Origin of the sequence: Mangrovimonas sp. CR14 (assembly GCF_011764015.1) — a bacterium.
Taxonomy (GTDB): Bacteria; Bacteroidota; Bacteroidia; order Flavobacteriales; family Flavobacteriaceae; genus Mangrovimonas; species Mangrovimonas futianensis.
The window spans coordinates 173,015-403,700 of sequence record NZ_JAAFZY010000002.1; the positions used below are offsets into that span (position 1 = coordinate 173,015).

Genomic DNA, 230,686 nt, shown 5'->3' on the forward strand with positions numbered 1-230,686 from the left:
CAATACCTCCTGTAACCGCCCTGATATTATAACGAACGGGAACTACAGCACTAGGGTGTAAGGTTCGTTTAAATTCTAAAAAGCCATTTTTGATAAGAATAAGATGTCTAACAACTTTGACTCCCCCAGATGTACTTCCTGCAGATCCACCTAAAAACATCAACCCAAAGAAAAATACCACCAAAAAGGGTGTCCAAGCCGTATAATCCGCAGTAACAAACCCTGTGGTTGTAATTACCGAAAGCACCTGAAATAAAGCATGTCTAACCGAACTTTCAGCCCGTCCCCAAACCATGGGGTGATAAATAGTAGATTGACTGATATCTGCCTTGAAGTAAATAATTATTGCAGAAATTAAGGTGAAAATGGCTATGAACTTGAAATATAGTTTAAACTCTTCATCCTGAATAACCTTTTGAACCTTGCCTTTAAAAGCAAAATAGCTCAACACAAAGTTGGTACCAGCCAAAAACATGAAGAACATGATGATATACTGTATAATAGGCTGATCATTCCAATAAGCCACACTTGCATTTTTAGTTGAGAACCCGCCTGTAGAAAGCGTGCATAAGGAATGGTTAATGGCATCAAAAAAAGACATCCCAGCAACTTTCAATAGAATTGTTTCGGCTGCTGTGTATCCAAAATATATAAGCCATAGTCTTTTTGCTGTATCCGTTATTCTTGGATGCAACTTGTCCGCACTTGGTCCTGGAGCTTCAGCTGCAAACATTTGCATTCCTCCTATCCCTAGAAGCGGTAGAATTGCTACTGCCAACACAATAATTCCCATTCCCCCAATCCAATGGGTTAAACTTCTCCAGAACAAAACCCCTTCAGGAACAATCTCTATATCATTGAGTATCGAGGCTCCCGTTGTCGTATAACCAGACATGGTTTCAAAAAACGCATCAGTAAAACTTGGAATGGTCCCCGAAATCATATAAGGAAGTGTTCCAGACAATGTCATGATAATCCATCCAAAAGTCACCACCACATAACCCTCTCTTTTATTCATTTCCTTAGAATGGTCCTTTGTATTATACATGGCCAGCAGACCCAGTAATACCGCGACAGCTCCTGAAATCAATAAATCGAAAGTAACGCCATCTTGATAAATCAAACTAATAAGTGCAGACAACAACATAAACCCACCGTTAAAAACTAACAGTAAGCCCAAAAGATGTAAAATGATTTTATAGTTTAATTTCACTTAATGGAATTATAAGAATAATTTCTCAACCTGTTTGATAGCTTTTGGCATACAACAAACCACGACCTTATCGGCTTCCCTTATTTGAAAATCTCCCAATGCAATAATACCTTCACCATCTCTTACGATCCCACCAATAATTGCCGATCTAGGAAAATCTATATTCTTTATAAGTTTGTTGCATATTTTGGAGGTTGGTTTTACATTGAATTCCAAAAGCTCCGCATTCATATTGTTAAGCTTGGTCATAGCAACTACCTCCCCTTTTCTAATATATCTAAAAATGGTGTTAGCCGCCAATAATTTTTTATTGATCAAGGTATCAATTCCAATGGAATGGGATAGCTCAAAATAATCCATATTTTCCACCAGGGCAATAGTTTTTGATACTCCCTTGGACTTGGCCACTAAACAAGACATAATATTAGTTTCAGAATTTCCAGTAACTGCAATAAAAGCATCCATATCTGTCAAACTTTCTTCTTCCAACAAATCAAAGTTTCTACCATCACCATTAATGACCAATACTTTTGGCAATTGATCTGCCAGGTCAAAAGCTTTATCCTTGTCCTTTTCAATTAATTTGACATTGGGATATGACAAACCAAGGTCTCTGGCTGTTTTAAAACCAATTTTACTTCCACCTAAAATCATAATATTCCTGATTTCGGTATTTGTTTTTCCCGTTAACCTACACAATTCATCAGCTCCCGTTTCAGCAGTGATAAAAACCACATTATCATTCTCTTTGAATTCGGTATCCCCTCTTGGAATAATTGTAAATTGTGTACCCGTACGTTGTATAGCAATTGGAACAAAATGAATTTCGGAAAATGCTTCTGCCGCTTGCTTAACTGTTTTACCTATAAAGGTGGTGTTTTTTGACAATGTGAGTGCCACCATGGTTAGGGCACCATCATCAAAAGAGTATGTATCGCTAAATGCCGTTTGATTTAGCAACAATTCAATCTCTGCCGCAGCAAGGGATTCTGGAGAAATCAATTCATCAATACCCAAGGCATCAAAACCAATTTCATCTTTATACTTCAAAAATTCAGTATTGGAAATTCTTGCAATAGTTCTACCCGCTCCCAATTGTTTCGCCAACACACATAAAGCCAAATTAGTTGCCTCTGAGGAAGTTACAGCAATTAGCAAATCGGCATCATTAACTCGGGCGTCTTTTAATATAGAAATAGAGGTTGCATCTCCTTTAATCACTTTGATATCCAAGTGGTTCTCGGCATATATCAAACTCTCTTTGTTGGTATCAATAAGAGTGATTTCCTGTGATTCGTAAGACAATAATTTTGCTAAATGAAATCCAACTTCACCAGCTCCAGCAATAATTATTTTCATGTAGTAGCCATTAGTTACACTAAGGCAAATATACTGTAAAATAGATTGATTGATAAAATTACGGTTATATATAATTATTGGGCAACAAACTATAAATGCCCTCATAAAAGATTATATTTGGCAAAATTTTTCATTGTGAGTAAAGTGACCCCATATAAAGACAGCGAACTTGGTAAAAAGGAGCAGGTTACAAAAATGTTTGATAATATCTCAAAGGAGTATGATGGCTTGAATCGTGTGATCTCATTTGGTATAGATGTATCATGGAGAAAAAAAGTGGTAGCCTTGGTAGATAAAACGCAACCTCACTCCATTTTGGATATTGCCACAGGAACCGGAGATTTAGCTATCCAATTGGCCTCCTCCACTCAAGCCAAAGACATTGTTGGATTGGATATTAGTGAGGGCATGTTGGAGGTAGGCAGAAAAAAGGTAACTCAAAAGCAACTTGACAATAAAATTAAATTGGTACTAGGTGATTCTGAAAATTTACCTTTTGAAGATGACACCTTTGATGCCATAACTGTAGCTTTTGGCGTGAGAAATTTTGAGAATTTGGAAAAGGGACTTGCCGAAATATATCGTGTACTGAAACCAGGAGGCATTTTTGTTATTTTAGAAACATCAGTTCCCACAAAAACACCATTTAAACAAGGGTATAAACTTTACACCAATAACATCATGCCACTGATAGGAAAAGTATTTTCCAAAGATCGTAGTGCCTATCGCTATTTGAGTGATTCAGCTTCGGTTTTTCCTTATGGCGAGGTTTTGAACAATATTTTACGTAAAATTGGGTTTATAGATGTGAACGATTTGCCACAGACTATGGGAGTGGCTACCATTTATACGTCATCGAAATAAATTTTATGAGAAACTTCTTTTTTCTACTAGTATTCATAGGTTGCTATCAATTTGCTTCAGCACAATTATTCAGCAAGGAAAAAGTTCTGAATGATGAAAATTTTGACAAGAAATTTTTAAGCTATGGTTACTTCATAGGTTTTAATAGTTATGATTTTAACTTTGACTACAAGGAAGACAAAAAAGATATTTTAGTTAAAAAAAGCACAGGATTCAATGTGGGGTTGGTTGGTAACATGCGTATTAACGACTACATGGATTTACGACTGGAGCCTGGACTTTATATGACGACGAGAACTCTTCAATATGATGAAAGTTATTTTCAAGGTTTTGAAGATTTCAGAACATCTGATTTAGAGCGGGAGATAAAATCCACCTATATTCACGTGCCTTTGTTAATAAAGTTCTCTACCAAAAGACTTAATAATTTCAAACCGTTTGTGGTGGGCGGGGTATCCACAGCACTAAACCTTTCTAGTAACGAGAAGAACCCTGACGACAATTACAACGGTAAGTTCCGAAGCAAAAAAAGCATGTATTTTTATGAATTAGGTTTTGGAATCGATTTCTATCTATACTACTTTAAATTCACCCCTTCCATAAGAGGCGTATTCGCCATCAATGATGAAGTTGTTAGAGACAATGACCCGAACAGCCCGTGGACTGGAAACATTGAAACCATGAAAACCAGAGGGGTTTTTATCAATTTTACGTTTCAGTAGAATTCCTTTTAAACTCACTTAAAAGAATGGCTGTCGCTGTGGCCACATTAAGGCTTTCCGTTTCCTGTAATTTACCAAATCTAGGAATGGATATTCTATCGGTTACAAATTTTTCAACCTCCTTGGAAATACCATTAGCTTCATTACCCATTATTACAAGCCCCTGATTGGGTAACGCTTTTGAATAAACATTTTCACCATCCATAAAAGCTCCAAATATTGGATAATCAAAATCAGACAGTAAATGAGGTAAATCCAAATAATGGATATTTACCCTTATAATAGAACCCATAGTAGCCTGAATCACCTTTGGATTAAAACAGTCCACTGTACCAGTTGAGCATACTAAATGCTCTATTCCAAACCAATCACACAACCTGATAATCGTTCCCAAATTCCCGGGATCACGAACTTCATCTACCGCCACAATTAATTGCGATTTATCCAGAGGTAATACATTAGGGATTTCAAATAAAGCCAACGCCTTGTTGGGCGTCGTTAAATAACTAATTTTCTTTAATTCGTGGTCTGTAATCAATGTCTCCTTTTGAGAGCCCAATTGAAAACTTTCTGTTGTAAATAAATGATAAAGCTTTATTTGGGAAGCCAGCAACTCTTCAATTGTTTTGATTCCTTCAGCCACAAATAGCCCATGCTGATTCCTGTATTTTTTTTGTTTTAAACTGGCTACTAACTTTATTTGATTTTTGGATAACATTCAACCAATAATTAAATATGTAATCTTAGGAAATAATGTATTTTTGAGTTTGAACGAGAATTTAAAACCTCAACTCTATTCTTTACAGACTAATTTATTTGTATTTGAAACTTAATTCTTCAAAAATAGCATTAATTCTTTTAATTGCGGGTCTATTATTTTCCTGTAATTCTGTAAAGAGAGTTCCCGAAGGTGAACATCTACTTACCAAAAACACCATTTTTGTTAACGAAAAAAAGGAAACTTCCGAAAGAATCAATAGCCTGTTATATCAGAAAAAAAACAGAAGCGCTTTAGGCCTACCCATTAGGCTATACATTTACAATTTAGCCCGACCCAACATTGATTCTATTTTAAATTCTCGTTTGGACGCTAATCCAGGGCGAAGGGAATTTTGGGAAAGTGTTCTTTCTAAAAAGCAACATCAAAACTACCTTCAATTTAGACATGGTTTCAACGAATGGTTGAAAACTACGGGGCAAGCTCCCATTTTGGTGAATGATGATAAAACAGTTAAATCTGAAAACCAATTAATGGCTTATTATTTTAATAATGGCTGGTTTGATGTTGAAGTTTCCAGCGAAACTAAAAAACAAGAAGACAAAAAAGCTTCGGTAGAATATTATGTAAATACCAAAGAGCCCTATATCATCGACTCCATTTCAAGTAAAATTCAATCTCCTGTAGTAGATTCCCTGTTTCAAATGCAATTGAACAAATCTTACATCAAAAAAGGCAGACGTTACAGAACTGCTTATTTTGAAGAAGAGAAACGTCGAATAACCGAACAAATGAGGAACTCTGGTATTTATCATTTTGGTGAAGACTATGTGTTTTTTGAGATGGATACCGTTAACACTAATAAAAATGTTAATGTAGAAGTACAGATATCAAACAGACAGGTGAGGAAACAGGACTCTGTTTATAGAATTCCGTTTCAATCATATAAAATAAAGGAAGTAAATATTTACACCGACTTTCAGTTTGAACATCAAAATAATCAACCAAAAGATTCAGCAACCCACAACGGAATAAACCTCTATAGTTATGAAAAAATGAGGTTTAGATCAAGAGCCTTAACCAATGCTATTTTTATTACCCCAGGTATGGTTTATCGTGATAAAGACCGCTCTAATACCTATCGTCATTTAACAGAGTTGCGTACTTTCAAGTATCCAAACATCGAATACATTGAGAATCCAGACACAACGATTACCACTAATATATACCTTACTCCAAAGAAAAAATTCGGACTTAACTTAAGCGCCGAAGTGTCTCAAAGTAACATTCAAACCATTGGACTTTCCTTTAGTCCCGGGTTGGTTATGAGAAATGTCTTTGGTGGTGCCGAAACCTTAGAATTTAGCGCATTTGGGTCTATTGGATCTTCCAAGGATGCTGCAAATGATGAGGATCGCTTTTTTGATATTACAGAAGTTGGGGCCAATTTAAATTTAACCATTCCTAGATTGTTTTTCCCTATCAATACTGAGAAGCTGATACCAAAATCTATGTTTCCCAGTACCCGATTCAGTATTGCTAGTTCAAGTCAAACAAACATAGGTTTAGATAAACAAACTTTTACCAGTGCGTTAAGCTATAAATGGTTTCCAAGGAACATTGTAACCAACCTTTTTGACTTATACAATGTCCAGTACGTTAGAAATTTAAACCCTGACAATTATTTCGGGGTTTACACCAACTCCTATGAAAGCCTGAATGACGTTTCCAATAACCTAAACTACAATAATGGTGAAGACCTTGAATATCCCAATCAAACAGATGCCTTTATAAATGATGTCTTAAGCGGAAACACCTCACTTACACCTAATGATAATGATTACCAAACAGTTTCTGCCATTAATGAAAGAAAAATAAGACTAACGGAAAACAACCTGATATTTTCCACCAGTTTTAATTACGTAAAAAACACCAAGGAAACATTATATGATGAAACGTTCACCATCTTTAGATACAAATTGGAACTGGCAGGAAATACATTTTCATTAATTTCCAGATTGGCCGATTTAAAGAAAAATTCCAATGGGCGCTATGAAATATTCAATGTCCCCTATTCACAATATGCCAAAGTAGAGTTGGATTTTATAAAACACTGGGAAATTGGAAGAAGAAAGGTTTTTGCAATTAGAACATTTGCTGGAATTGCAGTTCCCTACGGAAACTCTAATAGCATACCTTTTTCCAAAAGTTTTTATGCAGGAGGAACCAATGACAACAGAGCTTGGACAGCCTATAGCTTGGGCCCAGGAAGTTTGGATTCCAATGAAGAATTTAATGAAGCCAATTTAAAACTCGCTTTTAGTGCAGAATATCGATTTAATGTATATGAAGGAATCAATGCCGCCCTATTTGTAGATGCGGGTAATATTTGGAATGCTCTTGACAATGTAGAAGATGATCGGGCTACTTTTGATGGATTAAAATCGTTAAAAGACGTAGCTGTTGGTTCTGGTTTTGGAATCAGATATGATTTTGGGTTTGTTGTTGCCAGATTTGATATTGGATTCAAAACGTATGATCCATCTTTATCAACTAATAACAGATGGTTTAAAGATTACAACTTTCAAAATGCGGTTTATAATATTGGTATAAATTATCCTTTCTAACCGCTTTAAATTTCTTATTTTTGTAACTCGAAATTCAAAAAAACAACCTATGTCACATCATATTAAAGCAGGAGTTGCTACAGGAAAAGAAGTTCAAGAAATCTTCAAATTAGCAAAAGAAAAAGGCTTTGCCCTACCTGCTGTAAATGTTATCGGTTCAAATTCTATTAATGGGGTGCTAGAAACAGCAAAAGCTTTGAATGCACCTGTAATTATTCAATTCTCTAATGGCGGTGCAGTATTTAATGCCGGAAAATCGTTAAATAACGAAAATCAAAAAGCAGCTATTGCTGGTGCTGTGGCTGGTGCTAAGCACGTACATGATTTATCAGTGGCATATGGGGTACCTGTTATATTGCATACTGACCACTGCGCCAAGAAATTATTGCCGTGGATTGATGGTATGCTAGATGCCAGTGAAGAGCATTTCGCTAAAACTGGAAAGCCTTTATTTAGTTCTCACATGATTGACTTAAGTGAAGAACCTATTGAAGAGAACATAGAAATATGCAAAACCTATTTGGCTAGAATGAGCAAAATGGGAATGACTTTAGAAATTGAACTTGGAATAACTGGTGGTGAAGAAGATGGTGTTGACAATTCTGATGTTGATGATTCTAAATTATATACCCAACCAGAAGAAGTGGCCTACGCTTATGAAGAGCTAAGCAAGGTAAGTGATCAATTTACTATTGCAGCGGCATTTGGAAACGTTCACGGCGTATATAAGCCTGGAAATGTGAAATTGACTCCAAAGATTTTAAGAAATTCACAGGAATATATCACTGAAAAGTATGGTGTTGGTCAAAATCACATTGACTTTGTATTCCACGGAGGATCTGGTTCTACAGTAGAAGAAATTAGAGAAGCCATTGGATACGGAGTTATTAAAATGAATATTGACACGGATATGCAATATGCTTTTATGAGTGGTATTAGAGATTATATGACTGAACATGCCGAATACTTAAAAACTCAAATTGGAAATCCTGATGGTGATGATTCACCAAATAAAAAGTACTACGACCCTAGAGTTTGGTTACGCAAAGGAGAAGAAACCTTCGTTACTCGTTTGAAGAAAGCCTTTGAAGATCTTAATAACGTAAATACCTTATAGTTAAGGTTCAAAAAACAACTTCACAAGACAAACTCTTGTGAAGTTGTTTTTTTTATAACTACATTTATTTCCCGTTGACTTAAAATTATAGCAAACATGTCTTGGTTTAAAAGAAAAGAAAAAGGAATACAGACTTCTACAGAAGAGAAAAAAGATACCCCGAAGGGCCTTTGGTACAAATCTCCCACAGGAAAAATTGTTGACACCAAAGAACTTGAACAAAATTTTTATGTAAGCCCTGAAGATGGTTATCACGTAAGAATAGGAAGTAAAGAATATTTTGAGATACTTTTTGACGACAATAAATTCAAGGAATTGGATCCTAATTTAGAGTCAAAAGATCCGTTGAAGTTTGAGGATACCAAAAAATACCCTGACCGCTTAAAAGCAGCCATGGAGAAAACCAAACTTAAAGATGCGGTAAGATGTGCCGTTGGGAAATCGAAAGGAAACGATTTGGTTGTAGCCTGTATGGATTTCAGTTTCATTGGTGGATCTATGGGAAGTGTTGTAGGTGAAAAAATTGCCAGAGCAGCCGATTACGCCCTAAAGAAAAAAGCTCCTTTCATGATTATTTCAAAATCTGGAGGTGCTAGAATGATGGAAGCCGCTTTATCCTTAATGCAATTGGCTAAAACTTCCGCAAAATTGGCTCTTTTGGCTGAAGCCAAAATACCATATATCTCCTTATGTACCGATCCAACCACAGGAGGAACCACAGCTTCATTTGCCATGTTAGGAGACATTAACATTAGTGAGCCTGGAGCTCTGATTGGTTTTGCTGGTCCACGTGTGGTAAGAGATACCACCGGAAAAGAATTGCCTGAAGGATTTCAAACGGCAGAGTTTTTAATGGAACATGGGTTCTTAGACTTCATCACCCATCGAAAAGATTTAAAAAACAAAATAAATCTCTACTTGGATTTAATACAGAATAACCCAATTCGGGAATAAGATAAAGCGAGTCATTTGACTCGCTTTTTTGTTTCTCTAAATTTATCCACTTCTTTTAGATTTACTTTATTATTTTGAGAATGTTTCTAATAATTTCACAATAATACAAATGATTCTTTTTTCCATTTTATAAAGCTCTATGTATTCCTTAAATTGCGTCAGAATTAATCAACTTAATTATATGAAGCAATATTACTCTAAAAAAGCATGGGTCTTTTTTCAATTATTACTCCTAACCTTTTTCCTTGGAAATGCCCAATCCAATCAATACCTCCATTTTGATGGAGAAGACGATTTCACTTCTTTGCCTAATGGCGCACAATATGTTTCTGGATCAAACACCATATCGATGGCTGGATGGTTCTACTCTGACAACCCATCCTATGGAGAGGGAATGATGAGTATTAGAGGTGGAGGAACTGGAAATGGTGAAATGTACCTCATTCAATTAGGTAACGGAACTATGGAGTGTAGATTGGTAACAACTACAGGCTTACATGAAGTTGTGGCTCCAGCCGGAACCATTCAAGCTCAACAGTGGCAACATATTGCCTGGGTATTCAATGAAACAACAGTTGAGTTATTTGTTGATGGAGTTTCAATTGGCAGTAGTACTGCTTCCGGAATTTTTGGTTCAAATGACAGACCATTTTCAATTGGAAAATGTATCCTTTCAGGTTTTAATTTCATATTTCAAGGAAGAGCGGATGAAGTATCTCTATGGAGTAAAGCCTTAACTCAAGCAGAAATTCAGGATATGATGGCCAACGAGCTGGAAGGCAACGAGGCTAATCTAGAGGTTTACTACAAATTTGATCAAGGAACTCCCGGAGGAAACAATACAAGCATCACCCAACTTTTGGATTTTAGTGGTGATGCATCAAAGCATTCTGAGCTGAACAATTTTGCTTTAGAAGGTGAAACTTCAAATTTTAATGGAACATTGGAAGGTAATTTCCAAGCCATTAACTTTCCTCAAATTTCTCCTAAGCTAATTACAGATGGACCATTTCAATTGGAAGCAACAGTAAATTCAAACTTACCTATTAGTTTCGAAATTATTTCTGGACCAGCTACTGTTGAAGGTGATTTATTGACATTAACTGGTGAAACTGGTGATGTAACAGTAAAAGCTAGTCAATCAGGAGACGAAAATTACGATCCTGCAGCTGATGTTTTTGTTACCTTTCCCGTTTTAGATCCAAATGCTATTCTTGTGGAGACTGAAGGTTTACATCCATTAGCAGGAATTGCTTATGCATCAAGTTTAATACCTATTCAAATAGCTTTTAGAGCTGGAATATCATATCCAGAGTTATTTTCAATCGAGTCCGTTTCTGCTTCTGTTGACGGCGACAATGTAGAATTGACAAGCTATGGAAATGGTTATTACACCGGTTGGTGGACGCCTACATCCTTCGGAAACCACGAACTTGTCATTTCTTCTACCAATAATTTTGGTGCTAATGGGGACGAAACAATTAGTTTCAATTTAGTAGAAAACGGTGTTGATCAAACAGTCAATGCAACAGAAGATGTTTGGGTCAATGGTGACATCCCAACGGTAACAGTGGAATCTGATTTACCTAGTTATATTGGAGCATTCGATGAAATTTCAGCTACTCTATTTATTGATTGTCCAGACGGAGGTTGTGATCCTTGGGACCGCGTTTCGTCTATTGATGTTATGGGTAAAAATGGAGAATGGTATGAGATCATCAGATATTTGACGCCTTATGGTGTGAGTTGCCAGCATGAAATTGACCTAACAGATTTTATGTCTCTACTAAGCGGTAGAACAAAATTCAGAGTGAATTTAGGCACACAAGGAAACGGTTTCCTATATACTCTTCAGTTAGATTATACTGCAGGTACTTCTGAGCACCCATACAGTCATGTAGAAAAACTTTGGAATGACACCTACCAATTTGGAGACCTGGCAGATTTACAACCAACAGAAGATTTAAATAAGCCTTTTCCTGAAAATACTGAAACCGCCAAAATTAAACTACTTTCAACCGGTCATGGTTGGGGAGAAAACAATACGGATAATGCAGCCGAATTCAATCCTAACACGCACCATATTTGGGTTAATGACGCCGAGACATTTACGCAATTCAATTGGGTAGATTGCAACCCCAACCCAGATAATTGTAGTCCCCAAAGTGGAACGTGGTTCTATAATAGAGCAGGTTGGTGTCCAGGAAGTATTGCACAATATTTTGACTATGATATGACTCCGTTTACTACAAACAGTAGTGTAGATTTGGATTATGTTTTTGATGAATCTTATGTAGATTATTGCCATCCAAACAATCCAGAATGTGTCACTAATGTTACTTGTGCCGATTGTAATGACGGGTTTAACCCACACCTTATTGTTAATTCCTATTTGATTTCTTTTGGAGATTCACCTCTTGAAAACGCTTTAAGCATTGATGAAAATGTTATGGCATCCAATAACATTCTTCTTTACCCCAATCCTTCTGGGGGAATATTCTTCGTGGAATTTCAAAATGAAAACCAGGTAGACTCAATAGAAATCATGGATATGATGGGACGAAAGATTCTTGAAACTCCTGTGATAACAGGAGAAAAAATCAAGAAATTTGACATGTCAGGATCTTCAGGCATTTATCTTGTTAATCTGAAAAATGGTTCCAACATTGTGACCACTAAAAGAGTTATCATAGAATAATTATTTTAAAAAAAAGCGAGTCAATTGACTCGCTTTTTTTTAATAATCAAGCACCACATCAATGACTGTTCCATCGGTCAGGGTAAAAGTGGCTAAATTGTCACAATCTCCTTCCCCAAAATCAAATACACCAGATAAAACAGGTCTTTGGACATCCATAGAGCCACTCACAAAATGACTACATGTAGCCTCCCTTCTTAATGGGTTTAACACTTCATAACTGTAAACATTCCCATTAACAAATGTGGAGGTCCAATAGCCTGAAATCAAATAAACATTATCTGCATAATCCGTGTTCCCGTAACCTTCAATCCATTCCCTTATTTTCTCCCCTTCTCGATGAATTTGTTGCCCATTTGGCCAAATAACGGTTAGGTTTAAACTATGTGTTGATTGTGGATTTCCTATATCATTGGCTATTTCATAAAGAATGGAAGAATTTCCTTGAACCTGTTTCGTCCCCACATAAAAGTCGATCAACTCACATTGTACCAAAACTTGATCTGCATCCGGCAGACTATTCCAATTCATTACTATTTGTCCTTGTAGCACATAACCTTGAAAGGAACAACCATTAGAACCAAAATCCAGTGTCAATTCAGCACTGTTTTGCCCCACCACTAACGTAGCGGTAGCACATGCAGGCAAACTTGGTGGATTAAACATTCTTCCTTCCTGCATACTTGCATAATTTTGAACACTTACAACAACAAGATCATTGATTAAATTTTCGGTATGGTCAACTTCCATGGAAAGTGCCAAGTTTGAATTATCTGGTTCCACATCATTTGGAATTTCGTCGCCCTCGTTGCATGCTAACATGAATAGGGCCCAAACACTAATAAAAAGTAGTCGTTTCATAAAAATTAGAATTAGTTCAACATAGATTCGTTTCTATTTAACGTATAATTAAGACAATAGCGTATACCGACAGTTCAAAAACGCATTATTTTCAACACAAAAAACTTGTAAATATTAAAAAAGAACTATCTTTGCAGCTTGAAAGAAAGCCTTTCAAATACATAAAAATCATTTAAATAATATTGGAATGTATTTAACCAAAGAGACAAAAGAAGAAATCTTCGCTAAACACGGTAAAGGGAAAAACGATACTGGTACAGCTGAAGGACAAATTGCATTATTCACTTACAGAATTAACCATTTAACAGAACACTTAAAAAAGAATCGTAAAGATTTCAATACTGAGCGTTCTTTGGTAAAATTGGTAGGTAAGCGTCGTTCTTTACTAGATTATTTAGCAAAGAAAGATATCATGAGATATCGTGCGATTGTAAAAGAATTAGGATTAAGAAAATAATCTTATGGAAAGAGGCTTTTATTAGCCTCTTTTTTTTTAAATGGTCTATTTTAGGCCCAACAAAAAGCTGATATAACAGTTTTTCATTGGTAACACACAACACTTCAACAACACAACAACCAATGTTTAACAGTATTTCGCAGTAAACGAATATGCGAAAAACAATGAATTAAATTTATGATTCCACAAACTTTTAGAGAGGTAATTACTCTCGCAGATGGAAGAGAAATTTCCATCGAAACCGGAAAATTAGCCAAACAGGCTCATGGTTCGGTAGTAGTACAAATGGGTAACGCCATGTTACTTTGTACCGTTGTATCTAATTATGATGCAGCAGATGTAGACTTTTTACCGTTAACGGTAGATTACCGCGAAAAATTTGCGGCCGCAGGACGTTATCCTGGAGGATTTTTTAAGCGTGAAGCAAGACCAAGTGATGATGAAGTACTAACTATGCGTTTAGTAGACCGTTGTTTGCGTCCGTTATTCCCAAAAGATTACCATTCTGAAACCCAAGTTATGATTCAATTGATGTCTCATGACGACGAGGTTATGCCTGATGCCTTAGCAGGTTTAGCAGCTTCAGCCGCTATTCAATTAAGTGACATCCCTTTTGAAACGCCAATTTCTGAGGTACGCGTTGCTCGTGTAAATGGTGAATTGGTAATCAACCCAAGTAGAGCTCAACTGTCTGAAGCAGATATTGACATGATGGTTGGAGCATCAGCTGATTCAGTGATGATGGTTGAAGGTGAAATGGAAGAAATCTCTGAGGAGGAAATGGCAGAAGCTATCAAATTTGCCCATGAAGCGATCAAAGAACAATGTGAAGCTCAGGTCAAATTGGCAGAAGCTTTTGGTAAAAAAGAAACCAGAGAATACGAACCAGAAGTTGAGAACGAAGAGTTAGAGAAAAAAGTATACGATGCTTCTTATGACAAGTGTTTTGCTATCGCAAAAGCGGGTTCTTCAAAACAAGAAAGAGGATTGGCTTTTAGTGAGGTAAAAGAAGAAGTTAAGGCGCTTTTCTCTGAAGAAGAGTTGGATGAATTCGGCGGACTAATTTCCAAGTATTTTGGGAAAGCTCAAAAAGAAGCCGTAAGAAACCTAACATTAGAAGAAGGTTTACGTCTTGATGGTAGAAAAACAACTGATATTAGACCTATCTGGTGTGAAGTTGACTATTTACCTTCTACTCATGGTTCTTCAATTTTTACAAGAGGTGAAACTCAAGCTTTGGCAACTGTTACTTTAGGAACTTCTAGAGAAGCCAATGTAATTGATTTGCCAACTTTCCAAGGTGAAGAAACATTCTATCTTCACTATAACTTCCCTCCTTTTTCAACAGGTGAGGCAAGACCAATCAGAGGAACATCTCGTAGAGAGGTTGGTCACGGGAATTTGGCGCAACGCGCTCTTAAGAAAATGGTTCCAGACGACTGTCCTTATACTGTAAGAGTTGTTTCTGAAGTATTGGAAAGTAATGGTTCTTCATCTATGGCAACTGTTTGTGCCGGAACGATGGCCTTAATGGACGCTGGTATTCAATTGAAAAAACCGGTTTCTGGTATTGCTATGGGATTGATTTCTGATGGTGAAAGATATGCCGTATTAAGTGACATTTTAGGTGATGAAGATCACTTAGGAGATATGGACTTTAAAGTTACCGGAACGGCCGATGGTATTACTGCTTGTCAGATGGATATCAAAATTAAAGGTTTAAGCTATGAAATATTAGTAAAAGCTTTAAAACAGGCACGTGAAGGTCGTTTGCATATATTAGGTAAATTGAATGATACCATTGCAGAGCCAAATGCTGATGTTAAAGCTCACGCACCTAAGATTATCACTACTACGATTCCTGCTGACCTTATTGGAGCCTTTATTGGACCAGGTGGTAAGAACATTCAAGAACTTCAGAAAACAACTGAAACTACGATTGTTATTACTGAAGATGAAGCAACCGAAAAAGGTATTGTTGAGATTTTAGGTACAAACCAAGAAGGAATTGACAAAGTATTGGCTAGAATTGACGCCATGACCTTTAAGCCTGAAGTTGGAAGCGTTTATGAGGTGAAAGTAATCAAAATGTTAGATTTTGGCGCTGTAGTTGAGTATATGGAAGCTCCAGGAAATGAGGTGTTGCTTCACGTTAGTGAGTTAGCTTGGGAACGTACCGAGAATCCTAGCGACGTTTTAAAATTAGGAGACGTCATCGATGTGAAATATTTCGGAATTGATCCTAGAACCAAGAAAGAAAAAGTTTCTAGAAAAGCCATCTTACCTAAACCAGAAGGTTACAAGGAAAGACCTCCTAGAGATAATAATCGAGGAAGAGATAACAGAGGTTCTCGAGATAATAATCGCGGAAGAGATAACAACCGTCGCGACAACCGTCGTGATGACAGAAAACCAAGGGAAGACAGAAATAACGACAACGATTAATCTATTTTTCCTTTATAATTTAAAAGCCTTGAGACATCCTCAAGGCTTTTTTTATTCACCAACCCGACAAGATGTCACCCGACAAACCGACAATTTGAAAAATTCTTTTTTCACAATATGCAAGCATTGACATGAAATTGTGTGTACCTGTTAAGTTTCAGCGTTAAATGTTTAAGGATTCATAATTCTTTAAATTACTCAAATCATTTGGCACTTTCGAACAGTTCTTGTGGCTAATACCGTGTTAAACAATAAAAAACAAAATGAAAGTATTAGTTATTGGAGCAGGAAATATGGGTTTGACCTATGCTGAAGGTATGTCAACCTCAACTTTATTGGGCAAACATCGTCTCAATATTTATGATACTGATCCAAAGAAAATTGAAAGTTTAAGAAAAGAAGGACATTTTAATGTTTATGAAAGCTTGGAGGAGTGCCTTCCATCTTCAGATATCGTATTTATAGCGGTAAAACCTTACCATTGTGAAAGTTTATTTGAGGACATGAAATCCTTAGTAAATTCCCAGCAAATCTTTGTATCACTGATGGCAGGTGTTACATTACAAACCATTCAAAATCATTTAAATGTTCCAAAAATAGTAAGAGCAATGCCTAATCTGCCCGCTAAAGTAGGTAAAGGAGTGACTTCTTACACTGAAACAGAAAATGTAAGTAAAGTGGAATTAATTGCGGTAAGAAATTTATTAGACACCACAGGGTCTTCCATTCATGTTGACAATGAAACTTTTATAGATGCTTCTACCGGTATTTCAGGAAGTGGTCCAGCATATGTTTTCTATTTCATGCAATCCATGCTAGAAGCAGCCCATAAAATGGGGTTTTCAGATTATGACTCTAGGATTCTGGTGAGCAACACCTTTGAAGGAGCCATTGAGCTTTTTAATCAATCGGACATTTCGCCTAAATCTTGGATTGATAAAGTAGCCTCAAAAGGAGGTACCACTCAAGCAGCAATAGACTCCATGGAAGATAACAATGTTAAAGAGTTGATTCAAGAAGCCGCATATGCTGCATTCAATAGAGCAACCGAACTTGGTAAAACAAAATAAGGATGGAAGATAGTATTAAAAGAGTCGTAGTTAAAGTAGGGACCAATGTTCTTACCAATAAAGACAATAGAATTTTAGGTCCCGTTCTTAGAGAACTTGTTAGGCAGATAGCTGTTTTATATGAACGTGATATTATGGTTGTTTTGGTTTCATCTGGTTCTGCAATCGCAGGAATGGAAATATTAGGAGACACCAAAATAACCGATAAAGCGATTCGAAGACAAGTTTATTCTTCTGTTGGTCAACCTAGAATGATGAGACATTATTACAGTATTTTTCATGATTACGGTATGCGATGCGCACAGGTTTTGGCCACTAAAAGAGATTTTGATCCTGGAAAGCACAGGCAAAATATGATTAATTGTTATGAAGGTTTATTATCGGAAGGTGTTATACCAATTGCCAATGAAGATGATGCAGTATCCCTTTCAATGTCCATGTTTTCAGATAATGATGAGTTAGCCAGTTTAGTGGCTGAGTTGTTAGATGCCGATAGATTGATTATCTTATCTGATATGGACGGGCTTTACACCGGCCACCCGGACGATGAAAATTCCAAAAAATTGGATGAAGTCAAAGTAGATCAAAATGTTGAAAAATACGTTAAAGAATCTGGAAAGAAAGAAGGAGAAGGACGTGGCGGTATGGCCTCCAAATTGAAAATAGCCAAAGGAACTGCCAAAAAGAACATACCTACCTATATCGCTAATGGAAAACGCGAAAATGTGATTGTAGATATTATTAATGATAAAGAAGTAGGAACAAAATTTATACACTAGAAACATGAAATTAATAAACACAGAGATAAAAAATAAAGTTCTTCAATCGATGATTAACATCTTAGATAAAGAACGAGAACAAATTATTGAAGAAAATAAAAAAGATTTAGAAGCTTTTGATAAAGACGATCAGGCGCTTTACGATAGATTGGTGGTGAACTCATCTAAAGTAGATGGTATGATCCAAGCAGTAAAAGAAGTGATGCAACAAGAGGATCCCGTTGGACAAACGATTTCTGATATCACTTTAGACAGTGGTTTACAAGTCACAAATAAGACGGCACCATTTGGAACCATTTTAATCATATACGAATCCAGGCCAGATGTCACAATAGAAGCAGCAGTTTTAGCATTTAAGGCCAATAATAAGATTTTATTGAAAGGCGGAAAAGAAGCCATAAACAGTAATTTAATTTTAGAAAAATGTTGGCATAAAGCCTTAGAGGAAAATGGCCTCACTAAAGATTGGATTAGATTACTTCATCTCAAACGAGAGGAAACCCAAGAATTTCTTAGAAATCCATCAGAACCATTAGATTTAATAGTGCCACGTGGCGGGGAACGATTGATTAAATTTGTGAAAGACCACGCTAGTTGTGCCGTACTTGTGAGCGGACGTGGCAATAATTTTTTATATGTTGCTGAAGATGCGAATTGGAAAAAAACTGTTCAGGTGATAGTCAATGCCAAAACGGATAAAATTTCTGCTTGTAACGCTTTGGATAAGGTTTTAATAAGTAAAAACATCCCTAATTATGAGACTAAGGTTAAAGAGTTACAACAAATATTAACGAATCTCAAAGTTGATATTTTGGTAGATGACCAAGTTGGTGAAATTTTGACTAAGGCGCCTAAAATACCAAATCAAGATACCTGGAGTGAAGAATTTTTAGCTTTAAAAATTGTCTTAGCCGAAGTTGAAAATTTGGATGACGTTATTCAAAAAATCAATAAATACTCGGGCGGGCATTCAGCTGCCATTTTAACTGAAAGTAAAGAAAGGGCTGCTAAATTTATGGAGCAAGTAGATAGCGCTGCCGTTTATCATAATGCCTCTACCCGGTTTACAGACGGGGGACAAATGGGTGTGGGTGCTGAATTGGCCATAAGCACAGACAAATTACATCATCGAGGACCTTTGGGCCTTAAACAATTGGTCACCAACAAATACTACGTTTTTGGTGATGGACACATCAGAAAATAACTAAAATAGAAAAGCTATCTCCAAGAGATAGCTTTTCTATTCCGATTCAATGACTAGATTCATGTGAGGGAATGTATTGTGCAACTCTTAATTTACTGGACATCCTGTTTGGCTGAGTGCTTGTAAAGATTCTTTATAGTCCTCGTCTAAAATATTACCAACAGCATTATGGCAAAACGAACAGGCATTAATATTTCCATATTGGTCAATATACATGCCTTTTTTACCTCCTAAAAAACAACCTACCCTTCGTTGATAATACTCGTGATAGGTAATCACTGGATGATCTAAATAATTGTTTGAAAAATTATAAGCCTCATATAAAGACTCTAATAGTTCAATATTATCAGGTGACAAGGCCGTTTGTTTGTCCCTATAGTTCCCCACAGGCTTAGACTCTATAAATTGAACATAATGAACCCCTATATTTTTAGCCAAATTCATATATCTTTTCAAATTGTTATTTGAAACAAAATCATTTCTCAAACACAGGGAAAAGGCAACGACCAAGTCATTCTTCAAGGCATTTCTAGCTCCTGTAATAGCCCAGTAGTAAGCATCTTTATAATTTCGGAACGCATTATGGGAACTTTCCTCAAAATGATCTAGACTAATAAAAATCCCTGTGAGACCAGAGCTTTTTAATTTTTTTGCCGCCTCATTAGTTAAACCAAATCCCGAAGTATTGAGCCAAAAGTTTGTTTCTTCTTTGGCTTCTTTCATAAGAGACTCCATAAGGGAAATTTTTAACATAGGCTCCCCCCCTGTAAAGTGAATTTGACATACTCCTAAATCCTGTAACCTTTCAATAATTATCTTAAAATCAGACTCTGTTAATTTATCTCTTTTATTCAAAAACTCTGATGCATAACAATGTTCGCACTGTAACGGACACTTATTAGTGATTGCCAATTGAACATGATTATATCGGTAGGGATTGACATCATTGCTTTTAAAATTTAGAAGTTCAGAACCGATAAATCTTTTAAATATGTTGTCATTCCATCCCGGGGTATACAAGCTCAAATAATACTTTTTATCTACACGGATCATTTTCTTCAACCTAAATGGCCCAAAAAAAGATTTCCTCAATTGAATTAAAAAACCTAGGCTTTTAAACCAATCTAATGGGTTCTTGAAAAGAGAAAAGGCTATAAAAAACAGGGTTGTTTTCAATTTGAAATGAATCCAATTTTTTCTCCACCCCGAAATAATAGGAGATGCGAACTTTTTAACAACGCCATCTTCCCTATCCTTAGTTAAAATAACATTCCTCTTCCCTATTAATGATACCTGACTATTCATGACCTAGTACAATATCAGATTTGTAATTTAAAAACTGGAAATAGTATTCTTCTGAAAACTTAGTAAATGCTTCCTTCTCCCTAAATCTCTTCAATTCTCCAAAATCTGGAGTACCTTTATAATCTCGAATGTAATTGTAGTACCCCCTACTTTTTAAATAAAATGTCTGATTTCCACTTTTATTTTCAACATTAAAAAATACTTGAACCTCGTCACCGATGTTTTCTTGTTTTAGGTAAACTTCATTTTGAGTATCCAACAATTTGGTTACATTTTCACCATAATTTGTAATGGCTTTATTTGGTTGGATGGTTGTTATTTTTACTTGAAGGTCTTCAGAAAAATCCATTGCCAAGTAATCCAATTCCCAAAACATAAAACCCGTTTCCAATTTCAATTCTACTGTATTAGTACTTACACCCTCCAATGGAATTGGAACCACTAAATCCCTAGTAGCAAGAGGACCAACCGTTCCCAAATTTTCAACCAATTCCCATCCATTTAGTGTTTTTACACTTACTGCAAGTGGTATATGTTGATCGTTAAGCCATCTTTCAATTTTATCATATGGTTCATTCTGTTGTTTTTTTTGAAACTCATTATAATAATTCCCAAATTTCTCATTGAATTTTCCATAGATATAATCTAACCAAGGTGAATTTTTGACAGTAAGTACTAACTTGCCATTGGTCACATCTGCCGGTTTTTCAAATTGAAATATCATTTCTCTTGAAGGTGAATCGGATGAACCTACCCCATCAAATTTAAAATCTTTCAAATCGCCTTTTTCCATTATTGGGTCACTAGAAACTCGTTCACCACTTTGCATAACCAACTGGGGCGTTTGTAATTGAGAGATGGTATGAACCTTTCCTTCTTGATCTATCAAAATTTGGTCAGCTCCATCTGCCTCTAAAACCATAAGATGGACATAGTCCGTATAGTCTATTTCTTTAAGCATATTAGCTATTTTGATTTCAAAAACCCCATCCGAATTAGGCTTAAAAGCTCCCAATGGCAAATAATCATCATGTTGCATATTGGGCGTAATAGTACCAGGGTATAGTTCTCCTGTAAATGCATATCCCTGATCATTTTTCACATATACAAAAGGACAGGAACTTTTCATTGCCAAGGCTACCAGACCTGCAACAAGAAAAACCCCTCCAACAATAGAAACTCCAGTCAAAATGGATGTGACCGTAGATTTAGTTTTATCATATTCATTAAAGGATATTTTGTCCACGTTGTCAAAAGGGATATCAACTTTTGAGTTATATTCAAACGTTCGATTATCCTTTAAATAAAAATGCACCTCAATTAATGGTTTCTGTTTCTTTTTACTGTAAAGGATAGATTTTTTCTTATCTCTACTCTTTTTATACAAATGTTCATTCGAAATAGACCCAATCTCTCCTGAAAAGGTTTGATTATCCTCATTAACAACCATATTTCTCAGACTCCAGAACTTTGCTCCAGAATGAATAACCACATACTTTTCAGCAGCATTTAGTCGGTTAATTTCATTTGAGACCTCCTCGCTCGAAACCATAGGAACATCCTGAACTTTAAAATAAGAGCAGGATATGGATAGATTAAGCACTGCTAATGACGTCAATATTGACATCCATTTCAAAATGTATTGGGGGATCTTAATTAAACTGCCTGTAGCTTTCATACGTTAAGTTATTTAAATTCCACATCGATCTTTTATAGTCATCAACCCGTAACAATTAAGGAAGTAATTTTATGGTTAACCTAGGGCTGTAAAATTTAATAATGAGAATTTCTAACTATTTCTATAACAAGAGATGAGATAAAGTAGCTGTAGACATTACTCCAATTGATTTGAAGTAATTATTTGGGTCCTTAATTGGGCCAACTGCCCAAATAAAGAGGTTTCAGAAATTATAATTGGTTTCTTAAATATACAACTTTAAAGCAAGTACTTTATTTTTTGTATCCACATTTATTCAGGATAGAATCTTAAAATAAGTATATACAATTCATTCTTTAAGTTTGCTTTAACTTCTCATAATTATATATAAACAAATCTCGCTTTAATTATTCTTTCAAAATTCCGAAATCATCTGTTTGGACAATATCTGGAAGTCCAACGATAATATTGGACTATACAGAAATACTATTTTGATATTCGGAAGGTGTCATTGCAGTGAATTTTTTAAATGCAGAATAAAAGGTTGATTTTGAGTTGAAGCCACATTCCAAGCCAATTGATATGATCGTATAGTTTTTAAATGCGGGATCTCCCAAGAATTCTTTTGATTGTTCAACCCTGAGAGCATTGATATAATCTGAAAAATTATTGTTACCATAAGTATTGACCAATTTTGACAAATGACTGGAGCTCATCTCAAGATCCTGAGCTAACCCATTCATGGTTAAATTAGGATCTAAGTATTTTTGGTTATCAACTATAAAGTTGTTGACCTTTTGAAACTCTTGTTCGTGTTTCTCACTTAAATCAGCCGTTACCAAGTTCATTCTTATAGAATTACCCTTTTCAGCTAAGTTTTGCCTAAGCTTCATACGATCCTTCACTACATTAAAACGATAAAGCCCATGATATCCAATCCAATATAAGAGTACAGATGAACTTAATTTCAAAAGGCTGTAAAGCGACTTATCGCCAAAAAAGATATCAAACACTTTAGCCAACATCCAAAAGAGCATAATGAGCGAACCTAGTTTTAAAAATAATTTGATCCAACTTATATCATCAAAACTCAAAATGTTTCGGTATTCATCTTGCCGTTTGAAAACTAAAACACTGCTTTTGTAAAAAACAAACAAACTAAATGATAAGGTAAAAAAATCTTCTATAACAGTATACTTTGCAATAAGATTTTCATCAACCAACCCATCATTATTTTTAACATAAATAATCAAGCAAACCCTAATAAAGACTTGAACCATAAAGACAATTACGGTAAATCTCATAAAGGTTTTCACTTTATCCTCAACTTGCAGGAAATATCTTAAAAAAGAAAAGAAAGCAGGCAGTATAAACACATGCCATGGAACTAACATTTGTTTTAAAAAGAAAACATTATTAAAAACCCCATGGTAGGTAATCCATGCCTGTAAATTATTTAAAGCAATGAAAAGAACTGTCAAGTTCAAATAAAAAACAACTTTATGCACATTGCTTTTTGACAACCAAGTAATCAAATTAAATACAAAGGCCTGTAAAACACCCGCAATAAGAAAAAAGTTAATTATTGAATTAAAATCCATTTGGAAATTGACTAGTTAGTTAAAAAACTCCAAGAATTGGAGCCCTTTTCAGCAACTTAATTTACAAAAAAGTATGGTAAATAAATCAATATTAAAATTACATTAAAAAGACAAAATGTTTATAATTCTGATTTTCAAGTAAATAAAACACCCGATTTGTAATTCAAATATTTCAATTCTACTTTATCTCAATTTTTTGTAACATTTTCTTTTGATTTTACGTATAAATAAAAGCATAGCGCATAAACCTTAATATTATTATTCCATTATTTAGATGAGACAACTAAAAATTACGAAGCAGGTTACCAATAGAGAAACTGCTTCGCTGGATAAATATCTTCAAGAAATTGGTAAAGTTGACTTGATTACTGCCGATGAAGAAGTAGAATTAGCACAACGTATTAAAGCCGGAGATCAAGTTGCTTTAGAGAAACTAACTAAAGCTAATTTACGTTTTGTGGTTTCGGTAGCAAAGCAGTATCAAAACCAAGGGCTTACCTTGCCAGATTTAATTAATGAGGGAAATTTAGGGTTAATTAAAGCTGCCCAAAGATTTGATGAAACTCGTGGATTTAAATTTATTTCCTATGCTGTTTGGTGGATTAGACAATCTATTCTTCAAGCATTAGCGGAACAATCAAGAATTGTTCGTCTTCCACTAAACAAGATTGGGTCTATCAACAAAATTAATAAGACTTTTGCCTTTTTAGAGCAAGCTCATGAACGTCCACCAAGTGCTGAAGAAATTGCCAAAGAATTGGACATGACTATCAATGACGTGAAGGAGTCTATGAAAAACTCTGGTCGCCATGTTAGTATGGATGCTCCTTTAGTAGAAGGTGAAGATTCTAACCTGTATGACGTTTTAAATAGTGGTGAGTCTCCTAACCCAGATAAAGAATTATTGCACGAATCCTTACGCACTGAAATCGAAAGAGCATTGGAAACATTGACTCCGCGTGAGGCTGATGTGATTCGCTTGTATTTCGGTTTGGGAAATCAACATCCTATGACCTTGGAAGAAATAGGAGAAACCTTTGATTTAACACGTGAACGTGTGAGACAGATTAAGGAAAAAGCTATTAGAAGACTAAAACATACCTCAAGAAGTAAAATATTAAAAACCTATTTAGGTTAGTAATTTTAATAAATTACGACTATATTACCAGCACAACAGTTACAAAACATAACTGTTCGTTTTTTGATTGATGAAAGAACCCTCGGAGTGATGACCGAGGGTTCATTTTTTTATTCTATTTTTGCAAAAAATTTATTAAATGGACTCAAAAATTATAGCACCCTCACTTTTAGCCGCAGATTTTGCAAATCTTCAAAGAGATATTGAAATGGTTAATCAAAGTGAAGCCCAATGGTTTCATATTGACATTATGGATGGTGTCTTTGTTCCTAATATTTCATTCGGCATGCCAGTTTTACAAGCCATCTCTAAGCACGCCAAAAAACCTTTGGATGTCCATTTAATGATAGTTGATCCAGACAGATATATCAAAACTTTTGCTGATTTAGGAAGCACCAATTTAACAGTGCATTTTGAAGCCTGCACACATCTACACAGGACTTTGCAAGCCATTAAGGCAGAAGGTATGAAAGCTGGTGTTGCTTTAAATCCGCATACCAACATTAATCTTTTAGAAGACATCATTAACGACATTGATTTAGTTTGCTTAATGAGCGTTAATCCAGGTTTTGGAGGCCAAAGTTTCATTAAGAATACATACCATAAAGTTTCTCAATTAAAAGATTTAATTGACCGTAAAGGTGCTAAAACTCTAATAGAGATTGACGGAGGCGTTACCAATCAAAATGCTAAGGAGCTTGTTGATGTTGGTGCTGATGTATTAGTGGCCGGAAGTTATGTATTTAAAAGCGACAATCAACTTGAGACTATTAAAGACCTAAAGGATCTGGCTAATTCTTAGAGGCTACTTATTTATAGTCCTTTTTTAGGTATTACTTCCGTAACCATAGCTATAACCATAGTTATAACCATAGGATTTTCCTGCTGTTACTCCATTTAGAACATATCCCATATTTTTCAACCTGCCAGAGTCATGCAAGCCTTTGGAGAACTCTAACAGATTTTTCTCTGTATAATTGGCTCTTATTAAATAAATGGTTGCGTCTGCAAATTGAGAAATCATGGTCGTATCTGTAACCAAAATGGTTGGAGCCGTATCTACAATAACATAGTCGTAAATTTCCCTTGCCTCATTTAATAAATCTTCAAAACGACCATTGGTTAATAATTGTGCTGGATTGGGAGGAATATTCCCAGAAATTAATATGTCATGGTTATTATGCTTTTCAAATCCCTTGAGTAAAGATTTTTTCCAGTCAAATTTAGGATCGTGAAGATAATTAGAAAGACCCGCAGTATTTTTACTAATCCCTTTTTGTACATAATTATGAATTTGAGGATTCCTTAAATCAGCACCAATTAAAAGAATTTTTTTATTTAGGCTGGAAAGGGCCAACGAAAGGTTTAATGCCACGTACGTCTTACCCTCCCCCTTAATAGTAGAGGTGCAATATATAACTTTCCCTTTATCAACATCAATTTTCTGATTACTTGAAGAAATGAGGTAATTTACATTGGACCCCAAAATCCTAAAGGCCTCAGCCTGAGTTGAGGTATCATTAGGATCTACGAAAACGAGATGATGATCTTTTACCATGGGAAGTTCTGAAATTATAGGAACATCTGGTATCACTAATTCAACATCGCGCTTACTTTTAACCTTTGTATTCAATAAGAAGACCAAATAAATAATCCCAAAAGGAAGTGCTAAACCAGTGATAATTGCAGTTAGGTAAACATTCTTAGATGATGGAGAAATAGGTATTGAATTTGACAAAGCGTATTCCACAACCTTAACTGAAGGCTCTGTGATCGCTAAATTGATAGCAGCTTCTTCTCTCTTTTGAAGTAAAAAAAGATAAAGACTTTCCTTAATTGATTGCTGCCTTTGAATAGCTCTAAACACCTTTTCTTTCCCTGGTAATGTCGAAACTTGGGATGTGAATTTCTTATTCCTAGATTCAAAACTTCTTCTTGAAGCCTCTAATTGATTTTTGTAAGCTTTTAAAGAAGCATTAATATTTTCCTTGACATCAGCAATTTTAGAGTTGAGCAATTTTACGGTAGGATTATTCTCCATGGCACTTACGCCAAATTCATTCCGTTCAAATATTAAATCATTATATTGACTAACAAGTGAATTGACATCCCCGCTTTCCAATCCAATATTTGAAGGTAATAGGTCAGATATACTATCCGTTTCATTTAAAGTCTCAATTAATAGTTCCGAAAGCATAATTTGGTTTTCTACGTCATAAACCAATTGTTCAGATTCATTCATCTGTCCAACCTCTAGAGCCGCATTGGCTTCAAGGGAAATTAAATTATTTTCCTGCTTAAAGTCCTTTATTTCTCCTTCAATGGAATCTAACTCTCTTGCTAAATAATTAAATCGTTCATCAATAAAGTTGATTGTTCTCCTAGAAACTTCTTGACGGTCGTTGATACCATCTCTATTGAAAATTTGAATTAAGGTATTAATTACCATTTCAAGTTTGTGAACACTTTCCCCTGAATAATTGATTTGCAATAAATCACTATTATTACCAATAACACTTATGTTTATTTGTCCTTTAAGCTTTTTGGTTGCTTCTTTAATCGGGATTAGCCTTAAAAGATATGATTTGCCAACATAGGATTTAATGTTCAAATTATTATTTACTTTAATCTCAAATGGCAGTTTGTGTTTAACCTTGTAAGTATTGTATTCCGGTATTACTATCGGAGTTTCAGAATCCCCACTATAAATATCTAAACCATAATCTTTAACATCAATGGTATAGCTTCCCCACCCTATACTATCATTGTCAATAGTTTTAAGTAGTTCAAAAGGGAAACCACTAATTTCGGTAGTCCTTATACTTCCAACATCATAATACTCCATCGTTAGGTCTAATTCTCTTACGACCTTTTCCATGATACGATAAGATTTAAGAACCTCTATTTCATTAGCCAAATTAATATTAGACCTACTAAATACGAAAGCTGCTGTAGGGAGCTCTAAGCCCTTCCCCTTATTTAATATTTTAATTTTGGCAGTTGAAGCATACACCTTTGGTTGGTATCTTAAATATAATACCCCTAATATTAAAAAAAGTATAACTGTAATAACAAACCAATACCAATACTTACCATACTTAAAAAATTGTTGTTTGATAAAATCCCCTTGACTCCCTTTAGATCCAATAATATTTGAAGTATCCGGATTCATAAGTTTGTAATTAGAATATAAGTAGAAATAAATAAAGTTAAAATCCCCACCGTGGAAGCAATATCCTTTAAATAACCAGCTTGTTTCACCCTGGGACTATTTGGGTTAACTATAATTAAATCATTTGGTTTTATTTGATAAAACGGACTGTTAAACACTTCTCCCGATCTAATATCAATAGTAGCTATTTGTCTTTGCCCATCACGCTCTCGAATGAACATGATATCATTTCGCTTACCATTGATTTGTAAATCACCCGCCATACCAATGGCCTGAAAAATGGTAATGTTATCCTCACTAAAATTATATGTTCCTGGCCTACCAACTTCTCCCAAAATGGTAAATCTAGCGTTCAACAAACGAATCATAACAGTTGGATCGGTCAAATGACCATCATCCTCCAAAATCTTTACTAAATCTTTTTGTAATTCTTTTACCGTTTTATCCTCCGTTGAAATCTCTCCTAAAATAGGTAAAATAATAGTATTATCAGGAGATACCAAATAACCCTGCATTAGCATCATAGCATTTCCACCATTACTACCTCCCATATTCCCATTTTGCTGACCAGTTGTTGGTTTATTATAAGGTTTGGCAGTTTCTTCCACCAATGCACCTATATCAATTTTTAAAATATCATTTGGCTGAATTTTTGGACTCTCATATTGATAGTTGGTATTATTGAATTGTTCCGAATCCTGTAAATACCAAATTTCTTTTTTCGTGGCACACGAGTTCACAAAAAAAATTATGGGAAGATAAATACGAAATATGTTTCTCATTGAATAATTGATAGAGTTACAAATATAACTCATTATAAGAACTAACAAAGCAATAAGGAAAATAGAACCTAAAAAATGTTAAGTTGTTCAGAAACTCTTAAGGCAATTTGAGAAATTTTACTATTCAATTTCACACGTTTAATCCAATTGTAAATAAAGAAAATGGAATACAAAGCAACTCCAGAAGCAATAAGTGTAAATAACTGCACGTGGATATCCCAGTCACTGCACCAATAAGTAATCATAACTAGAACGCCATTGATTGCAACTACCCAACCTGTGGTTTGTATATGTGAAAAGCCAAGTTGTAGAAATTTGTGATGCAAATGATTATTGTCAGCCTCAAAAGGACTTTTTTTCAAAATAAACATTCTAAACAGAAAAATTCTTAAGGTATCCAATAAGGGAAAAAACACAAAAGAAAGGGCAAGAATTGGGGCCGATTTATAATACTGGCTGTAATCCATACTTTGTGAGCTACCTATAAATCTTACTGCAAAAAATGCAATTAAAAAGCCTACTAGCATCGATCCGGTATCACCCATAAAAATCTTATGATTTCTTGAAAAATTCAATCTTAAGAAAGGAACCAACGCTCCAATCAAAGCAATTGAAATAGTTGCCATACTAACATCCTTAGCAGAAATAAATACAATGGCAAACATGGCACTTGCAAATAACCCCAAAGAACCAGCTAACCCATCAATACCATCAATTAGATTAAAGGCATTGATTATTAATAGGTATACGAAGAGCGTGAAAATAACAGAAACCCAATAAGGTAATATATAAATATCTAACAATCCGTGCAGACTTGAAATCCTTGTATCTGTAAAAATCATTAACAATCCGGCTGCTATTAATTGACCAACAAATTTCTTTTTTGGTGATAAAATCAAAAGATCATCTTTCAAGCCCAAGAAAAAAAGTAGTGTCAACCCTCCAAGAAGTAACAATAAAATTTTCGTATCCAATAGTGCTCCTATTGTTGTAATAACAACAACAATACTTAGAAAAATACCTATTCCTCCTAGTGTAGGAATTTTTGTTGAATGCATACTTCTTTCACCTGGCTCATCCATTAAATGCTTTTCATGAGCGACAAATAAAATAGTTGGAAAAGACAAAAAGGAAACTATAAAGGCTAACACAAAAGTAATAGTCAGCCAAATTCCCAAGTAATCTACAGGATTGAAGTAATCAAGTATTTCCTTTATCATATTAATTAATAGCTTTATTAAGAATCCTAAGATTCCTAACCTTTAACAAATTTACGACAATAATCTACAAATTAGACGTCTTGGGATAAAATTACTGAATATGCAACGATTCTTCGTTTAATTAATCCTTTCATAAATTAAACACTAAATTATTGCAATTTTAAGGGATTTTTCCAAAATTAATGTTAAAGCTATTAAAAGGAATTGTTATCAAACTACTTCTTAATCCATTGAGGAATCTTAGAAATATTCTTGAGACCAACAGTAACCAAGGGCAAGGGTAAACCATTTGATTTTGCAGCAATTAGATCTTCCCTAGTTTTTCGAATTAGATTTTTGAGGCTTCTATTGCTAGCACCACCAACTCGCATTTTTACTACAGTTTTTTCTAAGAAAGCAAACTTAAATTCAGGGTTTTTAAAAATTCTGAGAATGAAATCATAATCTGCTGCAATTTTAAACTTTGTATTGAAAGCACCTTCTTTTTTATAAATACTACGATTCAAAAATAAAGTGGGGTGAGCTGGCATCCAGCCACGATTCAACAAAGATGGTTTAAAATTTTGACTCTTCCAGTTCCTAATGACATGTGAACTATCATTAAAATCAACATAATGAAGGTTGCCGTAAACTCCATCTACTTTTTCTGAATCAAAAAGTTCCACTATACTTTTCAATATATCCTTTGAAGCCAAATAGTCATCTGAGTGTACAAATCCAATAATATCTCCTGTCGCCAATGCAATCCCCTTATTCAGCGCATCGTAAATACCATTGTCCTTTTCAGAAACCCAGTTAACATTGCTTTTCGTATTGGCATATTCTTTAATTAAGTCTACGGTCCCATCCAGCGACCCTCCATCAATAATAATATGCTCAACATTAGAAAAGGTTTGGTCTAAAACCGAATCAAAACAAGTTTGAACCGTTTTTTCACTGTTGAAGGTGGCGGTAATAACAGAAATTTTCATTTCCTACTATATTCTATTCTTTTTTCATAAGGTAATTACCCAAAACAAGAATATCAAGGTTGGTCCTAAAAAAACAATCCAAGGCTTCTTTCGGATGGTTGACAACCGGTTCATTTTCATTAAACGACGTATTAATCAAAATTGGAATTCCTGTTTTTTCATGAAACTTACTAATTAAAGCATGGTACCTTGGTCTCAATTCTTTTCTAACTGATTGAAGCCTTCCAGTACCATCAACATGTGTTACTGCCGGTATGAATTTTCTTTTCGCTTCTTTTATTGGCAATACCCTCTCCATAAATGGTGTAAATTGATAATTTTCAAAATATTCTTCCCCATACTCTTCTAATATACTTGGAGCAAATGGCCTAAATGATTCCCTTTTTTTAATTTTTTCGTTTAATAGTTGTTGTGCTCTAGCATTCCTTGGATCTGCTAATATAGAACGGCTTCCCAACGCTCTTGGGCCAAACTCAGCCCTACCATCAAAAAACCCAACAACGGCACTCTCACTTATTGCTGTAGCCAACACCTCAAATAATTCGGCATCTTCTATAAATTGCGCTTCAATTCCCATATCGTCTAATATCGATTTAATCTGATCATTAGTAAATGATATTCCTAAATTCGCATTAAACAAAGGAGATATCCTTTTATTATTCAAATCGTTAAAGAAATAATATTGGGCCGCTCCCATGGAAATGCCTGCATCATGACCAGCACTCGGAACATATAAATTTTCAAAAGGTGTATTTCCCAATATTTTACCATTGGCAACACTATTTTGAGCCACTCCGCCAGCAATACAAACATTCTCTAATCCTGTTAACCTATATGCTCGATTTAGGATTTCGAAGATCAACTCTTCTGTGCGTCGTTGTAAACTACATGCTATATCTTTGTGGCGTTGTGTAAACTCATCCCCTTTATTCTTTTTGGCTCCAAAAACAACTTCAAATTTCTCCCTGTTAAAAAGTGGACTCACCAAAGGCATATTTTTCTCATAGGATATGACTCCGCCGCTCAAATTAAAATAAAGGTCATCCCATTCCAATATATTTTTATCTCCAGTCCAAATCAATTGACGCATTGCTTCCAAGTAAGTAGGGTTTCCATATGGTGACAAACCCATTACTTTGTATTCATCGCCATAATAAGGAAAACCCAAAAACTGTGTGAAGGCAGAATAAAAAATTCCAATACTTATCGGAAAGTCCTGGGATTCTATCACCTCTATTTCACTTCCCTTGGCTTTACCAATCATCACCGTAGAAAAATCTCCCGACCCGTCTATTGAAACAACAGCTGCCTCCTCAAAAGGGCTTGAAAAAAAGGCCGAGGCTAAATGGGCTCTGTGATGTTCAATAAATTTTATTTCGGGGCAATAACCAAAAAAATCTTTAATTACATCCTTAATAGACTTCAAATCATTTCTATTTGAAAAACGCTGTTTAAACAATCCAAAGGCTACATTTTTGTTCGTCAACCCGTACTTTATTTTATTTTTCAATTTTGCTTTCGGATCTCTCCCTATACAAATTGCCGAAACGTCTTCAAGGGTAATTCCTTCAGACTCCAAACAAAACTCAATAGATTTTAATGGTAGTCCCGCCCAATGTTTAATACGTTCAAAACGCTCCTCTTCTGTAGCATAAATAACCTCCCCATCTTTTAACAAAGCTGCTGAACTATCTGCGTGAAATGCATTGATTCCTAATATATACATTATTCTGTTTTTTTTTACAAACCTGAAACCGATGGGGTTCAAGGTTATTTTTTATTTAAATAACAATAGCTTAAAAAAACTATTTTTCAATTTGTTTTAATAGATTATCAAAATACGTAATGGTTTTCACCAAACCTTCTTTCAATGGAATCTTGGGTTCCCAACCATTCAACTCCTTTTTGGCTAAATCGATGACAGGTTGCCTTTGTAAAGGATCATCCTGAGGCAAAGGCATATGGATAATTTTCGACTTGGTACCTGTAAGATCAATGACTTGTTGAGCCAACTCCAACATGGTAAACTCTCCAGGATTCCCAACATTTACAGGTCCAACAAAGCCATCTCTACTATTCATCATTCTGATCATTCCTTCTACCAAATCATCCACATATTGAAAACTTCTTGTTTGTGTACCGTCACCAAAAACTGTAATATCATCTCCTTTAAGAGCTTGAACGATAAAATTTGAAACTACTCTACCATCATCTGGATTCATTCTTGGTCCGTAGGTATTGAAAATTCTAACAATCTTAATATCCACGTCATTTTGAATATGATAATCCATGAACAAGGTTTCAGCACAACGCTTCCCTTCATCGTAACAAGATCTTAAACCTATGGGATTTACGTTCCCCCAATAACTTTCTGGTTGTGGATGAATAGCTGGGTCACCATAAACTTCAGAAGTAGAAGCCTGTAGAATTTTAGCTTTGACTCGTTTAGCCAGTCCCAACATATTAATGGCACCCATCACCGAAGTCTTAATGGTTTTAATAGGATTATACTGGTAATGAACTGGTGATGCTGGACAAGCCAAGTTATAAATCTCGTCAACCTCAACCATATAAGGATTAGTTACATCATGTCTAACCAATTCAAAATAATGGTGATCCATGAGGTGCTCTACATTTCTTTTGCTTCCAGTAAAATAATTATCCAGACAAATGACTTCGTTGCCTTCACTCAATAATCTTTCACAAATATGAGAGCCAACAAATCCTGCTCCTCCAGTTACTAAAATTCTTTTCATAAGAATCGATTAAATTTTAAATAGTTCTTTATTAGATTGTAATACGCTTTGATCATTTATAAACTCCTTTGCGAAACAAAAGGCTGAATTGGACCAATTTTGATATTCTTGTTGATCCATTTCCAAAACAAATATAATGGCTTCTCGAATTTTAACACCATCCGTTAACGATAAATCAAAACCCACTTTTTTTGATTTCAAGTTTTTCCAGGGGGTCATATTTGATATAATTACAGGACATCCAGAGGAAAAAGCTTCTAAAATGGCATGCCCAAAATTTTCTCCCTCCGATAGCATAGCAAAGAATTCATAGTTCTTTAAAGTTTCTGGCACCTCATCACTCTCTAAAGTTCCCTGATGTTTTACAGTTATCTGTTTTGGCAACTTTTGAATGATTTTTTTACAGTGTTCCCAATAATCCTGATCATAAATGGGACCAAATAAATCCAATTGAATTTTTTTATCTCCAAGAGTTTCTATTTGTGAAAGGGCTTTTAAAATATGATGGGTTCCTTTTTCACGAGAAACTCTGGACACAGACACCATTTTCACCACCCCAGATCTTTTGTTTCTTTGGTGGTTTGAACTGGATACCTTTCTTGGTAAATTGGGTGCTACCATGACCTTATCAGCTACCACCTCCTCCACAATCTGTTCCTTTTCATCCTCATTGGTGGCATGAAAAACCACATTTTTATATAATCCTGCCATTCTAGCAAAAAATAAAAAAACTTTTTTCTTACGCCCTTTAACCGAAAAAGCCTGAGGGTTCAACATTCCTCTGGCCGATATTATGACCTTCTTATTCATTTTCTTCAAAAAGAATACAGGCAAAATGGAAAAAAACCAAGAATAAATACCATTCACATAGGCAATATCAAAATCTGTTTGATCAATTAATTCATTTATGGTTTTTGTACTTAGGTTATAATTAGAGATATAATAAACACTTAGATGATTGGAGAGCTTGTTCCAAGCATTCGATTCTATTTCTTGATAAGGATCGGTTTCGCAATAATCGGTATCTCTTGTGACAACTAAAAACTCATAATCATCTTTTAGCCATTCAATTAAATTAGAATAAGATCTTACTGGCCCTCCAGACTTTGTTCCTGGTAAAAACCAATCAATAAATATGAGGATTTTCTTTTTAGAGTTTGTATTCAAATTACTAGATTCTTTCTATTTCTTTATATAAACGGATGTATTGATTTGCAATTGTTTCGAGCTGAAATCGCTCGATATTTTTTAGGCCATTCCCAATTAATTTCTTTCGTAACTTTTCATTTGATATTATTCGTCCTACACCTTCCCTAATCGAATCTACATCAAAAGGATCCACCAATAATGCTCCCTCACCAGCCACTTCCAACATGGCCCCAAAATTAGATGTGATAACGGGCCTACCAATGGCCTGTGCCTCAATTATGGGCATACCAAAGCCTTCATATGTTGATGGGAACAAAACCAAATCAGATTCCAAATACAATTCAATAATTTGTTCGTAGGGTAAATTCTCGAAATTTTGAAAGTTAAAACTCGACGATTGGAGTAAATGACTTTGCTCTTGAGATAATTTCCCAACAATTAATAATTTGGCTTGGATACCAACTAAGGCATTCAATGAACGTTCGAGGTTTTTATTTGGCTTGGTGCCCAACAATAAAATTTTTGGACAAGTTTCATTAAACTTTTTTGGTAAATATTTCAACTGGTCATTTACTGGATTGTAAATGACATTAATTTTATGTTTTGCGAAAGGGATAATTTTCTCCAATTCTGATTTTGAAAATTCTGAAATGACTGTTATTTTTTTTACTATCAAGGCTGGCAGCCAATGCCAGAATACTTTTATGAGCAACCGATGAAATAAACCACCATAAAATGAGGATTGGATATCATGTATGGTTAAAACGGTGCGTTTGCCAGTTGCCAATGCCAAATAATTGATATGTCCGGTAATATGACTTACTCCAGCTTTATTTTTTTTTATGTATTGAAAATTATTGATGATGGCTTTAAGTGTAAATTTTGAATAGGGAACTTCAAGTTTTACAACCTCCAATTCATTTTCAACTCTTTGCGAAATATTATAAAACAGCTCCTCAATACTATGAAACCCAGGCAATCGTTTACGAAACAAAAAAGTTACTTTCATACCGTCTCTTTCAATGGCCAATTTAAGTATTTTCTTGCTACCCAAAAAAACAAAGTGACTACTATAGAAGCTTTAAATAAATGGTTCAAAACCACAACTAATTCCGTTTCGGCCTTAACCACTTGAAGAAAAATGATTGGTAAAAACATTAAGATAAGTGGGTAATCATATGCAAAACTTAATATTTTTTTCCAATACCAAGCTAAAAACCCTCCCCAAAACGACATAAATATGATGCCATTAAAAACACCAAAATTCGCATAGCTTTCCCCAATAATACTCATACCCATAGAAGTTCCATCCCCCAAAGGCAAGCCCGTATATTTCTCAAAATTTTCTTGTCCACCTGCCAATTTTTTATTTGGATTTAAAAATCTTGGCAAAATACTAGAAAAAACTGCTTCTTTAACGGTTTCCCCTGCCGCAAATGATTGAAATGTTGGCGTATAATACATAATAGCCGAGATAATCCATCCTTGATTCATTCGCACATTTAATTGTTCGTTTGTTGTTTCTTCTTCAAAATAACCACTTGAAACCTTTTCATCCAATAAATTCACAAACAATTCCACTTTATTTCCCTGAAATCCTCCCCACACTTGACTTCTAAAAGCCGCCTTTACAGATTGAATCATGATGGCAAAAACAATCCCTGCAAAAATCAATGCTAACCGGGTTCGTAATGCTGGCTTATTTTTAATGCACCAATACATAAACATAAAAACACCCCACAATAATAAATCATGAAACATGGCCCTTGATAACGCATTTATCAATAAATAAAATATGGCCCCATAAAAATAATATTGGTCCAATTTTTTAGCTGAAAACAGTAACAACAAGGCACCAATAAACTTAAATTGCTCTACCAAAAAAAAGAAGAATGCTAATGACTGTGGCGTAAACCTGCTTAAAACGTCTGCCCCTATCCCTATAAATAATAAGGCCTTGGCAAATGGTAGGTACTTTAAAAAATTAATTTCCTGTGAAGCTTTTTGATTTTTAAGAATTATCAAAAGCGGGATACAAAAACAAAGGAAGGCAGGAACGATGTAAGACATATATGTTTCTTGATCCACATACATAAAATACTTATAATGTGTTGTCTCTTGACCATAACTTATGAAAGGGCCTACCACCCATTGCAAGCCAGCTATTAACATCATCAGTTCTAAAATAGGCAGACTTTTTCCTAAAGCATCAATAAAACGCCAAGATATAAACAAAACGAAAACGACTCCTAATACAGACCACATACCTATTAACTAACCTGTTTTAAAAAAGTAATTATTGTCTTCAATTCATCTTCGTCATTATATGGTGAGGAATAAAATGGTAAATCTGCAAGTGCTTTTGACTTTAACAACAATTCTTGAGGCAAACCTACATAATCCACCTGAATCACAGCTGGCTTTGTTGAGTCGTTTAAATATGGAGCACAACCTAATAGATTTTTTGGAACCCATACCGAAAGACCGCAAGCCAAATATTCAAATAACTTATTGGGCGCATTATAGATATAATTAAGATTATGCCCTTTATATAATACAAGTCCCACATCATAATTAACTGCCATTTCGGGTATCCTATTATAATCTATCCCCTTATCATAATATGTTATATTTTCAACTGACATTGCTTTTATATAACTTGACACCTCTTTTTTTGTGTTAAACGAATAGATATCAAGAGTAACCTTTGTTGGATGCTTTAACACAAAATCTAATATTTCTTTAATATAAGTATTTTCAAAAGATAAGGCACCAATATATAGCAATCTTAATTTAGATAATGGATTCTCTTCTTTAAAATTGATATTTGACCAACTTTTAGGAGGATAGTTAGCTAAAGTTCTTAACTTTTCTTTTTCAATATCTGGATGATCTTTTTTAAAATATGACAATCTCGAAGTATTTGTTTGAGAAATCCAAACAGCCTTCTTATACAAAAAAGCAACTTCCTTTTTATGGAAATAATTAACCCAGGACATTCCTTCACCTAAGAACTCCTCTGGAGAATAATACTCATGGTAGTGAATGAACACATTTACTTTTCTATTAAAAAATTTCTTATACAGGTAAACAGAAAAAGCTGAATGGGGTTCATAATATAGTACACTATGGGGCTTATAAAGCAACATTTGCAATAAAGGCCCAACAACCATTACTAGAAACGCCCATAGTTTTTCACTTTTCCTTTTTATATAGGACGGATAATTGGATCTAAAAATTTTAATTCCTGGGACAAAATATTCACGCCTATCCTTATTATTATGGGTTGAATACACTTTAGCCGCAACACCAGGTTCTTTACTTAAAATATTCAAAAAATTAGTTACTGGAGGATAAAACTCTAGAGGTAAAATATGCAATACAAAGACCCTTTTCATATTTAATGACATAATCCCATTGTCTTGCACAAATCTTTTAACTGACTTTCATAATCATATCCCATATTGGTCACCTTATTAAATCCATTTTCAGTTTTTTCTTTCAAATCTTTAATGTTGTTTAAGTAATATTTAACCTTATTCACCAATTCATCCAAATCGGAAAAAAACAATGCTTCTTCTTCATTAAAAATTGATAATGTTTCAATATTCCTCTCTGTTAATAAAAGTGTCCCACAAGCCGGTATTTCAAATGTTCTTGTTGTATGCAGTTCTGGAAAACGTTTGGAAACTAGCCCCAATCCAAAATAGGCTCTAGAAATGGTCTGGGCATACGCATCTTTATACAAACTTTCTCCTAAGAACTCTAAATTTTCACTAGGATTTTGGCCAATATACTTTCCCCAATTCTTACCCGCCAACTGAACTCTTATCCCTTCTTCCAACAGTCTATCTAAAACATGCTCCCTTGAAGGCTCATTCAGTCCTATAAAAACAATACTATCTTGTTTCTCCTCAAAAGAATTTCTTGGAAGATGTACCCTTTTATCAAATCCTTGGGTTATGTACAACAGTTTATCCTTTTTTACATATTTCAAATAAGCTTCTTCTTCAAAAGATTTAGTAGTTATCAAAAAATCATAATATTTGATACTCCTATAAAAATGCCTTGATCTGTTTTCTAGAAAAGCAGTATCGGGAGTGTAGTGCACCAAAGTTTTTGCGAGACTTCTTAATTTTTCAGTAATCGAATCCGTCACAAATACGGCTTTGTCTACCCAAATCAAATCAAATGCTCCAGTAGCAGATTCTTCAATAAATTTATTAATCTTATCAATTAATGGCCCAAACTTATATCTAAAACCAAATGATCGAACTAATTTATTTGTTTGATAAAATGGAATATTGGTATCTATTACTTTGAATAAAGCAGGATTCAAGACTCTCTCTAGAGTTTCACCTCTCATTCTAGATGTTGTACCCTGAGTAAATTGACCAATATATAAAACCTTCATAATTCTAAAAAATTTACTCAAAGATAGAATGAATATACTTTTTTAAATGAGCCCCAATGACATTCCATGAAAAGTTATCATGACTAAAATCCCATACTCCTCTTCGCATGTCAAGATAATGGTCTTTGTTTTCAATTAGAGATTCTATAGCATTTTGGACCAATTCAACAGCAGGCAGGTAAGGTAATACAATACCTGTCTCATTTGACTTGATTAATTCTGGAATGGCGAAATTATCTACCGAAATTGTTGGACAACCAAAATAGCCAGCTTCTGTAATCACCAACGGGTTGGTATCTTCACGTGTTAAATGCATTAACAAAAAAGATTTAGAATACAAATCCATTAAAACCCGAAAATCAGACTCACTTTCTTTATTTAATCTCCCATGATATTGAACCCCTTTATAGTCAACCACCTCGTCACCGGGGTATCCTCCAACTATATGAAAATTCATGTCAGGATATTTCACAACTAATCTCTTAAAAACTTCAAAAGTAATATCACCTCCCTTTTGGAAAAAATTATTGGCCACTAATAAAAAATCCAAGCTCCCTTGATACCCATCATTTTTAGGCAAATCGATACTGCCTCCTCGACCTAAACCTTTTAGTATATTTCTCGACACATCATACTGTTCATGACACCTTTCAGCACCCCAAACCGATTCAAAGAAAACCATTCCTGCATTAGATAACCATTCTTTCTCGGTTAAGAAAATTCTATTCAAGTCTTCGCTGTTAAAATCTCGGTAAGAAAACGTGTTTTCAAAAAACTGTTGAAAATTCACATCGTTATAAGCTACGTATGGCACTTCGGGCTTGCAATGAATCCAAGGTGTGAATCCTCTAAAGAAAATAAAATCATATCCTTGAGATATCTTTGAGAATTCTCTAGCAATGGCATCTAATCTCTTTTTTGAATAGAAACTAAACTGACCAGGTCTATGAAATAATTTTCTCAAAATCTTGGAATAATACTTCTCAAAAAAATCTTCCTCTACTGTTATTTTATAATACGTGCAATCAAAATTTTTTTCAAGTTCTTTAAAAATGTGAAAATTAACCGCATTGGCTCCTCCAGTCTGACTTTTTTCGGGCAAAGTTGATATGTACAAAAGGCGTTTTTGCTTCATGTTATTTCTTGAAGGTTAAATACGTTTGCCTTAAAAAATGGGTCCACTTTGGCACAGTATTGAGCACTATACTATCTAATAAGTCAGTGTTTTTACGTTTTACTTTATCCTTTAAAAACAATAATTCTTCTGGAATTAAAAATTCTGACTCACAAAAAAATAATAATTCTTTATTTGTAAACAATGACAAGAAGGTATCATCATTAAGGTAATAGAGATATCTTTTATCTGTTCGTAATTGTTGTCCAGAAACTATCATTCCATCAAAACTACTGCCGCCACCTTCTCCAGTAACTTTATTTAAACCATCATCTGTAAATTCTAAGCCTAGTCCTTTAGAGATAGATTTTCGATAGGATAAATCTGATTTCCATTGATTGTAAGAAATTAAAACTACATGTCCTTCTAGAAAAATAGATTCCCGGTTGTATTCTCTAATATATTGAAGATATAACTGCCTCAAGTTAAGTCCTGAATAATGAGCTGGCTGCGACATATCTGACTTAAGTCTACTGGCATACCAATTAAAAGGATCTCTAATAATAAGTATGGTCGTTCGCTTTTGGACTTTTGGCTGACTCCTATTCCTGAGCAAGGATTTAAAAATCTGAAGATTATAGTCTTCAAAACTAATTATGGATGTGTCAACTTTAGAACCATTGCCTCTTCTTTGTTTAGGTTTCCCTTTATATGGCGCATTTGGCCATACGTCATTATAATAGGAAAAATCACCTTTAACTTGAGGTAGTATCCAATTAATTATAGCATGATTCCCTGATCTTCTTAGTCCATATACTATATATTCATGTCCTATCTCTTTAATTTCTTCTTTTACCATTTTATCATACACTTTAACAAACTAATTTTCAGTCCTAGTAGCAGATACCTTCTTTTTTTTACTTTTTAATTTTAAAACTACTTTCCAACCAAATTTATAAGCCAAATATTGTATTTTATAAGTTCGCTTCCAACCCATAATCTTATTTAACATATGAAAAAGACTTCCTCCTGCAGGTCTTAAATCACTACCCCCAAGAGATGTAATATGTTCTTCCGCCTTTTTAATCAAGTCAGGATGTTTTGGATACATAACGTATACCCAACTTTGAAATCTATTGGCCAAAAGCCTATTCATTCTATCCGAATTCTCTAAACTTAATATTGTGCGCATAGCCATTTCCGTTGTACTAATTGCAGATTCCATTGCGCTTCTGGAAGTAGTTCCAGAAAGTGCATTAGAAACCCCTTTTCTATAATAAATTTTAGACCCTTTAGCAAAGACAACTCCTTTAGATGCACATAAAAGCCTAACTGAAAAATCAAAATCATTATTAAGCGTCAAACTCTCATTCCAATAACCGGATTTATCCAATAGAGTTCTTGGAATTAACCACATCCATGCGCCCATCATTCCTTGATCATATTCATGGGAATCGTAAAACCAATCCATAGGGTTCATATAATTTTTATTTGTAGTTTCTAATGGAAAGGTCAAATTTTTATGATTTTGGTAAAAATATACCCATTGACATGACGCTAACTTATCTTCTGAACCCGACAAGGCTTTGAACTGTTTTTCTAAATGCTCTGGATGTAAAATATCATCAGCATCAAAAAATTTGATGTATTTCCCTTTAGATAATTCAACTCCTTTATTTGATGTTTTGGTTTGACCTTGATTCTCTTGGCAGTAAAATCTAATTCTTGAATCTTTTATATTGAGAATAATTTCGTTAGAACTATCTGTAGATCCATCATTTATAAGAATAAGTTCAAAATTTCTAAAAGTCTGATTTAATACCGAAGCTATTGCATCCCCAACATATTTTTCGGCATTATGTACTGACATAATGACTGAAATATCTGGATTAAATTCTTTTTCCTCTACCATAACTTTACCTCATTCTACTCTATATAGCCCTAAAAAGTTCTATCCAAGAATAATTACAGGATTTCATGATTTTAATAGCCTGAGAAGATTCTCTTTTAAAAATTATCATTCTCCAAATACTTCTACCAAAACGTCGGTTTAATCTACTTTTTGCATTGTTTACTTCTAACGGCAACAAAGGCAATGAAGTATTGCTCAATGTTTCAATCCCATGCTTGTAAGCATTTTCCAAATAAAAATAATTCTCAAGACCTTTGGTAATTTCTTGATCATCATGCTGCCTCCAAAACGTCAATCCGGGTACCATTTTAACAATGGGATATTTTAAAGCTATCTTATACCACATCTCTGTATCCCCTATAAATCTCGTCCCTGTAAATTTCCCTAATTCTTCGAACTCTTTTCTTTTAAAAATAGTTGCCGTTGGACCAAAATTAAGTACTCCTCGCTTTAAAAACTCCCTTTCAAACGTCTCTTGAGGTGTCATAATAAATGGATAAGGCTTAAAATCTTCTGCAACCTCTTGAGACACTCCCAAAACCGCATTTGGAAATTGCTCCATGGTTTTCACCATAATCTCTAAACCATGGGGATAAATAAGATCATCCGCATCTAAATATTTTATATATTTTCCTTTAGCATAAGAAGCCGCTTGGTTTCTATTGGGATAATCCCCTAGATTTTTCTCATTGACATAGACTTTAATTCTGGCATCCTTTGCTTCATAGGTACGAGCGATTTCTACAGATCTATCTTTGGATTGATCATCAACAATAATCAACTCCCAATCCTTATATGTAGAGTTTAAAACACTTTCTATACATGCAGAAATGTACTTTTCTCTATTATATATAGTGGTCAAAATTGAAACCTTTGGAATATCATTCATAAATACAATCTTGATTTAAACATTTTTTAAAAATTTTCTATACTGAAAAATAAATCTTAACCACCTACCCCATAACCTAATATCATGATTGTATTTTAAAAATGCCTTAGAAACCACAAAAAATCCTTTTAAATCTTTTGAGTTAATTAAATACGGAATATAATTAAGCAAATAAACAGAGGCAGCATAATTCCTTTGGTCTTTTATTCGTCTAGCCATAGTTGCAGGCAAATATCCATTCATAATTTTAATCACCTGATCTATTGTTCCAACTCTTTTACCTCCTTTTATAGATTGACTAGAAGAATTTCCTTCAAAAACTCTATAATTAGCTAATGTTTTTGGCGTGTATGCAAATTTAAAATAAACCGAAGCCCGGACATAAAATTCCCAATCTTCAATATACTTAAGTCTTTGATCATATCCTCCTACCATTTCATAAACCTCCCTTTTAAACACAATAGAAGGGGGCTGGATACGTTGCCAAATTGCTATCGTCTCTTCAAAATTATCAAGAATTCCTTCTTCATTAGCCAAAATTTCCGTTTGCCCTATAACTTTGTTATGCTCATTAATATAATGACAATGACAAAATGCTGCTCCAACCTTGGGATGTCGGCCAAAAAGATCCTCCATCTTTTTATAGAAACCGTCATTAACAAAGTCATCTCCATGAAGTAGATGAATGTATTCCCCCTTAGACATTTTTATCCCTGTTGCATAATTTTCAGTTTTCCCAACATTTATGGGTTGTCTATAAAAAGTAATGGGCGCTTGAAATTCTTCAACAACTAATTCTGGATTATCTTCATTAGAACAGTCATCAACCACTATAATTTCCATCAATTGACTGTCAGGAAATTGTTTTAAAACAGAATTTAAGGTCTGCCTTAAATACTTGGCACAATTATAGGTTGGGATCACCACAGACCATAAGGGTCTTTTATCTAAATTAGGAACAGGAAGAATTTCGGTATGGAAAGTATCTTTAAATTTCTTATTCATGAAATATAATAGAGAGCGTTTTTTTTAATTTTAATTATTACTCTTTGAATCAAATAGTTTTTTAATACTAAAAAATGGTTTCGTTATGAAATTTCCCAACTTCCAGTTCCCCGATTCCCTAAGAATTTCTCCCCTTTTGCTATCCAAATACCGGTTCATGGATTTTTTAATAGTATAATCAATAAAATCATCTTGATATTGCATTGGGAGCGACCGCTTAAGATAAAAGGCTGCATGAATGGCGGAAGAAGCACTATTAAAAAGGTCTGAAGTATAACTTTCACCTGTCATATGATAATTACATAAGATTTCATTTAAAAACTTATATTTTTTCCCTTTTAGAGCCACCATGACATTAAACACCCAATCCTCACTTCTTTCATTATAATCTGATGGAAAAAGCTCTTCTTTCTCTTGCCACAAAGATCTTTTATATAATGCTGCATGAGGAGGGAAAGCCACACCCTTTTGCCACTTATAAATCAATTGTTCCAATGGAAATTCCTTAATTGGTTCAAATTGATAATGCTCCAATAAATTTTTATTTTCAAAAAAATGTTGATGATCACATATACAAACATACAGTTCTGGGTCTTGATCAAAACACTTTAATTGTTGTTTTAATTTATCAGGCAACAAGGTATCATCACCATCCAAAATTTGAAGATAGCCTCCTTTAACTAACTCGAAGCCTGCATTCCTAGCTTTACTTACCCCACTGTTTTTTTGATACACATACTTGAATCGATCATCCCCTGATATAAAATTCTGAATAAGATTAGCACTTTTATCGGTGGATCCATCATCAATGATGACACATTCCCAATCCGCGAAAGTCTGATTTCTCACACTTCTTAAAGAGTTAAGAATGTGATTTTCTTGATTATAACAAGTAATAATAATTGAAACAGTAGGGTTTGTCATTAAAATACAAAAGGTTTATTCAATGAATATAAATTTTATTTTTTAGATTGTAAATACCACCATTTTATGGCTAATTTGTTTCCAAAAACTGTTTTTAAAATTGTCATTTTAGGGGTATTAAATTCTGGGATATCCTGATACAAATCATTCGCCTTTATCAAATAGTCAATGGCTATATTTTTCTGTTCCCCGTCAATATCCTGAGCATGCCAAAACAGGAATAAAGCCGCTACCTTTTTTCGGTAGGCATCCAACAAACCTTGCTTCTCAAATTCTGCGATCCATTTGTCATGAAATTGTAAAGATTTGAGTGCTCCACTTGAAGACACAATGCGGTCTCCGTCATGTTCTCTCCACAGCCCTGTTGTTTCAGGTAAATAATCAAACTTTCCACCAACCAAAACCCCCCTTAAGTTAAAATCAACCTCTTGATTTCTTCCTAAGCTTTCATCCCAAGGACCAATGGCATTAACGATATGACGTCTAAACAAAAAACTTAGTGTATGGATCACTCTGCCTCCATAGAATTGCTTAAGAGGGTCTTCCCATTTCTCCCCTTTAATTAAGATGTGTTCATCGACTGTACCATGATTCCAATCTCCATAAACACCATCCATTTCAGGGTTATTTTTCAAAAAATCCACCTGATGTTTTAGCTTATTAGGATACAATAAATCATCGGAATCTAAAAATTGGATATATTCGCCTTTAGACTCTAAAATTCCATAATTTCTAGCTGCAGGGGCTCCTTTATTCTCTTGATACAAATATTTAATCCTGAAATCTTCTGACTGATATTTACGGATCAATTCTTCTACAAGTGAGAAGGTTTCATCAATTGACCCATCATCAACGATCAGGCATTCAATAGGTCTATAAGTTTGACCTATTACTGACCTTAAAGTTTCAGGTATCATTGTAGCTCTATTAAAGCAGGGAATAATGATTGAAACCAACCCTTTTTCAAATTGACTTTTAATCCAGTCAGCCATTACAATTTCTTACTTTCTGTAGCCTTTTTCATCGTATCGTAATACATTTTGGCTATTTTGGGGACATTCCATTCTTCAAAGGCAGTTTTTTTATTCTTCTCTCCATGATTCTGATTAATCAAATAATATGTATTTTCTATTGCCTCTTTGAGGCTTCTATCATTTCCAACTTCAAATGTGGGGTTTCCTGTTTCCTCTAAAAGCTCACCAATATCCGATCCCTTTTTTCCAACTACAACCTTTCCAAATGTACATCCAAGTGTAATATTACCAGAATTAAGTTCATTGGTTCGGGGAATAAATAAGAAATCAGCTGCATTCAAATATAAATGAGCTTCTTCATCTTTAATAAATCCTAAATTAATACGCTTTCTTTTATTTTGAGCTGCTTTCCATTTGTCCCATTTCCATACCCACTCCCTTAATCGAATGTAACCGATTTTTCGACGGTTAATTTTCCAACCGGGGGCCAACAACACCTTGTTTTCATTTGAAATAAAACCAAAAGCTTTTTCAATCAATACTTTTTCATTCTCTTTGACGGCTCCAAACACGAGCATCACATTCGCTTCCTTTGGTATACCTAAAGCCTTTCGAGCCTCAGATTGGGTAGAAGTATTTGGTATAGAGGCATAATTATGATGCGGAATCACAACATGTTTAACATTAACATGCTCTGGATAAAATTCCTTAAACTGTTGAATGCTGTAGTTAGCAAAATGCACTACCACATCGCAATAAGAAGTTACCATTCTGTATAACTCAAGATAATCTTCATCATGTCTTAAATGAGGATATTGTACATGCCTTGTATAAATAATCGTAGAATGCTTTTTCCAATATTCCATACAATTCTTTATACGTTGGATTAGATCTTCTGGTACGGGGCAAGTTTCCCATAGATATTTTTGTATTTCATAAGACAAAAACTCTGGCCAGTGAATATGCACAATATCATAGTGATTTTTACAAGCCCAAAATTCTTCAAAATCATAGGTTACCTCAGCATGTGCTTCTAAACCTTTTTTAAGATCATCCATGAACAGATTATATTTCAAAGGAAAGCAAGCAAAAAGTATTTTCATGTTTTAAAGTTTATTTTTTTTAATTTATAATATGGTCATTAAAATGCCTATTAAAACTTATATATTCCCTGCCGCTTTTTCACGTTCCATCACCGCGTCATAAACGCGCTTCATACCTTCTTTGATTGATATTTTTGGCTCCCAACCTAAGTTTTCTTTCACCCAGGTCATATCGCAATAACGACTATGAACCCCCACTGGTTTATCTAGCAAGGGCTTAATTTCTGGACTGTATCCAGCAAATTCACAGAAAATGCCAATTAAATCCCTAAATGAGGTTAAAATACCTTGTCCAATATTAATGGCACGACCATCATGAATCTTGTCCATAGCTACCTCAACACAATCTAGCACATCATCTATATGAACAAAATCTCGTCCCTGATGTCCAGACCCCCATACTTCAAAAGGAGCTTCTTTAAAAACAGCCCTTCGAGCAATGGCAGGTGTTGGATAAGAATAATCTTGATCTTCGCCGTATCCCGAAAATGGTCTAATACAAGTTATATTAACACCATAATGCTTTGCTGTTATTTGTGCCAAAAATTCACCTGTTAACTTCGTCCAACCATAGGTCATATCAGGTTGACCCATATTATCAAAATCAATATCTGATTCCTTCAACTGAAGGGTATTAGATTCTGTTTGCAAACTGATGGGATAGGCTGCACTGGAGCTTGGATACAAAACTCGTTCAGGCTTGTGCCTACTAACCCAGTAAAAAAATTCGGAATCAATTGCTAAGTCTAAAGCCACCTGAATTGGGTCACCATCTATTTTGGCACGCCCCCCAACAATGGCTGCAAAATGAAAAACATCTGCAAATCTATCAACTCCCAAATTATATTTTACATTAAAAAAATCAGGGTCCTTTTCCAACTCGTGCAGAATAGCTCTAAAATCAGCTTTCAAAAACATCAATCGCTCATCTTCACCGTAGATTTCTAAACCATCAACTTCCTTGTACTTTGGAATATCCAACCAAGAATCTGGATGGGTTCCAACAGACAAATCATCTATAAATACAATACGGTCATTTGTTTTCTTAAATAGGCGTTTTACCATATTTCGGCCTACAAAGCCACAACCTCCCGATATTAAATGTGTTTTCATTATTATTTTCAATTTTTAAATTCAATTATCCTTGATTAATTGACCCATTTATCCTCACTAAGATCCCAACTTGTTGAAACCCCTAGTTTTTGAGCTAATAAATTTTGTTGCTCATTAAATAGGGGAAGTAATATTTTATAAGTTTTTATATTAAATTTTTCCCTTTTATCAGGTGAAGTCTTATTATGGATTGTTTCATCCGATATGGAAACTTTCTTTATGTCCAAAAAGTTAAACACCTTATTCATTTCTTTTTTCATGTCCTTTTTAAAATCCTCCATTTGAAGAATTAAAATTTGATTTTTATCAAATACATCAAAATATTTATTAATCCTATCGTAGTAGAGACTAGTTTTTAAAAAATTATCCCCCCACCCTACAATATCATCTACTCTATTTAATGGGTATGAAACACCTTTCCTTTTCATATGATAATAAACTGATTGCAGCCTTTCAAAAGGATTCCTAATAATGTAAATTAATTTTACTTCAGGGGATTCTGTTGAAATTTGTAATGGAATATCATGTTGATCTTCATAAAACTCCTGAGTGTAATAAGTTGAAGCATCGCAAAAATATTTTTGCTTAAAAAGCATATCGCTCATGAATTTTAGTTTCAAAAAATCTTTACTCCCTATGTCATAACCATTATTATCTTTCCAATATTTTTTTAAGTTATCATCAAAAATGAAGTACCCAGGTTCCTTTAATGGGCTGGAACAAGCTATTTCTGGGTGTTTACTTAAATAATTATATAATGAGGTAGTTCCACATTTTTGAGCTCCAAGGATTACCAAATTAGGAATACGATCTGAAACGTTAATTATTTCAAAAGTTTTTTTATTCAACCGATAACTATTTCCAATTCGAATTACATCCCTTGAAAGGTGTAATTGCCTCCATCGTTGTTTTAACCCTTTAAACATAATTTTTTTACAAAGAATCCTGAATGATTTTATTCAAAATACCTATATGCCTATCTATATTATAATTTGTTTTGATATGGTTCCTTCCTGCCTCACCCATTTCTCTGCATAAATCTTTATCCTTAAACAATTTTAACATATACTCAGACATGCCTTTGGAATCATATTCATCCACTAAAAAACCTGTTTTTTCATGTATAACAGCCTGAGGTATTCCTGCGTGTTTTGTTGAGACTACTGGTAATCCCGAAGCACTTGCCTCTAAAATAGTGTTCGGTGTCCCTTCCGCATCCCCATATGACGGTTGTACAGAATGCTGAACAAACATGCAGGCATTTTGAAAATAGGGCATTAACTCATCATGCGGCACACCTCCCGTAAATGTGATTTTATCCTCAAACTCCCAAGCCTTAACCAAGGCTTTGCAATTTTCCAATAGCTCTCCCGTACCAACCATCACTAGTTTAGCCTCAGGGCAAGTTTTCACTAATCGTCGAAACGCATCTAAAATAAGTATGGGAGATTTGATATCGGTAAAACGCCCAACATAAAAAATGGTATTACCATAATTAGGTTGGTTATCATAAAAAAAAGGTCGAGGACCATAAGGATTGTATACAATCTTTTCTTTAGGTGCCCCTAATTCTAATAAGGCATCTGTCATAAAATGCGAAACACTAACTATTTTAGTGGCATACGCAAACATAGCTTTGTAAGCTTCTAATTTCGGTTTAATAAAATCCGTGCGATGAGCATCATGACCATGAAAATGAACAATTAAGGGTAGCCCAAGCTTTTTTGCATGAGGTGCTAAAGCCGCCCCATTATGTCCAAATTCCGCAAAAATCAATTTCACCTTGAATTTCTTTACGAGCCCCTCAATAGCATCATGCCTACCTTCAAAGCCTTCCCTTTGTTGGGCAACATATTTGTGATATATAAATTGAGGTAACAACTTTTTAAGCTTAAACAACAAAGGTTTGGCGCTGTAAAACAATTTTATTTGCCTACCGTTGTGCATTAGATTATGAGAGGGTCCTCTTAAAATGACTTTATCACTATCTATCAACTCCTCATGAGCCCTTATAAATGAACCACTGAAATTACTTAAACCTGCTTGAACTAAAAGAATAGCCATTGTTATTTTTTAAAATATTTTTTGTTTAATAGCACGCACTTTAAATTTTATTTTTTCTATCAATGATAGTTTTGGCTTTCTCCTGTCAGCTCTTGCAAGATATGGATTAACAGGCGGCAATTCAAACTTCTTATGCATCTTTATTTCCTGAAGCAAAGAACTCACTTTCAAACCATTGAAAAAATCTGCATATGCCTTGTGACATCTTGCTTGAGAGAAGTTATCCTCAATAAGTTTTCTGGCATTATTAGACAAAAGGTCCCACTGCTTAGGACTATTTTTAATTTTTGTAATAGCCTGTATAAAGTCGTCGTTTCTATCCTTAACAATATATCCTGTAACCCCATTTTTGATCTGTTCTGATATACCGCTTTTCATATCTAGGCAAACAGGAACAACCCCACAAGCCATAGCCTCTAAAATTGAAATCGGAAGTCCCTCATAATCAGAAAGCAATACTATAACATGGGAATCCAATAACTTCTTTTGAATCTCTTCACTAGGGATATTACCTCCCAAAGAAATTGGTAAATCTTTTCCATCTGTTTCCAAAATTTCCTCAACATTCCTTTTATCTGGTCCATCTCCATAAATAATCGCTTCAACTCCATTAATGGATGTTACCATTTTACAAAATGACTTGGTCACTTCAGAAATCCGTTTTTGCTCTTCAGACAACCTCCCAACATAAACAACCCTTAATGTATCACCAGACCACATAGATTTTTGTTCTGGAATAATGACCCCATAAGGAATTCTTTCTAAGACAATTTTTTCTTTATTAGGAGATTGCTTCAATTGCAGTTCTAGCTCTTTAGATACTACTACCATGCCGTCTAACCTAAAAGAAGTTTTCCCATCTATAAATTCCTTTTGAATGGCATGATAGAAGGGGTCATCTGAATGGGAAATACCCACCACCTTTATCCCTGCTTTTTTTATCCATGGGGTGGCCAAATAGGCTGGCACAACTAAATTAGGAACAAACACATGAGGGATATCAGATTGTAATTGACCTAATAACCAAGAAATATTTTCCTCTGTATAATAATTAAACTGAGTACCCTTAAAAGGGATTTTATTTTTTAAAAGGTGAGTTGTAAGCGGACCACTAGACCCCACGTGATAAAAAATTAGACAATTCACCGAAAAACCTGCTTCCTGTAATGATGGCAATAAATGCATCAACCAAGTCACTGGACCACCTACACTGTCTGGTTTATCATATGCGCAAAAGGTAATCTTCATTTGCCCCTAATTTCCATTATAAATATTATCCAATTTCTTTGAAACCACCCTCCAATCATACTCTTCTAAAACCCTTTTCCTAGCTTCACGACCAATCTCTTCATCTTTCAATGATTCTAAAGTTTTATTTTTCAAATCCTGGATATCACCCAATTCATAATAATACCCATAGTTACCATGATCTATCGCCTCCATACTGCCAGGCTCATTAGAAACAACCACGGGTTTTGAATGCGCCATACCTTCTAGGACCAAGGTTGGCAATCCTTCACGTTTAGCAGTACTTACCAAGACCGAACAAGCTGCTATATAATGTTGAATGTCCTTTTGAGAAACACCATCCATTACCAATAAATTGTTTGGAACATCCACTTGGTATTCTTCTTTCAATAATTCATCACTTAACCCGTGACCAATCATAACAAAACGATACTCTGGCAAACTAATAGCCAGCTTAACGAATTCTCCAGGATTTTTGACAGGATCATGTCGACTCACATTTAAAATGTAATCTTTGAACCCTAGTTTTTTGAAGGCAATTTGATCATTTCCTTCATCACACAGTTCCACATCAACTCCATTCGGAAGATAAATAGTATCAATATTGTTATTCTTTTTAAGAAACTCCCGTTGCCACTTTGCAACAGAAAGTTTAACATCGGCATGCTTTGCTTCATTTTCAAGAGCCTTATTGTAATCATCTTGCCACTTTTTCATGGCTTCATTATTGGCATGCTCGGGAAAATAAGGCAGATGATAGGTATGCACCCAATAGAAACCTTGAGTTTGTTTTAATCTACACCACTCAATATACCAAGGATAAACATGGGAGTGCAAAACGGTTCCATGTTTGGGTTCAAATTTAAAAAATAAGTCTTTGAATCTTTTCTCAAAATCCCACGCATTAAAGCGTTCCATCATTTGATCACTAGGAATTAAATCAATCTTTAAGGAAGAGTACTTTTTAATTGCTACGATATGATTTCTCACTCCTCCAGACTGTGCAAAATTAGCACCTAATAAAACTTTGGTTTGACTTTTTTTTAATCCTACAAGCCAATTTTTAACCTTTTGCTGCTTTCTCCAAAGAATAAATTGGTTATTCTTTTGTTCATAGAACTGTTTAAATCTAAATTTTACTGATGACCATTTGGGAATTCTTGTTCTCATAAGCTTATTATTTAATCAAATGATTCATTTTTAACAGGCTGAACAAAATAATTTTGCTTAAGAAAAACTTCATCTAATTTTTTTGTCACTTCTTGACACAATTTTTCAATTTCAGGGTTAATGATAATATCCTTTCCTTTCTTGATCGAATCTGTTCTAAAAACAAAATCATCTTCAGGAAGTTCGTAGGTATATCCCCAAAGCTCACAAATCTTTTTAATCACAAGGTGATAATTATTCATGAAATACTCGTACTTGAGCAATTTTAATGTTGGAATGTTTTCAAATTCGTATTCAAAAAAGAGCATGTTCCTAATATACCAATACAAAGCAGTAGCATCATATTTTGTCATTCCCTTATTGTTAAAATCAATAGCTAATTGCCTTAAGTGTTCTGGAATTCTTTCTGCCCGCCAATTATCAGAAACATTTCGAATAATTAAATCTAAATGATGTTCACCAATATTTTCTCCAAATTTTTTATGAAAGGAACTAATCACATCTTTATAATTGCGATACATCCATATTCCTACTGAATTTTCAAAATCTCTCAGAACTATATCGGCCATTTGAGACTCCACCAAGGGTTTAACTAGCACAAAAGGTTTTTTGTTTTCATTAATCCTTTTTTTTACAACATCAATTGACAGAAATCTCAACCCTTCATCGCCATCTTCTGTTAGTGGACTAAACTCATGATATCCCTTCACTCCAAATAACTTCATAAGAAAGTCTATAGTTATAGTCGTCCCCGATCGTTGTACTCCAAAAATGAAAAGTATATTTTTTTTCCCGAATAGTTTAAGATATTTTTTTAACACAAAGCTTATTACTTTGTATTTAAGTTTTTTGTTATACTTTACTAATTCAATGTACTTGTAGGCTTTAAGTTTTTTTTGCATCAAGACCCTAATTTTTAATTGTGATCACATTCAATCATTAGATTTTGTTGAAAACTTTCTTTTAAGTTTTAGGAATAATAGTTTTAAAACCGCATTAAAAGAGGTTATTCCATCTAAATAATTTAAATCGTCTATATACTTATATTTATATTCATATTCCTTATTCTTGATAAACTGCTCTTTAAATTTGTTGATTTCATAATCAACAATATGGATTTTGGCTTCTTTTTTTATGGCCTCTTTAATTGGTTCAGCATATTTGTATTTGGTATACTCGTTAAAATTAGTGTACAACGTGCACATATTTAGAAACTTCCCATAATTTTGATGATTAAAGGAATTAGACACTCCATCCACATGTAATCTGTAAGCAGACATTGATTCTTGCAGCACTTTTACTGGACCTTTAAGACTCAAAAGAAGTCTTAAAATTATATCCAACCCTTTTATTTTATATAACCATTCTGGCTCAATTAAAAACTCCTTCCGAAACAATAAGCTACTACTATGTATTCTCACTTTGTTTAAGATAAGATCTTCGGTAGTGAGCACATCAGACCCATTATAAATATTTCCAAAACGGTGGTCGTCTTCAAAATTTCCATCGGAAACTTGCTGTGTTTTGTGTGAACACGCAGCAAATTGGGGATTACGCTCTAGAAAAGAAACCTGTCTTTGTAATTTCAAGGGGTCGGTCCAATAATCATCCCCATCACAAATGGCAAAATATTTACCTTTGGCTCGAGGATAATTAAATCTAGGATTCATTCCTGACTTGTACTTCGAATACTGATTTTCCCTCTGATAAATAACTTTAAAAATATCGGGATATTTCTGTTCATATGCCTTTAGTATTTCTGGAGTTTTATCCGTTGAAGCATCATCATTTATTAATACTTCATAATTAAATTCTACTTTTTGAGACAAAAAACCATCTAAAGCTTCTTTTATATAGGCTTCATGATTGTAAGTAACACAGCAAATACTTACCATTATGACTGGTTCTCCATTAATAGGCTCACTAGAAATGTTGATGTTCTTAACATCACTACCCATCTTGTTTAAGGCTTTTAATTTGCAAAAACTTTTTATACCATTTGGCCCGTTTAAATTTTTCCGACGAATCTATGTTTTGATATTCTGGCTTCTCGTGCCGTTCCATTTTTTTTAAGTCCTTATACAGTTGATTATATTGGTATTCTTGCAATAATGCATACTCGAAATCATAGACCAAAAACTTCATTTCTTCATGGCAGGTATATTCAATAAATCTAATCTGTTCTTCTGAAAGGCTCTGTAAATATTTTCTCGAATTATTTTTAATTATTTTCTTTTGAAGGTTTTTCCAATTATCAGTCTGAACCGCATTTTCCTTTGAAATTTTGTTTTTGTGATATTCAACCATTGTCGCTTCAAAGTCAACCGCTAAAAACTCGCAAATTCTTCTTAATTCATATTGCTGATTGGTAATTAAGTCTTCATACTTTACAAGTAAAATACGACTCCCATTTCCCTCATAAAATTTGATGGTCTCTTTTTGGTCATTTCTCCAAATTTCTGCAGCACGCACGATATCTCCCCTATGCACAGGAGATTTAGTCCAAGATAGTGCCATGTCCCTAGGGTCGCGCACTAACCAAATAAACTTACTCTCTGGGAATTTTTCTTTAATAAAATTAAAAAAGCCATAGGTTTTAACCTCTTTGACAAAAACACGTGTTTTGTTGTGAATTTTGGCCTCCTCTTGATATAAATGACGAAAAACTTCTTCCAGATTTCTAGGAGAAACGTTCAATAATTCTTCTTTAGAGACATTTAACGCCCAAACACCAATTTTACAATAAAAAAATTCGTGAAAGTCATCGATAAACCGAACCCAATTATCCTCTTCATTAAGGTTGCCGTAACCATCCATAACATCGCTAAAAGTTTTTAGCAAATGTGGTGGCGTTGGCCCGCAATAGTTAGAGTGATTATCCAGTAGCTTCGTTATTAGGTTACTACCAGAGCGTTCGGAACTAATTAAAAAATCAAAATTCATTTTTCTAAAAACCCTTCAAGATGAGTATGTTTTAAATCGTTTTTAATCTCATTTAAAATTAATGGATTGAGCTCTTTTTGCCATTTAGAATCACTGCGTTTTGTTTTAAATACACTATAAGCATCTTCATTATTTTGTAAACGACTGTCTTTTATGAAGTCATATGTTTGCGCCTCCATGTTTAACTCACAAAAATCAAATATTTCCTTAACCATTTGCTTTTCATTTTTTAATAGGTCGCTGTAATGAACTAATAAGAATCGATTAGGGTACTTGGCATTTAAACTTAAAAACAACTCGGCTACCTCTTTCCACTTTTCATAGCCATTAAATTCCTCAACTTTATTTAAGTTTTTTAAGTTAGCATAACGCCATTCCTCCAATTCCTTCCAGTTTTTTTCACGTCTAAATTCTTTTGGAGCTTTTAACCAAGAATTAATCACTGCCATAGGGTTCCTAATCAGCCCAATTACCTTAACTTCTTTATCCTTTTCTAATAAATTTTTTAGAATGTGGTGATATCTAACCTCTTTATAAACAATATGAGTTATTTCTTGCTTCTTAAACTTGAGGTCTATATCCTTGGCAACCCCTTCTTTTTGTAACACAAATTTATCATTTGTATGGAGAATATCCACAAAAAAATTATCAATATCTGAAGTTGTTGATTCTGGTGTTAACTGCCCTTTATGCCCAAATGAAAAAAGCGGCTGAAAACGGTAAGCTACATAAGGGCTCGAGTCTAGGATACTACCTAACCAGCTTGAGCCTGAACGTGGGACGCTATGAATCGCTATTTTTTTCATTAAAACAAGGTATACTGACTTAACATGCTTTTTACTTCATCTTTATCATTAAACATAAGGGCATCTATTATAGATAGGCCATTAATAAAATCATCATTATACTGTTTATACTTTGGTAACCCATGTTTTAAAAAAGAAAGCTCAATTCCGTTTTTTTTGAAATCACTTTTTTGATATAAATCCACTCCACCACTTACATTAATATAGCTTTTTGCTTTGTTATGTAAGCAAATATTTATTACCCTATCCGTTCTTTCCATACCCCTAGACTTTGAATATGTTTCTGAACTTGTTTCAAAGGTAACCGATATATTCAAGAATTTAGTAATTGCTTTAATGCTCTCCCCGGCCAAGGAAGAAATAAGGTCATAATCTTGATTAAATACGTCCTCAATTATAGGATATACCGAACAAAAAAATGGAGCTTTCGAATAATTTTGTTCTAACGTTTTAAAAAACTTTTTTTTAAATTTTGGGTATAGCGCTTTATTAATTTCTGTTTCACAAATTAAATTGTTAGGACTTAAACTCTTTATCGGTATAGTAAACCACCTCCCTTGTCCACTATTCAATATCCTATTTCGATTAATCCAGCCACCTTTAATAAAATTGACATCATCATAAACCACAAATTTATCCACGGCTTCAATTAATTGGAAATACCCCAGGTAAGGAAAAACATAAGGTTGCATGATCCCGACTGTCATTTTAACTATTTTTTAGTTTTAATAAAAGTTGAATAATAAATTCTTGCTCCTCTTCCTTTAAATCGTAATAAAGTGGCAAACAAAGTATGCGTTTAGCAATATCTTCTGCAATAGGCATTTCCTTATAAGTTACTATCGCTTCTAAAGTATTTACTGCGGGGTAAAAGTAGCGTCTCGGATAGACTTTTTCTTTATTCAGTAACTGTTCAGCATTTAGTAATTGCTCTTCAGAATCAAAAATGATTGGAAAATAGGAGTAATTTGCTCCGCCAAATTTCAATTCTTGAAAACTTATACCTTCAAATCCTGACAGTGCATCCTTATATATGCCGTATTTTGCTTTTCTATCCTTTAATACTGAATCAAAATATTTCAAATTTGCTAACCCTAGAGCTGCATGAACTTCGGTTACTTTACCATTAAAGCCCTCCTCGACTATAGCTTTTTTTTGGTCATGCCCAAAAAATCTAATCCGCTTTAGTTTTTCGAACAGCTCTAGATCTTTGGTAATACATGCACCACCTTCTGCTGTATTAAATAGTTTTGTAGCATGTAAGCTTGTTGCTGATATGTTTCCATATTCTAAAAGACTTTGCCCTTTATATGTAGAGCCTATTGCATGCGCAGCATCATATATCACCTTTAATCCATACTTTTTAGCAATTAAATCTATAGCCTCAACATCACATGGATTACCAAATACATGTACAGGCATTATAGCCACTGTATTCGGAGTGATACAAGCTTCTAACTGTGTAGGATCTATATTAAGGGTATCTGGTTCTATATCGCAAAATACAGGAGTGCATCCCTCCCACTGAATAGCACTAAGTGTAGCTACCCATGTAAAAGGTGTGGTAATAATTTCCCCTTTAACCCCAAGTGCTTTAATAGCCATTTGTATGGCAATCGTACCGTTTGTAACCGCAACAAAATGATTGATATTCAATTTTTTACAAACCTCTTGTTCTAATTCTTGAACTAAAGGTCCGTTATGGGTTAATATTCCTCTGTCCCAAACCCCGTTTAAAATTTCAGTAAATTCTTCTAATGGGGCGAGCGTAGGCTTCGTAACAAATATTGGATTATTAGGCATTATTTTTCAAATTTATTTCATGAATTAATTGTGCTTGCACCAAGTTTTGAGCGTTTTCTAGTGCCTTAGCTTCTTGGTTACTAACTGAATGAAAAAAGTAGGAAAGCATATTCGCAAAATGATTATCTGATGGTAGCTTTACAATTTCCTTTTCTTTTCCATTAATCCCCAATTCAAAAATTGGATTAAGATCGCTCGGAGCGGTAAATAGTCTATTGGCACTTACTTTTCCTTTTGTCCCTATGATTTGAACACCACATTGATAGTAATGATCAAATCCAAACGTCAAACTAGCATACTTTCCGGTTTCCGCTTGTTTTAAAAAAGCACCTCCCCAAATATCAACATCAAAACCTACAGGTGTATTTAATGTGGCCCCTTCAACATGCAATCCATTGCCAAGTATTATGCTACTAATTTTAACTGTGTATGCGCCTGCATCCAATAAAGCTCCTCCACCTAAAGTCTTGTCGTAGCGGATATTATTCTTGTCTCTGAAAGGAGGAAAACAAAAATTGGCGTTTAGCGATCTAATATCACCTATTACACCGGTTTGAATTAAATTGAGAAGATACTGTAACTGGCTATGAAATCTAAATTGAAAATTCTCCACAAGAAGCAAACTCCTCTCCTCTGCCAATTTAACAAGTTCATTCACTTCTTTAAATGAAACACCAAGCGATTTTTCTACCAATACATGAAGACCCTTACTTAATGCCATTTTAGCATATTGAAAGTGTAACGCGTTTGGAAGTGGTATATAAATCGCGTCTATACCCTCCTCATTAATTAAATCTTCATAGCTAAAATAGGGTTTAACATCAAAAGCTTTGGCAGTTTTTATGGCTTTTACTTTATTCCTAGAGGCAATTCCAACAATAGTAAACTTATCGTCCTGCTTTTTTAATTCTGGGATTATGGAACGTTTGGCAATATTTGCTGTTCCTAGTATTCCTATTCTTATGGCCTTCATATATAATTAGCTTACAAAATTTGTTGCCGACAGTAGTGACCTAGCCTGTATGTTGATATAATTATTGTATTGCACAAATGTTTGCAGTTGATTTATGGTCATCCATATGTAGTTTTCAGGGAGAGCTACATCTATTTCATCACCAGCCAAAACAATCATATTTCTATTTTGCTCCTTATAAAAGCGTCCGCCCTCTTCAGACTGAATGGTATCAAATACGGTTTGGTGCTCTGGGATATTTAATACATAATCCAAAAACGGCAATCTCCCGGTCTCTGTCCTTCTATAATTTCCAGTTAAACATTGTACGGTTGGTGCAAACTCAATAATATCAAAATTTCCACATTCCAATTTGGCTTGAACTGCATAATGCAAAATACCATTTATTTCCTTGCAAACAAAGGCACAAATACCCTCTTGCGCTGGCTCTATTAAAGGTTGCGTCCATTTTAATACTTCTCTATTCCCTATATTTACTTCAACAGCAATAACTTTAAAATACTTATCTTCAATATGCCTTATACAATCATTTTCTATAACCCATTCCTCTAGATTGGAAAGTGAAGTTCTGTTTATCTCTAGTTCAAACTTACACTTCTGTCTAGTAATAAAACTAATTATCTCTTCTTGAGAATGCAGCGATTTATTAACCAACATTGTAGATTGCAAGCTCTTTTTCTGAATTGATTCGGTGTTTATAAAAGGTTTTAAAAAACTAATATTGTTGTAATCTTCGAAACTGTAATCTCCGAAGGAGATGCCAGAAACAACTGTTCTTACATCCATATTAACAACATTATTATGAAACATTAATTTTTTAATTTGTCCTAAAGTGAGCCAAATGAAGTTGTCTAACAGTTCAATATCTTCATCAATTTTAATTATGATATTGCGATTTCTTTTCTTTAAAAACCTCGCTCCTTGCTCACTTTGTAGTTGATCTAATAGAATTTGCTCTGGTTTGGCGTTTACAAAGTAATTTAAATAGGACGGCGCTTTACCTCTGTGCGATCTGGTATAATTACTTTTGGTTGCCTGAAGAGTTGGTGATAACTGGACATAATTTACGTTTCCTGGTTCAATTTTTGCTTGAACTAAAAAATACAAAACTCCGTTAAACTCTTTGGTGATAAAACCCAAATAACCAATTTCTGGTTGGTTAATAATAGGTTGCGACCAACTATTTGTGCGTCCCCAATTAGTTTTAACACTTATTCCCTCAATAGAAAAAAACTTTCCTGTGTCATGTTTTAAGACAGATTTTTCTTTGTCGAACCCCCATAATTCCAAAGCAGAAAAAGGTATTTTATTTACCTCAACAGAAACTTTTTGATTTTGCTTTTTAATCCAATCCAATGTTTCTTCAAGTGTTAATAAGGTGCTTTCTGTGCACAGTGCAGATTTAAGAAATAATATATTTTTATCGGTAATCACATTCTGAAGATTTAGGATTTAAATTTTGATACCTATTTTTTAACAAATATACCTAAGCAAAATAGATTCATTCGAAATTAGATTCAATTATTAACAATTTAATTATACAAATTTATTATTAGAGATTCTTGATTTATCAATATCGTTTATAAAATAAAACTGAAGGCAAAAACTTAATTTATAAGTTATTACTTTGAAACTAATTCTGTCCATTCTCCTGGCACGACTGAAGTCGCCCAAGTTGCTCCAACAGCCTTCACATTAAAAAACATACTATTGGTAACCCGACAATAAAACTGTTTTGAAATGGGGTCTGAAGCTCCAATCGTAATGCTAAACTTATCTGAAGCCAATACTAGTCTTGGAATAACAACATTATAGGTTCTCGTCGCGTTCGAATTATTGGTAAACGGCTTCCTGGTAATTTCTGAATTTGTTGAAATAACCTCTCTTAACCGTCCATCGAAAGCAGTAATAAATAAATGAAATGAAGATATTCTACTTGAAATTTTCAATGTGATGTTAAGTTTTAAATCATCATAGGTTTCTAAAGTTACATTGTCTGTATTCACATAGATTTTCAAATTAGGATCGTAAATTTCAATTTTTTCTAATTCAACATCTCCTGTTCCTTGATTGATTCGTTCCGGAGACTCAAACATATTTACATATTGCTGTATTCCTTCAGCCAAATCGTTAGTCAATAACTTTTCCTGGCCTTTATCCATTAATAAAACACGGTTACAAATACGAGCCACCATCGGCATACTATGACTCACAAAAATCACAGCACAATTAGGAATGAGTTCACCCATACGATTCAGACATTTTATGACAAAACCCAAGTCTCCAACCGCTAATACTTCATCCACAATCATTATATCCGGTTCCATTTGTGCAGCAACAGCAAACCCCAAACGAACTTTCATTCCTGAACTATAATTTTGCACAGGTGCATCTATAAACTCCCCAATTTCTGAAAACTCTATAATAGCTTCTAATTTGGCATCTATTTCTTTTTTTGAAAACCCGAGAACCGCTCCGTTATTGTAAATATTTTCGCGACCGGTCAACACTGGATTAAAGCCCGCACCCAACTCAATCAAAGCCCCTACCCTCCCCTTCATAGTAACTTTTCCTTGATCTGGCGTTATTAGCCCATTTAAAATTTTTAGCAGGGTCGATTTTCCAGCGCCATTATGTCCTATCAAACCCAAACATTCTCCTCGACGCAACTCAAAATTAATATCTTTAACTGCCCAAAACTCATCCTTTCGTAAGATATCTTGATGCTGTCCCCTACTAGAGAAAGTGAGGCCTACATCCTTAATACCATACCACAAAGAGCGCTTAAAATCCTTACAAAATTTTTTGGAAACTGCCTCACAGGTAATCAGTACTTCGTTATTATTTTGACTCATCTGAAATTCTAATTTTATTTAGGCCCCTACCCGTTCAACTATTATGGGCATGGTAATGCGATACAATACCCACCCAAAAAACATCACTATAATTGATACCCCCAGTATCACCCAAAATGGCCAAATTGTAGGTACCTCTTCATTGGTAAACCAGCTCCTTGGTATTGCGGTCATATAGTAAATAGGATTATAGGTATTAAACAACCTACTAATGCCTGATTCTGGCATGGGGTAAACAATAGGCGTTGCATACATTAACACCTGTGTAACTATGGCTAACATGCGCTTAAAATCTCCATACAACATTTTAAAGGGGATTAAAAACACTCCAAAACTAAAACCAAATAGAATGGCTACCAATGCCCCCAACGGAAACAACAAAATAGTCCAACCTAAACTGAAGCCCAGAACTAAAGTAATAAGCACCAATGCCATAAATTTCAAACCAAAATCGAACAGCACTTTATAAAAGGCATTAATAAGTAAAGCCTCCCTCGGAAAATTAAGCTTTGACATAATACTTTTCCCCGCCATCACGGCATCTGCCGGCATATTCAAAGCATGAGTAAATGTTGTAAATAGCACAGTACCACACATCACAAAAATAGGATAAGGCACACCAGAGTCTGTAATATTGACAGCTCCGGATGAGTTTAAGAACACCCATAACCCAGCAGATAAAAAAGGTGGAAATATAGCCCAAATAATACCTAGAACAGACTGCCTAAACATAGCCTTAGTATCTCGGAGGAACATCTGTTTCCCTAAAAAACGTGCCTCCAAAAGATCGGAAAACATTTGCAGAAGCGAAATTTCCTTTTTTGAATTTTTAGAGGGCTGATTGACAAAAACTTTTAATTGAGATGTCTCCATTAAATATTTTTCACTAGTAAAATAATATTATCATTCATTATTTATAAAGAAGACTATTTCCCTATAGTATAAAACTTAAATCCTAAATCGCTCATTTGGCAATAATCCAACAACCGACGTCCATCAAATACAAAAGCTGGTTTCATCATACTTTCGTAAACCTTACACCAATCATAAGATTTAAATTCGTCCCACTCGGTTAGAACGGCCACTGCATGAGCATTATCCATAGCTCTGTATGGGTCATTAACCACAGTAACCCGATTCATAATATCTTCAGAAGACAAAGTTCCTAGATACTCCAAATCTGAATAGATTTGCTCCTCAGTTACTTTTGGATCGTAAACAACAATATTCGCTTGCTCTTGAAGCAAATGTTCTGCCACATAAATTGCTGCACTTTCTCTAGTATCATTGGTATCCTTTTTAAAGGCCCATCCTAAAAATGCTATTTTTTTGTCTGCGATCGTATTATAAAGCGTAGTTATAATTTTTTTAGCAAAACGATACTTTTGATAGTCATTCATAATAATGACTTGCTCCCAGTAATCTGCCACTTCATTTAACCCAAGAGACTTGGAGATATAAACCAAGTTTAAAATATCTTTTTGGAAACAAGATCCTCCAAAACCTACAGAAGCCTTTAAAAACTTAGGTCCTATCCTAGAGTCTTTCCCTATGGCTCTTGAAACTTCATCAACATCAGCCTCGGTTGCTTCACACAACTCAGAAATAGCATTTATGGAAGAAACTCTTTGCGCTAAAAACGCATTGGCTACCAATTTTGATAATTCTGAAGACCAAACATTGGTCGTTAGAATTTGCTCTCTGGGCACCCAACTAGCATAAATATCCACCAAGGCCTGCATTGCTTCTTTTCCTTCAGGTGTATCTTCACCTCCAATCAAAACTCTGTCTGGGCTTTGCAAATCTTCCACGGCTGTTCCTTCAGCTAAAAATTCAGGATTGGATAAAATCGAAAATTTATGTCCATTTCCTGTGTTTGCCAAAATACTTTTTACCGCTTGTGCCGTTCTAACCGGAAGCGTTGATTTCTCAACTACAATTTTATCGCCTTTAGAGACTCTAGCGATTTGTCTCGCACATAGCTCAACATATTTTAAATCAGCCGCCATCCCCTTTCCTTCTCCATAGGTTTTAGTTGGCGTATTTACCGAAATAAACACCATTTCAGCAGCTTCTATAGCTTGGTCCACTTCAGTAGAAAAGAACAGGTTTCGCCCTCTCGCCTCCTTAACAACCACATCTAAACCAGGTTCATAAACAGGAAGATTATTAAGATCTTCATCATTCCAAGCAGCAATTCTTTGCTTGTTCAAATCGACTACCGTCACATTAATATTGGGATTTTTTTGGGCAATGACTGCCATTGTAGGACCACCGACATAACCAGCTCCTATACAACAGATATTTTTGATTTTCATTAAGATATTATTTTGAAAATAACTTTATTACGAAGGTCAAATATAGGTAGTTTTTAATTAATTTGATTTAAGAAATCATTAGGATTTAGACTTTAACAATTTCTTTTAATTAGAACTATCTATTATTGAAAATACTCTGATAAATCACACTGAAATTTAGAAATATGCCTATTATATCAAAGTAAAACCTATTTTTCGGCAAGAAAAACCAGAGTCACCAGATCACATTAGGATCAAAATATATCATTCTCATTCAACCTAAATATTAACTGAAAATTCCTCAATAATTTCACCTCAAATAATTAATTTCGAATATAAATACCTATAAATATTTGATTCCCTCAAAAACAACATAAAACAGTTGACCCAGAAGATAAAAAACCTAGGGAGCTTTTAAATTGTAACACCTTATTTAACAGCGCATCTAATCGATAAAAACAGTGCAATCAACGTATTAATTTTTACTCAATACTATTTAATTAGTTGATTTGTATTAAATCATCTTATACCCATGAAACAAATCTTACTATTTTTTGCTATTCTAATGACCTCAATAAGTTTTGGTCAAACTATTTATCAAGCCGATTTTTCAACTAGTGTTGGCTTCACTCACTCAAGCAACAACCCACCAGCAGCAGCGCCACCGGAACAAATTGCCATTGGCCCCAATTTTTATTTGGGTTACGATGTTACTCCTGCTACAGACAACCAACAAGGGGATAACTATTTTAGGACCAATGGGTCTGTTATCGAGTCTCAAGATTTTGGAGGAGAAGCTTATTTTGAAAGTTTTCCCATTGATATTTCTAGTATAACATCTTTGAGTATTATAGGAATTGGAGACATCACTGGCGGAAACCCTTTTAATGGAGGCGGTTATTTGCAATGGTCTTATCAAATTGACGACCAACCATGGGTATACCAAACCCCTGCAATCACAAGTAATGCAGCTAATTTAAACACTCCTGCCGCTTGGACGAATATCACTGGTGTCGCTGGAAATGAGCTAAGAGTTCGTTTTTATTTTAGCTCTGAAGGAAATGCTAGTTTTGAGGTGAGCAGTATTGTTGTTGATGCATTGGAAATGACCAATTATTGTGACTCCAATTCTACTCCTGGAGCAGAAACCCTAACTTATATTTCTGGATTTGAATTAAATACTATCTCCAATTTAAACAATGGTGCTTCGGGATATTCAAATTTCACAAGCCAATCAACTACCTTGGAAGAATTGAGTACTTATACGGCAACAGTCACTGCCGTAAATAGTTTCTCATCAACATTTGTTCAAGGCTTCTCCGTTTATATTGATTATAATGGTGATGAAGATTTTGATGACCCATCAGAATTAGCCGCATTTATAGTTGACCAAGTATTACCTAGTGCAACTCCAACTGAAATTGAACTTACATTCACTGTACCACAAAATGTGACAAGCGACCCAACCAGAATAAGAATTATAATGGGCAACGGATCAATACCACCTGCACCTTGTGGGAGCTATCCAATAGGAGAGACCGAAGACTACTCACTTAACTTTATACCACCAACTGGACCTGTTGTTTACACATACAATGAAACAAATGGCGGTTGGGCGCCAGCCGATCCAAATGGTACGGCCGCAGCTGATAGTCAAATTATTGTTGAAGACGGAACAGCTAATTTCTACGCAAGTACTAATTTCACGGTTATGACTGTAGAACCTGCAGGAAATATTACTGTAGATTCTGGAGTTACTTTGACTGCTTCAAGCAGCATTAATTTTGTATCGTCCTCAACACAATTCCCAAGTATGATTTTGGATGGAGACATTATCGGAAATATGACATATTCCAGACATGTGAATGAATACATTCTTGGACCTAATGGAAATGATTTTATTTCAGCTCCATTAACGGGACAAACCTTTGGTGACTTTGCCAGTAATGCAACAAACAATATTAACCTATATTCTTATCCTTCAGACCCATCTGAAAAGTTTTTTGGGCCTTTTGAAAAATCCTCAGGCACATTTTTAACCTATAATGTTGACATTCCTGCTGAGAGCGGTGTCATCCTAGAACCAGCCATTGGTTTTAGAACAGGATCTGTTGACAATACAACTAATAGTACTTTTGTATTTGCCGGCGAAGCACAAAAGACAAATATTTCAATTCCAGTAAGTCATTCTGGAGCTAGTTATCCTTCTTGGAACTTAATAGGAAACCCTTATCCATCATATATTGCGGCAGATCAATTCCTTGCAGATAATTTGACTTTATTTGCTTCAGATGCGGTAGGTATTTATGGTTATAATGGCTTTGACAGCTATACCGTTTGGAACCTATCTTATGCCGTTGCAAATGATGCGAAGTTAGCACCTGGACAAGGTTTTATAATCGCTATACCTTCAGGAGGTGATGGAAATGCACTTTTCAGCACAGCAATGAGAACTACGGGGGACACTGATGATTTTGTGAATGGACGAGCTTCAAACATGAATATAGCCGAAATTAAATTGAAATTGACTAATGACTATCAAAGCAACTTAACAGGATTGTTTTTCCTAGACAATGGAACTTCTGGTTTAGATACAGGTTATGATACAGTTGTATTAGGAGGAGAAGCTGAAGAATTCGCTCTATTTTCTTCATTATTAGATGATTCATTATCTAATAAGGATTTTGCTATACAAACGTTATCCTATGAAGATTTAGGTTCAGAAGAGATTGCAATACCTTTAGGAGTTAATGCTGTTCAAGGCCAGCAACTTACAATTAGCATGCTTGAATCTTCCATTCCAGATGGAGTAACTGTTTTCTTAGAAGATACTCTTACTGGCACTTTTACTCTCTTAAACAATAACGACTATACCTTTAACTCTAATCAAGATTTATCAGGTACCGGCAGATTCTTTATAAGGTTTACGAATGAACAGAATTTAAGTATAGATGAAAATCAATTAAGTGATATTAAAATTTACAGTAAAAACAAAACCATTTTTATTACTGGTCAAACAATTGGAGATTCAATTTTTGAAGTAATAGATATTCAAGGAAAAAGACTAATCACGTCTTCGACCTCTAAGAATATCATGTATCACGAGATAGATGCCAACCAATTAAGTTCAGGCGTTTATATTTTAAAAATGAAAAATAAAAACCAAAACATTACCAAAAAACTAATTATTAATTAAATTGCGTGATTAAAATTGTAAATCCCATAAATTTTAAAGCTATTTATTGGTTTGCAATTATAATTAAGTACATTTGACCTAGTTTTTATTTAAAGAATCTTATGGAGAAAAATAATAACGACCAAATCACCAGAAAAGAAGCCATTAAGAAAATGGGTAAATATGCAGCTCTTACAGCTGCAGGCACATTTCTCATACTTAATCCTTTAAAGGCTCAAACCGAATCCCCTCCTCCCGGAGGTGGTGATAGACCAGGTAATTCTGGAGATAGTTTCGATGAATTATTTGAACAATAGATAGTTGAAAGGTAGCTTAAAACCTACATTTGCAAAATATATTGGAGGCAATTACATTATTTGGTTTGAAAAAACAAACCAATATGTAATTGCCTCTGACTTTTTATATCATCTCATAACCATCTTTTTAAATTCTGAAAACATAACAGAATTCAAACGACACAACAAGAGCACGTTTGATGAAACACAAGCTCGATTAACCTATAAGGAGCTTTCATCCTTTTTGTACGAAGCCAATTCACTACAAGTTGAATCTATCCCCAATGAAAAATTTTCTGATACCAAACTGGACTTAACTCCCGTTTCCAACTATTACTATTATATTGGGGAAAAATCATTGAATTTAAGATTTTCAGATGACCCCATATTTAATCTAATCAAGGAAAGGTTAAGTCAATTTAAAGTTCATAAGGCAAATGAAAATTTAATTTGCTTTGATTTTAAGATATCGAACGGTATTGCATATCTTGAAAAACAAGGACAACTAATTGCCAAATATCCTTACTCCAAAATGCATTATTTATTTGGGAAATTTTCAATGGAGTTAATCAGCAATCTTTACTCATTCCCGACTACCAGCTGGTTAGCCACTTTACATGCATCGACAGTTTGTGATGAAAACCAAGCTATAATGCTAGTTGGAGAATCTGGAAATGGTAAAAGTACATTAGCTGGACTATGTTTATTAAATGGGCTATCACTTCTAGCAGATGATTTCACTCCGCTATCAAGCAAATCCCTTAAACTTTATAAAAATCCGAGTGCTATATCAATAAAGGAAGGAGCTTTTAATCAATTTAAGAACATCCCAGACAACTTGAGAATTAGTGAGGCTAAAATAAATCCGAAAAAACAAATTGCAGTAAGGTATTTACAAGAGAAAGCTATTGATTTAACTACACCTTCAAGGAGATGCAACAAAATTGTTTATGTCCAGTATAGTAAAACAGAAGGGCAATATTTAAAATCAGTTTCTTCTGATAAAATTTTGAAATCATTGATTCCAGATTCTTGGATATCCCCAAAAAAAGAGCATGCAGAATCTTTTTTAAATTGGATTGGTGAATGTCAATTTTATGAACTAATTTATCATGAAAATAAGTTTGCCATTGAAAAGATTAAAACTTTATTTAAAAATAACCATATTGTTGATTGAATCATCCAGATTTGAAAACAGCTTACCATCTTTTAGGGAGTATATTATCCCAGACACAGAATGAGAAACAATTAAAATCTCTATTTCTTTCAAATGAAGTCAATTGGGAAGAATTTATAAAGATTGCCAGTAGTGAACTTATGCTTCCTGCAACTTATATAGAAATAAAAAATAAGCAACTGTTAAAATACACTCCAGAAGATTTAAACTCATATCTGGAAGAAATTACGAACATCAACCGAAATAGAAACAGAAAATTACTTTCTGAGGCAAAAGAAATTTCCCTAGCCTTTGATGAAAATCAAATCGATCACATATTTATAAAAGGCATTGCCTTAATTGCAATCAACCCTTTGGAAGATATCGGTTTTAGAATGATTGGCGACATCGATATCCTAGTTGATAAAGCCAAAATTGATCATGCATTTCAACTTTTAATTTCCAAGGGTTATAATGATTTAAGACCCTTTAATTATGAAATTAAGGACTACAGACATTACCCAAGACAAATTTCAAAGGAAAAATTTGGAGCCGTTGAATTACACCGAAATTTATTGACTACCAAAACTAATAATTTGTTAGATGCCTCAGAAATACTAACTAATAAAAGGTACTATTCAGGACTACCAGTGCCCAATCAAAAGGACGCCATAAAAATAGCCATTTACACCACACAAATAAATGATAAGTGTCAAAGTATTCCGAATGTGAAATTTAAATCAACCTATGATTCTATAATTTTGGGATTAAATACTCAATCAAAATTATTTCATGACTTAAAAGGCAATACTTTTTTTAAATTATTTACTAGCTTATCATCAATATATTTTGAAGAATTAAAACCTTTGGTTAATTACAAGGACAAACCTATTAAATACCTCATTTTTAAATTTTTCGCAAAAAGACCTCAATCAAAAAGAATTTTAATCAGTTCTTTAACAAAATTTCAAGCTGTAAATGAAAGATTACATCTTTTCACAACTAATAAAAGTTACCGCAAGCATATTTTATTAAATAAAATACTGAACAATAAGCCTTAAGAGAGGACAATTAATACAAGTAATTTTTTTTTATTATCAACTAAAACTCTATTTTTGAACAAACCATTTTTTATGAAAAGACTCTTAATTTTAGCATTTCTTGTATCTACTTTCACAAGTGGTTATAGCCAAATGCGTTTGGAAAATGACCCAACCGTCTTGGTGAGCTTAGGTGTTAATGGCTTGGTGACAGAAGGCACCAGAAAACCATGGAAGGATTTTGATGAAATTGCTTTCCATATCCCAATCGCATTTTCAGTTGAATTTGGTCTGAATGGTTATTTATATTTTGAACAAGATTTTCAATTGAATGGCTACAAAAAAGGAGAATGGATTGACAATGGAGTTTTGGATGAAGACAAAACCTATATAAGTACCAATACTTATCTTAAATTTTATTATTCGGACTTACTGTTTAAAAGAGAGCCAGATTGGTTAGATCTTTATGTAAGTACAGGTCCTGGGTATTTTTCTTTAAACGAGTCCAATTTCTCTTGGAACTTAGCACTAGGGGGCACTGTATGGGTCTCTGACAACATTGGAATACGACTTCAAGCTGCAGGAAAATGGGCGTTTCATAGATTGGATAGACAATATGACAACAACCATTACCAATATTACCTAATGGGCGTTTTTAAGCTTTAAAAGGTATCATAACTATAAAAAATAAAGGGACATAAGATTATGTCCCTTTATTTTTTTATCAATGTTCAGCCAAAAATCAAATAGACTCTAAAGCTATATCATCTATTAAAAACTGAAAGTGGAGGATTTTATTTCCCTCAACACTCCGTGTTGAAAATAAAAAAGTCTCACTTCTAAATTCAAGTAAACTTGATTTATTGTGAGACTTTTTTATTTATCCGTGACCGCGGAGGGATTCGAACCCCCAACCCTCAGAGCCGAAATCTGATATTCTATCCAGTTGAACTACGCGGCCAAAAAAGTATAATCTAACTCAATTTAGCCTTTACAATGGTTGAAATAGTTTTTCCATCGGCTTTTCCAGCCAGTTCCTTACTAACAAGTCCCATTACTTTTCCCATATCTTTCATACCATCTGCACCAACCTTCTCGATTGTAGCAACAACTGCCTTTTCAATTTCAGCTTCAGAAAGTTGCTCTGGTAAAAATTGACTAATAACTTTGGCTTCATCTATTTCAGGTTGCGCCAAATCTTCTCTTCCTTGTTCTAAATAAATAGCTGCACTGTCTTGACGTTGTTTAACCAGTTTCTGAAGTAATTTAAGCTCCTGGTCTTCGGTTAAACCATCACCTGCACCCGTCTCGGTTTGTGCTAAAAGTATAGATGATTTTATGGCTCTCAAAGCAGTTAAAGCTGTTTGATTCTTTGCTTTCATAGCCTCTTTCATACCATCCATCACTTTATTCTGTAAACTCATAATTCGTTTATTTTGCGTTTGCGAAGATACTAAAGAAAACCCGAAAAACCATTACTGATTCTTCGGGTTTCCAAGAAGCTTAAACACTAAACTTAATTGCTATTAATCTACATTGTCATGAAGAAATGAATTGTTATTTCTCATCTGTATATCATTATTGTCATCCAAACTAATACTGGTACTGGACATACTACTTGAATCTGACGAATGTGGGGTGTCATTTAAATCTACACCGTGTCTTTTGTATGCAGGTATTTTTTCAATATCATCAATCTTATTCGTGTTGAATTTATAATTAAAATCCTTCATCTTTCTCCTTCTTTCCTCCGCACGCTCTTTTAACATATCAGATATTGGACTGTTCATAGGATCTATATCCCCACCAGACTCAGCTCCCTGTTCAACATCCTCTTTTAGAGTTTTCTTTTCAAATACTACATCCTGTTCCTCAATGACCACCTCATTCTTTTTAGGGTTCATTTCAGACTCTACTTCAATGTAGTCATCTAAGGCATACCTCACTTCTCCCTTTTCATTAGACTCCGTGACAGGAATTACCTCAACAAAATCCCTTACAGGCATTTTTTTAACATTCTCATCCAACTCATGCACAACAAAATCATTATCCTTGCTAGTAATTGGAGACTCACTTATAGGTAAATCAAAGGTTAATGTAATTTGTTGCTCCTCCTCACCATACTCATCCTCATAACTTTCTTCCACTGCCTCAGGTTTTATTTCAGTGATGATATAATCATCCTCTTCTTCCTCAATTTCAGCAGTTACCTCTTCGTAAGTAACCTTAATATTTTTAATTTCCTCAGTTGTGTTAATCAATCCTAAAGTCTCTTCAGAATGATTTAATTTAGGTGATGAATCTGATTTAATTTGAAAATCATCAAATTCCTCAATATCTAACGTATGCTTGACAACCTCTTCTTTTTTCTCCTCTTTTAATTCTATGTTGGGAGTAATAATAGCGGGTTGCTTTTCTTTCTTTGTTAAATCCTTTTCAAAGGGCTTATCATCTTCCAAGGCGTGGATTACTTTTTTAATCTCTGTATTAGAGATTTCATTCTGTTGATCCAAATCAAAACCAGTGGCAATAATTGTTACGGCTATAGATTCATCAAGTGACTCATCCTCACCAACTCCCATAATAATATTGGCTCCATGACCCGCTTCGTCTTGAATATGATCATTGATTTCCCCAATTTCATCGATAGTGATTTCCTGAACACCAGAAACGATAAGCAACAATACATTCTTAGCACCCGTAATCTTATTATCATTTAGCAATGGCGAATCCAATGCCTTTCTGATAGCTTCATGAGCTCTATTTTGACCAGATGCTATTGCAGATCCCATAATAGCTGTACCACTATTGCTTAATACAGTTTTAGCATCACGTAAATCGATGTTTTGGGTATAGTGATGAGTTATAACTTCAGCTATACCACGAGCAGCTGTTGACAAGACTTCATCTGCCTTGGAGAACCCAGCTTTAAAGCCTAGATTACCGTATACCTCTCGTAGTTTATTATTATTAATGACTACCAGAGAATCAACCATAGACCTTAGGTTGTCAATTCCCTTTTGGGCTTGTTGGTTTCTTAATTTTCCTTCAAATTGAAATGGCATTGTTACGATTCCTACAGTAAGAATATCCATTTCCTTTGCCATTTTGGCTATAATTGGGGCAGCACCTGTTCCAGTTCCACCTCCCATTCCCGCAGTAATAAAAACCATTTTGGTATTGGAATCCAACATGCTGCTTATTTCATCAAAACTTTCAACGGCTGCCTTCTCTCCAATTTCTGGATTGGCTCCAGCACCTAACCCTTCAGTTAGGTTAACCCCTAATTGAATTTTATTAGGAACACCGCTATTTTGAAGTGCTTGGGCATCGGTATTACAAATTACGAAATCGACTCCCTTAATTCCTTGTTGGAACATGTGGTTAATAGCATTGCTACCTCCACCTCCAACTCCAATAACCTTGATAACATTTGACTGATTTTTAGGTAAATCAAATGAGATACTGTTTTCAATTCCTGTGTTGCTGCTCATGAATCTTTGTTTTATTATTCTGCGTTATCTAAAAAATCCTTCACTCTTTCGGTTAGTTTATCCAAAAAAGAGCGACGTTCTGGTTTTGGTTCTTGTATTGGTTCTTCAGGCTCTTCATTAGTTTCTTGAGCCTGTTCTTTTTGTTCTTCATACTTTTCTTGCGCTTTGGCCTCTGCTTTCTTTCTCTCATGTCGTTTCAATCCGTCCATGACCAAACCTACAGCTGTGGCGTATAACGGACTAGTCACTTCATCATCACTATCTCCAGCCAAATGTTCATTGGGATAACCTATTCTTGTATCCATCCCGGTAATGTATTCCACTAATTGCTTTAAATGTTTCAATTGACTTCCGCCTCCTGTCAAAACAATACCTGCAATAAGCTTTTTCTTTTGTTCTTCATGACCGTAATTTTTGATCTCCAAGTACACCTGTTCGATAATCTCCACAACTCGGGCATGAATAATTTTCGATAAATTTTTAAGCGTAATCTCCTTAGGCTCCCTACCTCTTAAACCAGGAATGGAAACAATTTCATTATCCTTGTTTTCCCCTGGCCAGGCAGAACCGAATTTGATCTTTAATAACTCCGCTTGTTTCTCAATTATAGAACACCCCTCTTTGATATCTTCAGTAATGACATTACCTCCAAATGGAATAACAGCTGTATGACGAATAATGCCATCCTTAAATACTGCTAAGTCAGTGGTTCCACCTCCTATATCAATTAAGGCGACACCAGCTTCTTTCTCCTCTTGGCTTAACACAGCATTTGCAGAAGCTAATGGCTCTAATGTAATTCCCTCCAGATTTAAACCAGCACTTTTTACACACCTTCCAATGTTTCTAATAGAAGATACTTGCCCAACCACAACATGGAAATTTGCCTCTAAACGTCCTCCATACATCCCAATAGGCTCCTTAATTTCGGCCTGTCCATCAACCTTATATTCCTGTGGCAAAACATGTATTATTTCCTCTCCAGGAAGCATGACCAACTTATGAACTTGATTAATTAATTGCTCAATATCTTCTTCGTCGATTACTAACTCAGAATTGGGCCTAGTGATGTAATCACTATGTTGTAAACTACGGATATGTTGGCCAGCAATACCCACCGTTACATCCTCAATTTTAATATCTGCAGCCGCTTCAGCTTCTTGAACTGCAGCTTGAATGGACTGTATTGTTTGCGTAATATTATTGACCACACCACGGTGAACACCCAAGCTTTTGGATTTTCCAATTCCCAAAATCTCCACTTTACTGTATTCATTTTTACGACCAATCATGGCCACGATTTTCGTGGTTCCTATGTCTAATCCTATTGCAATGTTGTTTTCCATTGTTTACACTTTTGTACAGACTACTTGACTTTCAAATCTCAGATTTATATTGCTGTAACTGTTTAGCCTATTTTCTTTATAAGCCTTTTTATAAAATGCCTTGAGATTGTTTATTTTTTTATCTAAGCTAGTTGGTTTTCCTATTTCTACTATAAAATCATATTGTCTCAACCTGAGATATATATGATTCTTTTTGTCTTGCCTTATTTCAAATACGTGTTTTTTTAAAAACTCATCATTTTGAATTTTTCTGGCAACTTCAAATACATTTGACAAATTATTTTTGTCGATACTTCCGGTTACAAGTGGTACTCTGGCAGAATAATTGGACGACAAAGGCATATAACTACCCTGATCATCGATGTAATACGATGCATTTGTACGCACTCTTGCTATAGGTTTCTTTTGGACTACATCTGCCTTTAACACGCCATCTACAGTCACATAGACATCTGCAGTTTTAATCATCGGATTGGAATTCAGGGCATGTTCCAATTCATTCAAATCTATAATTTCTTTAAACTCCTTTTGAGACCTTTGCGGATTTTGTATTAACAATTTACTAACAGTTTCCTGTGTGATATACATGTTGTTATCGCCTATGAAACTTATATCCACACGAGATATTTCCCGATTCATTTGTCTTTCTGCTGAAAAAGCGAACAAAAAAACCACTAGGCAACCTAAAACCGCCAATTTTACTATGTTCCAATCAACTCGCAACACTCAAGCTTTCTTTAATACGTTCAACTTCCTCTCCAATATCTCCTGCTCCCAAGGTTAAAACTACGGGAGCATCACTCTTTTTAATTTCAGATATTATCTCATGCTTTTGGATGAGCCTCTTATTAGAATTCTGAATTTTTGACAAAAGCCATTCAGATGTCACACCGGCCACAGGTAGCTCCCTAGCCGGATATATGTCCAGCAATCGCACTTCATCAAACAGTCCTAAACTGGATGCAAACTCTTCAGAAAAATCTTTGGTACGACTATACAAATGCGGTTGAAACACAACCAATACTTTTTTATCAGGATACATTTCACTCACCGCTTGATGCACCGCCTTAATTTCCTCGGGATGGTGGGCATAATCATCAATATAAACAAGCTCTTCTGTTTTAATGTGATAAGAAAATCTTCTTTTCACACCTTGATAGGAAATTAAAGCCTTAGCGAGCTGTTGGTGAGGGCAACCAAATTCCACAGCCATCGCCAAGGCAATTAATGCATTCGACAAATTATGTCTACCGGGTAGGTTAAATTTAAAATCGTTTATTATTCCATTTGGCGTTCGCACATCAAACAAATAACTCCCATTTTCTATTCTTAAATGGATAATGGCATAGTCTGAATCATCTTCTATCCCATATGTTATCCCTTTAAGAGGTAAGCCATTTTTAACAAATAACTTCCCTGTATCTTTTACTTTTTTGGCAAAGGCCTCAAAAGATTTTATCAATTCAAATTTATCTCCATAAATATCCAAATGGTCCGCATCCATAGAGGTTATACAGGCCAAATCTGGGGAAAGCGTTAAAAAGGATCTATCAAACTCATCGGCCTCCACAACAGATACCTCAGTACCGTTTAGTATCAAGTTGGATTGATAATTTTCGCTTATTCCTCCTAAAAATGCTGTCACAGGGACATCACAAACATTCAACAAGTGCCCCAAAATGCTGGTCGTTGTTGTTTTTCCATGTGTTCCTGCAACCGCTAAACAAAAAGTGTTTTCAGTGATAAGTCCCAAAACTTGAGATCGCTTCATCACCCAAAACCCCTCTGTTTTGAAATAATTTAATTCCTTATGATCAGAAGGAATAGCGGGCGTATAAATTACAAGCACCTGTTTACTTTTGAGAAAAACAGGATTCACCAAACTTATATCATCAGCAAAATGAATATCCATACCTAGGTTTATTAACTCATCAGTCAATGTGGTTTGGGTTTTGTCATAACCTCCAACAGTTAGTCCTTTGGCATGAAAGTACCTAGCTAATGCACTCATACCAATACCTCCTATTCCGATGAAATAAACGCTATGTATGTTTTTTAAATCCAATTTAGTTTTTAAGTAATTTTTCTACTTCATTTACTATATCCTTGGTAGCATTTACTAATGCCAGACCCTTAATATTCTTACCCAACTCCTCCTGCTTTTCAGGCGAAGCCATAAGTTGGGAGAATTTATTTTCAAAATCCACATCCAAATCTTCCTCTTTAATTAAAAGAGCAGCCTGCCTATTCACAACAGCCATTGCATTTTTGGTTTGATGGTCCTCAGCCACATTGGGAGAGGGAATGAAAATGACCGGCTTTCCCACAATACATAATTCTGACACCGAGCTTGCTCCAGCCCTTGAAATAATAATATCTGCCGCGGCATATGCCATAGCCATGTCGTTGATAAATGCATGAACTTGCACATCCTTGGTATGGTTATAAATTTTATACTTTTCGTAGTATAATTTTCCACATTGCCAAATGACTTGTATGTTATGGATTTGTAAAAAATCCAATTCCTTTTCAATAAGTTGATTGATTCGTCTAGCTCCCAAACTCCCTCCTAGAACTAATAATGTTTTCTTATCTGGCTTAAGAGAAAATAGCTCATCTGCAGCCTCTTTCTTATTGTCAATTTTCAATAAATCCTGCCTTACGGGATTTCCTGTTTTAACCATTTTTTTAGCCGGAAAGAAACGTTCCAATCCATCATAAGCCACACATATTTTATCCGCCTTTTTGCCTAATAACTTATTGGTAATTCCAGGAAATGAATTCTGTTCTTGGATAAGACTTGGAACCCCTTTAGAAACTGCCATTTGCAACAAGGGTCCACTGGCAAATCCGCCTGTACCAATGGCAATATCTGGCTTGAATTGATTCACAATTTTCCTTGCCTTCAATAAACTGCTTACTAGCTTAAATGGGAAGCTTAGATTTTTCAAAGTCAATTCTCTCTGAATTCCAGAAATCCACAATCCTTTGATGTCATAACCGGCTTGAGGCACTTTATCCATCTCCATTTTATCCTTGGCACCAACAAACAAAATTTGAGCATCTGGATACCTCAATTTTATTTCATTGGCAATGGCAATGGCCGGATAGATATGACCTCCCGTTCCTCCACCAGATAATATGACTTTAATTGCGCTCATTTATATCGTTTCTGAAAGAATCTCCAAAGGATTCTCCTCAGCATTTTCTTGTTCTTTTATTTCTTCTCTTTTTACACTGACACTCAGTATAATCCCTACAGATAAACATGTCATCCAAATAGAGGTTCCACCACTACTTATCAATGGTAATGTTTGACCCGTTACCGGGAACAGCTGTACCGCTACCGCCATATTAATCAAGGCTTGAAACACTATAGGCAAACCAACTCCTAACACCAATAATTTCCCAAAGATGGTTTCAGACTTTTGTGCCACAATCACGATTCTAAACAATAGCCACAAATAAGATACCATCAAAACAAGCCCCCCTATCAATCCATATTCTTCCACAATAATGGCATAGATGAAATCTGAAGAAGATTGCGGCAGAAAATTCTTCTGTAAACTTTTACCTGGCCCAACACCTCTAATTCCTCCAGATGCGATAGCTATTTTTGCCTTTTCAATTTGATAATCCTCTTCGGTCACCTCCTCATTTGCAAAACTCTCTATCCTACTCATCCATGTGTCTACCCTATTTGGCATTGCATCTGGAAATGCCTTTGCAACCAAAATAAATATGGTCAAGGATAGCATACCAGCCCCAATAATCACCGCTAAATACCTAAGAGGATACCCACCTAAGAACACCAACATCATAACCATCACAAACATGATGGCTGCTGTAGAAAAGTTGGCCGGCAAAATTAAAATAAGTATTAAGAAAACAGGCATCCAAAGTGGTAAAATTGACTCCTTAAATGTTATTTTTTTATCGTTAATTTTTGACATGTACCTAGCCACATAAACCATGAGTACCACCATGGCTAGAGTCGAGGTTTGAAAAGACATGTTTACAATAGGGATTTGTATCCATCTGCTCGCATTGGCTCCATCAATAGTAGTCCCTTGAAGCATAGTAACAACCAACAATACAACAACAACAGGCAACATAACCATTGACAAACCTCGAAAATAACGATACGGAATTTTATGAATCCCATACATGATAGAGAACCCTAAAAAAAGATGTACCAAATGCTTTATAAAAAACCCAAAAGTATTTCCATTGCCACTCACATAAGCCAAATTACTTGCAGCGCTATAAACGGGCAAAAATGAAAATATAGCCAATAAGGCCGCAATGGACCAAATCAACCTATCTCCTTTTAGATTCTTTAATAAACTCTTCATTCTATCTTTTATAAATTCCTTACTGCCTCTTTAAATTGACGTCCTCTATCCTCATAATTTTGAAACAAGTCAAAGCTAGCACAAGCTGGAGACAATAAAACATTGTCACCAGGTTCAGCAATCTTGTAAGCAATCTTTACGGCCTCACTCATAAATTGAGTCTCTACAATAACGTCTACCATAGGAGCAAAATTCTCAATCAACTTTTCATTATCTATCCCCAAACAGATAACCGCCTTCACCTTTTCATTTACAAAAGGAAAAAGTTCTTGATAATTATTCCCTTTATCTTCACCTCCAACAATCCACACTGTAGGGGCATCCATGCTTTCTAATGCATAATAGGTTGCATTAACATTCGTTGCCTTGGAATCATTGATGTAGTTTACTTTATTAATTTTTAAAACTTGCTCCAATCGGTGTTCTACACCATGAAAATTTTCAAGACTTTCTCTTATGGTCTGCTTTCTAATTTTCAATAAATGCGCTACGGTTGAAGCAGCCATGGCATTTTTAATATTGTGTTTTCCTTCTAATGCTAAATCTTTTGTTGGCATAATAAACTGGTTGTTATCTATAATTACTTTTATGTTTTCGTTTTCTATAAATGCACCATTCTCAAAAGTTTTCTTCAGTGAAAATGGAAATAATTTTGATTGAACTGGGTTGTTTTCCAACCATTCCTGAATTACCTCATCATCGGCATCATAAATGAAATAATCTTCTGGAGTCTGATTCATAATTATCCTAAACTTTGAAGCGATATAATTTTCAAATTGATAATTATATCGATCCAAATGATCTGGAGTAATATTGGTCAAAACAGCGATATGAGGCTTGAAGTCCAAAATATCATCCAATTGAAAACTGCTTATTTCAAGGACATAATTTTCATAATCATGCTCCAATATTTGCTTAGCAAAACTGTCTCCAATATTACCTGCCAAACCTACTTGCAGTTCTTGTTTCAAAATATGATGCGTCAAGCTTGCAGTAGTTGTTTTACCATTACTACCAGTAATACCTACAATCGTTGCCGAGGTATACCGAGATGCAAACTCGATCTCTGAAACAATTTGGACACCCTTCTCCCTTATCAATTTCACCAAAGGTGCTTTTTCTGGAATACCGGGACTCTTCATTACCAAATCAGCATTGAAAATCTCTGACTCAGTATGTTTTTCATCCTCCCATTCAATCTCATTATTTATAAGAACTTCTTTATACTTATCTTTTATGCTCCCCTTATCGGAAACAAAAACTTCAAATCCCTTTTGTTTTCCCAAAAGTGCTGTTCCCACACCACTTTCACCTCCACCTAGTATCACTAGTCTTTGAGTCATTCTTCTCTATCTAATTTTCAAGGTCACAATGGATACAATGGCCAGCATGATTCCGATGATCCAAAAACGAGTCACTATCTTGCTTTCATGGTAACCCGATTTTTGATAATGGTGATGCAATGGCGACATTTTAAAAATTCGTCTTCCTTCTCCATATTTTTTCTTAGTGTATTTGAAATAGCTCACCTGCATGACCACAGATAAATTTTCAGCCAAGAAAATGCCACACAAAACAGGTATTAGCCATTCTTTTCTAACAGCAATAGCAATAACTGCAATAATTCCACCAATAGTCAAACTACCCGTATCACCCATGAACACCTGAGCTGGATAAGTATTGTACCATAAAAAACCAATTAATGCTCCTACAAAGGCCGTTATGTAAATGGTGATTTCCTCAACTCGAGGTATGTACATGATATTTAAGTATTCTGAAAAAATGATATTACCAGACACCCAGGCAAAAATTCCCAAGGTCAGAGCAATGATAGCAGAAGAACCTGCCGCCAGACCGTCAATACCATCAGTAAGATTAGCACCGTTTGATACTGCCGTGATAATAAAAATAGACACCAAAATAAAGATTACCCAAGCATACTTCTTAAACTGAGGACTTATCCAAGTAATCAAGCTTGCATAATCAAATTCGTTTTTCTTAACAAAAGGAATGGTTGTTTTGGTCGATTTTTCTTCGGCTTTAAACAATTTGGAAGGTTCTGCATTAGGATTTTCGGCCAAAATCTCTTTTTGTTGCTCAACTGGCAACTTTTCCTTGATAGTTACATAGTCATTGAAGTATAAAGTGGTTCCCACAATAATCCCCAAACCAACTTGCCCCAAAACCTTAAATTTCCCTTTCAGACCTTCTTTATCATTTTTGAATTTTTTGATATAATCGTCAATAAATCCAATAGTTCCCATCCATAAGGTGGTAACCAGTAATAAAATGATATAGATGTTCTCCAATTTGGATATTAAAAGAACAGGAATCACGGTAGCCATAATGATGATGATACCACCCATGGTAGGCGTTCCTGCTTTCTCAACCTGTCCTTCCAAACCTAAATCACGTATGGTTTCCCCGACTTGCTTTTTTTGAAGGAAATTGATGATTCGCTTTCCAAAAATCATGGAAATAAGCAAAGACAAAATCATCGCAACCGCCGCCCTAAAAGTGATGTAACCAAACAAGGCAGCCCCAGGTAGTTGATAATGCTTTTCTAAATAGTCAAATAAGTAGTACAACATCTATTTTTGTAATTGCTTTAAAAATTCCTTTACTATTTTAAAATCATCAAAATCAAATCGTTCTCCTTTGATTTCTTGATAGGTTTCATGCCCTTTACCAGCGATTAGAATGATGTCCCTGTCATTAGCCAGTTGACAAGCCGTCTTAATGGCTTGTTTCCTATCCGTTATGGACATGGTTTTTTTGAAATTTTGAGGTTCTACTCCAGCTTCAACCTCAGAAATAATGGCCTCAGGATTTTCACTTCTGGGATTATCACTTGTAAAAATGACTTTGGTGCTTAACTGAGAAGCAATATGTCCCATTTTTGGTCTCTTGGTTTTATCTCTATCGCCACCACATCCAACAACCGTAATCAACTCTTCATTTTTGGTGCGTATACTATTTATAGTTTCCAACACATTTTTTAAGGCATCTGGCGTGTGGGCATAGTCAACAATAGCAGTAATCTTACTTGAAGACATGAGATACTGAAACCTACCAGAAACACTTTCCAAATCACTTATCAATCTTAGGATTTCAACCTTCTCAAGTCCCAGCAAATCTGCAACTGCATAAATAGCTAAGATGTTATATGCATTGAAATTGCCAATCAATTTGGTCCACACTTCATTGTCATTTATCTTGAGCAACAAGCCACTAAATTGATTTTCTAGAATCAGCGCTTTATAATCGGCATAACTTTTTAAGGCATAGGTGTATTTTTTCGCCTTGGTATTTTGCAACATAAATGACCCATTCTTATCATCTTTATTAACCAAAGCAAAAGCCGATTCCGGCAGTTCATCAAAAAAGCGCTTTTTGACATCTCTGTATTCCGCAAAGGTTTTATGATAATCTAAATGGTCGTGAGTCAAATTTGTAAAAATCCCTCCTGCAAAATGAAGACCCAAAGTTCTATTCTGATGAATACCATGGGAACTCACTTCCATAAAGCAATACTCCACCCCTTCATCATTCATCATCTTGAGATATTTATTAATCGTCAAGGAATCTGGTGTTGTGTGGGTTGCTTTATACTTCTTTGAATCGACAATAACTTTCACTGTAGAAAGCAAACCAACTTTATAGCCTGCGTTCTTAAACAACTGATACAGTAAAGAAGCTATGGTAGTTTTACCATTGGTACCTGTCACTCCTACTAATTTCAAATTTTCGGATGGCATGGAATAATAATTAGATGCCATGATAGCCAAGGCGCTTGATGCATTTTCAACTACTATGTAAACCACCCCATTGACTAACTCAATAGGTAATTTTTCACAAATAATAGCTGAAGCGCCTTGACCAATAGCCTTATTAATGTAATCATGGCCGTCTGTAACAGTACCTCGAATTGCTACAAATATGTCGTTCTCAGAAATAGCCCTTGAATCAAACTCAATTTTGTTTACAGACAAAGAAGTATTGCCCACAACAGAATTGAGAGAAACTTTATATAGTATGTCCTTTAATTGCTTCAAGATGCTTTTATAATTATTGTTTGATTTTGTTTTAATTTTTCACCCTTACCTATGGACTGGGATTTAACTACTCCATTTCCTTCAACTTGAACCTTAACTCCTATATCCATATTTTCCAACAAGGAAATGGCATCCATAAGAGGTAGTCCAGTCACATCTGGCATAATTGTTTTATGGTTTTGAGCCAATTTGAAAAAGGACTCATATTCACTCCCTACTTTAGGGTCATTGACTTCAAGGGTTCCCATGCGATCAATAATAGGTGTGTCGGTAAATATTTTTTGAGCGATTCTTTTAAACACAGGACCGGAAACATCTGCCCCATAATACCCTTTTTTTATACTTGGTTTATGAATCACAACAATGCATGAATACTTAGGATTTTCAGCTGGGAAATATCCTGCAAAAGAAGACACGTATCGCTTATTTTCCTTCCAGCCTTCCATCCAGTACTCAGACTGCGCTGTACCCGTTTTTCCAGCCATAGAGAAATAGGGCGAATACAATGAACTCCCCGTACCTCTCTCAACTACATGCTTTAATATATCTTGAACCTCTTTTAAGGTCTTATCGGAACAAATCTTATCGTTGATTATTTCCCTTTCAAAGGACTCCATAGATTTATTCAACTCTTTAACTTCCCTGATAAATCTGGGCTTCACCATAATCCCATCATTAGCTATGGCATTATAGAAAGTTAGCGTGTGAAGTGGCGTTAATTCCAAATTGTAACCATAAGCCATTGAAGGCAACGCATTTCTACTCCATTTTTTACTTCCAGGCTCTGGGATATCTGGCGTTCCCTCTCCATTTATTGGCAAACCTAATGGCTCATTGAGCTTCCAGTCTTTTAATCGATTAATGAACTTTTCCGGATTGTCTTTATAGCCTTCATCCAAAATGGTTGCCAAACCAATATTTGAGGACACCTCCAAAGCTCGAGCTGCTGAAATTTTACCAAAACCACCGTGATGGGAATCATTGATTGGACGCCCATAGAAAAATTTCTTACCCTTTTTAGTATCCACAACAGTCGAAGTATCTATCAACTTATCTTCCAAAGCCGCCATTAAAGCCATAGTCTTAAACGTAGACCCGGGCTCCAATGCCTCCCACACAGCATAATTACGTTTTTCATAGTAAGTCCCCTCACTTGTTTTTGCTAAATTGGAAATAGCTCTTATCTCACCAGTTTTTACTTCCATGACAATCACACATCCGTGATCTGCTTCATAATACTCCAACTGCTGCAATAAGGAATGATGTGCGATATCCTGAATATTGGTACTTATTGTGGTATAAATATCATATCCATCTTTAGGTTCCACTTGATTATAATCAGTCATTGGCTTCCATTCTCCTTTTCCTATTTTCTGCTTTAGCCGCTTACCGTCTGTGCCTCTTAAATATTTAGCTCCAAAAGCCCCATCTATTCCAGCTCTTGTCACATTCCCATTTTCATCAAAACGCTCATACCCAATTGATCTATGAGCAATTCCACCCATAGGATATTCCCTTTTAGTGGTCTGCTCAACAATCAATCCTCCTTTGTATGCACCAAGATTCAGCATGGGAAAATTTCTTAAACGCAAATAATCCGAATAGCCAATATTTCTAGCTAATAGATAATAGCGGTTTTTATTTGCCCTAGCATTTCTAATGTTTTTCTGATAGTATGAAGATGGCCTCCCTGAATATTTTGAAAGGGAATCACATAATGGCTTCAAGTATTTTTCAAAGGTTTTGGCAGAAGGGGTCACAGCGTCGATTCGAATATCATATTTTGGAATACTCGTTGCCAACAAATTCCCTCCTACAGAATAAACATTTCCGCGATTTGCCGGAATAACAACTTGTTTCACCAATCGACTCTCAGCTAACGCTCGATACTTTTCACCATTGATAAATTGAATACTGAAAAGCTTAAACACAACTAGAAGAGCGAAGATGAACATACATCCTGCTAAAAAATACAATCGGTTTAATATGTTCTTCTCGCTTATTGCCAAGTTGAACCTAATTTTTAGAATTTACTTTTATTTTTGTCGGCGGTATTTCTGAAATCATGATACCCTTCTCTTTCATCAAGACCTCCACAGTAGTCTCATTTTTCAACCTCATCAATTTACTCCTCCCCTCCACAAAAGCCGAATGAAGTTCTTTCACCTCATTACCCAAACGAGCTATTTCATGAACTTTGGCATCTGCGCTATGAGAACTAGCAATCATAACCATCGCCAAAACAGACAAGAACAAGATCATTCTCCAATTCTTAAACGAATCATCACTGACCAAAAACGTTCCTTTTAATATGCCTGAAATTTTACCGCTCACTACTTTATATTTTTTCAGCTATTCTCAATTTTGCACTCCTAGCCCTACTGTTCATTTCTATCTCTTCTCGAGAAGGCACAACCAACCCTCCTATTTTTTTCATCGGCACCTCAAAATTCCCAAACATATCCCTCTCAGGCTCTCCTTCAAACATACCGTTCCTTATAAAGCGTTTTACTAATCTATCCTCCAACGAGTGATACGATATGACGCTCAGCCGACCTCCTTTTTTTAAAACTTCAGGAACCTGCTCCAAAAACTCTTTCAGCACTTCTATTTCCTGATTTACTTCTATACGGATAGCTTGATAAATCTGAGCCAATACCTTATTCTCCTTCTTATGATTCAAAAAACGTTTCAACACGTCTTTTAAATCACTAGAAGTCTTAATTTCTTTTTGATTTCTTTGATGAACTATTTCTCTAGCCATAACCGGAGCTTGTCGCAACTCGCCATAATCTTTAAGTACCCTTCTTAGGTCACTCTCATCATATTCATTCACCACATGATAAGCAGACAATCTACTTTGTTGATTCATCCTCATATCCAAATCGGCGTCAAAGCGAGTAGAAAATCCTCTTTCAGCGACATCAAATTGATGTGAAGACACTCCAAAATCACCTAGCACACCATCAACCTCTTTCACACCATGAAACCGTAAAAATCTTTTCAGATATCTGAAATTCTCATGGATAAGTTGAAATCTCGGATCGTCAATTGTATTTTTAAGAGCATCTGGATCCTGGTCAAAGGCATACAATCTGCCATTCTCTCCAAGTCTATTTAGAATTTCCCTGCTATGTCCGCCACCTCCAAAAGTGACATCTACATAAACACCATTCTCTTTAATATTTAGACCATCAACGGTCTCCTTTAGCAAAACTGGGTTATGATATTCCATCTTCATCATCTTGTCCCATTACCTCTTCAGCCAAATCTGCAAAATCAAGCGCAGCATCATCAATCGCCTTTTCATAGCGATCTTTATCCCACACCTCAACAATATTGATTGCCGATGACAACACAATCTCTTTCGAGATATCTGCAAAGACCACCAAATCCTTGGGAATTAACAACCTACCTGAATTATCCACTTCAATAATTTTCACTCCCGCTGTAAACCTCCTGATAAAATCGTTATTCTTTTTCTTGAATCTATTAAGCTTATTCACCTTCTGCATCAAGGCCTCCCATTCATCCATAGGATATAATTCAAGGCAAGGTTGAAAAACAGCTCTCTTTAAAACAAACCCCTTCTCCAAAACAGGCATTAGCTGCTTTTTAAGCGGAGCAGGCAACATCAGCCTCCCTTTCGAGTCAACTTTGCATTCGTATGTTCCTATTAATGAGTTCAAAAGCCGTATAGATCTATAAAAACCAAATATATTGAAAAATATACCACTTTTTACCACAATCTCCCACTTTGTTGATAATTTTTCGACCAAACAAATCTTTAATTCGACATGAACACTTGCCAATGCCCTAATTCAAAGAGGTTCATAGATTGGAAAAAAGTGGGAGAACTACACGTCCTAAATTGTTAATATCTGTCAGCCCACATTTAAATTCAGGTTAAAGATTTAGAACATATTAATTATGATTTACCTATATTTGTTTTTGATGAATAGACCAAATTATTAATGGCTCATAGACTTAAAAAAGAGAAGAGTTACAGCTATATTGAAGTAGGAGAAGGAACCCCAATCATTGTTTTACATGGTTTGATGGGTGGGTTGAGTAACTTTGATTCCGTCACTGATTATTTCAGTAAAAGAGGTTTTAAGATTGTAATTCCGGAACTCCCCATTTATACCATGTCCCTTTTAAAAACGAACGTAAAAAGTTTTGCTAAATACCTTTACGATTTCATTGAATATAAAGGCTTTAAAGAAGTTATCCTGCTTGGAAATTCGTTAGGAGGACATATCGGGCTTTATCACACTAAACTTTATCCTGATAAGGTTAAGGCTTTAATCATAACAGGCAGCTCTGGTCTTTATGAAAGTGCAATGGGAAGTGGATATACAAAAAGAAGCGACTATGAGGTGATCAAGAAAAAGGCTGAAGAAGTTTTTTATGACCCTAAAGTAGCTACTAAAGAAATTGTTGACGAGGTTTTTGCAACGGTCAATGACCGAAACAAACTAATAAAAACACTTGCAATTGCTAAAAGTGCCATTAGACATAATATGGCAAAAGACCTCCCCAACATGGACATCCCAATTTGTATTATTTGGGGAAAAAATGACACGGTAACACCTCCTGAGGTTGCTGAAGAATTTCACGAACTTCTACCCGATTCTGACCTCTTCTGGATTGATAAATGTGGTCATGCGGCTATGATGGAACATCCTGATGAATTCAATGAGATTTTGGATAATTGGCTTACCAAAAGAGGCTACAAATAATATACTATGGAAATAAAGTCAGCAGAATTTGTGATGAGCAATTCTGACGTTGCAAAATGTCCTAAAAACAACTTGCCAGAATACGCATTTATAGGACGAAGCAATGTTGGTAAATCTTCTTTAATTAACATGCTGACCAACAGAAAGAGTTTAGCAAAAACCTCTGGAAGACCGGGCAAAACACAATTAATCAACCATTTTATAATAAATGGCAATTGGTATTTGGTGGATCTTCCTGGGTATGGTTACGCGAGAGTTTCTAAAAGCGCCAAAAAAACATTTCAGAAATTTATTACTGAATATTTCAGCAAAAGAAAACAACTGGTGTGTGCCTTTGTTCTTGTAGATATTAGACACAAACCCCAACCTATAGATTTAGAATTCATGCAGTGGTTAGGCGAGAACATGATCCCTTTTTCCATCATTTTCACCAAAGCCGACAAACTAAAACCGGGTGCTATTAATAAGCACATTGAAGACTATAAAAATGATATGCTTCAATTTTGGGAGGATATGCCCAATTATTTTATAACCTCCTCATCCAAAAACGTAGGAAAGGATGAGCTGTTGAATTATATTCAAGATCTTAATCAGAATTTGTTTAAATGAAACAAATCCTAGTCGTTATAATCATTTCGATATTAAGTTTTCCCACATTTTCTCAAGATAAAATTTACCTTGATACAAATGGGAACGAAATTAGCTGGAAAAAATTCAGAGCTAAATGGGGAGCGGATTCCCTTAATTCAACATGGAGCTATTTTAAAAATGACACCCAGTACTTCCAACTTTCCAAAAATTTATATTTGAAAGGTTTGTTTGATTACAACCAAATACGGAATCAATTAGAAATTATTACGCCACATAAAATACCCCTTAACTGGTCAATAGTCATAGAATACAGATACAAAGATGACCTTTGTACAAATAACAGAGATAACACTTGGGATAGCACAGAAATAACCGACCGAAAAATGTTTCTAAATGACATCCAGGAATTACTAAACGAAAATGAAATTTATTTTATCGTCTTATTTGAAGATGGAATCAAATTAAAAAATAGAAAGTCAGTTAAATCTGAATATTTTTTCAATGACATAGATAATTTCTTTAAGAACAAACTACAATTAACTCCATCGCTCTGCGGTTCATTCATTGCTATAAATCCAAAAGGAGAAACATTAATAAGAAATGGCGAATATCGGGCCGACCAAATGGCCGATCATCTTCTCCCTGTCAATTGGAGTCAATTTTTTCATGATTAAAAAAGGAAAGCTAAATCCTTAGAGAACATTAAGCCTTAACATCCAAAGCATCTCTTAAGGCATTCCCCATGAGCATAAAGGCCATTACCAAACTCATAATGCACAATCCAGGAATAATTGCTAAATAGGGTTTTCCTAAAATGATGTAGTTATAGTGATCCTTAATCATGGCGCCCCAACTAGCCATGGGTGGTTGAGCTCCAATTCCTAGGAAACTCAAACCACTCTCTATCAAAATAGCTGATGCAAAATTAGCTGCCGAAATAACAATAACGGGAGCCATAATATTAGGTAGGATATGTTTTGTAATAATCCTAAAATCATTGTAACCCAAAGCCCGAGCTGCCGTTACATACTGCATTTCCTTCACACTCATAATTTGACCTCTTACCACTCTAGCCACCTCCACCCACATAGTCAAACCAACAGCAATAAAAACTTGCCAAAACCCTTTGCCCAATGCCAATGTTATTGCAATTACAAGAAGTAATGTAGGGATAGACCAAGTCACATTGATGACCCACATGATAACAGCATCAATTTTCCCTCCAAAATAACCGGCTAAACTCCCCATGAAAATCCCAATAATTAAGGAGATAAAAACAGCCACAAAACCTATAAAAAATGAAATTCTAGCTCCTACCAATACTCGGCTCAACAAATCGCGACCGTATTTATCCGTTCCAAAATAGAAAGTCTTTTCTTCCAATAATTCCTTTTCTGAAATACCATTAAGAGCCAAGTATTTCTCCTGCCCTTCAAGCCCATCTGCAGCATACTCTGTATAAAAAAGAGTATCCTTTTTAACTGTAAAACTGGAAATTGGAACTTCGGTCCCCGTATTTCTATCACCAAAAAAAAGTTTACTAAAAAAACCTTGATTCGAATTCAACTCAGAAGGAATGGAAATCATTTGAACCTTAAATCCTGGTTTTTTAGAATGGATTGCCAAATGCATCTGATTGGCATTTTGGGAATTATCAGGTGCCAATGGATAAGCGAAAATAGCAACCAATCCCACCAAAACAATAAAAACAAAACTAAAAACGCCCCAAAAATTCTGTTTGAATTTTTGGAGCGCTAATTGCCACAATGAGTTGTTATTAGCTTCACTCATTCTTTATTTATTCCTTTACTGAAGAAGCTGCCACTTTTTTGATAGAATAAGTCATTTTTAGATCTTCCAAAACATTTAAGGCTTCCTCGATGTAAACATCTTGACTTAACGATTTATGCCAACTATCTCTTCTGTCTTTGAGAACCGTATCATTAGCAAATAACTTTTGTTCATAAGGTAAAGATTCAAAAACAAGATTGGTTTCATATTTGGAAATCTTATCAAACTTTTTAGCTTCCTCCTCATTCTTCTCCAACATTGCTTTGTAAGCCTCATAATTTAAGGAGTGTTGGGTTTCATCCATTCTAGCTTTCACCCATTTAGCATTCTCCTCAATTAATTTCAACTGCTCATTATCTGCCATTCTCTTCTTACTATTGCTTATAGTAGTATCATAATCAAAATAACTATCCCATAAATCATAATCAACGGCATCAATCTTATCCCAAGGAAGCGGATTCTGCTGATCTTTCTCACCAATATTTATAAAACTATATCTATCAGGTACAACTACATCACTCTTAACACCTTCCAATTGTGTAGAGCCACCATTAATTCTGTAGAATTTTTGAGTGGTTATCTTAAGGGCTCCCAAATCACCTTCTTGATTGTTTCTCACCATTCGGTTTAGATCATAAAGATTTTGCACGGTTCCCTTTCCAAAGGTCTGCTTGCTACCTATTATGATTGCTCTTTTATAATCTTGCATTGCTGCTGCTAAAATCTCTGAAGCTGATGCTGATAATTCATTTACCAAAATCACTAACGGACCATCCCAAACAATGCTGCGATCATCATCTTTCAACACTTCTTTCTCCTCGTTAGATCTAACTTGAACTACAGGACCGTCTTTGATAAACAAACCAGCAATATCCACTACGGTTTGAAGCGACCCTCCTCCATTATTTCTCAAATCCAAGACGAGCCCTTCCATACCTTCTGACTTCAATCTTTCAATTTCCTTCTTTAAGTCTGAAGCGGCATTTCTGTTTTTGTAATCTTCGAAGTCAACATAGAATTTTGGCAAATTAATAACTCCGAATTTCTTATCGTCTTTTCCTACCATTGCAGACTTGGCATAAGTTTCTTCCAATTCCACAATATCCCTGGTAATGTTTATATCCTTGATTGTTCCGTCCACTTTCTTGATGGTCAATGTTACTTTGGTACCTTTAGGACCCTTAATTAACTTAATCGCATCATCTAAACGCATTCCAACAATATTTACTGCTTGGTCTTCGTCTTCCTGACGAACCTTCATTATGATATCCCCTACTTCCAACTCTTTACCTTTCCATGCTGGCCCTCCAGAAATCAATTCTACAATTTTGGTGTTATCCATTCTTTTCTGAAGTCTCGCTCCGATACCTTCTAATTTCCCAGACATTTGTTGGTCAAATCGCTCTTTGTCCTCTGGAGCAAAATAAAAAGTATGGGGATCAAATTCACTGACAATGGCATTCACATACATGGCAAACCAATCCTTTCTCGCCAAATCGTCTACATAATCTGTGTAATACATATTGATCGACTTCAAGGTCTCTTCTCTAGACTTTGATTCCAACTCAGACATAGACTTCTTATCAGTTGAAGTTGAATCATTTTCCTGCATTACAATTAAATCATCATAATTAGCAAGATTGGTAAATTTCAACTGCTTTCTCCAACGGTCACGCATTTCCTTTTTGGACGACACATAGGACTCGTTCTCATAATCTGAGCTATAAGTCTCATTCACTGTATAATCAAAAGGCTTGTCTAAAACATCCTTATAAATAGCCTTAGCTTCTTCAATTCTTTTAATCAATCTTTCATGAGTTAAGCTGAAAAATGAAATATCATAAGCTTTCAGCTGATCATCCAACTCATACTTATACTTTTCAAACTCCTCAATATCTGATTTGTAGAAATATCGCTTCAGGGGGTCAATTTGATCTAAGTAGTTGTTATACACCTCTTCTGAAAAGTCGTCATTAAAGTCCCTTGGAGAGAAATGCCCCCTTTGAAGGACATAGGTAATAACTTGAACTAACAGTTTGTCTTTATCTGGATCATCAAAAGTCTTGGTGGTAAAACTACAAGATGCAAATGCCAACAACAACACCAACATCAACACTTTATAATTCCTTTTCATAAATCTTATCATATTAATATAAAATTAGCCCAATATAGGTGTTTTTTGGAAATATCATAGCACCTGTAAGAAATCGGCTAATTCTCTTAGGGTTTAAATCTTAATTCTACTAAAATAAAGAAAAAACTATGCCAATAAAATCTGCCGCTGATAATTTTTTGTTAAACAGAATAGCATGGGCTTTCCGTTGGAATTTATGTATTTTAGCGAAACTCAATAAAATTTGCTTATGACGACTAAAAAGCCCTTGATTTTGGTAACCAATGATGATGGGATTTCAGCCCCAGGTATTAGATCTTTAATTGAAGTTATGAATCAAATAGGCGATGTTGTAGTAGTGGCTCCAGATAGCCCTCAAAGCGGCATGGGACATGCGGTTACATTAAACTCCACGCTTTACTTAGAGAAAGTGGTCATAGACCAGGGGAACCAAGAAGAGTATAGCTGCTCTGGGACTCCTGCCGATTGTGTGAAAATGGCCATAAAGGAGATTTTAAAAAGAAAACCAGACATATGTGTCTCGGGTATTAACCATGGTTCGAACTCATCCATTAATGTTATATACTCTGGAACCATGAGTGCCGCAGTTGAGGCAGGGGTTGAAGGCATACCTGCCATAGGTTTCTCATTATTAGATTATGATTACAATGCCGATTTTTCTGCTGCAAAAGAAATAGCTAAAACAATAACTCAATCAGCCTTGAAACACGGCATTCCTACTGATGTAGTTTTAAATGTGAACATTCCTAAGGCCACAAAAAATGAGATTAAAGGCATTAAAATATGCAGACAAGCCAGAGCCAATTGGGAAGAAGAATTTGACAAACGAAAAACACCACAAGGCAAAGATTACTATTGGCTGACTGGTAAATTTGTAAATCTTGATCAAGGTGAAGATACCGACGAATGGGCTCTAGAAAACAATTATGTCTCTGTGGTCCCCATACAATTTGATTTAACGGCTCACCATGCCATACAAAATTTAAATACTTGGGACTTTAATCATGAATAAACAAGTTATTTTAGGAATGCTCATTGGGTTTGCATTCACCCTTTTGGGCTTTATATTAATTCTATTAGTGTTCAGTTCCCAGGTAAGCGTCACAGAAGTTATTGAAGCAGCCATCAAGGAAGGTTATTTAGGAAAGCTTATCAGCTTTGCAAGCATTATTAATATCGGTCCGTTTTTTTATTTCATAAGAAAAAGAAAAGATAATCGTGCTAAAGGAGTGATTTTTGCCACTATTTTGATAGCTCTTATCATGATAGTTTTTAAATTTATATAATTTTCAATCCGATGAAATATTACATCATAGCTGGAGAAGCCTCAGGAGACTTACATGGCTCAAACCTCATGAAAGCATTGCTTAAGGAAGACCCTCAGGCAGATTTCAGGTTTTGGGGTGGCGACTTAATGGCTTCGGTTGGAGGCGAATTGGTAAAACACTATAGGGATTTGGCCTTTATGGGCTTTGCCGAAGTTGTTATGAACCTTAGAACCATTACCAAAAATCTAGCATTTTGTAAGGAAGATATTTCCAAATTCAATCCCGATGTACTTATTTTCATTGACTACCCAGGCTTCAATCTTAGAATTGCTAAATGGGCTAAGGAAAAAAATATAAAAACTCATTATTACATTTCCCCACAAATTTGGGCTTGGAAAGAAGGTCGCATTAAAGATATCAAACGGGATATTGACCACATGTATGTGATTCTACCATTTGAGAAAGACTTTTACGAAAAGAAACACGGTTACCCTGTAGAATTTGTTGGCCATCCACTTATTGATGCCATTTCAAGCCGAACCCAAGTAGACGAGTTTGAATTTAGGAAAACGCATCAGTTGGGAGACAAACCCATTATAGCCTTATTACCAGGGAGCAGAAAACAAGAAATTACCAAAATGCTTTCTGTCATGTTGTCCTTGGTTGAAGATTATCCCGATTATGAATTTGTTATAGCCGGCGCACCAAGTCAAGAGTATAGCTTTTATGAGCCCTTTATCAAGAATAGCAATGTGCATTTTATTTCAAATAAAACTTATGACCTTTTAAGCGTTTCCACAGCTGCCTTGGTAACCTCGGGAACTGCAACTTTGGAAACAGCCCTTTTTAAGGTGCCTGAAGTAGTATGCTATAAGGGTAGTTGGGTTTCATATCAGATAGGAAAACGTTTGGTAAAAAACATCAAATACATTTCTTTGGTAAACCTCATTATGGACAAAGAAGTTGTTACTGAATTGATACAGTCCGATTTTAATAAGACCCGATTAAAAAAGGAATTGGATATCATTTTGGATGATTACGAGCGAACCAAATTCTTCATAAACTATTATGATTTGGAGAAAAAATTAGGAGGTAAAGGCGCTAGTGAGAAGACAGCACAACTCATTTATCATAATATACAATAGCGTTACACATCTTTTTTGAACCCAAATCAAGAATTTCTATAGGATATTTTTTATTTTGGCAGGATGCAACGAATCTTAACCTTCCTTTTTGCCTTTATGTTACTTGCTTCTTGTGGTTCTTCCAAGAAAGCAAAAGTAGTTACCAAAAGAGATAAGAAAACCAGCTCGTCAACCTCTTCTGCCAAAAGTGATAATTGGTCTACTAATGCAGAGAGCACCTCCACTGCAGACTATTCCACCATTAAAAAAATTATCAAAGAAGCAGAATCCTACAGAGGAACAAGATACAAATATGGCGGAACCACTAAAAAGGGCATGGATTGCTCTGGATTGGTAACCACCGCTTTTAAGAGCGAAAATATTGCTCTTCCACGATCTACAGGCGAATTGTCTTCATACGGAGATTGGGTTGATTTGAAAGAAGTCAAAGAAGGTGACCTCCTGTTTTTTGCCACATCAAAAAATAGCCGCAAGGTGAACCACGTGGGATTGGTTGTAGATGCCCGACCAGGTTTTGTTCAATTTATTCACTCCACAACAAGCGCAGGAGTCATAACTTCCCAACTTTCAGAACGTTACTGGTATTTCGCCTTCGTTCAGGCGCGTCGAGTTATGTAAGTTTTTTACTATCTTAATAGGATGAAAGCCTTGAATTTCATCCTCATAAAACTTACCTTGTGTCTTATTTTGGGCATTTGGCTAAGTAGAACATGGCAAATTTCTTTTTCCATTTCGGCTCTTCTATGTAGCATTTTTATACTAGCATTAACAATTGCTTATTTCTATCAGAGAAATTCAATAAAAAACTTTATTTGGTTCGGTTTTCTAGGTTTTGCAACCATGATTTTGATTGGATGCTTGATTGAAAACATTCATAAAGATATGAATGACGAGAATCACTTCTTATATTCCGAAGCTTTTCAGAATCAATCCTCTACTATACTCACCTTCAAAATCAAGGAAACATTAAAGTCCAATTCATTTAGCGATCGCTATGTTGTCTCCATTTTAGAATTAGATTACAAAAAATCCATGGGAGACGCACTTTTACTTGTTAAAAAAGATTCTACCTCAAGAGAACTCAAAATAGATGATTTAGTTTTTGGCAAAACCAAATTGGAGCCTCTTAACCCCCCATTAAATCCAGGACAATTTGATTATTCAGCCTATTTAAGCAACAAACAAATCTATAGTCAAATATACGCGACCAACACCCAAATCTTAAAAATTGGACGACAGAGAAGCCTAATAGGATTAGCCGATCAAGTAAGAAATACCATTCATAAAAAACTGTCTAAGTATAATTTTTCAAAAGATGAATTGGCGGTAATCCAAGCACTTTTACTTGGTCAAAGAAATGATATAAGCAGTGAACTTTACAATGACTATACTAATGCTGGGGCCATACACATTTTGGCAATTTCTGGATTGCATGTGGGTATTATTTTGCTCATACTGCAATGGATTTTAAAACCCTTGGAACAATTTAGATATGGTAAACGCTATAAAATGGTTTTGATCATTTTTCTCATTTGGAGTTTTGCAGTCATTGCAGGTCTTTCAGCTTCAGTTACTAGAGCAGCAACTATGTTTACTGCGATTGCCATTGGCTTAAATTTAAACAGACCGACAAACACCATTAATAGTTTGGCTATTTCTGCTTTTGTTCTTCTCGTTCTAAAACCCTCCTTCCTATTTGAAGTTGGTTTTCAGTTAAGCTATTTGGCCGTATTGGGCATTGTATTGTTTCAACCCTTTTTTGACAGATTGTGGAACCCGAAAAGCATCATTCTTAAAAAATTCTGGCAAGCGGCCACAGTATCCCTATCTGCTCAATTTGGCATTTTTCCATTAACGCTCTATTATTTTCATCAAATTCCTGGATTATTTCTCCTTTCAAACCTCGTTGTCATTCCTTTACTAGGATTCATTCTTGGCTTGGGAATTGCTTCCATTTTAATGGCTCTACTCAACATACCACAGAATCCCATCTTTGATTTGTTTGGCACATCCATTGAAACTATGAATCGCTTCTTTGGATGGGTTTCAAGGCAGGAACCTTTTCTTTTAAAAAACATCTATTTCAATATGACGATGGTTCTGCTATCCTACGTCATAATCGTTTACATATATAGGCTTAAAAACAATCCCAGATTTAAACACCTTATTTGGATTACGGTTGTAATTATCCTTTTACAACTAAGTTTTCTACATGTCAAATTCCAAAACCAACAGAGCAATCAATTAATCATATTTCATAAAAGCAGACAGACCATTCTAGGTATAAAACATGGTCGGGAACTTCACATTCAATCAAAAGATTCAAGTGATAAGCTCTACTTTTTAAAAGACTTTAAAATAGAAAGATTTATTAATCAAATTACATACGATAGCATTCATCCATATTATAGTCTTAATAATACACGAATTATAGTGGTCGATAGCTTGGGGATTTACGGTTTAAAAGCTGAAAAGGCAGATATTATCCTATTGCGACAATCACCTAAAATTAATTTAAAAAGAATGATCGACTCTCTTAAACCAAAACAAATCATTGCAGATGGCAGCAATTATAAAAGCTATATAGAGCGTTGGAAGGAAACCTGTAAAATAGAAAAACTCCCCTTTCATTCTACAAATGAAAAGGGAGCCTTCATCATTAATTTGAATTAGTCCTTAGTTTGAAAACTCTGGTTTGAATGCTTGAAAATAAGCGTTAAAATCCTCTTGAGTTTTCATATTTTCATGCGCGTTATCCTTAAATAACTTCAAATACAATTCCAATTGTTGTGGCGTTTTATAACCAATTATAGGTGAAAGATATTCGGCATTTTCATCCATAAACACCAATGTGGGATAAGAACGAATCGAAAAATACTGAGACAACTGGTGTTGAGAATTTCTTCGATTGGCCTTGGCAGGATCATAATTAGGATTGGAAAATGTTTTCCCTTTGAAATTGATGGTTTCATCACCTTCAGCATTGAACTTTACTGCATAGTAATGCTCATTCACATATGCTACCACATCTTTGTTGTGAAAGGTATTTTTATCCAACATTTTACAGGGGCCACACCAATTGGTATAGGCATCCATAATTATTTTTTTTGGGTTCTTTTTCTGAAGTGCTACCGCCTCTTCAAGTGTCAACCAATTAATTTCTTGTGCAACACTGCTCAAGGTCATCCCTAAGACAGCTATTAAAACAACATATATTTTTCTCATAATATTTAAAGTAGTAAAAGTGGACAATAACTTACAAAAGAGTTAGAAACTAAACCAATTTTTGAGCTAGTTTAACTTTTCATAACATTATTTAACCCCATGCATTAATTTTTTCATGACTGGGTTAAGACTCCACACCAATACTCCAGCAACCAATGGAACAATTGTAAATATTAAAAAGAAAGTTGATAAATTGTACTCTTTAGTAATATTTTCAATCTGCCCTCCTAAAACGGCAGCCAATTTATTACCTATAGCAATGGCCAAATACCACATTCCAAACATAAGGGCTATCATTCTTGCTGGCACCAACTTACTTACATACGAAAGACCCACAGGCGATAAGCAGAGTTCCCCAAGAGTATGGAACAAATAAGCCAAAATCAACCAAATCATACTAACCTTCATAGTACCTTCAACGCCATTGGCTCCCCATGCTAATAGACCAAACCCTACCGCCATGATAATCAACCCTAGGGCATATTTGGTGGCGGCTGAAGGATTGTATTTACTTTCCCACCATTTTGAAAAGAAAGAAGCAAATACAATTATAAAAAATGAATTTAGAATACTAAACCAAGAAACCGTAATCTCAACTTCATTTGCCTTCACCTCTTTAACGGTTGCACGAACAACTCCATTATCTCTTGATAATTTTTCCCCATTTTCTCTAGCAGCTAATAACCTTTCCTCGTCCAAATAACCATAGGCAGTACCATCATTATCCTTAGCAATCATATTAATCTGTTCACCAACCTCAAGTGTAATTGGTTCTGCTATGGAAATCGTTCTTTCTACAACCTTATCAGTCGCCAATACTTCAGTTTGCTCTGTTATAGCAACATACTTTAAAGAGCTTTCTCCTTCCTCATTTTGAACCTCTTTTTCAATTGCCTTATATGAAACATCATAGGCGGTCGTGTTAAAATCTCTATTTAACATCCAGCCTACCAATCCCCACATGAAGACGAAACAAACTACTAAGACAATATTAGACCCCGGAATTTTATGAAAGGTTTTTTTCCATAATAGATATAAAACATAGGAAATTATAAGAAGAGGAATAACCGTCAATAGTGTGTTAACTATATTAAAAATGGTCGCTGAAGAACCGCTTAACATTCTATCTACATTGTCTCTTGCAAAAACAATTAATGAAGAAGCCCCTTGCTCAAAAGACAACCAAAAGAATACAGTAAAGAATGCAAAAATTATAAATGCAATCATCCTATCACGAACCACTTTTGTGTATCTAAATATTCTTCCAATCACTAAAACTAAAAACAGCGCTAGAGCAAACAAAACAGCTGTGTATTGCCCTTCAAAATTACCTATTTTCAAAGCTGAAAACATGTCAATTCCAGCAATTTTAGACATTGGATCATTGATTGCATACCCTAAACCTATAACCGAGCAAATAACAATCAATATCTTATCTAAAGTGGTGAATGGATTTTCCTTCTCGACTTCCTTTTCTTCATCAACTTCTGCTAAAGAATCATCCGCATCCTGCAAATCTTCGATTTGATGCTCTTTAGTTGGTTTGGTTCCAATCTTACCAAAAAGAGAACCTCCCATCCAAAACTGCAATGTACCTAACAACATGAATACACCTGCAAGTCCAAATCCGTAAGACCATCCAACCTTTTCTGCTAAATATCCACATAACATCATTCCAAAAAATGCACCTGCATTAACACCCATATAAAAAATGGTATATGCGCCATCTTTCTTTTCCGGATTCTCTTTATACATTTCAGAAATGATAGATGTAATATTAGGTTTGAAGAACCCTGTTCCTATAACCAACAGAGCCAACCCTAGGTAAAGAGAAAATTCTGTTTCAATGGCCATGGAGGCATGTCCTAAAGTCATGATTAATGCACCAATGACCACCGCCCAACGATACCCTGTCAATTTATCGGCTATTATTCCTCCTACAATTGGAGTGATGTACAATAACATAGCATAAGTTCCAAATAGTGCTCCAGCATTTTCTATAGACCACTCCCAACCCGGGTTATAACCTATAGCAGCCATTGTCAAAAAGTTTACCAAAAGTACGCGCATTCCATAAAAGGAAAAACGCTCCCACATTTCAGTAAAAAACAAAACAAAAAGTCCTGCAGGATGCCCTAGAACTTTATCCTTAAACAGATTTTCGATGTCAGTATTCATAGTATAAAATTAGTTAGTTAATTTTCTCATCTGCAAGTTCAAAGCCTTCCGTCAATTCATCGTTCATTTCTCTTTCATTATCTTCAACCCCATGAGTCAAAACTTCCAGTTTCTTTCTAAACATCATAACAATAGCACCAAATATCACACAAAAAATAGCGATACCGGTAAAAATGGTAAACTCTCCAAACTTTGAAGCTGATTCTCCTAATAAACCAGCCAGTTTATTTCCAAATCCCGTCATGGCAAAATACACACCCATCATTAGAGAGGCATATTTTAAAGGAGCTAACTTCGTAATATATGAAAGCGCTACTGGAGAAATACATAACTCCCCAACGGTATGAAACAAATATGCCAAAACTAACCAATACATTGCAGATGACCCTGTACTCTCAAATTGTGATGCAGCAGCAGACATAAAGAAGAATCCTGTACCCATGATAATCAATCCTACTATCATTTTGAATAAAGATGTTGATACCTTCCCTTTGAGTTTTCTGTGTGCCCAAAAACCAGCCACAGTTGTACCAAGAAAAATGATAAACATAGCATTAAGAGACTGAAACCATGAAGCAGGAACCTCCCAGCCCATTAAGTTTCTATTAGTGTTATCCATGGCATAGATATTCATAAGACCTCCTGCTTGTTCAAAGGCGCCCCAAAAAACTATCACTAGCAAAAAGGAAATAAACAAAACAACTATTCTATCCTTCTCAATTTTGGTCAAAGGCTTATTCATCGCCTCTTTATCTAAATCGTTTCCTGAATCTCCAAGGAAATTCCCTACGTGTTTCAAATATTTTTGTCCTGCTAAATATTGAATTAAACCAAGGGCCATTCCAATACCTGCTAATCCAAATCCATAGTGCCATCCATGAACTTCACCAACATACCCAACAATCAAACTTGCTAAAAAAGCACCAACATTAATTCCGATATAAAAAATGGTAAAACCTTTATCTCTTCGGATATCTCCTTGTTTATAAAGACCTCCAACCATTGTTGAAATATTAGGCTTCAACATACCAACTCCAGCGATAATCAGCCCCAAACCGGTATAGAAAGCCCACATTTGTTCAATAGCCAATATACTATGTCCAGCAACCAACAAAATGCCTCCATAAAGAACTGACTTTTTCTGTCCAAGAAGCTTATCCGCAATCCATCCTCCAGGAATAGATGCCACATAAACCAACATGGTATACCATCCATAAAGTGCTAAAGCATTGTCATTAGTCCATCCTAAACCAGGATTATCTCCAGTAGATTGTGCTACCAAATAAAGTACCAAAATGGCACGCATTCCATAGTAAGAAAAACGCTCCCACATTTCAGTAAAAAATAAGACATAAAGCCCAATAGGATGCCCAAAAAGTTCTTTTTGTTTAACTGTTGTTGAATGAGTCATAATATAAAGTTAGTTAGTTTATCCTTTGATTTCTGATTTTTCTTCTTGTTCCAAATCTTCTTTTTGGATTTTGTCCCCTAAGGTTTTATCAATAAAATGGGACATTTTTTTATAAAGATGAAGTCTCGTATTTCCGCCATAGATGCCATGATTTTTATCAGGGTAAATCATCCACTCAAACTGTTTATCTGCCTGAATTAAGGCTTCCACCATTCTCATGGTATTTTGTAAATGCACATTATCATCTGCAGAACCGTGAATTAACAAGAAGTCCCCCTTTAATTTATCTACATGACTTAATGGCGAATTTTCATCATAACCCTTAGGGTTTTCCGATGGGGTAGTCATATAACGTTCGGTATATACCGAATCATAAAACCTCCAGCTCGTTACCGGCGCAACAGCTATAGCCATTTTAAACACATCATTCCCTTTAAAAAGGGCATTACTACTCATAAAGCCTCCATAGCTCCATCCCCAAATTCCAATTCGTGATTGATCAATGTAAGTACGTTCTCCCATTTTTTTAGCTGCGGCAATTTGATCTTCGACTTCATACTTCCCTAATTGCTTTTGGGTGACTTTCTTAAATTCAGCTCCTTTAAAACCAGTTCCTCTCCCATCTACACAGGCAATGATATACCCCTTTTGGGCCAAATATTGAAACCAATAATCATTACTACTATTCCAGCTATTGCTTACCGTTTGTGAACCTGGACCGGAATATTGATACATGAATAAAGGATATTGCTTATTTTCATCAAAGTTTGCAGGCTTGATCATCCACATATTTAATTCCTCTCCATTCACTTGAATGGTACTGAATTCCTTTTGTGAAGTAGTATAATCTTGTATTTTCTCCGCCAATTTATCATTGTCTTTGATACTCTTGATGACATTTCCATTTTTAGCGTCATTTAAAGTATATTCTGGAGGGGTTGTAGCACTAGAGAAAGTATTGATGAAAAATGAAAAATCTGCGCTAAAGGACGCATTATTTGTTCCTTCACTCTTTGTTAAACGTTCTTTATCCCTTCCATTTAATTTAACCGAGTAAACATCTCTGTTTATTGATCCATTTTCTACAGATTGATAGAATATTTTCTTTTCCTTTTCATCATAACCGTAATAGTTGGTTACCTCCCAATCTCCTTTAGTTACTTGATTCACGAGCTTACCATGTTTGTCATAGTGGTAAATGTGATTGAACCCATCTTTTTCACTAGTCCATATAAAACTATTGTCCTTTAAAAAGGTTAAGTTATCAGTAACATCTACATAAGCCCCATCTCTTTCCTCCAATACCAATTCAGGATTTCCTTTTTTGGTGTCAATCATCCAAAGATCCAATTCATTTTGGTGACGATTTAGATATTGAGCACTTAAAACATCTGCATCTTGGCTCCATTTGATTCTTGGAATATAAAAATCTGTGTACGATTTGTTCACTTCAATTTCTGAAACTTTATCAGCGTTCAAATCATATAGATGTAGTGAAACTTGAGAGTTAGCTTCTCCCGCTTTTGGGTACTTGAATGTATCTTCATGAGGATATAAATCCATTCCATAAACATCCATAGTGAATTCTGGAACCTCAGTTTCATCAAACTTGATAAACGCAATTTTATCACCATCGGCATTCCAATCAAAGGCTCTCACAAATGCAAATTCCTCTTCATATACCCAATCGGTAATACCGTTGATAATTTTATTCTTTTCACCATCAAAAGTGAATTGGGTGGTCTCCCCTGTTTTCAAGTCTTTAACAAAGAGATTATTCCCCTTTCCGTAGACTATTTTGTCTCCTGAAGGAGAAAAGGTAGGTTCTTGAATCTTATCTTCAGAAACTAAAGTTAAAGCGCCGGTCTCTACATTATAAACATAGTATTTCCCCAGTGCCGAATGCCTGTAAATGGCCTGCATTTCTGTAGCCAAAAGAATTTGACTTTCATCTTCACTAAAAGTGTAATCTGTAAAATACCTTACCTGATCCAAATCTTTTGAATCCACCAAAGTTCTGACCTTCTCCAAGGTTTGATAGTCATAGACCTCTATGGAAGTTGAGGCTGTATTTCTATTGAAGTTTAAAACTGAATATTGTTGCCCATTGGCCATAGAATGCAGAGCGTCCATTCTTTCGGTTCTGAAAGTTCCGGTCCATATGTCTTCTAAGGTTATTTCTTTATTTTGGGCTGATATTAAAAAGGTTGCTAAAAAATAAAAAAGGAAGAATTTTCTCATTGAATTTGAATAAAAAAATGGTTTTTTCAAAATGTTGTCAAGTTTACTAAAAATTATACAAAAAACCGTATTTATTAACAGTTTAATAGGCTTTTAAATGCTAAGTTAAATGCAATTTACAGGAAGAATGTATCTTTGTAATTTCAACTATCATTCCATGACAAAATCCATCTCTGGTTTTTCAAGACTATCCAAATCCAAAAAGATTGATTGGATTGTAGACACCTACTTTACCAACAATAAAAATGCTAAAAAAATAATCAAGCAGTATTGGAATACCGATGAGCAGTTGCAATCGCTTCATGATGAGTTTATAGAGAATACCATTACCAATTATTACTTGCCATTGGGAGTAGCTCCAAACTTTCTTATTAATGGAACTTTACACACCATTCCCATGGCCATAGAAGAAAGTTCGGTAGTTGCTGCAGCTAGTAAGGCAGCTAAGTTTTGGCTGGATCGTGGCGGATTTAAAGCAGACGTCATTTCAACCACCAAAATAGGTCAGGTTCACTTCAAATATTTCGGAAACAAGGAAAAACTAGTTTCCTTTTTCAATGAGTTAAAACCAGCCCTTTTTAAAGAGACCGAAAACATCACCCAAAACATGGTGAAACGTGGCGGAGGTATCAAGGACATTGAGCTTAAAGACAAAACTCACAAAATTGAAGGTTACTTTCAATTGCACGCCACTTTTGAAACGCTAGACGCTATGGGCGCCAATTTCATCAATTCCTGTCTGGAACAGTTCTCAAAAACGTTGAAGGAAAAAGCGCTAAACTATGTCGCATTTGATGAAGAAGAAAAAGATATTGATGTTATCATGAGCATCCTTTCTAACTATGTTCCTGAATGTTTGGTAAAAGCTGAAGTAAGTTGCCCAATTTCAGAATTAGCAGAAGGCACCGATATTGACCCTTATGAGTTTGCAGATAAATTTGTTCAAGCGGTTCAAATCGCAGAAGTAGAACCTTATCGCGCCGTAACCCATAACAAAGGTGTCATGAATGGTATTGATGCCGTTGTTTTAGCAACTGGGAATGATTTTAGAGCTATTGAAGCTTGTGTGCATGCCTATGCTTCCAGAAATGGCTCCTATTCCAGTTTAACGCATGCTTCTGTAGAAAACGATCAATTCAAGTTTTGGATTGAAATTCCTTTGGCTCTTGGAACAGTTGGCGGACTCACAAGTTTACATCCATTGGTTAAGTTGTCCTTGGAATTGCTCCACAAACCTACAGCCAAAGATTTAATGAAAATTGCAGCGGTTGCCGGTTTGGCTCAAAATTTTGCAGCTTTAAGGTCCTTGACAACTACTGGGATACAGAAGGGCCACATGAAGATGCACCTCAAGAATATCTTAAATCAGTTTCAAGCAACTGAAGAAGAAAAAATAAAACTTTTGGAGCAATTTAAAAATCAGGTAGTAACACATAGTGCCGTAGTAGAAGCTATTGAAAAACTGAGGTCTTGAAGCAAGCATTCTATAGTAACGGGAAATTACTCCTGTCGGGAGAATATGTAGTATTGGATGGTGCTTTATCTTTAGCCTTTCCCACAAAATATGGTCAATCCCTTACCGTAAGTCCTTTAGACGAGGATTTTGTTACTTGGCGAAGTTTTGATGAAAACAATTTATGCTGGCTGGAAGTTCAACTGCCTCTTCATTTAAAAGCAGATGGAAGCCCACCCCTGGAAGAACGGTTGATTCAAATTTTAAAAGCTACAAGAACCTTGAATCCCGATTTTCTTAGTCAAGGAGCCTTGATAGAAACCAAGCTAGACTTTCCTCGTAATTGGGGCTTAGGAACATCTTCGACTTTAATCAATAACATAGCTCAATGGGCAGAAATAAACCCATTTAAGCTATTGAATTCTACATTTGGAGGTAGTGGTTATGATATTGCATGCGCGCAGACCAATTCGCCTATATTATATCAAATAAAGGATCAACAACCCTCTTTTGAACCGGTGCCATTTAACCCTTCGTTTAAAGAGCATCTTTATTTTGTTTTTTTAAACCAAAAACAAAATAGCAGAGAGGGCATCAAAAAATACCATCAAAGCAAGGAGAATACCCAACAGACAATTTCAGAAATCAATGATATCACACAACAAATGGCTTCATCTCAAGATTTGGAATCCTTTAGCCATCTGATGAACGCTCATGAGAATCTCATTTCTAAAGTCATTCAAATGCCTACCATAAAGACGAAATCCTTTCCAGATTTTGAAGGCTCAATTAAAAGCTTAGGTGCTTGGGGTGGTGATTTTATTCTGGTAGCAAGCCCAAAAAATCCAACAACTTATTTTAAGCAAAAGGGATTTGAAATTATCATCCCATTTAAGGACATGATTTTATAGCATAAAAAAACCTCGCACTTAGCGAGGTTTTTTATTTTATGTTTGGACTAAAACTATTGTACAGTTTCAGCTCTGTTATCCTCAATCGTTGAAACTTCCTTTAATGCTTCATACAATTTAGAGTTTACAGTGTTTACTTTAGAAGCTCCAACTCTATTAGCATAGCTTTGGTAGTTCTCTAATTCTACTGCTGGAGTTTTCTTGGTTACTTCCACCATGAAAACACCCTTTTCTCCTTCAATTAAACCAGAAGTTTCACCTTCGTTCAATCCAAAAGCTGTACCAACAACCAAAGGCTCTCTACCAGCACCAGTGATAGTAGGATTACTCATACTCACTGCCATAGCTGAACGAACTGAAGTATTCTCTGCAGAAGCTACATCTTGAAGTGTAGAAGCAGAAATTCTTTCCTTGATTTGTTTTGCTTTCTTCTCTTTTCTAATTGCTGGTAATGCAGTAACAGATGCTTGCTCTACATTCATTAACCCTTCAGCATGCTTTGCAGTTAACTGCACAATGGCAAATCCGTTAGGGATACTAAATCTCTTAGATTTTCCAACTTCAGTAGTTTCTTCAAATGCCCAACGAACAATAGCTCTTTGGCTTCCTAAACCAGGAATGTTTTCATCTAAAATCTTGATACCATTAACTGGCTTAACTGCATAATCGCTTTCCTTAGCCACTTGAGTAAACTCACCTTTTTCAAGAGCTATTTCAAAATTGGAAGCGTTTCTAAAAACTTGATCAATAGTTTCTTCTGATGCTTCAATCTCTCTAGCTATAGTAGCCACTTTAATAACTCTTTGAACATTTTTATGGCCTTCTACTTCAATTAAGTGGAAACCATAAGCTGACTTAACAACTCCCATAGATCCAGTTTCATTTTCAAAAACAAAATCACGGAATTCAGGAACCATTCTGTTGTAAGGGAAGTACTCATAACGACCTCCATTAGCAACACTTCCTTGGTCTGAAGAAAATTCAGTTACAAAAGTTTCAAACTTAGAACGATCTCCTTTCAATACTGTCAACAAACTATCTGCTGTAGCCTTAGCCTCTTCTTCTGTTTGCGTAACATCCGGTTGCGTGCTTGCTGCACCTACAAATGGAATCAAAATGTGTCTTGCTTGAGCAGAATCTGGGAGGTTCTTCTCAGCTACAATTTTAGAAAGCTTGTAATAGTTTCCATCCTTGTAAGGACCGTAAACTTCACCAACATTTAATTTAAATAAACTGTCAGCTGTACTTTCTAACATACTATTTCTAAATACGAATTGATCATTGTATTTCAAATCTGAATTTGAGTTTACAAATGCTTCAATATTGGCAGCATGTAAGAAACCTCTAATCGTATCTGTAGTTTTAGTTACCTCACTGTACTCCACTTTGTCATTCAACATAGCTTTTAAGTCCCCTTTGAAAGCTTCTTCATCAGCAGCGGTTGGAGTTTCTCTAAACTCTACATAACGAATATCACGAGTAGCATCTACTTCGTATTGCTTTTTATGCTTTTTGATATAATCTGAAATTTCAGAATTAGAAACAGTAATTGTACTATCTGCTATAGAAGTATAAGGAATTTGAACAAATTTCAAATCTACTTTTTCACCTTCCATTAAATGCTCCAATTTTCCTTCAGCAAGGGTTCCGCTCATTCCAGCTTTCACCATATTGAAGTAATCTTGTTGAAGAGCGCTTGTTGCCATACTATTTTCATAGTCTACCCATTGTTGGTAAGCAGCAGCAGAAGTCTCTTTTAAGTTAGCGATATACTCGTTCAACTTATTTTCATCAAATAAACCAGCTTCATTTTGAAAGTTTGGATTATTAGCCAAGTTGGACTTTAAAATGTCACGCATTTGATCTTTCTCCACAGTAAATCCTAGCTCTTCAAACTGGGTTTCAAGAACTGCCTGTCTTACCTCTTGATCAAAAACGCGGTTCATAGCTTGTGTGGTAGTACCGTTTGGTCCTAGCTGTCTTTGGGCAGCTTCCACTTTTTGCATGAAATCTACACGGTTGATTTCTTTTCCATTGATTGTAGCAACAACATCCTGATTTCTATTCCATAGGGAGCTACCACTTCTAAACAAATCCCCAATCACAAAAGAGAATAATGCTAATGCGATGATGATGATCAAGAAAAGTCCTTGTTTTCTAATTTTATTTAAAACTGCCATCTTCTTTTCTAAGTTGATTTAAAATTATTGTGCGCGAAAATACCATTTTATATTAAATAATAAAAGGACTAAGTGTCAATAATAAAGAAAGTTTTTTTTAACTAGTCGGTCTCTAGAATTTTGAGTTCCACCAAGTCAATCTTAGTGTTTGAAACTTCTAGGATAGTGAATAGAAAGTGATTTATTTGAACAATTTCATCCTTTTGTGGGATTTCCTCTGTATGGGCCACGATAAGCCCCCCGAGCGTTTCATAATTTTCTTCCTCAGGCAAGTTAAGCTTATAGGATTCATTTAAGTAATCGACCTCCAACCTGGCTGAAAATCGATATATATCTTCCTCTACAATTTCCTCAATTAGCTCCACTGTGTCATGCTCATCTTCGATTTCCCCAAATAATTCCTCAACAATATCTTCTACCGTCATTATTCCCGATGTTCCACCATACTCGTCTAATACTACGGCCATACTTTTACGCTTCTTGATTAAGACATTTAAGATGTCTTTGATTAACATCGTTTCTGGTACAAACTCAACAGGCATTAAAATAGACTGAATGGTTTTAGGTTTTTTGAACAATTCAAAGGAATGGACATATCCCAAAATATCATCGATTGAATTTTTAAAAACCAAGATTTTGGAATACCCTGTATCTACAAAAAGTTGGGTCAAATTTTTAGGAGATTCATGCAGTTCAACAGCTGTAATTTCAGTTCTGGGAACCATGACCTCTCTAGCTTTTACTTCTGAAAACTCCAGAGCATTTTGAAAAATTTGAATTTCAGAATCTACCTCATCATGCTCCTCAACATTCTCCATTTGTTCACTAATATAATTCCCTAGTTCTACCTTAGTAAAAGCCAATTGAACCTGATCCCCTTCCGTTTTAAAAAATTTCTTTAAAATGACATCAGAGATCCAAATAACAAAGGTTGAAATGAAGGTAAACAACCAATAAAAAACATAGGCTGGAAAAGCAAAAACTTTCAACAGGGTATTGGCATAAACTTGAAAAAATACTTTTGGAAGAAACTCTGCTGTTATTAAAATAACTAAGGTAGAAATGATGGTTTGGGTCAACAAACTTAAATCCGTTAATAAATAAGTAACCACATCAGAAGCCGGCAACATACTTTGAAACCAGCGCACCAATAAATCACCCATAAAAAACCCATAGACAACCAAGGCAATATTATTACCTATCAACATGGTTGCAATAAATTTGGAAGGCTTTGCTGTTAATTTGGTTAACAGTTTGGCCAATAGACCTTCCTGTTTTTTCTCTATTTCAATGTGAATTTTATTGGCGGAAACGTAAGCAATTTCCATGCCTGAGAAAAAAGCAGAAAGCAATAAAGAGATAACAATAATAATTATCTCAGAACTCATTTAGGATTGTCTTTATTATCAAATTTCTTGAAATACCTGCGTCTAAAAAAGAACATAAACAAAGCGAGCACAGCTAAAAACAAGGAAATATAATTAATAGTATTAGATTCCATATACGTTTTAATCACATCATAAATAAAAATAATAGCGAATAATAAATAGGCGTATTGGAAAAACTTGAAAAATTTCATGGTCAATAATTCTATAAAGTAAAGATAATTAAAAAAAGTAATGGAGGTGATTAATCTTCTACAGGTAAAATTCCATCAATCTCTAGAACTAAGGCCTTTTTAAACTTAGAGTCAGAATCAAAACCCTTTCCATTAATGATACTTTGTCCTTGTCTAAAGGTCACAGGTTTATTAGTAAATAACCACTCCCTCTCATCGTCATAATAGAGTTGTTCTGCAAATAATGTATCATTACTAGCGGTTGAAATAACTACATGCCCCCGAAGATCAATCAGGCCTGTACTTTGGTAATAAATACCATAATCTGCTTTGATGTTGCTCTTTTGATTCTTTTCATCAAAAAGATCCAAATCAACGGTTTCTGGGAATTCCATGTAAGAAAACGATCTATTGGAATAATCCAGCATTTTCGGACTCTTTAAGTTGGCCGTCACCCTACCCGAGTCGGTGTATTTTAAATTGATATTCTCAGCAACCCCTATCGGTTCATTTTCAGAAACCCCAAGTTTCTTTACATCCTCCAAACTTCGGTTGCATGAAAAAAATATAGTCATGGCAAAAGCCATGACTATATTTAGAAAATTATATGTTTTTATTCTTTTCATTATAGGCTAGGAACCTTAACGCTTCCACCAATCCAACAACCAATGTTTATAGTTGTGCCGGCATTACCTGCATCGAAAATATCAGCTTTAGAAGGTGCTTTAGCTCTATAATTAGCAGCTGTTTGACTTGCAGCCTTACCTAAAGTAGCATCCACCTTTCCTGCTTTCTCAGCTTCGGCAGCAGCCAACCAGAAAACAGCTCTTTTGTTGAAGTTTGAATCTCCACAATCGTTGGCACTAGAAGCATACATTTGAGCAATAGCCAAATAAGGTCTTCCATTAGATGGATTTAACTTAATAGCTTCTCTAAAGTAATTTCTAGCTTGACCATATTGACCTTTTTTCTTTAAGATCAAACCGATTTTATAGCTTTTGGTACCTTTCTTATAAGCATCTTTCTCAAGCTCCAAAGATTGCTTGAAGTAATTTAAAGCTTCATTAGTTTTACCATCCTTCAACAACAATCCTGCAACGAAGTATTTTGTATCTGCAGAAGGTGCTGCATTGTCATAGGCTTTTACCAATTTAATGTATAAAGGATCATCTGTACAATCTTTGTTGAACATTCTATTTACAGCTCCTTTTAACCAATCAGCATTGTTCTTATTCTCCTCAAAAGATTTTTCATATAAAGGAATCAAAGTTTCACAATTAGCTCTTTCTCCTAATTTTTGATCAACTCCAGCAGCTACTTGGTCATAAGCTTTTAAATAACTTTCATAAGATCTCTTATATCTTTCTTCCTTGCTAGTTAAAGCTGTACCAGCTTCTTCCTTTTCAACATAAGGATTCAATTTCTCTGAATAGTTCTGAACCTCCTGCTCTATTTTGGCAACCACATCATCATACTTAGTAAACAACTCTTGAGCCTCTTTCTTACCATCATCAAACAAATCTACCATCAATGAGAAATAAGTATATAGCGCCTTAGGGTTGGTGAATGTATCTGGGTCTGCCTTATAAGCTTCATCAAAACACTTGTAAAGCTCCTCTGTAGATAGACTTAAAGCCTCTTTGTAGTCATATTTTAGTTGACAAGATTTAGCTCCAAACTCTCCTTTTGGCGTTTTGCTTGCAAAATTATCTTCTCTCTCACCGTACATTTTTACAAGGTCATTAATGAATGCCACTTGCTCAGCACCAGTAGATTTCTCGATTTTGTGCTCAAGAATTTTTTCACCATTGGTATAAATACCTAAGTGATATTTAGGGTTTCTTTGTCTTAATTCCATAAAAGGCTTGTAAGCTTCATCAAACTTCTTGGCCTTAACCGCCTCGGTCATCAATGATAGAGCTTGCAAATCCTGATCTTGGGCAAACGTCCCAAAACTTACAAAAAGCACAGCTATTAATAATGTAATTCTAGTTTTCATGGTCATTTCAAATTATGCTTAATTATATTTTCTTTTTTCAAACCATCTATCATTTAGCGATAGACTTATTTGGAAATTAATAAAGTTTTCTTGTATTAAATTTCTATCAAGGGTTCCTCTTCTACCGAATTCAAATCCAACGTTGGCATTAGAAAAGAAATTCCCCATCGGTATTCCTACTCCAAAAGACATGCCAAACTCATTAATAGACGTGTCATTGATGTTTAATCCTGTATTTTCAAACCTGAATCCAGTTCTATAAACCATTCTTTTTAAGTAACTTGAAAACGAATTGTACTCTGGAATATAAAACCCTCCAACAGATAAACCTATGGCATCCTCATAGCTCAAATTACCAGCTGAATTACTTGCTTCGTATAATTCATTTTTAAACACACTGTAGTTTTGAAAGGTTAATTCAGCTCCAGCAAACCATTTTCTTGGCTCTCCTATACCAGCTCCAAAAGAAAGTTTGGAAGGTAAACTCAATTTTGTATTAGCTAAACCATTTGCATCTAGATCTGCTGTAATTGAATTTATAGGAGTTTCTGCTCCTGAGCCAGAACTTATGGTAATAGTCTCAAAAATGCGTTCGTTGTCTGAGTTAATATTTGTTTTTGCCTTGTATGTTAATCCAGCCTGCAATTCCAGTTTAGTGGAAATCATTTTTTGGTAAGTAACCCCTAAATTCACCCCAAAACCACTTAACTGTGATTTGTTTTGTTCTCTTGTTTGATACTGAATGATGTTTTGCTCGTCATCATATAGATACCTAATGAAGGAGTTCTCCAATTTACCGAAATTATAATTGGCATCAACCCCAATACTTAATCCATCCATCACCCGATATCCAACAGAAAGAAATACTTTGTTCACACCACCTTTTCCGGAAAACCTTGTAGAAAGAGCATTAAAATCAGTTAGACTCTGTAATTTATAATTTACGGTTGTGTAGGGCATAATCCCCAATCCTACGCCAAAACGACCCATTGGCAAGGATAAAGCCATATAATCGAAAGAAGTTGAATTAATCCTGTTTTCGTTGCTATTGGTTTTTAAATTGGTAGATGTATGAGTACCTCCAATGGCAAATTTCACAGGTCTCCCTTCATTATTGTAATATCTTAGATTACTACTAGCGTAAGAAGCTGGATTTCTCAAGTTGACATGAATACTATCGTTGTAAATACTCAACCCTCCCATACTTCTATTTTCCACTGTTCCTTTGAACTTCAAGCTTCCTATTCCATAGTAGGAATAAGGTGATGCATTTTCAACATCAAGTTGCGCATATCCTTTCAGCCCAAAAACGATAGCAAATACCAGTAAAAACCTTTTAATCATTCGCTTGTATTATATTCCAATATATTATTAAGTCCTTCTAAGAGGAAATTAGAGTTGGCAAATATGCCACTTTTTAATCGCTTACACAAAATTTTACTGTCTCCGCCTGTTAAAATAACTGTTAAATCTTTGTAATTGGTTTGATATTCTTTAACAAAACCATCAATTTCATTTACAATTCCCAACACAACACCCACATGCATTGAACTATTTGTTGAATCCCCAAAAAAACTTTGAGGTTCTTCCATTTCAAGTAACGGAAGGCTTGCTGTTTGATTGTGCATGGATTTGTACCTCATTTGAAGCCCTGGAGAGATGGCACCACCAAGATATTCATTGTTTTCATTAATGAAGTCATAAGTAATGCAAGTACCTGCATCAATAATCAAAACATTAGAGTCTGGAAATTGGGCAACTGATGCACTTACCAATGCTATTCTATCTACCCCTAGAGTTTGGTGCGTAGCATACCTATTCTTAAAAGGAACTAAGGTTGTATGATCTAGAAAAAGACAATTTAAATGCTCGTTTAATAAATCTCTATTTTCTTCATTTAACCTCCCTACAGAAGATACCAAACAATGCTTTATGGTGTATTTAGACAATAAATCAAAAAAAAGTTGCTGAAATTCCTGAACAGGAGCAGAAACCTTACTCATTAAGCCACCTTCCTGAAAGACAGCCATTTTAATCAATGTGTTACCTACATCTACAACTAAATTCATGTCTGAATTTTAAGTCGCAAAGGTACAAAAGACAATTTTTATATTTTTATTTTTGTGAATATTAAAAATGCCCTTATATTTGCATCCGCAATTATGCGACTGGTGCCTTAGCTCAGTTGGTAGAGCAAAGGACTGAAAATCCTTGTGTCCCTGGTTCGATTCCTGGAGGCACCACATTAAAAACCCGAACAATTGTTCGGGTTTTTTTGTTTATAAAATGAGCTCTTAGTTACATTCACCTAGTCACAAATAATAGACACCAACTGTTTTCTATAAAACTTAGCGTGTTCATGACCCTTTGATTGAATAGTCTATTGGACGCCTCAAACTTATAAGTCTTCAAGCTTTTATGACAATCTTCATCAGGAACATTAATTACGGACGTTATTTTTTCCCGTTTTATATTAGCCGTCACACAAGCATTTTCACTACTATTCCAGTATGAAATACGTTTCTCATTGCTCATTTGTACATTATTAGAAAATTGATATCCCAAATGCTTTAGCACGGATTCAGCATGATTTGGATTCAATCCTTTTAAATGTTTCAATTCATAAACACCTGTTTGACTATACCCCTGATAGCCAATAAAAGCGAATAACAGGCAGATGCCCAAGGGAGTGGTTGTTAGTTTCATTATCATCGGTTTTGGTTATGGTTGGTTGGCCTAACAACAAAATGTATTAGACCTCTGTTTTGCTTGAAATCAATAATCAAAAACCACTTTCAAGTTAATATCATGCTACCATTTGGAGCGCTACGCTAATTAGTTCTTGTGTGAAGAACTAGAAATGTACAAAAACATTTCATAATTTCAAAGAAATAAAACCAAGTAACAATCTAAAAACCAAATAAATGCAACTTTTCTGTCAAAAAACTGAAAGAAGAACCTTGGATCCCAATTTACCAATTAAAACATTTAGCTATCAATTTGGCAAAAAGAATGTCTAAATGCTATGCAAAAAAGAAATAGCACCTAGATTATTTTCAGATTCTCCAATTAACTTTTTTTTACCATTTACCACCTGAGGCTTGCCATTAATATCCTCTACCTTTGACCCTTTAAAAGTGTTATTTCAACACCTTTAAAAAATCAAAACCATCAAACAACAACCATGAATAAAGCGTTACTTTCCCTTGCAATAGGAGGTTTTGGCATAGGCCTTACCGAATTTGTAATTATGGGCATTTTGCCCGATGTAGCAAATGCCTTTGAAATAAGCATCCCTATTGCCGGACATTTCATTTCTGCATATGCCCTAGGTGTTGTAGTAGGAGCTCCTACCCTAACGGGTCTTTGCAGCAAATGGCAACCGCAAAAGGTTTTATTAGGACTCATGGTTTGGTTTACTATTTTCAATACGCTTTCGGCCTTTGCCACAGGTTATACATCCTTCTTGGTTTTAAGGTTTTTATCAGGATTACCGCATGGTGCCTTTTTTGGGATTGGTGCCGTTGTAGCAGGAAAACTTTCCAAAGAAGGAAAACAGGCCCAAGGCATTGCCATAATGTTTAGCGGTCTTACAGTAGCCAATCTTTTAGGCGTTCCTTTAGGAACCTATTTGGGCAAGCACCTTAATTGGAGTATTTCATTTTTGATGGTTGGCATTGTTGGTATTCTAACTGTTTTGAGCATTAAATTTTGGATGCCCCTTATAAAACAAACCTCAGAAAGCAGTTTTGTTCGTGAACTACGAATATTTAAAAAACTGGAATTATGGATGATTATCATACTCACAACTATTGGTACCGGAGGTTTTTTCGCATGGTATAGTTATATCGCCCCTCTCATTACAGAAGTAGCTGGACACCCAGAGCAAGTAGTCTCTTATGCCATGATTCTTGCCGGTCTAGGTATGGTTATAGGTAATTTTATAGGCGCTAAACTGACTGAAAAAGTATCACCTATATACGCCGTAATTGTAACCCTCATTTTTATGGTGATTCTTCTCTCTTTAAACACTTTTGTAGCGACTAATAAAGTATTAGTATTAGTGATGACCTTCTTAATTGGAGTGGTCTCCTTCTGTATCTCCACCCCTATACAGATGACTATCATTAACGCTTCAAAAGGATCAGAAACCCTAGGATCATCTCTTAATCAAAGTGCCTTCAATATTGGAAACGCTTCTGGAGCCTATTTTGCCGGTTTACCCATTGCTATGGGTTACGGTTATACCTCTGCCGATTGGGTAGGAGCGGCCATGGCGGGATGCGGAATCTTTATTGCTCTTGGTATCATCCTATTGAGAAGAACCAAGGTTAAAAAACACACTAAATTAAGTACATCTTACTCTTAAAGGGTTATTTTTCCTCTAAATAGGATTTCACAAACTCAGACAATTCCTCTCCATGTAAATTTTTCTCTAAAACCACTCCTTGAGAGTCTAATATAAAATTTGCTGGAATCGTTTGAACTCTAATCTCATTCATGAAAGCATTATCGTCCCCTTTCAAATGAGAGCCATGAGGCCAATTTTCGGCGCCATCTTTTTCAATAGCCATTTCCCAGCCTTTCCTATCACTTTCTAGACCATATGCCAAAATTTCCAATCCCTGCTTCTTATAGGTTTCATACAAGGGACGTAAGACCATTCTATTCTCTTTTCTGCATGGAGCACACCAAGACGCCCATAGATCAACGATGGTTAGTTTAGAACCAAAATGACTTTTGATTGATATGGTATCACCCAAAATCATTGGCCATTGTGAATCTGGAAATACATCTCCTTTCAATACGGGTAAATTATGAGCTTCTGCCATTTTACATAAATCCCTTATCCATAGAGAATCATTGGAACTAGCACCTTCCCATCGATTACATTGTCTTACCAAAAACTCGGGAATTCTTTCATAATCCTGGTTTGGGCTCACCAACCTAATAGCCGATAAAGCAGAAACAACGCTTGAAGTAGAATCGGCAAAATTCATTAATTCCTTTTGATAATGTAAAATTGCCGCTTCCTTTTCCAACAGATTGGACCCTTCTTCCAAATCCCATTTTCCACCCTTTAAATAAGTGGCATAACTTTCCTGATTAATTCCCACAAGCACCATTAAATCCTTGTTAGTAGCCGAAGGATCAAGAATACTAAAGTCCTTCTGAAAAGAGGTAATACTTGATTTAATGGAGATAGATTTATCTGAAGACAAAATAATGGGCATAAAATTGGATGAATCAACTTGATTCAATTCTAACTTCCCGACAGGTTCATCGGAAGGCTGCAACACCAATACCACCAACTCATTATTAAGTTTTAACGGCAGCAGATCGATTGAAAAATGTCCATCTACTCCCACAATGGTAGAACCTAAAACCTCTCCCAAATAAGGCGTAAACAATTCTTTCAAATTGTTTGGTTTCAACACATATAAGGTATAGTCCTTATTTTGCACATTTTCTATTTCCCCTTCCAGTACAGGTTCTTGAGAACAAGAAAATACCAAACAAATAAGCCATAAAAATATCCAATAAAATTTTTGTCTCATCATGCAATTAATTGGGCTTCGAAAATAGCGAAAATGTACCATTTAAACCGGTTTTTATGCTTATCTTTAATACCCTTTCATTAAGATATATTGTCTTCATATTTGGCCAACAAAACCTACTGATCCTTAAGGTATAAAATACCTAGAACTAACAAATATCATATTTTAACTTGAGTTGTTAGTGTATCTTTAAGTAACATTTAAACACCAAAAATATGGAAGTATTTGACGATAAGCACATCAAAAATGTGGTGTTTGTTGGAGCGCATCATAGCGGCAAAACAACCCTCGCTGAAACCATGCTTTTTGAAGCCGGCCTAATTAACAGAAGAGGTACTGTAGAAAACAACAATACAGTATCTGACTTTCACGATATTGAACACGAGCGTGGAGCCTCAGTGTTTGCCACTCCATTACATACGGAGTGGCGAAACTACAAGATCAATATCATTGACACTCCTGGATTGGATGATTTTATTGGCGAGATAATTTCATCCATTCGTGTTTCTGATACCATATTAACGATTATTGATGCCAAACAAGGCGTTGAAATAGGGACAGAAATCATATGGAATTACATTGATCAATACCACAAGCCAACTGTGTTTGTGATGAATCAAATCGATCATCCATCGGTTCATTTTGAAGATGCTTTTATAAGTCTCCAGGAACTTGTAGGAAACAAAGCGGTTAAAATACAGTACCCAATAAAAATTGACGGAGCTCAGGGTATTATTGATATTCTAAAAATGCGTCTTTACAAATTTGGGCCAAATGGAGGAAAACCTGAAAAACTCCCAATTCCAGAAAGCGAGTTGGAAAAAGCCAACCAATTACATAATGAATTGGTCGAAAAAGCGGCTGAAAACGATGAAAGTTTAATGGAACTCTATTTTGAAAAGGGTAGCTTAAACGAAGACGAAATGCGTCAAGGGATAAAAGCTGGAATGCTTCAGCACGATTTATTCCCAGTGTTTTGTGTGTCTGCTATCAATGATATGGGGTCTGGAAGATTAATGGGATTTATTGACAATGTAGCACCCGCGGCTACTGATATGCTTCCTGAAATAAGCTTAGAAGGCCATCAAATTAAACCCATTAAAGAAGACCCAACTACTTTGTTTGTTTTCAAAACACTTTACCTACCGAATATTGGAAAAGTTAGTTATTTCAAAGTAAAATCGGGTGAGATTAAGGTTGGAGATAAGTTAACCAATGCCAGAACAGGCGAAATGGAAGTTATCAACCAATTGTATATTATGGATGGCAAAAAACGACATGCCGTAGAAAAATTATCAACTGGTGATATTGGCGCCACTATTAAGCATAAGGATGCAGAAGTGAATGACACCCTTTACACCGGAGACGAAATTATCACCTTGTCGCCCATTGATTTCCCAGAGCCTAGAATTTACAAATCAGTGGCAGCCGAAAATAAAAACCATGAGGAAAAACTTTTTGAGGCCCTTAAAAAAATACATAGTCAAGACCCTACCATGGTTTTGAGATATTCTCCTGAAACAAACCAACACATACTAGCCTGTCAAGGAGAACTGCATTTAGCTACCATTAAATGGGAGCTTCAAAATCACCACGATATTGAAGCCATATTCAAAAAACCGAAAATAAATTATCGGGAAACCATTGAAGGCAGTGCTAAAGCTGTTTACAGACATAAAAAGCAATCTGGAGGTGCAGGTCAGTTTGGAGAGGTTCATTTGAGAATCGAACCTTTTGAAGAAGGTATGGATGAACCTACAGGAGTCAGTATTAGAGGGAAAGAAGAAGTCTCCCTTTCTTGGGGAGGAAAATTAATCTTCTACAACTGTATCGTAGGAGGTGTTATTGATGCTCGATTTTTACCTTCCATTCAGAAAGGTATTATGGAAGTTATGGAAAATGGCCCGTTAACAGGTTCGAAGGTTCGCGATATTAGAGTTATGGTTTACGATGGAAAAATGCACCAGGTAGACAGCAATGACATCTCATTTAAAATTGCAGGAGCCCATGCCTTTAAGGAAGCTTTCCTAAACTCAAAACCCAAATTACTAGAGCCTCTTTTATCACTTACGGTTCTAGTTCCAGAAGATAATGTGGGTGGAGTAATGACTGAACTACAAGCCAGAAGAGCTGTTATCCAAAGTATTGAAAGCACACATAAATATCAAACGTTAAAATGCTCCATGCCTGAAGCAGAATTATTTGGCTTCTCCACAGAATTGCGTTCCTTAACTCAGGGAAAAGCAACCTTTACATCAAAATTTAGGTCCTATGAGCCTGTTCCCGCCTATGTGCAAAGCGAATTGGTCTCTGGAGAATTAGTAGAACATTAACACACATAAAAACAGATAGTTTATGGAAACCAAAATATCTTATTTAAGTGACCTAAAATTTAATCTAGAAACCTGGATTAGAGAACTACGTTTTCATTTCAATGAGATGGAAACGTTTAAAACCAAATTAGAGGAAATAGCTTCTCGAGAATATACTTCTGAAGTTTTTAAACCTCTAGAGATGTTTGAAAATCGCATTGCCTTAGAAAAGGATGCTATTTCAAAATTAATTCACCGGTGCAAGCAAAAAATGCACAACTTGGAAATAGCAGACATGACCGAAGCGATAGACGGTAGGTTGCTTTATGAACAACGACCATTACGCGACGATATTAAAACCTATTTAAAGCTACACTATGAGCTAAAAGAAGAAATGATGGATTATTTCTTAAAGTGGCTTAATTAACTATTTATTACAGAATTAAAAGTTAAGCCCCACTCTTAAAGGTGGGGCTTATTCATTAAAGGACCAATTGTTTGCTATTAATCAACTTAGGGAAGTTTATGAAAGTCCTTTAATTTTACCAAAAGCATCAATCTGCATATTTTCTGAAGCAGGATGTTTAGGAAGCCCTGGCATTCGCATCATGTCTCCAACTATGGGAATTACAAAACCTGCTCCTGAGGCAATTTCTATATCTCTAATTACAATCGTAAAGTCGGTGGGTCTTCCTATTTTTTTAGGATCTTGAGAAAATGACATCTGGGTTTTGGCAATACATACCGCCAAATGTTCCATATTCAAGTTCTTTATGGTTTTCAATTTATTTAAAGCTCTTTTATCATATTCAATTCGGCTAGCTCCATAAATTTCCTTTGCAACGACATCTATTTTATCTTGAATACTTTGTGTTGAAGCATATAAGGGCCTAAAATTTGTTGGCTCATCAAGACTATCCACTACCATTTGTGCAAGCTCCATATTTCCTTTTCCTCCTGATCTATGGCTATTTGATACCACTGCTTGAACCCTTAGTTCGTTACACAATGCTATTACTTGAGCAATTTCTTCATCACTGTCAGATTCAAACTTATTGATTGCTACTATGGGAATTAAATTAAACTTTTGAATGTTCTCCAAATGCTTCTGCAAATTTGAAAACCCTTTAGTTACAGCATCAACATCTGGATTATTATATTGCTCTTTTCCTACCCCTCCATGATGCTTGAGGGCTCTAATGGTGGCAACCACAACTACAATCTCAGGCTTTAGCCCTCCAGCAACCGATTTAATATTCAAAAACTTTTCAGCACCCAAATCAGCTCCAAATCCAGCTTCGGTTACAACAAAATTGGAAAGACTCAACCCCATTTTTGTTGCCACTAAGGTATTTGTTCCTTGAGCAATATTAGCAAAAGGACCACCATGGATAATAGCTGGAGTCCCATTAAGAGTCTGAACCAAATTAGGCTTCATAGCATCCTTCAATAAGATAGCCATGGCATCCTCCGCTTTCAAATCCCTAGCAAATACCGGTAATCGATCATGTGTAAAACCAACCAATATATTTCCCAACCTTGTCTTGAGATCTTCAAAATCCTTGGCCATACATAAAATAGCCATCACTTCTGATGCCGGAGTAATATCAAATCCTGTTTCGCGAGGAACACCATTTATTTTTCCTCCCAACCCAGTAATGACCTGACGTAGTGCCCGATCATTTATATCCATGACCCGCTTCCAGGTCACGGTTCTGGAATCTATGTTTAAATCATTGCCATTAAAATGGATTTCATTATCGATTAAGGCAGCCAATAGGTTATTTGCCTTTTCTACCGCATTAAAATCTCCAGTAAAATGTAAATTGATATCTTCCATTGGAACCACTTGGGCATTACCCCCGCCTGCAGCACCGCCCTTAATTCCAAAAACAGGACCCAACGATGGTTCCCGTAATACTACCACAGCTTGCTTTCCTATTTCACTTAAACCTTCAGCCAAACCGATAGAAACAGTCGTTTTACCCTCTCCGGCTGGAGTAGGAGTAATAGCAGTCACTAAAATCAAATGACTTTTTTCAATGGCATCATCCTGGATTAGAGAAAGAGGAAGTTTAGCTTTATACTTTCCATAAAGCTCTAATTCATCTGTTGGAACTTTAAGTTTTTCAGCAATTTCCGATATGGGCTTTAACTCACAACTTTGGGCTATTTCAATATCTGATATCATATAATTCCTTATTATTTACAAAGTTACCTCCAAATGTTAAAATCTTCTATGACAATTATCAGCATTTAAACCAATAAAAAAACCCGAAATCATTAATAGATTTCGGGTTTTCTCACCAAACAAGTTTCCTTTAATTTAGGACACTTTTAATAGCTGCTTGTGCCGCAGCCACTCTTGCTATGGGAACTCTATAAGGTGAACAGCTTACATAATCTAATCCAGTATTATAGCAGAACTCAACTGAAGAAGGTTCACCACCATGCTCTCCACATATTCCTACTTTTAGCATCGGATTCACGCTTCTACCTCTTCCTGTACCTAATTGAACCAATTGCCCAACACCTGCTTGATCTAGCACTTCAAAAGGATCGTTCTTAAGGATACCTTTTTCTAAGTAAATAGGTAAGAACTTACCAGAATCATCTCTTGAGTAACCAAAAGTCATTTGGGTTAAGTCATTGGTTCCGAAAGAGAAGAAGTCTGCTCTTTTAGCTATTTGATCTGCCATCAATGTGGCGCGAGGAACTTCCATCATGGTTCCAACGAAATATTCAACGCGATCTTTTCTTTCCTCAAAAATGGTTTCCGCAGTTTCTCTAACAATGGTTTCCTGAGCCACAAACTCCTCATAAATACCTACCAAAGGAATCATGATTTCTGGTTTTGTCTCAATACCTCGTTGTTTCAAATTCAACGCTGCTTCAATAATGGCACGTGTTTGCATTTCTGTAATTTCTGGATAGGTATTTCCTAAACGGCAACCACGGTGACCCAACATAGGGTTAAATTCTTCCAAGTCTGCTACTTTAGATTTTACAGATTCTAAAGACACATGCATCTCCTCTGCCAACTCACGTAACGTTGCCAATTGGTGAGGGACGAATTCGTGCAATGGTGGATCCAATAAACGAATAGTTACTGGCAGACCTTCCATGGCTTCAAACAATCCTTCAAAGTCACTACGTTGCATAGGTAATAATTTGGCAAGGGCTTGTTTTCTTCCTTTAACGGTATCTGCCAAAATCATTTCACGCATAGCTTTAATACGATCTACTTCAAAAAACATATGCTCAGTACGGGTTAATCCAACACCTGAAGCTCCAAAACTTCTAGCAATTTTTGCATCTTGTGGCGTATCCGCATTGGCACGCACTTTCATGCTGCTATACTTATCTGACAACCCCATGATTTTTGCAAACTCACCTGTTAATTCGGGTTCAACTGTAGCTACTTTGCCATCAATAATATTTCCTGTAGAACCATTGAGTGAAATCCAGTCTCCTTCATGATACTCTTTTCCTTCCACTCTCATGGTTTTAGATTTATAATTTATTTTAATGGCTCCAGCACCAGCCACACAGCATTTACCCATTCCTCTGGCTACAACAGCAGCATGTGAAGTCATTCCTCCTCTAGCTGTTAAAATACCTTTAGATAAATTCATTCCTTCCAAATCTTCAGGAGAGGTTTCTACACGAGCTAAAATGCTATTTTTAAATTTATTGGCATCTTCAGCAAAGAACACCAATTGACCTGTAGCGGCTCCTGGAGAAGCAGGAAGACCTTGGGTAATCACATGGGCAGATTTAAGTGCCTTAGGATCAAAAACAGGATGTAGTAATTCATCTAATTTATTTGGTTCGATGCGTAAAAGCGCTTCTTCCTCAGAAATTGCTCCTTGCTCAAGCAAGTCTATAGCAATCTTTACCATAGCTGCACCAGTACGTTTTCCATTTCTAGTTTGTAGAATCCATAATTTACCTTCTTGAATGGTAAACTCCATATCCTGCATATCTCGATAATGCTTTTCAAGCGTTTCTTGATAACCATTTAATTCATTAAAAATCTCCGGCATCAACTCCTCTAATGAAGCAAATTTGGATTTTCTTATTTTCTCAGTAACTTGAGCAAGTTCTGCCCATCTTTGAGATCCGATTTTGGTAATTTGTTGAGGCGTACGAACACCAGCAACAACATCTTCACCTTGAGCGTTCAATAAATATTCGCCATTGAATAGGTTCTCTCCAGAACCTGCATCTCTAGTAAAACACACTCCGGTACCCGAATTATCACCCATATTTCCAAATACCATGGCTTGAACGTTTACAGCTGTTCCCCAATCTGCTGGATATCCATGCATATTTCTGTAATATACAGCACGTTTTCCATTCCAACTATCAAATACGGCCATGACCGCAAGCCATAACTGATCCCATGGGTCTGAAGGGAATTCTTTTCCTAAACGGCGATAGATGGCTTTTTTGAAATCAAACACCAAATCCTTAAGATCTTGAACCGTGAATTCGGTATCCAACTCTATTTCACGTTTCTCCTTAAGGTTATCAATTATTTCTTCAAAAGGATCTAAATCATCCTTATTTATAGGTTTCATTCCCATTACCACACTACCATACATTTGAACAAAACGACGGTAAGAATCCCATGCAAAACGATCATTCTTAGTCTTTTTGGCCAGTCCTTGCACCACGTCATCATTCAAACCAAGATTAAGAACGGTATCCATCATCCCAGGCATAGAAACACGCGCCCCTGAACGAACAGAGAGCAACAACGGGTTTTTGGCGTCTCCAAATTTGGCACCCATTGTTTTTTCAACGTTGTTCACTGCGGTTTCCACATCTTTCTTGAGAAGACTAATAACAGCTTCTTTTCCTAATTGATTATATTCAGTACATACTTCTGTAGTAATGGTAAATCCTGGAGGAACCGGAATTCCTATAGCACTCATTTCTGCTAGGTTGGCTCCTTTACCACCTAACAAGTTCTTCATCGAACTATCTCCATCGGCTTTTTTGTCACCAAAGGTGTAGACTCGAGTTTTGGTTTTGTTTTTTAGTTCCATAGTACGAACATTTTTAATTTCATTTTCAACATGTTAAAGGTAATCTAGCTCTTGAAGAATAACTATGACAATAGTCATGTTTCGTTCATTTTTTAACCATTAATTAGAATCATTTTAAAATCAAAAAACCCAGTCAATGAATCTGCCTGGGTTATCTAATTACCTAAAATTTGTTGGGCTATAAATGGATTAATCCTTAATCCCTATTTTCTTTAAAATATCTTCCATTAAGCACCATTTGGTAATTGAAGATTGCAGTAAATTGGCCCCTACAAATATTGTAAACCAAAACCAATTTTCGTTTACATACATTCCTAGCAGCACACTAATTATTACAAACGTTCCTGCAATAGCTCTTATATATCTATTAATCATCTTATTTAATTTTAAATGTGTTTTTCAATTGGAACTACAATGGCTTTCATGGGATTATTGGTTTCCAAATCTTTATTGAAATCTGAAATCAATCCAAACAAAGTATCAATGTGCTCTTCATCTGTAAATGAAAAGAACATACTTGATTCATTGCCTCCTTTTACATTAGGAAACCAACTAGAAGTTGCCAACAAAGTGGGCGCATTCTTATAACCGTCAATTTCAGAACTGCTGAAACTTTCTATTCCAGCTTTCTTAAAAAGTCTCAAAACATCCTTTTCAAAGACTTCTACTGCTGTTACTATGACTAATTTCATATACCTGTTTTTAATCTTGATAATTTTTACGTTCAATCATGTAGTAAACTAAAGGCACTACCAATAAGGTCAGAATGGTTGAAACAATGGTTCCTCCCATAAGTGAAATAGCCAACCCTTGAAAAATAGGATCAAATAGAATCACAAAAGCCCCAATAACAACCGTACCAGCTGTTAATAAAATAGGTGTGGTTCTTACTGCTCCAGCCTCAATAACTGCTTGTTTTAAAGGAATACCCTCTGCTAACCTCAAATTCACAAAATCAATAAGCAAAACCGAATTACGAACCATAATCCCAGCTAAAGCAATCATCCCGATAAAGGAAGTAGCCGTAAAGAAAGCTCCCATCATCCAATGTCCCAATACAATTCCGACTAAGGACAATGGTATGGCCACCATCATTACAACGGGTGCTTTAAAGTTTTGAAACCACCCTACAATCAATATGTATATAATGATTATGACACCTAAGAATGCTATACCTAAATCTCTAAAAACTTCTAAGGTAATTTGCCACTCTCCATCCCATTTCACGGTGTAGTCATCTTCAAAACGAGGTTGTTTTATGTACAACTCATCCATCGCATAGCCATCAGGTAAAGGTATATTTTGAAGCTTATCACTCATTCCTAAAATGGCATATACAGGACTCTCTAGCTTCCCTGCCATATCAGCCATCACATAAACAACTCTTTTCTGATTTTTTCTGTAAATACTTTTGGCCTTAGTTACTTGTTGAATATCGACAAGGTCTGCGATAGGGACCATACCTCCTTGATTGGAAGCCACTTTTAATTGTGAAATATCCATAAGAGTTGACTTTTCCTTTTCGTCTAAAGCAAGTACAATTCCTACTTGATGAACAGCATTCTTATCATACAAAGCAGCAACTGGCTTATTGGACAATGCCATATTCATGGTATACACAATTTGCTGGGGTGCAATACCATTTAACATGGCTTTTTCCCTATCCACAACAAATTGATACTCCACTTGGTCGTCTTCTACCATCCAATCAATATCAACCACATCATTGGTATTTTTAAGAATGTCCTGAACATGATTTGCCACTTCCATTTGTTGATCGTAATCGGGACCGTAGATTTCAGCAACTATGGTAGATAATACTGGTGGCCCCGGTGGAACCTCAACCAACTTGACATTAGCTTGATATTTCTCAGCTATCTTTTGAATATCAGGACGCATAGATTTGGCAATGTCATGACTTTGAACATCCCGATCATGCTTATCGGTTAAGTTTACCTGAATGTCTGCCATATTACTACCTCCGCGTAAATCATAATGCCTAACCAAACCGTTAAAGGTTATTGGAGCAGAAGCCCCAACATAGCTTTGGTAGTTCACCACCTCAGGTCTTGTTGCTAAATATTGCCCAATTTCCCTTGCTACCACCGAAGTTCTTTCTAAAGTGGTTCCTTCTGGCATATCAATGACTACCTGAAATTCATTTTTGTTATCAAATGGAAGCATTTTTACCGCTACTGATTTGGTAAAGAACAAAGACACAGAACCCAAAAGCAAGAAAATGGTAATTCCTAAAAAGGTCCAACGTTTGGTTTTATTCTCAATCAGTGGTTTTTCAAACTTCTCATACATTCTAAAAATAAAGGTTCCAGAAACATCCTTCTTTTCTGGGTCATCTTCAGCCTTTTTATCCTTTTCCCTTAAGAAAATATAACCTAGATATGGGGTAATGGTTAAGGCAACAAACAAAGACAACAACATGGCTATGGAAGCTCCTATTGGCATCGGACTCATATAAGGCCCCATTAATCCAGACACAAATGCCATTGGCAACACAGAAGCAATAACTGTAAAAGTTGCCAAAATGGTTGGGTTCCCAACTTCATTAATGGCATAAAGCGCTGCTTGCTTAAATGGGAGGCGTTTCATCTTGAAATGTCGGTGCATATTCTCTGCAATGATAATGGAGTCATCCACCACAATACCCGTTACAAAGACCAAGGCAAACAGGGTGATTCTATTTAAGGTATAATCCAGTAAATAATAACTCAACAATGTCAATGCAAACGTTATGGGCACCGATAAAAAGACAACCAATCCACCTCGCCAGCCCATAGCCAGCATAACCACTAAAGTAACTGCTATGATTGCCCCGATTAAGTGCATTAAAAGTTCTGACACTTTTTGAGAAGCAGTTTCTCCATAATTTCTCGTGATTTCAACATGAACATCATCAGGCACCAGATTTTTCTTTAAGTGCTCTACCTTGTCCAATATGACATCTGCAATTTTCATGGCATCGGCACCTTTTCTTTTGGCTATGGAAATGGTCACCGCTGGATATTCAGACTGAAATACATCCTGCTTTTCACTTGCTTGCCCAAACCCTAAACTCACATAATTCACGGGTACTTGAGGTCCGTCAAATACTTGGGCTACTTGTTTTAAATAAATAGGTTGTTGTTGCTGTACACCAACTACCAAATTTTCTACATCTTCTATCGACTTTAAAAATTGACCTGTGGTCACAAAAAACTCTTCGTCATTTTTATCGAAAGTCCCAGCTCCCATTTGTTGGTTATTAGCTTGAATCATTTGAGAAACAGATAACATATCCAAACCAGCTGCCGCCAAACGATCTTTATCCAAAACCACACGCAACTCTCTATTTCTACCACCAATATCATGGGTTATTGCCACATCTTCTACTTTTTCAATCTCACTCTTAAGCTCCTGAGCTATTTGTTTCAATTGAAAATCATCATAATTATCACTCCATAATGTTAATGCCAGCATAGGCACATCATCAATGGCTCGTGTTTTAACCAAAGGCATCGTGACACCCTTTGGCATTTGATCCATGTGCTTATTTATTTCATTGTAAAGTTTAACAAAAGAGCGCTCAATATCCTCACCTACATAAAACTGTACGATGACCATTCCTTGTTCTTCCATAGAAGTGGAATACACATATTCCACACCTTTTATATTGGAGATGATTTTCTCCAAAGGCTTAATCACCCTTGACTCTACCTCCGTTGGACTGGCACCAGCATACCCTACAAAAATATCTGCCATAGGCACATCAATTTGAGGTTCTTCTTCTCGTGGAATCAAAAACGAACTATATACACCAATCACCATGAAAACAATCATGAGAAGTACTGTAAGTTTAGAACTTATAAAGCCTTTGGCTATCTTACCAGCTAATCCTTCTTTCATCTTTTTACTTGATTATTGAACCAAAACTTTGGCACCATTAAACAATTTTCCTTCTGAAGACGTGATATACGACTCATCGATTGATAATCCCGACAGCACTTCAACCATATCTCCATAAGTTCTTCCCAAACGAACCCATCTTAGTATAGCAGTCTGGCTTTCACTTACTGTATAAATCCCTGACAATTGCCCTTTGGTTACAAGTGCACTTTTAGGAACCAATACCACTTCTGATTGCTGTTTCTTCTCAACAGGAAATTGAACCGTAACAAACATACCCGACATAACATCATTGGACTCCTCCATTTGAATGGTCACCAAATATTGTCCCCCGGTATGTTTTGCCGAAGTACTAACTTGAGATACGGTTCCCTTTAAAGTCTTATTGAGTGATTTCACTTGAACTTCTACTGAACTATCCTTTGTGATTTGGGAAATTTCAGTTTCTGGAACCATGGCTATCGCCTCAAATTTATTTGGATTCTCAACGGTTATCAAGGGCATTCCAGGATTGGCCATATCGCCTTTTTTTACTGTTTTTTGAGTGACTACTCCTTCAAAAGGAGCAGTGATATTCACATATGCAAATTGCGCATTTACTTCATTCTTCATTTGTTTTGCTGCCTCCATTCTGGCGTTTGCCATTTGGTATCTTGCAGTCATATCATCAAATTCCTTTTGAGAAGCACTTTGTTGTTTATATAAGGTTTGAAATCTTTCATAATCTTTTTTAGCATTTTCATAAGCGGCTTTCGCTTCCAAAATACTAGCATCAACTTGAGCTCGCTTTGCTTGAAGATCTGAATTGTTAATGGAAACCAACAATTGACCCTTTTTAACTTGATCACCTACATGGACATAGACCTCATTAACGTACCCCATCATTCTGGTACTTAAATCAGCACTATTGACCGCTTGAATTTTTCCGCTTACAGCCAAAAAAGGATTCCCTTTATTGGAAGTCGCTTCATATACTTGCACCTGTATAGGTGATATATCCTTTTGACTATTCTTTTCTTCTTTCCCTCCACAATTAAATAAGGTTGCAACAAATAATAGAGTGGAAATGGTATATACTTTTTTCATGTGTTTGTTTTATTTAGTAAGAAACTGCACATAAGACTGTGCGTAGTTGTATTCAAAAATCGTTTGATAATATTCTAGTTGTTTCTGAGCATATTGCGTCTCAGACATCAACAAATCGGTTGTTTTTTCCAGCCCTTGTTCAAATCTATTTTTCCTAATTCGCAAGGATTCTTCAGACTGTTCCATAGCCAGTTTACTCAACCCTAATTTATTTTTCGCATCTACGAGCATGCGTTTGGCTTTATTCAATTCCAATTGACTTTGTGAGACATACTGCTCATATTCTAATTGGGATTTTTGATATTCCGATTTACTTTTCTGGGCCTTACCAAAACGTTTGGTCCCATTGAGAATATCCCAACTTAACTGGGCGCCCACTACATACCCATTAGAGCCCGCTTGAAAAATATGTTCATCATACAATTCATAACTCCCAAAGGCATTCAACCTAGGCAGAAAAGTCATTTTATCGGCCTGATACATGGTCTTGTAAGCATCTGTAGCCATAGCCATAGCCTTTATATCTGATCGATCCTCTGCAACAGAAGTATCGTTGAAATCATTCAAGTTTTCAACTTGCAAGCTATCAGTAGGTTTATAAATGAGATCCTGATTTGCATCCATTAAAAATGCTAAATAATTGGAGCCATTTTGGACATTGCTTTTTGCTATTTGAAGTTGGTTTTGGATTTCAGTAACGCGAACTTCAACAGCAAGTAAATCTGATTTTTGTAGGTAACCTTGATTAAAATTATCTGTTGCCATCTTATAATTAGCTTCTGCTGTTAGGAGTGCCTTTTCCAAAACCTCAATACCTTTATAAGCCAATTGCAATTGCATGTAGGCTTTATCAACTTCAAACACCATGTAATCTTCTGTGCGCTCTTGCTTTAAAGACATGGCGTCCATTTTAGATTTCGCCGCCTTCCGTTGAAGGAAACCATCCATATTGATTAATGGTTGTTGGATTTCAAATTTGGTAGCGAAATTTTGAACCGCATCTGGATTATTTAAAAGGTCTGGATTAAAATCTAAAGCCGTCAAGATACCCTGATTCAATTTTGACCCAAAAGCCATGAGAGGATTGGTAGTTGACAACCCAGTATGTGATGCTGTAATATTGGGAAGAAATACAGCATTGGTCTGTCTAAAATCAGCCCTAGCCTGAATAAAATCTTCCTGAGACATTTTAAGGGTTTGGTTATTTTCTTTTACTGCCGTTTGGGCCTCCATTTTTGAGATTGCCACCCTTTCCTGAGCATTCATATAGGAATATGAGATTATCAAGAGCAGTATTAATTTATAGGTATGATTCTTCATGTATCTTAAAATTTATAAAGCAAAAATACATTTGGCACTATCCGCTGTCAGTAACACATGTTACCTAAAACAAACCACTGTTTAGCAAGCCTTTAAAAATCCAACCTCATGACAAATGTCATATATTCCACGAAAGCGTTTTCGTAACTTTATATTAGAAAACAAAAACACTTTTAGTCATGTTACCTAAAAAAAATCCAGAAGTAGAAATTGGCCGAAATAGCGGTTTGTACTTCGCCATAGGGTTAAACATCATGCTATTATTTACCTATTTTGGTTTGAACTATAAATCCTATGAGAAAGACGTTTTGCTTGCCGACGTTTTACAAATGGAGCAGCAATTTGAAGAAGACATACCAATTACCAACTTAAATACACCTCCACCTCCACCTCCACCACCAGCTGCTGCTGCACCTGAAATTATAAATGTGGTAGAAGATGTGGAAGAAGTACAGGAATCAATTATAGAAAGCACTGAATCCAATCAGTCTGATAAAATTGAAGAAAAGGTAGTACAAGTGGAAGAAGTTGAAGTGGAAGAAGTAGAGGAAGAAATTGATGTTCCTTTTGCAATAGTTGAATCAGTTCCTATTTTCCCTGGTTGTGAAGGCAAAAGCAACCAAGATTTAAGAGCTTGCTTCCAATCTGGAGTTCTAGGCCATGTTAAAAAGAACTTCAAATATCCAGAAGTTGCTTTACAACTGGGTATGCATGGTAGAGTCATGGTAAGTTTTACAGTTGACAGGGACGGACATGTGTCTGCCATTAAAACCCGAGGTCCAGACAAAATTTTGGAAGAAGAAGCCAGACGAATCATTAGCCTATTGCCTGCCATGGAGCCAGGTAAACAGCGTGGCAAACCAGTAAAAGTAACTTTCGGATTGCCTATAAACTTTAAATATGTTCCCCAATAGGGTAACTGGCAATATGTCGATTCGTTTTCTGCAAACCCATTAAGAAGTTCTTAATGGGTTTGTTTATGACATGATAACATCCAAAATCAAATTTAAAACGTAATATGATCTGGTTATCACATAATAAAAGAGCTTATTAAACGTTCAGTTTAAAGTTTGATAATTGGCAATTTAGATGTTTTAGGGTTAAACCCAAGTCGCAATCGATTTCTAATAATTTAACGTTAATAAATTTTAATTTTTAAAAAATAATTTTATCATTGCACTAGTTTTTAATGAGTTATAGATGATGAACAGACAAGAAAAAACGCGCCCCAGCACCAAATTTCACTTACTTTTTGTACTAGCCTTGGTAGCTTATTTGGCCATTTCATTTACTTCTACTTTTTCAAAAAATAGGTCTAACCTATCTGCTTTGAAAAAAATTGAATCATTAACTGAGGTCGATTATTCCCATTTGCCCATAGCTATCCCGGATGAAGATTTCAAGCCTTTGGACACCTATTCAAACAGTGATCTAACATCTGCCTTACAAAATGAATTATTCAAAAACCACCAATGGAAACGATTAATCGACAGCAAAAAAATGTCTGTTGGTATCGTAGATCTAAATAATCCTTCTCAACCGCGATTTGCTTCCATTAACGGCAGTGAAATGATGTATGCTGCGAGCTTACCAAAAATTGCTGTATTGCTTGCTGCTGAAGACGCTTTGGAAAGGGGTGAATTAATAGAAAATACGCAAATCAAAAACGATATGCGATTAATGATAAGCAAATCAAACAACCAGGCTACAACGCGCATGATTGATTTGTTAGGTTTTCAGAAAATTGCTGATGTATTAACATCAAAAAGATATCACTTTTATCAAGAAAATCACGGTGGTGGATTATGGGTAGGCAAGAGATATGCTGCCAGTGGACCGACAAACAGAGAACCTTTAAAGAATTTAAGTCATGCAGCAACCGCAGACCAAGTTTGTAGGTTTTATTATATGATGGTGAATGGCAAATTGGTAAATGAAGAGCGCTCCAAGCACATGCTTGAAATGATGGGTAATCCTGAATTACATCACAAATTTGTTAATACCCTTGAAAGAATAGCTCCAGGTGCTCAGTTGTTCAGAAAATCGGGATCTTGGAAAAATTGGCATTCCGATTCCATTTTGGTTTGGGATAGTGAAAGAAAATATATTTTAGTAGCTTTGATAGAGAATGAAGGTGGCGAACAGATCATCAGAAATTTAGTAACCCCTATTGAAAGGGCTATCAATGCTAGTTAACTATGCCAACAACACCTAAAAGGTTAACTTTATACCTTTTAAAAGTATTTGATCTTACTGAAGATGAGCTGCAAAAAACCCTGTTATTGCAGCTCAATATTTTTCTAATCTTAACAACTCTCCTCATTGTTAAGCCTACTATTAATTCCCTATTCTTATCAGAACTTTCGGCCAGTGCATTACCTGCAGGTTATGTTTTAACAGCTATATTTGCCATCATTGGCTCTTTTTTTTACGATAAAGCCTTAGCTCATTTTTCCCTAAACAAAATCATCATAAGGACCTTAATAGGTTCCATTATCACCTTGGTCTTATTTTGTTTGGCCCTCAATCTTAAACTTAAATTAGGGCTTTTACTTTACATTCCCTATATCTGGGTTGCCATATATGGTCTTTTAACAACTTCACAATTTTGGATTTTAGCCAACATCGTTTACAACGCTAGAGAAGCTAAACGAGTTTTTGGATTTATTGGAGCTGGAGCGATTGCTGGAGGTATTTTTGGAGGCTATTTGACTAGTGCTCTTTCAAGCTTCATGAGTTCTGAAAACCTCTTATTGGTAGCTGCCTTTTTGCTTTTTTGGTGTATACCCATCACCAAATTCATTTGGAGTAAGGAAGTTGTTAGATTAAGTCATTATCAATTAGCGCATTTAAAAAGTGAGCATATTGAGAAATCTCCTTTTAAAATGATTAAATCCTCTCCTCTTTTGAGTTCTATTGGGATTGTCATTGGAATTGGAGTTATTGTTGCTAAACTAGTAGACTATCAATACAGTCATTTTGCATCGGAAATAATAACAGACAAACAAGAACTTACTGCCTTTTTTGCATTTTGGCTTTCTACCTTAAGTGTTATTTCCCTTTTGGTTCAGTTGTTTTTGACTAATCGAATTGTAGGAAGGTTAGGAGTTGGCAAGTCCCTTTTATGGTTACCTACAGGAATCTTAATTGGCTCTGTATTGCTTTTGTTTTTTCCAGAATTGTGGGTTGTCATCTTTATTAAAATAGCAGACGGAAGCTTAAAACAATCTGTAAACAAAGCGGCCACTGAGCTTTTAATGATTCCCGTTCCTCTTGAAGTTAAAAAGAAAACCAAAACCTTTATAGATGTCGTGATAGATAGCATTGCAACTGGTATTGCTGGTTTTCTCCTCATGTTTGTAATCCACGTTTTTAAAGGTTCCTATTTCTTTGTAAGCATCTTAACGATTGCGTTCATTTTAGTTTGGATGTTTTTTATTTTCAGACTTAAAAAGGAATACATCAATGCCTTTAAATCGCTTTTAGAAAGACCACACTCTAAAAGCAAAAAGCTGGAACAACCTAAAAAAGAGGTGCCTGTAAACACCATTGTAGGTTCTATAAAAAACGTGTTCAAAAACGGAAACGAGTCCCAAATCCTTCACATGCTCCATCGCACTTTAGAGACGCCTGACGAACGTTTTTTTGAAGATTTAAAAAATCTCCTTAAACATGAGTCAGAAGCTGTAAGAGCATTAGCTATTGAAAACCTTTATTTCCTAAAAACTGACGATTTAAGTTCGTTAATTGAACCCTTGATTTTTGAAGAGGATCAAGAAATAACCACTCATGCACTTCGGTATATTATCAAGAATAAACCATCGGAAGCTTCAAATATTTTCAATAAATATTCCAAAATAAAGGACGATGAGTCCATAGAGAACGCTGTTCTTATTGCACTGTCCCAAGAATTACACAACAGTCCCACACTCCAGAAAAAATTTAATTTCACATCCATCTTAGAGGAAGCCGTTAATGAATGGATTCATTTTGAAGAAGGCCCAATAAAAACCAATAAGTTAAAAACCATTCTGGAAGTCATCGGCAATATTAAGACCAAAGAGTTCTATTCGATTATCACTCAATCGCTCGCTTCAAACCAAAATGATATTGTGATTCAGGCCTTAATTTCAGTTAAAGAAATAAAATCAAAAGATTTCATTGACCCCATGCTATCTAGACTTTGGGAAAAAACATTAAGAGATGAATTATTTGATGCCTTACATGCCTATGGAGAAGGCATTATCGATTATTTGACCAAATGTATTTTAGACGATAAAATATCTTTAAAAAATAGCCAATTCATTCCAAAGGTGATTGAGCAGTTTGAATCCCAAAAAGCAATAAATGCTTTAATCAAATTAATAGACACCACAGAACATTCTGTTTCCATTGAGGCTATTGAGTCCTTGAAACGGCTTAAATGGAAGCATAAAAACCTCAAAGTAAGGGATGGTTTTGTGATTGGCAAAACATTAGATGAATGCCAAGTGTATCAAAATATCTTATCGTCTTTACATTCGCAAATCATAATTAGCTACAAAGAAGCTAAAATTAATACCTCTCAGGAAATAGAAGCTAGAAAAGGATTGATGCAAATACTGGAACAACGTTTGGACAGGCAATTACATCGTATTTTCAGTTTTCTAGGTATAAAATACTTGCCAGAAGATATAGATCCTTTGTTGGATATCATTCGTTCTGGAGAGGAAGAACAACGCGCCTATGCCATCGAGTTTTTGGACAATCTCCTCAATATTGATTTGAAAAAGGAATTAATACCAATTGCTGAGTCCGCTTTTATTGATAACGAGATTTCTGAAAATATTATTAAAAAACTAAACTTACAGGTTTACAGTGAGTACAAATGTTACCAAATTCTTCTGGAACGGCATGATATTAAAATTAAGCATGCTGTTCTTTACTTGATAGAAAAATCTGGTGAAAAACGTTTCATACCATTGGTCAAAATAGTACTAAACGACCCAAGTAAATTAATTAGGGAACAAGCTCTCCAAACCTTAAATATCTTGGATAATCAGCCCAATTTATAAGCTGGCATCCAAAGCAATTTCTTTATGCAAATCAACATCAGGGGTGATAGATTGCAGATAATCTGAACTCAATGCATTTTTATTCTCTACAAATGGCCTCACTTGAAATAGCCATATTTTATTTTCCTTAAATCCTAACTCCACATCAAATGGCCCATGGATTCCCTTGGCTTCCATTTTTGATTCCAATTCTTCTCTAAATAAATTAAGTTGTTTGATATTCTGAACACTTAATATGGGGGTTTCAAACGTAGTCATCTTGGTTTCGATACCGCCCTCTTCTAATAATGATTTGTAAAAAGGTTCCCTTGCTGGCGCAATCAAATGGAACTCACCTTGATGTTTGACAGTCCATGTTTCAGCAGCCTGACCATCAACAGCACCGCCCACGCCTTTACTAAAAGCCACGGTTACTTCATCTGTTTTTCCGGTGGTGACTCCCTTCGTTATCATGACACCAGAATAATCATTATTAACTCCAGGTATAACAACAATGGATGGATATACATTTTCTGGATTGTTCAAAAGCTTTTGCCGCCATTTAAAGCTACGTTCCGTATAAGGGGAAGCCCAGACAGTTTTAATTCCATTCAGGATTTTCTCCTTTTCAAGGACATTAAATAAAGTTAAATTTAATCCTGCGCCCGTAAAATTCCCAAGATCTTCCATATTGGTATCACTTCTTAAAAATACGGCTTGCTCCCCAAAAGGAACTCCCAAAATACTATCAAAGGAGCGATTAATATCTTTCAGAAAACTATCTTTTAAAGACATTTGACTTATCAATTGTCTTAAGTTTTCCAATTCTGAAAGTTGATACGCTTCAATATTAGCATCGGTCTCTCCTGAAGACTTCATATTTACTGCCTTAGCAAAAATACCATTCAAATAGTCCCAATAAGTTTGTTGTTCTCCTGGAATGGTTTGTTTCATGTGATCCAGAAAAATCCCAAACGGTATGACAAATCCCTCAACCACATCATCCGGAAAATTTTCTTTCAATTCTCCTAAATTTGCTGCCTTTGGTCCGCAATAGATCCCTGAGGATTTGGCATTTAATTCCCTTAGATTGATAATGGTTGTGCGATCTAATTTGATCTTATCCGTAGGAACCGTAATCATATTGGTATTTCGCTCCTTCTTTTCAAAAAGCTTCCGTTCTACATCCGTCATATCCTTTTCCAATTTCATTATGACGTTCCCTTTATTGGAAACAGCATAAAAAACCGTTTGACCGTCAAAGGCTTTTAAGGCATTCACATTATCGCTGGATAAGGAAGTATTGGGGATTCCTAGATTTCTTGCTAATAACTGAAGATGTGAAACCAAATTACCTTCTGAAACATTTAAAATACCAGCTACAGGTTTCAGATCGGATGGTGGTCTCGCAAATACATAAATATGATTGGGATTAACGCTTAAATCTTCTGCCGAACCTTCAACCACGACCAACTTCCCATAAGCATACCCCGGATTTAACCCATGTAAATGACTTTGGTTGGATATATCTAAAACTTGATTACTTAAAGAAGACTGTTCGGTAATAAACTGTCCTAGTTTTCCAATACTATTCCCAAGATATAAGGCCACCGAACCTCTAATACGGTCATCTAAAAAACTATGAACCAAAGGCTCAAATCCTTCATAAAGCTCTACTATTGGATTAAAAACCGCATTATTTTTACCTGTGCCCCACTCCAATTGATTTCGAGCAGCTACTAAAAAAGCATTGAGTTCTTCCAGGGTGGTATTTTTACCATCCACCGCACTCAAACTGGTTTGTAGCATCTCCCATTCCCAAGTTTCAGTGTACCCAGAAGCCGCAGATGCAGTGCTTAAATAACATATTTTATCGGTTAGGGTTGTTACATCATCATCGGGATATTCATCAATTTGTTTGGTAATTAGAGACTCTAGTTTTAAGGAAAGATCAAACAAAGCCAACCTACCAGCAACATTCTTTTCTTCTAAAATATGTTCTCGAATAAACCACATTAACTCTGAGGCACCCTGTATTTTCATTTGGGCGCTTTCGTTTTGATATAAAGAAATATAATTCTCAATCTGATTTCGAATTTTTTCTTCTTCAACATCCTTCAGGTACTTCGTAAGGGACTCCACTTCAACTGGTTTAAAATATTCCTTCATGGTTTTAACCAGTTTATTAATTTGCTTGTTCAAATCTGGAGTCAAATTGGCAGCCTGCTTTTCTTTAAATGCCAATACATCTTGGATATCTGCTACTTGTGGCTGACCATGAATTTTGATTCTTAAATTCATAAAAGGCTCAAATTCATCCGCAATGGATTTAGATTCGCTTCGCATACGTAGCGTCACATTATCATCGCCAATATGGGGAATGTCTTTGATAGCTTGTCTCACAAAATAAAAGTGCTTCTCTATGTTTTCATCCTCTTTCAACAACCAATGAAAAAAATCTATTCCCCAAGCTGCTTCATCTTCTGCCTGGATAGCTCCCCTATAATATTGTCCCCGTCTATTTACCCAACCGTCATCTACCGATTTTAGGTATTTTTCAATCATGTATTGTTTGATTCTTGAGTGGTAATTCTCCTGATCCCAAAATTCATCAAACGAGGTATAAGCAAGAATTTGTCCAAGAAAAATATGACTCTTGTCACCCAAAGCTTCCACCTCATCCTTATAGCGTGCATGTTGAATCCCTCCATCCTCGCAGGGTTCTTTAGGCATTTGAATGGTGCTATCATCACAAAACCAACGAATATCTTTATAGGGACCTCTTGGATCCTTTTTATATTTGGAAATTAACGCTTGAACATGCTCGTTATCAATCTGATAAGATGAATTCTGGGAAAAAGCGATAAAAGGAATAAGTAAGGTGAAGATTAAAAGTGGCCTCATTGATTTTATTTTGATGGAAATCTAAATTACAAATTAAATGTTTGATTTAATACTCTAAACGATTAATTCTTAATGGAAAGAGGCGAGTAGACTCCAATAAAAAAGAGGGTTGCTTTACAACCCTCTTTTTCCCAAAACCTCATCAAACAAAAATTAGCCTTTGTTGAATTCTTTATTTTTCCACTAGAAATAAAGTCACTTTAAAAAAAGCCAATTAATGACAAATAAACTACAGTATAAAATTGGCAACGTGGCCAAACTGTAGAGTGGATATGAAAATTGAATTCTTATTTTTCCTTAACCACAGTGTAAAAATACAACCAGAATATCTATCAAAACATGACATTTGTCAACTTCTCAATTTTTTTTAAAATTTTTATCTAAAATTTTTAAACCCCTGTATTTTCGAGCTTTTTAAAACAAAATACTTATCATTTTAGCCCTCATATTTTCACAGAACTAGGTTATTTCCTATCTTTAAAATGTATTTTTCACACTTATACTAATGAAACATTTTTTTATCTGCAGTCTCCTCATAATTCTTTGGGGATGTCAAAAACATGACAAGTCTACCCAGCATATTTTGTCAAATGTTGATGGTAGCATAGAATTAACCTTCGATTTAAATAAAAATCTTCAACCCTACTATTTATTAAAATATCAGGGGAAAATGGTCTTAGACACATCAAGACTAGGCTTAAAAAGAACCGATGGGAATTTTGAAAGCCAGCTAAGTTTGGTTTCCGTTTCTGAACCTGAGAACATAACTGATTCGTACACTATGTTCCATGGTAAACAACAACAAATGGAATATCAAGCAAAACAGTATACGGTTCATTTAAAAAACAATCAGGACCAAGAATTTAATATCCTGTTTCAATTATCCGAAAATGGGGTTGCCTTGAAATACCAATTTCCAGAAACATCTGAAGATTTGAAAAGGATTGAAGAAGAATTTACTACTTACAAATTTGGATCAGAAACCAAATCTTGGTTACAACCCATGGCCAAGGCGAAAACAGGATGGGAACACACAAATCCCTCTTACGAGGAGCATTATGAAATGGCTATTTCTCCAGACAAACCTTCTCCTATTGGTGAAGGCTGGGTTTATCCAGCCTTATTTAAAACAGATAACGTTTGGGCGCTGATTTCTGAAACTGGACTTAAGGAAAATTATTGTGGTTCTAGGCTGAAGTACAATGAGCAGTTAGGAGCCCTTCAGGTTACTTTTCCCCAAACAGAAGAAGTATTTCCGGGTGGTGCTTTAAATCCAGAATCTGTCGCTCCATGGGAAACACCCTGGCGTATCATTACCGTAGGATCCTTAGCAGATATTGCTGAAAGCACTTTAGGAACCGATCTAGCCGACCCGGCTATTGAAATGAATACCGATTTTATTAAGGGAGGCCTTTCGTCTTGGAGTTGGGTGTTGCTAAAAGATGATTTCACGAATTATAAAACGTCCAAGAAATTTATTGATTATGCCTCAAACATGAATTGGGACTATTGTCTGATAGATTGTGATTGGGACCAAAAAATCGGATTTGAAAAATTGGCAGAACTCGCTTCTTATGCCCAATCAAAAGATGTCAAAGTTTTGGTTTGGTACAATTCGGCAGGAAGTTGGAATACCACTCCCTACACGCCAAGAAGCAAGCTTTTAACTCATGAGGCTCGAGAATCGGAATTCAAAAAATTAAAAGACATCGGTATTGCAGGGGTAAAAATTGACTTTTTTGGAGGCGATGGTCAATCCATGATAGCCTATTATCACGACATCCTAAAAGACGCTGCAGCCCATGAACTTCTTGTGAACTTTCATGGTACCACATTGCCGCGAGGATGGCAGAGAACCTATCCAAATTTGATGACCATGGAATCCATTAAAGGGGAGGAATTTGTCACTTTTGAACAAGTCAATGCAGATTTACAACCAAGTCATTGCGCCACCATCCCATTTACCAGAAATGTTTATGACCCCATGGATTTTACTCCGATGGTTTTAGACTCCATTCCAAGAATGCACAGGAGAACATCCAAAGCATTTGAGCTTGCTCTACCTATCCTATTTACCTCTGGTGTACAACATATGGCAGAGATACCGGAAGGCATGAGTAAACAGCCTGGGGAAGTTATTGAGTTACTTAAAAATATACCCGTAGATTGGGATGAATCCAAATTACTATCAGGATATCCAGGAAAAGATGCTGTTATGGCAAGAAGAAAAGGAAGCACATGGTTTGTGGTAGGAATAAATGGTGAAAATATCCCTAAAACCATTCCATTGGATTTGTCATTCACAGGTTCAAAAACGGGCACCTTAATTACTGATAAACAGAAAAACTCATTCCAAATTGAAAATGTTACCTCAGACCAATTAAAAGAAATAGAGCTTAACGGTTATGGTGGTTTTGTTTTAAAACTAGACTAAATTACATAAATACAAGAATAAAAAAACCGGGTAAATACCCGGTTTTTTTTATATGTCTATCTAACCATTAGATTACCAGAAGTAATAATAGAAAGCACCTGTGAACAATAGGATAATTACGGTATGAATCACATCCCAATGGTTCCAACTTGCTCGTACTTCTGCTCTTTCTTCCGGAGTAGATGTACCAAAAACCAATCCTTTTATTTTCTCAGGACTTGGTGCTTTAGTCATCATACTAACTCCAACTACAATTACAATACAGAACAAGAACATCCATCCACAGAAGAACAGCCAATTCAAGTCAAAGAACAGGTATTTAAATACCGAATCGGCGGCGTCCAAATTATTAGTATAATATACCTTGGCTCCCAAACGGGTTAAACCAATTACCAAACCACTAATCAAGCCCCACATACCTCCTTGTGCTGTGGTTCTCTTCCAAGTGATTCCCAATAAGAATGCTGCAGCTATACCCGGCGCCAAAACAGATTGCACATCCTGTAAATAGGTATAAAGGACATCACCCACACTTCTCATAATTGGTATCCAAAGGATTCCTAAAATCACAATCACCAAAGTGGCTATTTGACCAATGGTCACTAACTTTTTCTCCGGGGTATTAGGTCTTATTTTTTTGTAAAAATCTATTGTAAATAACATCGCTGATGAATTAAACAACGAAGCCAAAGAACTCATTAAAGCAGCCAGAATACCGCAAACAACCAATCCCTTAACACCAGCAGGCAACAATTTAGCAACCATAGTTGGGAACGCAGCATCGGCGTTTGGATTTCCATTTTCTAGAAAAGGTAAGAATCCCTCTCCTCCTGCACCAACACTTTGTTGATGGATAGCAAAGGCAATCATCCCTGGAATCAAAAACAAAAATACAGGCAACAACTTCAAATAAGCTCCAAAAATAGTTCCCCGTCTGGATTCCTTTAAATTTTTACCAGAAAGTACTCTCTGAACAATATATTGATCGGTACACCAATACCAAAATCCGATAATAGAAGAACCTATTAAAGCTCCCAACCAAGGGAAATTTGGATCTTTGTTACTTCTAATCAAATCTGTCATGGAATTACCATAATCATTTACGGTTACGGCACTTGTAATTTCCATCATTTTGTCCCAGCCACCTAACTCACGTAGTCCTAGAACCACGATTATTAAAGATCCTAAAAGAAGAATTGGGGTTTGTAAAACCGAGGTATAAAGTACCGATTTCATCCCACCAAAAATAGTATACAAAGCTGTAATAACAACCAATCCAATAGCTGCTATCCAAAAGAAATCGATTCCCCACAAGGTTTCAATTCCAAAAACCTGTTGAAAGACCAAACCTCCAGCATAAACCGTAACTGCTACTTTGGTCAACACATAACTAATCAGGGAAATTACTGAAAGTATGGTCCTAGATTCTTTATTGTATCTTCTTTCTAAAAACTCGGGCATGGTATACACCATACTTCGGGTGTAAAATGGGACAAAAACCCATCCTAAAATCAAAATCATCCAACCCTGGATTTCCCAGTGTGCCATGGCCATTCCGCTTGAGGCTCCGGCACCTGCCAAACCAATTAAATGTTCTGAACCAATATTTGATGCAAAAATGGAGGACCCTATTGCTATCCAAGTGGCGTCCTTACCACCTAGAAAATAGTCGGCCGAATTGGATTGTTTTTGCTTTACCACATAGACTATAATTCCTATGAGTACAACGGCAAATATTCCAATCACTAGCCAATCATATAATTCTAATGCTTGCATAAGTTTAGTTAGTTATAATGAGTTATTTAGTTGAAAATTTAAAAGTGGTTTTAGACTGATACGTTTCTCCTGGTTTTAAAACAGTTGTTGGAAATTCTGATTGGTTTGGAGAATCTGGATAATGTTGGGTTTCTAAACAAAATCCTGTTCTGTGTCCATAGGTCCCGCCATTTGGCATGGGCAATGTTCCATCCAAAAAGTTACCTGTGTAAAATTGAATTCCAGGTTCATCGGTATATACTTCCATGAACCTTCCACTATTCGCCTCATAGGCAGAGGCAACCAATCGCATGCCTTCACCATTCAAAACCCAACAATGGTCATAACCTTTCCCAAGATTCAATTGTTCATTTTCAGCATTAATTTCTTTACCAATTACTTTTGATTGTCTAAAATCAAACGGTGTTCCTTCCACTTTTCTAATCTCTCCAGTTGGAATCAAAGTGGCATCAACTGGTAAATAAGCATCTGAATTCAATACGACTTCATGATCTAAAATTGTTTTAGAAAAATCTCCCGATAAATTAAAGTAACTGTGTTGCGTTAAATTTACCACTGTTGTTTTATCAGTTGTTGCCTCATAAGATACCTCTAGGGCATCATCATTGGTTAAGGTATAAACAACGGTTACTTCTAAAGTTCCAGGAAAACCTTCTTCTCCATCTTTGCTAGTATAAGTTAGTTTTAAAACGGCAGCATCCCCTCCTTCAATGGGCTCAGCATTCCAAACTACCCTATCAAAACCATTAACACCTCCGTGAAGGGAATTAGGACCATCATTGGTTGCCAAAGTATATTCTGAACCATCCAAAGTGAATTTGGCATTGGCAATTCGATTCCCATAGCGTCCTATCAAAGCCCCAAAAAATGGATTATCCCCCAGATAATCTTCTAAATTGTCAAACCCTAAAATGACATTCTCAAACGCTCCTTGTTTATTTGGAAATTTAAATGAGGTGATTCTTCCTCCATATGTAATGACATTCATCTCAACTCCATTGCTATTCTTTAAAGTATATTGATCAACAGTTGTTGAATCAGGCATTTGCCCGAATGTCGTTTTTGTTATTGTAGATTTATTCTCCACTTCCATTTCATTTTCTGTTTTTTGTTCCGTTTTATTGTCTTTACAACCCACAGTGATAAAAATCAATGCAACCAATATACAATGTATGGAACGTTTTAAGATATTCATATAGATGGATTTTTAAAGTTAATCCTATTGGAACCTATAATAGGCCTCATTAGAATGAATGGTGTTTTTAAAATTTCTGATGGTCGTATCTTCATCAATAACCAAAGATTCTATTCCTGCCATTTCAGCGAAATCTTCAAGTTGTTCCACACTCACATTTTCACTATAACACGTATGATGAGCACCTCCACCCAAAATCCAAGCCATACAAGCTGTTTCAAAATCGGGAAGTGGTTTCCACATGATTCTAGCTACGGGCAATTTAGGCAAAGCTTCTTTAACTTCTTCTCCCACTGTTTTATTAACCAACAATCTAAATCTGTTGCCAAAATCCATTAAAGCAGCTACCAAAGAGTCACCTTCCCTTCCGTTGAAAACAAGACGCACAGGGTCTTCTTTACCTCCAATTCCTAAAGGATGTACTTCACAACTAGGTTTATCTGCCGCCAAAACTGGATCTACTTCTAACATATGTGAACCTAAAATTCTTGGAGCTTTTGGATCTAGGTGATAGGTATAATCTTCCATGAAGGCATTTCCACCTTCCAAACCAGACCCCATCACTTTCATAGCTCTTACCAATGCTGCTGTTTTCCAATCGCCTTCTCCAGCAAAACCAAACCCTTTTTCCATCAACCTTTGAACGGCAATTCCAGGTAATTGTCTCATTCCATGTAAATCTTCAAAAGTATCTGTAAACCCTTTAAAGCCTCCATCAACCAAGAATTTTTCCAATCCAAGCTCTATTCTTGCAGCCTCGACTAAAGAGCTTCTATTGGCTCCACCCTCCAAAAGGCTATCAGCCATATGATAAGACGATTCATATTCTTTTACCAAAGTATCTATTTGCTCATCAGTAACTGCATTGATAAATTCAACCAAATCACCCACAGCATAGGTGTTTACAGAAAAACCAAATTTGGTTTCAGCTTCTACTTTATCTCCATCTGTCACCGCAACAAATCGCATATTATCACCAAAACGTGCAAATTTTGCTCCTTGCCAATCATCCCAACCAGCTGCTACACGTGTCCAATCTCCAATTTGTTTTTGAACAGAATCTTCATTCCAGTGTCCAACAACAACCTTTCTGTTCTTTCTAAGGCGACTTACCATAAATCCAAACTCACGATCGCCATGGGCCGCTTGATTTAAATTCATAAAATCCATATCAATAGTTCCCCAAGGAATATCTCTGTTGAATTGGGTATGTAAATGAAGCATCGGTTTTTGAAGTGCAGTTAAGCCTCTTATCCACATTTTTGCTGGTGAAAACGTATGCATCCATGTGATAATCCCGATACAGTTTTCAGCTTGATTAGCTGCTGTAAGCGTTTCATATATTTCCTCAGTTGATTTGACCGTTGGTTTAAAAACCACATTGACTGGAATCAATGAAGAATCGTTAAGAGCCTTTGCTATGGTTGTTGAATTTTGCGCTACTTGCTCTAAAGTTTCTGGTCCGTATAGGTGTTGGCTTCCTGTTATAAACCAAACTTCCTTTGTTGATATATCTATCATGAGATTAAGTTTTAATATTTATTGACCGTAATAGGCATTTTTACCATGTTTACGCTCGTAGTGTTTTTTAATTAATGAATCTTTTAATCGAGGTGCATCAGGATTAATCTGCAATGTCAAATAGGCCATTTCAGCTACTACCTCTAATACTTTGCTATTATAAACAGCTTTATCTGCATTTTTACCCCAGGTAAAAGGCCCATGGTTTCCAATAAGCACCATTTCGACCTCTTGGTGAGACAGATTTTTTTCTTTGAAACAATCAATGATTTGAATGCCTGTATTGTGTTCATAATTACCCGCAATCAAATCATCACTCATAGGTGGCGCACAAGGTATATCAGCTGTTAAGTGGTCGGCATGAGTAGTCCCAAAAATTGGAACATCCCTTTGTGCTTGTGCCCAAGAAACGGAATACTTGGCATGAGTATGGGCGATACCTCCAATATCATCCCAGTTTTTGTATAAAAACGAATGCGTTTTGGTATCAGAAGATGGTCTCATACTGCCTTCTACTATATTGTTATCATAATCTAGAATGACTATGTCTTCTGGTTTTAAAACCTCATAAGGAACGCCACTTGGTTTAATGGCAAATACACCATTTTGACGATCTACAGCACTAACATTTCCGAAGGTATACACAACCAAGTCAAGAGCATTGAGTTGCATATTGGCTTCATAACATTCTTCTTTTAATGATTTATACTTGGTGCTCATATTTCTTTTGATTTAAAGTACTTTCAATAAATGCCGCCAAGGTCTTGTAGGACTCCATATAATTGGCGTAAATTTTCACTTGTTCTGACTGTGGAAAATATTCAGCTTCAAAATCACTTCCCATCACTTTGCTTGCCTCAATAACATCTTCATATATGCCTGCCGCAACTGCTGCGTAGATAGCAGCTCCTAAAGCAGGTGCTTGATCAGACTCGGCAACTTTAATAGGCATGTTCAAGACATTTGCCAAGGTCTGCATAATGAACGGGGATTTTCTAGCTACACCACCAATGCCGATGACGGAATCAATATTCACACCTTCACTTTCAAAACGATCAACAATCATTTTAGATCCAAAACAAATAGAGTTCACTAAAGCTTTGAAAATGTGAGGTGCTTTGGTCCCTAAGGATATCCCAGAAATGGCACTCTTCAACTCTTGATTAGCATCTGGAGTTCGTCTTCCGTTGACCCAATCCAAGGCAATTGGAATAGCCTCAGAAATAGGTATACGCTCTGCCTGTTCTGCTAAGGTTCTAATAAACTTAGCTTCTATTTCGTCATTTAGGGATTTCTTTTGTTCATCGGTCAAAACATTTGAGGTCATAACCAAATTATTTATGGGCCAGGAAAGGACATCCTTAAACCAAGCCAATACATCACCAAATGCTGATTGTCCTGCTTCCAAACCAATCATCCCGGGAATCACAGAACCATCTACTTGTCCGCAAATTCCTTTCACACAATTATCTCCTATTACCTCGTTGGGCGATACCATTATATCACAGGTTGAAGTTCCCATAACGCGAACCAACGCATTGTGATCTACTTTAGCTCCAACCGCTCCTGAATGCGCATCAAAAGTTCCAACGGCAATGATCGTTTTGGTTGTAAGTCCCAATTTTTCCGCCCATTCTTCGTTTAAATGACCTGCTATATCATCTGATGTGAACGTGTGTTCGTATAAGTTGTCCTTTAAATTTGCCAAATAAGGATCTAACTGGGATAAAAATTCCTTGGCAGGCAGACCGCCCCAGCTCTCATGCCACATGGCTTTATGTCCTGCCGCACATCGACTTCTTTTAAAAGATTTTAAATCCTTATTATCAGCTAAAAGGTAGGTTATGAAATCACAATGTTCCATCCAAGTATGAGCCTGTTCTTTCACTTGTTTGTCTTCTCTTGCTATATGCAAAATCTTGGCCCAGAACCATTCTGAAGAATAAATACCCCCTTCAAACTTGGTGTAATCTTCACCTCCCCAAGAGCGAGCCAATTCATTAATTTCATTGGCCTCTTTTACTGATGTATGATCTTTCCAAAGCACCATCATGGCGTTTGGGTTTTCTTCAAATCCTTCTACTAAAGCCAATGGAGTCCCATCAACAGTCAAAGGCATTGGAGATGATCCTGTGGTATCGATACATATCCCTTTAACAGCTTCGGGATTAACACCACTTTGGTTCATTACAGAAGTAATAGTATGCTCCAATCCCTCAATATGATCCAGGGGATGTTGACGGAACTGATTAATTCCTGGATTGCAATATTTATTTTGCTTCCATCTAGGATACCAAAAAACCTCTGAAGCCAATTCTGCACCATTTTGGGTATCAATTAAAACGGCACGAACAGAATCTGAACCGTAATCTAACCCTATAACATATGTTTTCATCTTTACTACTTTAGTTTGCTTAACAAAGATACGTTTTAGATTAATTTAAGTGTATTTTATACACTTTTAATTTTTACTTTTAACATATTTACTGAGTTAGACTGTAATTCTAACTCAATTTGCTCATCATTTACATTGATTTCAATTGATTTTGGGCTAATTTTTTCTGGAGTTTCAAATGTGTTTGAATCTGATAATTCCTCGCTTTTTAAAACAACATGTTCGGCTGTATCATGAATAGCTCCATTTTGTATTCCAATTTGAATCTTCTGACTCCATTTGGAAGCATTAATGATCTTTATAATCAACTCTCCAGTGTTGCTATCTATTACGGCTGATGCATACAAATCACCCTCACCTGCGAGCACTTCTCCATTTTTTGTAATCTGGACCACATCGGTACCAGGGTTATTGGCGAAAAATTTTTGAACATAGTAATTGGGTGTACCATAAGACTCCAAGTTATTAAACCAAATCATATCGGGCGCCCATTGAAATGCGTCAATATGAGCCATTAAAGGGGCGTAAGATGTCATGGTTACCACATCTGCATTACGTTCCAAACCAGTCATAAAAGCAGCTTCAGCAAGTGCTCCTTCCCAATTGTTTTCCTTGGGGCCATCTTCAACATCTTTTGGATGCGCTGCATATTCACCTGCAAAAACTTTTGGTCCCTTGCGGTCATAGCCATCATATCTGGCTGCATTTTCTAAAAACCACTCAGGTGATCGGTAATAGTGTTCATCAACAATTTCGGCATTCATGGCCTTAAGCTGTTCCCAACCGTACTCGAAATAATCTCCATCAGGAAATGGACCACTACCTGACACAATCACAATCTCTGGATAGACTTCTTTAATCGCCTGATGAAAGACTTTATATCGTTCTATGTAAACTTCTCCCCATTGTTCATTACCTATTCCTATGTATTTTAAGTTGAATGGTTCAGGATGTCCCATTTCTGCCCGCAGTTTTCCCCATTCTGTAGAAACACTTCCATTGGCAAATTCTATCAAATCCAAAGCATCTTGAACATAGGGATCCAATTCTTCCATAGGGACAAGTTCTCCTGTATTAAATTGGCAAGCAATCCCACAACTTAAAATAGGCAAAGGTTCTGCACCTAAATCTTCAGAAAGCTGGAAATATTCAAAGAAGCCCAATCCAAAACTTTGATAATAATCTGGAGTGAATTTGTGCATAAATTCAGTATTCCAACGGTTTACCAATACCTCACGATCTTCTATATCCCCAACCGTTTTTTTCCATTGGTAGCGTCTTTCCAAAGTTCTACCTTCAACAATACAGCCTCCTGGAAATCTCAAAAACCCCGGATTTAAATCAGCTAATAATTGCACTAAGTCTTTTCTCAACCCTCTTTCTCTTCCTTTCCATGTATCTTCTGGAAACATGGAAATCATATCCAAATCAATAACTCCTGTACCCTCAAATGTCAATTTAAGTTGCGCTTTCCCTTCAGTTTTTGAGGCAGTTAATTGAGCCTTGTAGTTTTTCCAAGTTTCACCATCGAGAATAATAAATGCTTCACCTAAAACATTTTGAAGTGTATCTATTAATTGAACTTGTATTTTTTTAATTTCACCGCTTACTTTTTTGGCATCAAGCGTCAAGTTATATTTTCCATCTTTTTTGACACCCATACCACGGAATCCTTCATTAATTAATTCGTAGTTCGGTCCTTTCACCTCAACACGAGCATAGCGATGGTTGGAATTTTCACCGGTATATTGAATAGGATTTAAGATCCCCGATTCATTATTATGACTGTGTTTATTGCTATTTGGTTCACTCCATCCCATTTTTGGTAACAAAAATTCAAACGAGCGATTTTTAATCATTTCAGCATATAACCCTCCATCTGCGGCAAAGTTGATGTCTTCAAAGAAAATACCATACATGGTTGGTTGGACTTTTATCCCAGTATCACTTAAGTCCACCTGCAAATGAGCCACTTCTGTGGACCCAGAACCTTTTTCTGGAGTTGCTTCCTGCTCCTTGCAACTCAAACAAATCCCAAGAGTTATGGCAATTAAAAACGTGTATTTAAAAAATGAATGTTTCATTTTAATAATATTCGAAAATGGGTCTGCCGTTATCATCAAATTTTACTTCCATCACTCGGGCGTGACGGTTTGGATCATATAATGGATCTGCTATTATTTCTTCCAAAGGTCGCTTATCGGTTTTTGGTACAAATTCTGGATCACCAACTGCCTTTTCATAATCTCTAGCGTGGTAAACACTTAATGGTTTTCCATTCTCATCAACAGTAAAAGAGTTGTGCCCTGGTCCATAAATTCCTTTATCTTCATTGGTCTGCAAAACAGGATATCTGGATTTCTTCCAAGAATTTCTATCTAATAAATCGGCATCTTCATCTGCTTCCATAAGTCCCATACAATAACATGCTCCAGTCGCACTTGCAGAAAAAGTGATGTAAATTTTACCGTTGTTTTTAATCACTGCAGGTCCTTCATTTACCCAAAAATCAATGCGCTCCCAATCGTAATCTGGAGTGGTGAGCATAAACTGGGTGGTTTTTAATTTTATGGGTGATTCCATTTCAGCCAAATACAAATTAGAAGCTGCAAATTGCCCCCCTGTTTTCTCAGCCCAACAGAAATAACGCTTTCCACCGTGGTCGAAAACGGTACCATCAAGAGAAAAATCGATAAACGTTTTGTTGTCACCATCGGCGGGTTGCATTTGTCCCAGTTCAATCCATTCATCATTTAAAGGATCTTGGCCTGAACACTCCAACACATATGGTCTTAGTTTCCAAATATCTTCCTCTTCACTAGCCGCAAAATACACATACCATTTTCCGTCTAAATAATGGATTTCTGGTGCCCAAATATGGCGGCTCATAGGTCCGCTATCATGCTTTTTCCATACATTAAATGTTTCAGCATCTTGTAATTCATTTATGGTTTTAGCACGTCTGAGTTCAATAACGTCATAGGTTGGCACTGAACCTGTGAAATAGTAATAACCATCCGTATGTTTATAAATAAACGGATCGGCACGTTGCAATACAATAGGTTTATTTGATCGGCTTGTATCCATTTTAAATATTCAATTTTGCTTTGATTGTTTCGTAATATGAATCGGTGATTTTGTATCGGAACATCAATAATCCCATTATCACATGGAAGACTCCAGGAATAATCGTTAACATCAGGGCAATACCAACCAATGCTGTTTCGCTTTGTACTGTATCAGGAATGTATCCAAAGAAGTCCAACAAATATCCAACGGCTGCTCCCGCGATTCCCATTCCGAATTTCTGAGCAAATGAAATGCCCCCAAAAGATAATCCAGAGACACGTTTACCAGTTTCGGCATGTCCATAATCCACGGCTTCTGCAATGGCAGACCAGAAAACAGGTGCATGTAAATCAACTACAAATGATAAGATGAAATATAAAATATAGGCCAACATCATATCACCGGGTTTAATCATAAAAAACATAATCACACTAATAACACCAACGGCCAGTTGGGTATACTTAAACATCTTGACTTTACAATAATGCTTGGTAATCAAAGTGGATACAGGCATCGCCAATATAGCTGCTGCAACTCCCGTTCCCATAAACGTTGATTGCACGCTGGCATCCCCTCCCAGAAAATATTTAGCGTAAAAAATAGCTACCGAACCACGAATTACATAACCCACGGTTCCTGTGAAACAAACCCCAAACAACAATGTCCATTGTCCGTTTTTAATCAATAATTTAAATTGCTCCAATAGCGGTTTGTCATCTACTTTATGCTCTACACGCTCTCTTGTTGTAAAGAAGCTAAAAAGGAATAACAGTGTTCCCATGAGGGCCATAATTCCCATTGCTAGTTGATACCCTCTAGCTAAGTCATTTTTTCCTAGTTTTTCTGCTAGAATTGGTACTACAATTGACACTAAAAAGGCGGCAATCTTTGCAAAAAATAATCGGTATCCATTAGCAGATAATTTTTCTTGTGGGTCACTAGTCAAAACACTAATTAATGAGATATAGGGAATCGTCACAGATGTGAACATGATGGTCACAAAAATATAGGTGATGTAAGCATAAATGAGCTTCCCTGTATAATCAAAACCTGGTGTTGTAAAGGTTAAAAACACTGAAATACCAAACGGGACTGATAGATAAAGAAAATAGTGCCTATACCTTCCCCATTTGGTTGTAAACTTATCAGTAATCAATCCCATTAACGGGTCTGTAATGGCGTCTATCAATCGAACCAAAAGAAATAATACCGCCATGTCCTTTGGTTTCAACCCATACACATCGGTATAAAAGAAGGTGATGATTAAGAACATTGAAGAAATTACAACGTTTACTGCTGCATCGCCTGAACCATATCCTATTTTTTCAAGGATGCTTAATTTTTGATTATCTGATTTCATATATAGTCTTCAACTCTAGGTTGAAATGAATTAGTTATTGTTTCTTGTTTCCGGCAACCAAACCTTCATTTTGTTTACCCCACGATTTGACCAAGTATAATAAGGGATTGCTTTTAATTGATCATTTGAAATGGTATTGACACCTTCTAAGATATCTTCTTTTTGAACTGAAAATTGGTCATTTGCTGACACTGAAATAGTATCGAAATTTGGGTTATCCACTTCTTCTACCGCATACACTAACGGGCCATATTCCAAAGATAATTTACCTCTATCTTCTTCCACGTTTTCATTTGCTTTTACGGCACGAACTTCCATGGGGAAATGGATTTCAATGGCATCATCTGCACTCCAGTTTCTTGTAACTTCTAAATAACCATCCTGAATAGCTGTTTCTACCTTTTCTCCATTGATGGATAAAGTAGGTTGTGATTCATAAGAATTTGCATAAGAATATAAATCACTCGGCAACACTTCATTTCTACTCCAACCAGGCACACGGAATTTCACAGTTGTCTCTCCCTCAGCTTCCACAGTCATGTTTACAGTCCCATTCCAAGGATAGGATGTGCTTTGGGTAACTTTAACAGCTTTTCCATTTAAATCTATTTCGGCTTCATTAGATGCATATAAATTCACGTAAACCGAATTATTCCCTTTCGAATAAATCAAACCAGGAATGGAGGGCACAAAACGAATCACGTTAGTAGGACAACACGAACAATCAAACCAAGCTTGACGCGTACATGAACCACGATTGGATTTGTAAACTCCATCAGACTCCAAGGCATTTGGATAGAAAAAGTTGGTGCCGTCTAATGATAAACCAGAAATTAAACCGTTGTATAACGTTCTTTCGATAACATCAAAATATTTAACGTCACCATACAAATTGTGCATTCTGTGATTCCAATACACATCTCCTATGGCTGCGCAAGTTTCATTATAAGCTGTTAGGTTAGGTAGTTCATAATTAGCCCCAAACTGTTCGCCTTCATGTTTTGCTCCAATACCTCCAGTGATATACATTTTTTTGGACACCATATTGTTCCATAATTTGTTTACTGCTGCTTCATATAAACTATCATTCTGGATAGCAGCAATATCTGTCATGGCTGCATACATATAAACGGCTCTTACCGAATGACCAACAACTTCTTCCTGTTGGATTACAGGAATACTATCTTGAGAATAAGGCCCAAATAATTCATGATTTTCAGGGTTTCCACGATTATCCAAAAAGTATTTAGCTAAATTGATGTAATCTTCATTTCCAGTAATCTGATATAACTTTATTAAACCAGACTCTATAATTTGATGTCCCGGAACAGCCTTTATTTTTCCTTCCTCATCACCGAAGGTTTTCACCATTAAATCAGCATTTTTTATTGCTATATCCAAAAAGTTTCTTTTCCCTGTGGCTCGATAATGAACTGCCGCTGCTTCATACAAATGACCTGCATTGTATAACTCATGACTCATAAATAACCCATCCCAACGTTCCCCTTTAGGAGTTTGAACCCAAGTTGCAGGGGGTTTTGCAGGGTCAATGGTTCGCCATGTGGTTAGGTAACCATCCTTTTCTTGACCTACTTTTATAATTGACACTAAGGAATCCACCAAGGTTTCCAATTCCTTATTTGGTGCACTAATTAAAGAATTGGATGCTCCTTCAATAATTTTATAGACGTCTGTATCATCAAACGGCATTTCTCCTCTCACTTCACCTTTCATTTGACCTCCTGCTATCAAAAAATTATCAAACCGCCCTTCTTCTTCACATTTTGCAATGGCATAGTCTATGGTTTTTTCTTGAACCCGTTTAATAATGGGCAACCAAAAATCATCAGTTACTTTGACATGCTGAATATCGACAGGTTCAATAGGATACCCCATACCGGAACCCGGTTCCTCTACTTTTCTAACCTGAGTCTCAGTATTACAATTGAATATCAATAAGGAAACTCCAAAAATCAATATTTGATTTATTCTTTTCATTAAGAATTATTTCTTCTGTTTGTATTTAATTCCTTGTATCTTATCATGGCTTCAACAAAATAGTAATCACCGTAAGTCAAAGGCACATCTATTTCACTATTATTGGGTAAATCACCCACCCCATGTTTTAAAAGAAACCCGCCATTTTCTCCTTTCTGAGCCAAATAATTTGGTGTCATCAAGTTTTTCAAAATTCTTTCAGCACTTTGATAGTAGGTTTCTGATTTTCCTTCATCGGAAAAGGTACTGAGTTCCAAAAATGCGGAAGCCATGATAGCAGCAGCCGATGAATCCCTATAAGCGTTTGGAATTTTCGGTGCATTATAATCCCAATAAGGTATTTGATCATCGGGAAGATTTGAATGAGTTAAAATAAACTCCGCAATTTGTTGTGCTTGATTTAGATATTTTGGGTCCTGTGTAAAACGATACATAACAACATACCCATACAATCCCCAAGCTTGCCCCCTTGCCCATGCTGAAGAATCAGAAGCTCCTTGTCTTGTTATTTGAGCTTTGACATCTCCCGTTGCTTCGTCATAGATAACTTCGTGATAAGAACTATAATCCTCTCTAAAATGATTTCTCAAAGTTTTGTCAGCATGTTTTACAGCTATATCATAATAGGTACTATCTTGAGTATATTCTGTAGCCCAAAATAACATTTCTAAATTCATCATGTTATCAATTATGACCACTAAATCATCTTCTCCTGCCCTATTCCAAGGCGCACTATCCCAAGACCTAATTGCTTGAACGGTATCATTATATCGTGTCACTAAGGATTTAGCACTATTCAATAATATGTCTTGATATTCTGGGTTAGGTTGTAACCTATTGGCATTTCCAAAACTGCAATACATCATAAAGCCTAAATCGTGGGTTGATTTGTTATATTGCTCTCGTTTCAAATCGGCCATAAATGAAATGGCTTCTTCTTTTAGTTTGGGAGCATCAATAGCTTCATCTAGGTAGAGTAAAGTTCCCGGATAAAAACCACTACACCACCAACCTGAATCACTGGTAACCAAACTATCATTTTGGAAGGTCCTAGGGTAAACCCCTGGTTCAACTTGTTGACTTAGGTAAGAATATTTTTCTACAGCCAACTGTAGGGTACTGTCAATAGCTACAAGAAAGTCATTTTCTTTGGGAACCTGCAAACTACTTTGTTCCTTTTGTTTGCAAGAAACTACCCAGAGACATATTAAACTTCCTATTATAATTTTGCTAAAATTCATTCTTATTTTGTCCTATTAATTATCTCTAAATTCAACAATGTAAATTGGTTGAGGATCTATTTTATCTAGACCTTCACCGTCAATTTGGGATACTTTTTGCGAAAACACATGGATTTCATTATTGGTTTTCCATTGATTTACATCATAATTTGGTTCCCATTGACCAACTTCTCTATTTGAAATATCGCTTAATTCCCAATTAACTTTATTCAAATTCGTCTTGGCAAGGGTCATTCTATTACCCATCTCCTCATCTCTAAACAAAACGTAAACACCCTGGTCACCTACTAAAATTTTTGGTCGGGACAACGGAATCCTTTTGGTTCCTCCCCCAGTCAAACTAAAAGCCGTTTTGTGGAAATCGGTATCCATTAAATGCCAATTATCATCTTTGTGATAGACCACCTTATATTGCGGTGTGCCTTCTTGCAAACTCCAATAAGAAGCGATAAAAGGATTTCCTTCTGAATCTGTATCCATGGAAGTCTGATTAATCAAATTACTTCCCTGGGGGATATAACAAGCCACTTCTGCAGTTTCTTTGATTATAGGAATTTGATATTTCTCACCATTTGATTTTTCCCAAGTAAGGCCATTATCGGTTGATATCGCATAACATAAATCATGATTAGTACCCACATCCCATGTTTCCCGCCACACCCATGAAAGATGAATGTTTCCTAATTTATCTATAGTAGTTTGCCAATAGGCATTTCTTGCATCTTCTCCACTTATTAAATCGTTCTGAATTTGTTTCCATTCTTTTGACTTTGGATTGTACAAATTCATTACCAGATTGCCATTTCCAGATTCACCAGAACGATATAAAAACAATAATTTACCGTTTGGCAAATTGTGAAACTCTGGATACGTAACCGAAGATTCTTGTAAACCGGTCATCTCTAATTCTTCAGATAACTCAATTCCCAAAGGATCTATACTTTTTGCATATCTCAAGGGAGAGTTATGTTGATCCCAACTAACATGCAAGTAACCAGCATTATCTATAGCTATGCTGATACTGTTGTGGGCATCTTGAATATTCCCTTTATATTGTGTGATGTGTTTTAGCCACTTATTAGTTCCCAAGGAACGTTTGGCTAATACCATGTAACCTTCTTGATTGTAATAAGCTGTAAATTGAAATTCGTTATTAGAGGTTAAGGCTTGATTTCTAAAGATGACTGTATTTATGGAATTTCCGCTCCAACCAAGCCCTACTTTTGATGAAGCAATTGATTGAGAAAAACCTACACTTTCACCTAGAAATAAGCCAATATAGATACTTAATAATATGAGTTTGTATGTCTGTTTTTCAAATTTCATTTGGTTATTTATAGCTAATTTTTCTTCCAAAAAAAACATCAAGTACAAATATTACTCCATTGGTTTTAAAGTTGGCCAGCCATCAACCCAGGTAATTTCTTTGACTATTAATTTTGGCAATCCTTTGTCATGGGCATCATATCCATGCATAAAATTATAGTCTTTACCTTCAAATGTAAAAACACTGTTATGGCCTACCCCATACCAATTTTTATTGCCCTCAATTACTAAAGAGCCACCACCTTCATTAAGTGGTTTCCCTTCTTGATCCAGATATGGACCAGTTACCGATTTTGAACGACCTACCACTAATTTGTAGGTGCTATTTTCTCCTCTGCAGCAGTAATCCCATGACAAAAACAGATAATAATAGGCTCCCTTTTTGAAGATAAAAGGCCCTTCTAAGGCAGCATCTCCTGCATCGGCATCTGGAATTTCAGAACTACGCTCCCTACTTGCTATAGGATACCATTCCTCTGGTTGTGCCATGGTTTTCAAATCTGGATTCAGTTTGACCATCTTCAACCCACTCCAAAAAGAACCAAAAGACATCCATGGTGTTCCATTTTCATCAAAAATTAAATTAGGGTCAATGGCATTCCACATATCTCTATTTGGCACCGATTGAATTACTATACCTTGATCTTCCCATTGATAATTAGGATCTTTAGGATTTAACGTTTTATTAGTTACTAAACCAATAGCCGAAGTGTTTTTACCAAAGGCCGAAATAGAGTAATACAAATAATATGTTCCGTTGTGGTGGGTTATATCTGGAGCCCAAATATGCCCGTTGAATCCAGGCGCAACTTCTTTGGCCCACTTGGGACTCTCAGCAAAGACAGGATCTCCCTGTTTCCAACTTTTTAAATCTTTGGAAGTAAAACTTGTAATACCTGGTCCAGTACAAAACAAATAATAGGTATCTCCTTGTTTAGCCACAACTGGATCGTGGGTAATAGGCTTGTCAGTTTGGGCGCAAGAACATAATGACACCAAAGCCAACAACACTGTTAAATAATACGTACCTTTTTTCATGATTTTATTTTTGAATTCCCTCAGATGTCATTACAACCCTCTTAAGGGTACCATCTTCGTTATATTTTAATTCATCAATGCATACCGATCTCCTAAAACTGCCTCCATTTGGCTGAATGCCTCCAGTATGATAAATAAAATAATCTTTGCCTTTATATTCTAAAATTGCTTGGTGATTGGTATTACTATTCCCCGCCAATTCATTTAAAATACCTTTATACTCCCAAGGGCCTTCGATAGATTTACTCATGGCATAAGCCGTTTTCTCTGGAAATTGATAGGCATAACTTAAATAATACCAATCTCCTTTTTTATGAACCCATGGCGCTTCAGTAAAATGAGGAAGGTCAACCGTATGAATATCCCCATCAAACTCTATCATATTATCCTTCAATTTTGCCCAATAGCATTTTGTATTTCCCCAATACAGGTAAGCTTGGTCGCCATCCATAAAAACTGTTGGATCAATATCATCCCATGAGATATCCGTATCTGTTGTCATATCATTAGTTACCAAGGCACGTCCCAACGCATCCTTGAAAGGACCTATTGGTGAATCAGATACTGCAACTCCAATTGCTTTCCCAGGATGTGTGTCGTCATGTTCAACCGTTACATACCAATAAAATTTACCGTTGCGTTCAATGACCTGAGCCGCCCAAGCATCACCCTTTGCCCAAGAAAAATCGGTGGGTTTTAATGGTACTGGGTGCTCTTCCCAATCGACCATATTGGTTGATGAAAAAACCAACCATTCATTCATTCGGTAAAAATGAAAATCATTAGGAGCCTCATCATGACCCGCATACAGATAAACCGTATCCTCATGTACCAAAGCTGCAGGATCTGCAGTAAACTTATCCTTTATAATAGGATTATTAATTTTTAAAGGTTTTGAAGTTTCAGACGCTTTAGTTTCTGTTGCTACTTCTTGATTCACCTTATTCTGATTATCACAGGACACCAAACTGGCTAAACCTATTATGACGAATAAAAAGTTTTTCATGGTCGTTAATTTTTCTTACCCCAAATTGGTCTACCGTCATCTGTAAATCCAGTATAAGTAATCGTCACTTTTCTTGGCGATCGTTCCCAATCCCAAGCATCCATTAATTTACATTCTGCTCCATTGATATAAAGTGTTCGGGTATTGCTATCTAATTCCCAAGTTCCCGAAACTCCTCCTGCTACAGTTCCATCTGCATAAAAATTCACATTGACAGCTGTTTGTTGTACTTGATATTGATATTGCATCGTTATTTGTTGCCATGAACCAACAATATCTTCTTCTGTAATTTCAGTTTCTGGAACATCGGCAAATCTTTCTGGAGCTACTGCAGGCCAACCATCTGAGGTCCACCTTATTTCCCTAACATGTCCCATCATCACTGCATTAGACACATTAATTCCTGGAACCCCTTCTGGTAATCTTGCTTGAGAAGCATAATACCATTTTTGGGATATAGGATCTTTAAATATGGAACAGTGTGAAAAACCAACCCAGCCAGTATGATAATCAAATTTATATGGATGGGTCAGCATAGGCCAGCATTCAGCCCCTTCTGAAACATTTCCTCCATCCATACCAATGTAAGGCCCTAAAATATTTGTTGACCTTGCCACCCTAGTGTTATAGGCTTTTGACAATTCATCATAAGCTAAAAAGAGGTAGTAATACCCTGTATCTTCATTATAAATAATTTCTGCCCCTTCCAAACCTTGCCATCTATTGGTATTTAAATTACCCCTTCCAGCAATTCTTGTCCCATAATCTTCAATAGTTTCCAATTGAAAAGGCTTACCCGTGATGGGATCTAACTGAACAGCAGCAATACCAGTATGCCAAGATCCATAAATAAGCCAATGCTCTCCTTCAGGGGTTTGAATATAACTGGGGTCAATGGCATTAAACTTGTAATAACCGCTCCAATCGTTACAGCTATCCCTATAATAATCTTCCAATCCATCTGGAACTGCTGTAACAACCATACCTTTATCTTCCCAATTATTGGAAGCTAGATCGGTTGTTTCCATCATTCCAATATAAGGACGCTCTCCCCATGAGGCACAATTATCTGTCCCCACAATAAGTTCATTGACAACTAAACTGTAGTACATTCTATAAACACCATTGACTTCGGTAACAGCAGGTGCCCAATAGCCGTAGTTCGGATTTTCAATAATGGGCAACCCCATAGCAATACGATTGTCATTCATGGAATCTTTTACCCAGGTAGGGGCTTGATCCATGGTACTCCCTAAATATTCCCAGTTTACTAAATCTGTAGAACGCCTTCCATGAAAATGACCATGGCCATCATGAGCATTCCCATATGAAGCATCTGTTTGATACATATACCAATAGTTTCCCTGCTTGACAACAGTTGGGTCATGAATATTGGCCAAATTCCATTGACTTCTATTACTCCAAGAGGCTATTGGTGTATAATCATCGGCATAGGTTGGCCCGTCAAAAGTGTCCTCTATCGGATCATTATTACCATCTCCACCTGATGGTGGTGGCGTTACTTCATCTTCCTTAGAACAACCTAAAACTAGAATCAACATGAGGCCAAGAAGAGCCTTTAAGTAGTTTAATTTTTGACGTACCATTTACTTTTATTTTATTCTCCCTCTAAGACAACCACCGAAAATGGCGGTAGGGTTACTGTTAATTTTCCTTTTTTCAACTTAAAATCACCGAACTCCTGAGGGGTTATCTGATTTGGTGATTCAAAAGTATTATGATCTTGAAGTTTTCCAGACTTTAGAATGGTTCCAGAAACTTTTTTGAATCCCAAAGCTTCCACATCAAGTTCGACTTCATTTGATTTTTTAGAATCTATGTTTACTAAAGACAAATGCTTTTTTCCTTGCTGATCTTTTGATGCTGAAATTGAAATAGCTGGCAAAGTTTCACCATTAAATTCATAACTAGGTGACTCAAATTTAACCGGGATTAAAGTGGCATCCTGATGCACATTATACATTTTCAAAACATGATAGGTAGGTGTCAATAACATCTTATCTCCATCAGTCAAGATTACGGCCTGTAATACATTAACAGTTTGTGCCAAATTGGCCATTTTAACTCTATCTGCTCGATTATTAAAAATATTTAAAGTGATACCTGCAATCATAGCATCTCTCATGGTATTCTGTTGGTACAAGAAACCTGGATTAGTTCCTTCTTCCACTTCATACCATCCACCCCATTCATCAACTACCAATGCTATTTCATTTTCTGGATCATATTTATCCATAATGGCGGCATGTTTGTCAACCAATTCTTCCATTTTAAGAGCTGTCTGCATCGTAGAAAAATATTGGCTTTCATCAAATTTGGTTGAAGACCCTTTTTTATCCCATTCTACAAAAGAATAGGAATGTAATGCTACTCCTTCAATCAAACTTTTTGGAATGTCTCTCATGAGTACTTCTGTCCAATGATAATCGGCCACATTTGCTCCAGAAGCAATTCTAAACATCCCATCACTATTCGTCCAATCGGTCATAAAAGTGGCGTATTGCCTATAAATATCAGCATAGTGTTCTGGTCTCATATTACCTCCACAACCCCACATTTCGTTACCAACCCCCCAAAATGTCACTTTCCATGGTTCTTTTCTACCATTTTCAGCACGATAATCCGACATGGGAACTCCTACTTCTCGTGTAACATATTGTGTATATTCTGTAAATTCCTGAACCGTGCTACTCCCCACATTTGCCGCTAAATAAGGCTCTGTACCCAAAACCTCACACAGATTTAAAAAATCATGGGTTCCAAAACTATTGTCTTCAACAACACCACCCCACCATTTGTTTACCATGGTTGGTCTATCTTCTTTAGGCCCCACACCATCTTTCCAGTGGTAGGTATCCGCAAAACAGCCTCCCGGCCATCTCAAATTGGGAATTTTCAAGGCTTTCAAAGCTTCAATGATATCATTTCTTACTCCATTGGTATTAGGAATGCTACTATCCTCCCCTACATAAAATCCATCATAAATGCACCTTCCTAAATGTTCTGCAAAATGTCCATAAATGTGTTTACTGATTAAGGGGTCGCTATCACTTGGTTCAAAGGACACCTTGGTTTGGCTTATCATGTTTTGTGCAAAACACAATACCAGCACTAAAATTCCTGCTTTAACTCTTAACATACTTCATTGATTATTTTATGAAAAAGGCCGCGTGATTATTCGACACGGCCTTTTTCAAAACTAAAGACTAACAATTCAAAAAAAATATAAATATTTTAGTATCCCGTGTTCTGTTGTGTAACTAAAGGATTGTTATCCATTTCAGATTGAGGTATTGGGAAATACTCTCTACCTGGAACATACGTTTGAAACTCAGGATCTCTATCTTTTAACCATTGTAATTTGGCTGGATCTTGCAACCATCCCCAACGGCGAATATCATCTGATCTATGACCCTCTAATGGAAATTCCAGGAATCTCTCATGAGCAATTTGATCTCTCATTTGTTGTTGGGTCATATTTGGTTGAGTGACACTTAAATCTGGTAAATTAACACGGTCTCTTACCATTTGAATATAATCATAGGCCAACGGCGTGCTTCCAGTTTCATTTAAACATTCAGCATACATCAATAACACATCGGCATATCTCATGATTCTTTCATTAATTCCAGATCTCCAATCAAATTCATCTGCAAATTCTCCATCAGAATTTTGATATTTTCTACAGAACAAATCATTTAAATCTCCAGGGCTATTTGCATAGAAAGTTGCAAAATCATGTCCGTAAAGCATCATACCCTCTGGTTTGTTGTAAAACATAGTGGCATCCAATCTTGGATCGACCTCACCATCAATAGTAGCTTCAATTTGATAATCATTATACAATGCCCAAGTTGGTTGAACATCGGTCCATCCAAATGCTCTTGGCGCATAGGTGATAGCTCTAGCTGAAGTTTTTCCCCAACCAGAAGAAGGTTCTCCACCCCATCCTAAATCAACACCAAATGCATCTCTATTAAATTGAACTTCAAAAATAGATTCCACATTATTCTCATTGGCAGTAGTGAAGTTATCTCTATAATTAGCCACCAAGTCGTATACATTTAAGTTGATTACATCTTCAAATGCATTTCTTGCATTGGTAAAATCTTGAGTAAATAAATAGGCTTTCCCTAAATATGCTAATGCAGCACCTTTAGTTGCTCTACCTTTATGACCACTATCTGGTCCATCTAAACCATCATAAGAAACTGGCAACAATTCTGAAGCTGCCATAAAATCTGCTTTAACCTGAGCCCATCCCTCTTCTTGTGATTTTTGCTCATGATAAATTTCTAAGCTGGTCAAAGGAAGTGGCACATTCTTGAACATATTGACTAAGTGAAAGAAATACAAACCTCTTAAAAAGTGAGCTTGACCTAAAATTCGATTCTTTAAGGCTTCATTCATTTCAATAGCTGGAACATTTTCCAATACTTGATTTGAACGATACACCCCTTGATAATAGGTTTCAAACGCCCACCCATAAATAGCGGCATCAGATACACTTGTATTGAACTTTCCAACATTAGCCATAGCACCCCAAGGGCTTAAACTCCTAGCTCCATCACTTTTCAAATCCAACAATAACGGCGTACTACGCATGTAGGTACCATCAGTCAACAAACTACCATAAGCTGCATTAACCCCTTTTAGCGCATCGTTTTCATTTTCCCAAAAGGTATCGGCCGTTTGCACATTGGGATCTACTTGATTTAAATCATCTTCTTTAACACAATTGGTCATCAATAAGGATGATGCAATTGCTACGGAAAATAGTATCTTTTTAGTTTTCATATTTTTCAATTTTCATATTATTTTTAAAAATCAACCTGTACTCCAAAAGCTATTGTTCTTGGGTTAGGGAAAGATCCGAATTCAAATCCTCTATTAAATAAACCATTACTGATAAAGTCTGGGTCATATCCACTGTAATTAGTAATTACAAATAAGTTTTGTCCTGATGCAAATACTCTAGCTCTTTGAAGTATTTTGTTTTCTGGAAGCGGAATGTTATAACCCAACTCCAAACTTTGTAATCTTACATAGTCACCATCTTCGATAAATCTATCAGAAGCTCTATTATTGGCATTAGGATCACCAATGACTGGTCTTGGCACATCCGTATTGGTATTATTTGGTGTCCAATAATTGTTCATGTCGGTATGATTGTTCACATAATCTCCTGTCATTAAAGCATTGTAGGTTCCGTTGTAAATTTTATGTCCAGCCGCTCCTTGGAAGAACATTGAGAAATCCAACGCTTTATAACTACAGCTAAAGTTCAAACCGTATGATAACTTTGGTATTACCGTTCCTTGGAAGGTTCTATCGGCATCAGTAATTAAACCATCTCCATTCACATCTCGGAACTTAACATCTCCAGGTGCTGCATTAGGTTGGAAGGCATGGTTATCTATATCTTCTTGGCTTTGGAAAAGACCTTCAGTTTCATAAGCAAATAATTCTCCTGCAGATCTTCCTACTTCTGTTCTACCTACACCATCAGTTATTGGCGTATCATCGTTTCCTATTTTAAGTACTTCGTTTTTAAGAGTTCCTAAATTGGCAGAGATGTTGTATTTGAAATCTTTATTAGAATTCCCATAACTCAAAGTAAATTCAAGCCCCGTATTCTGAACCGTTCCTGCATTGGTTGTTAACCTAATTGGGAAAGAACCTGAAGAGTAAGGAATTGGAACATCAGCTAATAAATCTGTAGATCTTTTCTTAAACCACTCAGCAGAAAACTGCAATTTATTATCAAAGAATCCAAATTCAGCAGCAACATTGGTAGACTCTGTATCTTCCCATTTAATATCCGGATCAACTATTTTCACAACTGTCGAACCAGGAGCTTCAGTATCTCCAAACACATATCCAGCAAAGGCATTTACAGTTTGAGCAAATTCATAAAGCCCAATAGTGTTGTTACCTAACTGCCCATAACCTCCTCTTAGTTTTAAAGTATTCCACCAAGAAGGGAAGTTAATAAATTCTTCTTCATGAACTTTCCAAGCACCTGAAACAGAGAAATAATTACCTACATTATTCTTTGGCGCAAACTTTGAAGATCTATCCTGACGGAAATTTGCTGTTAACAAATACTTATCGGCAAATGTATAATCCAATCTACTGATATAAGACTTATAAGTTTCTGTAGTCTTAAGTTCTTGAGAGAAATCGTCTGTGGCATATTGCAACATAGGAATTGAACCTGGCTCAAAACCAATTCCTCTAGAAAAGTGTCTTTGAAAATCGTTGCGTTCCTCAATCATCCCAGCTAACAAACTTATTTGATGCTTTTCTGCTAATGTCACATCATAAGATAATAAATTATTAAGAATTGTCCTAGTTGTACTTCCTGTATTAACATCCAATCGAGACTCTGCTGGTGTAGTTATGTAGTACCATCCCAAATCACTGGCAGGGTTGTAATATCTATTATTCCAATGCAATTTATCAGCACTGACACTTATTTTATATTTCAATCCCTTTAAAATTTCCAATTCACCCCAAACATTACCAACAAAACGGTTTCTTTCATTCGTGTTGGTAATTAAGTTATTGTAACCAATTACATTCAAAGTAATGGCCTTTTGTGTCAAGTTATCAGCACCACCATAGCCTCCTAGACGGTTTGGATCATAAACAGGCATAGTAGGTATCGCTTGAAGCAAGTTGATCATTGAACTTGTTCCAGCCAGATACTCGTTAAAGTTTTCTTTATCTGATTGGGAATAGGTTAATTTACTTCCATACTTAAACCTTCCCTTTTCTCCATTTATATTGATTGTACCGTTATATCTTTCATATGCCTGAGGTGTTTCCATATAACTTGTATTCTTGAAGTAATCAAAATTCGCGTTATAGTTCAATGCCTCAGCACCACCATTAAATGTTATAGTATGGTTTTCAATCATACCTGTTCTAAAAGCTTCATCCTGCCAGTCAGTATCCACATCGTTTATGAAAAGATCACTCTCTGGGTAATTACCAGGAGTAATAGGCACATTAGGATTGTTTGTTTCTGCTTGACGGATCATACGTTGATACTCCTCTCTATTCATCATGGAATACCATCTGTTTTCGGGCACATCTTGGAAACCTATGGTGTTTTTGTAGCTCACACCTACTTTCCCTTCTTTACCTTTTTTAGTTGTAATGATTACTACACCATTAGCACCACGTGCACCATATATTGCAGCAGAAGAAGCATCCTTTAAAATTTGAATGGATTCAATATCTCCTGTAGGAAAATCATAAGGATCATTTACAATAACTCCATCAATAACAAACAATGGATTATTGTTTCTAAAAGATGTAATCCCTCGAATTTTAATGTTCACAAACCCTCCAGGCTCACCAGAAGATTGCACGGTAACTCCGGGGGCTTGACCTTGAATCATTTTCGCCACGTCATAAGTGATTGTCTTTTGTGCATCTTCAACATCCACGACACTTACTGATCCTGTTAAATCAGACTTCTTTTTGGTTCCATACCCAACTACAACGATTTCGTTTAGGGCCGAAACATTTTCTTCAAGTGAAATATTAAGTACAGACTTATCCCCAACTGGTACTTCCTTAGTTTGAAATCCGATAAAAGAAAAAACCAAGATGTCATTAGAAGCTGCCTCTATGGCATAATTTCCATCAAAATCTGTAGCCACACCAGAAGTGGTTCCTTTGATAATGACATTTACTCCAGGTAGTGGCAAGTTATCCTCTGGAGAAGTCACGGTCCCAGTAATTGTTTTTTTCTGTTGAGCGAAACCACTCGCAGACAACAAAAACAAAATCATTAAAAATAAGCCGTGTTTTAACTTAGAATTTAAATGATTCCCAATTGATAATTTGGTTGTTATCATATTAAAATAGTTTAGAATTAGTTTAAAAGAGTTTATAAGTGTCTAATTTACACTTTTCAAAGTAATCAAAGTTTTTTGATATACGCAAATATTTTCGTGTAAAATTGACATTTATTTATTTTTATCGACTTATATTTATCATATTAATAAATGTATAAAACACATTTATTTTCTTGTAAATACCTATAAAACCTATGAAAACACCAACATTCTTATTATCTTCAACCCATAATTTCAATCCCCTATGTTGAACAACTATAACGAAAAGGATAAGGTTCTTTTGGCTGTTGACTGTATCATTTTTGGTTTTGACAACAATCGTTTAAAAATCCTATTGATTAAAAGGGACTTTGAACCAGAGAAAGGTAAATGGTCATTAATTGGTGGATTTTTAAAACAAGAAGAAAACTTAGATGATGCCGCTAGTAGAGTTTTAAAGCACTTAACTGGTTTGGATGATGTCTATTTGGAACAGTTTTACACGTTCAGTGAAATTGATCGAGATCCGCAGGAGCGCACCATATCTGTCAGTTATTATGCCCTTATTAATATTGAAGACCATAACAACGAACTGAATGAGCAGTTTTCTGCACAATGGTTTAGTATTGACAAGGCTCCTAAACTGATTTTTGACCACGACCAAATGGTCAAACACGCTATTAGAAGACTTCGTTATAGAGCCTCCACAAAGCCCATTGGTTTTGAGCTATTGCCTGAGAAATTCACGATGAAACAACTTCAGAATTTGTACGAATCTATTTTGGACACCAAATTGGATAAACGAAATTTTATAAGTAAAATTAATTCTTTGGATGTCTTAATCAGACTGGATGAAAAGGATATGGAATCTTCCCGAAAGGGTTCCTACCTCCACAAATTTGACAAAGAAAAGTATGACCAAAAAGTTTCAGAAGGTTTTACCTTTAAAATTTAAGCTTGTCTTTTAGAATGAATAAATAAAAACTTCATTATCATAATTTTCCTATTGGTTTGTCAAAACCAATCTTCCTATCTTTATATCTCAAAAATTAAAGAATAACCATGTTTAACTACACCATAAATTATATCAACGAAACTGTTGAGTATCTCACAAGCCGCGGTTTTGAAAACGCAGAAGTAGGAATTATTTTAGGAACAGGGCTAGGTCAATTGGTAGATGACATTGAAATAATCAAAGAGGTAAGTTATAACCACATTCCCAATTTTCCTACGGCAACAGTTGAGTTTCATAAAGGAAAACTGATTTATGGTCTTTTAGAAGGCAAAAAGGTCATTGTTATGCAAGGTCGCTTTCATGTTTATGAAGGGTATACCATGCAAGACGTAACCTTCCCTGTTCGAATCATGGAAAAACTGGGCATCCATACGCTTTTGGTATCAAATGCCTCTGGTGCTATTAACCTCAATTATAAAAAAGGGGAGCTGATGCTTATTGAAGACCACATCAATCTTCAAGGTGATTCTCCATTAGCCTTTAAAGGTGTTTCACTCTTAGGAGAACGCTTTGTGGATATGAGTCAACCGTATGATTTGGAAATAAACACGCAGTTTAAAGAAATTGCAAAAAGGGAAGGAATCGTTCTTCATTCGGGAGTTTATGCCAGTATGTTCGGCCCTCAACTTGAAACCAAAGCAGAATACAGAATGTTAAAAATTATAGGAGCTGATGCCGTAGGTATGAGTACAGTTCCCGAAGTCATTGTAGCCAATCATCTAAAATTAAATGTTGCTGCTGTTTCGGTTTTAACGGATGAATGTGATCCAGATAACCTGAAACCAGTGAGCTTGGAAGAAATTGTGGCTATTGCCAATAAAGCAGAACCCCAGATGATCACTTTGTTTAAGCAACTGATTAAATCCCTGTAATATTTGAAAATCAATTTTAAAAAGATTGTTAGAAGAACGGTAAGAGTTTTAATTGTTATTGCAGTTTTACATCTCCTGTTTTTCATCTTCCTCTATTTTAAACAAGAGAAATTTTTCTTCAACCCTAAAATTTTGAAGAAAGATTACACCTATCAATTTGAACAACCTTTTGAAGAAATCAATATTCCCGTTGCAGAAAACGTTGATTTGAATGCCCTTCTTTTTAAAACTAAAGAACCCTCAAAAGGTATCATACTATACTATCATGGTAATGCCGGGGCCATTCATGATTGGGGGAAACGAGCGCCATTATACCTAGACAACGGTTATGACATCCTCTTTTTTGACTACCGTGGATATGGTAAAAGCGATGGTGCTTATGAAAATACCGATCAATTATTGAATGACGCTCTCAAGGTTTATGACTACACTAAAAAATCTTATGCTGAAAAGGATATTATAGTTCTTGGGTATTCTTTAGGAAGTGGGTTAGCTACTTACGCGGCTTCTAGAAACAATCCCAAAATGCTCATTTTGAATGCGCCTTACTATTCATGGAAAATATTGGTTTCGGAACAAATAGCTCCACCCGTTCCTGAATTTTTGGTTCGCTATGATATTCCCACTTTCCAATATATCCAGGCAGTTACGTGTCCTGTTAAGATATTTAGTGGAACAAGAGATTTTTTGGTTAACCCTGACCTAAATGCCAAAAAACTAAAGGATCTTAACCCCCAAAATATAGAATTGAATATGATAACAGATGGGGGGCACAATGGCTTACACATTACTAAAGCCTATTACGACGCCCTTAAGAGAATTCTTTAAAAAAAGATTTTACCAATAAATAGATCAATCACTTCAACCAATATAAGGATGATGATTATCCATTCCAGCTTGCTACTCTCACTGTGATACATAATATCCTTAAAAAGATCTAAATTTTCCTTAATGATCTCTATTCTATCGTGAATAAGTTGGTATCGGTCATGGAGATCAAACGACTTTTTTAATTGTGTGTTTAAGGTGTCCAATTCCTCATTTCCCCAAGTACTATCAGGAGAATCAAAAATATATAAGTGTTCTGATATCTTATTTTTAATGTTTAGAACCTTGGCAATAAAGCGTTTCAATTTGGCTCCCGAAATGTCCAATTTCCCTTTTTGCTCTAGAAAAAGTGTATGACTATTTGTTTCCACCAAAAGATCTTCTGTTATCTCAGAAAACTTGTCTAATGCAACAGATTGTGACGTATTAAGCATCACTAGGCGAATCATCTCTTTATCCAACCGTGGAAGAACAGCCTTTTCAAATTCGGCACTTAAGGCATTTGGTTGAATCTCCACTTTCATATCTTCTGAAAGCACTTTGGAATCATAGTTTTTACAAAAAGGCTTTATTTTCTCCAAAACATCATCTATTTCTGCTGTTTGGAGATTAAAAAAACTAACAATTCCGTAATGGAAAATATACACAAACTTATCTTCTGAAGTTTTATAGAAAAGTTCGTCACTGTCATGAAACAAGAGCTGCAGTTCGTGCTGCAGCTCTTGTCTACATGTTTTTATATTGATGGTACTTGCCACATGATAGGCAACAACTTGATACATTAATTCTTAAAGGTTTCTCCCTCGTTTTTAAAAGTTTTAAATTCTAGCATATAACCATTAGGGTCCTTTATAAAAAAGGAATTATGCTCACCAGCTTGATCTTCCAAAAAAGTGGCTTGGGTCACAAGTTGAAGTTTCAAATTTTTAAGTTTTCCATATATATCATTCCAAACATTTTGATCTACAATAATCCCAAAATGGAAAGAAGGCAAAATTTTACCTTCAAACACATAATTTGGATTATTAAAATCAAACTTGCCTGCTTTAATAAAGGTAAGTTGATGTCCAAACAAATTGACATCCACCCATGTTTGGGTCTCTCTACCTAAGGTTGCACCTATGTTATTGGTATAAAAGCTTTTTGTTTCCCTTACACTCAAACAAGGCAACGACATGTGAAATGACGTCTCCATAATATGAAATTTTAAAGTGGCTTAAGACTTTCCACTCTGTAAATTACGAAATCTTGGTCATCATCCTCAAAAATTTCAACAAAAGTTAATTTAAACTCTTTATCAATCAAACTTTTGTCATTTTTAAGGTCAAATTGTTTCAGAACACGCGGATGAATTTCTTCAAACACCATGTCTTCACCACTTTCAAATGTAAAAGTATAATATCCTTTTTTGTAGGATTTAAAAACAGCTGTTTTCATTTAAAAAATAAGAAAATTAATTGTACTAATCTTCGTCTTCTTCCATCTCGGCATCTTCCATCTCGATGTCAAGAGAGTCCTTTTCTTCTGCAGAATCGTCGTTATCATCGTCGTCATCTTCAGAATAGTTTTCCATGGCTTGAACCAAACGCACGCCCACTTTTACTAAATAAATGGTATCATCAGTTCTTACTTCCACGGCCTCTACAATTTCATTTTTGGCATTTCTGAATGATATGATATCATCATCATCATAACCATCAGGAAATTTTTCAACTAAAAGGTCCAAAATTTCACCGTTTAATTTTTGGTAATCAACAATTTTTCTAATCATTTTTTTATTTGGTTACATGTCTAATAAATAGGCAAAGATCAACGGAGCAACTATGGTTGCATCACTTTCTATAATAAATTTTGGTGTATCAATATCTAATTTACCCCAAGTGATTTTTTCATTTGGAACAGCTCCAGAATAAGAACCATAACTCGTTGTTGAATCACTTATTTGACAGAAATAACTCCAAAATGGTGTATCTGTTCTTTCCATATCCTGATAAAGCATAGGGACTACACAAATTGGGAAATCACCTGCAATTCCACCTCCTATTTGGAAAAATCCAATTCCATTCTCAGAATTATCAGTGTACCAATCTGCCAAGAAAGCCATGTATTCTATTCCTGATTTCATGGTACTAGCCTTTAATTCTCCTTTAAGAACATAGCTCGCAAAGATATTCCCCATGGTACTGTCTTCCCATCCTGGAACAACAATTGGTAAATTTTTCTCGGCTGCGGCATACATCCAAGAGTCTTTTAAATCTATTTCATAATATTCTTCTAAGACACCAGACAACAACATTTTATACATAAATTCATGAGGAAAATAGCGCTCCCCATTATCCTCTGCATCTTTCCAGATTTTATGAATGTGTTTTTGAAGTCTCCTAAAAGCCTCTTCTTCTGGGATACAAGTATCAGTAACTCGATTCAGTCCCTTCTCCAATAAATCCCATTCTTCCTTTGGTGTTAAATCACGGTAATTTGGCACTCTTTCATAATGAGAGTGAGCCACCAAATTCATAATATCTTCTTCAAGATTGGCACCTGTACATGAAATGATTTGTACTTTATCTTGACGAATCATCTCAGCAAATATTTTACCTAACTCTGCGGTACTCATAGCTCCTGCCAATGAAACAAGCATTTTAGCACCGTTGTTTAATTGATCCTCATAAGCTTTGGCTGCATCAACCAAAGCGGCCGCATTAAAGTGCAAATAATATTTTTCTATAAAATTTGAAATAGCACCTTTATTATTCATTTTCTTATATTTTACTTAATTAGTATAATCTTAACTTAACGTTTCATGAAATTTAAAACGAAACTTATTAATCTGCAAAAGCTTTTGGCTAAAAGCTTCCAAATTGAAGCAAATTATTTCCCATCATAACCCAATATTTTCAATAGGTCTTCACTTTTTTGCTGTTCACTAAACAATTGGGTCGTAATATTACCATCCTCGTCCTTATCTATTAAAAGATGCTTTGGAGATGGTATTAGACAGTGCTGTAAACCTCCAAAACCTCCAATGGTTTCCTGATAAGCTCCTGTATTGAAAAAGCCTATATATAAAGGTTTATCCTTGTTATACTTAGGCAAATAAATGGCATTTACATGTTGTTCACTGTTATAATAGTCATCACTATCACAGGTCAACCCTCCCAATAAAACCCTTTCATAGCTTTCGTTCCACCTATTTATGGGCAACATGACAAACCTCTTATTAATCGCCCATGTGTCTGGCAAAGTTGTAATGAAAGAAGAATTGATCATATTCCATTTCTCTCGATCATTTTGTTGTTTTTGATATAGCACCTCATAAATAGCACCTCCACTTTCACCTACAGTGAAGCTTCCAAATTCTGTAAATATATTAGGAACATCTACCTCTGCTTCATCACAAGCTATCTTGATTTGGTTGATAATTTCATCAACCATATAGGCGTAATCAAAATCAAACGCCAAAGAGTTTTTAATTGGGAATCCACCACCTATGTTCAAGCTATCCAACGTCGGGCAGATTTTTTTCAGGTTGACATAAACTCGTAAACATTTGTTAAGCTCGTTCCAATAGTAAGCATTGTCACGAATTCCTGTATTAATAAAAAAGTGGAGCATTTTCAGTTCGACTTTCTTATTCTCTTGGATTTGATTCTTATAAAATGGAACAATGTTCTTATATCCGATTCCTAATCTTGAGGTATAAAATTCAAATTTAGGCTCTTCTTCAGAAGCTATTCTTATTCCTACCTTAAACTTGCCATTGATTTCATCTGAAAGCAAGTCAATCTCTTCATAGTTATCTATAATGGGGACGCAATTCTTGTGGCCTTCGTTAATCAATCTAGCAATATTGCTAACATATTGAGCCCGTTTAAAGCCATTGCAAATCACAAAGGTTTTATCTGTGATTTTCCCTTCTCGTTTCAAATTCTCTACGATATCAATATCAAAGGCCGAAGATGTTTCAATATGGATATCATTTTTTAGAGCTTCATCCAAAACATACTTAAAATGGGAACTCTTAGTACAATAGCAATAATTATACTTCCCTTTATAATTATGTTTTTTAATGGATTTGGCAAACCACCCTTTGGCTCTATTGATATTATTCGATATCTGAGGCAAATAGGTGAATTTTAAAGGAGCCCCATATTCCTCAACCAATTTTTTCAAATCAATATCATGGAATCTCAAGTAATTACCATCTAAGGTAAATTCTTCTTGGGGGAAATAAAAAGTCTGATCTATTAAATCTACGTATTTGGTATTCATTACTTATTTTTTGAAAAATTTAAAATTGTGAATTATATATTAACTCACCATGAAATTAACAATAAATAAAGAATATTAAACCAAAAGAGGTACAATAGTCGTTGCAACAAACCCAAAGAGGTTTCGACTAGAAAGGTTCATTTTTACGGAAGTTAGCTTTAAAATTCGGTTTCCCAATCTTTGGGTTACTTTTGAATATGACTCCCTATTTTTCAAAAGCCCGAACGTACAAACAGATTTCAAATTGTTCAGCTAAAAAACTTCTGCAAATGAACTATAAAAAATTAAATTTAAAAGGATTTTTTAAAAAAAAATAAAAACTATTAACTACAACATTTTCAACAAGTTGACTTCCTGCTCAGTCAAATGTTTCCAATATCCTCTAGGAATATCTTTTTTAGTTAGGTGTGCAATAGCTACACAATCTACTTTGATAATGTTGTAACCCAAATGATCAAAAATATTCCTGATAATGGAGTTTCCAATATTCTTAATTTTTAATCCAATTTGATTGTGAGCCTGACCGTCAATAAAACTAATTTCCTCAACAGTGACATCCTTTCCATCAATAGTTAAACCTTCTTCAATTTTTTTGAAGTCTTCATACTTCAAATTTTTATCAAGTTCTATTTGAAATAATCTTGGAACACCTGTCTTGGAACTAGTGAATTTTTTGGTAATGGAATCATCATTTGTAAACAAAAGCAGACCAGTAGAATTTCTACCCAACCTTCCTATAGGCTTAATTTTAGCATTGGTAGCATTGGCAACCAGGTCCATTACAGTTTTATCTTTTTGGTCACTTGTAGTTGTAGCAAATCCTTTTGGTTTGTTCAAAAGAACATAGGCTTTTTTCTCCGGATAAATACGGGCTCCATCATATTTCACTTCGTCTTCCAACTTCACCTTATACCCCATTTCGGTAATCACCTTGCCATTTACCGTAACCAACCCAAGAGCTATATGTTCATCTGCTTCCCTTCTTGAACAGATTCCTGAATTTGAAATATATTTATTCAACCTTACTTCATCTGGGTTCCCAGAAGGTTTGGAGTTGTTTTGTTTTTTTATAGGGGCATTCCCGCGAGCAAAACTCTTTCCTCCTGAAGCACTACCACCCCTACCTGACCTATTATTCCCACCGCCATGTCTTTGACCTCTACCTGATGGTTTTCCTTTTCCGCTTGTTCCTTGCTTTCTGCTCATGGTTAAAATTTTATGCAAAGATATAGGATAATTACCCGCTTAATCAAATGCTTGGGATTTTATTTAACAAGATAGACACATCTATCAAAGGAATACTAGCAACTCCCGCCAGAATAATAAATTTCAAGATATTATGAAGTACCAAATAATGCAGCTTACGTTTTGACATCCAAACCAATAATTGAAATATTACCAAAAGTAAAATACTTAAGTAAAAATAATAGTTCATTCGTCCTACATGATATTTAAAAATCAACAACATGGCGGGAATCAACGTTAAGGCTGCCAATATAGCCAGCATAATTTTGGACGTTTTTTCTCCAAACACTACAGGAATGGTTCGATAGTTTTGGGCTATATCACCTTTAAGGTTTTCCAAATCCTTGACTAATTCCCTCATGGAAATCACCAAAAACAGAAACATAGCATGGACAAAAATGACGTGTTCAAAATTCTTGTAATAAATAAATACAACAAAAAATGGGGTGATTGTCAAGGTTGCAGAAACCAGATTCCCTACAAAAGGGATTTTTTTAAGCTTATGGGAATAAAACCAGATTCCAAAAATATAAGCCGAAAAAAAGACCACCGCTCTAAAGGATACGGCACTCGCTAATATAACCGTTAAAAAATTAAGCACAAAATAGAATGACAATTTGGTATTCTGGCTTACCAACCGATCCAACATGGATTTTTGAGGTCGATTAATTAGATCTTTTTCAGAGTCATAAAAATTATTAATTATGTACCCCCCCGCAATGGCTGATGCCGAAGCGAGGACCAACATCAATAAATTCCAATCAAAAACTACATCTTTCACGGGTTTGTCATGCGCCATAATATATACGGAAGCTAAATATTGAGCCACAACAATGGCCAATATATTATACCCCCTTATTACGGAGAACATACTGAAAAACTTAAGAAGTATATGTTTTTGTCGGCGAGAAAGCATAATTGCTTATGCTTTTTTGAGTATCCGTTTAAATAATTTAAAACATAAAAAAACCATCAAGGCTAGAAACAAAAACAACAGTGCCTGCCAAATGAATAACCCGAATGAAAATTTATGAATGAATGTGTCCATAAAGTGACTGAGAATTAAAAGTTGTAAACGACTTCCAATCTATAATCTTTCAAAGCTAATTTCGCTTTTTCAAAATCCTCGGCAAATCCCAAAATATAGCCTCCACCACCAGAACCACAGAGTTTCAAATAATAGTCGTTTGTTTCCAATCCTTTCTTCCACAGATCATGAAATTGCTTTGGAATCATTGGTTTAAAATGACTTAAAACGACTTTAGATAGTTGCTTGGTATTCTTAAAAAGCGACTTGACATCTCCATTCAAAAAATCTTCTACACAAGCATCTGTATGCTTAATAAACTGGTCTTTTAACATTTTGCGAAAACCTTCCTGCTTCATGTTTTCCATAAAAATGCCTACCATTGGGGCTGTTTCTCCAACAACACCACTATCAATTAAGAACACAGCTCCTTTACCATCTGCTTTTTGGCTAGGAATACCTGTAGCTTCAATATTATCTTTTGAATTGATTAAAATAGGAATACTTAAATAACTATTTAACGGATCTAAACCAGAAGATTTTCCGTGAAAAAAAGATTCCATTTCAGAAAAAATGGTCTTTAATAGTAATAATTTATCTCTGGTTAAATTTTCTAATACCGTGATTTTATCCTTGGCATATTGGTCATAAATAGCGGCTACAAGTGCTCCACTACTTCCTACTCCGTAACCTTGAGGAATGGAAGAATCAAAATACATTCCCGCTTCCACATCCTTCTTTAAAGCTTCAATATCAAAAGTCACCAATTCTGGATTGACATTCTGCAAATAATCAGCAAAACGTTTTAAACTTTGATTGGATTTTATCGATTCTTCTGAAGGAGTTTGTGTCACTTTTAACGCCCCGTTATAAAAATTGTAGGGGATAGATAACCCTTTGGAATCTTTAATAATTCCATATTCACCAAAGAGTAGTATTTTAGAGTAAAATAAAGGTCCTTTCATGTAAAAAGCGCGTTACTAGATAAAGATACGTATAATTATTTAATTTGGTTTGCACCAAATCCTATTTGGTCGCAAATATATTGTTCGTTTTGACAATATGCAACTAACTCGTTTTCAATAAATTTTAAAATTTCAACTGACTCACTTTTAGGATACAATACATGCACGTTAGCACCAGCGTCCAATGTAAAACTGATAGGCAATCCGGTATTTTTTCTGAACTCCCAAATCTTATTGATAACCTCCAAGGTTTTTGGTTTCATCAATATAAAATAAGGCATACTGGTCATCATCATAGCATGCAGGGTCAAGGCCTCACTTTCTACCAGTGAAATAAAACTATCTAAATCTCCAGCCTTCAAAATCGTTTTTAAAGATTTCATATGGTCATGGGCTTGAGAAAATCTATTTAAAGCATATGGGTGTCCATACATTAAATTGTGACCTACTGTACTACTTACCTGCTTTTCCCCTTTATCTATCAACAAAATAGTATCTTGATATTCTTTAAAAACGGCATGCACTTCATAAGGGTATCTTATTCCAAATAAATCAGAACTCCCCTCGATTGATGGCGTTTCACCCCAAACCACTAAATCACCTTCAATACTTCTGCAAGCCGACCCCGAACCCAATCTTGCTAAAAACGAGGCCTTTTTATTAAAATACGCATCATCCATAGAATCCCCTAGAAGTTGTTTTTCTAAACTCATTAAACACAAAGCCAAGGCACTCATACCTGATGCCGAGGAAGCTATTCCCGAACTATGAGGAAAGGTGTTTTTAGTTTCGATTTGAAAATGGTAATCTTTCAAAAAAGGCAAATATGATTCTACCCTATCAAAAAACACTTCAATTTTGGGCTTGAAACTATCCTTTTGAAAACCATCCAATAAAACCTCAAATGAAAAACTTCCATCACTATCCCTTTTCTCATAAGTCAATTCGGTGATTGTTTTACAATGATTCAGTGTAAAGCTTATGGAAGGGTTTTCAGGAATCTGATTGGGCTTTTTACCCCAATATTTCACTAAGGCAATATTACTGGGCGATTCCCAAGTTACAACTCCCTTCTCAATTGTTTTGAAATAAGAAGCTGGAATGAATTCTTGTTCGGTCATGTTCTTTTAATCTGCTGACAAAGATAACAACTTTTGCATGGTATTGTAGTTTCTAGCAGTAGTAGAAATCTTTAATTTACGCTCAAAAAAATTGTTGTTAAGCTTGGATTTCCCGTAACCAATTCCCGAGAACAAGTAAATGCATTCAGATTTTATTATAAAGGCTTCATTTGGAAATGAAATCTTTGAAACATCGAGCACTAATTCTTTATTGGGTGCTTCAAACAACATCATGAAGTAACTCTTTTCCTTTTGTTCTTGAGGAAACGGACAATTATTAAAAATTTCCTCCAACTCTTCTCTAGTTTTACTCAGAACCTCAACCTCAAATCCGAAATGGTTTTTTATGACGTGAGCGACTTTAGCCGATACGCTTTTTGAATCGTTTAAATTTGTTTTCAAAATGACATTCCCACTTTGGATGTAAGTGCGAACCTCTTCAAAATCAGCTTCGGTTAGCATCTTTCGCAAATCGGCCATAGGGACTTTCTTTTGTCCGCCCACATTAATTCCGCGAAGTAAGACAATATACTGTTTCATTGTGACATGGCTTTAGCTGCCAAAAAACCTCCTGTCCAAGCATTCTGAAAATTAAACCCTCCTGTGATAGCATCCACATTAATTACTTCGCCGGCCAAATAGAGATTCTCTACAATCTTACTTTCAAAAGTTTTAAAATTGATTTCTTTTAAATCTACCCCTCCTGCTGTTACAAACTCTTCTTTGAATGTGCTTTTGCCATCAACCTGAAATTGAGCTCGCGTTAATTGCTCACTCAAGTTCTCCATTTGAACTTTGGTAAGATCTGCCCACTTTTCATTCTCATTTATTCCTGCTGCTAATACCAATTGTTTCCACAGTCTTTTAGGCAAATCAAATAAGGATTGTTTATGGACTATTTTTTTAGCTAATTGAAACTTGAACTCTTTTAAATCGTCAATAGTTTCTTCCAAAGACTGCCTTATAAAGTTGATTTCAATATCGAATTTGTAATCTCTGTTAGCCAATTCCAAAGCTCCAAAGGCAGAAAGCTTAAGAACTGCAGGAGCACTCAAACCCCAATGGGTAACCAATAAGGGCCCCTCGGAAAACAAGTTGGAATCCAAAACGTGTACCTCAACGTTAGAAGCCACAACCCCAGGAATGGAATTGATGCGAGCATCTTTGATATTAAATGTAAAAAGAGATGGAACAGGCGGGACGATTGTATGGCCCAATGTTTCAAGTAACTTCCAGGTTTTAACACTACTCCCTGTAGCAACTAGAAGTTTTTCACAAGTAAAATGGGAATCTTGGGTCGCAAGTGTAAAAAGGTCCTGTTCCTTTTCAACCTTCACTAATGATTGCTTGTAAAAAATTTCGACACCCATTTTTTTGGACTGCGAAAGAAAACAATCTATAATGGTTTGGGAAGAATCTGATTCTGGAAACATTCTGCCATCCTCTTCAATTTTAAGGGTTACACCTCTTTTTTCAAACCATTCAATCGTATCCCCGGTCATAAAACAATGAAACGGCCCTAATAATTCCTTCTCCCCTCTTGGATAATGCGTCACCAACTCTGAAGGGATAAATTCAGCATGGGTGACGTTGCATCGTCCCCCTCCAGAAATTTTAACCTTTTGAAGGCCTTCTTTATTTTTTTCTAAAATGGCTACGGAAAGTTTCGGATTCAACTCCGCTAAATTAATAGCAGCAAAAAAACCTGCCGCACCGCCTCCAACTACAATGACATCAAAATACTTCATTACTTTTTTATAGGTCGCATGAGACCTTCTTGAGCTACCGAAGCAACCAGTTTTCCTTCCCTAGTAAAAATATTTCCTTTGGCAAATCCTCTGGCATTTGAAGTATTAGGGGACTCTATGGCATACAACATCCAGTCATCAAAATCAAAATCCCTAAAATACCACATCGAGTGATCCAAGCTTGCAGTTTGAGTATTTCCCCAATGAGCCTTACTAGCGTGTCTATTCATGGCAGCCGCCAATATGTTATAATCAGAAATATAAGTAAGGATTTGTTGTTTAACAGCCAAATCCATAGGTTTAATGTCTCCTTTAATTTTGAACCACACATTGGTTTTGGGAGGTAAATCTTCTTTATTGAATGGATTCACAACCTCGACAGGCTTAAATTCTATAGGTCTATCTATTTCCAAGAAGGTCTTAGTTCTAGAAGGTATGGCATCTCCAAACTGCTCCAGCATTTCAGTCCAACTCAAAAGTTCTTCTGGTTTCTTAATATTTGGAGGCATTTCGATTTGGTGCTCATGACCTTCTTCCCTTTTATGAAATGACGATGACAGAATAAAAATGGTTCTACCTTCCTGTTCGGCCGTCACTCTTCTCACCGAAAAACTCCCGCCGTCTCTTACGTCTGCCACATTATAGTTTATAGGAACTTCTAAATGACCTGCCTCTAAAAAATAGGCATGCATAGAATGAAGCACTCTCCCATTATTAATAGTTCTGGCAGCAGCATTCAAGGCCTGTGCCAGAACTTGACCGCCAAATACATTGGGACTACCTACTGTTTTACTAACCCCCTGAAACACATTTTTCGAAGTTTCTTCCAGGGATAATAAATCAATTAAATTATCAACAGTATTCATGTTTTACTTTTAAGATGAACATTAAATCAATCCCAAAATTAAAAATCAAAGCCGAAACCAAAAGTAAATCTCCAACCTTCTGAACTTTTAAATAGGTTCACCGTTCCAGCTAAACTTTCTGCAGTGGCGATCCAAAATCCACCACCATAGTCATTGTGCCATTTATCTGATTGGTCATCTTGCACCCAAACACGACCCACATCAAAACCTCCAAATACGCCAATCTGCAAAGGAATAAAACTAGTTTTAAACGTATTGAACCCATAACGTAGATCGGTACTTCCCACTAGGGAATTTCTACCTGTAAACCGCTCGGTTCTATATCCTCTCAAGCCATTTTGATCTCCTATTTGAGCTGCTTGATAAAATAAAAAGTCGTCACCTATTCTCAATTGGGAGGCTACCTTGGTTTTTAATACCAATTTCCTATTACTTGATAAGGCATTATAGAACCCCAAATGGGTGTTGACAAAGCCATAATTGGTATCCAAATCTTCAAATTCACCTTTGATTCCCACGTTAAAAAGAAAATCCATACCTCTGGTTGGAACTACTTTCTTATCATAGCTTTCATAGCGGTAAGTAGCTTCTAGGGTTCCAAAAAAACGTCTATCAAAGAAATCAGAATCTAAATCAGGTTGGTAATCTTCAACAAACCGATCGCTTGATGGTTCTATTTCTATTCCTTCAGCTATGACATTAAACCCATAATCACTACCAAAGTTTCCACGCTTCACCAAACCAGCCTTAAGACGATAGATTCCTGTTCTAACCCGATTGTAATTAAGTCCCAACTCATCATCATAATTCTTGGTCTCATTACCATACCCAAAGAAATTATCACTATAATTTTCTGTGGTCAAAAGTCCACTTACTAATAAATTCCAATCCCTAATAGCATTGGCAAACTCCCCATCATAGGTAGCCTTAAATCCACTAGTAGCAAAATAATAACCTGCTGTAAACCGATGTTGTTGAGAGAATGGATTGGCTTGAAACCCTTTAATTGTTCTTTGAAAGGATGCTCCTAGCAGCAATCCATCATCCGGATTAAAGGCAACCCTTGGTGTGAATAAATTTTGTTTAACTATGGTTTTTTTATAATCAAATAAATTAAGATTGTAGATATCCGTAAATTTTACAGAACCGCCTTTCTTTTCTTGAATGGTATTCTTTTTACTCCAGTAATCATATACCCTTACTTTTTTACCACGTTTAATAATGTAAGTATCATTATTTTGACCGCCAATGACTCGGGTATATATCAAACCTTTAGCATCCCCACTTACCTCGATAACATCTTTATCATCCAAAGCATAAACCCAAATCTCCTTGGTTTGTTCTTTATCCAATACTCGATCTACAAGAACATCTGCTTTTTCACCATCCTTTATCCTTGATATCTTAACTCTGGTTTTGTTATCGGCCTCCCTAATTATTTCAATGTAATCATCTTTATCAGTACCCGTTAAAACCACCAATTCTGTTAAGATATTGTAGTATCTATCAGCAATATTGTCTAGTATAGATAATCTACTTTCAAAATTTTTCTTGATTTCTAATATAGTAGTGTCCCGTACTTCCTCCGGTATTCTAGAAAAAGCCTTTTCTATTACATCACTCGTGATATGACCTTGAATGTATTTGGCTTGTTCATGCCACATGTCTCGATCAGCTTGTTGGGATAATACCCGATCTAATAAAATACCGTCCTTGTTCATCCATCTTAAATCCTTGAGTTCGGCATCATACACCTGCAACTGCTTTGAGGCTTCTGAAATAAACTTAAGAACATCTAAAAAAGCACCGTCAAAATTTGAAAATACCTGATCCCTATCTCTTGGAATAGGTTTATAAATTTTATCTCCATTTTCTTGGTCAAACTGCGCCCAACGCCATTGATCCTGATGCCTGTCCCAATCACCTATCAACATATCGAATAAACGAGCCCGAACATATGCTTCTTGATCTATCTTATACTTTTCATCCTCTCTTATTTTTTCAATAATATCATGGGTACTTTCCAAATCATCAGCATAACCAAAGGTTCTTTCATTGGTATAATTTTCTTCTGGTCGCTCCACAATCATGTAAAGTTCATTCCCATAATCTTTATTGAAATCCTTTAAGTATTTATGCTTCGGAATGTAATAGATCTCAGGGTTTGTATGGTATACATCAATGGCTGAAGACAAATCGGGAACGACTGCAAAAGCATAAGGGTGAGCTGCCGTATAATAATCTAAAATGAGGTCCTCTACCACGGTTTTTTCAAACTGATCTTTCACATAGGCATCCTTAAAAACAGTTGATTGCAGCAATTGAGTTGCACTTTTCCTGAGTGCTCTCATGTTGTATTCCCTACCGCTTTTATCTTTAAGTCTTAAAGACCTTGTTTGATGCCCTCCTCCTGGCCTTACAATTTCAAGTCCACCTTTAAGCGTATCTAAGGTAGCAACTTTAGCATTGATTTTAGTACTATAAACATCGCGATAATGATTGCCCCAAAATGATTTAAAAAATTGTGATTTATCTGTTTCCTCCTCCGTATAAATTGATACTTCCACTTCATTGGGAAATGAATCTGGCAAATCTGAAACATCATAGTTAGGTTTGGAAGGAAACACCTCTTTTTGAAACAATAATTGGCTTTGACCATTTTCCGCACTAAAATACTTCACCCAACTACTACCATCTTTAAAAATAGTTAATTCCACAAAGCCTTGATGTCCTGTAGCAAAAACACCACTGTCTGCCAACACAGCTCCAGATTCCTTAGCTCCTGAACCCGAAACAATTTGCTTTACACCATCCTTCTCGATGTATTGAAGATTATGCTCATGACCTGACACAAAAATCACTTTGCCATAATCCATCGACACAACTTCCAATCTTTGCATCAAACTGTTATAACGCTCATTGTATCTATCTTGAATTGAAATCCCCCCTTGAACTCTTATTTGAGCTGCCAGCGAACTTAATATAGGTAGCGGAATGTTTTTCTCAGTTGGAAAAATATGCCTTTTCCAAGAGTAATATCCTCCATGAACACCATTGGTAAACATAGGGTGATGCATAGCAAGAACAATGGTCTTCTCTTGATTTTTTTTCAACTCCCCTTCTAATTCCATCAGGAATCGCTCACGTGTCTTTATTTCACATTCATCATTAATTGTGGGATGCTTATTCCAATCTTCCAAGTACCATTGAGTATCAATGATAATCAATTCAATTTTATCATTGACTTCAATTGTTTCTATCGGACAACCATTTTCTGGCTTAAACGTATTTTTACCTAAGGCTGCTTCTACAAATTTTTCCTGTTCTTTCACACCCTTTACACCATCGGCATACCATTCGTGATTTCCCGGTATAAAATATACATCGCCTTCAAAGCCTTCTACAGCTCTAAATTGGGCATTTAAGTTGTTTTCATCCTCTTGGCGGTCTTTATGATTTTCTGAGTGTAGACCAGAAGGATAAATATTATCTCCCAGAAAAATGGTAAAATCCCCTTTGGTTTTCTTTCCCTTTAAGTAGTCATTCAACGCGGTAAGACCCAAGGACATTCCATTTTCCGGAGACTTTCCTGCATCTCCAATTAAGTAAAAGGTTTTATCAGCTTCTTTAGTAGGAAATGTGTTGTTTTTATCGTCTTCATCTTTATACTGTGGACCATAGGTTCCACAAGATGTCATTAAAACGGTAAAGAATAAAACGAAAATTCTATAGTATCTTCTTTTCAAGCGGTTTAGGTTTTTAATAAACAATCTTAAGAGCTGCAGGACAACATGGAACACCCAATTTTATGACGTGCCCAATCAGGTCTCTTAGCAAACCATTTTTCCTTCTCAGGCTGTTCTTCATAGGGTTGTTTCAATAAATTGAAAAGCTCTTCTAATAAACTATAATTGCCAGTTTCGGCATCATCAATTGCCAATTGTGCCATGTAGTTTCTCAAGACATATTTTGGGTTGATTTGATTCATTTGTTTTGCTCTATCTGAATCTGATTTGGATTCCTTTTGAAGGCGAGTGGCATAATTATTAAACCAATGATTCCATTTCTTAATAGTTTCTTCATTATTCACATCTTCATAAAATGCTTCTTTAATGATTGCCCAGCCATCTTCCGGATGGTTCTTTTGAAATTGACTCAAGTTACGAAAGAAAATTGTCATATCTGTTTCGGTCAACATTAGGTTATCCTCTAGGGTCTGTATAAGCAATTTATCGGTTGGCAAGCTTTCTGAAAGGCCAATTTTAGAACTCATCATTTCTAAAAATTTCTTTTCATACGTATCCCTATAACCGTTCAAGATGTCCTCTAAAGCTTTGGAATCTTCTATAAGCGGATACAATGCATTAGCCAATTGTAATAAATTCCATAAACCTACATTAGGTTGATTCCCATATCGGTATCTTTTATGTTCCGCATCGGTAGTATTTGGCGTCCAACCAAACTCAAAGCCTTCTAACCAACCGTAAGGCCCATAATCTATGGTCAACCCTAGTATGGACATATTATCAGTATTCATCACACCGTGAACAAACCCAACCCGCTGCCAATGAATGATCATTTCCAAAGTTCGATTTGTTACTTCCTTAAAAAAATTAAGATAGACTGCTTTAGAAGGTGTACCCAATTCTGGATAAAAATACTTGATTGTATAATCAGCTAAAGCCTTTAAATTTTTCACATCCTGTCTTGCTGCAAAAATTTCAAAATTACCAAAACGAATGAAAGTTGGGGCCACTCTACAAACGATGGCTCCTGGCTCATATGCCGCGTGTCCATCATACATCATATCTCTCATAACTTGGTCTCCAGTTAACACTAGAGAAAGTGCACGGGTGCTTGGCACTCCCAAATGATACATGGCTTCACTGCACAAATATTCACGTATGGAAGACCTGAGCACAGCCAATCCATCTCCTTGTCGCGAATATGGGGTAGGGCCAGCACCTTTTAATTGGAGCATCCAACGCTTGTTTTTATGATAAGCTTCAAAAAGGTTAATGGCCCTTCCATCTCCCAACTGTCCGGCCCAATTCCCAAATTGGTGCCCACCATAGTTCATAGCATAAGGCTTAGTATTTGGGTAAATATCATTTCCAGAAACCCAATCCAAAAATTCTTTGGACTTGACCTCTTTAATTGACAACCCAATGTTCTCAATCATTTCTGAAGAGACATGAACCAATTGTGGATGGGATGGTTTTACTGGCTCTACATAGGAAAATGCCGCTCCCAAAACTTGTCTCCTGTAGTTTTCAAGAATCGGATCTGCAAGTAGTTCTTTACTATATGTGTTATCTATAATCAATGGTATCTATTTCAATTTATTAGCGTGCCATTCTCTCAGCTTAGAAAGTTTAGGAGAAATGACATAGGTGCAATAGCCTTGAGAAGGATGCAATTTATAATAATTTTGATGCTCTTCTTCAGCTTCAAAAAAATTCACCAAAGGACTTATTTCTGTTACTATAGGAGCGTCGTAATATTTTTGAACTTCTGAAACCACCTTCTCAGCCACATCCATTTGCGCTTTATCTTTATAAAAAATCACAGACCTATATTGGGTTCCCACATCAGCCCCTTGACGATTCAAGGTCGTTGGGTCATGGGTAGTTATAAATATGATCAAGATATCGGCTAATGAAATAATCTTTGAATCAAATTCAACCTGCACAACCTCTGCGTGACCTGTAAGACCTGAACAAATCTCACGATAAGTAGGTTTTCCAGGAACCGTACCTCCAGAATACCCTGAAGTTACTTTTTCGACTCCCAAAACCTCTTGGAAAACTGCCTCAGTACACCAAAAGCATCCTCCTCCTATAACAATCGTTTCCATTTGATTATTCATTGGCTACAGATTCACTTTCCAAAACCAAAGAAGCAGAATTGACACAATACCTTAACCCACTGGGTTCAGGACCATCAGGAAACACATGCCCCAAGTGGGCATCACAAACATTGCAAAGAATTTCAACCCGCACCATTCCCATAGTCACATCCTTTTCATATTTCACGGCGTTTTCTTTTACAGGTTGCGTAAAACTGGGCCATCCCGTTCCAGACTCAAACTTTATAGTGGAATCAAAAAGGGGTTGATTACAACAAACACAATGATATTTTCCTGGTTTATGACTAGAACAAAACGCTCCAGTGCCAGCCATTTCGGTTCCTTTTTTTCTTGTTATTCTAAATTGGTCTGAGGTTAAAATTTCCTTCCAGTCTTCCTCTGATTTCTCAACTCTACGTTCAGGATTGGGATTGCCATTAACTGCAAAATCTATGATATGTTTCCAAAGTAACATGGTATTTCTCGCTTTAATATTTTAACATGAGAGGATAAGTTAGCAAAAAGGAAGTCAGTGAAAAACAGTTTTATAAAAGGTTTAACAAGATTTTTCCGCTATTTGTTTTAATATTGAAACAAGTATGATATCAAGTTTTTTTCTTTATCCAACTTTATTTCAAAATAAGTTATTTTAGTACTTTGTATATCAGTTAATTTCAAAATATGTCGCAAATAGTTAAGAAAGCCGAAGAATTTGTTTTCAACCTTTTCAAAGAAAATTTGGATCAAAGTTTTTTGTACCACAATTTCACCCATACCGAAAGGGTTTTGCGAAGCCTTCGGGAAATTATAGATGGCAATGAAGACATAGATAAAGAAACTGCTAAAGCACTTCAATTGGCAGCTATTTTACACGATACAGGGTACACAGTTACCAGAAATAATCATGAAGAAGAAAGTGTCAAAATTGCAAAGAATTTCTTGAAAGAAGAAAACGCTGATGATAGCATCATTGAAAAAGTGAGTCAATGTATATTGGCTACAAAAATGAGTGATGAGCCGAAGTCCCAAATTGAAAAGATTATTAGAGATGCTGATTCTTCTCATTTTGGCAAAGAATATTTTGAGGAAGCTAGTGAGTTTTTGAGGAAGGAACTTGAAATACAAGGTATCGCTCAACATTCCAGTAGTGACTGGCTGAACGAGAATATTAAAATGCTTAGTACTAAGCATGAGTTTTATACCGATTATGCCCTGAAGAATTGGCAACCGCAAAAAGAAAAAAACTTAGGCAAACTTATTAAAACAAAGAATAAGTTAAAGAAAAAGCGTAAAAAGGAGGAAATGAAGGCCAAAATGAAGGCCAAATATAAAAATGCCAGTCCAGAAAGAGGCATTCAAACCTTCTACCGTGTGGCGCTAAGAAACCACATTAAGTTAAGTGATATTGCCGATACAAAAGCCAACATATTGCTTTCGGTTAATGCCATTATTATTTCTTTAGTGCTATCTAACTTAATGTCTAAACTGGATAGTCCATCAAATGCTTATCTAATTATTCCAACTGCCATATTTTTAGTTTCCAGCATTATATCCATGGTACTTTCCATTATCGCCACAAGACCTAATATTACGCGCGGTGAGTTTACCAAGGAAGATGTGGAAAACAAAGAAGTCAATTTGACCTTTTTTGGAAATTTTCATAAAATGAAACTCGATGAATATGAATGGGCCGTTGACGAGCTACTTCAAGACAAGGAATATGTTTATAAATCCTTAACCAAGGATTTATACTTTTTAGGAAAAGTATTGGATAGAAAATACCGAATCCTCAGAATGACCTACACCTTCTTTATGGCAGGAATGATTATTTCAGTTATTGCCTTTATGATTTCCTTTCATAAAAATGGAAAAAAGGATCTAGATGATGTCATTAGTTATCATCAAGAACAAACCGTCATTCATAAAGAAATAAAAGATTATGATTTAATGGTTTCCATCAAATCCTCATAAGTGTAAAAGGAGTTGCCATTTTTTTGATCTTCCTCATTGTTCGTATAAAGAATACTAACCCGTATAGCTTTTAAACCAGTTACGCCTTGTAAATCCTGAAGTTCAACCACTTGAACATCATCACCCAAAACATGTTTTGACTGTAGGAATTTTATATAACTTAGATATTCCTCTTCGTCCTCGCTTTGAGAGTATACAATGCAAAGCTTTCCACTTTCGGTCACCCGTTGTTCTGTACCCTTAATAAATGCCTTATCCACCCGTTTTTTAACCACTTCATATCTAGCATTGTAAGATCCATCAACATCAAATTGCTTTTCATCCATTCTGAATCGAATGGATAATGGTTGGTTAAAAACAAGAATCATTGATGCAACTTCCAAGTTTACAGGATATAAATGCTGGTTGTTATAAAACTCATTTTCCATTTCACACATAACCTGCATTTGCCATAAACGCAAATTATATAAGTGCATGATATTAAAACTGGTTTCTTTGGTTATGGATTCACCTATATACATATTGTGCTCCACTCCATCTGTTTTAAATCTTTCAAAGAAGTGCGGATACATGTCTTGAGCACCTAATTGCCGCCTATCCAACAAGTTTGCCATGTTTCTATTGAGTAGACGAATGGTCTTATCGTAATTTTTCCTATAATGATAAATGACATCCAAATCTTCATCAATTTTCTTGAAATAATCGTCGATATCATTTTTTAATTCAGAATGACTTTTTCTTAAAAGTTCAAAAAACGGACTCATTTCCTTTTTGAAGAAATGGGTAATTTGTCTTTCGCTATCCACCTTGAAATCACCTTCAATTTGACTTACATATTCTTGAACTTGAAAAGCCATGTGATCATAAATGGGCATAACCTTTTCTTTTCTAGCCTCATTAATAATCTTAAGAGCCAAATTGAGCTGAAGCTTTAAATCCTTTTGAGTTGCTTGATTTCTAGCTTCGGAGGAACCACTCACATCAATTTGTCCAAATAAGGGATAAACGTCATCAAAGGAGATCTTACTGAATGATGTATTTCGGTTTTCTATAATATTTTCTTTGATAAACTTCTCTGCCGCTCGTCTAAATTTCCAGTGCACACTAGGATGAATGGAGGTGCACTCCTGTTGAATCACCGCCTCTACCATGTTCTCATATTCATTCTTAGAATTCTCAACAGCATCCACAAGGTGCGGCATCACATCTGCCAACTTTTGCGCATTGATGCTATTCAGTTCTTTGGGGGTAAAGGACACCAATTCCAATACGCCCAACAGTCCCTCTTGATTTGCTATGGGTGCAAAAATGGCACTTTTCACTCCCTTTTCTAGTAAATGTTTTAAGAAGGCTTTCTTTGTTTTATTTTTCTTGTACGTAGCTTCTACATCAGAAATAGCAAAGAATTTTTTCTCATTCAACAGTCTATTGAAAGACCACCTACTCAAAAAATCGGAACAATTAATACACTCCTCATCATCTAGTAAATAACTACTCATTGTTTGCCCATAAGCTCTCTCAAAAGTGACATCCTCTTTATTGTATATGGAAAAGCCCACCTTCAAATCTTTCAAACCAAAAAAGGCTTGAAAAATATTCTCGAAATCTTCTATGAAATCTTTTTTTGATGGGTCTCCCCTTGAAATTAAACTGGACTTAATATTAGAGATAGCTTGATCATTTGTCACATCAAATATGTTTGAAATGACAAATCCCTTCAACACGTATCCATTTGGTGGAAACTTCTCTTTCCAAAGATCTATATCATCAAAGTTATCCAGAAGTTGATCCAAATCCTTTTCGGTAATTTTGGGCGTTTCAGGTTTTCTTTCTACCTCAATAAAATCGGCATTATAGAGAATCTTATAATGTCTAGTTATTCCATTTGAATCTGGAATTTCATAGAAAAATGGGCGCTTGAAATTTAAGCTTATACCATAACAATGATAAAGAACAATGGTGCAAAGCAACACATAAGATTCAGTGTCATTTAAGTTATGTATTGTTATCTCAAAATCATCACCTGCTTCTGAAATGATGGTCTTAAATCTTTCACTCGAATTAAAAATTATATTATGTAGTGGTAGTGATGCTGTTTTGATTTCATTATCTGTTAGGACATCAGCAAATGAATCCTGCAGCAATACCTTTATTTGATCTTGATAAGTGTCTAAAAGAGCTAAATCACAAAAGCCATCTCTTAAAGCAGGATAAGGTTCTTGCACCTCCAAAATACGCTTAGCCTTAGAAGCCAGATGTGCATCCTCAGATTTTGCAAGCTGCTCGTACTTCTCAAGGAGTTTGTTAAAACTCACCTTGAATTCCATTGGTGATATGATGCTATCGTTTAAGTCTATCATAGAATAAAGATACAAATTATAGCGTTTGTCGGTACTTGACACTATTCATAACATGAAGTTAACACTTAAATTTTGACAATTAATGACGTTTTTAAGGCTAAATCTTTGACCTCTCCTCTAAAAAGCACAATTTCTAGGTTCATTTTTAAAATTCCTTAAACAAATTCTTTAAATTGTCAAACCAATTTTCGTATGAAAATACCTCATCAGATAAGAATCTTCCATCCCCAAAAAAAATATTTTTTTCTATGGGTAATGCTTTTCATTGCCCAAATAGGACATTCTCAACTATCTGACTTCAACTTTTCGGTTTCATCAACCGACGAAACTTGCTCTGGAAATGGCTCTATTCAAATGACGGTGTCAGGAACAACGGCTGGTTCAACGATACTTTACACCTTATATGAATATCCTGATGTTGGAACGCCTATAGCCCAAACTTCTAACAACGCTTTCAATAACTTGGAGTCAGGCGATTATCTAGTAATTGCCACACAAACCTTGAATAACGAACAAGGTACTCAACAGGCGGATGCCACTATTGCCAACGCAACAACAGCCCTAGATTATGAAATCACTCAGTTTTATTCAAACAATTGTACAACCACTAACCTAGAGATTATAGTACTTTCTGGGAACCCAGTAACCTATGAAATCATATCGGGACCCATCACAGTCCCTACACAATCCTCAAACATTTTCAACAATCTTCCAGTAGGCACTTATGTAGTTAGAGTAAATGACGATTGTGGAAATGCACTTACAAAAACATTTACTGTTGTTTTAGGCACCAATAGTTTGAATATAGATGAAGTATCACTTCCCGCAATATTTGCGAGCTGTGATGAAATTGACATTTTTAATCAAATATACCCTGATGAGGGAAGCCAAATATCTTACCCGCTTCAAATTACATACACGGTTTACCCACCCGATGGATCTCCCAGCGTCACCTATAATCAAACAATAAGCAATGGAGATGGATTAGGAACCCTTGCTACCCAAACTATAGGAATTTTTGAACACGAAGAATTTGAAATTGATATTGTTGTAGAGGATGGATGTGGTAATCTAGCCAATCTTAATGACACCATTTTACCGGAACCCCTTATTGTCATTGCCCCATTTAGAAGTGAATGCGGAAGAAGTTTTTCGGTCATTACATCGCAAATCACTCCTCCCTATACCATGGAGATCACAGATTATCCCGACGGATTTGATCCCAGCGAGTACAACAGTATGCATCCCGGCCCCTTTACCGAAAATGGGGTACATCCTGATGACATGGATGCTGACTTACCCTACGGATCCTACACCGTTGAAGTAGAAGATAGTTGTGGGCGTACAGCCAGTCTCACCTTCACTTTGGAGGAAATTTTAATAGACCCTATTGTGGTGCCTATGGATAGTGGCTGTGGCGTCTCATCTGGCAGTATTCTTATTAAAATTCCTACTAGGGAAATGGTATCTGCCAGTATTATTGTAGCACCAGACGCCTTTGATGAAACCCTTCCTTTTGATGTTTCAGAATTTATTTCAAGTGACGGCAGCTCTTTAACAGTTGAAAATTTACCGATGGGTGACTACATAATTTTAGTTATTGACGAATGTGGTGATGAATATGAAATTGAATTTACAATTCCAGAAGCTAGTGTTGTGGAACCGATTATTTATACCACACCAAATTGCGAAACAGAAACAGGAACTTTGAGGATTTTTAGTCCTGTAGCAGATATTGCATCCATTTTAATACTTCAAGCTCCTCCAGAATTTTCTGAAGCCTTACCATATGACTTTAGCGCTCAAATAAATACTATTGGTATTTTTTACACAAATCAATTGGCTGCTGGAGACTACGTGGTACAAATTACCGATGAATGTGGCAACATTGATGATTTAAACATTTTCGTACCCACCTATTACACCACACCTAACATTTATAATTTGAATGTAAACTGTGGTTCCTTTGATGTAGGTGTTTTTGAGACCAATAATTCCATCCATTCAATTACTTATTGGTTTCAAAAATATTTCCCAGAAGCTGATACTTGGGGACACCCTGATACAGGAGCACCCTATACAGAAGGTGATATGCCCAACACAGACAATGCTATTCAAATGCAAAATGAGGAAATGATTTATAACATCTTTTTGACAGGGACTTTTAGGCTTGTTAAAGCATTTAAAGTGTATAACAACCCTAATCCAAATGCCTTTTGTTTAGATATTTTTGCGGAATTTGAAATTTCACAGGATTTGATTATCCAAGATGTTTTCAATTTAAACTGTGATGGATCTTCTGGAAATTCTGATATCCTTGTGGATGTTATTGGGATTGCACCCTACAATTTTAGTATTATTTCACCCTTTCTGATAGATAATGGAGAAGATAACATTTTTACCGATCTTCCTCCTGGCACCTACGAGATTAAAGTAGAAGATGCCTGTGGGAGTATCGAAAACACCATTGTGAATTTAGAGGATTTGGTTCCCGTAGTTAGTGTTTTTACTCCCGACGATATTGTCATTTGCAATGAAAATGGCTCTACAACGGGCCAATTTGATTTAACTCAACAGACTTCTCAAGTTCTAGGGAATCAAAATCCAGAAAATTACACGGTTACCTATCATTTATCCCAGAGTGATGCAGATTCGGGTAATAATCCCATTTCAACAACGTTTACTAATACGTCAAGCCCTCAGACCATATATGTTCGTGTAGTACATAATACACTTGAAATTTGTCATGGCACGACCTCCTTTCAAATTATTGTAGGCTATCCACCTTCTTTAAGTGATTCCGAAAATATTATGGTTTGTGATGGTAGCTCAATCATGTTACAGGCAGACCAGGGATATGATGCCTATTTATGGTCTACAGGTCAGTCAACACCTAGCATCGTGGTAACTGATTCAGGTGAATATACCGTGACGGTCTCAAATAATTTTGGAGACTTTTATTGTGATAGTACTAAAACTTTCACAGTTTTCTCTTCAAGCATTGCCACAATAGAATCCGTTGAGACTACAGACTGGACAGCAAACAACAATACTATTGAGATAACAGCCTCCGGATTTGGTCACTATGAATATTCTATTGATGGTTTCAACTTTCAAGACTCCAATTTCTTTGGAAATCTGCTTCCTGGTGAATATACGGTTTACGTCAGAGATAAAAATGGTTGTGGCCTAGTTACTGAAGTAGTATATCTTATGAATTACCCTAGTTTTTTCACCCCCAACGACGATGGTCAAAATGATTTTTGGCAAATTTATGGTGCCGAGACTGAACCTGGTTTGGAGGTTATAATTTTTGATAGGTACGGCAAGTTACTTACTACTTTCAAAGGTTCAGATTGGGGATGGGATGGTACATACAACGGTCATAATATGCCTTCTAATGATTACTGGTTTCTGGTCACTAGAATAAGTGGAGAAACATATCGAGGACACTTCTCCCTAAAGAGATAAAAGCCCCTTTCGGAGCTTTTATTTATTTCATAAGGCTTATGGCAAATCCGCCACCCTCAGCCAATTCTAAAGTCATTTTAGAATCTTTGGTAATTTCCATGTGTTCAATCTCTAAAGAAGTAGGGTTTGTATCCCAATGAGCATCTTTTCCATCTTTATAAATAGAGGCTTTATATGTTACACCCTCTTCAAGGAAACTAAAATCCAAGTCGATTGTTCTCGAATTTTCATCGGTAATACCTCCAACAAACCAGTTCCCCGTTTGTCGCTCTTTTCTAGCAATAACAACAAAATCACCCACTGCTCCATCCAAGACATCGGTTGCTTCCCAATCCACACCTACATCTTTGATAAATTGTAAAGCATCTGGTCTAGACTCATAATGTTCCACCAAATCTGCGGCCATTTGAACCGGACTGTAGATTACTACATACAAGGCCAATTGCTGTCCCAACGTAGTGTTGACTTGATTATCCTTTTTATAATCATCAAATTTAATATCAAATATTCCAGGTGTATAATCAATAGGTCCAGCTAACATCCTAGTAAATGCAACAATAGGTAGATGTTCTGGTGGATTACCACCATCGGTAGCCCAAGCATTGAATTCCTGTCCACGCAAACCTTCCCTTGAAATAGTATTCGGGTAAGTTCTTCTTAAACCAGTTGCTTTTATTGGTTCATGCGCATTGATAGCCACTTGATAACCTGCAGCTTTTATAACAGCATTGTTGTAATGATTCACCATATATTGACCATGATGATATTCTCCCTTGGGTAAAATTTTCCCGACATATCCCGTCTTAACGGCATGCATCCCTAAACTTTGCATAAGTGCATAGGCAGTATCTTGTTGCTTGGTATAAGTTTCAGTGGCCGCCGATGTTTCATGATGCATAATCACTTGTACACCCTTTTCTTTTCCATATCTCACCACCTCTTCAATATCATAATCTGGGTAGGGCGTTACAAAGTCAAAAACACCTTCCCTATCTTCAAATCCTATCCAATGTTCCCAACCTGTGTTCCATCCCTCTACCAAAACACCACCTATATTATTCTTAGCTGAGAAATCAATATAATTTTTCACGTTTGCGGTAGTAGCCCCATGAGTTCCATTTGATTTACCTCCTTCGGTCCAAGTGCTCATATCTTGAGTCATACCATAATCCCAAGACGATTTCCCCAAATGCATTTCCCACCAAACTCCAGTATATTTCATAGGTGTAAACCAAGACACATCACCTATTTTATTCGGTTCATTCAAGTTGACAATCAATCGAGATTCAATTAAAGAAGGAGCATCTTTAGTAATTTGAATGGTTCTCCATGGCGTTTCAAAAGGTACTATTTTTTTCACCTTATACTCGGTATTCTCTCTTCCTACCAAAACACTTTTTAAATCTAAATTTTCTGTATCCACCTGCAGTGTCATTCCAGAAAAATCAACCAAGGCTGCCTCGTGAAAACTTAAATGTGTTCCATCTGAACCTACCATAGTGACAGGAGTGTTTACGGCATTATTCGGAATATGTGTTTGCGCTAAATTGGGATGGTTTCTTTTACTTATCGCATCCACTTGAGATAATTTAGTCGTGTTATAAAGATGCTCATATATATCCCAATCACCAGGAATCCAAAAAGTTTTATAATCTTCATTTAAGTTGAATTCTGTATTCTCTTCAGAAATCAGGGCTTCCTTGAAATTTTCTTGTTCCGGAAATTCATATCTAAAACCGATACCATCATCATAGACTTTAAAAATTAAATTCATTTTTCTCTTTAAAGATGATGTTTCCTCCAGTTGTATTTTCAATTCATTATAATGGTTTACAACATCCAATTGTTCTCCCCAAGGCATTTGCCAGGTCTCATTAAAAGATTTGGTTTCTGTATTGACAACCATCAAACTATCACTGAACGATTTGGTATTTGTAAAATCGAAGCCCAATGATGACGTGTCCACAATCACCTTTTTATTAAACACAACAGAGTAATAGGCCTCTCCTGACTTGGACAAACCAAAGTCAACTTCAATTTCCTTGTTTGGAGATAAGACCTTATAGACTTCTTGTTTTTCTTCTGTTTGGCAAGCCGATAAAAGGATTGTCAACAGGAACATTGAAAAATATTTCATACTATTGTTTTTCAAGCAACACGATGGTTGCCTCTGAATTTATTGTTACTTTTCCTTCTTTTACTTCTACGATTTGATCTGAATACGCCTCATGAAGAACGGCTCCATTATCAAACACTTGCGCTACATCCAGTACCTTTTCTCCTGTTGGCAGATCTAATCCGATGAGCACTTCATCTTTGTAATCGCCTTGAACAAAATTTCTGGAGAATACATAAGGGCTTTGAGAAATCATTTGATGAACCCCAGCTCCTATTGCTGGATGGTTTGCCCTAAATGTCCCCAATTTTTGCCAATGTTTTAAAACGGCCTGAGTTTCTGGATTGTTTTGAATAGCTTCCCAATTCATATTGGAGCGTAAATTAGCATCACCGTTGGCGCCTTCTACAATTAAAGGTCGTGCTGATTCATCCCCATAATAAACCTGAGAAGTTCCAGGACACAACAATAACTTATTTGCTGCCTCATAAGGCTTACTCCTTTCCTTATCAAAGGGTGCTCCATCATCATGGGAAGTCAAATAATTTAAAACACCATAACCCTTTAAGTCATTTTGAAGAATCTGATTGTATTTAGAAAACATATCCTCATAGGACATTTGGGCTGCATTCCATTTAATTTCAAAATTGATTAAACTATTGAAGGCACTATCAAAATAATTTACTTTTCTATCGCCAAAATCAAAGGCGGTTGTATGACTAATATTGTAATTATAAACTTCACCAACCAAATAGAAATCATTAGCATCCAATACTAAGCCTGGATGTTCTGTTTTCCATTGAGAAAAAGCTGAATCACATACTTTTTTGAATTCTTGCCACACATAAGGCTCGGTATGTTTAACCGTATCTACTCGATACCCATCAATTCCATACTTTGTAATATAATCTGCCAACCATTTCATTATGTAAAACCGTGGCGATTTTGGCAATCCTGTCTGGTCAAAAAAGGTTGCTAGTTCTGCTACCTCTTGCTCATATCTACCTTCCGCTTTCCATTTTTCTACCAATTGCGGAGGCAACTCTACCAATTCGTTGCTTTCTGTTTTAACATCTGGCAAATTTTCAACCAAGGTACAGCTCACTGTACCATCAAAAGAATCAAAGGAACATGCTGGTCCTGTTCTAACCCAGTCATCTGGCCAAACAGGGTCTTTATCAGTAACCGGTCCGGTATGATTAATAACAGCATCAAGCAACACTCTGATTCCTTTGGCATGAGCCAAATGGATCATTTCCTTTAAATCTTCTTCTGTTCCAAAATTAGGGTCTAAAGAGGTCCAATCTTTCGTCCAATATCCATGGTAACCATAGGTAGCCCCAGTTCCTTCATCAGTTGCCCCATGAATTTGCTCTACAATTGGAGTTAACCAAATGGCATTGATACCCAGGTCAGTAAAATATCCATCTTTAATTTTTTGAATTACCCCTTTGATATCTCCCCCCTCAAAACCACGAAGCACTGCCGTTTCTTTGGTTCTATCAAAATTGACATCATTGGAAGCATCACCATTATAAAAGCGATCTGTCAACAAAAAGTAAATATTGGCTCCTTCCCATACAAATGGGGTTTCTACCTTAGCCATAGTCTCGACATTTTCTTTCTTTGGCTCATTTTTACAGGCCAACACAAAGATACAAAGCAAAAAAATGGCAGTAAATCGTTTTATCATAACTTTAATCAATCAATAATTTGAACTCCCATGGTTTAAAGGTTAGCTCTTGGCCTTCCTCATATTCCTCTTTTTCATTAGTAATGGTATTTAAATACTTTCCTTGTAGGCCATTTTGAAGTGTTTGAGTATCTGCTGAAACATTACCAATAAATGTTATTTTTTGTCCGTTATGGTCTCTAGTTATTTTTAGGATATTAGCATTAGAAAGAGGCTCTCTTTCAAAATTGGCATGTGCATTTATAGCGGCATTTGAATTTTTAACTTCTCCCAAATCAACTAACAAATCCCACATGGCTCCCTTGGTTTTAGGGATAGAATCTTTTTCAAAAAACTTTAATCGGTGATCCATACCATATTCTTGCCCTGAATAAATAAGTGGCATACCTGGAACCACATAACTTAAAGTAGTCATTAAAGGCGCTGCCTCACCCATACGTTCTTTTATTGTCCCATTCCACGAATTTTCATCGTGATTGGTTACAAAATTCATTAAGATATCATCTGCTTCATAATTCTTAAATCGCTCTTCAAAATAAGTATCAAAATCCTCTAAAGACTTCTTGCCTTGTGCCATACCATTCATTAAATGATGAAAATCCCAACCATAACACATATCAAACATTTGATCCCCTTTAAGAAGTTCGGCTTCATGAGCTTCAGCTAACATGAATACTGGTTTTGCGGCTCTAATTTTGGGAATGGCGTCAGCCCAAAAATCTGTAGGAACACTACCTGCCACATCACATCTAAATCCATCGATGTTCTCCTCTTTCACCCAATACAGCATATCTTCAATCATTTCATTTCTCATGTTTTGATTGTCATAATTCAAGTCTGCCGTATCGGTCCAATCGGTTCCTTCTGGATGAATAATTTCACCGTTTTCATTTTGAGTGTAATAATCTGGATGCTCCTTGATCCAAACATGATCCCACCCTGTATGGTTTGGCACCCAATCCAATATGACATAGATTCCATTATCATGGGCTGTTTTCACTAACTCCCTAAAATCTTCAATAGTTCCAAATTCTGGGTTGATTTTCGTATAATCGGTTACTGCATAATAGCTTCCTAAATATTTGCTTTGTTCTTCTTCTGGGAAATCTGATGCAAATTTGCTATCAGGGCCACCGGTAGCCTTTCTTTTGGTTTCAGAAATAGGAAAAACTGGCATCAACCAAACCACCTTGACACCCAACTCTTTTAATTGAGGTATGTCTTTGGTGAATTCTGAAAACGTTCCCTCTGATGAGTACTGGCGAATATTAGCTTCATAGATGACAGCCGTTTCCATATCCGATTTTGAAATTGGTTCCAATTGGACCTCAACGGTCTCTTCAGCGATTGGTTCAGGGGATTTGTTTTCATTTTTACAGGAAAAGAAAAACCCTATTAGTATTAGAAGGACAATTAGTTTTTTCATGACGTTTTATTTTAAATTCAATTCTATTTTTTGCTTTGTATTTGTATCCCAATCTATGCGTAAAGTTAAGCTTTGATTTACCTCACTCCATTGAAACTGGGTTTTAGCCCCATTCAATCTCAATTGTTTTGGTTTCTTTTCAATATTGTGGAGTACAAACTCTATTTGTTTATTGGAGTTTAAAGTTTGGCTTCTATGTTTGGTTTCAAAAGAAAGGACCAAGTGTTTATCCTGGAGCTTTGATCTAAACGCTATGAGTTCATATAGCCCCTTTTCAAAAGCATGTAATGTTTTACCATCATCATTATAGATTTCGGTGTGACGATCATCCACAGAATCATCATAATAAAAGTGTACGACCCATTCAGATCCATCATACCCTTTTGTTGATGTCATCGGTTTTGCCATCGTGATAAAACTACCACCTCTAACAAAAGTGGGAATACCATTTTTTTTTAAAGGAACTGTTTCGGTGGTCCCTCCCAAATATTTCTTATCAGAATAGAAATCAAACCAATTGGACGTTCTAGGAAAATAAACCTCCTGTTCCTTTTTATTTGCTTCTAAAACTGGGGACACTAATATATCATCCCCCCATAAATAGGCTTCCGAATAAGCTCGCAGGGTTTCATTTTCTGGTTCTTCAAAAAATAAAGCACGCATAAGTGGTAAACCTTGAGAATGATTTTGATAGACCAAATTATAATTATAAGGCAATAACTGATATCGTAACTCAATAGCTTCCTTAGCCAGTTTTTTTGCATTTTCACTTCTGAAAATTGGTTCGCTTGCCACTTCCTCCTGAGCGTGTGGTCTAAAAACAGGTTGAAAAACACCATATTGCAACCACCTAGCATAAAGCTCATCATCTAAAAATGGATTTGCAAACCCTCCTAAATCCGAATGCATATAGGCCAATCCCTGCATTCCCATTTGCAGTGCAATTTCTGGCTGACTTTGTAATCCGCCCCACGTACGATTTACGTCCCCAGACCAAGGCACCATGCCATAACGTTGAGAACCTGAATAACCAGCACGCATAAGAATAAATGGACGTTGGTTGGGGCTAGTTTCATAAAATGCCTTCTGCACCAGACGAGCCCAATCATGTCCATAGGTATTATGAACTTCATCTGCTGTTCCCGTTGCGTGAATAAGACCGGACGGATGTAATTCTGGTTCTCCCAAATCACCCCAAATACCAGTCACCCCCATACCTAATAATTCCTTGTATATGTTCTTAAACCAGTTAAAACCAGATGATGAATACACATCTATCAAGCCCGTGTTTCCGAAGAAAAAATCATAGGTATAAGGATTCCCTAAAGAATCTTTCGCCAACGCATCAGCCTTAACAGCTTCATTCCATCTATTTGAAGTAGTCAAAACAAAAGGCTCTGTTATTAAAACTGTTTCAACCTTTTGATCCCTAAGTGTTTTTATCATCTGCTTCGGATTTGGAAATGAATCGGTATCAAAAGCCAGATTACCCATGGTTCCAGTCACTTCTTTACCAAACCAATACAGATCTAAAATTATGGCGTCAACTGGTATGTTTTCTTCCCGGAATGTTTCAATAGTTTCCAAAACTTCTTTTTGCGAATGGTACCCAAATCTACTGGAGAAATTTCCCAATGCCCATCTCGGCAACATGGGTTGCCTACCAGTTAAATTTGTGTATTCGGATAAAAGTTCCTTCCAAGAATCACCTACCACTATTTGGTACGTTTTTCTTCCTGAAATGGTTTCGTATGTAAGCGTATTTCTTTCTTTGCTATCTAAATTCAAAAACCCAATGGGTGCATTATCAAAATGTAATAAATACTGTTTAGATGACAAGACAATGGGCAACGTAAAATTCATTAACTCACTATGTGTCTCGTAACCGTAATGTGCTTTATTGTAGAGTTCCAAACGATGACCGCGACGGTTCATCCCCAGGGCCCTTGCTCCACCACCATAAAGCACCTCGTCTTGTGAAATACCAAATTGAATGGTTTCATAGGTCTTGTTTCTTTGATATCCGTTTCTTTCGGAAATAACTTCCTGACCTTGATACCAATAGGAAATCCTAAAGGGTTCTTTTTGAATTTTAACTTGAAAATCCTGATTGGAAAAAGCAAAACCATTTGTCCCCTCAACCAATTGCGCCTTACTTGGCAGGGGCTGTAGAACAACAGCATGAGATTGGGGATTGTAAACCTCCCCTTCAGGTATAAAACTGGTTTCAACCACCTTTGAATCATAAAATTCAATGAGATAGGTCCCGTCTGTAACTGTTATATTTAATTTATTTCCTTCCACAGAAGCACCAACAAACTCACGTTGTGGAATTCTCTCTGAGAACAACCAACAGATGGTTTCTTCAAAATTATTTCTCCATAGTTGCTCGTTATGCTTACCTTCTGGCTCAACTTTAGCAAGGATATTTTTAGAAGGGAATCCATGCTCCTTTAATAAGGACACCACTGCTTCCACTCCTTGAACCGTTTCATTTATTTCTTCAAAAGCCACATTCTCACCTTCCTTACCTCCTGCCAAAAAATACATTTTGGTATTTTGGATGGATAGGTGCTTTTTGGTATAGTCTAAAACTTCAGGAGCAAACCAAAAGGCCGGGGAAAAGACTCCCACTTTCCCGAAGGTTTGTGGATATTTAAGAGCTGCATAATGTGAAATTAAACCGCCCATGGAACTACCAATGATGGCCGTATTCGATTTATCTGAAAGTGTTCTAAAGTGATTATCTACATATGGTTTTAAGGTGTTAACTACAAAATCGAGATAAGCATCCCCTTCACCGCCACCATATGCCTTGTTTGTCCAAGGGGAATATTCATCCAATCGCTTACTTTCCCCATTATCAACCCCGATGACAATCAGTTTCAAACCGCGCTCTTCAAAAAGTTGGTTCATCGTTTCATCAACCTCCCATTCCCCAGAATAGGAAGTCAACTTGTCAAACAAATTTTGACCATCGTGCATATAAACTACAGGATAGGACTCTGTGGATTCCTCATAATCTGGGGGAAGATACACCCAAACCCTCCTGTATCTATCAAGTTGGGGCATATGAAATGCTTCTGATAAAACACTTACATTTTCTAAAGCGGTACTTTCTGGCTTGCTTTCAAAAAGATGTGTCCAACCCTCTATGGTAACTTGAAGCGTGTCTGCTTCCTTTTTAAAAAGGTAGGACCTATTATCTAAAGCCTTCCCTTTACTGTTACATTCAACAGTCTCCCATGAGCCAAGGGTAAACTTAAAATTAATAGCTCCCTCTTGTTTTGGGAATGTGATGTAATAACCGTTTTCTTTTTGTTGTAATTTAAAGGACTCCTGACCTCCAGACCAACCTTCAAAATCTCCTGAGATATACAGGGAAGCCTCATCTGGAGTATTATCAGGAAGTTCATTCACCAAAATTGTTACTTGGGCAAAGTTGGCTAGCCCAGTTAAAAAAGCGATTATGAAAATGGTGATTTTTCTCATTATATTTTGGTGGTAAGCAACACTACCCCTCTCTGATTCAATTGGATAGAATCTGACCATTTAATTGTTTCACCTGTTACTATATTGGTGAGTTCTTTATCATTTAACCCCATTTCACTGTAACGCTTTAAGTCAATAGTCATTGGAGCTTCATTTTTATTGAGTATACAAACTACCGTTTCATCACCATGCTGCCTGAACAAAAAATAGGTGCCATTAAATGGCCCAAAATGAATGGTTTTTCCTTTTTGAATAGCGTCACTAGTTTTTCTATAATTCAACACTTTTTTCAGGAATCCCTGCATTTCTTTTTGACTGGCCGTCATACCTTCACCAGTAAACCCATTACTAGAATCACCATCCCAACCTCCTGGAAAATCAGTTCGAATTAAACCATGATCATGAGGTTTGGCTGTATTCTGAATTAATACTTCCGTTCCGTAATACACTTGTACAATCCTGGGAATTGTCAACAAATAGGCTAGAGCCATTTTGGTATTGGGAACATCTTCTTTAAGTTGTGTAAAAATGCGATCCATATCATGATTATCGGGAAAAATCATAATATCCTCTGGCTTGGTATAGGCAAAATCATTGGCTAGACCTTCATAGAGTATTTTTAAGCCAGTTCCCCAAGATTCCTCCTGATTCAAAGCTTTCACCAAAGTTTCCTGCATGGGGAAATCCATTGACGAAGTTAAATGGGATTCATATCCCTGTTTGTTCGGTGTGCCCTGTTGCCAATACCTTACCAACAACGGATTGACACTCCACTCTTCACCAACAATTTTAAAGTTTGGGTATTCCTTCATAATGGCACCAGCCCAATCACTCATAAAAGCCTTATCGGGATAAGGATATGTGTCTTGTCGAATTCCGTTTAATTGCAAAGTTTCTATCCACCAAATATTGTTTTGAATGATATATTTGGCCATGAATGGATTACGTTGATTTAAATCTGGCATGGAAGAAACAAACCAACCTTCAGACATTCCCTTTTTGTCGCTCTCTGAAGCATACAAATCCTGATTCGTAGTGCGAAAATGGTTTGAATTATTTAGTGGTTCATGGTTTTCAAAAGCTTGTTGTTGGTTTACCCAATCAGAAAACGGCAGATCCTTCATCCACCAATGCTCAGAACCACAGTGGTTGGCAACCATATCCATAATCAATTTAAGTCCGCGCTCACTCATTTCCTGGGATAGTTCTTTGTATTCTTCCAGTGTTCCAAAGCGCGGATCTACCTCATAAAAATCGGTGATTGCATACCCATGATATGAAGATCTTGGCATGTCATTGGTTAACACGGGAGTAGGCCAAATGGCAGTAAATCCCATATCATGTATGTAGTCCAAATGATTAATAATACCTCTTAGATCGCCTCCATGCCTTCCATAGTCATTCCCTCTATCAATAGTCTTCTCTTTTAAATCCTTATTGATATCATTTGTGCCATCTCCGTTTGCAAATCGATCTGGTGTTATTAAATAGATAGCATCAGAATTATCAAAACCAATAAAATCTGCAGCAGCCTTTTCTCTTGATTTCAGTTCATAAGAAACCTTTTTCGTTTTGTGTTTCTTTGAGGTCAATTCAATTTGAAAAGTTCCAGGCTTGGTTGATTTATCAATTTCAAGATCTATAAAAAGATAATTGGGGCTTTTGGCCTGATGAACTTTGGTGATAGTTATACCAGGATAACTGATTTTAGGCACATAATCTCCAATATTGGAATCCTTAACCAAAAGTTGAAGTGATGTATCCTGAAATCCAACCCACCAATTGGGAGGCTCCACTCTGTCAATTTGAGCATAGCCTTGAATCCCAATAACTAGGAAGAAAACAACAAAAATCTTTTTCATAATCATCTGTCTTAGGTTCTATTTTGGAGATACCATCACTGGTTTTCCAGACACCAAAATCTCGAGATCCTTATCGCCTTCCAGCTCAAAGTGAGCTCCAGATTGGTCTACTGTTATCTTTAAAATTTGATTTCTAAAATTGATCTTAAATGAATAACCTGTCCACTGTTCTGGAATTTTAGGCTCAAAAGACAAGGTATCATTCTTGACTCTCATTCCTCCAAATCCTTCAACAATACTCATCCATGTTCCAGCCATAGAAGTAATATGAAGACCTTCATGAACTTCTTTATTGTAGTCATCCAAATCTAAGCGTGAGGTTCTTAAATAAAACGTATAGGCTTGCTCCATTCTATTTAATTTGGCTGCCTGAATACTGTGAACACAAGGTGATAAGGAACTTTCATGTACCGTAAAAGGCTCATAAAAATCAAAGTGTCTTTCTAATTCTTCATCACTAAATTGATCTTCAAAGAAGTAAAAACCTTGAAGTGTATCAGCTTGTTTAATATATGGAGACCTTAAAATGCGATCCCATGACCAATGTTGATTAATTGGTCTTTGACTTTTATCCAAATGAGAAACAGTAATAAGCTCTTTATCCAAAAAGCCATCTTGTTGCAAATACACTTGGTGCTCTTCAGAATAGGGGAAATACATGCTATCGGCAACCTTTTTCCAATCAGCCAATTCAGGATCTGATAGCTTTACTTTATCCATAATTCTATCATAATCTGCGGAATATTCACTTTTGACAATGTCAATATTTTCCAAGGCATATTGGATACACCATTGAGCAATATAGTTGGTGTAGAAGTTATTATTTACATTGTTTTCATATTCATTGGGACCGGTTACCCCTAAAATCACATATTTATTATGGTTTCCTGAGAAATTAGCACGTTGGTGCCAAAAACGGGCAATTCCAATCAATACTTCCAATCCTTTTTCTGGAATATAACTGTAGTCTCCCGTAAAACGGTGGTAATTAAAAATAGCAAAAGAAATGGCTCCATTTCTATGGATTTCTTCAAAAGTAATCTCCCATTCATTATGACATTCCTCGCCATTCATAGTCACCATAGGATAAAGAGCCGCTCCATTTTTGAAACCAAGTTTTTCAGCATTCTCAATGGCTTTCTCTAAATGATGGTAGCGATATTCCAACAAACTTCTGGCTACCTGTTGATCTTTGGTCGCCATGTAAAAAGGCAAACAGTAAGCTTCGGTATCCCAATAGGTACTTCCTCCATATTTTTCGCCTGTAAATCCCTTTGGACCAATATTCAAACGAGCATCTTTTCCTAAATAGGTGTGGTTTAATTGCAAAATATTGAAACGGATTCCTTGCTGTGCTTTAACATCCCCTTCAATGGTAATATCAGCCATTTCCCAAATCTTGGCCCATGCTTCCTTTTGAGCCTTTAGCATGCCTGTAAATCCAAGTTCCATGGCCTTTTGTAATGTATTTCCAGCAGCTGTAATTAACTCACTTTTATCATGATATCGGTCTACCGTGTACCCTGCAAACTTCTCAATGCTAAGAGTTTCATTTTGTTTGGCAGATATATTATAAGTGAAACCTATTCGAGTTTCTGAAATTTCTTTTGTAGGAGTTACATCCAATTTACTACCATCTTTAAAACACATGGATTGCATGAAGGTGCAGGTATGGAAGTGGGTTTTCATGGTATGCGCCTCAATGAAGCCACGTTCGCCATCAGATGTCACATTAGTTGTGTTCCAAAATTGATCATCCCAATTGGAGTCTTCATTGTGAATACCTGAATCCAAATAAGGCTCAAAAGTCACCTCGGCATCCGAATTCATAGGGGTCACAGAAAATCTAATAGCTCCTACCTCATCCAAATCCAAACTTAAAAATCGTAAGGCTTCCACTTTCACCTGCAAATCATTGGGTAAAGTCGCCTCAAAACTTCGAGATAACCAACCCTCTTTCATGTTTAGTTCCCTTCTAAAGTTGGATACATTTTTACATGTATTTAAATCCAAGGCTTCACCATTCACAAAAACATTGATTCCAATAAAATTGGGAGCATTCAACACCTTGGCAAAGTATTCTGGATAACCATTTTTCCACCAACCTACTCGGGTTTTATCAGGGTAGTACACCCCGGCAATATAGCTCCCTTGAAAGGTTGGTCCGGTATATTGTTCTTCAAAATTAGCACGTTGACCCATGGCACCGTTTCCAATGCTAAATAAACTTTCAGAGGACTTCACTCTTGCCGGCTCAAATCCTTCCTCAATAATCGACCAACTATCTGGCTTTATATAATCTTGATTCATTTTTCAATTAATTCTTTAATGAAATCTGTTGAGATTTCGGTAAAATCTTTAAACACATAATCTGCTTCATGGAGAATATCCTTATCTCCAATTCCTATAGAAATCATCCCTGCATTGTTGGCTGCCTTGATACCTGCAACTGAGTCTTCAAACACAATACAATCATGTTGGTCTAACCCTAGCTTTTGGGCTCCTATCAAGAACACCTCTGGATTGGGTTTGGCTTTAGATACATCATTCCCATCTACAATGGTTTCAAATACAGAAAAGAGCTTAACCTTATTTAAAATAGTCCTCGCATTTTTACTGGCAGAACCCAAAGCAATTCCTTGATTCTCCTCTTGAAGAAAACTCAGTATTTTAGGAACATCTGGCAAAATTTCTTCTTCTGTCATTTTGTTGATATAGCCTAGATATTCCTCGTTCTTAATAGCCATCAATTCCATGAATTCTTCTTCAGAAACACTCTTGTTCCCCCAATTCAAAATCTTTTCCAAGGATTTGACTCTACTAACACCTTTTAGCTGTTCATTTTGGATTTCGGTAAAATCAACACCCATATTATTGGCCAAATTCTTCCATGCCAAAAAGTGGTATTTGGCCGTATCTACTATGACTCCATCTAAGTCAAATATGAATCCTTTTTTATGCATTTTTTGTTTCTATTATTTCGTCCACATCTTTCACTCTTCTCACTAAAAGCGCAGCTATTAAAAAGCTAACACCACTTGTAACAAGAGCTAACATGGCATTTTCGTTGTAAAAATATTTCACAATTGGCCCTCCTATGAAGGCATTGATAATTTGGGGAATCACAATAAAGAAGTTAAAGATCCCCATATAAACTCCCATTTTTCGAGCAGGTATAGATCCCGCGAGAATCGCATAAGGCATTGCCAAAATGCTTGCCCAGGAAATACCTATAGCAACCATAGATAAAATTAACCAGTATTGATTGGGAGCAAAATACATGGAAATTAATCCCAGCCCTCCAATAACCAACGAAATAACATGCGTTAATTTTCTACCTATTCTAGCAGCGATTACTGGCAAAAAGAAGGCAAAAATGGCAGATATTAAGTTATAAACACCAAATAATACGCCTACCCAATCCCCAGCATTCTGATAGGTTTCACTATGGGTATCTGACACTGGTAATCCATAAATGTGATGAGCTATAGCAGGTGTTGAGAACACCCACATTCCAAAAAGTCCAAACCAAGAAAAGAATTGCACCCAAGCCAATTGCCTCATGGTTTGTGGCATTTTTGCGAAATCTGAAAAAATATCCATTAAACTGGATTTTTCATCCTCAGGAATGTCATCAGGGTCTGCCATCTGCTCCATTTCCTCTGGGGTATACTCTTTGGTTTTGACTACGGTTACTAAAACACTTACAACCAAAACAACAGCACCAATAATGAATGACAACAACAAATTAAAAGGAACACTTCCATCTGTTCCAGAATTGGAAACTCCAAAAAAGTTTGTCAAAACATAAGGCAACCAAGACCCTACAACAGCACCCAAACCTATAAGCACGGTCTGAATACTAAAGCCTAAAGTCCTTTGATCAGTTCTAAGGTTATCTGCCACCAACGCCCGAAATGGTTCCATAGCGACATTAAAGGAGGCATCCATGATCATCAGCATCCCTGCACCTACCCAAATGGCGGGCATAAATGCAGTGAACATATCAGCATTTGGCATTAAGACCAGTCCTATGGAAGCCAAAAGAGCTCCAGTAAGAAAATAAGGACGTCTTCTTCCCAATTTGGTCCATGTTTTATCACTGTAATGACCAATTATTGGCTGAACAATCAAACCAGTAAGTGGTGCTACAATCCAAAACCAAGACAAATGATGAACATCTGCTCCAAAAATTTGTAAAATTCTGCTGGCATTAGCATTTTGTAGGGCAAATCCCATTTGTATTCCTAAGAATCCGAAACTCATGTTCCAGATTTCCCAGAAACTTAAGGAACGCTTTTTCATTATAGTATGTTTTGATTAATACTATTTTGACAAGCGAAAACTCATCAAAACTTATGGTGAGAAGTGAAAATATAAGTTTTGAATAGGGCTCAAAGATACAAAAGTTTTGTTATGCTTTTGTAAAAATGTCTATTTTGTTGATTCCCTTAAGATAAGCTCTGTCTCTAATACAACGGTTTCATAGCGATCATCTTCTTTTTCAAGTTCTAATCTATCGATCAATAACTCTGCTGATTTAGCTCCCATCTCTTCAGCATGTTGTTTGATTGTAGATAAACTAGGAGTTGCATGTTTGGAAAGCACTCCATCTGTAAACCCGATAACCTGAAGCTCTTCTGGAATGGATTTCCCCATTTTCTTGGCCACTTTCATAGCTGTCAATGCATAGAGTTCGTTTACAGCAAAGACACCATCTATTTCAGGATTGTTGATGAAAAGTTGCTCTACCTCAGCCTCCAAATCTTCCAAATGGTCTTCAGAATCCAATTCTTCAACCACCTTTAATATAAGTTCAGATTTTGGTTGAATACCTCTATCTTCCAAAGATTCCAGATATCCTTGCGTTCTCAACTTCCCAACGCTCACATAATCCATTGTAGTTATCAAACCAACATTCTTACAACCGTTTTCCAACAGCTTACTCACAGCCTTCTTTGATCCTTTAAAATCATCTACAATAACCTTATCACATTTGACGTCATTAACAACTCTATCAAACATCACGATGGGCATTCCTTGATTAATGGTTTCATGAAAATGATGAAAATCTTGTTTCAACTGAGTCTCTTTGGAAATCGATAGTATAAAACCATCTATGCTCCCATTGGCCAGCATTTCCATATTGATCACCTCTTTATCGAAAGATTCATTTGAAAGCCCTACAATTACGTTGTACCCCCTTTGATTGGCTACTACCTCAATCCCTCGAATGACCATAGAAAAGAAATGATGGACTATTTCAGGAATGATTATTCCAATGGTCTTGGTTTTCTTATTCTTGAGACTCAAAGCAATATTATTGGGTTTGTAGTTATATAATTTAGCAAAAGCCTGTACTTTTTCACGGGTATCCTCACCAATTTCCTTACTGTTTCTCAAGGCTTTAGAAACAGTTGAAATGGACACATCCAATTCCTTTGCAATTTGCTTTAAAGTGACTTTTCTCTTCATCCATCTGTTTTTGAAACCATAAAAATACTAATGTTTTTTTGTAGATATAGCAAATTCTTGTCAATGACAATAAAAATCCTTAATTTTTAGAAAGTTTTCAACACGAAAACGTTTGAGTGATATTTATCATAATTATGAGCCACTTAAATAAATAATTTTACAATAGTTTAGTATCGAGAAGTGAAAATATAAACTAATTTAACAAGTACAAAATCAGACTAATTCAAAATTATTTTATGAAAACAATTTTTAATGGCTTACTGTTTTCGTTACTGCTTTTACCTAGTTTTCTTACAGGTCAAACAACAGTTTCGGGAGTAGTAACTGAGGAATCGTCATTGCCTCTACCGGGAGTTAACGTCCTTGTTCAAGGAACCACTCGAGGTACCGCCACAGATTTTGATGGAAATTATCAAATTGATGTCAATGAAGGTGAAACCATCGTTTTCTCTTATGTGGGTTATGTGACTCAAGAAATTATTTATTCAGGACAACAAACTTTAAATGTCCTACTTAAAGAAGATGCAGCCCAGTTGGACGAGGTTGTAATTGTTGGTTATGGAACCGTTAAAAAAGAAGATTTGACGGGTACCACAGACTTGGTAACCTCCAAGGATTTCAACAAAGGCCCGATTGTATCGGCACAATCACTTATTACTGGTAAAGTTGCTGGGGTAAGTGTAACTTCCAATAGTGGAGCGCCAGGTGAAGGACAATCTATTAGAATTAGAGGTGTGGGATCATTATCCTTAACAAGTGAACCTATGTATGTAGTTGATGGAGTGCCTATTTCTGGTGGAGTAGGTGGTGCTAGAAACCCATTAAACTTTTTGAACCCAAATGATATTGAGAGCTTCGTAGTTCTTAAAGATGCGTCTTCAACTGCTATCTATGGGTCAAGAGGAGCTAATGGGGTTATTTTGATTACAACAAAAAAAGGTAAAGACACCGGATTCAAATTCAACGCTAGCACTCAAACTACCATGTATAATGTAATAAATACAGTGGATGTTTTAGAGGCAGATCAATTTAGAGATTTAATCAATACTTATGGTACTGATGATCAAATTGGATTGTTAGGAAATTCTAATACCGATTGGCAAGATCAAATTTACACCTTTGCGGTGGGGTCTGATCATAACTTCAGTGCTTTAGGAAATGCTTTTGGTGTACCAATGAGAGCTTCTGTAGGTTATTCTGACCATGATGGTATCTTAAAAGGAGATAACTTAAGCAGAGCAACAGGATCAGTATCCTTTACTCCTTCTTTGCTTGATGATCATTTAAAATTAGAATTAAATGCTAGAGGTGTTTATACAGAAAATGCCTTTGCTGATAGAGGTGCCATCGGTTCTGCTATACTGTTTGATCCTACTCAATCTATTTATGATGCCAATTCACCTTATGCAGGATATTTTGCATGGTTGAATAATGAAGGAACTCAAAACAGTTTAGCTCCTACTAACCCATTAGCCCTTCTTAACCTAAGAAGTGATACGGCAGAAGTAAGACGTTTTGTAGGAAATGCAAAAGTAGACTATAAACTTCATTTCTTTCCTGATTTAACCGCTACTGTAAATGTTGGTTTGGATAAATCTAATAGTAATGGCCGAATTATCGTTTCTGAGTTTATGCCAAACGCCAGTTCAAACTGGGATGGATCATATAACAAATATTCAAATATTACTACCAGTAAACTCTTTGATTCCTATTTAACCTATGCGAAATCAATTCAAGATAAACACAATTTAAATGTTGTGGCTGGGTATTCTTACCAATCTTTTGAGTATGACAATATTAGTTATGATAGTGAGGCAGACCAATTAGGAAATAGAGCTACATTCATAGATAAAAGTATGGATGTCCTTTTATCTTACTTCGGTAGATTAAACTATGATTACAAAGGCAAGTATTTATTAACTGCTTCTTTGAGAGCTGATGCATCTTCAAAACTTAACCCTGATGATCGTTGGGGATATTTCCCATCGGCTGCTTTAGCATGGAAAATTAGCGACGAAAACTTCATGAAAGACTCTACTTTCAATTTGCTAAAATTAAGAGTGGGATATGGAGAAATTGCTAACGTAGGTGATTTGGCACCATACCAATTTTTAACAAGATATCAAGGAACCAATGATTCTGCACAGTATCAATTTGGGAATTCTTTTTATCAAACATACAGACCTGAACCTTACAACCCAGATCTTCGTTGGGAGGTTGGAAAATCATTTAACCTTGGTTTAGACTACAGTCTGTGGGATGGTAGAGTTTCTGGTTTGGTGAATGCCTATATGAGAGAAACTCAAGACATGATTGCTACGGCTCTTATTGATCCTTTTACCAATTTCAGTAACCGTATTGATAAAAATATTGGTGATATGGAAAACAAAGGGATTGAATTCAACTTGGATGTAGATGCTGTAAGAAATGATAACCTAACAGTTTCCCTAAACTATAACATCGCTTTCAATGATAACCAAATCACCAATTTACCTGTAGATCAGCCACACGGTGGTATTTCTACTGGGGTAGGTAACAATGTTCAAGTACATCGTGAAGGTGAGGAAGCTTCAAGCTTTTTGGTTTATCAACAGGTATATGATGCTAGTGGAAAACCAATTGAAGGAGTTTTCGTGGATAGAAATGGAGATGGAATCATCAATGATGAAGATAGATATATTAAAGAAAGCCCATATGCCGATATCTTAATGGGTCTTAATGCTAATGTTAATTACAAAAAATGGGACTTTTCAGTTCAAACGAGAGCCAGTATAGGTAATTATATGTATAATGATGTGGCAGCTAGTAAAGGAATTAGATCAGGAGCAACTATCAATGCTGGTTTATTAAATAATATCCATGCAGATTATTACAATTCTGGTTTCACCACTTTTGTTGATAGAACAGCTTTAAGTGATCATTTTGTCCAAGAGGCTTCCTTCTTTAAGATTGACAACATCACATTAGGATACACTCTTGATAAAGCCTTAAAGGATACCACAATTAGGTTGTATGGTTCAGTACAAAATTTATTAATTGCTACTGAGTATGATGGATTAGATCCAGAAATTGCTGGAGGAATTGACAATAATTTCTATCCAAGACCAAGATCATTTGTTTTTGGAGTAAATGTTGACTTTTAAAAAATTGTAAAATGAAAAATTATTTAAAATTATTTGTAAGCGTATTAACCTTATCTCTTGGGCTAGTGTCGTGTCATGATGACTTAGACCAGTCTCCTATTGACCCAGACGCCTTCACAGAAGAGGATGTATACGCTAATGCCCAAGAAGCTAAAAGCGCCTTGGCTAAATTATATGCTGGTTATGCTTTAACCGGACAATCTGGTCCTGCAGGTGATCCAGATTTAGATCCAAATGATATTGACGAAGGATTTTCGCAATATACCAGAATGCTGTTCAATTTAAACGAACTTACTACAGACCATGCGGTAGTTGGATGGGGTGACCCAGGTCTACCAGATTTACACGGTATGTATTGGTCTGGAAGTAATGACTTCTCTGAAGCCATGTACTTTAGATTAGCACAAGAAGTTTCTTTCTGTAATTCATTTATAGAAAATGCTTCATCATTACAGGACGAGGTAGTAACCGATTATATTGCCGAAGCAAGATTTTTGAGAGCGTTTGCTTATTATAATTTGATTGATTTTTATGCGAATGTTCCACTACAAACTACGGTAACAACTAATCTACCTACCCAAAGCAATAGACAAGACCTATTCAACTTTGTGGAAGATGAATTATTGGATATCCAAAATTTACTTCCAGATTCTAACGAATATGGTCGCGTAGACAAAATTGCAGCATGGGCTTTATTATCAAAGTTGTATTTAAATTCTGAAGTTTGGACTAATACACCAAGATATTCAGATTGTGTTACGTTTTCTAATAATGTGATTAACTCTTCATATAGTTTGAATACCACTGATGCTAATAACAATGGTACAGCATATGATGAATTATTCTTAGCAGACAACAATTCTAACGGAGCTCAAAACGAATTCATTTTCGTTACCAATTTTGACGGAATTAACTCCCAAACTTATGGAGGGACCACTTTCTTGGTTCATGCTGAAATAGGTGGCTCTATGATTGCCAGTGAATATGGTGTAAATGGTGGATGGGCAGGTTTAAGAACTACCAAAAGCTTGGTTAACAAATTTGCCGTAGACATCAATGACCTAAATAATTCTTTAGGTTCATTGTCTGACTGGGGATTAGTTGGTGATGCAACTACCAATGGATGGGATGGACCTGACATGGAAATGTACCAAACAGGAACAAACACATTTGCTTTGTATGCCGATTTATCTGCTGGGGAATTAAAGTTTAGATTTAATGAAGACTGGGGGAATAACTATGGAGATGATGACAATAATGGATCTTTAGATGCTGGTGGGGCTAACATCCCTGTTCCTTCTGCTGGGACCTATTTTGTAACATTAGACCTAAATAATTTCACATACACGTTGGATTTATTCACTAGTGACAAAAGAGGTATGTTCTATACCAATGGTCAAAATTTAGAGATAGAGGACATTGGTACTTTTACTGATGGTTATGCCGTAACTAAATTCAAGAACATTGATTCAAACGGTAACCAAGGTAACGACCCTAATGGAGAATTTGTTTCAACAGATTTACCACTTATCCGAACTGCGGAAATATATTTAAATTATGCCGAAGCTACTTTAAGAGGTGGTGCTGGAGATATGAACTTGGCACTTAACCTAGTTAATCAAATTAGAGAAAGAGCTTATGGAAATGCGTCAGGAAATATTTCTAGTGGAGATTTAACTCTAGATTTTATTTTAGATGAGCGTTCTAGAGAATTATACTGGGAAGGGCAAAGAAGAACAGATTTAGTACGTTATAACTACTTTACAACAGGTGCTTACACTTGGCCTTTTAAAGGAAATGACCCTGAAGGAACTTCTGTAGGTGACTTCCGTAATATTTTCCCAATTCCAACTAGTATTTTAACGGTTAACTCTAACCTATCACAAAATAATGGTTACTAAAAAAATGATTATGAAAACAATTATAAATAAAGCTATTTTATTTTTGAGCATCCTCTTGGTAGCATCGTCATGTGACGATGTAGAGCATGTGATGCTCAATGAAAATGCCAATACGACTGTAAGCCTGTCTACCAGCTCGGTAGTATTGACAGAAGAAACAGCTCCAGATGATGCGGTGACTGTATCATGGACCTCGCCGGAATTTGGATTTGCTGCAGCTCCTACATATCGCGTATTAATTGATCATGTTGGTGGTGATTTTACCGATGCCCAAGCAGTAAGTGCTGGAGTGGAAATGGAAAAAACCTTTACAGTTCAAGAATTGAACAGTAAACTCCTTTCATTAGAACTTGAACCTCTAGTAGAAGATGCTGTAGACATTCGTGTCGAAACTAGGTTAAGTAGTTCTCAAATATTCTTATCAAATCCTGTTACGTTAACTGTAACTCCTTACTCTTCGGTTTTAGATTTATCTACTACTTGGGGCGTGGTAGGAAGTGCAACTCCAGGAGGATGGGGAACTCCAGACATTCCAGATTTACCTTTCTATACAACAAGTGAATCAGGCGTATTAGTTGCTTATGTGACTTTAAGAGATGGTGAAATCAAGTTTAGGGAAAATAATGACTGGACCCTAAATTATGGAGATACTGGATTAGATGGTACGTTGGATGATGGAGGAGATAACATTCCTGTTAGTGCTGGTTCTTACAGAATCTTAATGAATTTAAACACCCTAACTTACACCATGGAAACTTATTCCTGGGGAATTGTGGGTAGTGCCGCACCTAATGGATGGGATGGACCAGATGCACAGTTTACATATAATCCATACCAAAACAATTGGAAAGCAGTTGTTACCCTAATAGAAGGAGAAATTAAATTCAGAAGAAGTAATGACTGGGGCTTGAATTATGGAGATTCTGGATTAGACGGAACTTTAGATGAAGGTGGAGATAACATTCCTGTTACAGCTGGTCATTATTTGGTCACCTTAGACCTTAATAACTTGACCTATACCCTAGAGGAAACAGATGTTTGGGGATTGGTTGGAAGTGCAACACCTAATGGTTGGGACGGACCAGATCAAAAGTTTTTACCAGACTTTGGAATTAATGAAGGTTTCTTCTACATCCATGGTGCCGAATTAATAGCTGGCGAAATTAAAGTTAGACAAAACGATAATTGGGCCGTAAATTATGGTGATGATGGAGCAGATGGAACTTTGGAATTGAATGGAGCTAATATTATGGTAGAAGCTGGAATATATAACATTACAGTTAATTTCAGTGTTGATCCTCCTACAATTACTATAAATCCATACCAATAATATATTTTTTATAATGAAAAAGGCCTACAATAAAATACTTATCTATTGTAGGCCTTTTTGTTCAAAAATTAGATTTGCTATGAAAAAAAATACACTTTTTATATTACTCTTTTTCCTAACCTTTATAAGCTTTGGTCAACTTACTACTGACCCAAGCCCTATCATTGTAGACCAAGAGGTAACCATAACCATAGACGCCAATAGTAACGATACTAATTGTAATGGTTTCAACAACCCGACTAAAGTATATTTGCATGCCGGAATTGGTGATGACAACAACCCTTGGGGATTCAATGTAATTGGTAATTGGGGGCAAGATGATGGTGTTGGAGAAATGAGCAGTAACGGGGATGGAACCTGGAGCATCACATTGACACCAGAAATTTATTTTGGCTTAACTGAAACCCAAGCTTCACAGGCTACAAAAATGGGAATGGTTTTCAGAAATGAGGATGGAAGTCAGGAATTAAAAGCTACAGACTGTGGAGATTTCTTTTTGAATGTTGGAGCATTTCAAGTAACCATGATTAATCCTCCAAACAGTGCAAATGGTTTATTAGCTGTGGAAAACGGTGGAAGCACTCAAATCTTAGCTACTAACTCTAATGGTAATGCCAACTACGAGTTATTTGCAAATGGCGTAAGCGTACATACGCAAAACAACACTTCTTTTTACAATGGTTATTTATTTACCAATTTACAGGAAAACCAAGAATGTGAACTTGTGGTCACTCAAGGATCAAATAGTATTTCGAAATTTTTCACCATTTATGTAGATAACACGGTAACTGAAGCATTGCCTGAAAACCTAAGCAACGGTATAAATTATAACGAAGAAGATGCAACTACTGCTATTTTAGTATTAGAGGCTCCAAACAAAGATTTTGTTTATGTCATAGGTAGTTTTAACAATTGGGAGGTTAGTAATCCTTATGCCATGAAAAAGGACGATTCTTCTTCTAAATTTTGGGTTGAATTAACAGGACTAACGCCAGGAGAAAATTATACATATCAATATTTGGTAGGAGATTATACTGATGTTCCAACCAATTCTTCTCCAGTTGTCACAATTGCAGATCCTTATTCAACCACCATTTTGGATCCGAATAATGACATTTATATCCCAAGTGAGATCTACCCAAACTTACCCAGTTACCCATCTGGAGCTGAAGGCATTGTAAGCCTCCTAAACACACAAGAACCCGAGTATTCATGGCAGGTCACCAACTTCAGCAAACCAGATCAAGAAAATTTAATCATTTATGAATTATTAATTAGAGACTTTACAGACGCTGCTACCTATTCTGGCGCTATTTCGCAATTAGATTATTTAGAAAGCTTAGGGGTTAATGCAGTAGAATTAATGCCTATAAATGAGTTTGAAGGAAATATAAGCTGGGGCTACAATCCTTCCTTTTACATGGCTTTAGACAAAGCCTATGGTACAAAAAACAGTTTCAAGGAATTTGTTGATGAATGCCACGAAAGAGGTATTGCTGTCATCGTAGATGTAGTTTTCAACCATTCTTATGGACAATCACCTTTGGTTCAAATGTATTGGGATAATGCCAACGGAATTCCAGCAACCGACAACCCTTATTACAATCAATATCATAATCTTGTGGACAATACAAGTGCGCATTGGGGTTATGATTTCAATCACGAGTCTGACTTTACGGTTAACTTTTTCAATGATGTTCTTAGTTTTTGGATGAACGAATATCAAGTAGACGGTTTCAGATTCGACTTTACAAAAGGGCTTTCTAACACCCTATATTATGGAGCAGACAACTGGGCAAGTGCCTATGATGCCAGTAGAATTGCTAATCTAAAAGCTTACGCAGATCATGTTTGGGCGAATGATCCAGAGAATGAAGCCTATGTTATTTTCGAGCATCTTTCTGACAATTCTGAAGAAACCGAATTAGCAAACTATGGAATAATGCTATGGGGAAATATGAATTATAGCTTTAATGAAAACACCATGGGTTGGAGTGGAAACACCGATATTTCTTGGGCATCTTATGAAAACCGAGGATGGAACGATCCCAACTTAGTCGTATATATGGAAAGCCATGACGAAGAACGCTTGATGTATAAAAACTTACAGTTTGGAAATTCGAATGGAAGCTATGATGTTACCGATTTAAACACTGCCTTAAATAGACAAGAAGCTGCAACCACTATATTTTATAGTATACCAGGACCAAAAATGGTTTGGCAATTTGGTGAAATGGGATATGATTATTCCATTAACTATTGCCCAGGCAATGGAACCGTTGACAATTCATGTAGATTAGAACCCAAACCAGATATTTGGACTTTAGGATATAATACGGAAAGTAACCGATTAGACCTTTATAATGTGACTGCACAAATGATCAATCTAAAGAAAGAATTCCCTACTACATTCAACACTGATAATTACGTTTTGGATGTCTCTGGATTGGTTAAAAGAATAAATCTATATGACTCAGAAGGCTCCCTAGACGCGGTGGTGGTTGCTAATTTTGATGTGACCACACAAACTGTGAATCCTAATTTCCCTAGTACAGGAGTTTGGTATGAATTTTTCACCGGAAACAATCTAAGCGTTTCAAATCCGACGGCATCTTTAACCTTAGAAGCAGGTGAATATAGATTGTATACTCAAACAGAAAATCTAAGCTCAGATGAATTCTTCACGCAACAGGTTCAATTATTCCCGAATCCTACTAGTGATAGTTTTCAATTGTCTATAGATATTAATGAAATTCAAATCTATGACCTTCAAGGAAAAATAGTATTGACTCAAAATGGCGCTCTAACAAAGGGGCAACAATTTGATATTTCAAGCTTATCGAAAGGAATGTACATTGTTAAAGTTTCAAACAACTCAGGACAGCTTTTCACCACTAAACTTATAAAGAACTGATTTATTTGAAAACTCCTTCTTTAAGCACAAAGGCTTCCAGAAAATTCTGGAAGCCTTTTTTAATGATTTGACAACTAACCGAATATTAAAAATATTTATCGATTTTAATTCTGAAATGCCCAAATTTATCATACCTTTTTACTAAATATCAAGTTATGTCAACCAAGTCCCTCACTCAGACAGCTATCCATACCCTTTGCTTGCTTGCCCTATGCATATTCCCAGTTCATGAGCTACAATCACAAACATGGCAAGAGTATGATGAAGATGATAGTTATGTAGCTCGTCATGAGTTTAGTTTTGTTCAAGCAGGTGACAAATTTGTATATTTTGGCGGAAGAGAATCCGCTCAGACGGTGGAAGTTTATGATTTTACTACTGACACTTGGTCTACCGGGGGAATGGCACCATATGAATTCAACCATTGTCAGGGCGTCTTGTATGAAGGACTCATTTGGGTCATTGGAGCCTTCAAAGACAATGACACCGAAGAAAATGCTGATTACGTTTATATGTACAATCCAGTTACCGAAACATGGATTGAAGGCATGCCCATTCCAGAGGCCCGTAAAAGAGGGGCCAATGGTTTAGTAATGAAAGACGATAAATTTTACATGGTAGGAGGTAATACTAACGGTCATTATGGCGGTTATGTTTCCTATTTTGACGAGTATGACCCGGTTAATGCCACTTGGACTATTTTAGATGATGCACCAAACGCACGAGATCATATTCAAACCGTTGTTTATAACAATAAAATCTATGCCTTGGGAGGACGCCTTTCTGGTGGTCCTGGGGGAATCTTCTCCCCTATGATACCAGAATCGGATGTCTATGATTTTACAACTGAATCATGGACCACTTTAGGTAGCTCCAGTGACATTCCTACACCAAGAGCAGGTTATGGTGTTGCCTTATTCAATAACGAAATTTTTGTGATTGGTGGAGAAGGCATGCATCCCGATGGCTATAACACCCAATGGAATAAAGTTGAAGCCTTTGACCCAGCAACTAATCTCTGGGAAACCAAAGCTTCATTAAACAATTCCAGACATGGGATTCAAGCCATTGTTTCTGGCAATGGCATTATTGTTTTATCAGGATCAAGTGGTGGTACCTCATTTAAAAGCATGGAATACTACAACGAATACAATCCCTCAGGAACCGCTTTAATTAATAGTACGTTTGAAGCTGATGAATTGGTCAAGAACTTTGCATATCCAAGCGACGCCATCAATTTTTCTATCAACATAGAATTATCAAACAACACAGGAGACACGGGAACTTATATTGACAATATTTCTCTAAGTGGAGACAATTTTGCACTGGAAACATCTTATGACAATCGCTTTGTAAAATCCAATACATCCTTAAATGTTCAGGTAAATCTATTGGATCCCAATGTAACCGAAAGCAATGGAACAGTTACCATTACCTATAATAATTCCAGTCAAATAGCAGTAACCTTAAACGGGATACTAGATGATACCCTATCTACTATAAAAGTTGAGAATCTCTCTGAACTAAATCTTTATCCGAACCCAACCTCTTCAGCCTTTCAGGTAAATAAAGATATCAACTCTTTAACCATTTATAATCTATCAGGAAAAAAGGTTAAAGAATTTAAAAACCTTTCAAGTACCGGCACTTCATTTGATGTTTCCGAATTAGCCTCTGGCCTCTATTTTTTAGAAGCTATGGATACACAAGGCACTATTTCTAAAGGAAAACTCGTAAAGAATTAGTTATTTTAAAAAGACTCCGATAACTGAAATACCTTGAGGCTTCTGCAACTCGCTTTCTTCCATTCCTGGACCAATAGAAAATTGAACACTTTCAACTGAATGGATATTAAAACTAGTTTGATTTTGATGTTCAAAATAATAGGGTAAAAAGCTGGGATAGGGACGCGGTAAGGTCACAGTTTTTACTGGCTTCAAATTGGCCAATGGCAACTCGTAATCCTTTACCTCTGGTTCCAAATCTATAAGCCCTCCAAACGCCGAACCATCTTTCATAACTAATGCAATCTGTAATTTTCCTGTCTTTCCATCTAGCGATTGCCCTCTAAAAATCAAGGTTTTCTTACTGTCTAAATCAGCTTTTCTTTCTTCAAGCGATTTTATTACTACCTGTTTAAAAGAATAATCATAGATAGGTGCAGCATTCCTATTTTCTTCATCTGGAACGAAAATATGTTCCAAACGAATTTGGTAGGCACTTTCATTGAAATTCTCGGTTGGAACTAACTGTAAGCCTTTACGCCAAGGGATAACAAGTTCTTCAGAATCCCGATTTGCATCAAACAAATGAACCGCAAATGATGAAGAAACTATTTTGGTTTTATAGGATTCGCGTTGATAAAAATCCCAAGCGGTTGGCTGTTTCTTACTTTCAGCGGGATAAGTCATGGTTTCCGTTCCTGAATCAACCACTAAGTAATAATTTAAATAACCATGTGCCAATTGACCTTTTGGAATAACGACTTCGTACTGATAAGGCGCCACCTCATTAAAATCCAGATTCAATCGCCCTTTGGGAGTAAAACCCATCAATTTGATCTGTTTAGGTTTCTTAGGAGCGATATACTGAACCTTTAAATTTAAATCACCAGAATCAGAGGCCTCTTCCAAAGGGTCATGTTTCAAATAAGCTCTCTCGACGTTTGACTGTGGTGCATAAAAATGATTGATTGGATAGGATTTGAAATCCGTTGAATGATCCCATGATTTTTCGACTCCTTTCTTACTTACAATATAAGTTCCAGGTTGTATACTGAAAGACTGTTCTACAGCACTTGCAGAATATGAATTTCCATCATCAATTGCCTCAATCGAAAACTCAGAGCCCAAATCAGGCAAAAACAAGGACATGGCTCTTGTCTCCCATTGGATAACGCCTACAGTTTTATCTAAACTATTTCTACCAAATGGATTTGCTACCCAAACAGCATCAGGCTGCACTTCTAATCGCCAAACTCCATCATCTAATTTATCTAAAAAATAGGCCCCCAATCCCTCATATTTTACTACTTCTGAATTTCCAAAACCTGCAATTTCTTTAAGCTTTTTCAGCTTCTTAGGTCGAGAGCTTGTTGAATTGGTGTAAAAGAATTTTTCGTTTGTGTTATATTCCGCGAGGTCCTTTTCATAACTCACCTTAAAATCGCTAAAAGTCTTATTCCCTGGATACATTCCGAAATTGGCATACATGGGAACCTCATGAAACACTTCAGAACAAATCTTTAGTGCCAAAGCCTTTTGAGGAGTATAATTAAGGTTCATGTAATGCGTATTATATTCGGTATTGGCATAGGCCAAAAATGTGGGGTCATAGGAAAAATGAGTCGCTATTTGTATCCCTGCTTCCCTAAAACCTCGTGCCATCGCTGGGTAAATGTATGATCGTCCCACGTCGGCCGCGTCAAATTCATAAACTAATTTAGCTCCGTGATGCTTCTTGATGACAGAATCAAAAGGCATGTTATAATCATTGACATTGGGTAATAGATTTCCACCTAATTCCTTGCCATAACCTAAACCAGTAGGGTACCATTGAAAAGTTCCTCCTTGAGCACCTCCTTCAAAATAGCCATCCATAAAATGGACGGCGTGACTCATATTATAAAATATAGGCTTCTTTGTACCCGTATTCCGCATAGCTTTAACCATCTTTGATACAAAAGCAGTGACCTCTTGTTCACTGCCCCTGTGGTGAGGTTCGTTACTAACTTCAAAAGCTATTAAGTTGGGTTCGTCTTTATAAACTACACCTGTATAAGGATTCACATGGTTCAAAAATTGAAAGAGATAGGTTTCCTGAGCTTTAATGGCTTCCGGATTTGTTAAGCAATCACCTTTCCCATATTTATTTGAAAAACCTGGCGTATCAGAATCTGGTTCTGGCCAACCATCACCCCAAAAAGCAATGGGTGTAATCACGTAGTTCATTCCGTGATCTTTTAAGGTCTTCAATAAAAAATCAAAAGTTTCTAGGTATTCATTTTCTATCAAATTCCCCATTTCATCACTAATTTGGGTATCCCAAACATGAACGCGATACAAATCAAAACCTAATCTTTTAAAATGGTACACATCATTTAAAATAACCTCTTTGGGATTCACACCCTTTTTTTTTGCCGACCTATAAGCATGGGCAAAAGGCACCGTATAATTCACCCCAAAACCGTGAACCTCTGCCTTAGTTTTTCCCCATCTCATAACACCGTTTTGATCAATAAACACATCATTGTTTTGACCGAAAGTTAAGTGCACAAATAAAAAAGCGAAAAGGAATTTAAACAAACGCATAACCATCTTTTTGAATTACATTTTTTCTGACAACTGTCTTAAAGTTTCCGCTGCCGTTTCTGGAGTAATATCCCTTTGGGCCATCCCAAACATTTCATAACCCACCATAAATTTCTTAACGGTAGCACTGCGCAATAAAGGCGGATAAAAACTCATGTGCCAATGCCAATGTGCATTATCTTGCCCATTACATGGTGCTTGATGAATACCGCTGGAATAAGGGAATGAGGTTTGGAACAACCTATCGTAAACTTTGGTAAGCACTGAAATGGCTTCGGCATACATCAAAGTCTCCTCTTGACTCATTTCCAAAATGTCTTTCTGCGCTTTTCTTGGAACAATCATAGCTTCGTAAGGCCAAATCGCCCAAAAAGGTACCAAAACCACGAAAGCTTCATTTTCAAAAATAACGCGTTCCTTGAGCTCCAGTTCTTGTTTTAGATAATCAGCTAAAAGCGTTCTCCCATTCTCTTGAAAATAAGTTCTTTGTTGGTTATCCTTTTTAACCACTTCATTTGGAAGGGTCGATTGACTCCAAATCTGTCCGTGTGGGTGTGGATTGCTACACCCCATGACAGCTCCTTTATTTTCAAAAATCTGTACATAATTGATATTGTCATTCTCACTTAAGCCTTGAAACTCCTTTTGCCAAGTAAAAACGACTTTTTGAATGTCTTCAACAGCCATATCAGCTAGACTTTTGGAGTGATCTGGACTGAAACAAATCACCTTACAAATACCCTGTTCTGCTTCAGCACGAATAAGCCCACTGTTAACTGAAAACTTTTTGGAATCCTTTTGTAATGCGGAAAAATCGTTCACAAACACAAACACATCTTCATAAGAAGGATTTACCTCTCCATTGGCCCTTGTGTTTCCAGAGCACAAATAACAACTAGAATCATGTTTAGGCCTAACCTCCTTTGAAGGCTCTTCTTGTTGCCCTTGCCAAGGTCTTTTGGCACGATGCGGTGAAACTAGCACCCATTCTCCTGTCAATGGGTTGTATCTTTTATGGGAATAATCTTGAATATCGTTTTCCATGACAATTAAATTTTATGTGTTCCCTGTGATAACTTCACAAAATATATGGAACAATCTTTACCAAATGTATCTTTATACTGTTTTGAAATTTCTTCGGAATAAGATGCGACTGCATCCTTCTTTAATATATTGATGGTGCAGCCTCCAAAGCCTCCTCCCATCATTCTAGATCCAATGACATCGGGATGCGCTTTCCCTTTTTCAACCAAAAAATCAAGTTCGGGACAGCTCACTTTAAATTGATGCTGAACCCCACCATGCGCTTCAAAAAGCAATTCTCCAAAACCTTGCAAATCTCCATCTTCCAACATTTTCCCAGCTCTTAAAACACGGTCATTTTCCTGAATGACATAAAGTGCTTTTTGATATTCCACTTCCGTCAATTGATCCTTTATTTGATTAAGAGAAGCTTCGTTGGCATCACGAAGAAAAGGCACATCCAACAAATTGGCTACTTTTTCACAAACAGCTCTCCTATCATTATACTCAGCATCTACCAGACTGTGACTTACATTGGTATTAATTAGCATCACCTGATAATCTTCAAATTCCAATGGATAGGTTTTGAATTCCAAGTTTCTGCAATCCAACAATAAAGCCCTGTCTTCTTCACCAAACATGCTCGCAAACTGATCCATGATTCCACAACGTACACCCACATAATGATGTTCTGCTTTTTGCGAAATAAAAATGAGTTCATGCTTGGACAAGCCCAAATCGAACAAGTCATTAAGTCCATAAGCCACTGCATTTTCTAATGCCGCCGATGATGACAACCCAGCACCTTTAGGAATGTCGCCCGTAAATACCATATCAAAAGGTTCCAATTGAATTCCTTTTTTCTGCATCTCCCCCACTACCCCAATGATGTAATTTCTCCAATTACCTTTAGGAATAGCCTTTACATCATCTAAATGCAGCTCCATAACCTCTTCAAAATCCATTGAAACAATGGTACAAAAAGCATTTTTTGATTTTGAAAAAGCTGCTGTTATGCCTTTATCTATAGCTGCAGGAAATACATAGCCCTCATTATAATCGGTATGCTCCCCAATTAAATTAATCCTTCCCGGAGATTTAACCACAATGGGATCATTAGGGAACCGTTGTTTAAATTTCTTTACAATGTCATCTTTTATAATTGCATTCATTTTATAAAGATTTTCTTATGATTAGTTGACTAGGATTTTCAACTTGACCCTGTTCTCCATTTTTTATCATATTGGCCAAGGTTGTTCCCATTAATTTGAAATCTGTAGAAATGGTAGTAATTCCATTACCTACAACTTCCTTCAATAGGGTGTCATTATAGGAAATAACCCCAATATCGGAGCCTAATTCCAGTTGCTGTTCGTTCATTTTTTTTATCAAAACAATCAAATCCCTATCGTCCAAAGTCACATAAACCTCCCCTTTAGCCAAAGGGCGTTCTTTCAAACTGGAAATAACCTCTCCTTGAATCTGATTTGAGTTGATAAAATTCTGAAACCCCTTTAACATGCCGTGAGGTTGTTTGGCTGGCGAATAAACCAATACGATTCTTTCATATTTACTGATTTGAGACATTGCCAAAGTCAGTTTATCTGACATGTCCTTTTCAAAATTTTGATAAATAGCCGAATAATCTATTAAAGAGGCATTGGTTTGATCTAATAAAAAGACTTTCTCTTTAGGCAATAAGGCCAACACATCAGCAACATTCTCAAGATTGGCTGGCATGATCACATAATAGTTGTAACTCCCTACATTATCTAAAATTTGTTTTTTAAAAACGTCATAACTGAAATGATGAAAAAAGATGTCTACCTGAAATTGAGGACTCAATTCTTCTAAAAAGGCATTGTAAATATCTTCCTTAAAAGCATTTAACTCATCAAAAAATAGAAAGACCTTTTGTTTCACCGTAACATCTTCACTTTTTATATAATATCCCTTTCCTGAAACAGACTCCACAATACCTCTCATCTTGAGCTCATTAAAAGCCATCAAGACAGTATCTCGTGATAAATCAAAATGATTTCTCACTTTATTAATAGACGGTAATTTATCTCCCTTTTTCAATAACCCAGCCATAAGAGCATCCTCAATTGACGCTACAATCTGCTTGTATTTAGGAATACCGATATTGTCCTTGATTGAAATTAAATTCATTTGACAAAGATACAAAAAACCGGTAGGTACTGGTAGGGTTTTTTAATTATTATTTTTAAATTTGTAAACAAACAATGTTCAAATTATCAAATCCTTGTTATTTGAGATAATTAAATAAGAATATGATACAATATTTCAAAACATCCATCTTTATAATGTTTACCGCATTTTGTCTTATGGGATGCTCAAGCAGTGAAGATAATCCGGAAGAACAGCCAAATAATCCTACCCCTTCTGAAGATTTCTTTTACTACGGCGCAGACCTCTCATATGTAAACGAAATGGAAGATTGTGGAGCTACTTATAAAAACACTAACAACACGGTTCAAGATCCGTTTCAGATTTTTGCAAATGCAGGAACCAACTTAGTACGCGTTCGTTTATGGCACAACCCAACTTGGACCGATTACTCCAATATAGAAGACGTCAAACAAACCATTCAAAGAGCCAAATCTCTGGGGATGAAAGTACTACTGGATTTCCATTATTCTGATACTTGGGCAGACCCTGAAACCCAAGAAATCCCTACAGCTTGGATTCCAGAAATTAACAACACAACAACTTTAGGTTCCTTATTATATGATTATACTTTAGAAACCCTAAATGACTTAAATAATTCAGGGTTAAATCCGGACATGGTTCAAGTTGGAAACGAAATCAATGGCATGATTCTACAACAAGGCGATTTGGTTTGGCCCATTGACTGGAATCGCAATTCCTTTTTACTAAACAAAGGCATACAAGCTATTCGTGATTTCTCTCAACAACATTCAATAGATATTGAAATCATGCTGCATATTGCCCAACCTGAAAATGGCCTATGGTGGTTTGAACAAGCATCACAAAACGGAGTCACGGATTATGATTGGATTGGGTTGTCATATTACCCAATATGGTCTTCATATGACCTCAACAATGTAGGCTCAGCCCTTTCTTCCTTAATTTCTACCTACGATAAAAAATTAATGATTGTGGAAACCGCCTATCCATTTACATTAGACAATGCTGATGAAGCTAACAATATTTTGGGTTCAGATGCCTTAATTAATGGCCTCCCAGCGACCCAACAAGGCCAATTAAATTATCTCCTACAACTTGAAACCGTGGTCAAGGAGGCTGGTGGAGAAGGTATTATTTATTGGGAACCTGCTTGGGTTTCTACCAATTGTTCTACGCTTTGGGGACAAGGCTCCCATTGGGACAATGCCACCTTATTTGATCATAACAACAAAGCCAATTTAGGCATGCAGTTTTATAACGGCTCACAAACGAATAACCAATGAAAAATTCAAACAAAATAAAGTTCGTATTCATCATATGCTTGTTTTATGGCTTGTCCATGCAATCCCAAACCAGAGAAATCCTTACTTTAAAACAAGGATGGAGATTTCAAAAGGGACATCATCCGCAAGCAGTCAATCCTAATTTTGATGATCGAAAATGGGAACATGTAACCGTTCCTCATGATTGGGCTATTTATGGCCCCTTTGACAAAGAAATAGACAAACAGAATGTAGCGATAGAGCAAAACGGCGAACAAGTGGCTACTGAAAAAACAGGGCGAACAGGTGCCTTACCTTATATTGGCGAAGCTTGGTATCGAAATCACTTTAAGATCCCAAATTACGACGCAGATAAAAAAGTACTCATCCTTTTTGAAGGAGCCATGAGTGAGCCTGAAGTATATATTAATGGCAAGAAGGTAGGTGAATGGAAGTATGGATACGCCTATTTCTATTTTGATATTTCCGAATATGTCTCTTCCAAAAACAATACGATTTCCGTCAAGTTAAACAACAAAGGACTTTCCTCGCGATGGTACCCAGGTGCCGGACTCTATAGAAATGTAAAAATCATTGTTAAAAACAAAACAAGCATTAACCAGTGGGGAACTTTTATCACCACGCCCATTGCCAATAAAACTTTAGGCAAGGTCAATATTAAGACCAAAGTAAGTGGAGAAAATTTACGTATCGTTACAGATATCATAGGCCCAAATGGTATTACAATGGACTCAAATGTTAGTGAAACTATTTTTAATGATGAATTCGATCAAAATTTCCTTGTTAAAAATCCTAAGTTATGGAGTCCGGAAACTCCACATTTATACACAGCTGTTACTAGATTATTCTCTTCAAATGAGTTACAGGATGTTATTACAACAAAATTTGGAATAAGAAGCATTCAATATGATCAAAAAACAGGGTTTAGCCTAAATGGAGAAGTCACAAAATTTAAAGGAGTTTGTCTTCATCACGATTTAGGCCCGATAGGATCTGCTGTCAATCGCTCTGCACTAAAACGTCAACTTCAAATTTTAAAGGACATGGGAGCCAATGCTATAAGAAGTTCTCATAACATGCCTTCTTTTGAGCAACTGGAGTTGTGTGATGAGATGGGCTTTTTGTTTTTGGCAGAGAGTTTTGATGAATGGAAAAAGCCTAAAGTAGACAATGGCTACCATTTATATTTTGACGAGTATGCCGAAAAGGACGTTGTCAACTTGGTAAGAGCAACTAGAAACCACCCTTCTATTGTTATGTGGAGTTCGGGCAACGAAGTCCCAGATCAATGGGGAACAGAAGGAGTGAAACGTGCCAAATGGCTTCAAGATATTTTTCATAGAGAAGACC

Annotated in this window: 173 protein-coding genes and 2 tRNA genes (2 of these 175 cut by a window edge); 48 read left to right on the forward strand and 127 right to left on the reverse strand. The window is 36.0% G+C overall.

What is annotated here, in order from left to right:
- Both GZ212_RS04110 and trkA read right to left on the reverse strand, forming a co-directional pair.
- Positions 1 to 1,213 carry the 5' portion of a potassium transporter TrkG gene (locus tag GZ212_RS04110; protein ID WP_166957513.1) on the reverse strand. 281 nt of this gene lie to the left of the window's left edge, so the window shows 1,213 of its 1,494 coding nt (coding positions 1–1,213); its start codon is at positions 1,211 to 1,213; its stop codon lies off the left edge, out of view.
- Positions 1,214 to 1,222: 9 nt separating this feature from the next.
- Positions 1,223 to 2,572 carry a Trk system potassium transporter TrkA gene (gene trkA, locus GZ212_RS04115; protein WP_053971387.1) on the reverse strand — a complete coding sequence of 450 codons (1,350 nt, stop codon included), beginning with the start codon at positions 2,570 to 2,572 and terminating at the stop codon, positions 1,223 to 1,225.
- 132 nt (positions 2,573 to 2,704) lie between these two features.
- Between trkA and ubiE the strand changes: the two genes are divergently transcribed.
- On the forward strand, positions 2,705 to 3,436 hold the full coding sequence (gene ubiE, locus GZ212_RS04120; RefSeq protein ID WP_157492137.1) for a bifunctional demethylmenaquinone methyltransferase/2-methoxy-6-polyprenyl-1,4-benzoquinol methylase UbiE: 732 nt from the start codon (positions 2,705 to 2,707) through the stop codon (positions 3,434 to 3,436).
- Between the two features lie 5 nt (positions 3,437 to 3,441).
- On the forward strand, positions 3,442 to 4,158 hold the full coding sequence (locus tag GZ212_RS04125; protein WP_166957515.1) for a porin family protein: 717 nt from the start codon (positions 3,442 to 3,444) through the stop codon (positions 4,156 to 4,158).
- Here GZ212_RS04125 and GZ212_RS04130 read toward each other — a convergent pair.
- A complete protein-coding gene (locus tag GZ212_RS04130; protein ID WP_166957517.1) occupies positions 4,145 to 4,876 on the reverse strand; it encodes an RNA methyltransferase in 732 nt (243 codons plus the stop codon). The two genes, GZ212_RS04125 and GZ212_RS04130, sit on opposite strands and share 14 nt — an antisense overlap.
- A 104-nt stretch (positions 4,877 to 4,980) precedes the next feature.
- Between GZ212_RS04130 and GZ212_RS04135 the strand changes: the two genes are divergently transcribed.
- From GZ212_RS04135 to GZ212_RS04150, 4 genes are all read left to right on the forward strand, one after another.
- Positions 4,981 to 7,503, forward strand: coding sequence for a BamA/TamA family outer membrane protein (locus GZ212_RS04135; RefSeq protein WP_166957519.1), 2,523 nt, complete (start codon positions 4,981 to 4,983; stop codon positions 7,501 to 7,503).
- Positions 7,504 to 7,552: 49 nt separating this feature from the next.
- Positions 7,553 to 8,620 carry a class II fructose-bisphosphate aldolase gene (gene fbaA / locus GZ212_RS04140; RefSeq protein WP_166957521.1) on the forward strand — a complete coding sequence of 356 codons (1,068 nt, stop codon included), beginning with the start codon at positions 7,553 to 7,555 and terminating at the stop codon, positions 8,618 to 8,620.
- A gap of 96 nt (positions 8,621 to 8,716) precedes the next feature.
- Positions 8,717 to 9,574: an acetyl-CoA carboxylase, carboxyltransferase subunit beta gene (gene accD / locus GZ212_RS04145; protein ID WP_166957523.1), complete on the forward strand. Its 858-nt coding sequence runs from the start codon at positions 8,717 to 8,719 to the stop codon at positions 9,572 to 9,574.
- A 181-nt stretch (positions 9,575 to 9,755) separates the two neighbouring features.
- The gene (locus GZ212_RS04150; protein WP_166957525.1) at positions 9,756 to 12,272 is read left to right on the forward strand and encodes a LamG-like jellyroll fold domain-containing protein; all 2,517 of its coding nucleotides are present in this window, start codon (positions 9,756 to 9,758) and stop codon (positions 12,270 to 12,272) included.
- A gap of 39 nt (positions 12,273 to 12,311) precedes the next feature.
- On the opposite strand, the gene GZ212_RS04155 is transcribed toward GZ212_RS04150, so the two are convergent.
- Positions 12,312 to 13,133: a hypothetical protein gene (locus GZ212_RS04155; protein ID WP_166957527.1), complete on the reverse strand. Its 822-nt coding sequence runs from the start codon at positions 13,131 to 13,133 to the stop codon at positions 12,312 to 12,314.
- Between the two features lie 187 nt (positions 13,134 to 13,320).
- Here GZ212_RS04155 and rpsO point away from each other — a divergent pair, with 187 nt between their 5' ends.
- From rpsO to GZ212_RS04180, 5 genes are all read left to right on the forward strand, one after another.
- Complete coding sequence (gene rpsO, locus GZ212_RS04160) at positions 13,321 to 13,590, forward strand: 30S ribosomal protein S15 (RefSeq protein ID WP_053971378.1); 270 nt, start codon at positions 13,321 to 13,323, stop codon at positions 13,588 to 13,590.
- 177 nt (positions 13,591 to 13,767) lie between these two features.
- On the forward strand, positions 13,768 to 16,035 hold the full coding sequence (locus GZ212_RS04165) for a polyribonucleotide nucleotidyltransferase (RefSeq protein ID WP_166957529.1): 2,268 nt from the start codon (positions 13,768 to 13,770) through the stop codon (positions 16,033 to 16,035).
- Positions 16,036 to 16,298: 263 nt separating this feature from the next.
- Positions 16,299 to 17,105, forward strand: a complete 807-nt coding sequence (gene proC, locus GZ212_RS04170; protein WP_166957531.1) for a pyrroline-5-carboxylate reductase — start codon at positions 16,299 to 16,301, stop codon at positions 17,103 to 17,105.
- A gap of 2 nt (positions 17,106 to 17,107) precedes the next feature.
- Complete coding sequence (proB, locus tag GZ212_RS04175; RefSeq protein ID WP_053971375.1) at positions 17,108 to 17,884, forward strand: glutamate 5-kinase; 777 nt, start codon at positions 17,108 to 17,110, stop codon at positions 17,882 to 17,884.
- 4 nt (positions 17,885 to 17,888) lie between these two features.
- Positions 17,889 to 19,088 (forward strand): glutamate-5-semialdehyde dehydrogenase, encoded by a 1,200-nt coding sequence (locus GZ212_RS04180; RefSeq protein ID WP_166957533.1) that lies wholly within the window; start codon positions 17,889 to 17,891, stop codon positions 19,086 to 19,088.
- Between the two features lie 87 nt (positions 19,089 to 19,175).
- On the opposite strand, the gene GZ212_RS04185 is transcribed toward GZ212_RS04180, so the two are convergent.
- From GZ212_RS04185 to GZ212_RS04195, 3 genes are all read right to left on the reverse strand, one after another.
- Positions 19,176 to 20,393 (reverse strand): radical SAM/SPASM domain-containing protein, encoded by a 1,218-nt coding sequence (locus GZ212_RS04185; RefSeq protein ID WP_166957535.1) that lies wholly within the window; start codon positions 20,391 to 20,393, stop codon positions 19,176 to 19,178.
- Positions 20,386 to 22,071, reverse strand: coding sequence for a hypothetical protein (locus tag GZ212_RS04190; RefSeq protein WP_166957537.1), 1,686 nt, complete (start codon positions 22,069 to 22,071; stop codon positions 20,386 to 20,388). The genes GZ212_RS04185 and GZ212_RS04190 overlap by 8 nt, the downstream gene beginning before the upstream one ends.
- Before the next feature lie 452 nt (positions 22,072 to 22,523).
- Positions 22,524 to 23,651 (reverse strand): helix-turn-helix transcriptional regulator, encoded by a 1,128-nt coding sequence (locus GZ212_RS04195; RefSeq protein ID WP_166957539.1) that lies wholly within the window; start codon positions 23,649 to 23,651, stop codon positions 22,524 to 22,526.
- A 274-nt stretch (positions 23,652 to 23,925) separates the two neighbouring features.
- Between GZ212_RS04195 and GZ212_RS04200 the strand changes: the two genes are divergently transcribed.
- Together GZ212_RS04200 and rpe are read left to right on the forward strand one after the other, a co-directional pair.
- Entirely contained in the window at positions 23,926 to 24,789 is an 864-nt protein-coding gene (locus GZ212_RS04200) for an RNA polymerase sigma factor RpoD/SigA (protein WP_053971370.1), read from the forward strand.
- A 139-nt stretch (positions 24,790 to 24,928) separates the two neighbouring features.
- Positions 24,929 to 25,591, forward strand: coding sequence for a ribulose-phosphate 3-epimerase (gene rpe / locus GZ212_RS04205; RefSeq protein ID WP_166957541.1), 663 nt, complete (start codon positions 24,929 to 24,931; stop codon positions 25,589 to 25,591).
- Positions 25,592 to 25,615: 24 nt separating this feature from the next.
- On the opposite strand, the gene GZ212_RS04210 is transcribed toward rpe, so the two are convergent.
- The 35 genes from GZ212_RS04210 to GZ212_RS04380 all read right to left on the reverse strand — a co-directional run bounded on the left by GZ212_RS04210 (position 25,616) and on the right by GZ212_RS04380 (position 64,467).
- On the reverse strand, positions 25,616 to 27,961 hold the full coding sequence (locus GZ212_RS04210; protein ID WP_166957543.1) for a tyrosine-protein kinase domain-containing protein: 2,346 nt from the start codon (positions 27,959 to 27,961) through the stop codon (positions 25,616 to 25,618).
- Entirely contained in the window at positions 27,958 to 28,743 is a 786-nt protein-coding gene (locus tag GZ212_RS04215; RefSeq protein ID WP_166957545.1) for a polysaccharide biosynthesis/export family protein, read from the reverse strand. Before GZ212_RS04215 ends, GZ212_RS04210 begins: the two co-directional genes overlap by 4 nt.
- A 68-nt stretch (positions 28,744 to 28,811) precedes the next feature.
- Positions 28,812 to 29,963 carry an MraY family glycosyltransferase gene (locus tag GZ212_RS04220; protein WP_166957547.1) on the reverse strand — a complete coding sequence of 384 codons (1,152 nt, stop codon included), beginning with the start codon at positions 29,961 to 29,963 and terminating at the stop codon, positions 28,812 to 28,814.
- Positions 29,964 to 30,178: 215 nt separating this feature from the next.
- Positions 30,179 to 30,934 (reverse strand): glycosyltransferase family 2 protein, encoded by a 756-nt coding sequence (locus GZ212_RS04225; protein ID WP_166957549.1) that lies wholly within the window; start codon positions 30,932 to 30,934, stop codon positions 30,179 to 30,181.
- Between the two features lie 13 nt (positions 30,935 to 30,947).
- Entirely contained in the window at positions 30,948 to 32,660 is a 1,713-nt protein-coding gene (locus GZ212_RS04230) for a carbamoyltransferase C-terminal domain-containing protein (protein WP_166957551.1), read from the reverse strand.
- 79 nt (positions 32,661 to 32,739) lie between these two features.
- Positions 32,740 to 33,690, reverse strand: a complete 951-nt coding sequence (locus GZ212_RS04235) for a UDP-glucuronic acid decarboxylase family protein (RefSeq protein WP_166957553.1) — start codon at positions 33,688 to 33,690, stop codon at positions 32,740 to 32,742.
- A 9-nt stretch (positions 33,691 to 33,699) separates the two neighbouring features.
- Positions 33,700 to 34,857 carry a glycosyltransferase gene (locus GZ212_RS04240; RefSeq protein WP_166957555.1) on the reverse strand — a complete coding sequence of 386 codons (1,158 nt, stop codon included), beginning with the start codon at positions 34,855 to 34,857 and terminating at the stop codon, positions 33,700 to 33,702.
- Between the two features lie 4 nt (positions 34,858 to 34,861).
- The gene (locus tag GZ212_RS04245; RefSeq protein ID WP_166957557.1) at positions 34,862 to 35,848 is read right to left on the reverse strand and encodes a glycosyltransferase family 1 protein; all 987 of its coding nucleotides are present in this window, start codon (positions 35,846 to 35,848) and stop codon (positions 34,862 to 34,864) included.
- Positions 35,845 to 37,104: an O-antigen polysaccharide polymerase Wzy gene (locus tag GZ212_RS04250; RefSeq protein WP_166957559.1), complete on the reverse strand. Its 1,260-nt coding sequence runs from the start codon at positions 37,102 to 37,104 to the stop codon at positions 35,845 to 35,847. The genes GZ212_RS04245 and GZ212_RS04250 overlap by 4 nt, the downstream gene beginning before the upstream one ends.
- A gap of 5 nt (positions 37,105 to 37,109) precedes the next feature.
- Positions 37,110 to 38,237 carry a hypothetical protein gene (locus GZ212_RS04255; protein WP_206080380.1) on the reverse strand — a complete coding sequence of 376 codons (1,128 nt, stop codon included), beginning with the start codon at positions 38,235 to 38,237 and terminating at the stop codon, positions 37,110 to 37,112.
- A gap of 2 nt (positions 38,238 to 38,239) precedes the next feature.
- Positions 38,240 to 39,253, reverse strand: a complete 1,014-nt coding sequence (locus tag GZ212_RS04260) for a glycosyltransferase (RefSeq protein ID WP_166957563.1) — start codon at positions 39,251 to 39,253, stop codon at positions 38,240 to 38,242.
- 13 nt (positions 39,254 to 39,266) lie between these two features.
- Positions 39,267 to 40,388 carry a glycosyltransferase gene (locus tag GZ212_RS04265; protein ID WP_166957565.1) on the reverse strand — a complete coding sequence of 374 codons (1,122 nt, stop codon included), beginning with the start codon at positions 40,386 to 40,388 and terminating at the stop codon, positions 39,267 to 39,269.
- Position 40,389: 1 nt separating this feature from the next.
- Complete coding sequence (locus GZ212_RS04270) at positions 40,390 to 41,238, reverse strand: hypothetical protein (protein WP_166957567.1); 849 nt, start codon at positions 41,236 to 41,238, stop codon at positions 40,390 to 40,392.
- A 9-nt stretch (positions 41,239 to 41,247) separates the two neighbouring features.
- Positions 41,248 to 42,279: a glycosyltransferase family 2 protein gene (locus GZ212_RS04275; protein ID WP_166957569.1), complete on the reverse strand. Its 1,032-nt coding sequence runs from the start codon at positions 42,277 to 42,279 to the stop codon at positions 41,248 to 41,250.
- 19 nt (positions 42,280 to 42,298) lie between these two features.
- Positions 42,299 to 43,168 carry a glycosyltransferase family 2 protein gene (locus tag GZ212_RS04280; RefSeq protein ID WP_166957571.1) on the reverse strand — a complete coding sequence of 290 codons (870 nt, stop codon included), beginning with the start codon at positions 43,166 to 43,168 and terminating at the stop codon, positions 42,299 to 42,301.
- Between the two features lie 15 nt (positions 43,169 to 43,183).
- Entirely contained in the window at positions 43,184 to 44,173 is a 990-nt protein-coding gene (locus tag GZ212_RS04285; protein ID WP_166957573.1) for a glycosyltransferase, read from the reverse strand.
- 30 nt (positions 44,174 to 44,203) lie between these two features.
- Positions 44,204 to 45,097, reverse strand: coding sequence for a glycosyltransferase family 2 protein (locus GZ212_RS04290; protein WP_166957575.1), 894 nt, complete (start codon positions 45,095 to 45,097; stop codon positions 44,204 to 44,206).
- A gap of 35 nt (positions 45,098 to 45,132) precedes the next feature.
- Complete coding sequence (locus GZ212_RS04295) at positions 45,133 to 46,089, reverse strand: glycosyltransferase family A protein (RefSeq protein ID WP_166957577.1); 957 nt, start codon at positions 46,087 to 46,089, stop codon at positions 45,133 to 45,135.
- Entirely contained in the window at positions 46,089 to 47,174 is a 1,086-nt protein-coding gene (locus GZ212_RS04300) for a glycosyltransferase (RefSeq protein WP_166957579.1), read from the reverse strand. The genes GZ212_RS04295 and GZ212_RS04300 overlap by 1 nt, the downstream gene beginning before the upstream one ends.
- 57 nt (positions 47,175 to 47,231) lie before the next feature.
- Complete coding sequence (locus tag GZ212_RS04305) at positions 47,232 to 48,287, reverse strand: NAD-dependent epimerase/dehydratase family protein (RefSeq protein ID WP_166957581.1); 1,056 nt, start codon at positions 48,285 to 48,287, stop codon at positions 47,232 to 47,234.
- Positions 48,288 to 48,322: 35 nt separating this feature from the next.
- Complete coding sequence (locus GZ212_RS04310) at positions 48,323 to 49,135, reverse strand: sulfotransferase (RefSeq protein WP_206080381.1); 813 nt, start codon at positions 49,133 to 49,135, stop codon at positions 48,323 to 48,325.
- 85 nt (positions 49,136 to 49,220) lie between these two features.
- Positions 49,221 to 50,351, reverse strand: a complete 1,131-nt coding sequence (locus GZ212_RS04315; protein ID WP_166957585.1) for a glycosyltransferase — start codon at positions 50,349 to 50,351, stop codon at positions 49,221 to 49,223.
- Positions 50,352 to 50,360: 9 nt separating this feature from the next.
- Positions 50,361 to 51,599 carry a glycosyltransferase family 4 protein gene (locus GZ212_RS04320; protein ID WP_166957587.1) on the reverse strand — a complete coding sequence of 413 codons (1,239 nt, stop codon included), beginning with the start codon at positions 51,597 to 51,599 and terminating at the stop codon, positions 50,361 to 50,363.
- Positions 51,600 to 51,605: 6 nt separating this feature from the next.
- Positions 51,606 to 52,769 (reverse strand): glycosyltransferase family 4 protein, encoded by a 1,164-nt coding sequence (locus GZ212_RS04325; protein WP_166957589.1) that lies wholly within the window; start codon positions 52,767 to 52,769, stop codon positions 51,606 to 51,608.
- 11 nt (positions 52,770 to 52,780) lie between these two features.
- The gene (locus GZ212_RS04330) at positions 52,781 to 53,494 is read right to left on the reverse strand and encodes a hypothetical protein (RefSeq protein ID WP_166957591.1); all 714 of its coding nucleotides are present in this window, start codon (positions 53,492 to 53,494) and stop codon (positions 52,781 to 52,783) included.
- Between the two features lie 207 nt (positions 53,495 to 53,701).
- Positions 53,702 to 54,727 (reverse strand): glycosyltransferase, encoded by a 1,026-nt coding sequence (locus GZ212_RS04335; protein ID WP_166957593.1) that lies wholly within the window; start codon positions 54,725 to 54,727, stop codon positions 53,702 to 53,704.
- Positions 54,720 to 55,712, reverse strand: a complete 993-nt coding sequence (locus GZ212_RS04340; RefSeq protein WP_166957595.1) for a sulfotransferase — start codon at positions 55,710 to 55,712, stop codon at positions 54,720 to 54,722. The genes GZ212_RS04335 and GZ212_RS04340 overlap by 8 nt, the downstream gene beginning before the upstream one ends.
- Entirely contained in the window at positions 55,709 to 56,518 is an 810-nt protein-coding gene (locus tag GZ212_RS04345) for a sulfotransferase domain-containing protein (RefSeq protein ID WP_166957597.1), read from the reverse strand. The genes GZ212_RS04340 and GZ212_RS04345 overlap by 4 nt, the downstream gene beginning before the upstream one ends.
- Positions 56,518 to 57,225, reverse strand: a complete 708-nt coding sequence (locus GZ212_RS04350) for a WbqC family protein (protein WP_166957599.1) — start codon at positions 57,223 to 57,225, stop codon at positions 56,518 to 56,520. The genes GZ212_RS04345 and GZ212_RS04350 overlap by 1 nt, the downstream gene beginning before the upstream one ends.
- Before the next feature lies 1 nt (position 57,226).
- Positions 57,227 to 58,321: a DegT/DnrJ/EryC1/StrS aminotransferase family protein gene (locus GZ212_RS04355; RefSeq protein ID WP_166957601.1), complete on the reverse strand. Its 1,095-nt coding sequence runs from the start codon at positions 58,319 to 58,321 to the stop codon at positions 57,227 to 57,229.
- A complete protein-coding gene (locus tag GZ212_RS04360) occupies positions 58,314 to 59,294 on the reverse strand; it encodes a Gfo/Idh/MocA family protein (RefSeq protein WP_166957603.1) in 981 nt (326 codons plus the stop codon). The genes GZ212_RS04355 and GZ212_RS04360 overlap by 8 nt, the downstream gene beginning before the upstream one ends.
- Positions 59,295 to 59,300: 6 nt before the next feature.
- Positions 59,301 to 60,728 (reverse strand): NDP-hexose 2,3-dehydratase family protein, encoded by a 1,428-nt coding sequence (locus GZ212_RS04365; RefSeq protein WP_370520442.1) that lies wholly within the window; start codon positions 60,726 to 60,728, stop codon positions 59,301 to 59,303.
- Between the two features lie 188 nt (positions 60,729 to 60,916).
- Positions 60,917 to 62,149 (reverse strand): ABC transporter ATP-binding protein, encoded by a 1,233-nt coding sequence (locus GZ212_RS04370; RefSeq protein ID WP_166957605.1) that lies wholly within the window; start codon positions 62,147 to 62,149, stop codon positions 60,917 to 60,919.
- Between the two features lie 18 nt (positions 62,150 to 62,167).
- Positions 62,168 to 63,022 (reverse strand): ABC transporter permease, encoded by an 855-nt coding sequence (locus GZ212_RS04375; protein WP_166957608.1) that lies wholly within the window; start codon positions 63,020 to 63,022, stop codon positions 62,168 to 62,170.
- Between the two features lie 53 nt (positions 63,023 to 63,075).
- Positions 63,076 to 64,467 carry a UDP-glucose 6-dehydrogenase gene (locus GZ212_RS04380; RefSeq protein WP_166957610.1) on the reverse strand — a complete coding sequence of 464 codons (1,392 nt, stop codon included), beginning with the start codon at positions 64,465 to 64,467 and terminating at the stop codon, positions 63,076 to 63,078.
- 511 nt (positions 64,468 to 64,978) lie between these two features.
- On the opposite strand from GZ212_RS04380, the gene GZ212_RS04385 reads away from it, so the two are divergent.
- From GZ212_RS04385 to GZ212_RS04405, 5 genes are all read left to right on the forward strand, one after another.
- Positions 64,979 to 67,642, forward strand: coding sequence for a GEVED domain-containing protein (locus GZ212_RS04385; protein WP_166957612.1), 2,664 nt, complete (start codon positions 64,979 to 64,981; stop codon positions 67,640 to 67,642).
- A gap of 101 nt (positions 67,643 to 67,743) precedes the next feature.
- On the forward strand, positions 67,744 to 67,938 hold the full coding sequence (locus tag GZ212_RS04390; protein ID WP_166957614.1) for a hypothetical protein: 195 nt from the start codon (positions 67,744 to 67,746) through the stop codon (positions 67,936 to 67,938).
- Between the two features lie 4 nt (positions 67,939 to 67,942).
- Complete coding sequence (locus GZ212_RS04395) at positions 67,943 to 69,094, forward strand: hypothetical protein (RefSeq protein WP_166957616.1); 1,152 nt, start codon at positions 67,943 to 67,945, stop codon at positions 69,092 to 69,094.
- Positions 69,091 to 70,134, forward strand: a complete 1,044-nt coding sequence (locus GZ212_RS04400) for a nucleotidyltransferase family protein (RefSeq protein ID WP_166957618.1) — start codon at positions 69,091 to 69,093, stop codon at positions 70,132 to 70,134. The genes GZ212_RS04395 and GZ212_RS04400 overlap by 4 nt, the downstream gene beginning before the upstream one ends.
- Positions 70,135 to 70,206: 72 nt before the next feature.
- The gene (locus GZ212_RS04405; protein WP_166957620.1) at positions 70,207 to 70,779 is read left to right on the forward strand and encodes a hypothetical protein; all 573 of its coding nucleotides are present in this window, start codon (positions 70,207 to 70,209) and stop codon (positions 70,777 to 70,779) included.
- Positions 70,780 to 71,000: 221 nt separating this feature from the next.
- On the opposite strand, the gene GZ212_RS04410 is transcribed toward GZ212_RS04405, so the two are convergent.
- From GZ212_RS04410 to mraZ, 15 genes are all read right to left on the reverse strand, one after another.
- Positions 71,001 to 71,074: transfer RNA gene (locus tag GZ212_RS04410), tRNA-Arg, on the reverse strand.
- Between the two features lie 13 nt (positions 71,075 to 71,087).
- The gene (locus GZ212_RS04415) at positions 71,088 to 71,537 is read right to left on the reverse strand and encodes a GatB/YqeY domain-containing protein (protein ID WP_166957622.1); all 450 of its coding nucleotides are present in this window, start codon (positions 71,535 to 71,537) and stop codon (positions 71,088 to 71,090) included.
- A gap of 102 nt (positions 71,538 to 71,639) precedes the next feature.
- The gene (gene ftsZ / locus GZ212_RS04420) at positions 71,640 to 73,607 is read right to left on the reverse strand and encodes a cell division protein FtsZ (RefSeq protein WP_166957624.1); all 1,968 of its coding nucleotides are present in this window, start codon (positions 73,605 to 73,607) and stop codon (positions 71,640 to 71,642) included.
- A 14-nt stretch (positions 73,608 to 73,621) separates the two neighbouring features.
- Positions 73,622 to 74,953 (reverse strand): cell division protein FtsA, encoded by a 1,332-nt coding sequence (ftsA, locus tag GZ212_RS04425; RefSeq protein ID WP_166957626.1) that lies wholly within the window; start codon positions 74,951 to 74,953, stop codon positions 73,622 to 73,624.
- A 3-nt stretch (positions 74,954 to 74,956) separates the two neighbouring features.
- Positions 74,957 to 75,592, reverse strand: coding sequence for a cell division protein FtsQ/DivIB (locus tag GZ212_RS04430; RefSeq protein WP_232633211.1), 636 nt, complete (start codon positions 75,590 to 75,592; stop codon positions 74,957 to 74,959).
- Between the two features lie 73 nt (positions 75,593 to 75,665).
- A complete protein-coding gene (murC, locus tag GZ212_RS04435) occupies positions 75,666 to 77,018 on the reverse strand; it encodes a UDP-N-acetylmuramate--L-alanine ligase (protein WP_166957628.1) in 1,353 nt (450 codons plus the stop codon).
- Position 77,019: 1 nt separating this feature from the next.
- Positions 77,020 to 78,114, reverse strand: a complete 1,095-nt coding sequence (gene murG / locus GZ212_RS04440) for an undecaprenyldiphospho-muramoylpentapeptide beta-N-acetylglucosaminyltransferase (protein WP_166957630.1) — start codon at positions 78,112 to 78,114, stop codon at positions 77,020 to 77,022.
- Positions 78,115 to 79,308 (reverse strand): FtsW/RodA/SpoVE family cell cycle protein, encoded by a 1,194-nt coding sequence (locus tag GZ212_RS04445; protein WP_166957632.1) that lies wholly within the window; start codon positions 79,306 to 79,308, stop codon positions 78,115 to 78,117.
- Positions 79,309 to 79,316: 8 nt separating this feature from the next.
- Positions 79,317 to 80,651 carry a UDP-N-acetylmuramoyl-L-alanine--D-glutamate ligase gene (gene murD / locus GZ212_RS04450; protein ID WP_166957634.1) on the reverse strand — a complete coding sequence of 445 codons (1,335 nt, stop codon included), beginning with the start codon at positions 80,649 to 80,651 and terminating at the stop codon, positions 79,317 to 79,319.
- Between the two features lie 6 nt (positions 80,652 to 80,657).
- Complete coding sequence (gene mraY, locus GZ212_RS04455) at positions 80,658 to 81,899, reverse strand: phospho-N-acetylmuramoyl-pentapeptide-transferase (protein ID WP_166957636.1); 1,242 nt, start codon at positions 81,897 to 81,899, stop codon at positions 80,658 to 80,660.
- Positions 81,900 to 83,363, reverse strand: coding sequence for a UDP-N-acetylmuramoyl-L-alanyl-D-glutamate--2,6-diaminopimelate ligase (locus GZ212_RS04460; protein ID WP_166957638.1), 1,464 nt, complete (start codon positions 83,361 to 83,363; stop codon positions 81,900 to 81,902). It abuts the gene before it with no gap.
- A complete protein-coding gene (locus GZ212_RS04465; RefSeq protein ID WP_166958152.1) occupies positions 83,360 to 85,318 on the reverse strand; it encodes a penicillin-binding protein in 1,959 nt (652 codons plus the stop codon). The genes GZ212_RS04460 and GZ212_RS04465 overlap by 4 nt, the downstream gene beginning before the upstream one ends.
- A gap of 61 nt (positions 85,319 to 85,379) precedes the next feature.
- Positions 85,380 to 85,697: an FtsL-like putative cell division protein gene (locus GZ212_RS04470; RefSeq protein WP_053971316.1), complete on the reverse strand. Its 318-nt coding sequence runs from the start codon at positions 85,695 to 85,697 to the stop codon at positions 85,380 to 85,382.
- Between the two features lie 4 nt (positions 85,698 to 85,701).
- Positions 85,702 to 86,598, reverse strand: coding sequence for a 16S rRNA (cytosine(1402)-N(4))-methyltransferase RsmH (rsmH, locus tag GZ212_RS04475; RefSeq protein ID WP_166957640.1), 897 nt, complete (start codon positions 86,596 to 86,598; stop codon positions 85,702 to 85,704).
- Positions 86,585 to 87,052, reverse strand: a complete 468-nt coding sequence (gene mraZ, locus GZ212_RS04480) for a division/cell wall cluster transcriptional repressor MraZ (RefSeq protein ID WP_166957642.1) — start codon at positions 87,050 to 87,052, stop codon at positions 86,585 to 86,587. The genes rsmH and mraZ overlap by 14 nt, the downstream gene beginning before the upstream one ends.
- Before the next feature lie 285 nt (positions 87,053 to 87,337).
- Between mraZ and GZ212_RS04485 the strand changes: the two genes are divergently transcribed.
- The 3 genes from GZ212_RS04485 to GZ212_RS04495 are packed head-to-tail and all read left to right on the forward strand — an operon-like array spanning position 87,338 to position 89,370.
- A complete protein-coding gene (locus GZ212_RS04485; RefSeq protein ID WP_166957644.1) occupies positions 87,338 to 88,105 on the forward strand; it encodes an alpha/beta fold hydrolase in 768 nt (255 codons plus the stop codon).
- A gap of 6 nt (positions 88,106 to 88,111) precedes the next feature.
- A complete protein-coding gene (gene yihA / locus GZ212_RS04490; protein ID WP_166957646.1) occupies positions 88,112 to 88,714 on the forward strand; it encodes a ribosome biogenesis GTP-binding protein YihA/YsxC in 603 nt (200 codons plus the stop codon).
- Positions 88,711 to 89,370, forward strand: coding sequence for a hypothetical protein (locus tag GZ212_RS04495; RefSeq protein ID WP_166957648.1), 660 nt, complete (start codon positions 88,711 to 88,713; stop codon positions 89,368 to 89,370). Before yihA ends, GZ212_RS04495 begins: the two co-directional genes overlap by 4 nt.
- Positions 89,371 to 89,398: 28 nt before the next feature.
- On the opposite strand, the gene GZ212_RS04500 is transcribed toward GZ212_RS04495, so the two are convergent.
- Both GZ212_RS04500 and GZ212_RS04505 read right to left on the reverse strand, forming a co-directional pair.
- Complete coding sequence (locus tag GZ212_RS04500; protein WP_166957650.1) at positions 89,399 to 90,487, reverse strand: ABC transporter permease; 1,089 nt, start codon at positions 90,485 to 90,487, stop codon at positions 89,399 to 89,401.
- A 7-nt stretch (positions 90,488 to 90,494) separates the two neighbouring features.
- Positions 90,495 to 92,621 carry a carboxy terminal-processing peptidase gene (locus GZ212_RS04505; RefSeq protein ID WP_166957652.1) on the reverse strand — a complete coding sequence of 709 codons (2,127 nt, stop codon included), beginning with the start codon at positions 92,619 to 92,621 and terminating at the stop codon, positions 90,495 to 90,497.
- A 229-nt stretch (positions 92,622 to 92,850) separates the two neighbouring features.
- Here GZ212_RS04505 and surE point away from each other — a divergent pair, with 229 nt between their 5' ends.
- The 5 genes from surE to GZ212_RS04530 all read left to right on the forward strand — a co-directional run bounded on the left by surE (position 92,851) and on the right by GZ212_RS04530 (position 97,707).
- The gene (gene surE / locus GZ212_RS04510; protein WP_053971310.1) at positions 92,851 to 93,633 is read left to right on the forward strand and encodes a 5'/3'-nucleotidase SurE; all 783 of its coding nucleotides are present in this window, start codon (positions 92,851 to 92,853) and stop codon (positions 93,631 to 93,633) included.
- A complete protein-coding gene (locus tag GZ212_RS04515) occupies positions 93,626 to 93,907 on the forward strand; it encodes a hypothetical protein (RefSeq protein ID WP_166957654.1) in 282 nt (93 codons plus the stop codon). Before surE ends, GZ212_RS04515 begins: the two co-directional genes overlap by 8 nt.
- 11 nt (positions 93,908 to 93,918) lie before the next feature.
- Entirely contained in the window at positions 93,919 to 95,034 is a 1,116-nt protein-coding gene (lpxB, locus tag GZ212_RS04520) for a lipid-A-disaccharide synthase (RefSeq protein WP_166957656.1), read from the forward strand.
- Between the two features lie 63 nt (positions 95,035 to 95,097).
- Positions 95,098 to 95,652, forward strand: a complete 555-nt coding sequence (locus GZ212_RS04525; RefSeq protein WP_166957658.1) for a C40 family peptidase — start codon at positions 95,098 to 95,100, stop codon at positions 95,650 to 95,652.
- 21 nt (positions 95,653 to 95,673) lie between these two features.
- Complete coding sequence (locus tag GZ212_RS04530) at positions 95,674 to 97,707, forward strand: ComEC/Rec2 family competence protein (RefSeq protein ID WP_240923746.1); 2,034 nt, start codon at positions 95,674 to 95,676, stop codon at positions 97,705 to 97,707.
- A 3-nt stretch (positions 97,708 to 97,710) separates the two neighbouring features.
- Here the strand turns inward: GZ212_RS04530 and GZ212_RS04535 are convergent, their stop codons facing one another.
- The 4 genes from GZ212_RS04535 to GZ212_RS04550 all read right to left on the reverse strand — a co-directional run bounded on the left by GZ212_RS04535 (position 97,711) and on the right by GZ212_RS04550 (position 104,089).
- The gene (locus GZ212_RS04535) at positions 97,711 to 98,259 is read right to left on the reverse strand and encodes a thioredoxin fold domain-containing protein (protein WP_197276717.1); all 549 of its coding nucleotides are present in this window, start codon (positions 98,257 to 98,259) and stop codon (positions 97,711 to 97,713) included.
- 87 nt (positions 98,260 to 98,346) lie between these two features.
- Positions 98,347 to 100,437, reverse strand: coding sequence for a peptide MFS transporter (locus GZ212_RS04540; RefSeq protein ID WP_166957662.1), 2,091 nt, complete (start codon positions 100,435 to 100,437; stop codon positions 98,347 to 98,349).
- A gap of 13 nt (positions 100,438 to 100,450) precedes the next feature.
- Entirely contained in the window at positions 100,451 to 101,848 is a 1,398-nt protein-coding gene (locus GZ212_RS04545) for a peptide MFS transporter (protein ID WP_166957664.1), read from the reverse strand.
- A gap of 18 nt (positions 101,849 to 101,866) precedes the next feature.
- Positions 101,867 to 104,089 (reverse strand): S9 family peptidase, encoded by a 2,223-nt coding sequence (locus tag GZ212_RS04550; protein ID WP_166957666.1) that lies wholly within the window; start codon positions 104,087 to 104,089, stop codon positions 101,867 to 101,869.
- 109 nt (positions 104,090 to 104,198) lie between these two features.
- On the opposite strand from GZ212_RS04550, the gene GZ212_RS04555 reads away from it, so the two are divergent.
- Entirely contained in the window at positions 104,199 to 105,563 is a 1,365-nt protein-coding gene (locus GZ212_RS04555; RefSeq protein ID WP_255459123.1) for a hydroxymethylglutaryl-CoA reductase, degradative, read from the forward strand.
- Positions 105,560 to 106,453, forward strand: coding sequence for a GYDIA family GHMP kinase (locus tag GZ212_RS04560; RefSeq protein ID WP_166957668.1), 894 nt, complete (start codon positions 105,560 to 105,562; stop codon positions 106,451 to 106,453). The genes GZ212_RS04555 and GZ212_RS04560 overlap by 4 nt, the downstream gene beginning before the upstream one ends.
- A 53-nt stretch (positions 106,454 to 106,506) precedes the next feature.
- Here GZ212_RS04560 and GZ212_RS04565 read toward each other — a convergent pair whose 3' ends face one another.
- The 6 genes from GZ212_RS04565 to GZ212_RS04590 form a co-directional block, all read right to left on the reverse strand.
- Complete coding sequence (locus tag GZ212_RS04565) at positions 106,507 to 108,633, reverse strand: peptidylprolyl isomerase (RefSeq protein ID WP_166957669.1); 2,127 nt, start codon at positions 108,631 to 108,633, stop codon at positions 106,507 to 106,509.
- 101 nt (positions 108,634 to 108,734) lie between these two features.
- A complete protein-coding gene (locus GZ212_RS04570; protein WP_166957670.1) occupies positions 108,735 to 110,021 on the reverse strand; it encodes a hemolysin family protein in 1,287 nt (428 codons plus the stop codon).
- Between the two features lie 241 nt (positions 110,022 to 110,262).
- Positions 110,263 to 110,817 (reverse strand): LPS export ABC transporter periplasmic protein LptC, encoded by a 555-nt coding sequence (lptC, locus tag GZ212_RS04575; protein WP_166957671.1) that lies wholly within the window; start codon positions 110,815 to 110,817, stop codon positions 110,263 to 110,265.
- Complete coding sequence (locus GZ212_RS04580; RefSeq protein WP_166957672.1) at positions 110,817 to 112,190, reverse strand: tetratricopeptide repeat protein; 1,374 nt, start codon at positions 112,188 to 112,190, stop codon at positions 110,817 to 110,819. Before GZ212_RS04580 ends, lptC begins: the two co-directional genes overlap by 1 nt.
- Positions 112,191 to 112,208: 18 nt before the next feature.
- Positions 112,209 to 113,534, reverse strand: coding sequence for an outer membrane protein transport protein (locus GZ212_RS04585; protein WP_166957673.1), 1,326 nt, complete (start codon positions 113,532 to 113,534; stop codon positions 112,209 to 112,211).
- Positions 113,531 to 114,259 carry a type III pantothenate kinase gene (locus GZ212_RS04590; RefSeq protein ID WP_166957674.1) on the reverse strand — a complete coding sequence of 243 codons (729 nt, stop codon included), beginning with the start codon at positions 114,257 to 114,259 and terminating at the stop codon, positions 113,531 to 113,533. Before GZ212_RS04590 ends, GZ212_RS04585 begins: the two co-directional genes overlap by 4 nt.
- 101 nt (positions 114,260 to 114,360) lie before the next feature.
- Here GZ212_RS04590 and GZ212_RS04595 point away from each other — a divergent pair.
- Positions 114,361 to 114,433, forward strand: a tRNA-Phe gene (locus GZ212_RS04595).
- A 61-nt stretch (positions 114,434 to 114,494) separates the two neighbouring features.
- Here GZ212_RS04595 and GZ212_RS04600 read toward each other — a convergent pair.
- Complete coding sequence (locus GZ212_RS04600; protein ID WP_166957675.1) at positions 114,495 to 114,896, reverse strand: hypothetical protein; 402 nt, start codon at positions 114,894 to 114,896, stop codon at positions 114,495 to 114,497.
- A 478-nt stretch (positions 114,897 to 115,374) separates the two neighbouring features.
- Here GZ212_RS04600 and GZ212_RS04605 point away from each other — a divergent pair, with 478 nt between their 5' ends.
- Positions 115,375 to 116,559, forward strand: a complete 1,185-nt coding sequence (locus GZ212_RS04605; protein ID WP_166957676.1) for an MFS transporter — start codon at positions 115,375 to 115,377, stop codon at positions 116,557 to 116,559.
- 4 nt (positions 116,560 to 116,563) lie between these two features.
- Here the strand turns inward: GZ212_RS04605 and GZ212_RS04610 are convergent, their stop codons facing one another.
- On the reverse strand, positions 116,564 to 117,751 hold the full coding sequence (locus GZ212_RS04610; protein WP_166957678.1) for a thioredoxin-like domain-containing protein: 1,188 nt from the start codon (positions 117,749 to 117,751) through the stop codon (positions 116,564 to 116,566).
- A 212-nt stretch (positions 117,752 to 117,963) separates the two neighbouring features.
- Here GZ212_RS04610 and GZ212_RS04615 point away from each other — a divergent pair, with 212 nt between their 5' ends.
- Positions 117,964 to 120,081: a translation factor GTPase family protein gene (locus GZ212_RS04615; protein ID WP_166957680.1), complete on the forward strand. Its 2,118-nt coding sequence runs from the start codon at positions 117,964 to 117,966 to the stop codon at positions 120,079 to 120,081.
- 22 nt (positions 120,082 to 120,103) lie between these two features.
- Positions 120,104 to 120,487 (forward strand): hypothetical protein, encoded by a 384-nt coding sequence (locus GZ212_RS04620; RefSeq protein ID WP_053971290.1) that lies wholly within the window; start codon positions 120,104 to 120,106, stop codon positions 120,485 to 120,487.
- Positions 120,488 to 120,583: 96 nt separating this feature from the next.
- Here GZ212_RS04620 and GZ212_RS04625 read toward each other — a convergent pair whose 3' ends face one another.
- The 7 genes from GZ212_RS04625 to GZ212_RS04655 form a co-directional block, all read right to left on the reverse strand.
- Positions 120,584 to 122,251, reverse strand: coding sequence for a formate--tetrahydrofolate ligase (locus tag GZ212_RS04625; protein ID WP_166957682.1), 1,668 nt, complete (start codon positions 122,249 to 122,251; stop codon positions 120,584 to 120,586).
- Positions 122,252 to 122,381: 130 nt separating this feature from the next.
- Positions 122,382 to 125,114: a pyruvate, phosphate dikinase gene (gene ppdK, locus GZ212_RS04630; protein ID WP_166957683.1), complete on the reverse strand. Its 2,733-nt coding sequence runs from the start codon at positions 125,112 to 125,114 to the stop codon at positions 122,382 to 122,384.
- A gap of 189 nt (positions 125,115 to 125,303) precedes the next feature.
- Positions 125,304 to 125,489: a DUF2892 domain-containing protein gene (locus GZ212_RS04635; RefSeq protein WP_053971287.1), complete on the reverse strand. Its 186-nt coding sequence runs from the start codon at positions 125,487 to 125,489 to the stop codon at positions 125,304 to 125,306.
- Between the two features lie 11 nt (positions 125,490 to 125,500).
- Entirely contained in the window at positions 125,501 to 125,806 is a 306-nt protein-coding gene (locus GZ212_RS04640; protein ID WP_053971286.1) for a hypothetical protein, read from the reverse strand.
- 10 nt (positions 125,807 to 125,816) lie between these two features.
- Positions 125,817 to 129,014 carry an efflux RND transporter permease subunit gene (locus GZ212_RS04645; RefSeq protein ID WP_166957685.1) on the reverse strand — a complete coding sequence of 1,066 codons (3,198 nt, stop codon included), beginning with the start codon at positions 129,012 to 129,014 and terminating at the stop codon, positions 125,817 to 125,819.
- Between the two features lie 12 nt (positions 129,015 to 129,026).
- On the reverse strand, positions 129,027 to 130,100 hold the full coding sequence (locus tag GZ212_RS04650; RefSeq protein WP_166957687.1) for an efflux RND transporter periplasmic adaptor subunit: 1,074 nt from the start codon (positions 130,098 to 130,100) through the stop codon (positions 129,027 to 129,029).
- Positions 130,101 to 130,109: 9 nt separating this feature from the next.
- The gene (locus GZ212_RS04655; protein ID WP_166957689.1) at positions 130,110 to 131,420 is read right to left on the reverse strand and encodes a TolC family protein; all 1,311 of its coding nucleotides are present in this window, start codon (positions 131,418 to 131,420) and stop codon (positions 130,110 to 130,112) included.
- A 179-nt stretch (positions 131,421 to 131,599) separates the two neighbouring features.
- Here GZ212_RS04655 and GZ212_RS04660 point away from each other — a divergent pair, with 179 nt between their 5' ends.
- The 3 genes from GZ212_RS04660 to GZ212_RS04670 all read left to right on the forward strand — a co-directional run bounded on the left by GZ212_RS04660 (position 131,600) and on the right by GZ212_RS04670 (position 136,474).
- Positions 131,600 to 132,334, forward strand: a complete 735-nt coding sequence (locus GZ212_RS04660) for an energy transducer TonB (RefSeq protein WP_053971282.1) — start codon at positions 131,600 to 131,602, stop codon at positions 132,332 to 132,334.
- A gap of 286 nt (positions 132,335 to 132,620) precedes the next feature.
- Positions 132,621 to 133,616, forward strand: a complete 996-nt coding sequence (locus GZ212_RS04665) for a serine hydrolase (protein WP_240923747.1) — start codon at positions 132,621 to 132,623, stop codon at positions 133,614 to 133,616.
- A gap of 2 nt (positions 133,617 to 133,618) precedes the next feature.
- Positions 133,619 to 136,474 carry an NTP/NDP exchange transporter gene (locus tag GZ212_RS04670; protein ID WP_166957691.1) on the forward strand — a complete coding sequence of 952 codons (2,856 nt, stop codon included), beginning with the start codon at positions 133,619 to 133,621 and terminating at the stop codon, positions 136,472 to 136,474.
- Here GZ212_RS04670 and GZ212_RS04675 read toward each other — a convergent pair.
- Positions 136,469 to 139,357 (reverse strand): PEP/pyruvate-binding domain-containing protein, encoded by a 2,889-nt coding sequence (locus GZ212_RS04675; protein WP_166957693.1) that lies wholly within the window; start codon positions 139,355 to 139,357, stop codon positions 136,469 to 136,471. The two genes, GZ212_RS04670 and GZ212_RS04675, sit on opposite strands and share 6 nt — an antisense overlap.
- 505 nt (positions 139,358 to 139,862) lie before the next feature.
- Between GZ212_RS04675 and GZ212_RS04680 the strand changes: the two genes are divergently transcribed.
- Positions 139,863 to 141,791 (forward strand): glycoside hydrolase family 97 protein, encoded by a 1,929-nt coding sequence (locus tag GZ212_RS04680; RefSeq protein ID WP_166957695.1) that lies wholly within the window; start codon positions 139,863 to 139,865, stop codon positions 141,789 to 141,791.
- A gap of 72 nt (positions 141,792 to 141,863) precedes the next feature.
- Here GZ212_RS04680 and GZ212_RS04685 read toward each other — a convergent pair whose 3' ends face one another.
- The 17 genes from GZ212_RS04685 to GZ212_RS04765 all read right to left on the reverse strand — a co-directional run bounded on the left by GZ212_RS04685 (position 141,864) and on the right by GZ212_RS04765 (position 167,608).
- On the reverse strand, positions 141,864 to 143,567 hold the full coding sequence (locus GZ212_RS04685; protein ID WP_166957697.1) for a sodium:solute symporter: 1,704 nt from the start codon (positions 143,565 to 143,567) through the stop codon (positions 141,864 to 141,866).
- A gap of 22 nt (positions 143,568 to 143,589) precedes the next feature.
- Positions 143,590 to 144,762, reverse strand: a complete 1,173-nt coding sequence (locus tag GZ212_RS04690) for an aldose epimerase family protein (protein ID WP_166957699.1) — start codon at positions 144,760 to 144,762, stop codon at positions 143,590 to 143,592.
- Positions 144,763 to 144,786: 24 nt separating this feature from the next.
- Positions 144,787 to 146,283 carry an L-arabinose isomerase gene (gene araA / locus GZ212_RS04695; protein WP_166957701.1) on the reverse strand — a complete coding sequence of 499 codons (1,497 nt, stop codon included), beginning with the start codon at positions 146,281 to 146,283 and terminating at the stop codon, positions 144,787 to 144,789.
- Positions 146,284 to 146,301: 18 nt separating this feature from the next.
- Complete coding sequence (locus GZ212_RS04700) at positions 146,302 to 147,003, reverse strand: L-ribulose-5-phosphate 4-epimerase (protein WP_166957704.1); 702 nt, start codon at positions 147,001 to 147,003, stop codon at positions 146,302 to 146,304.
- A complete protein-coding gene (locus tag GZ212_RS04705; RefSeq protein WP_166957706.1) occupies positions 146,987 to 148,678 on the reverse strand; it encodes a ribulokinase in 1,692 nt (563 codons plus the stop codon). Before GZ212_RS04705 ends, GZ212_RS04700 begins: the two co-directional genes overlap by 17 nt.
- 56 nt (positions 148,679 to 148,734) lie before the next feature.
- Positions 148,735 to 150,762 carry an alpha-L-arabinofuranosidase C-terminal domain-containing protein gene (locus tag GZ212_RS04710; protein ID WP_166957708.1) on the reverse strand — a complete coding sequence of 676 codons (2,028 nt, stop codon included), beginning with the start codon at positions 150,760 to 150,762 and terminating at the stop codon, positions 148,735 to 148,737.
- A gap of 1 nt (position 150,763) precedes the next feature.
- On the reverse strand, positions 150,764 to 151,765 hold the full coding sequence (locus GZ212_RS04715; protein ID WP_166957710.1) for a family 43 glycosylhydrolase: 1,002 nt from the start codon (positions 151,763 to 151,765) through the stop codon (positions 150,764 to 150,766).
- Position 151,766: 1 nt separating this feature from the next.
- The gene (locus GZ212_RS04720) at positions 151,767 to 153,107 is read right to left on the reverse strand and encodes an MFS transporter (protein ID WP_166957712.1); all 1,341 of its coding nucleotides are present in this window, start codon (positions 153,105 to 153,107) and stop codon (positions 151,767 to 151,769) included.
- 30 nt (positions 153,108 to 153,137) lie between these two features.
- On the reverse strand, positions 153,138 to 155,105 hold the full coding sequence (locus GZ212_RS04725) for a glycoside hydrolase family 127 protein (protein ID WP_166957714.1): 1,968 nt from the start codon (positions 155,103 to 155,105) through the stop codon (positions 153,138 to 153,140).
- A complete protein-coding gene (locus GZ212_RS04730) occupies positions 155,105 to 156,346 on the reverse strand; it encodes a glycoside hydrolase family 47 protein (protein ID WP_166957716.1) in 1,242 nt (413 codons plus the stop codon). The genes GZ212_RS04725 and GZ212_RS04730 overlap by 1 nt, the downstream gene beginning before the upstream one ends.
- A 15-nt stretch (positions 156,347 to 156,361) precedes the next feature.
- Entirely contained in the window at positions 156,362 to 157,672 is a 1,311-nt protein-coding gene (locus GZ212_RS04735) for a BNR repeat-containing protein (protein ID WP_166957718.1), read from the reverse strand.
- A gap of 51 nt (positions 157,673 to 157,723) precedes the next feature.
- Positions 157,724 to 158,710 carry an arabinan endo-1,5-alpha-L-arabinosidase gene (locus GZ212_RS04740; RefSeq protein WP_166957720.1) on the reverse strand — a complete coding sequence of 329 codons (987 nt, stop codon included), beginning with the start codon at positions 158,708 to 158,710 and terminating at the stop codon, positions 157,724 to 157,726.
- Between the two features lie 4 nt (positions 158,711 to 158,714).
- Positions 158,715 to 159,716 carry a glycoside hydrolase family 43 protein gene (locus GZ212_RS04745; RefSeq protein WP_166957722.1) on the reverse strand — a complete coding sequence of 334 codons (1,002 nt, stop codon included), beginning with the start codon at positions 159,714 to 159,716 and terminating at the stop codon, positions 158,715 to 158,717.
- A 5-nt stretch (positions 159,717 to 159,721) separates the two neighbouring features.
- Positions 159,722 to 161,323, reverse strand: coding sequence for an arabinan endo-1,5-alpha-L-arabinosidase (locus tag GZ212_RS04750; protein ID WP_166957724.1), 1,602 nt, complete (start codon positions 161,321 to 161,323; stop codon positions 159,722 to 159,724).
- An 11-nt stretch (positions 161,324 to 161,334) separates the two neighbouring features.
- A complete protein-coding gene (locus GZ212_RS04755; RefSeq protein WP_166957725.1) occupies positions 161,335 to 162,876 on the reverse strand; it encodes an alpha-N-arabinofuranosidase in 1,542 nt (513 codons plus the stop codon).
- A gap of 95 nt (positions 162,877 to 162,971) precedes the next feature.
- Positions 162,972 to 164,534, reverse strand: coding sequence for a RagB/SusD family nutrient uptake outer membrane protein (locus GZ212_RS04760; RefSeq protein WP_166957727.1), 1,563 nt, complete (start codon positions 164,532 to 164,534; stop codon positions 162,972 to 162,974).
- Positions 164,535 to 164,557: 23 nt separating this feature from the next.
- A complete protein-coding gene (locus tag GZ212_RS04765; protein WP_166957729.1) occupies positions 164,558 to 167,608 on the reverse strand; it encodes a TonB-dependent receptor in 3,051 nt (1,016 codons plus the stop codon).
- Between the two features lie 244 nt (positions 167,609 to 167,852).
- Here GZ212_RS04765 and GZ212_RS04770 point away from each other — a divergent pair, with 244 nt between their 5' ends.
- The 3 genes from GZ212_RS04770 to GZ212_RS04780 all read left to right on the forward strand — a co-directional run bounded on the left by GZ212_RS04770 (position 167,853) and on the right by GZ212_RS04780 (position 170,302).
- Positions 167,853 to 168,542: an NUDIX domain-containing protein gene (locus tag GZ212_RS04770; protein ID WP_166957731.1), complete on the forward strand. Its 690-nt coding sequence runs from the start codon at positions 167,853 to 167,855 to the stop codon at positions 168,540 to 168,542.
- Positions 168,543 to 168,649: 107 nt separating this feature from the next.
- The gene (locus GZ212_RS04775; protein WP_166957733.1) at positions 168,650 to 169,474 is read left to right on the forward strand and encodes a purine-nucleoside phosphorylase; all 825 of its coding nucleotides are present in this window, start codon (positions 168,650 to 168,652) and stop codon (positions 169,472 to 169,474) included.
- Positions 169,475 to 169,606: 132 nt separating this feature from the next.
- Positions 169,607 to 170,302: an alpha/beta hydrolase gene (locus tag GZ212_RS04780; protein ID WP_370520444.1), complete on the forward strand. Its 696-nt coding sequence runs from the start codon at positions 169,607 to 169,609 to the stop codon at positions 170,300 to 170,302.
- On the opposite strand, the gene GZ212_RS04785 is transcribed toward GZ212_RS04780, so the two are convergent.
- From GZ212_RS04785 to msrB, 17 genes are all read right to left on the reverse strand, one after another.
- On the reverse strand, positions 170,299 to 171,084 hold the full coding sequence (locus GZ212_RS04785) for an RMD1 family protein (protein WP_166957753.1): 786 nt from the start codon (positions 171,082 to 171,084) through the stop codon (positions 170,299 to 170,301). The genes GZ212_RS04780 and GZ212_RS04785 overlap by 4 nt on opposite strands.
- Positions 171,084 to 171,497 (reverse strand): VOC family protein, encoded by a 414-nt coding sequence (locus tag GZ212_RS04790; RefSeq protein ID WP_166957755.1) that lies wholly within the window; start codon positions 171,495 to 171,497, stop codon positions 171,084 to 171,086. Before GZ212_RS04790 ends, GZ212_RS04785 begins: the two co-directional genes overlap by 1 nt.
- A gap of 11 nt (positions 171,498 to 171,508) precedes the next feature.
- Entirely contained in the window at positions 171,509 to 171,739 is a 231-nt protein-coding gene (locus tag GZ212_RS04795; protein WP_053971259.1) for a hypothetical protein, read from the reverse strand.
- A gap of 25 nt (positions 171,740 to 171,764) precedes the next feature.
- Positions 171,765 to 172,073, reverse strand: coding sequence for a hypothetical protein (locus tag GZ212_RS04800; RefSeq protein WP_166957757.1), 309 nt, complete (start codon positions 172,071 to 172,073; stop codon positions 171,765 to 171,767).
- A gap of 12 nt (positions 172,074 to 172,085) precedes the next feature.
- Positions 172,086 to 173,060: a deoxyhypusine synthase family protein gene (locus GZ212_RS04805; protein WP_053971257.1), complete on the reverse strand. Its 975-nt coding sequence runs from the start codon at positions 173,058 to 173,060 to the stop codon at positions 172,086 to 172,088.
- 113 nt (positions 173,061 to 173,173) lie between these two features.
- Positions 173,174 to 174,574: an arginine decarboxylase gene (locus GZ212_RS04810; protein WP_166957759.1), complete on the reverse strand. Its 1,401-nt coding sequence runs from the start codon at positions 174,572 to 174,574 to the stop codon at positions 173,174 to 173,176.
- 327 nt (positions 174,575 to 174,901) lie between these two features.
- Entirely contained in the window at positions 174,902 to 175,780 is an 879-nt protein-coding gene (locus GZ212_RS04815) for a pseudouridine synthase (protein WP_166957761.1), read from the reverse strand.
- Between the two features lie 43 nt (positions 175,781 to 175,823).
- Complete coding sequence (locus tag GZ212_RS04820; RefSeq protein ID WP_166957763.1) at positions 175,824 to 176,735, reverse strand: geranylgeranylglycerol-phosphate geranylgeranyltransferase; 912 nt, start codon at positions 176,733 to 176,735, stop codon at positions 175,824 to 175,826.
- A 146-nt stretch (positions 176,736 to 176,881) separates the two neighbouring features.
- On the reverse strand, positions 176,882 to 177,811 hold the full coding sequence (locus tag GZ212_RS04825; RefSeq protein ID WP_166957765.1) for a mevalonate kinase: 930 nt from the start codon (positions 177,809 to 177,811) through the stop codon (positions 176,882 to 176,884).
- A gap of 35 nt (positions 177,812 to 177,846) precedes the next feature.
- Positions 177,847 to 178,932: a diphosphomevalonate/mevalonate 3,5-bisphosphate decarboxylase family protein gene (locus GZ212_RS04830; protein WP_166957767.1), complete on the reverse strand. Its 1,086-nt coding sequence runs from the start codon at positions 178,930 to 178,932 to the stop codon at positions 177,847 to 177,849.
- Between the two features lie 6 nt (positions 178,933 to 178,938).
- Positions 178,939 to 179,472, reverse strand: coding sequence for a DUF1697 domain-containing protein (locus tag GZ212_RS04835; RefSeq protein WP_166957769.1), 534 nt, complete (start codon positions 179,470 to 179,472; stop codon positions 178,939 to 178,941).
- Positions 179,469 to 180,680 (reverse strand): NAD(P)/FAD-dependent oxidoreductase, encoded by a 1,212-nt coding sequence (locus GZ212_RS04840; RefSeq protein ID WP_166957771.1) that lies wholly within the window; start codon positions 180,678 to 180,680, stop codon positions 179,469 to 179,471. Before GZ212_RS04840 ends, GZ212_RS04835 begins: the two co-directional genes overlap by 4 nt.
- The gene (locus GZ212_RS04845) at positions 180,680 to 181,546 is read right to left on the reverse strand and encodes an acyl-CoA thioesterase II (RefSeq protein ID WP_166957773.1); all 867 of its coding nucleotides are present in this window, start codon (positions 181,544 to 181,546) and stop codon (positions 180,680 to 180,682) included. The genes GZ212_RS04840 and GZ212_RS04845 overlap by 1 nt, the downstream gene beginning before the upstream one ends.
- Positions 181,547 to 181,584: 38 nt before the next feature.
- The gene (locus GZ212_RS04850; protein ID WP_370520447.1) at positions 181,585 to 185,292 is read right to left on the reverse strand and encodes a metallophosphoesterase; all 3,708 of its coding nucleotides are present in this window, start codon (positions 185,290 to 185,292) and stop codon (positions 181,585 to 181,587) included.
- A gap of 26 nt (positions 185,293 to 185,318) precedes the next feature.
- Positions 185,319 to 186,878 (reverse strand): protein adenylyltransferase SelO, encoded by a 1,560-nt coding sequence (locus GZ212_RS04855; protein ID WP_166958160.1) that lies wholly within the window; start codon positions 186,876 to 186,878, stop codon positions 185,319 to 185,321.
- Entirely contained in the window at positions 186,879 to 187,415 is a 537-nt protein-coding gene (gene msrA, locus GZ212_RS04860; RefSeq protein ID WP_166957775.1) for a peptide-methionine (S)-S-oxide reductase MsrA, read from the reverse strand.
- Entirely contained in the window at positions 187,408 to 187,869 is a 462-nt protein-coding gene (msrB, locus tag GZ212_RS04865; protein ID WP_166957777.1) for a peptide-methionine (R)-S-oxide reductase MsrB, read from the reverse strand. Before msrB ends, msrA begins: the two co-directional genes overlap by 8 nt.
- Before the next feature lie 206 nt (positions 187,870 to 188,075).
- Here msrB and GZ212_RS04870 point away from each other — a divergent pair, with 206 nt between their 5' ends.
- Positions 188,076 to 189,365: a Pycsar system effector family protein gene (locus tag GZ212_RS04870; protein WP_166957780.1), complete on the forward strand. Its 1,290-nt coding sequence runs from the start codon at positions 188,076 to 188,078 to the stop codon at positions 189,363 to 189,365.
- Here the strand turns inward: GZ212_RS04870 and GZ212_RS04875 are convergent.
- Positions 189,332 to 191,725, reverse strand: a complete 2,394-nt coding sequence (locus GZ212_RS04875) for a GAF domain-containing protein (protein ID WP_166957782.1) — start codon at positions 191,723 to 191,725, stop codon at positions 189,332 to 189,334. The two genes, GZ212_RS04870 and GZ212_RS04875, sit on opposite strands and share 34 nt — an antisense overlap.
- A gap of 192 nt (positions 191,726 to 191,917) precedes the next feature.
- On the opposite strand from GZ212_RS04875, the gene GZ212_RS04880 reads away from it, so the two are divergent.
- Positions 191,918 to 195,196, forward strand: a complete 3,279-nt coding sequence (locus GZ212_RS04880; protein WP_166957784.1) for a T9SS type B sorting domain-containing protein — start codon at positions 191,918 to 191,920, stop codon at positions 195,194 to 195,196.
- 22 nt (positions 195,197 to 195,218) lie between these two features.
- Here GZ212_RS04880 and GZ212_RS04885 read toward each other — a convergent pair whose 3' ends face one another.
- From GZ212_RS04885 to GZ212_RS04925, 9 genes are all read right to left on the reverse strand, one after another.
- A complete protein-coding gene (locus GZ212_RS04885; protein ID WP_166957786.1) occupies positions 195,219 to 197,333 on the reverse strand; it encodes a glycoside hydrolase family 97 protein in 2,115 nt (704 codons plus the stop codon).
- Position 197,334: 1 nt separating this feature from the next.
- Positions 197,335 to 199,002 carry an alpha-amylase family glycosyl hydrolase gene (locus GZ212_RS04890; protein WP_370520456.1) on the reverse strand — a complete coding sequence of 556 codons (1,668 nt, stop codon included), beginning with the start codon at positions 199,000 to 199,002 and terminating at the stop codon, positions 197,335 to 197,337.
- A 7-nt stretch (positions 199,003 to 199,009) separates the two neighbouring features.
- On the reverse strand, positions 199,010 to 200,431 hold the full coding sequence (locus tag GZ212_RS04895) for an alpha-amylase family glycosyl hydrolase (RefSeq protein ID WP_166957788.1): 1,422 nt from the start codon (positions 200,429 to 200,431) through the stop codon (positions 199,010 to 199,012).
- 6 nt (positions 200,432 to 200,437) lie between these two features.
- Positions 200,438 to 203,923 (reverse strand): TIM-barrel domain-containing protein, encoded by a 3,486-nt coding sequence (locus GZ212_RS04900; RefSeq protein WP_166957790.1) that lies wholly within the window; start codon positions 203,921 to 203,923, stop codon positions 200,438 to 200,440.
- Positions 203,923 to 205,785, reverse strand: a complete 1,863-nt coding sequence (locus tag GZ212_RS04905) for a glycoside hydrolase family 13 protein (protein ID WP_166957792.1) — start codon at positions 205,783 to 205,785, stop codon at positions 203,923 to 203,925. The genes GZ212_RS04900 and GZ212_RS04905 overlap by 1 nt, the downstream gene beginning before the upstream one ends.
- 18 nt (positions 205,786 to 205,803) lie before the next feature.
- The gene (locus tag GZ212_RS04910; protein WP_166957794.1) at positions 205,804 to 208,095 is read right to left on the reverse strand and encodes a glycoside hydrolase family 65 protein; all 2,292 of its coding nucleotides are present in this window, start codon (positions 208,093 to 208,095) and stop codon (positions 205,804 to 205,806) included.
- Complete coding sequence (gene pgmB, locus GZ212_RS04915; RefSeq protein WP_166957796.1) at positions 208,092 to 208,748, reverse strand: beta-phosphoglucomutase; 657 nt, start codon at positions 208,746 to 208,748, stop codon at positions 208,092 to 208,094. The genes GZ212_RS04910 and pgmB overlap by 4 nt, the downstream gene beginning before the upstream one ends.
- Positions 208,741 to 210,090, reverse strand: a complete 1,350-nt coding sequence (locus GZ212_RS04920) for an MFS transporter (RefSeq protein ID WP_053971235.1) — start codon at positions 210,088 to 210,090, stop codon at positions 208,741 to 208,743. The genes pgmB and GZ212_RS04920 overlap by 8 nt, the downstream gene beginning before the upstream one ends.
- A gap of 129 nt (positions 210,091 to 210,219) precedes the next feature.
- Positions 210,220 to 211,260 carry a LacI family DNA-binding transcriptional regulator gene (locus GZ212_RS04925; RefSeq protein WP_053971234.1) on the reverse strand — a complete coding sequence of 347 codons (1,041 nt, stop codon included), beginning with the start codon at positions 211,258 to 211,260 and terminating at the stop codon, positions 210,220 to 210,222.
- Between the two features lie 236 nt (positions 211,261 to 211,496).
- Here GZ212_RS04925 and GZ212_RS04930 point away from each other — a divergent pair, with 236 nt between their 5' ends.
- The 5 genes from GZ212_RS04930 (at position 211,497) to GZ212_RS04950 (ending at position 222,293) form a co-directional block, all read left to right on the forward strand.
- Complete coding sequence (locus GZ212_RS04930) at positions 211,497 to 214,403, forward strand: TonB-dependent receptor (RefSeq protein ID WP_166957798.1); 2,907 nt, start codon at positions 211,497 to 211,499, stop codon at positions 214,401 to 214,403.
- Positions 214,404 to 214,414: 11 nt separating this feature from the next.
- Entirely contained in the window at positions 214,415 to 216,304 is a 1,890-nt protein-coding gene (locus tag GZ212_RS04935; protein ID WP_166957800.1) for a RagB/SusD family nutrient uptake outer membrane protein, read from the forward strand.
- Between the two features lie 10 nt (positions 216,305 to 216,314).
- Entirely contained in the window at positions 216,315 to 217,634 is a 1,320-nt protein-coding gene (locus GZ212_RS04940) for a SusE domain-containing protein (RefSeq protein ID WP_166957802.1), read from the forward strand.
- Positions 217,635 to 217,713: 79 nt separating this feature from the next.
- A complete protein-coding gene (locus GZ212_RS04945; RefSeq protein ID WP_166957804.1) occupies positions 217,714 to 220,548 on the forward strand; it encodes an alpha-amylase family glycosyl hydrolase in 2,835 nt (944 codons plus the stop codon).
- Between the two features lie 155 nt (positions 220,549 to 220,703).
- Complete coding sequence (locus GZ212_RS04950) at positions 220,704 to 222,293, forward strand: T9SS type A sorting domain-containing protein (RefSeq protein ID WP_166957806.1); 1,590 nt, start codon at positions 220,704 to 220,706, stop codon at positions 222,291 to 222,293.
- Here GZ212_RS04950 and GZ212_RS04955 read toward each other — a convergent pair whose 3' ends face one another.
- The 4 genes from GZ212_RS04955 to GZ212_RS04970 all read right to left on the reverse strand — a co-directional run bounded on the left by GZ212_RS04955 (position 222,294) and on the right by GZ212_RS04970 (position 228,053).
- Positions 222,294 to 224,768 (reverse strand): cellulase family glycosylhydrolase, encoded by a 2,475-nt coding sequence (locus GZ212_RS04955; RefSeq protein WP_206080384.1) that lies wholly within the window; start codon positions 224,766 to 224,768, stop codon positions 222,294 to 222,296. It lies immediately after the preceding gene.
- A 105-nt stretch (positions 224,769 to 224,873) separates the two neighbouring features.
- The gene (locus tag GZ212_RS04960) at positions 224,874 to 225,902 is read right to left on the reverse strand and encodes a UDP-glucose--hexose-1-phosphate uridylyltransferase (protein WP_166957810.1); all 1,029 of its coding nucleotides are present in this window, start codon (positions 225,900 to 225,902) and stop codon (positions 224,874 to 224,876) included.
- Positions 225,903 to 225,907: 5 nt separating this feature from the next.
- The gene (locus tag GZ212_RS04965) at positions 225,908 to 227,053 is read right to left on the reverse strand and encodes a galactokinase (protein WP_166957812.1); all 1,146 of its coding nucleotides are present in this window, start codon (positions 227,051 to 227,053) and stop codon (positions 225,908 to 225,910) included.
- A gap of 1 nt (position 227,054) precedes the next feature.
- Positions 227,055 to 228,053 (reverse strand): GntR family transcriptional regulator, encoded by a 999-nt coding sequence (locus tag GZ212_RS04970; RefSeq protein ID WP_166957814.1) that lies wholly within the window; start codon positions 228,051 to 228,053, stop codon positions 227,055 to 227,057.
- 155 nt (positions 228,054 to 228,208) lie between these two features.
- Here GZ212_RS04970 and GZ212_RS04975 point away from each other — a divergent pair, with 155 nt between their 5' ends.
- Positions 228,209 to 229,336: a glycosyl hydrolase 53 family protein gene (locus GZ212_RS04975; protein WP_240923753.1), complete on the forward strand. Its 1,128-nt coding sequence runs from the start codon at positions 228,209 to 228,211 to the stop codon at positions 229,334 to 229,336.
- Positions 229,333 to 230,686 carry the 5' portion of a DUF4982 domain-containing protein gene (locus GZ212_RS04980; RefSeq protein ID WP_166957816.1) on the forward strand. It continues 1,082 nt past the right edge of the window, so only the first 1,354 of its 2,436 coding nucleotides appear in the window; it begins with the start codon at positions 229,333 to 229,335; the stop codon falls past the right edge of the window. The genes GZ212_RS04975 and GZ212_RS04980 overlap by 4 nt, the downstream gene beginning before the upstream one ends.

What these genes read in the sequence shown, in the direction of transcription:
- GZ212_RS04940 (WP_166957802.1), top strand. Translation starts at nt 216,315, where the DNA reads ATGAAAACAATTATAAATAAAGCTATTTTATTTTTGAGCATCCTCTTG.
- GZ212_RS04635 (WP_053971287.1), bottom strand. Translation starts at nt 125,489, where the DNA reads ATGATTAATAGATATATAAGAGCTATTGCAGGAACGTTTGTAATAATT.
- GZ212_RS04640 (WP_053971286.1), bottom strand. Translation starts at nt 125,806, where the DNA reads ATGAAATTAGTCATAGTAACAGCAGTAGAAGTCTTTGAAAAGGATGTT.
- GZ212_RS04345 (WP_166957597.1), bottom strand. Translation starts at nt 56,518, where the DNA reads ATGAAAAAAATAGCGATTCATAGCGTCCCACGTTCAGGCTCAAGCTGG.
- lptC (WP_166957671.1), bottom strand. Translation starts at nt 110,817, where the DNA reads ATGAAAAGAATAAAAACATATAATTTTCTAAATATAGTCATGGCTTTT.
- GZ212_RS04485 (WP_166957644.1), top strand. Translation starts at nt 87,338, where the DNA reads ATGGCTCATAGACTTAAAAAAGAGAAGAGTTACAGCTATATTGAAGTA.
- GZ212_RS04750 (WP_166957724.1), bottom strand. Translation starts at nt 161,323, where the DNA reads ATGGTACGTCAAAAATTAAACTACTTAAAGGCTCTTCTTGGCCTCATG.
- GZ212_RS04895 (WP_166957788.1), bottom strand. Translation starts at nt 200,431, where the DNA reads ATGAAAAAACTAATTGTCCTTCTAATACTAATAGGGTTTTTCTTTTCC.
- GZ212_RS04370 (WP_166957605.1), bottom strand. Translation starts at nt 62,149, where the DNA reads ATGAGTCAAAATAATAACGAAGTACTGATTACCTGTGAGGCAGTTTCC.
- GZ212_RS04815 (WP_166957761.1), bottom strand. Translation starts at nt 175,780, where the DNA reads ATGAGCAGAAAGCAAGGAACAAGCGGAAAAGGAAAACCATCAGGTAGA.
- GZ212_RS04690 (WP_166957699.1), bottom strand. Translation starts at nt 144,762, where the DNA reads ATGAATATCTTAAAACGTTCCATACATTGTATATTGGTTGCATTGATT.
- GZ212_RS04565 (WP_166957669.1), bottom strand. Translation starts at nt 108,633, where the DNA reads ATGGCAGTTTTAAATAAAATTAGAAAACAAGGACTTTTCTTGATCATC.
- proB (WP_053971375.1), top strand. Translation starts at nt 17,108, where the DNA reads ATGGAAGATAGTATTAAAAGAGTCGTAGTTAAAGTAGGGACCAATGTT.
- GZ212_RS04785 (WP_166957753.1), bottom strand. Translation starts at nt 171,084, where the DNA reads ATGTATCAAGTTGTTGCCTATCATGTGGCAAGTACCATCAATATAAAA.
- GZ212_RS04550 (WP_166957666.1), bottom strand. Translation starts at nt 104,089, where the DNA reads ATGAGAAAATTCTTCCTTTTTTATTTTTTAGCAACCTTTTTAATATCA.
- GZ212_RS04880 (WP_166957784.1), top strand. Translation starts at nt 191,918, where the DNA reads ATGAAAATACCTCATCAGATAAGAATCTTCCATCCCCAAAAAAAATAT.
- GZ212_RS04330 (WP_166957591.1), bottom strand. Translation starts at nt 53,494, where the DNA reads ATGAAGTTATTTGGAGTGAAGGGATATCATGAGTTTAGTCCACTAACA.
- GZ212_RS04245 (WP_166957557.1), bottom strand. Translation starts at nt 35,848, where the DNA reads ATGAAAGTAACTTTTTTGTTTCGTAAACGATTGCCTGGGTTTCATAGT.
- GZ212_RS04835 (WP_166957769.1), bottom strand. Translation starts at nt 179,472, where the DNA reads ATGAAACAGTATATTGTCTTACTTCGCGGAATTAATGTGGGCGGACAA.
- GZ212_RS04295 (WP_166957577.1), bottom strand. Translation starts at nt 46,089, where the DNA reads ATGGCTGACTGGATTAAAAGTCAATTTGAAAAAGGGTTGGTTTCAATC.
- GZ212_RS04870 (WP_166957780.1), top strand. Translation starts at nt 188,076, where the DNA reads ATGTCGCAAATAGTTAAGAAAGCCGAAGAATTTGTTTTCAACCTTTTC.
- GZ212_RS04430 (WP_232633211.1), bottom strand. Translation starts at nt 75,592, where the DNA reads ATGAATCGGGAAATATCTCGTGTGGATATAAGTTTCATAGGCGATAAC.
- GZ212_RS04625 (WP_166957682.1), bottom strand. Translation starts at nt 122,251, where the DNA reads ATGATATCAGATATTGAAATAGCCCAAAGTTGTGAGTTAAAGCCCATA.
- surE (WP_053971310.1), top strand. Translation starts at nt 92,851, where the DNA reads ATGACGACTAAAAAGCCCTTGATTTTGGTAACCAATGATGATGGGATT.
- GZ212_RS04930 (WP_166957798.1), top strand. Translation starts at nt 211,497, where the DNA reads ATGAAAACAATTTTTAATGGCTTACTGTTTTCGTTACTGCTTTTACCT.
- GZ212_RS04535 (WP_197276717.1), bottom strand. Translation starts at nt 98,259, where the DNA reads ATGAGAAAAATATATGTTGTTTTAATAGCTGTCTTAGGGATGACCTTG.
- GZ212_RS04655 (WP_166957689.1), bottom strand. Translation starts at nt 131,420, where the DNA reads ATGAAGAATCATACCTATAAATTAATACTGCTCTTGATAATCTCATAT.
- GZ212_RS04335 (WP_166957593.1), bottom strand. Translation starts at nt 54,727, where the DNA reads ATGGGTAGTGATGTTAAGAACATCAACATTTCTAGTGAGCCTATTAAT.
- GZ212_RS04730 (WP_166957716.1), bottom strand. Translation starts at nt 156,346, where the DNA reads ATGAATTTTAGCAAAATTATAATAGGAAGTTTAATATGTCTCTGGGTA.
- GZ212_RS04945 (WP_166957804.1), top strand. Translation starts at nt 217,714, where the DNA reads ATGAAAAAAAATACACTTTTTATATTACTCTTTTTCCTAACCTTTATA.
- GZ212_RS04200 (WP_053971370.1), top strand. Translation starts at nt 23,926, where the DNA reads ATGAGACAACTAAAAATTACGAAGCAGGTTACCAATAGAGAAACTGCT.
- trkA (WP_053971387.1), bottom strand. Translation starts at nt 2,572, where the DNA reads ATGAAAATAATTATTGCTGGAGCTGGTGAAGTTGGATTTCATTTAGCA.
- GZ212_RS04495 (WP_166957648.1), top strand. Translation starts at nt 88,711, where the DNA reads ATGAAACAAATCCTAGTCGTTATAATCATTTCGATATTAAGTTTTCCC.
- GZ212_RS04215 (WP_166957545.1), bottom strand. Translation starts at nt 28,743, where the DNA reads ATGAGAAACATATTTCGTATTTATCTTCCCATAATTTTTTTTGTGAAC.
- GZ212_RS04260 (WP_166957563.1), bottom strand. Translation starts at nt 39,253, where the DNA reads ATGAAGGTTTTATATATTGGTCAATTTACTCAGGGTACAACATCTAGA.
- araA (WP_166957701.1), bottom strand. Translation starts at nt 146,283, where the DNA reads ATGATAGATATATCAACAAAGGAAGTTTGGTTTATAACAGGAAGCCAA.
- GZ212_RS04580 (WP_166957672.1), bottom strand. Translation starts at nt 112,190, where the DNA reads ATGAAAACTAGAATTACATTATTAATAGCTGTGCTTTTTGTAAGTTTT.
- GZ212_RS04390 (WP_166957614.1), top strand. Translation starts at nt 67,744, where the DNA reads ATGGAGAAAAATAATAACGACCAAATCACCAGAAAAGAAGCCATTAAG.
- GZ212_RS04875 (WP_166957782.1), bottom strand. Translation starts at nt 191,725, where the DNA reads ATGATAGACTTAAACGATAGCATCATATCACCAATGGAATTCAAGGTG.
- GZ212_RS04845 (WP_166957773.1), bottom strand. Translation starts at nt 181,546, where the DNA reads ATGAATACTGTTGATAATTTAATTGATTTATTATCCCTGGAAGAAACT.
- accD (WP_166957523.1), top strand. Translation starts at nt 8,717, where the DNA reads ATGTCTTGGTTTAAAAGAAAAGAAAAAGGAATACAGACTTCTACAGAA.
- GZ212_RS04285 (WP_166957573.1), bottom strand. Translation starts at nt 44,173, where the DNA reads ATGAATAAGAAATTTAAAGATACTTTCCATACCGAAATTCTTCCTGTT.
- GZ212_RS04445 (WP_166957632.1), bottom strand. Translation starts at nt 79,308, where the DNA reads ATGAAGAGTTTATTAAAGAATCTAAAAGGAGATAGGTTGATTTGGTCC.
- GZ212_RS04320 (WP_166957587.1), bottom strand. Translation starts at nt 51,599, where the DNA reads ATGAAGATTACCTTTTGCGCATATGATAAACCAGACAGTGTAGGTGGT.
- GZ212_RS04790 (WP_166957755.1), bottom strand. Translation starts at nt 171,497, where the DNA reads ATGGAGACGTCATTTCACATGTCGTTGCCTTGTTTGAGTGTAAGGGAA.
- pgmB (WP_166957796.1), bottom strand. Translation starts at nt 208,748, where the DNA reads ATGCATAAAAAAGGATTCATATTTGACTTAGATGGAGTCATAGTAGAT.
- ftsZ (WP_166957624.1), bottom strand. Translation starts at nt 73,607, where the DNA reads ATGAGCAGCAACACAGGAATTGAAAACAGTATCTCATTTGATTTACCT.
- GZ212_RS04155 (WP_166957527.1), bottom strand. Translation starts at nt 13,133, where the DNA reads ATGAAACGACTACTTTTTATTAGTGTTTGGGCCCTATTCATGTTAGCA.
- GZ212_RS04130 (WP_166957517.1), bottom strand. Translation starts at nt 4,876, where the DNA reads ATGTTATCCAAAAATCAAATAAAGTTAGTAGCCAGTTTAAAACAAAAA.
- GZ212_RS04350 (WP_166957599.1), bottom strand. Translation starts at nt 57,225, where the DNA reads ATGACAGTCGGGATCATGCAACCTTATGTTTTTCCTTACCTGGGGTAT.
- GZ212_RS04500 (WP_166957650.1), bottom strand. Translation starts at nt 90,487, where the DNA reads ATGAGTGAAGCTAATAACAACTCATTGTGGCAATTAGCGCTCCAAAAA.
- GZ212_RS04305 (WP_166957581.1), bottom strand. Translation starts at nt 48,287, where the DNA reads ATGAAAACACATTTAATATCGGGAGGTTGTGGCTTTGTAGGCCGAAAT.
- fbaA (WP_166957521.1), top strand. Translation starts at nt 7,553, where the DNA reads ATGTCACATCATATTAAAGCAGGAGTTGCTACAGGAAAAGAAGTTCAA.
- ftsA (WP_166957626.1), bottom strand. Translation starts at nt 74,953, where the DNA reads ATGGAAAACAACATTGCAATAGGATTAGACATAGGAACCACGAAAATC.
- GZ212_RS04965 (WP_166957812.1), bottom strand. Translation starts at nt 227,053, where the DNA reads ATGAATGCAATTATAAAAGATGACATTGTAAAGAAATTTAAACAACGG.
- GZ212_RS04525 (WP_166957658.1), top strand. Translation starts at nt 95,098, where the DNA reads ATGCAACGAATCTTAACCTTCCTTTTTGCCTTTATGTTACTTGCTTCT.
- GZ212_RS04775 (WP_166957733.1), top strand. Translation starts at nt 168,650, where the DNA reads ATGTTTAACTACACCATAAATTATATCAACGAAACTGTTGAGTATCTC.
- GZ212_RS04185 (WP_166957535.1), bottom strand. Translation starts at nt 20,393, where the DNA reads ATGAATAGTCAGGTATCATTAATAGGGAAGAGGAATGTTATTTTAACT.
- GZ212_RS04760 (WP_166957727.1), bottom strand. Translation starts at nt 164,534, where the DNA reads ATGAAAACTAAAAAGATACTATTTTCCGTAGCAATTGCATCATCCTTA.
- murD (WP_166957634.1), bottom strand. Translation starts at nt 80,651, where the DNA reads ATGACTCAAAGACTAGTGATACTAGGTGGAGGTGAAAGTGGTGTGGGA.
- GZ212_RS04385 (WP_166957612.1), top strand. Translation starts at nt 64,979, where the DNA reads ATGAAACAAATCTTACTATTTTTTGCTATTCTAATGACCTCAATAAGT.
- GZ212_RS04820 (WP_166957763.1), bottom strand. Translation starts at nt 176,735, where the DNA reads ATGCTTTCTCGCCGACAAAAACATATACTTCTTAAGTTTTTCAGTATG.
- GZ212_RS04300 (WP_166957579.1), bottom strand. Translation starts at nt 47,174, where the DNA reads ATGAAAATACTTTTTGCTTGCTTTCCTTTGAAATATAATCTGTTCATG.
- GZ212_RS04615 (WP_166957680.1), top strand. Translation starts at nt 117,964, where the DNA reads ATGGAAGTATTTGACGATAAGCACATCAAAAATGTGGTGTTTGTTGGA.
- GZ212_RS04885 (WP_166957786.1), bottom strand. Translation starts at nt 197,333, where the DNA reads ATGAAATATTTTTCAATGTTCCTGTTGACAATCCTTTTATCGGCTTGC.
- GZ212_RS04375 (WP_166957608.1), bottom strand. Translation starts at nt 63,022, where the DNA reads ATGGAGACATCTCAATTAAAAGTTTTTGTCAATCAGCCCTCTAAAAAT.
- GZ212_RS04800 (WP_166957757.1), bottom strand. Translation starts at nt 172,073, where the DNA reads ATGATTAGAAAAATTGTTGATTACCAAAAATTAAACGGTGAAATTTTG.
- GZ212_RS04650 (WP_166957687.1), bottom strand. Translation starts at nt 130,100, where the DNA reads ATGAAAAAAGTATATACCATTTCCACTCTATTATTTGTTGCAACCTTA.
- GZ212_RS04405 (WP_166957620.1), top strand. Translation starts at nt 70,207, where the DNA reads ATGAAAAGACTCTTAATTTTAGCATTTCTTGTATCTACTTTCACAAGT.
- GZ212_RS04340 (WP_166957595.1), bottom strand. Translation starts at nt 55,712, where the DNA reads ATGAATTTTGATTTTTTAATTAGTTCCGAACGCTCTGGTAGTAACCTA.
- GZ212_RS04585 (WP_166957673.1), bottom strand. Translation starts at nt 113,534, where the DNA reads ATGATTAAAAGGTTTTTACTGGTATTTGCTATCGTTTTTGGGCTGAAA.
- lpxB (WP_166957656.1), top strand. Translation starts at nt 93,919, where the DNA reads ATGAAATATTACATCATAGCTGGAGAAGCCTCAGGAGACTTACATGGC.
- GZ212_RS04720 (WP_166957712.1), bottom strand. Translation starts at nt 153,107, where the DNA reads ATGAAATCAGATAATCAAAAATTAAGCATCCTTGAAAAAATAGGATAT.
- GZ212_RS04165 (WP_166957529.1), top strand. Translation starts at nt 13,768, where the DNA reads ATGATTCCACAAACTTTTAGAGAGGTAATTACTCTCGCAGATGGAAGA.
- GZ212_RS04600 (WP_166957675.1), bottom strand. Translation starts at nt 114,896, where the DNA reads ATGAAACTAACAACCACTCCCTTGGGCATCTGCCTGTTATTCGCTTTT.
- GZ212_RS04725 (WP_166957714.1), bottom strand. Translation starts at nt 155,105, where the DNA reads ATGAAAAGAATAAATCAAATATTGATTTTTGGAGTTTCCTTATTGATA.
- GZ212_RS04275 (WP_166957569.1), bottom strand. Translation starts at nt 42,279, where the DNA reads ATGGTAGAGGAAAAAGAATTTAATCCAGATATTTCAGTCATTATGTCA.
- GZ212_RS04810 (WP_166957759.1), bottom strand. Translation starts at nt 174,574, where the DNA reads ATGAATACCAAATACGTAGATTTAATAGATCAGACTTTTTATTTCCCC.
- GZ212_RS04610 (WP_166957678.1), bottom strand. Translation starts at nt 117,751, where the DNA reads ATGATGAGACAAAAATTTTATTGGATATTTTTATGGCTTATTTGTTTG.
- GZ212_RS04830 (WP_166957767.1), bottom strand. Translation starts at nt 178,932, where the DNA reads ATGACCGAACAAGAATTCATTCCAGCTTCTTATTTCAAAACAATTGAG.
- GZ212_RS04555 (WP_255459123.1), top strand. Translation starts at nt 104,199, where the DNA reads ATGCAATTTACAGGAAGAATGTATCTTTGTAATTTCAACTATCATTCC.
- GZ212_RS04950 (WP_166957806.1), top strand. Translation starts at nt 220,704, where the DNA reads ATGTCAACCAAGTCCCTCACTCAGACAGCTATCCATACCCTTTGCTTG.
- GZ212_RS04545 (WP_166957664.1), bottom strand. Translation starts at nt 101,848, where the DNA reads ATGACTCATTCAACAACAGTTAAACAAAAAGAACTTTTTGGGCATCCT.
- GZ212_RS04910 (WP_166957794.1), bottom strand. Translation starts at nt 208,095, where the DNA reads ATGAATCAAGATTATATAAAGCCAGATAGTTGGTCGATTATTGAGGAA.
- GZ212_RS04225 (WP_166957549.1), bottom strand. Translation starts at nt 30,934, where the DNA reads ATGAAAATTTCTGTTATTACCGCCACCTTCAACAGTGAAAAAACGGTT.
- GZ212_RS04230 (WP_166957551.1), bottom strand. Translation starts at nt 32,660, where the DNA reads ATGTATATATTAGGAATCAATGCATTTCACGCAGATAGTTCAGCAGCT.
- GZ212_RS04905 (WP_166957792.1), bottom strand. Translation starts at nt 205,785, where the DNA reads ATGAAAAAGATTTTTGTTGTTTTCTTCCTAGTTATTGGGATTCAAGGC.
- GZ212_RS04705 (WP_166957706.1), bottom strand. Translation starts at nt 148,678, where the DNA reads ATGAAAACATATGTTATAGGGTTAGATTACGGTTCAGATTCTGTTCGT.
- GZ212_RS04280 (WP_166957571.1), bottom strand. Translation starts at nt 43,168, where the DNA reads ATGAATGATATTCCAAAGGTTTCAATTTTGACCACTATATATAATAGA.
- GZ212_RS04380 (WP_166957610.1), bottom strand. Translation starts at nt 64,467, where the DNA reads ATGAAAATCAAAAATATCTGTTGTATAGGAGCTGGTTATGTCGGTGGT.
- GZ212_RS04840 (WP_166957771.1), bottom strand. Translation starts at nt 180,680, where the DNA reads ATGAAGTATTTTGATGTCATTGTAGTTGGAGGCGGTGCGGCAGGTTTT.
- GZ212_RS04325 (WP_166957589.1), bottom strand. Translation starts at nt 52,769, where the DNA reads ATGAGAACAAGAATTCCCAAATGGTCATCAGTAAAATTTAGATTTAAA.
- msrA (WP_166957775.1), bottom strand. Translation starts at nt 187,415, where the DNA reads ATGAATAATCAAATGGAAACGATTGTTATAGGAGGAGGATGCTTTTGG.
- GZ212_RS04825 (WP_166957765.1), bottom strand. Translation starts at nt 177,811, where the DNA reads ATGAAAGGACCTTTATTTTACTCTAAAATACTACTCTTTGGTGAATAT.
- GZ212_RS04620 (WP_053971290.1), top strand. Translation starts at nt 120,104, where the DNA reads ATGGAAACCAAAATATCTTATTTAAGTGACCTAAAATTTAATCTAGAA.
- rpe (WP_166957541.1), top strand. Translation starts at nt 24,929, where the DNA reads ATGGACTCAAAAATTATAGCACCCTCACTTTTAGCCGCAGATTTTGCA.
- rpsO (WP_053971378.1), top strand. Translation starts at nt 13,321, where the DNA reads ATGTATTTAACCAAAGAGACAAAAGAAGAAATCTTCGCTAAACACGGT.
- GZ212_RS04680 (WP_166957695.1), top strand. Translation starts at nt 139,863, where the DNA reads ATGAAACATTTTTTTATCTGCAGTCTCCTCATAATTCTTTGGGGATGT.
- GZ212_RS04665 (WP_240923747.1), top strand. Translation starts at nt 132,621, where the DNA reads ATGATGAACAGACAAGAAAAAACGCGCCCCAGCACCAAATTTCACTTA.
- GZ212_RS04605 (WP_166957676.1), top strand. Translation starts at nt 115,375, where the DNA reads ATGAATAAAGCGTTACTTTCCCTTGCAATAGGAGGTTTTGGCATAGGC.
- GZ212_RS04250 (WP_166957559.1), bottom strand. Translation starts at nt 37,104, where the DNA reads ATGTGGTCTGTATTAGGAGTCGTTTTCGTTTTGTTTATATCTTGGCGT.
- GZ212_RS04670 (WP_166957691.1), top strand. Translation starts at nt 133,619, where the DNA reads ATGCCAACAACACCTAAAAGGTTAACTTTATACCTTTTAAAAGTATTT.
- GZ212_RS04660 (WP_053971282.1), top strand. Translation starts at nt 131,600, where the DNA reads ATGTTACCTAAAAAAAATCCAGAAGTAGAAATTGGCCGAAATAGCGGT.
- GZ212_RS04770 (WP_166957731.1), top strand. Translation starts at nt 167,853, where the DNA reads ATGTTGAACAACTATAACGAAAAGGATAAGGTTCTTTTGGCTGTTGAC.
- GZ212_RS04150 (WP_166957525.1), top strand. Translation starts at nt 9,756, where the DNA reads ATGAAGCAATATTACTCTAAAAAAGCATGGGTCTTTTTTCAATTATTA.
- GZ212_RS04590 (WP_166957674.1), bottom strand. Translation starts at nt 114,259, where the DNA reads ATGAATTTAGTTGTAGATGTAGGTAACACATTGATTAAAATGGCTGTC.
- GZ212_RS04795 (WP_053971259.1), bottom strand. Translation starts at nt 171,739, where the DNA reads ATGAAAACAGCTGTTTTTAAATCCTACAAAAAAGGATATTATACTTTT.
- GZ212_RS04805 (WP_053971257.1), bottom strand. Translation starts at nt 173,060, where the DNA reads ATGAATAATAAAGGTGCTATTTCAAATTTTATAGAAAAATATTATTTG.
- GZ212_RS04685 (WP_166957697.1), bottom strand. Translation starts at nt 143,567, where the DNA reads ATGCAAGCATTAGAATTATATGATTGGCTAGTGATTGGAATATTTGCC.
- GZ212_RS04925 (WP_053971234.1), bottom strand. Translation starts at nt 211,260, where the DNA reads ATGAAGAGAAAAGTCACTTTAAAGCAAATTGCAAAGGAATTGGATGTG.
- GZ212_RS04465 (WP_166958152.1), bottom strand. Translation starts at nt 85,318, where the DNA reads ATGTTCATCTTCGCTCTTCTAGTTGTGTTTAAGCTTTTCAGTATTCAA.
- GZ212_RS04710 (WP_166957708.1), bottom strand. Translation starts at nt 150,762, where the DNA reads ATGAAACATTCATTTTTTAAATACACGTTTTTAATTGCCATAACTCTT.
- GZ212_RS04755 (WP_166957725.1), bottom strand. Translation starts at nt 162,876, where the DNA reads ATGTTAAGAGTTAAAGCAGGAATTTTAGTGCTGGTATTGTGTTTTGCA.
- GZ212_RS04505 (WP_166957652.1), bottom strand. Translation starts at nt 92,621, where the DNA reads ATGAAAAGGAATTATAAAGTGTTGATGTTGGTGTTGTTGTTGGCATTT.
- GZ212_RS04190 (WP_166957537.1), bottom strand. Translation starts at nt 22,071, where the DNA reads ATGAAAGCTACAGGCAGTTTAATTAAGATCCCCCAATACATTTTGAAA.
- GZ212_RS04125 (WP_166957515.1), top strand. Translation starts at nt 3,442, where the DNA reads ATGAGAAACTTCTTTTTTCTACTAGTATTCATAGGTTGCTATCAATTT.
- GZ212_RS04315 (WP_166957585.1), bottom strand. Translation starts at nt 50,351, where the DNA reads ATGGCTATTCTTTTAGTTCAAGCAGGTTTAAGTAATTTCAGTGGTTCA.
- GZ212_RS04960 (WP_166957810.1), bottom strand. Translation starts at nt 225,902, where the DNA reads ATGGAAAACGATATTCAAGATTATTCCCATAAAAGATACAACCCATTG.
- GZ212_RS04540 (WP_166957662.1), bottom strand. Translation starts at nt 100,437, where the DNA reads ATGAATACTGACATCGAAAATCTGTTTAAGGATAAAGTTCTAGGGCAT.
- proC (WP_166957531.1), top strand. Translation starts at nt 16,299, where the DNA reads ATGAAAGTATTAGTTATTGGAGCAGGAAATATGGGTTTGACCTATGCT.
- GZ212_RS04210 (WP_166957543.1), bottom strand. Translation starts at nt 27,961, where the DNA reads ATGAATCCGGATACTTCAAATATTATTGGATCTAAAGGGAGTCAAGGG.
- GZ212_RS04920 (WP_053971235.1), bottom strand. Translation starts at nt 210,090, where the DNA reads ATGAAAAAGCGTTCCTTAAGTTTCTGGGAAATCTGGAACATGAGTTTC.
- GZ212_RS04745 (WP_166957722.1), bottom strand. Translation starts at nt 159,716, where the DNA reads ATGAAAAACTTTTTATTCGTCATAATAGGTTTAGCCAGTTTGGTGTCC.
- ppdK (WP_166957683.1), bottom strand. Translation starts at nt 125,114, where the DNA reads ATGGAACTAAAAAACAAAACCAAAACTCGAGTCTACACCTTTGGTGAC.
- GZ212_RS04675 (WP_166957693.1), bottom strand. Translation starts at nt 139,357, where the DNA reads ATGAGGCCACTTTTAATCTTCACCTTACTTATTCCTTTTATCGCTTTT.
- rsmH (WP_166957640.1), bottom strand. Translation starts at nt 86,598, where the DNA reads ATGGAATATCATAACCCAGTTTTGCTAAAGGAGACCGTTGATGGTCTA.
- murG (WP_166957630.1), bottom strand. Translation starts at nt 78,114, where the DNA reads ATGAGCGCAATTAAAGTCATATTATCTGGTGGAGGAACGGGAGGTCAT.
- GZ212_RS04740 (WP_166957720.1), bottom strand. Translation starts at nt 158,710, where the DNA reads ATGAAAAAAGGTACGTATTATTTAACAGTGTTGTTGGCTTTGGTGTCA.
- GZ212_RS04645 (WP_166957685.1), bottom strand. Translation starts at nt 129,014, where the DNA reads ATGAAAGAAGGATTAGCTGGTAAGATAGCCAAAGGCTTTATAAGTTCT.
- msrB (WP_166957777.1), bottom strand. Translation starts at nt 187,869, where the DNA reads ATGTTACTTTGGAAACATATCATAGATTTTGCAGTTAATGGCAATCCC.
- GZ212_RS04265 (WP_166957565.1), bottom strand. Translation starts at nt 40,388, where the DNA reads ATGAAGCAAAAACGCCTTTTGTACATATCAACTTTGCCCGAAAAAAGT.
- GZ212_RS04415 (WP_166957622.1), bottom strand. Translation starts at nt 71,537, where the DNA reads ATGAGTTTACAGAATAAAGTGATGGATGGTATGAAAGAGGCTATGAAA.
- GZ212_RS04530 (WP_240923746.1), top strand. Translation starts at nt 95,674, where the DNA reads ATGAAAGCCTTGAATTTCATCCTCATAAAACTTACCTTGTGTCTTATT.
- GZ212_RS04735 (WP_166957718.1), bottom strand. Translation starts at nt 157,672, where the DNA reads ATGAAATTTGAAAAACAGACATACAAACTCATATTATTAAGTATCTAT.
- GZ212_RS04700 (WP_166957704.1), bottom strand. Translation starts at nt 147,003, where the DNA reads ATGAGCACCAAGTATAAATCATTAAAAGAAGAATGTTATGAAGCCAAT.
- GZ212_RS04970 (WP_166957814.1), bottom strand. Translation starts at nt 228,053, where the DNA reads ATGAATTTAATTTCAATCAAGGACAATATCGGTATTCCTAAATACAAG.
- GZ212_RS04290 (WP_166957575.1), bottom strand. Translation starts at nt 45,097, where the DNA reads ATGACAAACCCTACTGTTTCAATTATTATTACTTGTTATAATCAAGAA.
- GZ212_RS04900 (WP_166957790.1), bottom strand. Translation starts at nt 203,923, where the DNA reads ATGAGAAAAATCACCATTTTCATAATCGCTTTTTTAACTGGGCTAGCC.
- GZ212_RS04355 (WP_166957601.1), bottom strand. Translation starts at nt 58,321, where the DNA reads ATGCCTAATAATCCAATATTTGTTACGAAGCCTACGCTCGCCCCATTA.
- GZ212_RS04570 (WP_166957670.1), bottom strand. Translation starts at nt 110,021, where the DNA reads ATGAGTTCTGAGATAATTATTATTGTTATCTCTTTATTGCTTTCTGCT.
- GZ212_RS04935 (WP_166957800.1), top strand. Translation starts at nt 214,415, where the DNA reads ATGAAAAATTATTTAAAATTATTTGTAAGCGTATTAACCTTATCTCTT.
- GZ212_RS04360 (WP_166957603.1), bottom strand. Translation starts at nt 59,294, where the DNA reads ATGAAGGCCATAAGAATAGGAATACTAGGAACAGCAAATATTGCCAAA.
- GZ212_RS04235 (WP_166957553.1), bottom strand. Translation starts at nt 33,690, where the DNA reads ATGAAAAGAATTTTAGTAACTGGAGGAGCAGGATTTGTTGGCTCTCAT.
- GZ212_RS04255 (WP_206080380.1), bottom strand. Translation starts at nt 38,237, where the DNA reads ATGAAAAGGGTCTTTGTATTGCATATTTTACCTCTAGAGTTTTATCCT.
- GZ212_RS04765 (WP_166957729.1), bottom strand. Translation starts at nt 167,608, where the DNA reads ATGATAACAACCAAATTATCAATTGGGAATCATTTAAATTCTAAGTTA.
- GZ212_RS04180 (WP_166957533.1), top strand. Translation starts at nt 17,889, where the DNA reads ATGAAATTAATAAACACAGAGATAAAAAATAAAGTTCTTCAATCGATG.
- GZ212_RS04515 (WP_166957654.1), top strand. Translation starts at nt 93,626, where the DNA reads ATGAATAAACAAGTTATTTTAGGAATGCTCATTGGGTTTGCATTCACC.
- GZ212_RS04975 (WP_240923753.1), top strand. Translation starts at nt 228,209, where the DNA reads ATGTTTACCGCATTTTGTCTTATGGGATGCTCAAGCAGTGAAGATAAT.
- GZ212_RS04715 (WP_166957710.1), bottom strand. Translation starts at nt 151,765, where the DNA reads ATGGATACAAGCCGATCAAATAAACCTATTGTATTGCAACGTGCCGAT.
- GZ212_RS04195 (WP_166957539.1), bottom strand. Translation starts at nt 23,651, where the DNA reads ATGGATTTTAATTCAATAATTAACTTTTTTCTTATTGCGGGTGTTTTA.
- yihA (WP_166957646.1), top strand. Translation starts at nt 88,112, where the DNA reads ATGGAAATAAAGTCAGCAGAATTTGTGATGAGCAATTCTGACGTTGCA.
- mraY (WP_166957636.1), bottom strand. Translation starts at nt 81,899, where the DNA reads ATGTTGTACTACTTATTTGACTATTTAGAAAAGCATTATCAACTACCT.
- GZ212_RS04955 (WP_206080384.1), bottom strand. Translation starts at nt 224,768, where the DNA reads ATGAGATGGGGAAAAACTAAGGCAGAGGTTCACGGTTTTGGGGTGAAT.
- GZ212_RS04220 (WP_166957547.1), bottom strand. Translation starts at nt 29,963, where the DNA reads ATGATAAAGGAAATACTTGATTACTTCAATCCTGTAGATTACTTGGGA.